The sequence below is a fragment of the Synechococcus sp. OH30 genome (assembly GCF_047462175.1).
GTDB lineage: Bacteria > Cyanobacteriota > Cyanobacteriia > Thermostichales > Thermostichaceae > Thermostichus.
Window position 1 is genome coordinate 1 of record NZ_JANSIP010000002.1, and the last position, 223,022, is coordinate 223,022.

General features: G+C 60.4%; 216 protein-coding genes, 4 tRNA genes, 1 other RNA gene and 4 pseudogenes (1 of these 225 running past the window's edge). 103 read left to right on the top strand and 122 right to left on the bottom strand.

The window, feature by feature from the left end:
* Both NW830_RS02815 and NW830_RS02820 read left to right on the top strand, forming a co-directional pair.
* Positions 1-415 (top strand): annotated as a pseudogene (locus NW830_RS02815) (hypothetical protein); the annotation flags it as partial.
* A gap of 220 nt (positions 416-635) precedes the next feature.
* Positions 636-2,297, top strand: coding sequence for a hypothetical protein (locus NW830_RS02820; RefSeq protein WP_414360703.1), 1,662 nt, complete (start codon positions 636-638; stop codon positions 2,295-2,297).
* A 65-nt stretch (positions 2,298-2,362) separates the two neighbouring features.
* Here NW830_RS02820 and NW830_RS02825 read toward each other — a convergent pair whose 3' ends face one another.
* A complete protein-coding gene (locus NW830_RS02825) occupies positions 2,363-4,165 on the bottom strand; it encodes a peptidase M8 (protein WP_414360705.1) in 1,803 nt (600 codons plus the stop codon).
* A gap of 173 nt (positions 4,166-4,338) precedes the next feature.
* Between NW830_RS02825 and NW830_RS02830 the strand changes: the two genes are divergently transcribed.
* Positions 4,339-5,607, top strand: a complete 1,269-nt coding sequence (locus tag NW830_RS02830; RefSeq protein ID WP_414360706.1) for a class I SAM-dependent methyltransferase — start codon at positions 4,339-4,341, stop codon at positions 5,605-5,607.
* Between the two features lie 58 nt (positions 5,608-5,665).
* Here NW830_RS02830 and NW830_RS02835 read toward each other — a convergent pair whose 3' ends face one another.
* The 14 genes from NW830_RS02835 to rpmJ form a co-directional block, all read right to left on the bottom strand.
* Positions 5,666-6,787: an ABC transporter ATP-binding protein gene (locus NW830_RS02835; RefSeq protein ID WP_414360708.1), complete on the bottom strand. Its 1,122-nt coding sequence runs from the start codon at positions 6,785-6,787 to the stop codon at positions 5,666-5,668.
* Between the two features lie 220 nt (positions 6,788-7,007).
* On the bottom strand, positions 7,008-7,448 hold the full coding sequence (locus tag NW830_RS02840; protein WP_414360711.1) for an Hsp20/alpha crystallin family protein: 441 nt from the start codon (positions 7,446-7,448) through the stop codon (positions 7,008-7,010).
* Between the two features lie 168 nt (positions 7,449-7,616).
* Positions 7,617-7,910 (bottom strand): PepSY domain-containing protein, encoded by a 294-nt coding sequence (locus NW830_RS02845; RefSeq protein WP_414360713.1) that lies wholly within the window; start codon positions 7,908-7,910, stop codon positions 7,617-7,619.
* Positions 7,911-7,964: 54 nt separating this feature from the next.
* A complete protein-coding gene (acnB, locus tag NW830_RS02850) occupies positions 7,965-10,598 on the bottom strand; it encodes a bifunctional aconitate hydratase 2/2-methylisocitrate dehydratase (protein ID WP_414360716.1) in 2,634 nt (877 codons plus the stop codon).
* Between the two features lie 79 nt (positions 10,599-10,677).
* Complete coding sequence (gene prfA, locus NW830_RS02855; RefSeq protein WP_414360719.1) at positions 10,678-11,760, bottom strand: peptide chain release factor 1; 1,083 nt, start codon at positions 11,758-11,760, stop codon at positions 10,678-10,680.
* 54 nt (positions 11,761-11,814) lie between these two features.
* Positions 11,815-12,039 (bottom strand): 50S ribosomal protein L31, encoded by a 225-nt coding sequence (rpmE, locus tag NW830_RS02860; protein WP_414360721.1) that lies wholly within the window; start codon positions 12,037-12,039, stop codon positions 11,815-11,817.
* Positions 12,040-12,116: 77 nt separating this feature from the next.
* Positions 12,117-12,530 (bottom strand): 30S ribosomal protein S9, encoded by a 414-nt coding sequence (gene rpsI, locus NW830_RS02865; RefSeq protein ID WP_414360724.1) that lies wholly within the window; start codon positions 12,528-12,530, stop codon positions 12,117-12,119.
* Positions 12,527-12,982, bottom strand: coding sequence for a 50S ribosomal protein L13 (gene rplM / locus NW830_RS02870; RefSeq protein ID WP_414360726.1), 456 nt, complete (start codon positions 12,980-12,982; stop codon positions 12,527-12,529). Before rplM ends, rpsI begins: the two co-directional genes overlap by 4 nt.
* Before the next feature lie 18 nt (positions 12,983-13,000).
* Positions 13,001-13,849, bottom strand: coding sequence for a tRNA pseudouridine(38-40) synthase TruA (truA, locus tag NW830_RS02875; RefSeq protein ID WP_414360729.1), 849 nt, complete (start codon positions 13,847-13,849; stop codon positions 13,001-13,003).
* 5 nt (positions 13,850-13,854) lie between these two features.
* Positions 13,855-14,205 (bottom strand): 50S ribosomal protein L17, encoded by a 351-nt coding sequence (rplQ, locus tag NW830_RS02880; RefSeq protein ID WP_414360731.1) that lies wholly within the window; start codon positions 14,203-14,205, stop codon positions 13,855-13,857.
* Between the two features lie 51 nt (positions 14,206-14,256).
* Positions 14,257-15,252: a DNA-directed RNA polymerase subunit alpha gene (locus tag NW830_RS02885; protein ID WP_414360733.1), complete on the bottom strand. Its 996-nt coding sequence runs from the start codon at positions 15,250-15,252 to the stop codon at positions 14,257-14,259.
* 123 nt (positions 15,253-15,375) lie between these two features.
* The gene (gene rpsK, locus NW830_RS02890; protein WP_414360735.1) at positions 15,376-15,762 is read right to left on the bottom strand and encodes a 30S ribosomal protein S11; all 387 of its coding nucleotides are present in this window, start codon (positions 15,760-15,762) and stop codon (positions 15,376-15,378) included.
* Positions 15,763-15,813: 51 nt separating this feature from the next.
* Complete coding sequence (gene rpsM / locus NW830_RS02895) at positions 15,814-16,197, bottom strand: 30S ribosomal protein S13 (protein ID WP_414360738.1); 384 nt, start codon at positions 16,195-16,197, stop codon at positions 15,814-15,816.
* Positions 16,198-16,311: 114 nt separating this feature from the next.
* Positions 16,312-16,428, bottom strand: coding sequence for a 50S ribosomal protein L36 (gene rpmJ, locus NW830_RS02900; protein WP_414360740.1), 117 nt, complete (start codon positions 16,426-16,428; stop codon positions 16,312-16,314).
* Positions 16,429-16,584: 156 nt separating this feature from the next.
* Between rpmJ and NW830_RS02905 the strand changes: the two genes are divergently transcribed.
* From NW830_RS02905 to NW830_RS02925, 5 genes are all read left to right on the top strand, one after another.
* Positions 16,585-18,501, top strand: a complete 1,917-nt coding sequence (locus NW830_RS02905) for a carboxypeptidase regulatory-like domain-containing protein (RefSeq protein ID WP_414360741.1) — start codon at positions 16,585-16,587, stop codon at positions 18,499-18,501.
* A 58-nt stretch (positions 18,502-18,559) separates the two neighbouring features.
* The gene (locus tag NW830_RS02910; protein WP_414360743.1) at positions 18,560-19,591 is read left to right on the top strand and encodes a carboxypeptidase-like regulatory domain-containing protein; all 1,032 of its coding nucleotides are present in this window, start codon (positions 18,560-18,562) and stop codon (positions 19,589-19,591) included.
* Positions 19,592-19,695: 104 nt separating this feature from the next.
* Positions 19,696-21,324, top strand: a complete 1,629-nt coding sequence (locus tag NW830_RS02915) for a dolichyl-phosphate-mannose--protein mannosyltransferase (protein ID WP_414360745.1) — start codon at positions 19,696-19,698, stop codon at positions 21,322-21,324.
* A 90-nt stretch (positions 21,325-21,414) separates the two neighbouring features.
* Entirely contained in the window at positions 21,415-22,467 is a 1,053-nt protein-coding gene (locus NW830_RS02920; RefSeq protein WP_414360747.1) for a Gfo/Idh/MocA family oxidoreductase, read from the top strand.
* 42 nt (positions 22,468-22,509) lie between these two features.
* Positions 22,510-23,418 carry a sulfite exporter TauE/SafE family protein gene (locus NW830_RS02925; RefSeq protein ID WP_414360748.1) on the top strand — a complete coding sequence of 303 codons (909 nt, stop codon included), beginning with the start codon at positions 22,510-22,512 and terminating at the stop codon, positions 23,416-23,418.
* Between the two features lie 82 nt (positions 23,419-23,500).
* On the opposite strand, the gene pheA is transcribed toward NW830_RS02925, so the two are convergent.
* The 4 genes from pheA to sppA form a co-directional block, all read right to left on the bottom strand.
* Positions 23,501-24,397: a prephenate dehydratase gene (gene pheA, locus NW830_RS02930; RefSeq protein WP_414360751.1), complete on the bottom strand. Its 897-nt coding sequence runs from the start codon at positions 24,395-24,397 to the stop codon at positions 23,501-23,503.
* Positions 24,398-24,408: 11 nt separating this feature from the next.
* Positions 24,409-24,774: a late competence development ComFB family protein gene (locus tag NW830_RS02935; protein ID WP_414360753.1), complete on the bottom strand. Its 366-nt coding sequence runs from the start codon at positions 24,772-24,774 to the stop codon at positions 24,409-24,411.
* Positions 24,775-24,856: 82 nt separating this feature from the next.
* On the bottom strand, positions 24,857-26,176 hold the full coding sequence (alr, locus tag NW830_RS02940; RefSeq protein WP_414360756.1) for an alanine racemase: 1,320 nt from the start codon (positions 26,174-26,176) through the stop codon (positions 24,857-24,859).
* 26 nt (positions 26,177-26,202) lie between these two features.
* Positions 26,203-27,243: a signal peptide peptidase SppA gene (sppA, locus tag NW830_RS02945; protein ID WP_414360758.1), complete on the bottom strand. Its 1,041-nt coding sequence runs from the start codon at positions 27,241-27,243 to the stop codon at positions 26,203-26,205.
* A 358-nt stretch (positions 27,244-27,601) separates the two neighbouring features.
* Here sppA and NW830_RS02950 point away from each other — a divergent pair.
* The 4 genes from NW830_RS02950 to NW830_RS02965 all read left to right on the top strand — a co-directional run bounded on the left by NW830_RS02950 (position 27,602) and on the right by NW830_RS02965 (position 32,741).
* Positions 27,602-27,674: transfer RNA gene (locus NW830_RS02950), tRNA-Ala, on the top strand.
* Between the two features lie 173 nt (positions 27,675-27,847).
* On the top strand, positions 27,848-29,047 hold the full coding sequence (locus NW830_RS02955; RefSeq protein ID WP_414360760.1) for a hypothetical protein: 1,200 nt from the start codon (positions 27,848-27,850) through the stop codon (positions 29,045-29,047).
* Positions 29,048-29,076: 29 nt separating this feature from the next.
* A complete protein-coding gene (gene priA, locus NW830_RS02960; RefSeq protein WP_414360817.1) occupies positions 29,077-31,470 on the top strand; it encodes a primosomal protein N' in 2,394 nt (797 codons plus the stop codon).
* A 158-nt stretch (positions 31,471-31,628) separates the two neighbouring features.
* Positions 31,629-32,741: an isocitrate/isopropylmalate dehydrogenase family protein gene (locus NW830_RS02965; RefSeq protein ID WP_414360762.1), complete on the top strand. Its 1,113-nt coding sequence runs from the start codon at positions 31,629-31,631 to the stop codon at positions 32,739-32,741.
* A 31-nt stretch (positions 32,742-32,772) separates the two neighbouring features.
* On the opposite strand, the gene NW830_RS02970 is transcribed toward NW830_RS02965, so the two are convergent.
* Positions 32,773-33,699, bottom strand: a complete 927-nt coding sequence (locus NW830_RS02970) for a D-isomer specific 2-hydroxyacid dehydrogenase family protein (protein ID WP_414360765.1) — start codon at positions 33,697-33,699, stop codon at positions 32,773-32,775.
* Between the two features lie 558 nt (positions 33,700-34,257).
* Between NW830_RS02970 and pheT the strand changes: the two genes are divergently transcribed.
* The 3 genes from pheT (at position 34,258) to NW830_RS02985 (ending at position 40,191) form a co-directional block, all read left to right on the top strand.
* The gene (gene pheT, locus NW830_RS02975; protein WP_414360768.1) at positions 34,258-36,729 is read left to right on the top strand and encodes a phenylalanine--tRNA ligase subunit beta; all 2,472 of its coding nucleotides are present in this window, start codon (positions 34,258-34,260) and stop codon (positions 36,727-36,729) included.
* 121 nt (positions 36,730-36,850) lie between these two features.
* Positions 36,851-37,738, top strand: a complete 888-nt coding sequence (gene argB, locus NW830_RS02980; protein ID WP_414360819.1) for an acetylglutamate kinase — start codon at positions 36,851-36,853, stop codon at positions 37,736-37,738.
* Between the two features lie 608 nt (positions 37,739-38,346).
* A complete protein-coding gene (locus tag NW830_RS02985; RefSeq protein ID WP_414360771.1) occupies positions 38,347-40,191 on the top strand; it encodes an ABC transporter ATP-binding protein in 1,845 nt (614 codons plus the stop codon).
* On the opposite strand, the gene NW830_RS02990 is transcribed toward NW830_RS02985, so the two are convergent.
* On the bottom strand, positions 40,188-40,394 hold the full coding sequence (locus NW830_RS02990; RefSeq protein WP_414360773.1) for a hypothetical protein: 207 nt from the start codon (positions 40,392-40,394) through the stop codon (positions 40,188-40,190). The two genes, NW830_RS02985 and NW830_RS02990, sit on opposite strands and share 4 nt — an antisense overlap.
* Positions 40,395-40,566: 172 nt before the next feature.
* Here NW830_RS02990 and NW830_RS02995 point away from each other — a divergent pair, with 172 nt between their 5' ends.
* The 3 genes from NW830_RS02995 (at position 40,567) to NW830_RS03005 (ending at position 43,018) form a co-directional block, all read left to right on the top strand.
* Complete coding sequence (locus NW830_RS02995) at positions 40,567-40,938, top strand: hypothetical protein (RefSeq protein ID WP_414360775.1); 372 nt, start codon at positions 40,567-40,569, stop codon at positions 40,936-40,938.
* Between the two features lie 101 nt (positions 40,939-41,039).
* Positions 41,040-42,551 (top strand): AAA family ATPase, encoded by a 1,512-nt coding sequence (locus tag NW830_RS03000; protein WP_414360778.1) that lies wholly within the window; start codon positions 41,040-41,042, stop codon positions 42,549-42,551.
* Between the two features lie 116 nt (positions 42,552-42,667).
* Positions 42,668-43,018: a DUF1257 domain-containing protein gene (locus tag NW830_RS03005; RefSeq protein ID WP_414360780.1), complete on the top strand. Its 351-nt coding sequence runs from the start codon at positions 42,668-42,670 to the stop codon at positions 43,016-43,018.
* A gap of 105 nt (positions 43,019-43,123) precedes the next feature.
* Here the strand turns inward: NW830_RS03005 and NW830_RS03010 are convergent, their stop codons facing one another.
* Positions 43,124-44,362 (bottom strand): phosphoglycerate kinase, encoded by a 1,239-nt coding sequence (locus tag NW830_RS03010; protein WP_414360782.1) that lies wholly within the window; start codon positions 44,360-44,362, stop codon positions 43,124-43,126.
* A 151-nt stretch (positions 44,363-44,513) separates the two neighbouring features.
* On the opposite strand from NW830_RS03010, the gene pds reads away from it, so the two are divergent.
* The 3 genes from pds to NW830_RS03025 all read left to right on the top strand — a co-directional run bounded on the left by pds (position 44,514) and on the right by NW830_RS03025 (position 47,776).
* Complete coding sequence (pds, locus tag NW830_RS03015; RefSeq protein WP_414360821.1) at positions 44,514-45,920, top strand: 15-cis-phytoene desaturase; 1,407 nt, start codon at positions 44,514-44,516, stop codon at positions 45,918-45,920.
* 116 nt (positions 45,921-46,036) lie between these two features.
* Entirely contained in the window at positions 46,037-46,924 is an 888-nt protein-coding gene (locus NW830_RS03020; RefSeq protein ID WP_414360784.1) for a phytoene synthase, read from the top strand.
* A 36-nt stretch (positions 46,925-46,960) separates the two neighbouring features.
* Complete coding sequence (locus NW830_RS03025; RefSeq protein ID WP_414360785.1) at positions 46,961-47,776, top strand: ABC transporter permease; 816 nt, start codon at positions 46,961-46,963, stop codon at positions 47,774-47,776.
* Here NW830_RS03025 and NW830_RS03030 read toward each other — a convergent pair.
* A complete protein-coding gene (locus NW830_RS03030; RefSeq protein ID WP_414360823.1) occupies positions 47,773-48,414 on the bottom strand; it encodes a DUF1998 domain-containing protein in 642 nt (213 codons plus the stop codon). The two genes, NW830_RS03025 and NW830_RS03030, sit on opposite strands and share 4 nt — an antisense overlap.
* 393 nt (positions 48,415-48,807) lie before the next feature.
* Between NW830_RS03030 and NW830_RS03035 the strand changes: the two genes are divergently transcribed.
* Positions 48,808-49,389, top strand: coding sequence for a DUF3727 domain-containing protein (locus NW830_RS03035; RefSeq protein WP_414360788.1), 582 nt, complete (start codon positions 48,808-48,810; stop codon positions 49,387-49,389).
* 132 nt (positions 49,390-49,521) lie between these two features.
* Positions 49,522-51,324, top strand: coding sequence for an NFACT family protein (locus NW830_RS03040; protein ID WP_414360789.1), 1,803 nt, complete (start codon positions 49,522-49,524; stop codon positions 51,322-51,324).
* A 4-nt stretch (positions 51,325-51,328) separates the two neighbouring features.
* On the opposite strand, the gene NW830_RS03045 is transcribed toward NW830_RS03040, so the two are convergent.
* Positions 51,329-52,615 (bottom strand): serpin family protein, encoded by a 1,287-nt coding sequence (locus tag NW830_RS03045; RefSeq protein WP_414360791.1) that lies wholly within the window; start codon positions 52,613-52,615, stop codon positions 51,329-51,331.
* Positions 52,616-52,808: 193 nt separating this feature from the next.
* On the opposite strand from NW830_RS03045, the gene NW830_RS03050 reads away from it, so the two are divergent.
* The 5 genes from NW830_RS03050 (at position 52,809) to NW830_RS03070 (ending at position 57,308) form a co-directional block, all read left to right on the top strand.
* Complete coding sequence (locus NW830_RS03050; protein ID WP_414360793.1) at positions 52,809-53,351, top strand: DUF192 domain-containing protein; 543 nt, start codon at positions 52,809-52,811, stop codon at positions 53,349-53,351.
* A 182-nt stretch (positions 53,352-53,533) separates the two neighbouring features.
* The gene (locus NW830_RS03055) at positions 53,534-54,814 is read left to right on the top strand and encodes a bifunctional sterol desaturase/short chain dehydrogenase (RefSeq protein ID WP_414362856.1); all 1,281 of its coding nucleotides are present in this window, start codon (positions 53,534-53,536) and stop codon (positions 54,812-54,814) included.
* A gap of 192 nt (positions 54,815-55,006) precedes the next feature.
* Positions 55,007-55,783, top strand: coding sequence for a DUF4397 domain-containing protein (locus NW830_RS03060; protein ID WP_414362858.1), 777 nt, complete (start codon positions 55,007-55,009; stop codon positions 55,781-55,783).
* Between the two features lie 45 nt (positions 55,784-55,828).
* The gene (gene thyX / locus NW830_RS03065) at positions 55,829-56,560 is read left to right on the top strand and encodes an FAD-dependent thymidylate synthase (RefSeq protein WP_414362901.1); all 732 of its coding nucleotides are present in this window, start codon (positions 55,829-55,831) and stop codon (positions 56,558-56,560) included.
* Between the two features lie 13 nt (positions 56,561-56,573).
* Positions 56,574-57,308, top strand: coding sequence for a class I SAM-dependent methyltransferase (locus NW830_RS03070; protein ID WP_414362860.1), 735 nt, complete (start codon positions 56,574-56,576; stop codon positions 57,306-57,308).
* 30 nt (positions 57,309-57,338) lie between these two features.
* Here the strand turns inward: NW830_RS03070 and NW830_RS03075 are convergent, their stop codons facing one another.
* From NW830_RS03075 to NW830_RS03090, 4 genes are all read right to left on the bottom strand, one after another.
* Positions 57,339-58,805, bottom strand: a complete 1,467-nt coding sequence (locus NW830_RS03075; RefSeq protein ID WP_414362861.1) for a hypothetical protein — start codon at positions 58,803-58,805, stop codon at positions 57,339-57,341.
* Between the two features lie 208 nt (positions 58,806-59,013).
* Positions 59,014-59,283, bottom strand: coding sequence for a hypothetical protein (locus NW830_RS03080; protein WP_414362862.1), 270 nt, complete (start codon positions 59,281-59,283; stop codon positions 59,014-59,016).
* An 85-nt stretch (positions 59,284-59,368) separates the two neighbouring features.
* Positions 59,369-59,968, bottom strand: a complete 600-nt coding sequence (locus NW830_RS03085) for a hypothetical protein (protein ID WP_414362863.1) — start codon at positions 59,966-59,968, stop codon at positions 59,369-59,371.
* 51 nt (positions 59,969-60,019) lie between these two features.
* The gene (locus NW830_RS03090) at positions 60,020-60,205 is read right to left on the bottom strand and encodes a hypothetical protein (protein ID WP_414404552.1); all 186 of its coding nucleotides are present in this window, start codon (positions 60,203-60,205) and stop codon (positions 60,020-60,022) included.
* Here NW830_RS03090 and NW830_RS03095 point away from each other — a divergent pair.
* A complete protein-coding gene (locus NW830_RS03095; RefSeq protein ID WP_414362865.1) occupies positions 60,198-61,652 on the top strand; it encodes a BCD family MFS transporter in 1,455 nt (484 codons plus the stop codon). The two genes, NW830_RS03090 and NW830_RS03095, sit on opposite strands and share 8 nt — an antisense overlap.
* Here the strand turns inward: NW830_RS03095 and NW830_RS03100 are convergent.
* Positions 61,649-62,002, bottom strand: a complete 354-nt coding sequence (locus tag NW830_RS03100) for a DUF6464 family protein (protein WP_414362866.1) — start codon at positions 62,000-62,002, stop codon at positions 61,649-61,651. The genes NW830_RS03095 and NW830_RS03100 overlap by 4 nt on opposite strands.
* Positions 62,003-62,141: 139 nt before the next feature.
* On the opposite strand from NW830_RS03100, the gene NW830_RS03105 reads away from it, so the two are divergent.
* The 6 genes from NW830_RS03105 to NW830_RS03130 all read left to right on the top strand — a co-directional run bounded on the left by NW830_RS03105 (position 62,142) and on the right by NW830_RS03130 (position 66,299).
* Complete coding sequence (locus tag NW830_RS03105; protein ID WP_414362867.1) at positions 62,142-63,440, top strand: FAD-dependent oxidoreductase; 1,299 nt, start codon at positions 62,142-62,144, stop codon at positions 63,438-63,440.
* 96 nt (positions 63,441-63,536) lie between these two features.
* Positions 63,537-64,220, top strand: coding sequence for a glycerophosphoryl diester phosphodiesterase membrane domain-containing protein (locus NW830_RS03110; RefSeq protein WP_414362869.1), 684 nt, complete (start codon positions 63,537-63,539; stop codon positions 64,218-64,220).
* 110 nt (positions 64,221-64,330) lie between these two features.
* Positions 64,331-64,639 carry a hypothetical protein gene (locus NW830_RS03115; RefSeq protein ID WP_414362871.1) on the top strand — a complete coding sequence of 103 codons (309 nt, stop codon included), beginning with the start codon at positions 64,331-64,333 and terminating at the stop codon, positions 64,637-64,639.
* Between the two features lie 58 nt (positions 64,640-64,697).
* Positions 64,698-64,937: a preprotein translocase subunit SecG gene (secG, locus tag NW830_RS03120; RefSeq protein ID WP_414362873.1), complete on the top strand. Its 240-nt coding sequence runs from the start codon at positions 64,698-64,700 to the stop codon at positions 64,935-64,937.
* A gap of 6 nt (positions 64,938-64,943) precedes the next feature.
* On the top strand, positions 64,944-65,606 hold the full coding sequence (locus NW830_RS03125; RefSeq protein ID WP_414362875.1) for a YqiA/YcfP family alpha/beta fold hydrolase: 663 nt from the start codon (positions 64,944-64,946) through the stop codon (positions 65,604-65,606).
* Positions 65,607-65,609: 3 nt separating this feature from the next.
* Positions 65,610-66,299, top strand: a complete 690-nt coding sequence (locus tag NW830_RS03130; RefSeq protein WP_414362877.1) for an HAD family hydrolase — start codon at positions 65,610-65,612, stop codon at positions 66,297-66,299.
* Positions 66,300-66,391: 92 nt separating this feature from the next.
* Here NW830_RS03130 and fabG read toward each other — a convergent pair whose 3' ends face one another.
* Positions 66,392-67,135 carry a 3-oxoacyl-[acyl-carrier-protein] reductase gene (fabG, locus tag NW830_RS03135; protein ID WP_414362903.1) on the bottom strand — a complete coding sequence of 248 codons (744 nt, stop codon included), beginning with the start codon at positions 67,133-67,135 and terminating at the stop codon, positions 66,392-66,394.
* A 210-nt stretch (positions 67,136-67,345) separates the two neighbouring features.
* Here fabG and NW830_RS03140 point away from each other — a divergent pair, with 210 nt between their 5' ends.
* Positions 67,346-67,831, top strand: a complete 486-nt coding sequence (locus NW830_RS03140) for a DUF3531 family protein (RefSeq protein ID WP_414362878.1) — start codon at positions 67,346-67,348, stop codon at positions 67,829-67,831.
* Positions 67,832-67,833: 2 nt separating this feature from the next.
* Here NW830_RS03140 and NW830_RS03145 read toward each other — a convergent pair whose 3' ends face one another.
* The gene (locus tag NW830_RS03145; RefSeq protein ID WP_414362879.1) at positions 67,834-69,495 is read right to left on the bottom strand and encodes a sulfatase; all 1,662 of its coding nucleotides are present in this window, start codon (positions 69,493-69,495) and stop codon (positions 67,834-67,836) included.
* A 77-nt stretch (positions 69,496-69,572) separates the two neighbouring features.
* Positions 69,573-70,541, bottom strand: a complete 969-nt coding sequence (gene lptC / locus NW830_RS03150; protein ID WP_414362880.1) for an LPS export ABC transporter periplasmic protein LptC — start codon at positions 70,539-70,541, stop codon at positions 69,573-69,575.
* Positions 70,542-70,628: 87 nt separating this feature from the next.
* On the opposite strand from lptC, the gene NW830_RS03155 reads away from it, so the two are divergent.
* From NW830_RS03155 to NW830_RS03165, 3 genes are read left to right on the top strand one after another with little or no spacing between them, the layout of a single operon-like run.
* Entirely contained in the window at positions 70,629-71,501 is an 873-nt protein-coding gene (locus tag NW830_RS03155) for a branched-chain amino acid ABC transporter permease (protein WP_414362882.1), read from the top strand.
* Complete coding sequence (locus NW830_RS03160) at positions 71,501-72,460, top strand: branched-chain amino acid ABC transporter permease (protein WP_414362884.1); 960 nt, start codon at positions 71,501-71,503, stop codon at positions 72,458-72,460. The genes NW830_RS03155 and NW830_RS03160 overlap by 1 nt, the downstream gene beginning before the upstream one ends.
* Positions 72,461-72,517: 57 nt before the next feature.
* Positions 72,518-74,668 carry an RNA degradosome polyphosphate kinase gene (locus NW830_RS03165; RefSeq protein WP_414404210.1) on the top strand — a complete coding sequence of 717 codons (2,151 nt, stop codon included), beginning with the start codon at positions 72,518-72,520 and terminating at the stop codon, positions 74,666-74,668.
* 62 nt (positions 74,669-74,730) lie between these two features.
* Here the strand turns inward: NW830_RS03165 and NW830_RS03170 are convergent, their stop codons facing one another.
* The 6 genes and pseudogenes from NW830_RS03170 to NW830_RS03195 all read right to left on the bottom strand — a co-directional run bounded on the left by NW830_RS03170 (position 74,731) and on the right by NW830_RS03195 (position 79,457).
* On the bottom strand, positions 74,731-75,279 hold the full coding sequence (locus NW830_RS03170; RefSeq protein ID WP_414404553.1) for a DoxX family protein: 549 nt from the start codon (positions 75,277-75,279) through the stop codon (positions 74,731-74,733).
* Positions 75,280-75,623: 344 nt separating this feature from the next.
* Positions 75,624-76,847: pseudogene (gene ribB, locus NW830_RS03175) on the bottom strand (3,4-dihydroxy-2-butanone-4-phosphate synthase); the annotation flags it as partial.
* 43 nt (positions 76,848-76,890) lie between these two features.
* Positions 76,891-78,051 (bottom strand): molybdopterin-synthase adenylyltransferase MoeB, encoded by a 1,161-nt coding sequence (moeB, locus tag NW830_RS03180; protein ID WP_414362905.1) that lies wholly within the window; start codon positions 78,049-78,051, stop codon positions 76,891-76,893.
* Between the two features lie 2 nt (positions 78,052-78,053).
* Positions 78,054-78,335, bottom strand: coding sequence for a MoaD/ThiS family protein (locus NW830_RS03185; RefSeq protein WP_414362888.1), 282 nt, complete (start codon positions 78,333-78,335; stop codon positions 78,054-78,056).
* Positions 78,336-78,507: 172 nt separating this feature from the next.
* Positions 78,508-78,996, bottom strand: a complete 489-nt coding sequence (locus NW830_RS03190) for a M67 family metallopeptidase (protein ID WP_414362889.1) — start codon at positions 78,994-78,996, stop codon at positions 78,508-78,510.
* Positions 78,997-79,169: 173 nt separating this feature from the next.
* Positions 79,170-79,457, bottom strand: coding sequence for a DUF6464 family protein (locus NW830_RS03195; RefSeq protein ID WP_414404566.1), 288 nt, complete (start codon positions 79,455-79,457; stop codon positions 79,170-79,172).
* A 321-nt stretch (positions 79,458-79,778) separates the two neighbouring features.
* Here NW830_RS03195 and hslO point away from each other — a divergent pair, with 321 nt between their 5' ends.
* The gene (gene hslO, locus NW830_RS03200) at positions 79,779-80,717 is read left to right on the top strand and encodes an Hsp33 family molecular chaperone HslO (RefSeq protein WP_414404554.1); all 939 of its coding nucleotides are present in this window, start codon (positions 79,779-79,781) and stop codon (positions 80,715-80,717) included.
* Positions 80,718-80,962: 245 nt separating this feature from the next.
* Positions 80,963-81,955: a glycosyltransferase family 2 protein gene (locus NW830_RS03205; RefSeq protein ID WP_414404555.1), complete on the top strand. Its 993-nt coding sequence runs from the start codon at positions 80,963-80,965 to the stop codon at positions 81,953-81,955.
* On the opposite strand, the gene NW830_RS03210 is transcribed toward NW830_RS03205, so the two are convergent.
* Positions 81,948-83,171, bottom strand: a complete 1,224-nt coding sequence (locus tag NW830_RS03210) for a YcjF family protein (RefSeq protein ID WP_414362894.1) — start codon at positions 83,169-83,171, stop codon at positions 81,948-81,950. The genes NW830_RS03205 and NW830_RS03210 overlap by 8 nt on opposite strands.
* A 216-nt stretch (positions 83,172-83,387) precedes the next feature.
* On the opposite strand from NW830_RS03210, the gene NW830_RS03215 reads away from it, so the two are divergent.
* The 3 genes from NW830_RS03215 (at position 83,388) to NW830_RS03225 (ending at position 84,928) form a co-directional block, all read left to right on the top strand.
* Positions 83,388-83,939: a Dps family protein gene (locus NW830_RS03215; protein ID WP_414404556.1), complete on the top strand. Its 552-nt coding sequence runs from the start codon at positions 83,388-83,390 to the stop codon at positions 83,937-83,939.
* 139 nt (positions 83,940-84,078) lie between these two features.
* A complete protein-coding gene (locus NW830_RS03220) occupies positions 84,079-84,351 on the top strand; it encodes an Asr1405/Asl0597 family protein (RefSeq protein WP_414362897.1) in 273 nt (90 codons plus the stop codon).
* A complete protein-coding gene (locus NW830_RS03225) occupies positions 84,335-84,928 on the top strand; it encodes a (2Fe-2S) ferredoxin domain-containing protein (RefSeq protein ID WP_414362898.1) in 594 nt (197 codons plus the stop codon). Before NW830_RS03220 ends, NW830_RS03225 begins: the two co-directional genes overlap by 17 nt.
* 31 nt (positions 84,929-84,959) lie before the next feature.
* Here NW830_RS03225 and NW830_RS03230 read toward each other — a convergent pair whose 3' ends face one another.
* From NW830_RS03230 to menA, 6 genes are all read right to left on the bottom strand, one after another.
* Positions 84,960-85,922: a Gfo/Idh/MocA family protein gene (locus NW830_RS03230; RefSeq protein WP_414362906.1), complete on the bottom strand. Its 963-nt coding sequence runs from the start codon at positions 85,920-85,922 to the stop codon at positions 84,960-84,962.
* A gap of 166 nt (positions 85,923-86,088) precedes the next feature.
* The gene (locus NW830_RS03235; protein WP_414404557.1) at positions 86,089-87,324 is read right to left on the bottom strand and encodes an LL-diaminopimelate aminotransferase; all 1,236 of its coding nucleotides are present in this window, start codon (positions 87,322-87,324) and stop codon (positions 86,089-86,091) included.
* Between the two features lie 91 nt (positions 87,325-87,415).
* Positions 87,416-90,694: a hypothetical protein gene (locus NW830_RS03240; protein WP_414404558.1), complete on the bottom strand. Its 3,279-nt coding sequence runs from the start codon at positions 90,692-90,694 to the stop codon at positions 87,416-87,418.
* 80 nt (positions 90,695-90,774) lie between these two features.
* On the bottom strand, positions 90,775-91,863 hold the full coding sequence (locus tag NW830_RS03245; RefSeq protein ID WP_414361220.1) for an LptF/LptG family permease: 1,089 nt from the start codon (positions 91,861-91,863) through the stop codon (positions 90,775-90,777).
* A gap of 163 nt (positions 91,864-92,026) precedes the next feature.
* Complete coding sequence (locus NW830_RS03250; protein WP_414404559.1) at positions 92,027-93,817, bottom strand: LptA/OstA family protein; 1,791 nt, start codon at positions 93,815-93,817, stop codon at positions 92,027-92,029.
* Between the two features lie 139 nt (positions 93,818-93,956).
* Positions 93,957-94,823: a 2-carboxy-1,4-naphthoquinone phytyltransferase gene (gene menA, locus NW830_RS03255; protein WP_414361217.1), complete on the bottom strand. Its 867-nt coding sequence runs from the start codon at positions 94,821-94,823 to the stop codon at positions 93,957-93,959.
* A 484-nt stretch (positions 94,824-95,307) separates the two neighbouring features.
* Between menA and NW830_RS03260 the strand changes: the two genes are divergently transcribed.
* Positions 95,308-96,714, top strand: a complete 1,407-nt coding sequence (locus NW830_RS03260; RefSeq protein ID WP_414361215.1) for an isochorismate synthase — start codon at positions 95,308-95,310, stop codon at positions 96,712-96,714.
* A gap of 233 nt (positions 96,715-96,947) precedes the next feature.
* Positions 96,948-98,060 (top strand): threonine synthase, encoded by a 1,113-nt coding sequence (gene thrC, locus NW830_RS03265; protein WP_414361213.1) that lies wholly within the window; start codon positions 96,948-96,950, stop codon positions 98,058-98,060.
* Between the two features lie 41 nt (positions 98,061-98,101).
* Here thrC and NW830_RS03270 read toward each other — a convergent pair whose 3' ends face one another.
* Complete coding sequence (locus NW830_RS03270; RefSeq protein WP_414361211.1) at positions 98,102-98,539, bottom strand: tetratricopeptide repeat protein; 438 nt, start codon at positions 98,537-98,539, stop codon at positions 98,102-98,104.
* 239 nt (positions 98,540-98,778) lie between these two features.
* Here NW830_RS03270 and NW830_RS03275 point away from each other — a divergent pair, with 239 nt between their 5' ends.
* Positions 98,779-99,408, top strand: a complete 630-nt coding sequence (locus NW830_RS03275; RefSeq protein WP_414361210.1) for a DUF4384 domain-containing protein — start codon at positions 98,779-98,781, stop codon at positions 99,406-99,408.
* Positions 99,409-99,463: 55 nt separating this feature from the next.
* On the opposite strand, the gene NW830_RS03280 is transcribed toward NW830_RS03275, so the two are convergent.
* From NW830_RS03280 to NW830_RS03300, 5 genes are all read right to left on the bottom strand, one after another.
* Entirely contained in the window at positions 99,464-99,781 is a 318-nt protein-coding gene (locus tag NW830_RS03280; protein WP_414361208.1) for a TMEM14 family protein, read from the bottom strand.
* Between the two features lie 25 nt (positions 99,782-99,806).
* Positions 99,807-100,013 carry a hypothetical protein gene (locus NW830_RS03285; protein WP_414361206.1) on the bottom strand — a complete coding sequence of 69 codons (207 nt, stop codon included), beginning with the start codon at positions 100,011-100,013 and terminating at the stop codon, positions 99,807-99,809.
* A 1,412-nt stretch (positions 100,014-101,425) separates the two neighbouring features.
* Positions 101,426-102,367 (bottom strand): homoserine kinase, encoded by a 942-nt coding sequence (thrB, locus tag NW830_RS03290; protein ID WP_414361204.1) that lies wholly within the window; start codon positions 102,365-102,367, stop codon positions 101,426-101,428.
* A 74-nt stretch (positions 102,368-102,441) separates the two neighbouring features.
* The gene (locus tag NW830_RS03295) at positions 102,442-103,653 is read right to left on the bottom strand and encodes an ABC transporter permease (RefSeq protein WP_414361203.1); all 1,212 of its coding nucleotides are present in this window, start codon (positions 103,651-103,653) and stop codon (positions 102,442-102,444) included.
* Positions 103,650-105,050 carry an efflux RND transporter periplasmic adaptor subunit gene (locus NW830_RS03300; RefSeq protein ID WP_414361201.1) on the bottom strand — a complete coding sequence of 467 codons (1,401 nt, stop codon included), beginning with the start codon at positions 105,048-105,050 and terminating at the stop codon, positions 103,650-103,652. The genes NW830_RS03295 and NW830_RS03300 overlap by 4 nt, the downstream gene beginning before the upstream one ends.
* Before the next feature lie 172 nt (positions 105,051-105,222).
* Between NW830_RS03300 and rplS the strand changes: the two genes are divergently transcribed.
* Entirely contained in the window at positions 105,223-105,606 is a 384-nt protein-coding gene (gene rplS, locus NW830_RS03305; RefSeq protein ID WP_414361199.1) for a 50S ribosomal protein L19, read from the top strand.
* 46 nt (positions 105,607-105,652) lie between these two features.
* Positions 105,653-105,725: transfer RNA gene (locus NW830_RS03310), tRNA-Trp, on the top strand.
* Between the two features lie 69 nt (positions 105,726-105,794).
* Here NW830_RS03310 and NW830_RS03315 read toward each other — a convergent pair.
* From NW830_RS03315 to NW830_RS03370, 12 genes are all read right to left on the bottom strand, one after another.
* Positions 105,795-106,208 (bottom strand): hypothetical protein, encoded by a 414-nt coding sequence (locus tag NW830_RS03315; protein ID WP_414361197.1) that lies wholly within the window; start codon positions 106,206-106,208, stop codon positions 105,795-105,797.
* A 51-nt stretch (positions 106,209-106,259) separates the two neighbouring features.
* An RNA gene (gene ffs, locus NW830_RS03320) (signal recognition particle sRNA small type) lies at positions 106,260-106,357 on the bottom strand.
* Positions 106,358-106,397: 40 nt separating this feature from the next.
* Complete coding sequence (locus NW830_RS03325; protein ID WP_414361195.1) at positions 106,398-107,114, bottom strand: carbon dioxide-concentrating mechanism protein CcmK; 717 nt, start codon at positions 107,112-107,114, stop codon at positions 106,398-106,400.
* Positions 107,115-107,145: 31 nt separating this feature from the next.
* Positions 107,146-107,823, bottom strand: coding sequence for a hypothetical protein (locus NW830_RS03330; RefSeq protein WP_414361194.1), 678 nt, complete (start codon positions 107,821-107,823; stop codon positions 107,146-107,148).
* A gap of 62 nt (positions 107,824-107,885) precedes the next feature.
* Complete coding sequence (locus tag NW830_RS03335) at positions 107,886-109,838, bottom strand: ribulose bisphosphate carboxylase small subunit (RefSeq protein WP_414361192.1); 1,953 nt, start codon at positions 109,836-109,838, stop codon at positions 107,886-107,888.
* A gap of 49 nt (positions 109,839-109,887) precedes the next feature.
* Positions 109,888-110,187: a EutN/CcmL family microcompartment protein gene (locus NW830_RS03340; RefSeq protein WP_414361190.1), complete on the bottom strand. Its 300-nt coding sequence runs from the start codon at positions 110,185-110,187 to the stop codon at positions 109,888-109,890.
* Positions 110,188-110,529 carry a carbon dioxide-concentrating mechanism protein CcmK gene (locus tag NW830_RS03345; protein WP_414361188.1) on the bottom strand — a complete coding sequence of 114 codons (342 nt, stop codon included), beginning with the start codon at positions 110,527-110,529 and terminating at the stop codon, positions 110,188-110,190.
* Positions 110,530-110,587: 58 nt separating this feature from the next.
* Positions 110,588-110,896, bottom strand: a complete 309-nt coding sequence (locus NW830_RS03350) for a carbon dioxide-concentrating mechanism protein CcmK (protein ID WP_414361187.1) — start codon at positions 110,894-110,896, stop codon at positions 110,588-110,590.
* Positions 110,897-111,385: 489 nt separating this feature from the next.
* The gene (locus NW830_RS03355) at positions 111,386-112,126 is read right to left on the bottom strand and encodes an energy-coupling factor ABC transporter ATP-binding protein (RefSeq protein ID WP_414361185.1); all 741 of its coding nucleotides are present in this window, start codon (positions 112,124-112,126) and stop codon (positions 111,386-111,388) included.
* Between the two features lie 2 nt (positions 112,127-112,128).
* On the bottom strand, positions 112,129-112,956 hold the full coding sequence (locus NW830_RS03360) for a cell division protein FtsQ/DivIB (RefSeq protein ID WP_414361183.1): 828 nt from the start codon (positions 112,954-112,956) through the stop codon (positions 112,129-112,131).
* A 13-nt stretch (positions 112,957-112,969) separates the two neighbouring features.
* Positions 112,970-113,188 carry an NAD(P)H-quinone oxidoreductase subunit O gene (gene ndhO, locus NW830_RS03365; protein ID WP_414361182.1) on the bottom strand — a complete coding sequence of 73 codons (219 nt, stop codon included), beginning with the start codon at positions 113,186-113,188 and terminating at the stop codon, positions 112,970-112,972.
* 75 nt (positions 113,189-113,263) lie between these two features.
* Positions 113,264-113,668, bottom strand: a complete 405-nt coding sequence (locus NW830_RS03370) for a hypothetical protein (RefSeq protein WP_414361180.1) — start codon at positions 113,666-113,668, stop codon at positions 113,264-113,266.
* A 1,067-nt stretch (positions 113,669-114,735) separates the two neighbouring features.
* Here NW830_RS03370 and petE point away from each other — a divergent pair.
* Together petE and NW830_RS03380 are read left to right on the top strand one after the other, a co-directional pair.
* Positions 114,736-115,146 carry a plastocyanin gene (petE, locus tag NW830_RS03375; protein WP_414361178.1) on the top strand — a complete coding sequence of 137 codons (411 nt, stop codon included), beginning with the start codon at positions 114,736-114,738 and terminating at the stop codon, positions 115,144-115,146.
* 179 nt (positions 115,147-115,325) lie between these two features.
* Entirely contained in the window at positions 115,326-115,556 is a 231-nt protein-coding gene (locus tag NW830_RS03380; protein ID WP_414361176.1) for a hypothetical protein, read from the top strand.
* A 37-nt stretch (positions 115,557-115,593) separates the two neighbouring features.
* Here NW830_RS03380 and NW830_RS03385 read toward each other — a convergent pair whose 3' ends face one another.
* Positions 115,594-115,821 carry a DUF2997 domain-containing protein gene (locus NW830_RS03385; protein WP_414361174.1) on the bottom strand — a complete coding sequence of 76 codons (228 nt, stop codon included), beginning with the start codon at positions 115,819-115,821 and terminating at the stop codon, positions 115,594-115,596.
* A 59-nt stretch (positions 115,822-115,880) separates the two neighbouring features.
* On the opposite strand from NW830_RS03385, the gene NW830_RS03390 reads away from it, so the two are divergent.
* Positions 115,881-116,936, top strand: coding sequence for a potassium channel family protein (locus tag NW830_RS03390; RefSeq protein WP_414404560.1), 1,056 nt, complete (start codon positions 115,881-115,883; stop codon positions 116,934-116,936).
* Between the two features lie 18 nt (positions 116,937-116,954).
* Here the strand turns inward: NW830_RS03390 and NW830_RS03395 are convergent, their stop codons facing one another.
* From NW830_RS03395 to cobJ, 4 genes are all read right to left on the bottom strand, one after another.
* The gene (locus NW830_RS03395) at positions 116,955-117,590 is read right to left on the bottom strand and encodes a PHP domain-containing protein (RefSeq protein ID WP_414361171.1); all 636 of its coding nucleotides are present in this window, start codon (positions 117,588-117,590) and stop codon (positions 116,955-116,957) included.
* Positions 117,591-117,744: 154 nt separating this feature from the next.
* Positions 117,745-118,905: a pyridoxal-phosphate-dependent aminotransferase family protein gene (locus NW830_RS03400; RefSeq protein WP_414361169.1), complete on the bottom strand. Its 1,161-nt coding sequence runs from the start codon at positions 118,903-118,905 to the stop codon at positions 117,745-117,747.
* 30 nt (positions 118,906-118,935) lie between these two features.
* Positions 118,936-119,007: transfer RNA gene (locus NW830_RS03405), tRNA-Cys, on the bottom strand.
* A gap of 151 nt (positions 119,008-119,158) precedes the next feature.
* Complete coding sequence (gene cobJ, locus NW830_RS03410) at positions 119,159-121,009, bottom strand: precorrin-3B C(17)-methyltransferase (RefSeq protein ID WP_414361167.1); 1,851 nt, start codon at positions 121,007-121,009, stop codon at positions 119,159-119,161.
* Positions 121,010-121,135: 126 nt separating this feature from the next.
* On the opposite strand from cobJ, the gene NW830_RS03415 reads away from it, so the two are divergent.
* The 4 genes from NW830_RS03415 (at position 121,136) to NW830_RS03430 (ending at position 123,414) form a co-directional block, all read left to right on the top strand.
* Positions 121,136-121,735 carry a hypothetical protein gene (locus tag NW830_RS03415; RefSeq protein WP_414361165.1) on the top strand — a complete coding sequence of 200 codons (600 nt, stop codon included), beginning with the start codon at positions 121,136-121,138 and terminating at the stop codon, positions 121,733-121,735.
* Between the two features lie 46 nt (positions 121,736-121,781).
* Positions 121,782-122,255, top strand: coding sequence for an FKBP-type peptidyl-prolyl cis-trans isomerase (locus NW830_RS03420; protein ID WP_414361164.1), 474 nt, complete (start codon positions 121,782-121,784; stop codon positions 122,253-122,255).
* A gap of 84 nt (positions 122,256-122,339) precedes the next feature.
* On the top strand, positions 122,340-122,948 hold the full coding sequence (locus NW830_RS03425) for a 5-formyltetrahydrofolate cyclo-ligase (RefSeq protein WP_414361162.1): 609 nt from the start codon (positions 122,340-122,342) through the stop codon (positions 122,946-122,948).
* Between the two features lie 112 nt (positions 122,949-123,060).
* Positions 123,061-123,414: an FxLYD domain-containing protein gene (locus NW830_RS03430; protein WP_414404561.1), complete on the top strand. Its 354-nt coding sequence runs from the start codon at positions 123,061-123,063 to the stop codon at positions 123,412-123,414.
* On the opposite strand, the gene NW830_RS03435 is transcribed toward NW830_RS03430, so the two are convergent.
* The gene (locus NW830_RS03435) at positions 123,411-124,685 is read right to left on the bottom strand and encodes an amidohydrolase family protein (protein ID WP_414361158.1); all 1,275 of its coding nucleotides are present in this window, start codon (positions 124,683-124,685) and stop codon (positions 123,411-123,413) included. The two genes, NW830_RS03430 and NW830_RS03435, sit on opposite strands and share 4 nt — an antisense overlap.
* A gap of 161 nt (positions 124,686-124,846) precedes the next feature.
* Here NW830_RS03435 and hflX point away from each other — a divergent pair, with 161 nt between their 5' ends.
* Together hflX and NW830_RS03445 are read left to right on the top strand one after the other, a co-directional pair.
* Positions 124,847-126,589: a GTPase HflX gene (gene hflX / locus NW830_RS03440; RefSeq protein WP_414361156.1), complete on the top strand. Its 1,743-nt coding sequence runs from the start codon at positions 124,847-124,849 to the stop codon at positions 126,587-126,589.
* A 131-nt stretch (positions 126,590-126,720) separates the two neighbouring features.
* Positions 126,721-128,451 carry a diflavin flavoprotein gene (locus NW830_RS03445; protein ID WP_414361155.1) on the top strand — a complete coding sequence of 577 codons (1,731 nt, stop codon included), beginning with the start codon at positions 126,721-126,723 and terminating at the stop codon, positions 128,449-128,451.
* Between the two features lie 55 nt (positions 128,452-128,506).
* Here NW830_RS03445 and NW830_RS03450 read toward each other — a convergent pair whose 3' ends face one another.
* From NW830_RS03450 to NW830_RS03485, 8 genes are all read right to left on the bottom strand, one after another.
* Complete coding sequence (locus NW830_RS03450) at positions 128,507-128,878, bottom strand: hypothetical protein (protein WP_414361153.1); 372 nt, start codon at positions 128,876-128,878, stop codon at positions 128,507-128,509.
* Positions 128,879-129,004: 126 nt separating this feature from the next.
* Positions 129,005-129,655: a precorrin-8X methylmutase gene (locus NW830_RS03455; protein ID WP_414361152.1), complete on the bottom strand. Its 651-nt coding sequence runs from the start codon at positions 129,653-129,655 to the stop codon at positions 129,005-129,007.
* Between the two features lie 60 nt (positions 129,656-129,715).
* Positions 129,716-130,057, bottom strand: coding sequence for a histidine triad nucleotide-binding protein (locus NW830_RS03460; protein ID WP_414361150.1), 342 nt, complete (start codon positions 130,055-130,057; stop codon positions 129,716-129,718).
* Positions 130,058-130,096: 39 nt separating this feature from the next.
* A complete protein-coding gene (locus NW830_RS03465) occupies positions 130,097-130,438 on the bottom strand; it encodes a hypothetical protein (RefSeq protein WP_414361148.1) in 342 nt (113 codons plus the stop codon).
* 436 nt (positions 130,439-130,874) lie between these two features.
* The gene (locus NW830_RS03470) at positions 130,875-132,929 is read right to left on the bottom strand and encodes an FAD-dependent oxidoreductase (protein WP_414361146.1); all 2,055 of its coding nucleotides are present in this window, start codon (positions 132,927-132,929) and stop codon (positions 130,875-130,877) included.
* 539 nt (positions 132,930-133,468) lie between these two features.
* Complete coding sequence (locus NW830_RS03475; protein ID WP_414361232.1) at positions 133,469-134,992, bottom strand: AAA family ATPase; 1,524 nt, start codon at positions 134,990-134,992, stop codon at positions 133,469-133,471.
* Positions 134,993-135,153: 161 nt separating this feature from the next.
* Complete coding sequence (locus tag NW830_RS03480) at positions 135,154-136,200, bottom strand: thiamine phosphate synthase (RefSeq protein WP_414361231.1); 1,047 nt, start codon at positions 136,198-136,200, stop codon at positions 135,154-135,156.
* A gap of 70 nt (positions 136,201-136,270) precedes the next feature.
* Positions 136,271-136,567 carry a hypothetical protein gene (locus NW830_RS03485; protein WP_414361144.1) on the bottom strand — a complete coding sequence of 99 codons (297 nt, stop codon included), beginning with the start codon at positions 136,565-136,567 and terminating at the stop codon, positions 136,271-136,273.
* 114 nt (positions 136,568-136,681) lie between these two features.
* Here NW830_RS03485 and NW830_RS03490 point away from each other — a divergent pair, with 114 nt between their 5' ends.
* The 4 genes from NW830_RS03490 to radC all read left to right on the top strand — a co-directional run bounded on the left by NW830_RS03490 (position 136,682) and on the right by radC (position 141,451).
* A complete protein-coding gene (locus NW830_RS03490; RefSeq protein WP_414361143.1) occupies positions 136,682-137,851 on the top strand; it encodes a lipid-A-disaccharide synthase-related protein in 1,170 nt (389 codons plus the stop codon).
* Between the two features lie 100 nt (positions 137,852-137,951).
* On the top strand, positions 137,952-139,013 hold the full coding sequence (locus tag NW830_RS03495; protein WP_414361142.1) for a CIA30 family protein: 1,062 nt from the start codon (positions 137,952-137,954) through the stop codon (positions 139,011-139,013).
* Entirely contained in the window at positions 139,006-140,712 is a 1,707-nt protein-coding gene (locus NW830_RS03500) for an ArnT family glycosyltransferase (protein WP_414361140.1), read from the top strand. Before NW830_RS03495 ends, NW830_RS03500 begins: the two co-directional genes overlap by 8 nt.
* 7 nt (positions 140,713-140,719) lie before the next feature.
* The gene (gene radC, locus NW830_RS03505; RefSeq protein ID WP_414361138.1) at positions 140,720-141,451 is read left to right on the top strand and encodes a RadC family protein; all 732 of its coding nucleotides are present in this window, start codon (positions 140,720-140,722) and stop codon (positions 141,449-141,451) included.
* A 34-nt stretch (positions 141,452-141,485) separates the two neighbouring features.
* On the opposite strand, the gene fmt is transcribed toward radC, so the two are convergent.
* From fmt to cbiD, 3 genes are read right to left on the bottom strand one after another with little or no spacing between them, the layout of a single operon-like run.
* Positions 141,486-142,454 carry a methionyl-tRNA formyltransferase gene (gene fmt, locus NW830_RS03510; RefSeq protein ID WP_414361136.1) on the bottom strand — a complete coding sequence of 323 codons (969 nt, stop codon included), beginning with the start codon at positions 142,452-142,454 and terminating at the stop codon, positions 141,486-141,488.
* 25 nt (positions 142,455-142,479) lie between these two features.
* On the bottom strand, positions 142,480-143,184 hold the full coding sequence (locus NW830_RS03515; RefSeq protein ID WP_414361134.1) for a hypothetical protein: 705 nt from the start codon (positions 143,182-143,184) through the stop codon (positions 142,480-142,482).
* A 37-nt stretch (positions 143,185-143,221) separates the two neighbouring features.
* Positions 143,222-144,400 carry a cobalt-precorrin-5B (C(1))-methyltransferase CbiD gene (cbiD, locus tag NW830_RS03520; RefSeq protein ID WP_414361133.1) on the bottom strand — a complete coding sequence of 393 codons (1,179 nt, stop codon included), beginning with the start codon at positions 144,398-144,400 and terminating at the stop codon, positions 143,222-143,224.
* 92 nt (positions 144,401-144,492) lie between these two features.
* On the opposite strand from cbiD, the gene NW830_RS03525 reads away from it, so the two are divergent.
* Complete coding sequence (locus tag NW830_RS03525) at positions 144,493-144,846, top strand: hypothetical protein (protein ID WP_414361131.1); 354 nt, start codon at positions 144,493-144,495, stop codon at positions 144,844-144,846.
* Here NW830_RS03525 and def read toward each other — a convergent pair.
* The 4 genes from def to NW830_RS03545 form a co-directional block, all read right to left on the bottom strand.
* Positions 144,843-145,439: a peptide deformylase gene (gene def / locus NW830_RS03530; RefSeq protein WP_414361130.1), complete on the bottom strand. Its 597-nt coding sequence runs from the start codon at positions 145,437-145,439 to the stop codon at positions 144,843-144,845. The genes NW830_RS03525 and def overlap by 4 nt on opposite strands.
* Positions 145,440-145,538: 99 nt before the next feature.
* Positions 145,539-145,838: a DUF3593 domain-containing protein gene (locus NW830_RS03535; RefSeq protein ID WP_414361128.1), complete on the bottom strand. Its 300-nt coding sequence runs from the start codon at positions 145,836-145,838 to the stop codon at positions 145,539-145,541.
* Positions 145,838-146,140, bottom strand: a complete 303-nt coding sequence (locus NW830_RS03540) for a DUF2499 domain-containing protein (protein WP_414361126.1) — start codon at positions 146,138-146,140, stop codon at positions 145,838-145,840. Before NW830_RS03540 ends, NW830_RS03535 begins: the two co-directional genes overlap by 1 nt.
* Before the next feature lie 6 nt (positions 146,141-146,146).
* Positions 146,147-146,323 (bottom strand): NblA/ycf18 family protein, encoded by a 177-nt coding sequence (locus NW830_RS03545; RefSeq protein ID WP_414361125.1) that lies wholly within the window; start codon positions 146,321-146,323, stop codon positions 146,147-146,149.
* Between the two features lie 358 nt (positions 146,324-146,681).
* On the opposite strand from NW830_RS03545, the gene NW830_RS03550 reads away from it, so the two are divergent.
* Together NW830_RS03550 and NW830_RS03555 are read left to right on the top strand one after the other, a co-directional pair.
* Entirely contained in the window at positions 146,682-146,933 is a 252-nt protein-coding gene (locus NW830_RS03550) for an RNA recognition motif domain-containing protein (RefSeq protein ID WP_414361123.1), read from the top strand.
* A gap of 71 nt (positions 146,934-147,004) precedes the next feature.
* Positions 147,005-148,309 (top strand): metallophosphoesterase family protein, encoded by a 1,305-nt coding sequence (locus tag NW830_RS03555; RefSeq protein WP_414361121.1) that lies wholly within the window; start codon positions 147,005-147,007, stop codon positions 148,307-148,309.
* Positions 148,310-148,535: 226 nt separating this feature from the next.
* On the opposite strand, the gene speA is transcribed toward NW830_RS03555, so the two are convergent.
* Positions 148,536-150,461: a biosynthetic arginine decarboxylase gene (gene speA / locus NW830_RS03560; protein ID WP_414361119.1), complete on the bottom strand. Its 1,926-nt coding sequence runs from the start codon at positions 150,459-150,461 to the stop codon at positions 148,536-148,538.
* Between the two features lie 309 nt (positions 150,462-150,770).
* On the opposite strand from speA, the gene NW830_RS03565 reads away from it, so the two are divergent.
* From NW830_RS03565 to NW830_RS03580, 4 genes are all read left to right on the top strand, one after another.
* Positions 150,771-151,469, top strand: coding sequence for a phosphate ABC transporter substrate-binding protein PstS (locus tag NW830_RS03565; protein WP_414361117.1), 699 nt, complete (start codon positions 150,771-150,773; stop codon positions 151,467-151,469).
* Positions 151,447-151,851: a hypothetical protein gene (locus NW830_RS03570; protein ID WP_414361115.1), complete on the top strand. Its 405-nt coding sequence runs from the start codon at positions 151,447-151,449 to the stop codon at positions 151,849-151,851. Before NW830_RS03565 ends, NW830_RS03570 begins: the two co-directional genes overlap by 23 nt.
* Before the next feature lie 252 nt (positions 151,852-152,103).
* On the top strand, positions 152,104-153,996 hold the full coding sequence (gene dnaK / locus NW830_RS03575; protein WP_414361113.1) for a molecular chaperone DnaK: 1,893 nt from the start codon (positions 152,104-152,106) through the stop codon (positions 153,994-153,996).
* Positions 153,997-154,147: 151 nt separating this feature from the next.
* Positions 154,148-155,092, top strand: coding sequence for a DnaJ C-terminal domain-containing protein (locus NW830_RS03580; protein ID WP_414361111.1), 945 nt, complete (start codon positions 154,148-154,150; stop codon positions 155,090-155,092).
* On the opposite strand, the gene NW830_RS03585 is transcribed toward NW830_RS03580, so the two are convergent.
* Positions 155,089-156,402, bottom strand: coding sequence for a (Fe-S)-binding protein (locus NW830_RS03585; protein WP_414361109.1), 1,314 nt, complete (start codon positions 156,400-156,402; stop codon positions 155,089-155,091). The genes NW830_RS03580 and NW830_RS03585 overlap by 4 nt on opposite strands.
* A 286-nt stretch (positions 156,403-156,688) precedes the next feature.
* Between NW830_RS03585 and NW830_RS03590 the strand changes: the two genes are divergently transcribed.
* Positions 156,689-157,009, top strand: a complete 321-nt coding sequence (locus NW830_RS03590) for a hypothetical protein (RefSeq protein ID WP_414361107.1) — start codon at positions 156,689-156,691, stop codon at positions 157,007-157,009.
* Here the strand turns inward: NW830_RS03590 and NW830_RS03595 are convergent.
* Complete coding sequence (locus NW830_RS03595; protein ID WP_414361105.1) at positions 157,006-158,892, bottom strand: AMP-dependent synthetase/ligase; 1,887 nt, start codon at positions 158,890-158,892, stop codon at positions 157,006-157,008. The genes NW830_RS03590 and NW830_RS03595 overlap by 4 nt on opposite strands.
* Before the next feature lie 253 nt (positions 158,893-159,145).
* On the opposite strand from NW830_RS03595, the gene ald reads away from it, so the two are divergent.
* A complete protein-coding gene (gene ald, locus NW830_RS03600) occupies positions 159,146-160,237 on the top strand; it encodes an alanine dehydrogenase (RefSeq protein ID WP_414361103.1) in 1,092 nt (363 codons plus the stop codon).
* A 20-nt stretch (positions 160,238-160,257) separates the two neighbouring features.
* Here the strand turns inward: ald and NW830_RS03605 are convergent, their stop codons facing one another.
* From NW830_RS03605 to NW830_RS03625, 5 genes are all read right to left on the bottom strand, one after another.
* Complete coding sequence (locus tag NW830_RS03605; RefSeq protein ID WP_414361101.1) at positions 160,258-160,890, bottom strand: ribonuclease D; 633 nt, start codon at positions 160,888-160,890, stop codon at positions 160,258-160,260.
* A 68-nt stretch (positions 160,891-160,958) separates the two neighbouring features.
* Complete coding sequence (gene rpsN, locus NW830_RS03610) at positions 160,959-161,264, bottom strand: 30S ribosomal protein S14 (protein WP_414361099.1); 306 nt, start codon at positions 161,262-161,264, stop codon at positions 160,959-160,961.
* A gap of 250 nt (positions 161,265-161,514) precedes the next feature.
* On the bottom strand, positions 161,515-163,041 hold the full coding sequence (locus tag NW830_RS03615) for a DUF697 domain-containing protein (protein WP_414361097.1): 1,527 nt from the start codon (positions 163,039-163,041) through the stop codon (positions 161,515-161,517).
* Positions 163,042-163,111: 70 nt separating this feature from the next.
* Positions 163,112-164,209 (bottom strand): tRNA 2-thiouridine(34) synthase MnmA, encoded by a 1,098-nt coding sequence (gene mnmA / locus NW830_RS03620; protein ID WP_414361095.1) that lies wholly within the window; start codon positions 164,207-164,209, stop codon positions 163,112-163,114.
* A 467-nt stretch (positions 164,210-164,676) separates the two neighbouring features.
* The gene (locus NW830_RS03625) at positions 164,677-165,411 is read right to left on the bottom strand and encodes a HEAT repeat domain-containing protein (protein WP_414361093.1); all 735 of its coding nucleotides are present in this window, start codon (positions 165,409-165,411) and stop codon (positions 164,677-164,679) included.
* 119 nt (positions 165,412-165,530) lie between these two features.
* Between NW830_RS03625 and NW830_RS03630 the strand changes: the two genes are divergently transcribed.
* Positions 165,531-166,376 carry a hypothetical protein gene (locus NW830_RS03630; protein ID WP_414404562.1) on the top strand — a complete coding sequence of 282 codons (846 nt, stop codon included), beginning with the start codon at positions 165,531-165,533 and terminating at the stop codon, positions 166,374-166,376.
* Between the two features lie 22 nt (positions 166,377-166,398).
* Here the strand turns inward: NW830_RS03630 and NW830_RS03635 are convergent, their stop codons facing one another.
* Positions 166,399-167,004 carry a hypothetical protein gene (locus NW830_RS03635; RefSeq protein ID WP_414361089.1) on the bottom strand — a complete coding sequence of 202 codons (606 nt, stop codon included), beginning with the start codon at positions 167,002-167,004 and terminating at the stop codon, positions 166,399-166,401.
* A gap of 204 nt (positions 167,005-167,208) precedes the next feature.
* Between NW830_RS03635 and NW830_RS03640 the strand changes: the two genes are divergently transcribed.
* Positions 167,209-168,117, top strand: a complete 909-nt coding sequence (locus NW830_RS03640; protein ID WP_414361087.1) for a hypothetical protein — start codon at positions 167,209-167,211, stop codon at positions 168,115-168,117.
* Between the two features lie 29 nt (positions 168,118-168,146).
* Here the strand turns inward: NW830_RS03640 and NW830_RS03645 are convergent, their stop codons facing one another.
* Positions 168,147-168,647 (bottom strand): hypothetical protein, encoded by a 501-nt coding sequence (locus tag NW830_RS03645; protein ID WP_414361086.1) that lies wholly within the window; start codon positions 168,645-168,647, stop codon positions 168,147-168,149.
* A 119-nt stretch (positions 168,648-168,766) separates the two neighbouring features.
* Entirely contained in the window at positions 168,767-169,831 is a 1,065-nt protein-coding gene (gene selD / locus NW830_RS03650) for a selenide, water dikinase SelD (RefSeq protein ID WP_414361084.1), read from the bottom strand.
* A 113-nt stretch (positions 169,832-169,944) separates the two neighbouring features.
* Between selD and NW830_RS03655 the strand changes: the two genes are divergently transcribed.
* Positions 169,945-173,436, top strand: coding sequence for a DNA polymerase III subunit alpha (locus NW830_RS03655; protein WP_414361082.1), 3,492 nt, complete (start codon positions 169,945-169,947; stop codon positions 173,434-173,436).
* Here NW830_RS03655 and NW830_RS03660 read toward each other — a convergent pair.
* The 6 genes from NW830_RS03660 to NW830_RS03685 all read right to left on the bottom strand — a co-directional run bounded on the left by NW830_RS03660 (position 173,428) and on the right by NW830_RS03685 (position 176,988).
* Positions 173,428-173,697: a glutaredoxin family protein gene (locus NW830_RS03660; RefSeq protein WP_414361080.1), complete on the bottom strand. Its 270-nt coding sequence runs from the start codon at positions 173,695-173,697 to the stop codon at positions 173,428-173,430. The two genes, NW830_RS03655 and NW830_RS03660, sit on opposite strands and share 9 nt — an antisense overlap.
* A 10-nt stretch (positions 173,698-173,707) precedes the next feature.
* Positions 173,708-174,535: a carbon-nitrogen hydrolase family protein gene (locus NW830_RS03665; RefSeq protein ID WP_414361078.1), complete on the bottom strand. Its 828-nt coding sequence runs from the start codon at positions 174,533-174,535 to the stop codon at positions 173,708-173,710.
* Between the two features lie 36 nt (positions 174,536-174,571).
* Positions 174,572-174,793, bottom strand: coding sequence for a DUF2839 domain-containing protein (locus tag NW830_RS03670; RefSeq protein ID WP_414361076.1), 222 nt, complete (start codon positions 174,791-174,793; stop codon positions 174,572-174,574).
* A gap of 138 nt (positions 174,794-174,931) precedes the next feature.
* Positions 174,932-175,714 carry an ABC transporter permease gene (locus NW830_RS03675; protein WP_414361074.1) on the bottom strand — a complete coding sequence of 261 codons (783 nt, stop codon included), beginning with the start codon at positions 175,712-175,714 and terminating at the stop codon, positions 174,932-174,934.
* Positions 175,715-175,731: 17 nt separating this feature from the next.
* The gene (locus NW830_RS03680) at positions 175,732-176,475 is read right to left on the bottom strand and encodes a class I SAM-dependent methyltransferase (protein ID WP_414361073.1); all 744 of its coding nucleotides are present in this window, start codon (positions 176,473-176,475) and stop codon (positions 175,732-175,734) included.
* A 30-nt stretch (positions 176,476-176,505) separates the two neighbouring features.
* On the bottom strand, positions 176,506-176,988 hold the full coding sequence (locus tag NW830_RS03685) for an FHA domain-containing protein (RefSeq protein ID WP_414361071.1): 483 nt from the start codon (positions 176,986-176,988) through the stop codon (positions 176,506-176,508).
* Positions 176,989-177,227: 239 nt separating this feature from the next.
* Here NW830_RS03685 and NW830_RS03690 point away from each other — a divergent pair, with 239 nt between their 5' ends.
* The 3 genes from NW830_RS03690 to NW830_RS03700 all read left to right on the top strand — a co-directional run bounded on the left by NW830_RS03690 (position 177,228) and on the right by NW830_RS03700 (position 179,565).
* Positions 177,228-177,860: a DUF3038 domain-containing protein gene (locus tag NW830_RS03690; protein WP_414361069.1), complete on the top strand. Its 633-nt coding sequence runs from the start codon at positions 177,228-177,230 to the stop codon at positions 177,858-177,860.
* A 59-nt stretch (positions 177,861-177,919) separates the two neighbouring features.
* Entirely contained in the window at positions 177,920-178,792 is an 873-nt protein-coding gene (locus NW830_RS03695; protein ID WP_414361067.1) for a DUF4335 domain-containing protein, read from the top strand.
* A gap of 236 nt (positions 178,793-179,028) precedes the next feature.
* On the top strand, positions 179,029-179,565 hold the full coding sequence (locus NW830_RS03700) for an HNH endonuclease (RefSeq protein WP_414361065.1): 537 nt from the start codon (positions 179,029-179,031) through the stop codon (positions 179,563-179,565).
* A gap of 4 nt (positions 179,566-179,569) precedes the next feature.
* Here the strand turns inward: NW830_RS03700 and NW830_RS03705 are convergent, their stop codons facing one another.
* Positions 179,570-180,484, bottom strand: a complete 915-nt coding sequence (locus NW830_RS03705) for an alpha/beta fold hydrolase (protein ID WP_414361062.1) — start codon at positions 180,482-180,484, stop codon at positions 179,570-179,572.
* A gap of 103 nt (positions 180,485-180,587) precedes the next feature.
* On the opposite strand from NW830_RS03705, the gene ruvA reads away from it, so the two are divergent.
* Both ruvA and nadD read left to right on the top strand, forming a co-directional pair.
* Positions 180,588-181,202 (top strand): Holliday junction branch migration protein RuvA, encoded by a 615-nt coding sequence (ruvA, locus tag NW830_RS03710; RefSeq protein WP_414361059.1) that lies wholly within the window; start codon positions 180,588-180,590, stop codon positions 181,200-181,202.
* On the top strand, positions 181,199-181,822 hold the full coding sequence (gene nadD, locus NW830_RS03715; protein WP_414361056.1) for a nicotinate-nucleotide adenylyltransferase: 624 nt from the start codon (positions 181,199-181,201) through the stop codon (positions 181,820-181,822). Before ruvA ends, nadD begins: the two co-directional genes overlap by 4 nt.
* A 167-nt stretch (positions 181,823-181,989) precedes the next feature.
* On the opposite strand, the gene psaC is transcribed toward nadD, so the two are convergent.
* Positions 181,990-182,238, bottom strand: a complete 249-nt coding sequence (gene psaC / locus NW830_RS03720) for a photosystem I iron-sulfur center protein PsaC (RefSeq protein ID WP_011429399.1) — start codon at positions 182,236-182,238, stop codon at positions 181,990-181,992.
* A gap of 275 nt (positions 182,239-182,513) precedes the next feature.
* Between psaC and NW830_RS03725 the strand changes: the two genes are divergently transcribed.
* Positions 182,514-182,858, top strand: a complete 345-nt coding sequence (locus NW830_RS03725; RefSeq protein ID WP_414361053.1) for a hypothetical protein — start codon at positions 182,514-182,516, stop codon at positions 182,856-182,858.
* Positions 182,859-182,862: 4 nt separating this feature from the next.
* Here NW830_RS03725 and NW830_RS03730 read toward each other — a convergent pair whose 3' ends face one another.
* The 7 genes from NW830_RS03730 to NW830_RS03760 all read right to left on the bottom strand — a co-directional run bounded on the left by NW830_RS03730 (position 182,863) and on the right by NW830_RS03760 (position 189,977).
* Positions 182,863-183,240 carry a DUF3493 domain-containing protein gene (locus NW830_RS03730; RefSeq protein WP_414361050.1) on the bottom strand — a complete coding sequence of 126 codons (378 nt, stop codon included), beginning with the start codon at positions 183,238-183,240 and terminating at the stop codon, positions 182,863-182,865.
* A gap of 3 nt (positions 183,241-183,243) precedes the next feature.
* On the bottom strand, positions 183,244-183,885 hold the full coding sequence (locus tag NW830_RS03735) for a hypothetical protein (RefSeq protein ID WP_414361048.1): 642 nt from the start codon (positions 183,883-183,885) through the stop codon (positions 183,244-183,246).
* A 106-nt stretch (positions 183,886-183,991) separates the two neighbouring features.
* Positions 183,992-185,296 carry a gamma-glutamyl phosphate reductase gene (locus tag NW830_RS03740; RefSeq protein ID WP_414361046.1) on the bottom strand — a complete coding sequence of 435 codons (1,305 nt, stop codon included), beginning with the start codon at positions 185,294-185,296 and terminating at the stop codon, positions 183,992-183,994.
* A 130-nt stretch (positions 185,297-185,426) separates the two neighbouring features.
* A complete protein-coding gene (locus NW830_RS03745) occupies positions 185,427-185,879 on the bottom strand; it encodes a hypothetical protein (RefSeq protein ID WP_414361044.1) in 453 nt (150 codons plus the stop codon).
* Between the two features lie 57 nt (positions 185,880-185,936).
* Entirely contained in the window at positions 185,937-187,214 is a 1,278-nt protein-coding gene (locus tag NW830_RS03750) for a hypothetical protein (RefSeq protein WP_414404563.1), read from the bottom strand.
* A 22-nt stretch (positions 187,215-187,236) separates the two neighbouring features.
* On the bottom strand, positions 187,237-188,517 hold the full coding sequence (locus NW830_RS03755) for a hypothetical protein (RefSeq protein ID WP_414404564.1): 1,281 nt from the start codon (positions 188,515-188,517) through the stop codon (positions 187,237-187,239).
* Positions 188,514-189,977 carry an NAD(P)/FAD-dependent oxidoreductase gene (locus NW830_RS03760; RefSeq protein WP_414361037.1) on the bottom strand — a complete coding sequence of 488 codons (1,464 nt, stop codon included), beginning with the start codon at positions 189,975-189,977 and terminating at the stop codon, positions 188,514-188,516. The genes NW830_RS03755 and NW830_RS03760 overlap by 4 nt, the downstream gene beginning before the upstream one ends.
* A gap of 133 nt (positions 189,978-190,110) precedes the next feature.
* On the opposite strand from NW830_RS03760, the gene gshA reads away from it, so the two are divergent.
* Positions 190,111-191,247, top strand: a complete 1,137-nt coding sequence (gene gshA, locus NW830_RS03765) for a glutamate--cysteine ligase (RefSeq protein WP_414361035.1) — start codon at positions 190,111-190,113, stop codon at positions 191,245-191,247.
* Between the two features lie 326 nt (positions 191,248-191,573).
* Here gshA and NW830_RS03770 read toward each other — a convergent pair whose 3' ends face one another.
* Positions 191,574-191,924, bottom strand: coding sequence for a phenylpyruvate tautomerase MIF-related protein (locus NW830_RS03770; protein WP_414361033.1), 351 nt, complete (start codon positions 191,922-191,924; stop codon positions 191,574-191,576).
* Between the two features lie 182 nt (positions 191,925-192,106).
* On the opposite strand from NW830_RS03770, the gene NW830_RS03775 reads away from it, so the two are divergent.
* A complete protein-coding gene (locus NW830_RS03775; RefSeq protein WP_414361230.1) occupies positions 192,107-192,481 on the top strand; it encodes a RidA family protein in 375 nt (124 codons plus the stop codon).
* 272 nt (positions 192,482-192,753) lie between these two features.
* Here NW830_RS03775 and NW830_RS03780 read toward each other — a convergent pair whose 3' ends face one another.
* The gene (locus NW830_RS03780; protein ID WP_414361031.1) at positions 192,754-193,821 is read right to left on the bottom strand and encodes a hypothetical protein; all 1,068 of its coding nucleotides are present in this window, start codon (positions 193,819-193,821) and stop codon (positions 192,754-192,756) included.
* 161 nt (positions 193,822-193,982) lie between these two features.
* On the opposite strand from NW830_RS03780, the gene NW830_RS03785 reads away from it, so the two are divergent.
* The 5 genes from NW830_RS03785 (at position 193,983) to NW830_RS03805 (ending at position 197,237) form a co-directional block, all read left to right on the top strand.
* Positions 193,983-194,714, top strand: coding sequence for a pyridoxine 5'-phosphate synthase (locus NW830_RS03785; protein WP_414361028.1), 732 nt, complete (start codon positions 193,983-193,985; stop codon positions 194,712-194,714).
* Entirely contained in the window at positions 194,711-195,355 is a 645-nt protein-coding gene (locus tag NW830_RS03790) for a DUF3318 domain-containing protein (protein ID WP_414361025.1), read from the top strand. Before NW830_RS03785 ends, NW830_RS03790 begins: the two co-directional genes overlap by 4 nt.
* Positions 195,356-195,369: 14 nt before the next feature.
* Positions 195,370-196,185, top strand: a complete 816-nt coding sequence (locus NW830_RS03795) for a biotin--[acetyl-CoA-carboxylase] ligase (protein WP_414361023.1) — start codon at positions 195,370-195,372, stop codon at positions 196,183-196,185.
* Positions 196,185-197,111 (top strand): M23 family metallopeptidase, encoded by a 927-nt coding sequence (locus NW830_RS03800; RefSeq protein ID WP_414361020.1) that lies wholly within the window; start codon positions 196,185-196,187, stop codon positions 197,109-197,111. The genes NW830_RS03795 and NW830_RS03800 overlap by 1 nt, the downstream gene beginning before the upstream one ends.
* Positions 197,112-197,156: 45 nt before the next feature.
* Positions 197,157-197,237: transfer RNA gene (locus NW830_RS03805), tRNA-Leu, on the top strand.
* Between the two features lie 11 nt (positions 197,238-197,248).
* On the opposite strand, the gene NW830_RS03810 is transcribed toward NW830_RS03805, so the two are convergent.
* Positions 197,249-198,262, bottom strand: coding sequence for a glycosyltransferase family 9 protein (locus NW830_RS03810; RefSeq protein ID WP_414361017.1), 1,014 nt, complete (start codon positions 198,260-198,262; stop codon positions 197,249-197,251).
* Positions 198,263-198,487: 225 nt separating this feature from the next.
* Between NW830_RS03810 and NW830_RS03815 the strand changes: the two genes are divergently transcribed.
* Entirely contained in the window at positions 198,488-199,702 is a 1,215-nt protein-coding gene (locus NW830_RS03815; RefSeq protein WP_414361014.1) for a DegT/DnrJ/EryC1/StrS family aminotransferase, read from the top strand.
* A 298-nt stretch (positions 199,703-200,000) separates the two neighbouring features.
* Positions 200,001-201,131, top strand: a complete 1,131-nt coding sequence (locus NW830_RS03820) for a DUF58 domain-containing protein (protein WP_414361011.1) — start codon at positions 200,001-200,003, stop codon at positions 201,129-201,131.
* A 26-nt stretch (positions 201,132-201,157) separates the two neighbouring features.
* Here the strand turns inward: NW830_RS03820 and NW830_RS03825 are convergent.
* Together NW830_RS03825 and NW830_RS03830 are read right to left on the bottom strand one after the other, a co-directional pair.
* Positions 201,158-201,762 (bottom strand): annotated as a pseudogene (locus NW830_RS03825) (histidine phosphatase family protein).
* A 15-nt stretch (positions 201,763-201,777) separates the two neighbouring features.
* A complete protein-coding gene (locus tag NW830_RS03830; RefSeq protein WP_414361009.1) occupies positions 201,778-202,737 on the bottom strand; it encodes an NAD(+) kinase in 960 nt (319 codons plus the stop codon).
* Positions 202,738-203,155: 418 nt separating this feature from the next.
* Between NW830_RS03830 and NW830_RS03835 the strand changes: the two genes are divergently transcribed.
* Positions 203,156-205,399 carry a serine/threonine protein kinase gene (locus NW830_RS03835; RefSeq protein WP_414361006.1) on the top strand — a complete coding sequence of 748 codons (2,244 nt, stop codon included), beginning with the start codon at positions 203,156-203,158 and terminating at the stop codon, positions 205,397-205,399.
* Here the strand turns inward: NW830_RS03835 and NW830_RS03840 are convergent.
* Positions 205,396-205,992, bottom strand: a complete 597-nt coding sequence (locus NW830_RS03840) for a hypothetical protein (protein WP_414361003.1) — start codon at positions 205,990-205,992, stop codon at positions 205,396-205,398. The two genes, NW830_RS03835 and NW830_RS03840, sit on opposite strands and share 4 nt — an antisense overlap.
* 523 nt (positions 205,993-206,515) lie before the next feature.
* Between NW830_RS03840 and NW830_RS03845 the strand changes: the two genes are divergently transcribed.
* Positions 206,516-207,073 (top strand): hypothetical protein, encoded by a 558-nt coding sequence (locus tag NW830_RS03845; protein WP_414361001.1) that lies wholly within the window; start codon positions 206,516-206,518, stop codon positions 207,071-207,073.
* 154 nt (positions 207,074-207,227) lie between these two features.
* Entirely contained in the window at positions 207,228-207,977 is a 750-nt protein-coding gene (locus NW830_RS03850; protein WP_414360998.1) for a YebC/PmpR family DNA-binding transcriptional regulator, read from the top strand.
* A gap of 10 nt (positions 207,978-207,987) precedes the next feature.
* Here the strand turns inward: NW830_RS03850 and NW830_RS03855 are convergent, their stop codons facing one another.
* Positions 207,988-208,299 carry a YbjQ family protein gene (locus tag NW830_RS03855; protein ID WP_414360996.1) on the bottom strand — a complete coding sequence of 104 codons (312 nt, stop codon included), beginning with the start codon at positions 208,297-208,299 and terminating at the stop codon, positions 207,988-207,990.
* Positions 208,300-208,419: 120 nt separating this feature from the next.
* On the opposite strand from NW830_RS03855, the gene rbsK reads away from it, so the two are divergent.
* Complete coding sequence (rbsK, locus tag NW830_RS03860; protein WP_414360993.1) at positions 208,420-209,337, top strand: ribokinase; 918 nt, start codon at positions 208,420-208,422, stop codon at positions 209,335-209,337.
* An 8-nt stretch (positions 209,338-209,345) separates the two neighbouring features.
* Here rbsK and NW830_RS03865 read toward each other — a convergent pair whose 3' ends face one another.
* Positions 209,346-210,953: a B12-binding domain-containing radical SAM protein gene (locus tag NW830_RS03865; protein WP_414360990.1), complete on the bottom strand. Its 1,608-nt coding sequence runs from the start codon at positions 210,951-210,953 to the stop codon at positions 209,346-209,348.
* 137 nt (positions 210,954-211,090) lie between these two features.
* On the opposite strand from NW830_RS03865, the gene NW830_RS03870 reads away from it, so the two are divergent.
* Positions 211,091-211,939, top strand: coding sequence for a methyltransferase domain-containing protein (locus NW830_RS03870; protein WP_414361229.1), 849 nt, complete (start codon positions 211,091-211,093; stop codon positions 211,937-211,939).
* 85 nt (positions 211,940-212,024) lie between these two features.
* On the opposite strand, the gene NW830_RS03875 is transcribed toward NW830_RS03870, so the two are convergent.
* Positions 212,025-212,645, bottom strand: a complete 621-nt coding sequence (locus tag NW830_RS03875; RefSeq protein WP_414361228.1) for a uracil-DNA glycosylase — start codon at positions 212,643-212,645, stop codon at positions 212,025-212,027.
* 273 nt (positions 212,646-212,918) lie between these two features.
* On the opposite strand from NW830_RS03875, the gene NW830_RS03880 reads away from it, so the two are divergent.
* The 7 genes from NW830_RS03880 (at position 212,919) to NW830_RS03910 (ending at position 217,110) form a co-directional block, all read left to right on the top strand.
* Entirely contained in the window at positions 212,919-214,379 is a 1,461-nt protein-coding gene (locus NW830_RS03880) for a TldD/PmbA family protein (protein WP_414360987.1), read from the top strand.
* A 130-nt stretch (positions 214,380-214,509) separates the two neighbouring features.
* Positions 214,510-215,400, top strand: a complete 891-nt coding sequence (locus NW830_RS03885; RefSeq protein ID WP_414360985.1) for a type I restriction-modification system subunit M — start codon at positions 214,510-214,512, stop codon at positions 215,398-215,400.
* Positions 215,401-215,411: 11 nt separating this feature from the next.
* A complete protein-coding gene (locus NW830_RS03890; RefSeq protein WP_414404567.1) occupies positions 215,412-215,936 on the top strand; it encodes an N-6 DNA methylase in 525 nt (174 codons plus the stop codon).
* Positions 215,933-216,076 carry a hypothetical protein gene (locus NW830_RS03895; protein WP_414360979.1) on the top strand — a complete coding sequence of 48 codons (144 nt, stop codon included), beginning with the start codon at positions 215,933-215,935 and terminating at the stop codon, positions 216,074-216,076. Before NW830_RS03890 ends, NW830_RS03895 begins: the two co-directional genes overlap by 4 nt.
* A gap of 20 nt (positions 216,077-216,096) precedes the next feature.
* Positions 216,097-216,396 carry a nucleotidyltransferase family protein gene (locus NW830_RS03900; RefSeq protein WP_414360977.1) on the top strand — a complete coding sequence of 100 codons (300 nt, stop codon included), beginning with the start codon at positions 216,097-216,099 and terminating at the stop codon, positions 216,394-216,396.
* A complete protein-coding gene (locus NW830_RS03905) occupies positions 216,386-216,739 on the top strand; it encodes a DUF86 domain-containing protein (RefSeq protein ID WP_414360974.1) in 354 nt (117 codons plus the stop codon). Before NW830_RS03900 ends, NW830_RS03905 begins: the two co-directional genes overlap by 11 nt.
* Positions 216,736-217,110, top strand: coding sequence for a restriction endonuclease subunit S (locus NW830_RS03910; RefSeq protein WP_414360971.1), 375 nt, complete (start codon positions 216,736-216,738; stop codon positions 217,108-217,110). Before NW830_RS03905 ends, NW830_RS03910 begins: the two co-directional genes overlap by 4 nt.
* A gap of 41 nt (positions 217,111-217,151) precedes the next feature.
* Here the strand turns inward: NW830_RS03910 and NW830_RS03915 are convergent.
* A pseudogene (locus tag NW830_RS03915) lies at positions 217,152-217,956 on the bottom strand (IS630 family transposase); the annotation flags it as partial.
* Between the two features lie 274 nt (positions 217,957-218,230).
* Between NW830_RS03915 and NW830_RS03920 the strand changes: the two are divergent.
* On the top strand, positions 218,231-219,622 hold the full coding sequence (locus NW830_RS03920; RefSeq protein WP_414360968.1) for a TldD/PmbA family protein: 1,392 nt from the start codon (positions 218,231-218,233) through the stop codon (positions 219,620-219,622).
* 7 nt (positions 219,623-219,629) lie between these two features.
* Here the strand turns inward: NW830_RS03920 and NW830_RS03925 are convergent, their stop codons facing one another.
* Positions 219,630-220,937, bottom strand: a complete 1,308-nt coding sequence (locus NW830_RS03925; protein WP_414360965.1) for a class I SAM-dependent methyltransferase — start codon at positions 220,935-220,937, stop codon at positions 219,630-219,632.
* Positions 220,938-221,019: 82 nt separating this feature from the next.
* A complete protein-coding gene (lpdA, locus tag NW830_RS03930; protein ID WP_414360962.1) occupies positions 221,020-222,402 on the bottom strand; it encodes a dihydrolipoyl dehydrogenase in 1,383 nt (460 codons plus the stop codon).
* 144 nt (positions 222,403-222,546) lie between these two features.
* Here lpdA and NW830_RS03935 point away from each other — a divergent pair, with 144 nt between their 5' ends.
* Positions 222,547-223,022, top strand: partial view of an HAD family hydrolase gene (locus NW830_RS03935; RefSeq protein ID WP_414361227.1) — the 5' portion only. 301 nt of this gene lie beyond the right edge of the window; only the first 476 of its 777 coding nucleotides appear in the window; the start codon lies at positions 222,547-222,549; the stop codon falls past the right edge of the window.

Below are 223,022 nucleotides of genomic sequence, written 5' to 3' on the forward strand. Positions count from 1 at the left end.
AACGAGACGCCCTCCTCCGCCAGCTCCATCTCTGTATTCGTGGGCTGAGTCATATCTGTCTAAGACTCAGACTCCGACGCCTATTAAGTCTCCCACCCCCACGCCGACACCCACACCGACGCCCACCCCTGCAGGTACACAGATCAGTATTCCTGGCCTGCCTGCCGGCGCGACGGTCACCATCCGCCAGGCTGATGGCACAATCATCGCCACCTCCACGTCGGTATCCGGCAACGTGGCCACCTTCTCCGGGCCCTTTACCATTCCCTTCGGCGGCCAAATCCGGATAACGCCGGCCATTGCCTCGCCGCAGCCGATTACGGTGGGTGGTACGACGCTGAACACCTTCGACAACACCACAAACCCCGGCAGCACCACCTACTTCAACTTCGGGCCGAGCATCTCGGTCAACTAGCTTGAGGTTGGCTGCCACAGAAGTCGCGGGAGGGCATTGGGTTGCCCTTCTTTTTTTCTTGACGAGCAGGTGGTCTTTTTTGCCCCAACGTTACTTTTCAAGCGCCAATTTGGGTAAGATTTGCCTAGGCATGCCTCTTAAGCCAGTTTCCCTGGAGTGAGCCAGATAGCCTCCGCCCAAGACTTCAGCCCCCTTGAGTTTTAACCAACGGAGGCTGAGTATGACTGCTCGGGATCCCAAAACTAACCTGCGCTCTTCGCTGCTTTCGCTGCTGCTCACTTCCTCCCTGGTGGGGGGAGTAACGTCCTGTTCTTTTTCTGAGGCTCCCAGTGTTACCCAAGTTCCGCCAACCCTCTCTGCTCAGGCTCCAGAAACGCCTGGGGCGCCGCCCGATAGCATTTCCTTCTACTACGACGGGGTGAAGACCTCCATCACCATCAAGGACGCGGCTATCCTGTTTGCTGCCGGCGTCTTGAATACCAACGACCCGGTGCAAATTGTAAATTTCGTTAACAATACCCTGAAAGCAGGGCCGATTACTGCCGGCGACGTTACGGCGCTGGGCAACCCGCTGGATCCCGCCATTTCCGACTTTACCGGCGATGGCGTGGTCAACATCAACGATGTGGCCGTGTTGTTTGCCGCCGTGTCCACGGGAGCGCCGCCGACGGCCAGCAAGATCAACACCTTCATTTCGGGCACGCTGAAGCTGTCGGGAGTAACCGTAACGCAGGCGCAGCTGGACAGCTACTTCAGCACAGCGACACCGACGCCCACACCGACTGCAACTCCCACACCCACACCCACGCCGACTGTAACTCCCACACCCACACCGACCCCGACACCCACACCCACACCTTCGACTGTCCAGTTCTTCGTAGATCCAGTGGGTGGAAGCGATGCGGATCCCGGTACGGCCACTCAGCCATTTCAAACAGTGGGGTATGCGCTAACTACGGCCATTGTCAGCTCTGCCGCCAACACCATTGGCTCAGGCACCGACGGAGGGACAGATGTTACAGTTACGGTTGTCAGTCCTGCAACTGAGACCGTTTCTAGCAACATCAATACCCCTTCCCTGACTAGAGGATCTGTGACAGTGGTCGGCCCTAGCGGCTTTAACCTCAATTTGAGCGGCAAGCTTCTAACTCTCAACAAGGGCTATCGTCTCAAAGGCTTCAAGATTACCAGCGGGGATCCGAGTGGCTCAGTTAATAAAGCTCCAGCCATCACGCTTGCCGGTGTGGGCACATCTCTAAACACTATGCAGATTGACTGTGAGGGCCTCGGCACTGCCGGCACACCCTTCACAGCTTTGGGTGACAGGTGTATTGAAGTAACTGCTGCAACGCTGGGCGGTACCATCTTGCTGAAAGGGCTGGAGGTTAAGATCAAAGGCGACAAAAGCTTCACTGCCGCCATCGTGCATGCAGGTAACAACACAACTCTGGAGGTAGTCAGCAGTACCATCGAATCTACCGGCAGTAGTGGCCAGGGGGTTGTGGGCGTTTTAGGTCGAGCTTCAGCAGGGCCAGTGATCGTTCAATCGAGCACGGTGGATCTCGACACAATTACAACTGGAGACAATACCAACCCAAGCATAGCCGTTTGGCTACAGAAGGGTGGCTCCAAAGTTTTGGGTCCAAGCTCTAAGATTAAGTTAAACGGTACCTCAAGCCCGACGACTGAGGAGGGGGCAATTGGGGTTAAAGTTAGCCACAGCAGCGATAATGTGGTCGTAGATGGCACCGCCTTTAGCACTTTAACTGATAACGTTGGTGTTGGCATTAAAAACGCAGCCACAGGAACGGGAACCCTAACCTTAGGCACCAACACTTTCCCTACCAGCCCCCCCTTACTGAAGAAAAATACCGATCCTTAGAAGTAAGCTTGAGTCCTTCCCCTGTCGGCCCCCTGAAGGGGGCCTTTTTTTGGGAGGTACTCCGGCTAGGGCAACAGCCGCGTCTCGCCGCCAATGGGCCCAAAGATGGCGTCGTCGCCCAAGAAGAGCCATTCTCCTGTCGGCGGCAGGCGGCGGCCTTCTGGGGGCAGCTCATAGGGATCCGCCGCCGCAAGATTGATGCCAGTAAATCCCAGATCCTGCATGGCCGCTGCCGTAATGCGGCTAAGAACGGGGCGCAGGGGCGGAGGGGGCAGGATAGGCGTCATCAGCTCAAGGCCCAACGTCCCCCGCCAGTGACCTTCTGGTGGCCCCTCCGGCTCCACCGGCACATTGCCAAGTCCGCCGAGGCTGTTGTACTGAGCCCTGGCCTGAGGGCCCGCAAAGCGCGGGTTGTTGGTGCCACTGTTACGGAGAAGGGAATCCCAGTTGCGTATGGTGCCAAAGCCGAGCACATGGCCCAACTCGTGCAGAACCACGTGGAATAGTCTTCCCTCAGCTTCTAGCCTGGCCAGATCGGCAGGGTCTAGCCCTACTCTGCCATAGGGGTAAATGCCGATCCCGGGCCGGGGACGGCCACAGGGGCCACCTTGGCCAAGAACCTCCCTCGGAGCGCTAGGGCCAGAGAGAAGCCGGGCGCCGGTCACCTGCACCAAGATGTCGTCCACCCGGCGATCGACCAGCGCTGTTGGCGGGAAACCATCTCCGCAGAAACCGGCCTGCAGTGTTACTTCAACATCGGGCAGATCGCCGGTGATGATCTGCTCCCAGCGCCGGGCCGCTTGCAGAACAATGTCGCGCTGGGAAGGGCTGAGGCTATTGTCGATAAATTCAACCTCGATGTTGAAGCCGCCGGCAGGGGGAGGGGGAGAAGGAGTGGGAGAAGTTGTAGGAGAAGCTGTGGGAGAAGGAGTAGGTGCGGAGCCAACCAGAGCAGTCCTAAGCTGGAAAGCGCCTGTAGCACCAGGGTCGTAACTGCTAACCCGCACCAAGTAGTTAATTCCAGCTTGCACAACCAAGTCTAGCTGGGAATTCCTACTCCCCCCAAAGTTGTCGTTTTCGGCAATCACCTCCCCAGTAGCCTGGTTAACGATGAAGAGGTAAGTATCAAACTCGCTGCTGGAAAGCTGGATCCGCACTGTTTGCCCCACGGACGCGCTGAGCAGGAAGTCCTGGATGAAGTGACCCGGGCGAAGGGGATCCCGCGGACTACTGGTGGTCAGGCGACCCGTTACCGTCTGCGGCACCCCCAGGGTGGAGATCTCAGAGGATGACGGCGAGGGCGAGGCCGTGGGGGAAGGAGTGGGCGAAGGCGAGGCCGTTGGAGAAGCAGAAGGAGTAGGCGAGGCTGTCGGCGGGACAAACCCCGGCCCCGGCAACCTGGCTGCCTGTTCGGGCGTCAGGTTAAGGGGGGGCTGCAGCCGCAGCACGGTGTTGACAAAGGTGTTGATGCGGTTGGCGTCGCGGGTCTGCAGAGTGGCAATGGCAAACAAGATGGCCGCGTCCCGAATCGTTCCCCCCCTGCCGTCGCCATCGAAATCGGAAATGGCAACCGGGTTGGGGTTGGCCGTGGTCACCTCAGCCAAAGTTATGGGCGGCTGCAACCGCAAAACGTTGTTGACAAAGCTAACAATCTGGCTGGGCTGGGTGATCCCGCTGGCGATGGCAAAGGCGATGGCGGCATCGCGGATGGTTACCGATTGGGGGTTGCCGTCGTAGTAGGCGGCAGGGGTGGAGGAGGGCGTCTCTGGCCGGCTGAACAAGCCAGGCCCCGTGGCCAGGCCGCAGGCTGCCAGGATCCCAAAGAGAAAAGCTACCGCCAACAGCAATAGGCGTCTGCGTGAGCCCATAGAAAAAACCGCCCGGCAGGATCAACACTAAGGCAGCGCCATCAAAAAGTTACCAGCAAAGATTACCCGCTTCAAGGCCAGAGGAACGCCGGAGAGATATAGATTGCTGGCTGTGCAGTAAGATAGGGAGCGTGCTAAGAGTTTGGGATACCTAAAAACACAGGAAGGCCGCCATGGCAGAGAAAGTTGTGTCCAACCCCGTCCAGGCGCAGTTTGACGAGTTTCCCTACCCAAATGTGCCGATTGAGCAGACGGTTACCGACAACCTGGCCTTGTTTGCCAACAGCCTCACAACAGCCAGGTACCTGCGGGATCGCAAGGTGGTACTGCCGGAAGGCAAGGTGATGCTCAATGCCGGCTGTGGCTCCGGCTGGGAAACTTTGGTTTTGGCAACTGCCAACCCCGGCGCTCGCTATGTGGGAGTGGATATTTCACCTGAATCCATCAAGCTGGCGAAGCAGCGCTTCAAGTTCCACAAAATCGAGAACGCCAGCTTTCATGTTATGGACATTACCGACATGACGGCGCTGGGGGAGGAGTTTGATTTTATCGCCTGCAACGACGTTCTCTACCTGCTGGACGACCCGGTGGCCGGCTTGAAAGGCATGCGGCAGGTGCTCAAGCCTGATGGGATCATTCGCACCAATGTGCACAGCCTTTATCAGCGGCAGTTTATCTTCAACATGCAGGATGCGATGGAGCTGCTGGGGGTGATGGATGAGCCAGCGGCCAAAGCTGTACCGCTGCTGCGGGAGGTGATGGAAGCTCTCACCGATGCCAGTTTTGTGAAGAGCCACTGGAACGGCGATGCCATCAAAACCACAGGGGGAATTCTGGCCAATTTCCTGCTGCGCAGCGACAAGGGCTTTACGGTGCCGCAGGTGTTTGAGATGTTAAGGCAGGCCGGCCTTGAGTTTATTAGCATGGTGAACTGGCAGCAGTGGAAGGTGGAGAGGGTTTTGACCAAGCCGGTGCCCTACACGATGCGGCAAATCAACAAGTTAAGCGAGGAGCAAAAGCTTCACTTCATCGAGCTGGTTTTCCCCAACATGACCCGCCTGATCGACTTTTGGTGTGGGCACCCCGGCATTCCCAAGCCTGCGCCGTTTACGAACGACGAATGGTGGAATGGCACTGTACAAGCCCACCCGCTTTTGGTGAGGTTGGATGCCAAGCAGGCGTTCCTCAACGCCATTCGCGACAACGGGCCTGTCAACATCAACGGCTGGCCGGGCGCTGAGGGGAACATTACCATCGATCCTTTCTCGGTGCGCTGGCTGGTGGATGTCTTCGGCCCCTTGCCGGTGCCGGTGCAATCGCTGGTTCACAAAGCCATGGAGATTATGGACTGGACGCAGGAAGAAGCGTTTAGCCAAGTGTTGGCCAACCTGAAGTTTTTGGAAGAGCGCCTGGTGATTCTCCTAAACTCGCCGCTACGGTAAGGGCGACTGCAGTTAGCAGCTTTTCCAAGCCCCCTAGCTTTCCGGGGGCTTTTTAGCGTTATCCCAGCCGCTCCTCGGTTTGCGGGTCAAAGAGGTGGAAGCAATCCATGTCAAAGACCACTTCTGCCCATTGGTTGACGCGAAGCTGGGTACGGGGATCCACGCGGGCCACAAACTCCTGCTCGGGGAGGATCCCTTCGGCGTCGGCGGCGCTGAGGTGGAGGAGGACTTCAGAGCCCAGGGGCTCGACAACGGCAACTCTGGCGCGCACGCGGGCGGGTTGGATCCCTGGGGGCTGGTACTGGGGATCGTGGATGTTTTCCGGGCGGATGCCGAAGATGACCGGCTGGCCGGCGCGGGGCCGATAGGGATCCGCCTGGTGGGAGGGGATGGGCACGCGGAAGGCGCCGCTATCTACCCAGAGGGTGCCCTCTTGCTCCCGCAGCTTGGCTGAGAAGAAGTTCATGGAAGGGCTGCCGATGAAGCCGGCCACAAACAGGTTGGCGGGGCGGCTGTAGAGGGCCTGGGGGGTATCCACCTGTTGCAGGCGGCCATCCTTCATGACGGCAATGCGGTTGCCCATGGTCATGGCTTCCACCTGGTCGTGGGTGACGTAGATGAAGGTGGTGCCCAGTTGCATGTGTAACTTGCTGATCTCGGCCCGCGCCTGCACCCGCAGCTTGGCGTCGAGGTTGGAGAGGGGCTCATCCATCAAAAACACCGCCGGGTTGCGCACAATGGCCCGCCCGACGGCAACCCGCTGCCGCTGTCCACCGGAAAGTTCCCTGGGCTTGCGGTGGAGGAGGTGTTCGATCCCCAGCCGCTTGGCCACCCCCCGGACGCGGCTTTCGATCTCTGCTTTGGGCAGGCCGCGCAGCTTGAGGCCAAAGGCCATGTTCTCGGCCACGGTCATGTGGGGGTAGAGGGCATAGGACTGGAAGACCATGGCAATGTCCCGATCCTTGGGAGGAACGTCGTTCACCCGGCGGTTGCCGATGTAGATGGAGCCGGCGCTCACCTCTTCCAGGCCGGCCAGCAGGCGCAAAGTGGTGGTCTTGCCACAGCCGGAGGGGCCGACGAAGACGAGAAATTCCCCGTCTTCAATGGCGATGTTCAGATCGTGGACGGCCGTGGTGTCGCCGTAGCGCTTGGTAACGTGTTCGTAGGTCACGCTGGCCATGCTCTCGCTCCCCAGCCACTTCGCCCTCAACCTTATCCAACCCCCGGGGCAGAGGTCAAATCGGATCCCTGGGAGGGAGTATTCCCTCACCCCCGGCCCCTCTCCCTCAGGGAGAGGGGAGTTGAGGATGGACAAGCCGAAAAGCAAAAAAGGTAGGCTCGTGGCCTACCCTCTAGGATCTAGACTTGCTTAAGCCAAGAGTGACGCTTATCTCAGCCGATTAGGAGACAACGTTCACTTTGACCACGTGGGCTTTTTCAGAGTCCGCTTTGGGCAGCGTCAGGGTGAGGATGCCATCTTTGTATTCCGCTTTCACCTGATCGTGCTTGATCCGGTTGGGCAGCGGGATCACCCGTTGGAAGCGCCCGTAGCGGAACTCGGTGCGGGTTACGCCTTTGTCTTCGGAGCGTTTTTCAAAACGCCGCTCGCCGCTGATGGAGATCGATTCCGCCGTCGCTTGGATGTCCAGATCGTTGGGGTTTAAGCCGGGCAGCTCCAGCTTGAGGGTAATGGTTTCCGGATCGTCGTGCATTTCCACCGCCGGCACGAAGGCAAAGGCATCAGCCTCGGTAGGACGAGCCATCAGCCGGTCAAACATCCGGTTCATTTCCCGTTGAATTTCGTCAATTTCCCGAAAGGGATCCCAGCGAACCAGAGGCATATCTATCCACCTCCTAATCAGATTTTGGTTAACTTCTCTTTAAGCTTTACTCACAAGGCCTTAGCCTAGCCCCTATACATTAGGGTAAGCTGTCTAGCTGCCTCCAGAGGTCGAGTTTTCTGGAAATCGGTTGGGGTATTTTCTCACCCAAGAACCAGGAGAAAGCTCTTAGGAATCGCTGCGCTTGGAGAGGGGATGGGATCTCGTTTGCAACCACAAACTCAGGCCGGTAGCCACCATCACCAACAGCCCCAAGCCGTTTAAGAAGGGGTAGATGGCTTGCAGATCCAGCGGCCCCCACTGCCCTTTGTGGATTTGGATTAGCCAGTAGTAGTCCAAGTTGCCGTTGAGGCGGGCAATTTGGTAAAGGGATCCCGTTACCACCGTCACTACCAGGGGCAGGGCCAGGAGGGGAGCCAGGGCGCGGTGGATCTGGCGGGCGAGTTTTCGGGGCAGGGCCATCAGGATTTCTCCAAGGCTAGCAAACCATGCTGCCATGCTATCAGAGTGGCCCCTTTAGGAACGGCTCCCGAGGACTTCCTCCAGCTTGGGCATTTGCTCGCGGGGGATGATCCGCCCTTCGTCCTCAAAGCCAGGGATCTCGTGGAAGTTGAGGTAGCGGTACAGCTCGCCGGCAAAGGGCTGGATCTTGGTGGCCACGATCTCCCGGTATTCCTCAGGGGTAGGGATCCGTCCCAGGAGGGCACAGACAGCCGCCAGCTCGGCGGATCCCAGGTAGACCCGTGCACCTTTGCCCATGCGGTTGTCAAAGTTACGGGTAGAGGTGGACATAACGGTGGCTCCATCTGCCACGCGGGCCTGGTTGCCCATGCACAGGCTGCAGCCGGGCATCTCCGTTCTTGCGCCAGCAGCGGCAAAGATGCTGTATACCCCTTCAGCCCGCAGTTGCGCCTCGTCCATGCGGGTGGGTGGGCAGATCCACAGTTGGCGCACCTTAACCCGCCCCTGCCCTTCCAAAATCTTGGCAGCCGCCCGGTAGTGGCCAATGTTGGTCATGCAGGAGCCAATAAACACCTCGTCAATTTGGATGGGTGTGTCGGGGTTGCCGGCGGCATACTGGGCGTGGACTTCGCTTAGGGTCATCACCTTGTCGGGATCGTTGGGGGCACAGACAATGGGCTCGGTGATGCTGCTGAGGTCAATCTCAATCACGGCAGCGTATTCGGCGTCGGGATCCGCCTCCAGCAAAGTGGGGTTGGCCAGCCAGGCCTCCATCTTGGCGATGCGCCGCAGCAGGGTTCTCGCATCCTGATAGCCGCGGGCAATCATGTTTTTCAACAGCACCACATTGGAGCGCAGGTACTCGGCAACCGTCTCGACGCTGAGCTTAATGGTGCAGGCGGCGCAGTTGCGCTCTGCTGAGGCGTCGGTCAACTCAAAGGCTTGCTCCACCTTGAGATGGGGCAGGCCCTCGATCTCCATAATTCGCCCAGCAAAGACGTTTTTCTTGCCCTGCTTCTCGACGGTGAGCAGCCCCCGCTGGATGGCCACGTAGGGGATGGCGTGGACGATGTCCCGCAGGGTGATCCCGGGCTGCAATTCCCCCCGGAAGCGCACCAGCACCGACTCCGGCATATTCAGGGGCATCACCCCCATAGCAGCAGCAAAGGCCACCAACCCGGATCCCGCCGGGAAGGAGATGCCCAAAGGAAAGCGGGTGTGGGAGTCGCCCCCGGTGCCGACGGTATCCGGCAGTAGCATGCGGTTGAGCCAGGAGTGGATGATGCCGTCGCCCGGCCGCAGGACAACGCCCCCCCGCGAGGCAAAGAAGTCGGGCAGCTCTTTGTGGATCTGGATGTCCACCGGCTTGGGGTAGGCGGCGGTGTGGCAGAAGCTCTGCAGCACCAGGTCGGCACTAAACCCCAGGCAGGCCAGCTCCTTGAGCTCGTCGCGGGTCATGGGCCCGGTGGTGTCCTGGGATCCCACGGTGGTGATCAGGGGCTCACAACTGGTGCCCGGACGGATCCCCGGCAGCCCACAGGCTTTGCCGACAATTTTCTGGGCCAGGGTATAGCCTTTGCCGGTGTCGGCGGGCGGGGTGGGGCGGATAAATAGGGGAGAGGGATCCAGCCCCAGGGCCTGGCGGGTTTTGTCGGTGAGGGCCCGGCCAATCAAGAGGGGAATGCGGCCCCCCGCCCGCACCTCGTCCGGCAAGGTCACAGGTTGCAGGGAGAAGGTGGAGAGGACTTGGCCATCCTCAGAACGGATGACACCTTCGTAGGGGTGGATTGTCACCACCATGCCCGTCTCCAGCCGTGAGACATCGCACTGGATGGGCAGGGCGCCGGCATCTTCGGCGGTGTTGAAGAAAATGGGTGCAATCGTGCCCCCCAGAATCACCCCGCCAGCCCGCTTGTTGGGCACATAGGGAATGTCGTGGCCAATGTGCCAGAGCAGGGAGTTGAGGGCAGACTTGCGGGAGGATCCCGTGCCCACCACATCCCCCACAAAGGCCACGGGATAGCCGCGGCGCTTCAGCTCAGCAATGGTTGCTATCGCTCCCGGTGCGCGCGCCTCCAGCATGCTCTGGGCGTGCAGAGGGATGTCCGGGCGGGTGGTGGCGTGGGCAGCAGGGGAAAGGTCGTCGGTGTTGATCTCGCCAGCAATTTTGAACACCGTTACGGTGATGGCCTCGGCCAGGGGCGGCCTGGCAGTAAACCACTCCCCGGCGGCCCAGGACTCGATGACCTGCCGCGCATAGGCGTTGCCGGCTTGGCTGAGTTCCAGCACGTCGTGGAAGGCATCGAAAACCAGCAGCGTGTGGCTAAGGGCGCGGGCCGCTGCTGCCGCGATCTCCTGCCGCCTATCCTGCAGCAGCTCCAGCAACACCTGGACGTTGTAGCCCCCCAGCATCGTGCCCAAGAGCTCCACCGCCCGCAGGGGGGTAATGAGGGGCGAGTGCACTTCTTCCTTAGCCACAGCCGCCAAAAAGCCCGCCTTCACATAGGCCGCTTCGTCCACCCCCGGCGGCACCCGCTCTGTGAGCAAATGCAACAAAAAAGCTTCCTCGCCAGCAGGGGGATCCTTGAGCAGCTCGCACACCTGGCTGGTCTGGGCAGCGTTCAAGGGCAGCGGCGGGATCCCTTGCGCTGCGCGGGCAGCGGCATGTTGGCGGTACTCAGCCAGCATGGGGAGGATTCCTCGGGTTACTCGATATGGGTATTCATTCTACCGCCAGGTTGGCAGCAGGAAGGGATCCCCTCCCCGCCTACGAGAGCTCCGCCAGCAGCTCCTTTTGGTATAGGCCAATACAAGCCTGAAGGAGCTCGTCCAGCTCTCCATCCAAGATGGGCTGTAGGGGAAAATTCTGGTTAAGGCGGTGGTCAGTGACGCGGTTGTCTTTATAGTTGTAGGTGCGAATTTTTTCTGAACGGGCTCCTGTTCCTACCTGCATGCGGCGGGCAGAGCTAATGGAGGCCTGTTGCTCCCGCAGCTTCATCTCGTAAAGCTTAGCCCGCAAAATTTGCATTGCCCGCTGGCGGTTTTGGAGCTGGGAGCGCTCCTCAGTGCAGAAGACGCGGATCCCAGTGGGCTTGTGGAGGAGATCCACCGCCGTTTCCACTTTGTTGACGTTTTGGCCACCCGCCCCCCCGGAACGCGCCGTTCTAATCTCAATGTCTTTGGGATCAATCACCACCTCCACCTCGTCCACCTCCGGCATCACTGCCACCGTGGCGGTTGAAGTGTGGATGCGCCCCTGGGCTTCCGTGATGGGCACCCGCTGCACCCGGTGAACGCCGGCTTCAAACTTCAGCTTGCTGTAGACCTGATCGCCGCGGATTTCCAGGATGGCCTCTTTATAGCCGCCCATGTCACCCTCGGAAAGGCTGACCAGGCGCACTGACCAGCCCATCTTCTCGGCGTAGCGGGTGTACATGCGGGCCAGATCGGCTGCCCAGAGGGCCGCTTCCTCCCCACCCGTGCCAGCGCGGATCTCCAACATGATGTTTTTTTCGTCGTTGGGATCCCGGGGCAGGAGCAGCAGGGTCAGCTTCTCCTCCAGTTGCTCTTGGCGGGCGCGCAGTTGCTCCAGCTCTGCCCTCACCATCGCCTCCAGCTCTGGGTCGGAGGCCGCCTCCCGCAAAAGCTCCTCTGTCTGCTGGAGGTCGCGAGTGAGCTTTTGCCAGTCGTGAAAAGCTTGCACTGTGGCTTCCAGGGAGGAGCGAGCCTTGGCAATCCGCTGCAGCTCCGCCGGATCGGTGGCCACATCGGGATCGGCCAAGCGCACCGTCAACTCCTGGAAGGTGGCTTCAACGTTTTTTAACTGCTCGATTAGCTGAGCAGAAGCCATAGATCCAACGCTAGCAAGGAATCCAGACCGTCCTGAGCAGGGCAAGGGAAAACTCTACTGGGCCTTCTTGCCACTGCTCATGCCGTACTTGCGCATGAACTTCTCCACTCGCCCTTCGGTGTCGATAATCTTTTGGGTGCCAGTGAAGAAGGGATGGTTGCCAGACCACACCTCAACCTTGAGCTCCGGCTTGGTGGATCCCACGGTCATGACCACCTCACCGTTGCAGATAACTTTAGCCTCTGGGTACCACTGCGGGTGGATTCCTTTTTTGGGCATAGCAATCTCCTCCGTTGGGCGTGTTTCTATACCCTTGTCTATCAAGATTGACCTTGAAAAAGCAATGGCAGGGATCCCTAGCGTTTCGAGTACTGAGGAGCTTTGCGGGCTTTGCGCAATCCGTACTTCTTGCGCTCCACAGCGCGGGGATCGCGGGTTAGGTAGCCCTCTGCCTTGAGGGGGCCGCGGTTGGACGGATCCAGCTGGCAGAGGGCGCGGGCCACTCCTAGCTTAATGGCATCGGCCTGGCCGTGGAGGCCGCCCCCATGGGCGCGCACCAAGATGTCATAGGAGTTTTCCAGGCCAAGGAGCTCCAGCGGCGCTTTCACACTGGCCAGGAATGCCTCCTGGTACTGCAAGTACTCCTCACCGGGCCGGTCATTAATGATGATCTTGCCTGTGCCGGGCACCAGGCGCACGCGGGCGACGGCAGTTTTGCGGCGCCCAGTTCCCCAATAGACGGCTCGCTGATGGCTAGTTGTTGGGGTCATGCTTGGGCTCCTGGGATCGTGTGGATGGGATAGACCTGCGGTTGCTGGGCCTCGTGGGGGTGGTGGGGGCCGGCGTATACTTTCAGCTTGGTAAATTGCCGCCGGCCTAGGCGGGTGTGGGGCAACATCCCCTTGACCGCTTTCTCAATTACCCGCTCTGGCAGCCGCGCTTGCAGTTGGGCAAAAGTCTCCACCTTCATGCCGCCGGGACGCCCGGAGTGGCGGCGGTAGAGCTTTTGGGTGCGCTTTTTGCCAGTAACCACCACTTTCTCGGCGTTGATCACGATCACGTAGTCCCCCGTATCCAGGTGGGGGGTAAAGTTGGGCTTGTGCTTGCCCCGTAGGAGGTTGGCCACAACTACCGCTAGGCGGCCAAGGCGCTGGCCAGCCGCATCAATGACGTACCAGCGCGGGGCTAAAGTGGAGGGGGTAGGAAGGGGAGTCTTGTTCATGGCAGCTCAAAGGAATGCTCAAACCAGAGAAAGAACACCCACGGGCGAGGAGAGGGGAGCAGTTGCAGGAGCTTCCCCAAAGGGAAAGGAGGGGGGAAAGCGTCGGCCAAAGGGATCCCTAGCATAGCCCACATCCAGTAGGCACAGGCCCTGCGGGGGAGCGCTGTAGCGGGTGCGCAGCTGGCTCCAGTCGTTGTGTTGCCAGAGGTGGACAAATTGCTGCGGGCTAAGCTCGCCCCGGCCCACCACCTCCAAGGATCCCACCAGCAGCCGCATCATCCGGTAGAGGAAGCCGCTGGCCTGCACTTCGATGCTGATGAAGTCCCCTATCCGTTGACAGAGCACCTCCTCCACCCGCACCCACGAGTGGGGTCGATCGGATCCGCGGCAGCGGAAGGCTTCCAGGTTGTGCTCCCCCAAGAGGGAGCGGAGGGCCTCGGCCATTGGCTCCACCTGCAAGGGCCAGCGCACCTGCCAACTGAAGGGCCGCCAGAATACGTCCGGCAGCTCGCGATTGAGGATAAGGTAGCGGTAGCGGCGCCACCTAGCAGAAAAGCGGGCATGCCAGTCTTCAGACACAGGGGCTGAAGCCAGCACGACCACATCTTCCGGTAGGCAGTCGTTGAGCACTCGCGCCCACTCCGTTGGCGGAATGCTGCAGGTGGTGTCGAAGTGGGCTACCTGGCCAGCCGCATGTACCCCGGTGTCGGTGCGACCTGCCCCGTACACGGTTACTGGATGGCCAGCCCGTGCGCTAATGGCCTCTTCCAACACCCCTTGCACCGTCCGCTGGCCAGCTTGCCGTTGCCAGCCGCGAAAGCCACTGCCAAGGTACTGAATCTTAAGGGCAATGCGACGGCTCTGCATGGGGCCTACACCAGCTCGATGACGGCCATTTCTGCCCCGTCGCCCCGTCGGCGCACAGTGCGCAGGATGCGGGTGTAGCCTCCCGCTCGATCCCGGTAGCGCTCGGGGGCTTGTTCAAACAGGGAGCGCACCAGCTCCTTGTCGTAGAGGTAGGCTAGGGCCTGCCGCCGCGCTGCCAGGGAGCCGTCCTTGGCTAGGGTAATCATCTTCTCGGTAGTGGCGCGCACAGCTTTGGCACGAGCTTTGGTGGTAACAATTCGCCCGTAGCGCAGCAAAGCCGTGGTCAACGCCCGCAGCAGGGCCTTGCGTTGGTCAGCGGGCTTGTTGAGGTGAGGGGTACGACGGCGGTGACGCATGGTAACCTCTGCTCTTTGTCCTACGAGTTTTAGGCAGGTCCCCTGAGGAGGCTAGCTCTTGCTCCTTTCGCGGGGCAGCGTCAGGCCAAAGCGGTTTTTCAAAGCCTGCACCACCTCCTCGGCCGATTTCTGGCCGAAGTTTTTGATTTCGAGCAGATCTTCCTCCGTATGGAGCAATAGATCGGCCAGGGTGTGGATCTGGGCTCGCTTGAGGCAGTTGTAGGCCCGCACCGAGAGCTGCAGCTCCTCGATGGGGATTTGGTTTTTCTGGGTGTCCTCTGCTTGCTGAGGGGCTGAGGGGGTGTCAAAGCTAACCTCCTGCAGCGGCGAGAACAGACCTACCAAAATGCGAGCTGCTTGGCTGAGCGCCTCCTGGGGAGTCAGGCTGCCGTTGGTCCAGATCTCCAGGATGAGGCGATCTTTTTCCAGCGACTGCCCCACCCGAGCTGGCTCGACGGTGTAGTTGACCTTGCGCACTGGCATGAAGACGGAGTCAATTTGGAGAAAGTCAATAGACATTGATTTGCTATCGGCGTAATCAACGGCGCGATAGCCCCGTCCGCGGCCAATCATGAACTCCATCTCCAGGATGGCTCCCTCCGCCAGGGTGGCAATGTGGTGACGGGGGTTAATCACTTCCACGCCGCTGGGCAGCTGCAGCTTCTCAGCAGTCACTTCCCCCGGCCCCTGCGCCACTAAACGGCCTACCTGGGGCTCAGGAGAGCTGGAGCGCAGGACCAGCTCCTTCATGTTGAGTAGGATCTCCATCACGTCTTCCCGCACCCCGGGGACGGTGGAAAACTCGTGGGTTACCCCGGCAATGCGCACGGCCGTCACCGCCGTTCCTTCCAAGTTGGAGAGGAGTACCCGCCGCAAGGCATTGCCTACCGTGATTCCTTGACCGCGCTCCAGGGGCCCCAGAGCAAATTTGCCGTAGTAAACACCATTGGCTTCCTGATGGGATTCGATGCACTCAGTTTGATAGGGAGCAGCACTGGCAGCTGCTTTGCTGCTGGGATGGTGGAGGGTTCGGCTAGTTTGCATCATAATGAGTAGCCCCGTCCGTCTGGCTGGATATCCGTTGGAGAACTGAGAACACTCGAGCTTGTCTCTCCTCTGGTGCTAGGGGGCAAGGGGGGTGGGGTCCTCAAACTAGAGGCCAGGATCCCCCTAGACGCGCCGCCGCTTGGGCGGCCGGCAGCCGTTGTGAGGAATGGGAGTGATGTCGCGAATGAGGGTAATCTCTAGACCTGCGGCCTGGAGAGCCCGAATGGCCGTCTCTCGACCGGCGCCAGGCCCGCTGACCATTACCTCAATCTGCCGCATGCCGTTCTCCATGGCCTGCCGCGCTGCGCTCTCTGCTGCCATCTGGGCAGCAAAGGGGGTACCCTTCTTGGCGCCCTTGAATCCGGTGGAACCTGCCGAAGCCCAACACACCACGTTGCCGTTGGGATCCGTGATGGTAACGATGGTGTTGTTAAAGGTGGACTGAATGTAGGCCACCCCGTTGGGGATATTTTTCTTGACCTTGCGTCCGCGCCGTTGCTGCTGAGCCATGACCTGTGCGTCCTTGGAACCACTTAGAGTTGCAGGAGGTGGGGGAAAGATTTACTTCTTGGCGGGAGGTTTCTTCTTGCCAGCTACGGTTTTCCTGACTCCTTTGCGCGTGCGGGCGTTGGTGCGGGTGCGCTGGCCACGCACGGGCAGATTTAGGCGGTGGCGCCGACCTCGGTAGGTGCCAATATCTATGAGGCGCTTGATGTTCATGGCCTCCTGCCGGCGCAGATCCCCCTCCACCTGGTACTCGTTTTCCACCACCGCCCGCAGGGCAGCCACCTCCGCGTCGGTAAGGTCGCGGGTGCGGGTGTCAGGGTTGATACCCGTCTTGGCCAAAATTTGGCGGGAGCGGGTGAGTCCAATGCCGTAGATGTAGGTGAGGGCAATCTCAATTCGCTTGTCTCGGGGGAGGTCAACGCCCGCAATCCGTGCCATGGTTAGGGGTACCTTTCCAACAAACTTGCTCGCTGGGTTAGGTTGCTGCTGTTGAGAAGCTTTGCCTAGGAGGGCTCTTGGCGCCGTCAGGGGATCGGTTTTCCTCCGCCGCCTTTAGCCTTGCCGCTGCTTGTGCTTCGGGTTGGAAGGGCAAATGACCATCACCCGGCCACGGCGGCGAATAACTCGGCACTTTTCGCAGATTCGACGGACGGAGGGCCGCACCTTCATGGTTGATCCTGTCAAAACCAGCGAATATCCATTCTAAGGTCGCTGCGGCAAGCTGTCAAAAATTGTTCGGGCTTGCTGCCAGGGATCCGGGGAGAGGTTGGCTATGCTGATTGGGCGAAGCAGCAGAGCAGACTTGGTGGGGGAGCGAAAAAGGCCATGCGCTGGCAGTGGCTGGTTGGGGTGAGTGGCCTGCTGGGTCTAGGGGTTGCAGGGTGGGCCCTGCCGGCGGCCTCTGAGGAGGCTGCCAGGCCCGTGACGGTGGGGGAGATACTGCCGCTGCCCAGCTCGGCGGACCGCATTGATGGGGTGTCGGAGCGGGGCTGGCTGGCGGTGGGACTGCTGGAAGCCCAGGCGGTCCTGCTGCTGGATGGAGCAAGCGGCGATCCCCTGTGGCAGGTGGCGGTGGGCTTTGCCCCCAGCGTGGTGCGGGTGGATGCGGCGCATCAGGTGGTCTATGCCTCTGGCCCTACTGCTCCCGGCGTGGTGGCCCTCGATCTACTAACCGGGGAGCTGCTCTGGTCGTACCGGCTGCCGGCGGGGGCCTTGGATCTGGCAGTGGATCCCGCCAGGGGACGGGTTTTCGCCTCCCTGCCTGCCGCCCAGAGCTTGGCGGTAATCCCCGCCCCACCGCGCCCAGGGGAGGAGGCGAAGGAGCTGCAGGCCCGCAGTTTGCCCCTACCGGGTCCCCCCTTGGCTTTGGCCTACGACGCCCAGCGAGGGGTGCTGTTTGTGGGCCTAGCTGGGGAGGATCCCCTCAGTGTGCTGGTGGTCAACCCGGACAATGGCGAGCTGCTGGCCCGCTGGCGCGGCGGCAATACCCCAGAAGCGATGGCTCTAGATGCCCAACGGCAACGCCTAGTAGTGCTCAACTCGGGCAGCCAAGATCTGACGGTGCTGGATCTGGGCCGCAGCGGCGAGGCCCTGCAGCGGGTGGGCCTGGACTGGCGACCGACGCGGCTGGCCCTTTCCCCCGATGGCCGCTGGGCTTACGTAACCTCCCGCAACAGCAACCGTCTGCAAATCGTGGATCTGGAGGCAGGACGATTGGCCACCTCGCTGCGGCTGGAGGGGCAGCCAACGGGCTTGGCGATGCTGGGGGAGCGGGATCTGTGGGTGGTGGCGGCAGGGATCCCGGCTCTGCACCGTCTGGTGGATCGGGATCTTCAAGCTCAAGTTGGCGAGGGGGGGGCGGAGGAAGCTGCCTCCGCAGGCAACCGCGGCGTGGTGACGGGGCGGGTGCTGGACATTGCCGGCCAGCCCGTCCAGACCGGAGTTGTGCGCCTAGCTGCCACCGCCACCCGACCCCAGCAGACGGTTCCCATTGCCGCCGACGGCACCTATGTCCTGCCGCCGCTGCCAGCGGGGCTGTACTGGGTGGATGTGGAGGTACCGGGGTTCCCCCCCACCAGCACCCAGGTGGAGGTGCGGGCCGGTTTTGTATCCACCCAAGATATTCACCTGCCGCCGGGGGAGCCGACCCACAAGCCGGAGGGGATTGGCCTTTTGCCGGATGAGCCGGTTTACTCGGATGAGCTGGCCCGCCACCTCAGCCTGGCCCTGAAGGAGTTGCAGCCGCAGCGACCGGTACTGCTCTTGAAGGGGCCTTTGGGGCCGGATCCCCGCTTTGAGCCGCTTCTGCCTCTTCTCCAGGGACTAACCTTGCTGGATGCGGATGAGCGCTACACCGCTGATTTGGCCAAGCTGAAGGTTATCGGGGATGCCCTTGGCTTGCGCTACATCCTCTTGACCCACCTGCAGATCTCTCGCGATTACAACCGCCAGGGCAGCCCGCTGCTGAATACGGCCTTGCGCTTCCTAGCGCCGGCAATCCCTGTGGAGATCCCCAATTTCACCCCCAACCAGTTGCGCAGCCGCGGGGTAGTGGTGGTAGTGGACTTGCAGCGGGATCGGCCGGGGGATCGGGCTCGCTACTACGAGGCCTATGGGCGGGACGATGTGGGGGGGGAGCCCCTGTTTGAGGATGCGGCGGCGGGCCTGTTTCGGCTGCAGGTGCGCAACATGGTGCCTGTTTTTATCCAACAGTGGCAGACCAACAACCCCTTTGCAGGGTGAGGATCCCTGCCGCAGGATTTTGTCTCTCCAGAACCCCCTGCAATGAGCGGATGTTGCCATGCCTCTCCTCTTCCTCACTGCGCTGCGGCGCAAAGTTAGCTTAGGCACTTGGGTTCTCTGCAGCTGGCTGGCCCTGGCGGTAGGCGCGTTGGCTCAGGCGCCGGATCCCCCCCTTCCCCGCTTCACGCCGCTGTTTCCCCCCCGGGACCAGGCGGGATCCCAGGCACGGCTGGTGGGGCAGGTGAGCAACAGCTTGGGGCAGCCGGTGGCCGGGGCGCAGGTGCAGTTGGAGGGCCTGGAGAACCCGAAGGAGCCAGTTCAGACAGACGCGCAAGGGGCATTTGAGCTTAACCCGGCCCCCCCTGGGCGGTGGCTTCTAACGGTGTGGCACCCCGACTACGAAAGCGTGCAACAGGAGATCCTGCTGCAGGAGGGCCTGACTACCCCTGTGGAGGTGGTTTTGCCGCTGGCCATTCGGCCCCAGCCCCGGCGCCGCCTTGGCATCTTGGGGGTAGGGGGACTGGAACATACCCAGCTTTTGGGCCAGCGCCTGGCCATGGAGGTGGTGCGGCTGGGCCTGATCCCCAACAGCGAGAAGGTGGTGCCCCTAGATAACCGCCGCCTGCAGCCCATTTTGCGCCAGGTGGGCTGGCCACTCTACGAGCTATTTGAGTGGGATCGCCGCAAGCCAGAAGCGGTGGGCCAATTTTTCGACTACCTGGGCCTGGAGGCCATTGTTATCGCCCGCGTCGATGTCCTCACCCGCCTCGCCTCGCCGACGGAGGTGAGCCTGCGCTCCCGCAGCCGCCTGGAGCTGTGGCGATTTGACGAGCAGGGCAACCTCGTGGCAGAGGTATTGGCCGAGGCCAGCCGCGACCAGGTGGAGCGGGGCAATCTTAACGCTGCCGAGCTAATGCAGCTTTATCAAATCCAAGTCACCCAAATGGCCGCCGAAGTCGGATCCCGCTGGAAAGCCAATCACCCCCTCGCCCCCTACCTCAATTTGGCCCCAGGTGAAGCCCCACCACCCCCCTCGCGCCTGGATACTGCCGTGGAGCTGGTCATTCCCACCCCCAGCCCTACTCCTTAGACGCTTTCTGCGGGGCTAGCCCTGCACCTAGGGGAACTGGGGGCTGGCCTAATGCATGCAGCAGGTTAAAGTAGCACTGAGGATCCTTGCTGCCGTTCCCGTCCATGACCTCTGAACCCCACCCTCCCCAACCCACAAGGCCGGAAAGGGACAACCCGCTCCTAGCTCCCTCCACCCGCGCTGAGGCAGCGGCTGGCAACTTTCCTCCAGAGACAGAGACTGCTACTCCTGCTCCGGCTGCGATTGGGCCAGCGGGAGACCGCCGCTGGCTGTTGGGGGGGGCGCTCGCTATCTTTCTAGTGAGCCTGGGGCTGCGCCTCTGGCGCCTGGCCGAGCTGCCGGCGCCGGTGTTTGACGAGGTGTATTTTCCTCAGTTTGCCCAAAATTACCTCGACGGCAAACCCTTCTACGACGTGCATCCGCCGCTGGGGAAGTACTTCATCGCCCTCAGCATCCAACTCTTTGGCCGCAACGAGTGGGGCTTTCGCTTGGCCACCGCCCTGTGTGGATCCTTAATTCCGCTTTTGCTCACCGGCTTGGCCTATCGCCTTACTTACCATGTGGGCTTTGCCCTCTTGAGTGGGGTGCTGCTCCTAAGCGACGGGCTGTTTCTGGTGGAGTCCCGCTTTGGCCTGATTAACGTGTACTTGGTGGCCTTTGGCCTGGCGGCCACCGTTTTGCTGCTGAGCGGGCTGGAACGCCGCGGTTGGCAACGGGCCGCTCACCTGACGGCTTCTGGGATCCTGCTGGGGGCAGCGGCTTCGGTAAAGTGGAATGGCCTCTGGTTTGCCTTCATGTTTGCCCTGCTGGGGATCCTCGTCTGGGGGGTGGTCTGGCTGCGCCCGCAGTGGATCCCCCGCTTGGGCATTTTGATCCAAATCCGCCACCTGCGCTGGTGGCACTACGCCTTTTGCTTTGTCCTTGCGCCCCTGGCTTTCTACGCCATCCAGTGGATCCCCCACCTGCAGCTTAACCCGCAGCAGGGGCTAACCCTGGACTGGAGCTGGACGGGGATCCAGAACTACTTTCGATCCCTGGTGCTCATCAATCAGGCGGTTTACAGCGGGCACCTGCATGCTGACCTCGTGGTAGATGAAAACACCCCTGTTCACCCCTATTGCTCCACCAGCTTGCGCTCCCTGGTGGCCTGGTTTCCGGCACTGCGCCCTTGGCTAACCACCCCCCTGGCCTCGGCAGGGGCCTGGTCTTGGCCGATTATGGGCCGCCCAGTGGGCTACTACTTCAGCACCCAGGGCAATCTCTGGCGAGTTGTCCATGGCCTGGGCAATCCCTGGCTGTGGTGGCTGGGGACGGGGTCGATCTTGGTGCTGGTCTGGCGCGGGATCCGCCGCTTCCACGGCCTAGAAGCCTTTATCCTCATTGGCTATGCAGCCAACTACCTACCCTGGTTTATCGTTAGCCGCTGCGTTTTCATCTACCACTACATGAGTGCTCTGGCCTTTAGCACACTGGCCCTGGCCTGGCTGGTACTGCTGGGCTGGCGGCACTCTCGTCGCTTCTGGCGGAGGGTGAGCCTGACGGCGGTGGGCTTGGTCTTGGCTTCTTTTGTCTTCTTTTTCCCGATTTGGTTTGGCCTCCCCCTGAGCCCCAGTGGGTTCTATGCCCGCATGTGGTTTCGCCCCACGCCGACCCCGCTCTTTTGCTTTAGCCCCCAGGCCTGTGAGCGAGCACCCCTGCGCCTGCCGCCTGTCCCCGGCTTGAACTGGATTTGAGGAGGGCATGGTAAGCTTTGGGCAGTTTGTTTTTTGCCCAGAGGCGGGGTGTGGTTTGTTAAGCGCTTGTGGTGGAGGTAGTGGTAACCTATGGCTCGATCCTGCCCGCGTCCTACCAACTCTCCCCGCCGTTACCCCGGGCAGCCAGTCCCTGTGGGCGTCATTGGGGTCGGCAACATGGGCCAGCACCACGCCCGCGTCTTTAGCTTGATGAAGGATGTGCAAGTGGTGGGCGTGGCTGACATCAATGTGGAGCGGGGCTTGGATGTAGCCAGCCGCTATCGGGTTCACTTCTACGAAGACTACCGGGAACTGCTGCCCCACGTGGCCGCTGTTGCCATTGCCGTTCCCACCGTTCTTCACCACGAGGTAGGTATGGCCTGCCTGGAGGCGGGGGTGCACGTGTTAATTGAAAAGCCCATTGCCGCCAGCATTGCTGAGGCAGAATCCCTGGTCAACCGCGCCGCCGACTGCAATTGTATTCTGCAGGTGGGACACATTGAGCGCTTCAGCCCCGTCTTTCAAAGGCTGGGGCAGGTTTTGCAGCGCGAAGAACCGCTGGCCTTTGAGGCCCATCGCCTTAGCCCTTATTCCGACCGCGCCAGTGATGTGTCGGTGGTGTTTGACCTGATGATCCACGACATTGACCTGTTGCTGGAGCTGATCCCTTCCCCTGTAACCCAGATTACTGCCAGCGGCAACCGCGCCTCCAAGCTGGGCTACCTGGACTACGTCACTGCCACCCTCACCTTTGCCAACGGCGCCATCGCCACTCTCACCGCCAGCAAGGTCACCCACCGCAAGGTGCGCAAAATTGCCGTCCACTGCAAAAATGCCCTCGTGGAGGCCGACTTTCTGCACAACGAGATCTCCATCTACCGCCAGGGAGGCAGCAGCAGCAGCGACTACGGCCAGGGATCCTACCAGCGGGATTGCCTCATCGAGAAGGTTCACATCGAACCTATTGACAAGCTCCACGCTGAGCTGGAGCACTTTATCAACTGTGTGCGGGGGGGCAATCAGCCGTCGGTGGGCGGGGAGCAGGCCCTGAAGGCCTTGAAGTTGGCTTCTGAGGTGGAGCGGATCGCCTTAGATGGATGCGCCTGGAGGGAGGCCAAGCCCTGCCGGAGCTTTTTGTCTTAACTTTGCCGCCGGTATTCAGGCGGTATCTTCTGCCAGCCGGTCATGGGTGGGGAGGGCGAGGATGGCAAAGGCTTGGTGGAGAAGCAAGGTCGAGCAATCGTGGTAGAGGAAGGGTTGGCCTTGGCAATTGGCGGCCTGGCGGCAGGGATCCTGGCCGGTTTTTTGGGCATTGGCGGCGGGACAATCTTGGTGCCCTTGCAGGTGAGCTTGGGGATCCCGCCGCTGCAGGCGGTGGCCACCAGCAACTTTTCCATTCTCCTCACCTCCCTGGCGGGCAGCCTCCACAACTGGCGCATGGGGATGTTGGATCCCAAACGGGTGATCCTGCTAGGGATCCCGGCTCTGGTTACAGCTCAGGGAGGGGCGCTCCTTGCCAGTTACCTGCCTAGCTATCTGCTACTAGCGGCCTTTGGGGTGCTGTTGCTGGCAAACCTTTACCTGGTGGAGCTGCGCAAAACCGTGGTCGCCCACGCCCAAGCGTTGGAGAGGCCAGTTGTTACTGCCGGCAGGCAGATGCCGCTGTGGCTGGCCCGCGCCCTCACCGGTGGCGCTGCTGGCTTGTTGGCGGGGCTTTTTGGCCTCGGCGGTGGCCTCATCCTGGTGCCCCTGCAGATCCTGCTGTTGGGGGAAAGCCTCAAGGTGGCCATCCAAACCAGCTTGGGGGCAATTGTTCTCACGGCAACTGCCGCTACCCTCGGCCATGCGGGCCTGGGCAACTGGATGGCGAACGCTCTCGGCTTTGGAGATGGCACCATCCGCCAGAATGTGCTCTGGATCCCAGGCCTAATCCTAGGAACAGGGGGGTTGGTGGGCGTCCAGATCAGTACCCGCACCCTGCCCAAGCTGCCGGATGAGATTGTCAGCCTGCTTTTCCGAACCTTTCTTGCTGGGCTTTCCCTCTATGTTTTTTGGCAAGCCTGGCAGAACTACCAGGCCCTGGACAACCAGTAGCTATTTCTCACTTCAACGCCTTGCCCTCCTTATGGGGAAAAACTCGCTGGTGGCCGCCCTTGGGAAGCCTCTGAAGCTGGCGCTAGGAGGCGAGGGAAAGGCTCTCACTCGACTTACAGAGGTCGTGGACGGGGTAGCTGCCAAAAAGCTTTAGGGTCTCTGCAATCGCTTCCAGAGCAGCAATTACCTCTGCATCTAGGTAGGGCTGGCCGGCCGGGTTCTCCAGATCAACAAAGAAGACGTAGGTACCCGCCGATTTCTTGGTGGGGCGCGACTCGATGCGCGACATATTGAGGCCCCGCTCCGCAAAGACCTGTAGCGGCTTCAGCAGGGCCCCTGGCACATTGTGGGGCAGGCTAAAGGCCAAGGAAGTATGGGATCCTCCCGGTGAGGATCCGTGGCGGCCCACCACCCAAAAGCGAGTGCAATTATCCGGGTGGTCGTTGATTGGGCAGGCCAAGACCGGCAGTTGGTAGAGCTCAGCGGCCCGCTCTGAGGCGATGACGGCAGCATTGGGCTGTCCTCGCAGCCGATCCAATTCTTCGGTGGTCGACCGGGTCGGGATCAAAGTGGCCCGGGGCAGATGGGATCGCAGCCACGCCTGACATTGGGCCAAGGCTTGGGGATGGGAATAGACCTGCTCAATCTGCTCCAAGGCCGAAGCACAGCCGATGAGGGCATGGCGGATCGGCAGGATCAGCGCCTGGCGAATGCTCAGCCCCTCCAGTTGCCAGAGGGCATCCAGGGTCATGGAGACCCCGCCCTCAACGGAGTTTTCCACCGGCACCACCGCCCAGGCTTGCTCGCCGCTAGCCACGGCTTCCAAGCAGGCGCCAATGGTGGGGTAGGGCACCAGGGGGTGGGATCCCTGGCTGTGCAGATGGGGCTGCTCGGGACAGGCCAGCAGAGCGGCCAACTCCGTATAGGTTCCGGCAGGGCCTAGAAAAGCTACTGGCACAGGGGAGACAACTGCAGCCATCCCTTAGTCAGTCAAGTATCGCTGGGAGCTAGCTCTAACTCTACCGTCTCAGCCTCCCTCTGTAGCAGCGGGCAGTTAGGCTCTGGACAGCGGGGATTGGCTGCCACCCTGTCCATCGCCTTCGCCACCTCCAGGCGAATTTGCCTCTGCAGCTCTTGATCCGCTTGGATAGCTTCCAGAGTGGAGATGGAGCCTTCAAAGCTGGTGGCGTAGCGAGGCGGGAGGTTGTTGAGGGCCAGGGCGGCAGCATCGTGACAGAATCGCTCGCAGAAGCAGTAACGCTGCTGGCTTTCTAGAAGCAGCATCTCGTTCACGACTTCTAGGACAGCCCGCTCCATTTGATTTTCCAGCCTCCTCAGGGGTTTGCGTGCCTCCATGGCTGCCTCCTTTCCATTGCCGATGGCGAATTGTCCCCGCCTCTCTTCCAGCCAGGATCTCCTACCCTCTAGCGTACCCAGCTCAGCAAACAGGGCTACTGCTAGCGGCCCCTTCGTTGACGAGTATCCTCGGCAGGCGGGCAGAAAGCCCACACAGCAGTTCGTAGGAAATGGTGCCCACCTGTTCGGCCCAATCCTGGATGGATAAGCCCATCCTCTCTACGTGAGAGCCCAGCAGTTCTACCTCATCCCCCACCTGGACGTCTGGCCTCTCGGTTACATCCCACATGCACTGATCCATGGTGATGGTGCCCACCTGCTGGATGAGGCCGCCCCGCACCCACCCCCGCAGCCAGCCGGAAAGCTGCCTTGGGATCCCGTCGGCGTAGCCAATGGCTAGGGTGGCAATGCGGCTGGGCCGGGAAGTGATGTAGCGGTGTCCGTAGCTGACGCCGGTGTAGGCAGGTACGGTTTGGATGTGGGTCAGCCGCGCCTTGAGGCGCAGGATTGGTCTCAGCCCCGGCACCTGCAGGTGGGGGGCAGGAGACAAGCCGTAGAGGGCTAACCCCAGCCGCACGCGGGAGTAGTGAAGACGGGTGAGGGCGCCGGCGGAGTTATCCAGATGCAGGGGGGGCAAGGGATCCCCGGCCTGGCGGATCTGCTCCACCACCTGGGCAAAGCGGGCCTCTTGCTGGGCCATCACCGGAGAATCGGGCTCATCTGCCGTTGCGAAGTGGGAAAATAGGCTACGGCCTTCCAGCTCGGGGATCCGGCAGATCTGCCCCCACACGGCGGCAGCCTCCTGCCAAGGGATCCCCAGGCGGGTCATGCCCGTATCGACATTGACGTGCACCGGAACTGGTCGCCCGGCCCAGCAGGCCACCTGGCGCAGCAGGGGGATTTGCTCAGCCCGGGTGAGGCTGACCTCTAGCTGCGCAGCCATGGCCTGCTGCAGCTCCGCCCAGGTATTCAAAGCACCTAGAACCAGGATGGGAGCCTGTAAGCCTATCTGGCGCAGCTCGATCCCTTCGGCCAGGGTAGCCACACACAGCCCCTTAGCCCCGGCAGCCACCAGCAGGGGAGCCACCAAACGAGCTCCATGGCCGTAGGCATTGGCCTTGACCACTGCCCAGATCTCCACATTTGAGCCCAGGCGGGCCTGCAACAGCCTTAGGTTTTCTCGCAACTGGGCCGCGTCAATTTCCACCCACGCCCGGCTGGTCAGCAACTCCCGCTCTAGGTTGCAATCCGGCCAGAGCCTCGTCTTGCCAACGGGATCCGCCTCCTGGGATCCCTGGCCCAGGGCCTCCCTCTGGCTCCACGGGGCAGACGCCGTAGCCAGAGGGCTAGGCACTGCCGCCACCAGCCCAGCAGCGTCGTCTGGCGTGGACAATCTCCTCACACCCGGCCAATGCATCAGTGCTAGATTTAGCGCAAAGTCCAGCCCGCTGCCATCCACAGCAGCGGCACTTCCGGGATCCCGGCCACCGCGTCGTTCTCCCCCAAGTGAGCTGGCCAGAGACTTTGCCCTTGCAGAGGCAGTCCTTGGCTCAATAGCCGCCGCAGCGCGCGTTGGAGCGGATCTCTCTCCCCTGCTGGTGACAAGGAGGGATCCCCCGTCATCCGCCGCAGATCCTCCACGGCTTCGGTGTATCCTCCCAAGGCATCCACCAGGCCCAGCTCCACCGCCTGGGCCCCAGTAAAGAGGCGCCCATCAGCCAACTGGCGCACGCGGGCCTCATCCAGACTCTGCCGCCGCGCGATCATCTCTGCATCCAGCACCGCCTCTGCGCCTTTTTCCGGCAAGCGTTGGCGCCCACGGGCCACATCGCGAACAAACTGGTCGAGAGTGTCCTCGACCAGCTCTTGCAGCAGACGTTGTTCCTGGGGGGTAGCAGCACGGAAAGGGGAAAGAATATCTTTGTACTCGCCGGTTTTGAAGGTCTGCGGCTCTATGCCGTAGTTTTCGAGCAATTTGCCGAAGTTAAGGCTGCTGATGATCACTCCTATGCTGCCCGTCAGAGTACCCGGGTTGGCGTAGATCTTGTCGGCAGCACTGGCCACGTAGTAGCCGCCGCTGGCGGCAATGTCTTCCAGAATGGCGATCACCGGCTTACCGGCCTCCCGCAGGGCGGTGACGGCGCGGTAGAGTTCCTGGCTGGATCCCACGGCCCCCCCAGGACTGTTGATGCGCAGCAGGACGGCTTTGACCGTGCTATCCTCAACCGCCTCTTGCAACTGCTCCAAAGGGGAGAGGGGCAAGCCCACCAAGGCCGAGCGGCGCAGGCCGCCTATTGGGCCCTCGAGGGTGACCACCTCAATGCGATCCGCCCCCCGAGGAGTCTCTAGACCAACTCCCCCTCCAGTCGACTCGGCAGCAGGTCGCCTGCTGCCAATCAGGGCTGCAATGAGGCAAACCACTAGCAAAGCAGCCGCCAAAATGCGGTTCAGCTGACTTTCCTGGGTCACAGGCTCCCCCTTGTCACTGACTCTGTTCTATCACTCGGCAAGCTTCTGGAGCGACTGACCCCAAGGCACAACTGGCCCTGTCCTCTGCAGGCAAGCAGGGGAAGGGTAGTGCGGACAGTCAAGCAGTTGTAGTATACTGGCTAGTGCCACCTAAAGCAGCCTACGGCAGGATAGGCCGAGGCTTGTGCCTGGAGAAGTCCGAAGGAGGGATAAGGCTTGCCCCAGATTAGGTGCTTGGTCAAGAGGGCAGCTATTTCCCAGGAAGGAAAGACAAGCTTCTTGCATCAGCAGAGCTGCTTCTCTAGGCTAGAATTGGGTAGAGGGGGATGCTACTGTCGAACCCTTTGACTTTAGTCTCGGGGCTTTAGCTCAGTTGGTAGAGCACTTCAATGGCATTGAAGGGGTCAGCGGTTCGAGTCCGCTAAGCTCCATTGCCAAAGCAGTCAGGGGAGGGAAGAGAGGTGCAGAGAGACTCTCGGAGAGGGCCAAGGTTGCCGTAGCTGCTCTGCAAAGTGGGGGGCGGGAGGCCATGAAGCTTCGCCCTCTGGCTTGAACCAAGCAGAAAATCTCCCTATACTTCAGGAAGCTTCGTCTCCCTTTACCTATGCGTGTTCCCTCCTCAGGCGACCCGGATCCCACCCTTCCCGAGGCTCAGGCTGGCCAGTTGGCCCGGGAGGCTGTTCCGCTTGCCCAACCAGAGGCGGATCCCCCGGCAGCCCCTCCTTTGACCCTGCGGCAGCAGCAGTTGCAGTCTTGGCTAGCCGAAGCTCCAGGGGAGCTGCAGGAGCAGCACACTCTTCAAAATCTGCAGGCTGAAGTCCAAGCCCTGCGCACTCAGCTGCAGGAGCGGGAACGCGCCCTGCAGCAGTTGCAACAAACCCTGGCAGAGCAAAAGGTTCAGCTCTCGGAGCAAGAAGCTCAGCTGGCGGCACGACAACGCCTCAACGAGCGGCAGCGCCAAGACATCGAAGCCTTACAGGAGCAGATCGAGCAGTTACGGCTGGCCCATGCCCAGGAGCGCCGTCAGTGGGAACACCGTCAGCAGGAGCTGCAGGCGTCGCTGCTGGAAGCCCAGGATCTGGCCGAAAGACGGGGGGGGATGCTGCAGCGCTTCAAGGCCGAGCTTTCTTTGGCCCGCACCCAACTGGCGGAAGCGCAGGCAGAGCTGAGCGGACTACGGGCTCTCTACAACGAGCAGCGGGCCGCTTGGCAGGAAGAACGGGAGCGCCTTGAGGCGCGGCTAGCAGGCTATGCTGAGACGGAGGCGGAAGCGCAGCAGCGCTGGCAGGAGCAACGGCAGGAATTAGAGGCGGCCCTCTCCCAAGCCCAGGAGGAAATTGCCCGCTGGCAGAAGCAGTACACCCAGGCCCAGCAGCATCTTGAGGAGTTGGAGCGGCAGCTCCAAGCGGCTTTGGAGCAGCTTGCCGAACAATCTGCTAGGCAATCCCAGTGGCGCTCTGCCCAGGTGGCCATTGCCCATTTACAGGAACAAACCGAAGCCTTGGAGGCCCAGGTGAAGGCTCTGCAGGCAGAGCGAGCGGCTCTTTTAGAAGAGAACCGCGCCCTGAAAGAGAAGTACGAGCAGCAACAAATGCATGTGCTTAGCCTGAAGGCAGCCCTAGAGCGCAGAGGTCTGGAGATTCCGTCTCAGGTTGATAGGGTGGCCAAGGTGGGCGACACGCCAAGGGGAGCCAAGTCTCCTGCCCCCCTCCAGGCCGCTAAGCCTGTGCCTCAGCCACGACCTCTGCTGGCTCGGGCCGGGAGGCAAGCGGTAGACCTGCCGCGGTTTTTGCCCCGTCCGTGAGGGATTCTGCTCCTCCCCGCTGGTTGGAGGTGTGGGTGGATCATCCTCGCTTGGGGGGGTGCTTTATCTACCGTGTGCCGGAGGGATGGGAGCCGGAGGCTGGCGATCTCCTCAGAGTTCCCTTTGGCCAGCAGGTGGTGGGAGCAGTGGCCCTGGGCTGGCGCACCGAGTTGCCGGCAGGGGTAGATCCCCAGTCAGTGCGGGCAATCGAGGCGGTGGTGGCCAAGGGGATCCTGCCCCAGGAGTTCTGGCCGCTGCTGCAGCGGGTAGCCGATTACTATCTCACTCCTCTGGCGCAGGTGGTGCGCACCGTTTTGCCGCCGGGCTTGCTGAGCCGCTCCCAGCGGCGGATCCGCCTGGTTGGATCCCCGCAAGGGGAATGTTCGCCGGCTGCCCAGGCTTTGCTGCGGCTGCTCCAGGAGAAGGGGGGGGAGCTGTCTTGGCGTTACCTCCAGCAGCAGCTGCCCGGCGCCGAGGTGGCTCTGCGGGAGCTGCAGCGGCGGGGTTGGGTAGAGAGCTTCTGGCAGGAGCAGCAGGGGGGCAGGGTGAAAACCCAACAGGCGGCCACCCTAGTGGAGGACTCGCTGGAGGGGCTGAGCTTGCCCCAGCAGAAGGCCCTGCAGATCCTCAAGCAAAAGGGGGGAGAGCTGCTGCTGGTCGAGTGGGAGCGCCTAGCGGGGGTGAGCCGGTCAGTGTTGCAGAGCCTGGCCCGCAAAGGCCGGGTGCACCTCTACGAGCGACCTCTGCTGCGGCTGGGGGAGGCCGGCCGGCCTGTGGAGAAAGATTGGCCCAAGCCTCTGACGCCAGCCCAGGCCGAGGCAGTGGCGGCCATCCAGCAAGCCCTGGGGCGAAACCAACGCTTTCTGCTGCACGGGGTCACCGGCTCTGGCAAGACGGAGGTCTACCTGCAAGTCATTGCCCAGGTGCTGCAGCAGGGGCGGTCGGCCTTGGTGCTGGTGCCGGAGATTGGCCTTACCCCGCAACTGACGGATCGCTTTCGGGCGCGGCTGGGATCCCGCGTGTGGACTTACCACAGCGGCCTCTCGGCAGGGGAGCGCTACGACCTCTGGCGGCAGATGTTGGTCTCTGCTCCCCAGGTGGTGATCGGCACCCGCTCGGCAGTGTTTGCCCCTTTGGCCAATCTCGGCCTGATTGTTTTGGACGAGGAGCACGATGACAGCTTCAAGCAGGATCAGCCCCAGCCCTGTTACCACGCCCGCCAGGTGGCGGAGTGGCGGGCCGAGCTGGCCAACTGTCCCTTGGTTTTAGGCAGCGCCACACCGGCGGTGGAGACCTACGCCGCCCACCTGCAGGATCCGCAGCGCTGGGTTCGCCTCTCTTTGCCGCAGCGCATCCCCCAGGCGGGGATCCCGGCCACCCTGCCCCACCTGGAGCTGGTGGATATGCGCCAGGAGCTGCAGGCCGGTAACCGCAGCATTCTCAGCCGCCGCCTGCAACAAGCTCTGCAGGAGACTTTGGACAGGGGAGAACAGGCCATCCTCTTTGTTCCCCGCCGCGGCTACAGCACCTTTGTCCTCTGTCGCAGTTGCGGCTTTGTCCTCACCTGCGCCCATTGCGATGTCTCCCTCACCTTTCACGTGGAGGGCGGGCAAGAGCTGCGCTGTCACTACTGCGGCGCCCGCCAACCCCATCCCCAGCGCTGCCCTGCCTGTGGCTCGCCCTACCTCAAGCACTTCGGCACTGGTACCCAGAAGGTGGTGGAAGTGCTGCAGCAGCACTGGCCGCAGCTGGGGATCCTGCGCTACGACAGCGACGCCACTCGCCGCAAGGGATCCCACCGGGACTTGCTGGAGCAGTTTCGCAGCGGCAAAGCGCAGGTGCTGGTGGGCACCCAGATGCTCACCAAGGGGCTGGACATTCCCCAGGTAACGCTGGTGGGGGTGGTGGCCGCCGATGGACTGCTGCACCAGCCTGACTACCGCGCTGGCGAGCGTACCTTTCAACTCCTGACCCAAGTGGCGGGCCGGGCAGGACGGGGATCCCTGCCGGGCCAGGCAATTATCCAGACCTATTTGCCAGAGCACCCCATCTTGCAAGCGGTGCTGGCCCACAACTACGAGGGCTTTGTCCAGGCCGAGCTGCGCCAACGCCAAGAGGGGGGCTATCCCCCCTATCGGGCCCTGATTTTGGTGCGCTTGAGCAGCAGCCGCCTGGAGGTGCTGGAGCGCTACTGCAGCCGCCTAGCTGAGGGCCTGCAGGGGATCCCGGCAGAGGTGTTGGGGCCAGGACCGGCCCAAGTGGAGCGGGTTGCCGGCCGCTACCGCTGGCAGATCCTCCTCAAACAGCTTCCCGATCAGCCCTGGGATCGCGCCCAGATTGCGGCCCACCTGGGCAGCGCCCTTGGATCTATCCCCCAGGGGATTCGCGTCAGCCTCGATGTGGATCCGCTGCGGATCCTCTAGGGGCGGCAGTTTTGCCGCAGCTTGGCGTTGGATGGCCCCAACCTGTTTTATAGTCGTTTAAGCTTCGTTTAAGCTCAGGGACCCCCACCGGCTCAAAGGCCGGCGCTAGGCGGGATCCCGTCAAGCTGCCAGCGTCAATCCTGGGAGGAGAAGGATTTGTGGCCTATCGTGTAACGTTGATCCCCGGCGATGGCATTGGCCCGGAAGTAACCAGGGCAATGACCACAGTCCTGGAGGCCACCGGGGTGGACTTGGAGTGGATCCGAGTAGAAGCAGGGGTAGAGGTGATTGAGAAATACGGCACGCCTTTGCCACCGCAGGTGTTGGAGTCCATCCGGGAAACCAGAGTGGCCATCAAAGGGCCCATCGGCACCCCTGTAGGCACGGGCTTTCGCTCAGTCAATGTAGCCATCCGCAAAGAGCTGGATCTCTACGCCAACCTGCGCCCGGCCAAGTCCATCCCCGGCATCAAAAGCCCCTTTCAAAACGTTGACCTGGTGGTGGTGCGGGAAAACACCGAGGATCTCTACGCCGGGATCGAGTTCGAGCGAGGCACCCCCGAAGCAGCCCACGCTCGCGAGGAGATGATGCGTCTTTCTGGCAAGTTCATCCGCGAGGGATCTGCCATTGGCATCAAACCCATCTCGGAGTTTGGCAGCCGTCGCATTGTCAAGTTTGCTTTTGAATATGCCCGCCAAAACGGCCGCAAAAAGGTAACGGCCGTTCACAAAGCCAACATCATGAAGTTTACCGACGGCCTGTTTTTGCAGGTGGCACGGGAGGTGGCCCAGGAGTACCCCGACATCGAGTTTGAAGATCGCATTGTCGACAACATGTGCCTGCAACTGATGCAAAAGCCCCAGCTCTACGATGTGCTGGTACTCACCAATCTTTATGGGGATATTATCTCGGATCTGTGCGCCGGCATGATTGGGGGGCTGGGGGTGGCGCCGGGGGCCAACATTGGGGATGGCATTGCAGTTTTTGAGGCCATCCACGGCTCGGCGCCCAAGTACGCCGGCCAAAACAAGGTCAACCCCTCTGCCCTTATCCTCTCCGGCGCCATGATGCTGCGCTACCTGGGCGAGCGGGAAGCTGCCGCGAGGGTAGAAGCGGCAGTGCGGTCGGTCATTGCCGAAGGCAAGTACGTCACCTACGACCTAGCGCAAGGGGAGCCCGTCGGCACCCAGGAGATGGCTGAGGCCATTGCCGCCCGCGTGCAGGAGATGGCCCCCCATGAGGGCCGGGATCCTATTCCCATCGAGTCCTAGATCCCTGCTTCCCTCGGGAGAGGGTGAGGGCTCAGTAACCCAGAACCGGATCCACCACCCCCAGCAAGGGTTCTCCCAGCCGAAAGCGGCGCACGTTTTCCCGCACCCGCTCGGAGAGGGCAGGGACAATCATGGCGTCGGTGATGGCCGTGTGGGGGGTAATGAGGCAATTGGGCAAGCGCCAGAGGGGATGTCCCTCCGGCAGCGGCTCTGGGTCTGTAACATCTAGGGCAGCGCCTCGAATGATCCCTTCCTGCAAGGCGCTTACCAGATCTGCAGTTACGATATGTTTCCCGCGGGCCACATTGACCAGCCAGCAGCCGGCTCCCATCTGCTCCAGCTCTGGCCGGGCAATGATCCCCTCTGTCTCGGGGGTGAGGGCCAAGGCCAGGATCACCACATCCGCTCCTGCCAGCACCGCCTGCCGCTCTGCCAGGGTCACCACCCGGCTAGCTCCTGGCAAGGGATCCGCCCTGCGCCGCACCACGTCAATGGAGCAGCGGAAGGGCTGTAACAACTGGATCAGCGCCTGGGCAATGCCCCCCGCCCCAAAGATAACCACGCGGCTGCCCCGGAGGCTGGTGCCGGATCCCGGCTGCCACGTCTGGGCCAGAGCGCGCTGCTTGAGATCCCGCAGGCCGGCCAAAGTGAGGGCCAGGGCATGCTCGGCCACCGCCTGAGCGTACACTCCTTTGCCGCAGGTCCACACATAGGCAGGATCCAGAATACCCGCTTGGGCAAAAGGCTCTACCCCTGCCCAGGGCAACTGCACCCAGCGGATCCCTTGGCCCTCTGCTAGGCAACGCCTTAAACTCGGCACATCGAAGCCATCGGTCCAGACCAAGGCTTCTGCTTCGGATAGGGGCACAATTTCGCCACCCCCCGCCAAGACTGCTGCCTTCAGCCAGGGGCGAAGATCAGCCGGCTCAACAGCAATGCGCTTGCCTTGAATGCCCATTGCAGCTGGTGGAGAAGGGCTTTCCTCCGTTTTGACCTCCTTGCCGCCCTCAAGGGGGGATGCCTACCGCGCAGTTGCTAAGGGCTCCCTCCTCCTGAGGCAAACGGTGAGCTCCTGGACCGAGGGCCTGCTGGCTACTCCCACCCTGCCGTAGGCGGCAGCAAGACCATTAAAAGCCCATAGCCCGCCAAAGGTAAACCAGGTAGGACGGGACTTGTCACCCATTGGGGTAAAAGAGGGTTAAGGGATCCCAAAAGGAGGAGGGAGGGGCAATGGGGAGGGTCTAGGTTGAGAAGTACTGCCTCTGCTTACCTCTGCGCCATGACCCTTTCTGAGTTTCTGACCCTAATAGCGCTGCTCTTTCCAGGGATCCTGCTGTCATTGATCCTGATGGCCACTTTTGCTGCTGGGGGATAGGGAGGAACCGCAAGCCCGGCACCCCTGCCGCAGCCTTTGGAGAGTTCCGCAGGCCGTCTCCCCGCTTTGGGAGGAGGAGTTCTGCTGAGAGGGGAGCGGAGTAAGCGATAATGAGGGCGGCGTTGGCACGCTGTAGTCGTGATGCGCATCTCCTTGAAGTGGTTGCGGGAACTGGTGGACTTTGAGCTTTCCCCCGAAGAACTGGCAGAAGCCCTCACAATGGTGGGCTTTGAAGTGGAGGAAATCGAGGACCGCCGCCGTTGGGCAGAGGGGGTGGTTCTGGGCAAGATTCTGACTGTCGAGCCCCATCCCCATGCCGATAAGCTGCGGGTTTGCCAGGTGGATTTGGGGGGCAAGCAGCCAGCTACGATTGTCTGCGGAGCGGCCAACGCCCGCCCTGGCCTGCTGGTTGCTGTAGCCACGCCAGGCGCCCATTTGCCTGCGGTGGACCTGACCATTGCCAAAGCAGAAAAGCGAGGGGTGCTTTCGGAGGGCATGATTTGTTCTCTGGCCGAGCTGGGCTTGGAGAAAACCTCAGAAGGGATCCACGAATTTCCGCCCGCTCTGGATCTCAAGGCCCACCCGCTGGGCTCTGATGTGCGCCCCCTCCTGGGCCTAGATGATGTGGTGTTGGATCTCACCTCCACCGCCAACCGCGCCGATGCCCTGAGCATGGTGGGGATTGCCCGCGAGGTGGCCGCCCTCACCCGCAATCCGCTGCGCCTGCCCCCAGTACAGTCCCTGCGGGCCCAGCCCATCCCCGATTTCAAACTGCGCATTGCCGACGCCAAAGCCTGCCCCGCCTACAGCGGCGTGCTGATTGAGGGGGTCAAGGTTGGTCCTTCTCCCGACTGGCTAAAACACCGCCTGGCCGCCGCTGGGATGCGCTCCATCAACAATGTTGTAGATGTTACCAATTTAATCCTGCTGGAATGGGGCCAGCCTTTGCACGCCTTCGATTGGGATCGCCTCCTGCAGGTCATGGGTAAGCAGGAGCCCACCATTGAGGTGCGCTTTGCCCAGGCGGGGGAAACGCTGAAGACCCTGGACGGCCAAACCCGTACTTTGCAGCCTGAAAGCCATCTCATCGTTGCTGGCAGCCACCCGGTGGCCCTAGCCGGTGTCATGGGAGGAGCGGAGACGGAGGTGGACGCGGCCACCACAAAGGTTTTTCTGGAAGCGGCCCTCTTTGACCCAGTGGTGACGCGCCGCTCAGCCCGCTCGCAGGGACTGCGCACGGAAGCCTCCGCCCGCTATGAGCGGGGTGTGAACATGGCTACCCTTGAGCTGGCGCGGGATCGGGCGGTGCAGTTGATTTTGCAGCTGGCCGGAGGCTCGGTGGTTGGCCTCACTACCTTTGACCAGCGGCCACCGCTAGAGCGGACCCTGCAGCTGCGGCTGTCGCGGCTCATTGATGTGCTGGGGGAGGAGGTGCGGCCAGAGGAGGTGGAGGAAATTTTGTCAGCTCTGGGCTTTCAGCTTTCCCCTTGTCAGGAAGCTGCCCCGAAGGCCGGCCCTGCTACCGAGACAGCGAGCGTAGCCCGCTGCATCTGGCAGGTCTCTGTTCCCCCCCATCGATTGCGGGATATCGAGCGAGAGATCGACCTCATTGAGGAGTTTGCCCGCCTCTACGGCTATGACCGCTTCTCAGAAACCCTGCCCACGGAGCCGCAGGTGGGATCCCTCTCTACACGGGAAGCTTTGACTCGGCAAATTCGCGAGGTGATGCGGGGCATTGGCCTGACGGAGGTGTACCACATCTCCCTCTGCTCGGCAGAAGCAGAGAGCTCCCTAGTGAGAATTGCCAATCCCCTCTCACCAGAGTACTCGGCCGTGCGCAAGGCGCTGCTACCCGGCTTGGTGGAGGCTTTCCGCTACAACTGGGCTCAGGGGAATGGCCCTCTACAGGCTTTTGAAATTGGCCATGTCTTCGACTATGCCCCTCCCTCTAGCCCTGAGCCTTACCAGGAGGCAGAACACCTGGGCGGCATTCTGGGTGGGGATCTCAACCCCAACGACTGGCGGCACTCCAACCAGCCCATGGACTGGTTTGAGGCCAAGGGGCTCTTGGTCTCAGCCCTGGAGCGGCTGGGATTTGCCCCCGAGTTTCGTCCGGATCCCCCTGCGGCGCAATCGCCCCTGTTGCACCCCGGCCGGCAAGCTGGCCTCTGGATCGAGGGATCCCGCATCGGCATCTTTGGGCAGTTGCACCCCCGCCTCTGCCAGGAGAAGGGGTTGCCGGACGAGGTTTATGGGTTTGAGGTGGATCTGGATCCCCTGCTGGCCGGCCTGGAGAGGCGGGGCCTGGTACAATTTTCTCCCTTTTCACCTTTCCCCGCCTCGGCGCGAGACATTGCCTTCTTTGCGCCGCTGGAGCTATCCGTGGCGGAAATCGAGAAGGTCATCCGCCAGGCGGCAGGTCCTCTGCTGCAGTCGGTGCAGCTTTTTGACGAATATCGGGGCCAGGGGGTACCACCAGGGCAGCGCAGCCTCGCCTTCCGCCTGGTCTATCGCGCTCTGGATCGCACCCTCACCGAGGCGGAGGTGGAAGCTGCGCAAAACCAAGTAAGAGCCCAGTTGGAGAAACACTTTCCGGTTACCTTGCGCAGCTAGCAGCCTGTCAGTTTCTAGTACGATCTTCTGGAAGTTTTTGTCTTCCACGGGACTCCTGGCCGTGCAGACCAACGCCTCTCTTTCAGGAACAACCAGCCCTCAGGCTGTAGCCTGCGATCCCCTGACACGGGCGCAGATTCTCATCGAAGCCCTGCCCTACATTCAGCAGTACCAGGGGCGCATCATGGTCATCAAATACGGCGGCGCCGCCATGGTGCAGCAGGAGCGCCGAGCTGAGGTGCTACGGGATATTGTCTTTCTTGCCTGTGTCGGCATTCGGCCGGTGCTGGTGCATGGCGGGGGGCCGGAAATCAACAGTTGGCTGCAGAAGCTGGGTATCCCCTTCAAGTTTGTCGATGGCCTGCGAGTAACCGATGCTGCCACCATGGAGGTGGTGGAGATGGTGCTGGTGGGCAAGGTTAACAAACAGATCGTGCAGTTGATTAGCCTGGCTGGCGGGTCGGCAGTGGGGCTGTGTGGCCGGGATGGCAACCTCATTAGAGCTCGCTCCCAGGGCCGAGCGGAAATTGGCTTTGTAGGGGAGGTGAGCAGCGTCAACCCCCAGGTGCTGCACACCCTACTGGAGGGCAGCCAGATCCCAGTCATTGCCAGCGTAGCCGCCGACGAGACCGGCCAAGCCTACAACATCAATGCTGATACGGTGGCCGGGGAGCTGGCAGCCTCTTTGGGGGCCGAAAAGTTAATCCTCCTCACCGACACCCCCGGCATCCTCAGAGACCCTGCCGATCCCAGCTCCCTAATTCCACTCCTGGATATCGAGACAGCCCGCCAGTTAATCCAGAGCGGCGTGGTTAGGGGCGGCATGATCCCTAAGGTGCAGTGTTGCATTCGCGCCCTGGCTCAAGGGGTTCGGGCTGCCCACATCCTAGACGGCGGATCCCCTCATTCCCTGCTCTTGGAACTGCTGACCGATGCTGGCGTGGGCACTAAGCTTGTCCCCTCTCAATTTTCCGCCCAGTTGGAGAGGCTCAACAATGGGGCCGGCTAGGCTCTCCCCCACCTAGCTAAGGAATTGGCTATCCACGCTAAGCTACGGCTAGGCGGGTTCTTGTTGGACTCGCTGCTGGCGTGAACTGTCCCAGTTGGGCTATGAGGACGGCCAGTTCTTGGGGCAGGTAGCGCTGGGTTTCTTTCTCTTGGTGCAGCCAAGAATGGGGCCTGCTGCCTGCTCAGCCAGCTCAAGAGCATCTTCGCGGGGTACCGGCAGCTGGGCCCCCCATTCGGCCAAGTACTCCTAGCCACGGATGGCCAGGCGCAGCCCCGTCAACAGCAAAGCGGCCACAGTGCTGGAGTAGCCTGCCCAACTGCTAGGCCATAGAAGGCCAGGGCTGAGAGGACATGCAAAGCCACGGCAAGGCGCAGCGGCCAGCGGCTAAGCTTCTGCACAAAGAGAGGTTGAGGCTTCCACCGGGATCCCGCGCTTCTGAGACCCAGCGGCCTCGTGGGGCACGGCTTTGGCCTGAACGTCAAGCTTCCAGGATAGCAATCCCAACCCCCCTCTCCCAGAGGGAGAGGGAACAGGGGGGAGGGCTAAGCCTCCTCAGGGAGGGAGCTTAGAGTAGATCTGTTGCCTTCATCGTTTTTGGGTGTGAGTCAGTGAGCCTTGCCCCCTTTCCTCCTGCTGCTGCTTCCCACAGGGATCCCCGCAGCGATTGGCGGTTGCTGCGGCTGCTCTGGCCCTATGCCCGGCGACACCTAAAGCTGTTGCTGGCCGCCTTGGCCTTTTTGCCGCCCCTGGCCTTGGCGGATGCGGTGCAGCCTTTAATCTTGCAGCGGGCCTTAGATGGCCCCATCGCCCAAGCCTTTGCCCAAGGTGATAGCAGGCCCCTTGCCGGCCTCTGGCCCCACTTGGGTCTGTTGGTTCTCACCCTGCTAGCCCGCTGGGTTTTCCAGGCCCTGGAGGGCTACAGCAGCCAAAAGCTGGGGCAGTTGATGACCCGCGACCTCCGCAACGATCTCTTTGCCCACGTGCTGGCCCTGCCAGCGCAATTTTTCGATCGCACCCCCGTGGGCAAGCTCATTACCCGCATCACCAGTGATGTGGAAGCGTTGGGGGACGTGTTTTCCACCGGTGCGGTTGGCATCGTCAGCGACCTGTTTACCCTGATAGTCGTTGCAGCGGTGATGCTTAGCCAGCGCTGGGATCTGGGCCTACTGCTGATCCTCATCGTCCTGCCGATTAGCGCCCTTGTCCTCGAGCTGCAGCGTCGCTTCCGAGACGCCAACTCTCGCGCCCGGGAAGAGCTCTCCAAGCTCAACGCTTGGATCCAGGAAAACGTCTTGGGCATTGCCGTAGTGCAACTATTTCGCCGGGAGCGGCTCAACAGCGAGATTTTTCAAGCCACCAATCGGCGCTATATCCAAGAGGTGGATCAGACCATCTTCTACGACGCTGCCCTTTCTGCAGTTTTGGAGTGGGTTGCGTGGCTAGCGGTGGCCGCCCTCCTCTGGGTGGGCGGACAGCAGGTTATTGCAGCTGGCAAGGGCGAGTGGATAGGATTCCTGCCCCTGCTTAAAGAGCCTCTGACCTTGGGCAGCCTCTACGCCTTTATCCTCTTTTCCCAGCGCTTTTTCAACCCTCTGCGCCAGTTGGCGGAAAAGTTCACCGCCCTGCAGGCGGGGTTCACCGCCGTGGAACGCATCGACAACATCCTCAGCCTCCCCGTGGCCATTCGGGATCCTGCTCAGCCGCGCCACCTGCCCCCAACGGCCAAAGGGGAGGTGCAGTTCGAGCAGGTCTGGTTTGCCTACAACCCCGGCGAGTGGGTGCTCAAAGACCTCAGCTTCACCATCCGCCCCGGCGAAAAGGTCGCCCTGGTGGGGCCCACCGGCGCCGGTAAAAGCTCCATCATCCGCCTACTTTGCCGCCTTTACGAGGTAACTCGCGGCTGCATCCGCATCGACGGCGTGGACATTCGCGATCTGCCCCAGGCCGAGCTGCACCGCCACCTGGGCGTGATCCTGCAGGATGGATTCTTGTTCTCTGGAGATATCCAACAAAACATCACCCTGGGAGAGGCAGGGGATCTGGCGGCAGTAGAGCGGGTGGCCCGCCAACTCCACCTGCACGAGCTCATCCGCGAGCTGCCCCAGGGTTACGCCACCCCCGTGCGAGAGCGGGGCAGCAACCTCTCCAGCGGCCAAAAACAGCTCATTAGCTTTGTGCGGGCCCTGTGGCGGGATCCCAAAATCCTAGTCTTGGACGAAGCCACCGCTAGTCTGGATGTGGGCACCGAGGCCCTAATCCAGTCCGCCCTGCAAACCCTCCTGCGGGATCGCACCGCCCTCATCATCGCCCACCGTCTCTCAACCATCCGCAATGTGGATCGCATCCTGGTGCTGCAGCGGGGGGAGCTGAAAGAAGAGGGATCCCACGCCGAGCTTATGGCCCGCAACGGTCTCTACGCCAAGCTCTATCGGCTCCAGGATCTGGGCAGCTAGCGAGTCGAGCCAGACCGAGAGCGAATTGCCTTGAGGGTGGTGAAGCGGGCCTCCGCCAAAGCAATGCGAGCCCTGCAGAGGAACAGGCTGCCACTGTCGAGGGCCGCGTCTTTCAGGCTGGCCAAAGCGTCGCCAGCTTGTACCAGGAAACGACGGCCCCAGCTGGAGAAGCCTTTGCTGAAGGTGGTGATGAGGCGTTCCATAGGGGATGAACCTTCTGCATCTCCTCCTTAGCCTACTCTGCCAGCAGGGGATCTCCACAAGCTAGAGAGGCCCCCAGGAAGATCGTTACAGATTATTAAAAATTTGCCGTCAAGGCGTCAGGCTGGCTATGATAGCTCCCAAGCCTGGCACATAACGAGAAAACAGTAAGCCATGAGTCAGCGGCCAGAGGTTGTAGAAGGCCCAGAAGCCAAGCAAAAAGTTACGCTGTATCTTTCGCCTGAACTCCACCGCAGTCTAAAGATTCGGGCTGCCGTAGAGCGGGAGCCAATGTCAGCGGTGGCAGAGAAAGCCCTCAGCTTCTACCTGCTTCACCCAGAGGTAATTGAGGGAGTACAGGGCAGTACCTACCGGGTTCACCGCTGCCCTGAGTGCAGTCACCCGTTTGTCATTCGCAACGGGGAGGTGGTCTCTCTCCACCACCAGTCTGCCACTACAGCCATCCTTGAAGAGGTGGAGCCGGAATACTGGGGAGCGGCCACGAGTTCAGGGGAGCGGTGCCAGGATGCGTTGGTGCCCTGCTGAGGCGCTTCTTAGGGTGCCTCCTCCGCCCCGAGTTAGCCCATAGACTTTCTTAGTCTTGCTTTTACCTTAGCTTCTTTCCCTCCGCGCAGTTGGTGTTTTCCATGCAAGAGCTCAGCATCCTTATCCAAGCTCAATACCCACTGCTTTACCTGGTTACCTCAGAGGAGGAGCGGGCGGAGGCAACCCTGGCGGCAATTGCCCGTACTCTTAGGCCGCAGCGCCGCTTGTTTATCTGGACGGTTACTCATGGCATTGTTGAGTACGGCAACCCCCGCAGCCTAACCCAGCACAACACCCAGTCTCCCCAGCCCGCTATTCAGTGGGCAATGGAGCAAAAGGATCCTGCCATCTTCGTCTTCAAGGATCTGCACGACTTTCTCGACAACCCTGAGGTCAAGCGCTGGCTACGGGATGCGGTGGCCAGCCTCAAGGGATCCTACAAAACCCTCCTCCTCATGTCGCCAGTCCAGGTGATTCCGGTTGAGCTGGAAAAGGATGTCTGCGTGGTGGACTTCCCGCTGCCCGACATGGCCACGTTGGAGCGCATCCTCAACCGGCAGTTGGAGCAGCTTCCGCGGGGGGGATCCGTGAGCCCTGAAACGCGGGAAAAGTTGGTTAAGGCGGCCCTGGGGCTGACGCAGGAGGAGGCAGAAAAAGTTTACCGCAAGGCCGTGGTGATGCATGGCCGCCTTAGCGAGGCGGAGGTGGACATCATCCTTTCCGAGAAAAAGCAACTGATCCGCCGCAATGGCATCCTCGAGTTCATCGAAGAAGACGAGTCCATCGACGCTGTTGGCGGTCTGGAAGAGTTAAAGCGCTGGTTGCTGCAGCGTTCCGAGGCCTTTACCGAGCGAGCCCGAGCCTATGGGCTGCCTGCTCCCAAGGGCCTGCTGATCCTAGGGGTGCCGGGCTGCGGCAAGTCCTTAATTGCCAAGACTACTGCTCGTCTCTGGGGCTTGCCCCTGCTGCGCCTGGACATGGGCCGTGTCTACGATGGCTCTATGGTGGGGAAATCAGAGGCCAACCTGCGCAGCGCTCTGCGCACCGCTGAGTCGCTGGCGCCAGCCATCCTCTTCATCGACGAGCTGGATAAAGCCTTTGCCGGCGCCGCGGGCTCCAGTGACTCCGATGGAGGTACCTCCAGCCGCATCTTCGGTTCCTTCCTTACCTGGATGCAGGAGAAGCGCTCACCAGTCTTCGTCATCGCCACCGCCAACCGCGTGGATCGCCTCCCGGGGGAGTTTCTCCGCAAGGGCCGCTTTGACGAGATCTTCTTCGTGGATCTACCCAACATCAACGAGCGCATGGAGATCTTTCGGATCCACCTGCAGAAGCGGCGGCGCGACATCAGTCGCTTTGACCTACGGCAGTTGGCTGCTGCCTGCGAGGGCTTCTCCGGCGCGGAGATTGAGCAAGTTTTGATTGCTGCCATGTACGAAGCGTTTGCCCAGAACCGTGAGTTTACCCAGTTGGACATTTTGGCAGCAACGAAAGCAACTCAACCGCTATCCCGCACCATGACGGAGCAAGTGGTAGCGTTGAGGGAATGGGCCCAGCACCGGGCTCGGCCAGCAGCAGCTGCTGTGGCCGAGTACCAGCGGCTGGAGTTCTAGCCAATGGTTAAGGCCAAAATGCCGCTGCAGAGGTAGAGATGGCCTTAACCTACTGCTAGAAGTTGCCCATTGTTTCCGTTGATGTTCCAACCCCTACACAAAGGAGGAGAAACACCATGTCTCATTTTAGCACTCTGCGCACCAAAATCACCGACGGTCAAATCCTGATCAACTCCCTGCGCGATCTTGGCTACACCGTTAAGCTGAACGCGGAGGTACGTGGCTACAATGGCCAGCGGGTTCGCGCCGACATCGTAGCTCAGTTGGAGGGCGACTACGATCTGGGCTGGTCCAAGAACCCTGATGGTTCCTACGACCTGATTGCCGATCTGTGGGGCGTGGCCAAGAAGTACAACCAAACGGAGTTGATCAACTCCATCAACCAGAAGTACGCCATCAACAAGACTTTGGCCGAGGTGAAGCGTCCTGGCTTGAACAACGCCAACGTTAAAGTGGTGGTGCACTAGGCTAGGCGCTGCCCTACTGGGCTATAAGGGGAGCTACAGCAAGGAATTGCCAAGGGGGCTAGCTGTAGCCCCCTTTTTGTTGGCTTTCTAGAACTTTCCAAGATCTTAGGCATCACTGAGGGCGGCAATCCCGGGCAGCTCTTTGCCTTCCAGCAGCTCCAGGCTGGCGCCGCCACCGGTGGAAATGTGGGTCATCTTGTCCGCTAGGCCGACTTTTTCCACAGCCGCCACTGAGTCGCCGCCGCCAATGATGGTGATGGCCCCCGCCTGGGTGAGGTCGGCCAGGGTGCGGGCAATGGCTTCTGTACCGGCGGCAAAGCGGTCGAACTCAAACACACCCATCGGCCCGTTCCAGACCACGGTTTTGCACCCCTGCAGGGCAGCCTGGAAGGCTTTGACCGATTCGGGGCCAATGTCCAAGCCCATCCAGTCGTCGGGGATGGCGTGGATGGAAACCGTCTGGGCGTTGGCGTCTTTGTCAAACTTATCGGCCACCACCACATCCACGGGTAGCAGTAGCTCTACACCCCGGGCTTTGGCCTTCTCCATTAGGGAGCGGGCCAGCTCCAGCTTGTCGGTTTCCACCAAAGACTTGCCGGTTGGGATCCCTTGGGCTTGGTAGAAGGTGAAAATCATGCCGCCACCCAGCAGGAGCTTGTCCACTTTTTCCAGCAGCCGCTCAATGACGCCAATCTTGGTAGAGACTTTGGAGCCGCCGATGATAGCCGCCAAAGGCCGCTGGGGGTTCTCGATGGCCCCCGAAAGAAACTGCAGCTCCTTTTCCACTAGATAACCAGCCACAGCAGGCTGGAGATAGGCGGCAACGCCAGCCGTAGAGGCGTGGGCGCGGTGAGCACTGCCAAAGGCGTCGTTGACGAATAGATCAGCCAGGGAGGCCAGCTTGCGAGCAAACTCCGGATCGTTGGCTTCCTCTTCTGGGTAAAAGCGAACATTTTCCAAGAGGGCCACCTGGCCATTTTCCAGGCGGTTCACTATTGCTTCCGCCTCAGGGCCAATGCAGTCGGGGGCAAAGGCCACCGGCTGGCCCAGGAGTTGAGATAGGCGGACGGCCACAGGGGCCAGGCTATTGCCCTCGCGGATGATCTGGACGGTGCCTGTCTCTTTGTCTTTCTTGATGGGGCGGCCCAGGTGGCTGGTGAGGATGACCTTGGCGCCCGCTTGGGTGAGGGCTTTGATGGTGGGCAGCGAGGCGCGGATGCGGGTGTCGTCGGTAATGTTGCCCTGCGGATCCAGGGGGACGTTGAAATCAACTCGCACCAGCACACGCTTGCCGGTCAGATCAAAGCCGGATGACAGTAGGGATCCCAGTGTTTGTTTGGCCATCGTCCTCCCTCCCCCTGGATTACTTTTGCTTCCGTATCCTACCAGGGATCGGATCCCGGCGGTAAACCAGGGCTCTGCGGCCTCTCCTGGGACCGCCAGCAATTGTAACGGTTTGCAAATAGAATGGAAATGTTGCTTGATCAGCATCATCATGCGTGTTGCCATTGCTGGAGGCGGGCTGGCGGGGTTGGCCTGTGCCAAGTATCTGTGCGATGCCGGGCATCAGCCGCTGCTGTTTGAGCGGCGGGAGGTGCTGGGGGGGCTAGTGGCCGCCTGGAAGGATGCCGACGGCGACTGGATCGAGACGGGGCTGCACAACTTTTTCGGCGCCTACCCCAACACCTTGCAACTGTTCCGCGAGCTGGGCATTTCCGACCGCTTGCAGTGGAAGGAACACAGCTTAATCTTCAACCAGCCGGACAAGCCGGGCACCTACTCCCGCTTTGACCTGCCGGACCTTCCTGCTCCCTTCAACGCCATCGTGGCCATCCTGCGCAACAATGACATGCTCACCTGGAGCGAAAAGGTGAAGTTTGCCCTGGGCCTAGTGCCGGCCATGGTGCGCGGCCAGCGCTACGTGGAGCAAATGGATCGCTACACCCTCCTGGAATGGCTGCGGCGGCAAGGGATTGACGAGCGGGTCAACACCGATATTTTCATTGCCGTCTCCAAGGCGTTGGCGTTCATCAACCCGGACGAAATCTCAGCCATGGTGCCCCTGACGGCCTTAAACCGCTTTTTGCGCCAGAAAGATGGCTCTAGGATTGCCTACCTGGATGGCGCCCCGCCAGAGCGGCTTTGCCAGCCCCTGGTGGACTACATTGTGGCCCGCGGCGGCCAGGTGTATTTGAACGCGGCACTGCAGGCCATCGACCTCAACCCCGACGGCAGTGTAGCCGGCTTTCGCTTTCTCACCCCTTCCGGGCCGCTTCAGATTACTGCTGATGCTTATGTGTCGGCCCTCTCGGTGGATGCGCTCAAGGAGCTGCTGCCGGCCCAGTGGTGGGGGATCCCCTTTTTCCAAAAGCTGCGCCAGCTGGAAGGGGTGCCGGTGATTAGCCTGCAGATTTGGTTTGACCGCAAGATTACTCACATTGACCACTCCCTGTTTTCCCGCTCGCCGCTCTTGAGCGTGTATGCCGACATGAGCAACACCTGCCGCGGCTATGCGGATCCAGAGCGCTCGATGCTGGAGCTGGTGCTGGCCCCGGCTGCCGAGTGGATCGAGCGCAGCGATGAAGAGATCTTCGCGGCCACGCTGGAGGAGCTCCAAAAACTCTTTCCTCAGCACCTTGCCGGCCCCAACCCGGCGCGGGTGCGCAAATGGGTGGTGGTGAAAACACCGCGCTCGGTTTACAAGGCTACGCCCGGCCGGCAGCAATACCGTCCCACTCAGGTCACTCCCATCCCCAACTTTTTCTTGGCGGGCAGCTACACCCTGCAACCCTTCCTGGGCAGCATGGAGGGGGCCATCCTCTCTGGCAAGTGGGCGGCTGAGGCCATCAGCAAAGGGATCCCCTCCCGTGCGGCTGCCCCTTTGGTTGCAGCAGGGGTCTGAGGCCTCAGTTCTGACAACTTGACTGCCTGGGCTATTCCCCCTAGCCGCTTTCCCGTAGTGTTGATGATGTGCCCTCGCTGTCCCCATCTGGCCCTGCGCCCTTGGAGATGAGCCCGATGAGTCCGCTGGAGCAATCCTTTGCCCTCTGCCGCCAGATCACGGCCAAGCACGCCAAGACGTTTTATTTGGGATCCCTGCTCTTGCCCCGCCCCAAGCGGCGGGCCATCTGGGCCATTTACGCCTGGCTGCGGCAGACTGACGAGCTGTTGGATGGGCTGGAGGCCAGCCAGACGGCGGTGGAGGTTACCCGCAGCAAGCTGGAGCAGTGGGGATCCCATCTGGAGTCCTTGTTCCAGGGGGGGGAGCCCCAGGTCCCCACTGACCTGGCTCTCATCCACACCATCCGCACCTACCGCCTTTCCATTGAGCCCTTCCGCGAGATGCTGCGGGGGCAGAGCATGGATCTGGACACCCGGCGCTACGCCACCTGGGAAGACCTGCGGGTCTACTGCTACCGCGTGGCCGGGGTGGTAGGTCTGATGTGCTCGGAGATCATGGGGTTTGTGCCGGGTCGGGATGGCCGCGAGGAGGCGGTGGCCCTGGGGATTGCCATGCAACTGACCAATATCTTGCGCGATGTGGGGGAAGATGCCCGTCGTGGGCGGATCTATTTGCCTCTGGAGGACTTGCGCCGCTTCAACTACTCAGAGCGGGATTTGTTTAACTACGTCATCGACGAGCGCTGGATAGCCCTGATGGACTACGAGATCCAGCGAGCTCGAGAGCTCTATGCCCAAGCGGAACGGGGGATCCCTACCCTGCAGCCGGACTCCCGCTGGCCGGTGGCCGCTTCTTTGATGCTCTACCGGCAGATCCTCAACGCCATTGAGCGCAACCACTACCAGGTGTTTCGCACTCGGGCCTACGTGTCCACCCTAAGGAAAGCCTTGGCCCTGCCGGTGGCCTGGTGGCGGTCGCGGCGCTCCAACTACTACGGCTATTGACAAGTGGGCAACCCCAAACCTGGAAGAAGAAAACCTATGCTAAGCCGTGCCCTGGCTTTACCCTATTGGCAAATCTGGGAAGACAGTTTAACCATCTTCTGGCGCGACTGGCTGGATCTGCGCGGGCGGGTCTGGCAGGTGGTGGCCTCAGGGCTAGTGGCCCCCCTCATCTACATCGTTGCTTTTGGGGTGGGGCTGGGCGGATCCCTGGGGGCCGAGGCCCTGGCTGACGTGGCGGGATCGACGGCGGCAGGTTCCTATTTACGCTTTATTTTGCCGGGGATGGTGGCTCTTTCGGCCATGACGATTAGCTTTGCCGGCACTACTTTCTCCATTTGTGGATCGCGGCTGTTTACCAAGAGCTTTGAGGAGCTACTGCTCTTGCCGGTGCATCCGCTGGCGCTGCATTTGGGCAAGGTGTTGGCAGGCATTGCCCGCGGCCTGCTCACGGCCCTGGGAGTGTTGGCGGTGGGGGTGCTGGGCACGGGGGCCTGGGGCCTCCTTCATCCCCTGGCGCTGTTGGTGTTGCTTTTGGATTGCGCCGTCTTTGCCGGGATTGGGGTAATCGCCGGCTTAAAGGTGCCCAGCTTGGAGAGTGTGGGCGTGCTCACCAACTTTTTGATTACGCCCATGTCCTTTCTGGGGGCCACCTTTTTCGATCCCAGCCAGTTGCCGGGCTACCTGCAGGTGCTGGTCTACTGCCTGCCCCTTTCCTACGCCAGCATCGGCATGCGGGCAGCCGCCTACCAGCCCCTTGCGGAGTTCCCTTGGTATACGGTGGGGGTGCTAGCGAGCCTGGCAGCTATCCTGGCCCTGGTGGGCGCCTACCTGTTTTCCCACCAGCAAGACTAATTGCCCTTGCCAGACACCTCTGGGTAGCGGGCCAGTTGCTCCTGCAGGTCTTGGTCGTAGCGCAGGGCAATTACCCGGTAGCTCTGTCCCAAAAGCTGGGAGCGCAGTTGGCGATCCTGGGCAGCCTGGTCGGGCTCGTCATGCACTGCGCCATTCCAGAAAACACAGACGTTGGGCTCGTAGAAGAAGTCAACCACGCCGCGGGGATTAGGGATGGCCTTCTGGGCGTCGTTGGGAAGGCGGTAGCCTTCTTCGGCCAGCAACTCCAGAAAGCGGCGCTCCAGGTGCGAGCGAGGATCGATGAGCTGGCGCAGCCACTCCAGCTGCTCTTGACGAGAGCGGCTGTCGGCCAGCTTGCCCAGGAGATTCCGGATCTGGTGGCGGTCCAGCTGCAGCGCCTCCCTTTGGTTGGCGTAGCTGAGTAGGCACTCGTAGCAGGCGGCGCCGCACTTGGGCCGCAGGTCTTGGATCCCGGCTTCTAAGAGCTGGAAGTGGCAGATCTCTAGGGCTGCTCGCGCCACCTCCGCCATGGCCTCTGGCTCCTCCACCAGTCGCTGGAGGACGCCGGCTCCCCCTTCCGCCGTCTTGTAAAACAGCAGGGCCCCCTGGGATCCCTGGCCAATGGACTCGGCGGCCAGCTCCGTAAGCGCTTGAGGGCGTAGCGAGGCTGGTTTCTAACCCAAGAAAGACCACCTAAACCCCCGCCTTCATGCCCAGGGACAAGCCGCCTATCGTCCTTTTGGAAGTAGCCCTTGAGGGGAGCTGGGGGAACGCCACAAAAATAAAGCGTTGGCAACCAACTCTGTAGCTGGGGGAACTCTTGTAAGTTGCGGGTTGCAATCAACCAGTACCAGGATCCCACCTCAACCGGCGTTAGCAGGGCAGAGTCCTACGCACCGCTGTCGTCAAAGGGCAGCCGGATAGGGTAAGTGCTGTCGTAGAATCAAAAGCAAGAAGGCTCGCCCTACCGCTACGCAGTTTGCTCTGGTGGAAGAGGAGGGCGGGGAGAAGGTTAATCTGGGCTGTTTTCCATGACTAAATCCTGCGAAACCCTGGTGCTCCGCGACGAGCAGAACCAGCCCCTCACCTGCGAAATTCTGAGGCAGGTGGTCATTGAGGATCAGGTTTATGCCTTGGCCACCCCTGTTGATGCCGTCATCAAGGTGCTGGTGTGGGAGGGAGAGGAGGAGGCCGGGCAGGCGGTGAATGGGGATGCAGATATGGAAGGGATCCTCGACGAGCCAGATCCAGAGGAGCTCCGGGCCGCCATCCCCACCCTCCAGGCCGTTTTGGGAGAGTTGAACTTGACCCTGCAGCAAAACGGCTTCGACATCCTGACGGTGCAGGGAGAGTTGCCCCCTGTGGAGGAGGAGGATGTGTTTGAGCTGGGCGAAAGTGAGGAAGATGCCCAGGAGTTCCAACTGTTGGCTACTTTCTTCCACCAGGACAAAAAGTACGGCATTTTTACACCCCTTGATCCGCCGTTGATCTATGTCGCCCTGCCCGATGGGGGGGATCCCTACCTCCTGAACCCAGAGGACTCGCCAGCCCTGTTTGACCAACTCAATGCTGTGCTGCTCGATCTGGACGAGGCAGGGGAAGAGGAGGACTAGGGTTTCTGCCTGAGAATTCAAGGTACCTGGGCCAGAAAGCCTATTGGTTGACCTTGCCGCCAGGGCCAGCTAGGGCGAAGGAGGCCCTCGTTTAGGTCCCGGGCGTTGCCCACTCCCTAAGGAGCAGCAGGGATGCAACCGGTTGATCTAACCACCCTCCGTGCTGTGCTGGCGGATTTAAAACGCGCTGAGCCCGGTCGGGATTCCCTGTTACCGGCGCGGGTGGAGTGGATCCAGCAAACCGATCTGTGGACAGTGGTGATCGGCTTGCGCACTCTTAGGGCCCGCCCTTGCTTGCTATTGTCTTGGCATCCGCAGGCGGCCCGAGTTCACCTCTGTCAGGCTCCTCCCAAGGAGCCAGAGGACTTTCCATTTAGCCAACACCTGCAACGGCACCTGCGGGGCTTGGCCCTGACGGAGCTGGCGCTGCTGGACGAGTGGGAGCGGGTGATTGACTTTCGCTTTGGCCCTCGCCCCGGGGATCCGCCGCAGCGCCACCTTTATCTGGAAGTGATGGGGAAGTACAGCAATGCCATCTTGGTGGACGAGGCAGGCCTGATCCTAGCCTGTGGCCACGGGGTAAGCGAGCGGCAATCGCGGGTACGCCCCGTGCAGCCGGGACTTGCTTACGAAGCCCCCCCTGCCCTGACCGACCCAATCCCGCAGCGAAGCGAGCCCTTCTCCCAGTGGCAAGAGCGCCTGGCTCTAATCCCTGGCCCAATTGCTCAGCGGCTCCTGCGCTGCTACCGCGGCCTCAGCCGGCACTTGGCAGAGGCAATGTGCCTCCAAGCTGGGATCCCCCCCCAAACCCCCAGCAACCAACTCTCGCCCCAGGAGTGGCAGGCGCTGTTTTTTTGGTGGCAGGACTGGCTGGCCCGTCTGGAAACAGCTCGGTTTGAGCCGGCACTCACCTCCCAGGGGTACACTGTTCTCGGCTGGAGGGGCTCTAGCGGGGATCCCTCTCAGCCCAACTTGCACCAGCTCCTGGAAGCCTACTACCAAGCCCAGCTTAACCGCGAACGCTTTGAGCGGGAGCGACAGCGGCTGGGGCAAAAGCTGGCCACCCTGCTCAAAAAACTCCGCCAGCGGCGCGACCACTTCGAGAAGATGTTGGCCGACTCAGCCCAAGCAGAAGCCTCCAAGCAGGCTGCCGATCTCCTCATGGCCCATCTCCACCTCTGGCGGCCAGGGCTAAGCTCGATAGAGCTGCCAGACTTTTTTAGCGGCCAGATGGTCAAGATCCCGCTGGATCCGGAGAAAAACGCTGTTCTCAACGCCCAGGCCTACTACCGCAAACACCGCAAACAAAAGCGAGCCCAGGAGGCCGTCCAGCCTTTGCTAGCAGCCACAGAGCAAGAGATCCGCTACCTAGAGCAAGTGGAGGCAGCCCTGCAGCAGCTGGAGGCCTACCGGGATCCCCAGGACTTGGTCATCCTTGCAGAAATTGAGGCGGAGCTTATTCAGCAAGGTTACCTCGAGAGTCCTAGCAAGGCGGAGGGAGCTAGACGTTCCCCTGCAGCCAGCTTCAACCCCTATTGCTTCACTAGCCCCAGTGGTTTCCCTATCTGGGTGGGGCGCAACAACTGGCAAAATGAGCGGCTGACCTTTCGCTTTGCCCAAGACCAGGATTGGTGGTTTCACGCCCAGGAGATCCCGGGTAGCCATGTGCTCCTGCGCCTGCCTCCCGGGGCTGTGGCCGAAAGCGAAGATCTGCAAGCGGCTGCCGACTTGGCGGCGTATTTTAGCCGCGGTCGCCTTAGCGACCAGGTGCCGGTGGTATATACCCGCCCTAAGTGCGTCTTTAAGCCCAAGGGATCCCCCCCTGGCATGGTGGTCTACAAACAGGAGCGGGTGCTGTGGGGCCGCCCCAGCCGCGCTCAGTTGCTCGTGGAAAAGGACGGAGCGCCCAAGTCGGATGTCCCAGCAGGGTTATAGCCCTCTACTCTGGGTTGACTACGGATCCCATAAACAGCACAGTTTGCGCCTCCCGGTTGGCTCCGGAGGCCACAATGGCAAACCAGAAGGGGCGATCCGCTACAAATTGGAAGGGCTCTTGCCGGTCGAGGGCGGTGCGGGAGACGATTACCCCGGTGGCAGCAGCCGCCTCGGATCCCTCTTCGTTGACTTCGATGGCGGCCTTGTGCAAGACTCTGCTGACCTGCGTTGGCTCTGGGGTCAGTTGGCTAAAATCGGCCCGCCGGGAAAAGGCAATCCCCATGCCCAACTGCTGCAAAGCTGGCCCCAGATCGATTTCGGAGGCCAGCTTAAACTTGGGGATCCGCACCGAGCCAGGGCGGGTGGGCAGGGATCCCGTCCATTCTTGCCAAGTTTCTGGGCTAAGCTTCTCCCGCAGGGCTGCTAAGCTCACCCCTGGTTTGGGCAGCAGGAGCAGCATGGCCAGTTCCCCTTCCCCATAGGGCAGGCGCACCACCTGGAGCTGCTCGGTCTCCCGGTAGCCGTAGCGACCGGATTGGGCCATCAGCGGCACTTGGACACGGCGGCCATCGGCGCGGGTGAAGGGCTGGGGCTTGGTCAGGGTCGGATCGAAGGGCTGGGTCCACTCTCCCTTGAAATAGATGGCGTTGAGCAAAACCATCCTGTCTTCACGGCTGAGGCGATCCACGATGCGGTCAATCTGGCCCTGGGTGCGCTCGGCTACCCAACGGTTAATCGCCTGCACCGTCTGGCGGGATCCCAGCTCCACCCGATTGGCCACTGCTTGGTAATAGGTGGCCAGGGCTTGCAAAAAGGAGGGGCGCAAGGTGAGGGTTGTATCGACCCAAAGGCCGTTGGCCATTTGCAGCTGGATCGGTCCTTCTGCTTGGGATCGCTCCACCAGCCAGCGCACCATCTGGGCATTGGTCCAGTTCAACTCATTGAGGGAGAGTTCTTGAGCCTCCAGCACCTTAGCCATCGCCGCTTGGGTCTCTCCAGCAGCGCCGTTGTACAGCATGCTTAGAGCCAGACGAAGGCTCAAGGGGGAGAAAAAGAGGTTCTCCTGCGGTTGCTGCTGGAGGAGGTAATCGAATAGCTTTAGCGCAAAGCGACTTTGGGCTTGCTGGGCCACCGCCTCCTCTCCATAGCCTTCCCCATAGGTCACGGTCGGCTCAAACGGGATCCGCACCGGGGTTTCCCCATGGGTGGGCCGGAGACCCAAAAGCAATAGGCCCAGCAGAGCCAGCAGCGGGATCCGGCTCACCGAGGACATGCTCAAAAGGTCTTTCATCGGGGCTCTCCTGGCCGGGTGGGGAACGAGTCTATGGCTATGGTATCGGGTTGGGGGTGGATGGCCCCTGCCCAGGCCGGCCATGGCGGCTGCGCTTGAGGTGAGATCGAAAGGCCAAAGCCCGCAGGGGATCCCGGCCAAACTCTAGAGAGGAGGGTAGGATTAAGCCTGCACAGCTCAGCAGGAGAAAGGGATGAGTTGGTGGGTAAGAGAGCGCCAGGTTGTCACAGCGGGCGGGATTGCCTTGGGCCTGGCTCTACTGCTGGGATGCGCCGCTGGAGGAGAAGCCCAGGAGACGGCAGCCGTTGCCAGCGCGACCCCGGCCAAAGGACAGCCCCAGCACCTGCCGGTGGAAGCGGAAGTAACCCTTGCTGGCAAGCGCTTTGAGCTGGAAGTGGCCCGCACCCCTGAGCAGCAGCGCTTAGGCCTAATGTTTCGCACCGATTTGCCTCTTGATCGCGGCATGTGGTTTCCCTTCGACCCGCCCCAGCCGGCTGCCTTCTGGATGTTCAACACGCCGCTTAACCTGGACATTATCTTTCTCTATCGGGGTCGGGTCGTCTACATCGCTGCCGATGTGCCCGGCTGCCCTGCCCAACCCTGCCCCGTTTATGGGCCACCCCCTGACCAGTTAGTAGATGGCGTGCTGGAGTTCCGCGGCGGGACGGCGGCGGCCCTGGGTTTGCAAGTGGGAGATGTCGTGGAGATCCGCCAGCTTCCGCCCCCCACCCCTTGATCTCTCTCCCCTCTCCCTCAGGGAGAGGGGCTGGGGGTGAGGGAAAACAAGCTTGCAGAAGAAGCTGGGATCCCAAAGGCAGCCGTTTGCCCTCTTGCTCGCGGTCTAGGATGATTGTCTCAGGGATCTTTGGGATGATTTTTGAGGGTCGCCAACGGCGAGCTCAGGATGGTTTAAACCCTATGGATGTTAGCAGCGTAACTCAGTGGCTGGAGGTTGGAACTATTGCCTTGGCTTCCGTCCTTTGGGCGGAGATCGTGCGGGATGTGCGCCATTGGCTGGCCCACCAGTGGCCCTGGCTGCTGCCCAAGCACACCCTGCACCACCGCCTGTTCCGCCCCGATCTCAGCGTGGTAGACCCCAAGTTATACCGAGAATCCCAGTGGCACCACGATGTTCCCGAGGCAGCAACGATGGTTCTAGCCGGGATCCCTTGGGTGGTGCTCTTGGGACAGGGATCCCTCCTCTATGGCCTGGCAGCAGCAGTGGGGGTACTCTACTCGGCCAGTTTTCTAGTTGCCGGCGCGCTGCGGGGCTGGGGGCTGGCCTTGCAGACGGATATCACCCACCAGCCGGGGCCTTTCCCCGCCCCTCCTGCGCAGTGGTATGTGAACCGCGCCTACCACTGGCGGCACCACTTCGACGATACCAATGCCTACTTTTGCGGCACCCTAACCTTGGTGGATCGGATCATGGGCACCAGTCTCTCTTTCAAGGGCAAGCGCGTGGCCGTCACCGGCGCCTCTGGCACCCTGGGCCGGGCCTTGCTGAAGCATTTTTACCGCCACGGAGCCAAAGTCATTGCCCTTAGCTCCCATGCGGATTCGATTGCCATTGAAGTGGACGGCCAGCTCCAGCCGGTGGAGACCGTTCGCTGGCAGGTGGGGCAGGAGGGATCCCTGGCTGAACTCCTGGAGCGGGTCGATATCTTGGTCATCAACCACGGCCTGAACGTCCATAGGCAACGCGATCCCGAATCTGTCCGCCAGTCTTACGCCGTCAACACCTTCTCGGCATGGCGCCTGATGGAGCTGTTTTTCCAGACGGTGCGCAACAATCCGGAAGTGGCCACCAAAGAGGTTTGGGTGAACACCTCAGAAGCCGAGGTCAGCCCTGCCTTTAGCCCCCTCTACGAGCTCTCCAAGCGGGCCCTAGGGGATCTGGTTACCCTGCGCCGCCTGGATGCTCCCTGCGTGGTGCGCAAGATTATCCTCGGCCCCTTCAGGAGCCAGCTCAATCCCATTGGAGTTATGTCAGGCGATTGGGTGGCCGCCCAGATCCTGGCCCAGGCCAAACGCGACTGCCGCAATATCATTGTCACCATCAACCCCTTGACCTACCTGCTCTTCCCCCTTAGAGAGCTGGCCGTGAGCACCTACTTCCGCCTCTTCAGCCTGCCGGGGGCAGCCCCTAGCCTCAGCCTAGATCCTGCCGATAGCAAGCAGGTCGGCGGGATCCCTTGAAGGTGAGGCAGAAATCCTGCCCCCCTCTGTGGTCTTAGGCGCAAAACTGGGGTAAGACAAGAGCAGGTTCTTTGGCGGCAGGAGAGGGGATCCCTTGCGCCAATGTGAACCTTGCAGGGAGCGAAAGGGCCCTTCGTTTGGAGGAATTCAACAGCTCGCTCTCCGAGTGAACGTTGGGTGTGAGGAGTAGGAGTGAGCGTCAACATGGTGCGACAGTGGGTAAGCGCAGTTCTCTGCGCAGTGGGTGGGTCTTTAGGGACGGGGCTTTTGGCGGGTTGTGCCATCCCCATAGCCTCTGCAGAGGTGGCGGAAGTGCAGGTGCGCTTAGTGCATGTGGCCCCCAATGCCCCTCGGATTGACTTGGAAGTGGGAGGGGTAAGGGCTGCTCAGGGTGTAGCCTATGGCGCGGTGAGCGAATACGTGCGCATGCCGGCGGGCGAGTACGACATTGTTTTGTTTTCAACACCTGAGAACCCCGGCCAGCCCGCAAGTTCTAAGGACTCCGTCGCGCGAACGGTTGCGGCCAGGACTGTGGCCAACCTCAGAGGCGGGGGAGTGTTCTCAGTGGTGGCCGCCGACGAGCCCAATCGCGTCACAGTCTTGGTACTGGAAGACAATATCAACCCTCTGTTCGATCAAGCCCTGGTGCGGTTTGTTCACGCTACCCCCGACGCCCCACCCCTGCAATGGCAAGGGGAGCAAGGGCGAGTGCTGATACCTCAGTTGGCCTTTGGGCAAGTATCCACTTTTCAAGCCATGCGCCCCGGCTTTACCCAAATCCAGGTGGCCACAGCCCCTTCTGCCTCAGGCGGGCAGATGTCTCCCAGCCGGAGCATTCCCCTGCAACGGTTTGATCTCCAGTTAGAGGCGGGGAAAGTCTATACCCTCTACGTGGCGGGGTTACTGCGCAGCAATCCAAGCTTGAGTGGGGTGCTGGCGGAGGAGACGCGGGCCCGCCGCCTTCTCTAGGTGTCTTCCCCCTATACTTTGGGGAAAGGGTACGACTTTCTACCCGTGGATGCCCTGTTTCAGGTAGTGGTGCTTAGCCAGACTCCAGATCCCGAGCGGGTGATCTGGCAGGCAATGCACCAGGACTACAGTGCCGAGTACGTCACACCAGCAAGCCGGGTGCCAGCCAACCCTGGCGAGGCGGTGGTGCGGCACCTTCTAGAGGGCGACCGTGGTCACTACGGCCCCCTGGAGCACCCGCAGATCACCTTCGGGGTGGGCTACTTCCCCCACCTGGTGGTGCAGCAGGCGCGCACCCACCGCATTGGGGTGTCGTTCGATGTCCAGTCGTACCGCTACACCGGCCAACAGCTTTTGGAGCTGGGATCGGATCCCAGCCCTGACCAACTGGAGCAGGTTTTTTACGTGCCCGCCAACATCAAGGAGGGCCAGGCCAAGACCCGCGACGGGATCCGACCTATCGCCCCCGAGGCGCTGGGCATTGTGCTAGAGCAATACCGCAGCCAGGCCGTTGCCTACCGCCGCCTAGTGGAAGAGTGTGGCGTTCCGCCTGAGGATGCCCGCTGCATCCTCGGCTACGGGATCCGACAGCACTTTGTGGTGTCGTTCAACTGCCGCAGCCTGATGCACTTCCTGGACTTGCGGGCCAAGGCCGATGCCCAGCGGGAGATCCGTGAGCTGTGCGAGCTCATCTGGCCCCACTTTGAGGCCTGGTGCCCTCATGTTGCCGCCTGGTATCGCAAAAATCGCTGGGGTAGGGCTAGGCTTTCTCCCTAACAAGTTCCCAACTATGGATCCCAAGGCTTATGAACAAATGGCGGCCTTAGAAGATCGACATTGGTGGTTTCTGGGCCGTCGCCGCATTCTCAGCCGGGTTATTGCAGGGATCCCTCTTCCGCCTGAGGCTTGTATCCTGGAAGCTGGCTGTGGCAGTGGCGGCAACCTAGAAATGTTGTCTCAATTTGGCCAAGTCTTCGCAATGGAAAGAAGCGAAATAGCATTGCCTCTTGCCCGTGCCCGCGGGATCGGGATCGTAGCCGAAGGTGAATTGCCGCATCGGATCCCTTTTGGCTCTCAACAATTTGATTTAATTGCTCTGCTGGACGTCCTGGAACACTTGGAGGAAGACAAAGCAGCTCTGGAAGCCCTCATCCAGAGGTTAAAGCCATCTGGCTACATGGTGATTACAGTACCGGCCTACCCCTGGCTGTGGAGCGCCCATGACGAGCTCAATCACCACAAGAGACGCTACACGCGGCTGCAACTTCTCTCCTTACTCAGGAGCGCCGGCTTGCAAATTCATATCCTTACCTTTTTCAACAGCTTTCTCTTTCCATTAGCAGCAGGGATCCGCCTAGCCCAAAAGAACCTTCACCTCAGACAGAGCCAAGATCTAAAAATGCCCTTGCCTTGGGCCAATCGGCTTTTAACCGAGATTTTTGCCGCAGAAGCCTATTTGATCCCCAAGTTTTCCCTACCCTTTGGCCTGTCGTTGCTAGCAGTAGCTAGTCCTAGGAACGCTTAACCCTGGGAAAAAAGGCAGAGATGAATTGGCCTAATCTCCCAGCTCTGGATCTGGCCGTACCCGCACTTCCATTTGGCGCAGCAACCGCAGTGAGCTTTCCGGCCCGTCGATCATCTGCTGCTCGTTGATCCAGTAGGTGGCGATGCCCAGGTCTTCCAGAAATTGAATGTAGGGATCTGGGGGCGGGCCATCGAAAACGGCAGCCTTCTGGACAGAAAAGCCCTGTTCAATCCAGGGGGTGAGAGCAAAGCGCTCGTAGTAAAGCAACTGCCCCACCACCTCCTGCAGCGCCTCTGCGGCATCTTTGTGGTGCAGCAACTTTACCTCGGCCAAAAGCAGGTGCCCGTCGGCCACCGCCAGAAAGTCAAACGTGTGCTGGTCTTCCCGCACCTCTAGACCCGCTAGACGGAACCAACGGCGAAACTGGTGCAAGATCTCGTTGTGGCGCTCGCTGCGCTCCAACTGACGCCGGCGGCGGCGCTCCGCCATCAGCGGGTCCGTCCCGGCATAGGAAGGGATCCCACTGCTACGAAACTGGGGCGGCTCATCCGGATCCAAGACCACCTTACCCCCAGCAGGTTGATGGAGGAGAGGGGGCATAGAGGGCCACAACTCGGCAGATCCCCACTCCACCTCCGGTTGCGCTGCCAAAGCAAGCAGATGGCGATTGAGAGGGTGCTCAGGGTGGGTGTCGAACAACAGCTGGAGTTGGGAGTGGCTGAACTGAAAATCCAGGCGAAACTGTTCCACCGAAAGGCTGCTCCGCCCCTTCTGCAGAGTCTCCTGGCCGAAGTAGAGCATCACCAAGAGAGGGTAGATGGGCAGGGGGCGATGGGGGGGGATGAGCATGGCCCACATCTGGTCCGTCCAGGGGGGAAGCAGGATCTCGGCCTGTTTGCCCTTGCCCACCACCTGCAGCATTTTGGGATGGCCGGGCTGCCAACCACAGGGGTGGTCGTCGAAGCCACAGGTCTGCCGCCCTTGATCCACACTTAAGGGGTAGCGCCCGTCATAGAGGCGAAAGGGACAGAGATCCCGGTCTGCTGCTAGAAAACGCTCGTCCTGCCACAAGTGGGCGGCCAGGGCATGGCAGCCAATGCCCTCCTGGCTGTTGCAGGCTTTGAGCCAGCGGCGTTCGGCCAATTTTCCACCCAGTTTGCTCGGCGCCAGAGGCCGGACAAGGCCATTTTCCCCTTGGTTAAACAGAGGCCACACCAGGGGCTCCCCCGTCTCTGGCAGGGTAGGCAAGAGAGGATGGGTTTTGGTGTAAAACGGGTCGCAAATGCGCTGAGCCACCTCCTCTAGGGGCAGGCCGTGGGAGGATCCCACTGGGGGCAGAAGGGATCCCGAGCCAGCCTGAGCGCGATGGTACTGGATAGCCAGAGCTACCTCCAACCCTATCGGACGCAGTTCCGGCGTCAACTGCCGGTAGCGCTGCAGCAGCCGCGAGGCTTGCACAAAAAGGTCGTAGCGCCGAACAGAAATTGCGTCAGCCATAGGGTTACTGGAAAAAATCCCCAAGAGTTGGGCAAAAGCCAGCTGGAACAGAAACCTCGCCGGTAGACAGGATTGAGGCTGAGTTTTGCTGAGATACAAATACCACCTGTGCCAAGCCCAGCAGCCGGAAGGCCCATTTCGCTTGGCACCAGGTCAGTTGTCAGTGTAGTAGAGAAACTCCGGCGCGGGAAGTAACTAGCAGTAAAGGCTAGCGTCGCAGCCACCAAGGAAAGGGACGCTCGGTTTCGGCGTCGCGGTCGTACTCGGTCGGGCGGCCCGTATCTGGCTGGATCACCAAGCTGCCCACGTAGTCGGCCTCTCGATAGACGCGGTCAATCTGGCGGTGAATTTGGGCCATATCCTCGGCGGAGACCACGCCGTTGTCGGTGGCTTTGTAAAACTGGATGGTGACCCGAATGGGAAAGCGGGGATCCCGTTCGATGTTGAGGTTGTTGATCTCGGTGAAGGGGCCTTCCACCTCCCCGTGGCCGATGACGGCAGCTTCTACATTGCTAGGGAAGCAGTCCCCTAGGCCTAGGGTCTCCGTAAAGTATCTGACCTGCTCAACTTTCTTTTGCTTTCAGCATTACCAGGTTCAGAGCTTCTTCGGGGACTTCCGCTGAGTCGGGATCCCTGGGGGTTGGGTTGGCGCCTTGCTGGGCTTGGAAATCGCTGAGGCGCTGCCCAGTAAGGCTGGCCCGTTCCCCGTTTTGGTTGAAGAAAAGGCGCTGGCCCCAGATCTCCCCCCATCCCTCCTCCGCGCGGTTCTCGATCACTGTAATGCTGGTGCCCTCGCGGGTGGCCAAGATCGCCAGCACGGCTGGGTTGCCCGGATAAGATTGGTAGTTGAACAGCACCGGGTTGAATTGGGCAGATCCCCCGGCAGGGATAGGCAAAAAGGCGGCCTGGGCGCTCACCAGCACATGGCTATCCCGTGGGGCCAGCAGGGAGTTCCGGTTGCCGGCCCAAGAGCGGGGATTGTGCAAGTAGCGGCGCAGGTTCCCCAGCAGCTCCCGCAGCGACACCACGCGCACCAGCACCTTTAGGCGGTCGAGGGGCAGGTCGGCAGAGAGATCGGCAAAGTTGGGGTAGCGGATCACCGGCATCAGGCTCAGCTCAGGGCGACCCGTGAGGGGGTTGAGCTGCTGCACCTGGATGGTCATGTCGCTGATGTTGGGGCCGAGGGCGGATCCCTTATGCCGTCTGGTGTCCTCCTAGGTGAGGTCAACGATATCCAGCCCGTAGTGGGCTGCTAAGGATGCCCTGACCATAACCCGGTTACGGAGAGCCAGCACGGCAGTTTCGCTTTCGGCAATCCAATGCTTCTGCCGGGATCCCGGTTTGCGTGGGCTACGATAAAAGGCTGTAGCGCTCCTGCCGACTTTTTCGGATATGGCCAATATCCAACGGGATCCTGAAGTCAACTTGTCGGCTGCCTCGGCTCTTGCCCAAAACCCTCCACCGGCTGCCTCCCCCTTGCCTTTGTCCGTCATGTTTCGCCTAGGCCTATTTCAGATGGGCCTGGGGATGATGTCGCTGCTGACTCTGGGGGTGCTCAATCGAGTCATGATTGACCCGGAGCTCTTGGCCATCCCAGCCACAGTGGTAGGGGGATCCCTGGCCATGCACCAGTTGGTTTCCCCAGCCCGCGTCTGGTTTGGGCAGCTTTCCGATGCCAAGCCTTTGTTTGGGACGCACCGTAGCGGCTATGTGCGCTTGGGATCGGTGCTGTTTGCCCTGTGCATCTTCTTAGCGGTGCAGGTGGTGTGGGGGTTGGGGCAGAGCTTTGCCAGTAGCGGCTGGTCACTGGCTACCTACGGCTGGATTGCTCTGGCCGCTTTGATGTTTGCACTCTACGGGCTTTGTCTCAGCGCCTGCTCCACGCCTTTTGCAGCGCTGCTGGTGGATGTTTCCGATGAGCACAACCGCTCCCAGTTGGTGGGGATCGTCTGGTCGATGCTGATGGTGGGCATTGCCGGGGGGGCAATTGGCTCGGCAGTGCTGCTGCGCGGCCTAAATCCAGAGAATCTCCAGACGACGATCAACCGCCTTTTCATGGTTATTCCCGCCGTGGTGGTCCTGCTAGGGGTAATCGCCACCTGGGGGGTGGAAGAACGCTATTCCCGCTATGGATCCCGTTCCACCATGGCCGGGCGGGAGGACCAGATCGCCCTAGGCACGGCCATTAAGGTGCTCACCGCCAGCCGCCAAACCCTGATCTTTTTTAGCTTTTTGGCCCTGATGACCATGGGCCTGTTCATCCAACAGCCGGTTCTGGAGCCCTATGGCGGCGAGGTGTTTGGCATGACCGTGGCCCAGAGCACCCAGCTCAACGCCTTCTGGAGCCTAGGCGTCTTGGTGGGGATTGTGGTGACTGGCTTTCTCATCGTTCCTAAGCTGGGCAAGCAGACAACTGCCCGCTTGGGCTGCCTGCTGGTGGCCCTTTCTTTTGGGCTGACCATTGCCGCAGGGTTTACAGGCAAGCCACAGCTGCTGCAGCTGTGTATGATCCTGTTTGGCTTAGCCTCTGGGATCACCACCAACGGGGCCATTAGCCTGATGTTGGACTTGACAGCGCCTGAGACCGCTGGCACTTTCATTGGGGCTTGGGGCCTGGCTCAGGCGATGTCGCAGGCACTCTCTACCCTCATCGGTGGGGCTTTGCTTGACCTGGGGCGGCTATTTTTCCCCACTTCCTCGGTCCTAGCCTATGCCACAGTCTTTGGAGTGGAGGCGGCGGTGATGTTGCTTGCAGTGTATTTGCTAGGACGGGTGAGCGTAGCGGAGTTCCGGGAGAAAACTAGCCGCACCCTAACCGAGGTGCTGGCGCTGGAGCTGGAAGGCTAACGCCGTTGGACCGGCTCGTAGTGGGGGCAGCCTTGGCAGGGCCCGCTGGGATTAACGGCGCAGCGCAGCAGCGGCGAATGGGCATTAAATCGACAGGAGGGATCTCCCAGAAGCTGGCCTATCTCGAGGGGTGAGCTCACTGGGCGAATGAGGGCGCGGATGCTGCACAGGTGGTATTTGCCCTGCCGCAATTGGTAGGAGTGGCGCTTTTCCAAAACCAGGTAGTGCTGCTCAGCAAGCTGAACGTAGGTACCTGGATGGGGACTGCTTTCCCAGGGGCATTCGTCCACCACCTCTCCCGAATCGGCATCGATCCACTGAATGGGCAAGGTTGGGTTGACAGAAGCCATAAGGTGCCACGACGGCCAGCCTGGAGAACAGCTTGGCAAGCCGGTTAGCTTGTACTACTAGCTCTACTCAGTGTAGAGGATTTTCTGGAGTGGGTGGACAACTGGGGTGAATACGTGACCAAGGAGGGATCCCGGCAGCATGGGCAGAGTGGTCATTATCGGGGCAGGGCTGGCCGGCTTAACCTGCGCCAAGGTGCTGAGCCAGGCGGGATGGAAGGATGTCCTAGTCCTGGAAAAAAGCGACGGCCCCGGCGGGCGGGTGCGCACCAACGAGGTGGAGGGCTTCCGTTTGGATCGCGGCTTTCAGGTGCTGTTTACGGCCTATCCCCAGGTGCGGCGGCATCTGGATCTGGGCAGACTTGCCCCCCGCCCCTACCGGCCGGGAGCCCTGCTGGCCCAACCCGGTCGCTTTTGCCTATTGGGGGATCCCCTGCGGGATCCAGCCAGCATTGTCCCTTCCCTCTTCAACCCCTTGGCCAGCTTTGGCGACAAGCTCAAGGTGCTGCAGTTGCGGGCGCAGCTGGCACGGCGCACGCCGGAGCAGGTTTTCCAAGAAGGACTGGGGGGATCTGACTGCTCGGTGCGAGAGTTCCTGGAGGAGTACGGATTTTCCCAAAAGATCTGCCAGCACTTCTTCTACCCTTTTTTCCGCGGCATTCTCTTGGATCCCGATCTGGCTAGCAGCGCCCGCCTCTTTGCCTTTTACTTCAAGATGATGGCCGAGGGAGCCATCGTCACCCCGGCGCTGGGCATGGGAGAGATCGCCCGCCAACTGGCCAGTCACCTTGCTCCAGAGCAGATCCGCTACCAAACTCCGGTAGAGCGCATCCTAGTGGAAGAGGGAAAAGTGCGCGGGATCCGCACCGCCAAGGGCGAGGAGATCCCTGCTGAATGGGTGGTCTGTGCCACGGATGCCCCTCAAGCGCGGGCCTGGCAGGCCGAGCTCTGCCCTCAAGCTGCTGTGCCCATCCCCAGCCAGGGACGAGCAGTGACCTGCCTTTATTTCTGTGCCCCCTTTTCCCTGACCCGTGGCGCCTACTTGTACCTCAACGCCAGCGGCCAAGGCTGGATCAACCACTGGGTTCAGCTCACTCAGCTTAGCCCAGCACTGGCTCCTGCTGGCCAACACCTCTATTCGGTGACGGTGTTGGGGGATCCCCCTCTGGGCGACGAGGAGCTGGCCCAAGCCTGCCGGGCCGAGCTGCAGGCCTACTTTCCCAAAGCCCCCTTGGAACGATTGCGCCTGCTGCGGGTGTATCGGATCCCTTTTGCCCAGTTTGTCCAGCCACCCGGTTTTCAGCAGCACCTGGTTCCCACCGGCAGTGGCCTGCCGGGCCTTCTCTGGGCTGGAGAATACACCCACCAGAGCAGCATCGAGGGATCCCTGCGGAGCGGCGAACAAGCGGCGGCTTGGATTTTACAAAAATCTTCTGTATAGAAAGACCCAGACTTTGACTTTCTTAATCCCCTTCTCAGCCCAAAAAGGGGGATGGTGTGGTATGTAGAGGGTGTCTACCCCAGGGATCCCTCTGCCATGCAAAGCGCTACTCTTAACCCGTTTTCCCTTCTGCAGCGCTCGTTTGAAGTTGTAGGCCCCATCTATGGGCTGCTGGTGATTCTGGCCTCTCCTGGCTTTATCATTCCGGTCGTCGCAGGGCTGATCCCCCGTTTTGGGGGGATCCTCAATTTGGCCTACAGCCTAATTGTTGCTCCCATCCTGGCTGGGGCAGCCTTTTGGCTGGTGGATCAGCACCTGAAGCGGCAAGCTCCTCTGCTGGGCAACAGCCTCGACCGGGCCCTTTCGAAGGCAGTGCCTCTGGTTTTCGGCAGCATCTTAGTAGGACTCCTCTCTTTCCTTGCCTCCCTCCTTTTGATCCTTCCTGGCATTTACGTGGGAGTCAGGCTGGTTTTTACCCCTTGTGCCATTGCCTTGGAAAATCGAGGAGCTACAGAAGGGCTGCGCTACAGTTGGAACCTTGTCAAGGGCCGCTGGTGGGGCGTGTTTTGGGCTCTTGTGGTTCCAGGTTTGATTTTGGCTGTTGTCTTTTTTGTTTTTGTTGTTTTTGCAGGAGTCTTAGGTTCGATCCTCGGCTTTGATGGGACTGGGCTTGGGTTGGTACCTGGGGTGGTCGGGGGGATAGCAGTTACGCCACTTGCCTGGACCTATATCGTGCTCCTGTTCCGATCCCTGCAGCACTTGAAGGGTCAAGCAGCCTAGCTTCCGCATGCCAGCTCAAAGGGTGGACATTCAATCCGCCATTTAGCGGAGCCCATAGCAGAAGCTCTTGCTGAAAATAGACAAAGACTTCCCTCGAGAGCTTCTCTGCTATGAGTGAAGCTAGGACAACCGCCATCCAGCGGATTATCCAAGCAGCTATGGTGACTGGTCTGCTTACAGCTGCCCAGGAGCACGAGCTAAATGTGAGGCTATTTCAAGATGGGTGTTCTGAAGCGGATTTCTTCTTGCTGCGTCGCTTGCACGCCTGCTTGCGCCGGGGATCTATCCGTCAAGTGCCAGGCTTGCCCAACCCTGCAGCTAGAGGTGGCTTTGGCACCTCTCTACGTCTAGTGACAGACAGAGCCAAGAAGGCCCAGCCCCAACCTCTGAGGCTAGTGGGCAATCCTAGGGTTAGCTAGTAGGTCGGGATCCGGGCGATAATAACTCCAGCAATGTGCCCTAGGGGGATGCTCTGCAATGGAAGCTTTTTTCGAGTTCCTCTGGTCTGCTTCGGCGGTTTTGCTGGTGATCCTGGTGTTGTTGCATAGCCCCAAGGGAGATGGCCTGTCGAGTATTAGCGGGCAAGCCCAGTTATTTGCCAGCCCTAAGAGCGCTGAGCAAAACCTAAACCGCATCACCTGGACGGTGGCTACCCTTTTTCTCTCCGTCAGTGTGGTGTTGGGAGCGGGCTGGCTCTCCACGGGCGCAGGGCAATAGCGTAGCGTGGCAGTCATCTACTTGCACGGCTTCGGCTCTGGGCCGCAATCGGTTAAGGCTGCCTTTTTCCGCCAGCGGCTGCAGCAGCTAGGGATCCCTCTGCAGGTGCCAGATCTTAACCAGGGCAATTTTACCCAGCTCACTCTCTCTCGTCAGATCCAGCAAGTTTCTGAGCAGCTGGCTGCCATGGGGCATCCTCCCGTTACCCTGATTGGCTCTAGCCTAGGCGGTGTAGTGGCTGCCTGGGTGGCTGAGCAGCAGCCTTGCGTGGAACGGCTGGTGTTACTGGCGCCGGCTTTTGGCTTTTTGGAACATTGGCTGCCGCGACTAGGGGCTGAGGCCGCGGAAGCTTGGCAACGCAGCGGGCAAATGCTGGTTTTTCACTACGGAGAAGGGCGGCTGCTGCCCTTGGACTATAGCTTTGTTACTGACGCCCAGCGCTACCCTGACGCTGCTTTGCGCCGGCCTGTGCCCACTTTGATTGTGCACGGGATCCACGACAAAGTCATCCCCATTCGCTCCAGCCGCGACTACGTTGCCCATCGCCCCTGGGCGCAACTGGTAGCCGTGGAGAGTGACCACGCCCTCACCAATGTGTTGGAGACCCTCTGGGAGGTGGTTAGCCGCTTCTGTGGCTGGCAGCAGCCTTCCTTGGAGGCAGGGACCTAGGAGATGGCAGTGCGACCTCTTGCCGGCCTTTTCTTGGATATGGACGGGGTAATTGTGGATTCGGAGCCAATCCATGCCCGCGCTGGGGCTATTGCCCTGGAGCGCTGCCAACTGTTTCTGGATCTGGCCCCCGTCTCCCTGCAGTTTAAAGGGCGCACTGACCGCGACATGTTTGAGTATCTCGTGGAACACCTGACGGACACCCCGCCTGCGGAACGGCCCCTGCTGGTGGAACGCCTAATTACAGAGAAGGCCAAGGCCTTTAGCGAGCTGCTAGCAGAAGTGCCTTTGCTGCCAGGAGTAGTGGAGTTCTTGGAGCTCAGCCGCCGTTGCTTTTCGGCCCTTGCCCTCACTACCTCTGCTACCCGTCGGGATCAGGAGCAGATTTTCCAACGCTTTGACCTGGACCGCTGGTTTGACGCCGTGATTACTGCGGAAGATATCCAGCGAGCCAAGCCCGACCCCGAGCCTTATTTGAAAACAGCTGCCAAAGTGGGCTTGGATCCCAGCGTGTGTTTGGTGGTTGAAGACTCTGCCCACGGGATCCGCGCTGCCAAGGGGGCGGGCTGCCTTGCTGTTGGCCTCACCACTGCCTTTACCCCAGCGGAGCTGCGCCAGGCAGGAGCCGATGCCGTGGTGGACAGCTTTGCCGAGTTGGTAGAATTTCTGGGTCTGGAGAGGGAACCTGCCTAGCCCCACAGCAGAGGCAGCGCTGAGGGAGATTGCCTGCTAGGCCACCCACCTGACCCTGGGTGTCCCTGGGGCCTGGGAGGGCCGGAACAGCTTTAGCTCATCACCATGCCCCCGTCAATGGCAAAGACTTGCCCCGTGATGTAGGCCGCCGCTGGGTCAGCCGCCAAAAAGCGCACCAGCCCCGCCACTTCGGCTGGGGATCCCAGTCGTCCCAGGGGGATCTGGGCCAGAATGGGGCCGGGATCTAGCTTTTCTGTCATCTGGGTGGTGATAAAGCCAGGGGCAACGGCATTGACGGTGATGTTGCGGCTGGCCAGCTCGCGGGCTGCTGTCTTGGTTAGACCAATTACCCCTGCTTTAGCAGCGCTGTAGTTAGCCTGGCCAGCGTTGCCCACCAAGCCCACCACCGAGGTGATGTTGATGATGCGTCCCTGCCGCTGCTTGACCATGATCTTGGCGGCTGCCTTCAGGCAGAGGAAGACCCCCGTGAGGTTGAGATCCAGCACCGCCTGCCAGTCTTCCGGCTTTAGGCGCAGCAAGAGGGCATCGCGAGTGATACCGGCATTGTTTACCAGCACGTCCACCCGGCCCCAGCGCTCCATCACCTGTTCAAAGAGCTGCTCCACTTCTACGGCCTGGGAGACATCGGCGGCCACGGCCATTCCTTCCCCCCCCAGGGCGGCAATCTCCTGCACCAGCGCCTCGGCCTCGGCAGCGGAGTGGGCGTAGTTGACAACTACCTTAGCGCCAATGGCCCCCAAATGAAGGGCAATGGCCCGGCCAATGCCGCGGCTGGCTCCAGTCACTACGGCCACCTGGTTGTGGAGCGAGGGCAAGGGGAGAAGTTCAGACATAGGCGGCAGCTTCCTTGCAAGGGCGACAGCCGCAATAGTATAGGATGCTTTGGCTTCCTTGGGGATCTTGCCATCCCGGGCTAGGCAAAGGCAGGCCTTCCCAGGGGGGAAAGTTGCTCAGCCAAAAGGAGGCTGCCCCGCTAAAGAGCCAGATTTAGGATAGAGAGTTGGCTTGTACGAGAGAAACTATCCATGCAAGTGGAGTTTCGGGAGTGCGATCCAGGCAACCTCTGGATTTGGTTTGAGTTTGCCGAGCCCCCTGTGCCAGCGGAGCTGGAGTATCTTCGGGAAGTGTTGGAATCGTGGTACGTGCTGGGCAAGCTGGGAGGATTTAACGCCGAACGCCTGGTGGTCCAGGAGGCTGAGACGGATCTCAGCTATCTGGAGTATCCCAGTGACTTGGCTCCGGTGACCTCGCTAATGCACAACATGGGATCCCTTGAGGAGAAGGGCAAGTGGGCCCGCTGCTGGTTTGACCTAGGCACTGCCGATGCCATGGCGCTGGACGTGTTGATCAATGCCCTGCGCACCCTCAGCTTGGAATACATTGGTCTCACCCGCGTCATCATCGGTGGGCAAAACGAGGATTGGCCAGTGCCGGATCCCGAGGAAACTGATGTTTACGATCTCAGCAGCTACCTCCGGGATCACTGGGGGGAAAAAGGAGATCTAGAGTAGCCCTACTCCAGGTAGCCCAGTTCCTGCATCCGCCGCAGCAAGTCCGCATCGCTTTCCTTGTCCACTTTGCGGGGGGCCAAGCTGGGGCGGCGCGATTCAGCCCACTCCAGCCACCGCCTTAGCCCTTGTTGCAGGCGAACCAGCCAAGCTTGGAGAGAAAGGGATCCCACCTCCGGAGCCCCAGGCTCGGCCAAGAGCAGATCCCGCTGCTCCCCCGGATCCTGCCCTAGGTTGTAGAGGCTAGCGTCCTCCCCCGTTTGGATGAGCTTAATCACTCCCTCATAGAGAGCGCGGCGGGTGGCGTAACAGGCGCGGGCCTGCAAGAGGCTGTCGTTGCGGCTTTCCATGGCCCGGAGGAGAATCTGCGGTGGGAAAGCCTCGCTAAGCACCACTCCTTGCTCAGGATCCTCTCCCGCTAGAGTACGGCTGAGGCTAAGGCGGGCAATCTCGCGGCGGAGCCGGAGGCTAGCCCCAGGGGTGCCGTCAGCTAGGGAGAGGCTGGGGCGGAAGCCGGCAGCTTCCAAGAGGGTATGGAAGAGGCGGCGGGTGGAAACAGGGGTGGCCACCCGCTTTCCTGAGGGAAAGTAGCCGGGGTAGTGCAGGATCAGGGGCACGCGGATGAGCTCTTCGTATACCACAAAGGCGTGGCCGACGAAATCGTGCTCCCCTAGGCCCTCGCCGTGGTCGGCAACGATGGCTAGCAGAGTGTTCTGCTCCAGGCCGGTTTGGCGCAGGGTGGCGAAGACAGATCCCAGCAGGTAATCCTGGTAGGCTACTTCGGCATCGTAGATGTCCCGCAGCACCCGCGCCTGCAGGGGAGAAAGCGGCTGCGGCAGGGGTGCCATCCAGCGGTAGGGCTCAGCGTTGTACTGGCGCAGGAAATCCCGCGCCTCCCGGTTGCTCTTGAAGTAGGGAGCGTATTTCTGCACAAAAGGCTCTGGCGGCCAGTAGGGCAGGTGGGTCTCCATGAGGTTGACAAAGCAAAAAAAGGGGGGCGCCCCCGCCGGCCGGCGGGCCATTTGCTGTAAGTAGCGATTGAGGTCGGCAATGGAGGCGGCAGTGTTGCCCTTGAAGTTCATCAGGCGGGTCCAGAGGGAGGCAAACCAGGGGTGCAGCGCCAACTGAAACAGGGCGTCGGAGCGAGCAAAGGCATTTTGCACGGGGTAGGAGAGGCGGCGCCAAAACTGGGTGTAGGCGGCCAGCCAGTGGTTGAGGGGAGCGGGCAGAGGGTTGCCCTCGGGGGGGCGGGTGGGTAGAGCCCCGCCGTAGTTGTAGAAGGTGTCAAAGCCGCGCCGCAGGCCGTTTTTCAGGATCCCCACTAGGGGGTTGTTGCAAAAGCCCACGGTGGTGTAGCCAACCCGCTTCAGCAGCTCCGCCAAGGTGGGTAGAGCAGGACTTAGCTCTAGGTCTGCCTGAACGATCTGGTGGGTGCTGGGGTACTCTCCTGTAAACAGGGAGGCGTGGGAGGGGATCGTCCACTGGGCAGGGGCAATGGCCCGCTCGAAGAGGGTGGATTCTGCAGCCAGCCGATCCAGGTTGGGGCTAGTGGGCACTTGGCGAGCCCGCTCTTCCTCCGACCAGTAGCAAGAGAGACGATCCGCCCGCTGGGTATCGAGGACAATCAGCAGGATGTTAGGACGCTCCCCCACAGGGATCTCTGCCATTTCTGGAAACCTCACCGCAACCCACCCCAGAGGGTTCTTCTATCTATCCTGACATGCTCCCGCCTGCCTTTTGGCCCTCAGGGCAGGGTGAGATGGGTTTGGCTGTTGCCTTGCATCCGGACAGTGCTGGTCTGCCAGTCCAGGAAGCCCCTGTCGCCACTCACGGTAAAAGCCTGGCCAGGCTGGCGGTAGCGCACCTTGCCCAGAGCTTGCAGTTGGGTGGAGCCGACGCGCCAACGGATCTCCTGGGCCTGGAGGAACCCCTCCCCGCTAGCGCGGGCAATTCTGGCTTTCCCATTGCCCCGCAGGCGCAACTCAGTTAGAGGCAGGGGAGCCCACAATTCCTCGCCGCTAAGGCGCACGCCTTGCTGGGGGGCATATACCTCTACGGCTCCCAGGGCCCGCACTTCCTTCCTGCCAAATTGCCACCAGAAACGGCTAGCAGCCAGCTCCAGCTTTGGATCCTGATATTCTGCCCGTACAGGTTGAGTGGGATCCCGGTTTTCCAACTGCATCTGCGCTTGGCCAAAGTCGATGCGCAAGCAATCCCCCCACAGGGATCCCTGGCCGTCCAGCAGCTCCACCTGCACCTGACCCTCAGCTTCGAGGAGGCGCTGTTCTGGCAGCCATTGCAGCCGCTCTGCCTGCAGGCGCAGGTTATCCCGCTCGGATTCCACCTCGACTTGTCCCCTCAATTCCAAGCGCCGTTGGCTGGGGTAGGCGGATCCCTGCTGGGCCCGGACGCGAATAGCGCGGTCATCTTCGTCAAAAAACTCTCCCTCGATAGCCTGCAAATGGGCGGATCCCAACTGCACGGGGGTGCCCTCGGGCGAGGGAGGCTCGTATTTGGCTAGGCGTGCCCGCAAGCGCCACAGCAAGCCACCGTCAGGCTGGGCCTGGGTGAGGGTGATGTCTTCGTAAATCAACTGGGGGGTGGAGATAGGCTGGCGCGGGGCCTCGGGATCCCTCTCCGGCCCGCCACAGGCAGCGCTCAGCAGGGCCAAAACCACTAGCCACCCTAGGATCTGGGAAGAGGGGGGCTGCATGGATCTCTCTTATGGGCTTTCTCCTACCCTAGCTCTACCCTGCCGCATCCCGCTGGGGGCAAACCCGTGGCATCATCAGGGCAAGGTATGGCAGGCACAGGTGTGGAGCAACTGTTGCAACTGTTCGTTTACGGCCTTGTCCTAGGCAGCATCTACGCCCTAGGGGCCATTGGGGTGTCGCTGACGTTTGGCATTTTGCGCTTTGCCAACTTTGCCCACGGGGATCTGATGACCTTGGGGGCCTATTTTGCCCTAACCTTTGTTGGCTGGGGCTGGCCTTTGGGGATCAGTTGGATCCCGGCCGCCCTGGCCACGGTGCTGTGCGCGGTGGGGATCGACCAATTGGTCTATCGCCGCCTACGCCGGGAGGCCCCCGTTATTTTGCTAATCTCCTCCTTTGGCACCGCCCTGATTTTGCGCAGTCTGGTGCAGATTCTCTGGGGGCCCAACAACCAGGTGTATCGCCGGGGTATCCAAGTCCCCTGGGAGCTGGGTGGGCTGCGCATTAAGCCGGACTGGCTGGTGATTTTAGTGGGAACGGCGCTGCTGGTGGTGGCCCTGCACTTGTTTTTGCAGCACACGCGGGTGGGCAAGGCAATGCGGGCCATGGCCGACAATTTTGACTTGGCCAAGGTAACTGGCATCGATACGGAGCAGACTATTCTCTGGACCTGGGCCATCGGGGGGGCTTTGGCCTGTTTGGCAGGCATCTTTCTCGGCCTCGACACCCGGCTCCACCCCACGATGGGCTGGCGACTGTTATTGCCCGTTTTTGCCGCAGCCATCCTCGGCGGCATTGGTCGCCCCTACGGCGCCATTGCGGGGGGGTTAGTGATTGGCTTGGCGGAGGAGTTCTCTACCTTGGTGATTAGCCCCGCCTACAAGACAGGGGTGGCCTTCGCCATCCTGGTACTGCTGCTGATCTTCCGACCTACTGGGCTCTTGGGAGGGCGAGCCTGATGCTAAGCTATGCCATTTTCTTCTTGATCCTGGTCGGGATCTACGGCGTACTGGTGCTGGGCCTCAACATCCAGTGGGGCTACGCTGGCATGTTCAACATTGGTGTGGGGGCCTTTTTTGCCGTGGGGGCCTACGCCAGCGCTATTGTCACGACACCACCGACCCCTGAACACCTGGGGGGCTTCGCGCTCCCCTTTTGGGTGGGCTTTGCGGTAGCAGCGGTGGTGGCGGGAGCAATTGCTTTTTTGATTGGCTTGATTACCCTGAAGCTGCGCTCTGACTACCTGGCCATTGCCACCATTGGCATTGCCGAGATTATTGGCCAAATCTTAAAAAACGAGGGCTGGCTAACCAACGGCGTACGCGGTATTACCCGCATCCCCCGGCCCTTTCGCGGCTGGATCCCGGGGCAGGATACGCTGCTGTACCTAGGCTTGGTGCTCTTGGTGTTGGCAGGCGTCTACTGGTTAAGCGAACGGGCCTATCGCTCCCCTTGGGGACGGGTGCTGCGGGCTATCCGCGAGGACGAGCCAGCAGCCCTGGCTGCCGGCAAAGATGTCCTCCAGTTTCGCCTGCAGGCGTTTGTCCTGGGATCCATGCTCATGGGGTTGGCGGGGGCGCTCTATGCCCACTTTGTCAACTTCATCAGCCCGGAAGCCTTTCAGCCGGAGTTTGCTACCTTCATTGTCTGGGTGATGTTGATTGCCGGGGGCAGCGGCAACAACCGCGGCGCTCTGCTGGGGGCGCTGGCTATTTGGGGAGTGTGGTCGGCCAGTGAGCTGTTCACCAATCGCCTGCCGCCCCAGTGGGCTACGCGGGCCGGCCCCTTGCGCATTCTGCTCATTGGGATCCTGCTCCAGGTGATTCTTCTTACCCGCCCTCAGGGGCTGTTGCCAGAGCGCCCGCCCAAGCCTGTTTTGGACCCTTCTGCTTCCTCCAAGCAGAACCCAGCAGGATAGGATTGGGTCGGCTCCAGCCGTTGTTGACGCTTTGAGGCAACCCAGATCTCTGCCAGCATGACTCCGCGCTCCAAGGAAACGGACTCCTCCCTGTCGCCCCGCCACCCCGATGGGATAGGGTGCCCCCCAGCTGCGCCCATCAAAGAGGGCTATGCCCTGCCTGAGCATTACTTTAACCGCGAGCTCAGTTGGATTGAGTTCAACGCCCGGGTGTTACACGAGGCCCTGGACGAGCGCACCCCTCTCTTGGAGCGGCTGAAGTTTCTGGCTATCTTCGAGAGCAATCTGGACGAATTCTTTATGGTGCGGGTAGCGGTGATCCGCCGTCAGTTGGAAACAGGCGTGCTGCTACCAACCCCCGATGGCCTCACGCCCCAGCAGCAATTGCGCCAGATTTCTGAGCACCTGCGCCCCCTGCTTCACAAGCTGCACGAGTGCTTTCGACAAGAGTTAGTGCCCAAGCTGGCAGAGCAAGGCATTCACATCCGCAACTTCAGCGACCTGTCGGAGTCAGAGCGGCAGGAACTGCGGGAGTATTTTGATCGCCGCCTGTTTCCCGTGCTCACCCCCCTGGCGGTGGATCCAGGTCATCCTTTCCCCTATATCTCCAACCTCAGCCTTAACCTGGCGGTGGTGGTGCGGGATCCAGAAACGGGCAAGGAGCATTTTGCCCGCGTCAAAGTGCCCAACACCCTGCCCCGCTTTGTGCCCCTGCGGGATGGGGTAAGCTTTGTCCCCCTGGAGCAGGTGATTGCCCACCATCTGGAAGCGCTGTTTGTGGGCATGGAGGTGCTGGAGTACCATCCCTTCCGCATCACCCGCGACGCCGATCTGGAAATCCAAGAGGACGAGGCCGACGATCTGCTCGCGGCCATTCAGGAAGAGCTGCGCAAGCGCCGCTTTGGCTCGGTGGTGCGCATGGAGATTGCCAAGTCGATGCCCCCTGCCATTCGCCAGCGGCTGTGTGAGGAGCTCCATTTGGATGCTGACTTGGTGTACGAAGTGGATGGCCTTCTCAACCTGGGCGGGCTAATGGCGTTTCTTGACCTAGACCGGCCCGACTTGAAGGATCCGCCCTGGCGACCCGTCACGCCCCCTCGCTTACACACCACTTCGGTGAGGGAGGAGCCGGTGGATATTTTCGCGGTCATCCGGGAAGGGGATCTGCTGGTGCACCACCCCTACGAGTCTTTTACCGCCAGTGTCGGACGATTTTTGGAGGAAGCGGCCAACGATCCCCAGGTGCTCACCATCAAGCAAACCCTCTACCGCACCTCCGGTGACTCCTCGGTGGTGGGATCCCTCATCCAGGCTGCCGAAAACGGCAAGCAGGTAGCTGCTTTGGTGGAACTCAAAGCCCGTTTCGAGGAGGAAAACAACATCCTCTGGGCCAAGAAGCTGGAGAAAGCCGGGGTCCATGTGGCCTATGGCCTACCAGGGCTGAAGATCCACTGCAAGCTGGCCTTGGTGGTGCGGGAAGAGGAGGGAGCCCTGCGCCGCTACGTCCACATTGGCACCGGCAACTACAACCCCAAAACTGCGCGTATCTACACCGACCTAGGCCTGTTTACCTGCGATGAGACTCTCTGCAACGATGTTACCGAGTTGTTTAATGTGCTAACCGGCTACTCGCGGCAGCGGCACTTCCGCAAGCTCCTGGTAGCTCCCCGCACTCTGCGCCAGGGAATGGAAGCCCTCATTCGCCGCGAAATGCAGCACGCTCAGGCGGGGGGCCAAGGGCGGATCATCGTCAAGATTAACTCCCTCACCGACCCGGAAATGATCCGGCTGCTCTACGAGGCTAGCCAGGCAGGGGTGGAGATCGATCTCATTGTGCGCGGCATGTGCTGCCTGAGGCCCGGGATCCAGGGTTTAAGCGAGCGCATCCGCGTCATCAGCATCATCGGGCGCTTTTTGGAGCACTCCCGCATTTTTTACTTCTACAACAATGGCCAGGAAGAATACTTCATTGGCAGCGCCGACTACATGACCCGCAACCTGGATCGCCGCGTCGAAGTGGTCGCCCCCGTGGAGGATCCGGTGTTGAAGCAGGAGCTAAAGGTAATCTTGGACATCTGCCTAAGGGACAACCGGCAGGCGTGGGAGCTGCGTCCCGATGGCACCTATGTGCAGCGACAGCCCAAGCCAGGCGAGCCTGTGCGCGCTACCCATCAATGCCTGATGGAGCGGGCTGCCCGTCGCGCTTAGCCGCAGCGCTCTGTGCCGACCCCTGGCCTCTCTCCCAGAGGAGGGGCAAGTTCCAGGGCAGCTCAGGAGCGAGGCGGCTGAGCGGCTTCGCTCTCCGCTTGTAAGGAAGACTGCAAGCTCTCCAGCTTCTCTCGGCTGCTGCGGTTTAGCCACGCTTCAATTGCCTTCACCAAAAGCTGATCCCCTGAAAACCAGCCGCCGCCATTTACCGCAAAGGCAAAGAAGATGGCTGCATAAATGGCCGATAGCTCCAGGTAGGGAATGCTGAAGCCGGCTACTTTGATGTGGTGAAACATGGCCACCGCCATTGTGGCCACCAAGCTCAAGGCAGCAGGCCGCGTGAACAAGCCCAAGGCCACCAGAGGGGCTGCAATTAGCTCAGTGTAGGCGGCTACATAGGAGAAAAAGATTGGGAAGGGCAAACCAATGACTTCTACGTAAGCTGTTGCAAATCCTTCGATGTCCGCCAGCTTGTCAAGGCCGTTGTGGATCATGAATAGCCCTGCCACCACCCGCAGGACCGTCCAGCCCAACTGGGACCACCGCTGGGCAACGCTGTCCTGACGTAGGAGGGAAGCTAGCAGCAGAGGAAGCCGCTGGAGAAGTGTCATAGAGGAAACCTGCTCTGGGAGAGTCCGTTAATCATTGTAACGATTCTGAATTGTCTGTAACAAGAGGAGGCCTTTACAGGGGCGGCCCTCTGGCTAGGAGCGGGGATCCCTCCCCCCCTCTAGAGCAGTTCTCGGGTAGGTGCCAGCGGGATCTTTCTGGCAGCTGCAGGCGAGCCCTTTTGAAAAGCTCCCTCACCGCAGCTCCCTGCGGCTGCAGGATACCTCAGGGGCCAGGTTGAGGCCAAAGTAGCTGCTGCCGGAAGCTCCTCCGCTCAGGGCTTCTCAAGCGCTTTTGACTTCGGGAGCGGCCTCTGTTCTGGAATGCTCTACCGTCCTAGACGGGAGTGGAGCTGCGGCTCAGATTTTTCAGTAAGCGAACAGGACGGCTCCAGGTGCAAATTGAGATCCGACTCTTCTAGCAGCAGGGGCACTCGTTCAGCTACCTCTAGGCCAAACCCTTTCAAGCCACTGATGTGGCGGGAGGTGTTGCTGATGAGACGCATCTTCCGCACCCCCACATCCCGCAGAATCTGGGCGCCGATGCCGTAATCGCGCAGATCCATCGCTGCTGGCGGCGCAGTTTCGGCTAGCCCTAGATCTTGACGGGCATACAACTGAATTTGCTCGATGAGGCTAAGCTCTGGTCGGCGCAGGTACACCAGCACTCCCTTGCCCTGGTGGTTAATCATTTTCAGGGCAGCAGTTAGTTGACGACGACAATCGCAGCGCAGGGATCCCAGCGCATCCCCCAGGGGGCACTCTGCCTGCACGCGCACCAGAACGGGCTCAGCGGCAAATTGGGCTGGATCCCCCTTCACCAACGCCAGGTGTTCTACCTGGTTGAGGGTGTCGCGGTAGCCGTAGACCTGAAACTGGCCGAACTCCGTGGGCAGGGTGGCGGTAGCCCCCCGCTGGACCAACCGCTCCGTGCGCAGGCGGTACTCAATGAGATGGGCAATGGTGATGATTTTGAGACGGTGCTTGCGGGCAAACTCAACCAACTGGGGCAAGCGAGCCATGGAGCCATCGGGGTTTTGGATCTCGCAGAGCACTCCCGCTGGGTAAAGCCCTGCCAACAGGGCCAAATCCACGGCTGCCTCGGTGTGCCCAGCTCGCTTGAGCACCCCACCCTCCCGCGCCCGCAACGGAAAGACATGCCCCGGTCGGCGCAGGTCTTCCGGTCGCGTACGGGGATGGATGGCTGCCTGGATGGTCCGAGCGCGATCGGCAGCGGAGATGCCCGTAGAAACCCCTAACTCTGGCCCAGCATCGATGCTGACCGTAAAGGCAGTCTGCTGACTGTCGGTGCTTTGCCCCACCATCAGCGGGATCTTCAGCTCGTCAAGGCGGGATCCCTGCATGGCTAGGCAAATGAGGCCCCGCCCATGGGTGGCCATGAAGTTGATGACCTCTGGCGTGGCAAACTGAGCCGCACAGATGAGATCCCCTTCGTTTTCCCGATTTTCGTCATCGACCACGATGACCATGCGGCCCCCTCTAAGGTCTTCCAGGGCCTCGGGAATAGAGTGGAAGAGGGTCTCTGTCTCTGCTGGTAGAGTGGTGCTCATGGAAGAAGCTACCCCAGGCCGACGCCTTCAGGACTTCTAGGACCTAGTACTTCGGAATAGAGGGATCGTAGGCTGCAGCCCAGGCGAGGATACCACCGCGCAGGTTTTTCCCCTCGATCCCGGCCGCCTTGAGGATCTTCAAGGCTTTGGCCGAGCGCGCCCCGCTCTTACAGTGGACAATGAGCTCTGAGCCGTTCAGGAGCCGACGCACCTGCTCCACCCCATCGCCGTTTTCAATCTGGGGCAAAGGGATCAGGTGGGCGCCTGGAATCCGGCCAATCTCCCACTCGCTGGGATTGCGCACATCTACCAGCACAAAATCCTTACCGGCGTCCATCCAGGCTTTCAGCTCGTCCACCGTAATCTCGGGGATCTCCGTCTGTTCTGCAGCCCGCGCCTGCGGGATGCCGCAGAACTGCTCGTAGTCTATAAGCTGGGTGATGGGCGGGGTGGCAGGATTCTTGCGCAGCTTTAGCTCGCGGAAGGTCATCTTGAGGGCATCGTAAAGAAGGAGCCGCCCACTGAGCGTTGTGCCGATACCCAGCAGGATTTTCACAGTCTCAGTGGCCTGGATGAGGCCAATGATGCCAGGTAGGATCCCCAACACCCCCCCTTCCGCACAGGAGGGCACCAAGCCTGGTGGGGGGGGTTCGGGGTAGAGGTCGCGGTAGTTGGGACCGCCCTCATAATTGAAAACGGTTGCCTGCCCCTCGAAACGGAAGATAGAGCCGTAGACGTTGGGCTTGCCCGTCAAAACGCAAGCGTCGTTAACCAGGTAGCGGGTGGGAAAGTTATCGGTGCCGTCGACAATCACGTCGTATTCAGCAAACAGCTCTAGGGCATTGTCAGCCTTCAGGGCGGTGTTGTAAACGTCCACCTGGCAGTAGGGGTTGATCTCCAGGATACGGTTTTTGGCCGATTCCACCTTGGGCTTGCCCACCCAGGAAGTGCCATGGATCACCTGCCGCTGCAGGTTGGACACATCCACGACATCAAAATCAACAATGCCAATCCGCCCCACGCCGGCTGCAGCCAAGTAGAGCAACAGGGGCGAGCCAAGACCCCCTGTGCCAATGCACAACACCTTGCCCGCCTTTAGCCGCTTCTGTCCTTCTAGGCCCACCTCCGGCAGGATCAGATGGCGGGAAAACCGCTCCATCTCCTCGCGGGAGAGAGTGACTTGGCTAGTGTCTAGGTTCAACATAGTCACAACCCTCCAGCAATGGCAGGAACGATGCTAATGACAGCCTTTTCGCCTACAGGAGTGTCTTCGCCCTGGGCTAAGTTGCGCACATCCTCGTCATTGAGGTAGATGTTGACGAAGTTACGCAACTTGCCGTCCTCCGTGTAGAGGTGGCGCTTGAGCTCGCCGTAGCGGGTAATTAGGTTGCGCATCACTTCGCCAACACTGCTGCCTTCGACTTCAACCGCTTCCAGGTTATCGGTGTAAGGCCGTAAGGGGGCAGGGATCAAGATCTTGGTTGCCATAGGAGTTTGGGGAAGGACTCTAGCAATCTCGAGTTAACTCTTGAGGCTTTGGGCCCAGCAGGCCAACCTACTTGGTAGTCACCTCACCTCTCCAGTCCAGACTAGCGCCTTTTCCGACCCTCGCCCCCACGCACCCATTAATTCCGCTGGGGAGGGCTGCCAACGGCTGGCTCTAGCTGGCCAAGGCCCAAGCCAAGGCAGGGGGTGCCTCTGCCCAAACCTGGATTGGCTCCTGCTGAGGTTGTTCCTGCTCATCCAAAACCCAGCTTGCCACCTCCCCTGCCTTGCCGTTGTGCACGCTTACAATTACGCAGGAAAAGCCCCAAGGAAAAGCGTGCTGTCGGTCAAACTCGGAGGGGATGGCAGGGTGATTGGGATGGGAGTGGTAGGTGCCCAGGATCCCTAGGCCCTTGGCCAGAGCATGGTCGCTGGCTCGCTTGAAGTCAGCTGGCTCAATTAGGAAACGGCGGCGGCTGGATTCCCCATCCGCCAAGGGGTTTTCGGCCCGCTGCCAGCTGTTGGCCACTGGCCAAAGCTCGTAGACGACCTTGTCGGATCCGTTGAGCTTGCCAATTAAAATGCCACAGCCCTCGTCGGGGAAGGCTTGTTCGCCGTGCTGGCGGATGGCGCGAAGGTGCTCTGTCGAAAGGTGGAGGGCCATGAATCTCGCCTTTGCCGATGGAATTATCGTCCTTTTATTGTGACACAGAAAAGAGGCTTGAGAGCCTTGCAGAACCCCGAGCTGCGGTTTCGAGAAGAGAGTGACACCCTCCTGGCGCCAGCCCTAAGGAGGGGGCCGCGCCTTGCGGCAAAGCCTTGACTTGGCTCCTGCAACTACTCCGGCCTGCCGTGGCGGGCAGCTGGCGCTGGAGGGATAAGAGGTAAGTAGTGGGGGCAGCCCTGGCAAGGCCCCTGGGGGTTGACAGCGCAGCGCAACCAGGCTGAGCGGGCGCTAAAAACACAGGAGGGATCCCCTAGCGGTTGGCCGAATTCTCCGGCCCGCTGGCGGCGCAGCAGTACTACTTGCCGGCGCCAGTCCCGCAAAAATCGGCTGTAAGCGCGTTCTTGCCAGCGGCGCTTGGCCGCATGGTGCAAGAGATGGGCAGTGAGGTTAGCCAACATGAAGCAGTCACCCAAAAAGAAGGCCAAGAGGCGTGGGGTCGTGGTGGATTGGCTTGGATCCTCCAAGATGGCACACCCCACAAGGAGAGGGGAAAATTGCAAACTCTCTTTGCCGTAGCTGCAAGGCTGCCTGGCCAACTGGAGGGGCTAGGAGCTGCTGAAGGGGTGCCAGCCGCTGGCTAGTAGGCAGGGGGATAAGCCGCCTATGATGGGGGTATAGAACAAGCTGGCTCCGACTTCTAGGAAGTTGCAGCGAGGCTCTCTAGTCAGCCGCCAGGGGATCCCGGCAAGCTGGCCCCTTAGAGGAGTATCGAGGTTGCAATGAAAGGTGCCTCTGGATCAGCGCAAGGGCAAAGTCCTCCCCCCTCCCCTTCGGATTACTTGATCCGAGGTACGGCGGCAGAAGGCAAAATTCGTGTGGTGAGTGTTGTTTCCACCCAGGCAGTCCGGGAAGCGAGGGAGCGGCACAAGCTCTCCTACGTAGCCACGGTGGCCTTGGGGCGAGCCATGAGTGCAGCCCTGCTGCTAGCGGCTGACCTGAAGGAACCCCAAGCCCGGGTTAGCTTGCAGATCAGGGGCGATGGCCCCCTTGGTGGCATTCACGTTGATGCCGGCGTGGACGGTACAGTACGCGGCTACGTGAGCAATCCGGCCATTGAGCTTCCCCTCACCCCTGAAAGCAAGTTGGACGTGGGCCAGGCGGTTGGGCGCTACGGCTATTTGCACATCGTGCGGGACTTAGGCTACGGCCAGCCCTATACCAGCACCGTGGAGCTGGTTTCGGGAGAGGTGGGAGATGATGTTAGCTACTACCTCACTTCCTCTGAGCAGATCCCCTCGGCAGTCCTGCTTGGGGTAAACCTTGATTCCCAACGGGTGCGCGCTGCCGCGGGAGTACTGGTGCAGCTTCTGCCAGGGGCACCAGCCAGCTTGATCTCGGAGATGGAGGCGCGTTTAACCCAGGTGGGAGAATTTAGCCCCCGGCTGGCCCGCGGTGAGGGGTTGCGGGAGTTGTTGGAAATTTGGCTAGGCGACTTAGATCTAACGCTAGTGCCGGAGAGGCTTCCTGTCCGCTTCCATTGCCCGTGCAATTCCGAGCGAGTGAAGGGGGCGCTGCGCCTGCTAGGACGGGATGAGCTTATGGATATGATCCAAACCGACAAGGGAGCGGAGGTAGTTTGCCAATTCTGCAACAAGGTCTACTACTTTTCGGAAGACGAGCTGCGCTCCCTTGTGGCCGAGATGTCGGCAAGCCAGTAAGGGCAGGGGTTTGATCCTCAGCTTGCCCGGCAAGCTTGGTTGGACAAGCTTTCATCCCTGTCCTAAATTGTGTCCTAAATTAGACTTATCCAGCTGGTGGCAAGATTAAGCTTTAGGGGGAGTTACGCCTATGAAGATTCCTCTACCACAGTTGGATCAAGAGCCCCCCTGGAGAGGAGTCCGAAGACAAAGCGGCAACAGGGGTTTAAAGTCCACCTTCGAAAGGGATCCCTACCTTTTGCCCCATGTCCCCCGTTACTCCTGAGCTCTCGGTTGTCATCCCCTGCAAAAATGAGGCAGACAACCTGGAGCATCTGTTCGAGCGCCTGCGACTTACCTTGGATCCCCTAGGGATCCCCTACGAGATTATCTGTGTTAACGACGGCAGCCAGGACGACACGCTGGAAAAGCTCATTGCCTTCCATCGCCAGGATCCCCGCATCAAGGTGGTCAACCTTTCCCGCTGTTTTGGCAAGGAGATTGCCCTCACAGCGGGTCTGGATTATGCCTCCGGCAGAGCCGTTGTTCCCATCGATGCCGACCTGCAAGACCCACCAGAGCTGATCCCGGAGATGCTGCAGCTGTGGCGGCAGGGGTACCAGGTGGTGTACGCTGTGCGCCGTAGCCGCCGAGGGGAAAGCTGGCTAAAACGCCTGACAGCCAACGGGTTTTACTGGGTGATTGACCAGCTCAGCCAGGTGCCGATCCCGCGCAATACGGGGGATTTTCGGCTATTGGATCGTCAGGTGGTAGACGCCATTAAGCAACTGCGGGAGCGCACCCGCTTTATGAAAGGGATCTTCGCCTGGGTGGGCTACCGGCAGACGGCCATTTTTTACGACCGCGCCCCCCGCTTTCGCGGCAGGAGCCAGTGGAACTACTGGCGGCTGTGGAACCTGGCCATAGAAGGCATTACCTCTTTTAGCTCTTGGCCGCTGCGGGTGTGGAGCTATCTGGGCTTGGCGATCTCGCTGGCGGCTCTGCTCTATGGCCTTTTCCTCGTCATTCGTACTTTGCTGTTTGGCTCCGATGTGCCCGGCTACGCCTCTTTGGCGGTAATGATCTTATTTTTAGGTGGGATCCAGTTGATTAGCCTGGGCGTGATTGGAGAGTATCTGGGCCGCATTTTTGAAGAAGTGAAAGGCCGCCCCTTGTACCTAGTCAATGGCTCCTTTGGGTTCGAGGCCCTGCAGCCTTCCCCTGCTCCAGAATCAGATCCAATGTCCACTCCTATTTGAGGGTTTTGCGTCCCGAAGCGGCATATTCTCGGTACTCGCGCACAAAGATCTCTTGCATCTGGGCTTGGGAAAGCTGGATCCCTTGGATTTCGGCGCGGGCAATAGCCTTCATGAGCTCAATATAGGCCAGGCCCAGGGAAAGGGTTAGGGTAGCCGCTGTGGTGGACTGGATGAGGCCGCCCACAAGGGATCCCGCGCCAGGAATCATCTTCAGCAAGTTCGAGACAATGGTCCGACCGGTCACCACTGCACCTCCAATCCCTGCCAAAGCCGCCATCAAAGAGTAGTAAAAAGAAGGGGAGGCTTTATAGCCGAAGATAAAGCTGATATTGGCAATCATGCCCACTTGTGCTGCTGCCAGTAGAGGGGCATCGGCAAAAGGAAGGGGTGCGGCGCCGATGAACGCTGCGCTGGCCACATAGCCCGAGACATACTTAAAGGCAGCATCGGCCTTGAGATCCACCCGCAGCAACTGCTGCCGGATAAAGGCAAGACGTGCAGCCTCGGGCAGCAGCTCCGAGGTACAGCCAATCAGGTGCTCCAGTCCGTGGGCGGGGATGGTGAGGTGCCGGTTAATAACTTTTTCGCGGGCCAGGAGAGGAACGATGTAGCGAACAGGCAGGTTCTGGTGCTGCAAATACTGGAAAAACTCGCTCTCTTCGGGATTGGGGTATTCCAGGCATTGGGTCAAGACTAAGATGACCGGTACATCTTTGAGTTCTAACTCTCTCAGCCACTCACGCTCGGTTTCCTCCAGCCGCTTCAGTTCGTGGTGGATGCAATACCAGACAATGTGGATGTGATGTTCGGGATCCCTGAGGCGCAGCTCGTCAATGAGCTGGGACACCTCGAGCCGAACCTGGATATTCTGGTCTCCCGCCAACTCCAGACCAGGTGTATCGTAGATGGTAATTGGGCAACCCTGCTTCGAGTATTTGCGAATGTGGCGGGTAACAGGGCTGCCGATCCCGGTACGGGCCAGCTCATCTTTAAACACCGCATTGACCAAGGTGCTTTTGCCCACCCCGCTTTTGCCAATCACCAGGACATTGCAGTGGCCCATTTCTGCCTCTGCTTCCAGAAGACTTTCCTTGACCAGCTGGCTGGCCCAATCCCAGGATTCCTGCCGCTTCGCTGCGGCCCGCCCAATTGCCCGCTGGGTTAAGTGAATGAGCTTTTCTACCCAAGAGTGGCTTTCCGGCCCTGCTGCAGACATGTTCTGTCCCTTCGCTAGGGAGTTATTGAGCTGACACCCCCTCCCAGTGTAGATCCTGGGGGAGACGGCAGCGGTCTAGGAACTAACACTTTATTGAGAGCTATTCACAAGAAATATGAGGCTGGACTATGCTGGGACAAAGAGGGTGCCAAGAGCTCCCGGATCTGCCCAGTCGAGGAGACTGAGGGACTAGCCCTTTTATTTTGGAGAAGCTCTATGTCTGAAACCTCAACTTTGCGCCAGGCCTTCAACAGCGTACGTGACAACCCCATCCTACTTGGCCCCGAAGTGACCCAGCCAATCTGTGAAGGGATGAACACTCTCCTGGCCAGCTTTCAGGGGCTGTGCCTGCAGTACCAAAAGCATCACTTCGTGGTGGAGGGCACTGAGTTCTACCCGCTACACCAACTGTTCAAGGATCACTACGAGCAGACGAGGGAGCATGTCCACGACCTAGGAGAGCGCCTGCAAGGGCTAGGAGGTGTACCTGTGGCCACCTTCGCCACCTTGGCCCGCCTCTGCTGCTTTACCCCTGAGCCGGATGGCGCTTTCGCGGTGCGGCAAATGCTGCAAAATGACCTGGCGGCAGAGCAGGCCATCATCGATTTGCTGCGGCGCCAAGCCGCCCAAGCGGAAAGCCTAGGGGATCGCGCCACCCGCTACCTCTACGAGCAGATTCTGCTCAAGACAGAGGACCGCGCCTTCCACCTCAACCACTTCCTAGCCAACGACAGCCTAGTGTTTGGCTTAATGGACGGCAGAGCCTAGTCAGGATCTGGGGCAGGTTCGCCGGCCAGGTGACCTGTCCTGAGACCGGGGGGCTTATTTTTGTAAGCATTTGTTGAAAATTTATATCATTACTGCTCGATTGGGTTTAGATTGATTTGCCGAGGTTTTGCTCCTAGCCATGAGCCCTGTATCTTTTGAGGGCGGCTATTGTTTGCAGATCCCCTTAGGGGAACGCTGGCGCATTGGGCGGCGGCTGGTGGAGTTGGGGATCCCGGCGGTTTGTACGAAAGAGGGCCATTTGCAGGTGCAGGTGGACACGCCTCTGGCCCTGTTGCAGGTGCGCAGTGTTATCCGGCAGCATATGGCGCGGCGGCAAGAGTTGCTGGAAGAGCTGGAAGCTTGTTGGCGCTTGAGCAGGGAGGGTCGGGGAGAAGGTGGGCAAGTTGGCTAAGCAAAGGATCCCCTTTGAGGCGGAGGGCTATTTTTTGGGATTTCTTCCTGATAAGGATGGCCAGCTCAAGTACCTGCGCTGGCAGGTCGGCTCGGAAGTGTTTGCCGGCAAGATCCCCAAGCCGCTGCGCTCTGAGCTCTACCGCAGCCTCAAGCCGGGGGATAGGGTGCAGATTGCGGGGGAGCGGGAAGTGAATTTGCTGAAGGGGCGAGAGAAATGGGTGCTCTACCGTGTGGTTCGGATCCCAGCCATATCTCCCCCAAAAGCTGCTCCAGAATCAAAGGAAAAGAGGCAAGGGGTCGTCTTGGTCTGCCAGAAGTCCGACTGCTGTCGGCGGGGGGCGCTGGAGGTGATGCAGGCTCTGCAGACTTACCTAGCAGTCTATGAGGGCATCCGCGTGCAGGGGGTGGGCTGCCTGAAGAACTGCAAGCGGGGGCCGAACGTGGTGTTCCTGCCCGACAAGGCTCGCTACAGCGGCGTTTCTTCGCAAGAGATCCCGGCTCTGTTGGAGCGGCACTTTCCACTGGCGCACACAGGCACTCTAGGTGGCAACATCTGCCAGAAAAGGGGGCCGTAACCCTGCCTGCTGCCAGCAACCTCCCTGGGATCTAATCCTGGACGCGGACAACCTGCTGAGCCTGGGCAGAGTGCTCGGCGGCCTCGGCCACAGCCAGGGCGTGGAGCATTTTCTCAGTATCCACGTAGAGAGGACTGCCGCAGCGCAGGTGAGCCAGCACCAGGCGGGTATCTTGCTCAAACAAGCTGTGGCGGGATCCGGTCTCCAAGGGGTGGGCGCTGCCGGGGCGCAACAGCATTGCCTCTTCGCCGTTGATCAGCAAGCCGCCCCGCTGGCCATGGAACTCCAACAGGCGCTGGGAACACCACAGGGAATCCCCTTTGCCATAGGTCAGCACGGCCAGTAGCCCATTGGCAAAACTCAGTTGGGCGGTGCAGTAGCAACTGTTGTAGCGGTGGGGCAAGTCTGGGCCCTCATAGCGCAGCTGGCAGCTCACCCGCTCGACCTTTCCCAACAAGTCCACCAGGCGGTGGATGCGGGAGACAGCCCCCATGAGGGGGAAGCCAAACAGCTCGGGCCGATAAGTCCAGCGGTCGGGGGCGGGGTGGGCGGCAGTAAGAGTAAGGTAGCGAACGGCAAACAACTTGCCCAGCCCTGGCAGCTCCCGTCTCAGCAGCTGGTGAACGCCGCTGAGGAGCTCAATGTGCTCCACGTGCAGCAGCAGCTGCCGCTCCGCTGCCAATTGCACCAGCGAGCGAGCTTCGGCAACGCTGAGGGCGAGGGGATATTCCACAACAGTGTGGATCCCGGCCTCCAGAGCGGCACGGGCAATGGCCGCGTGATCCCGATTGATGGTGCTAACAAACACCAGATCCAGCTGCTGCTCGCAAAACAGGGAAGACCAGTCGGAATAGGCAGCAGCCCCCAACTCAGCGGCAAAAGCAGCACTCCGCTCGGGCGTTCGGCCAGCAACTGCCACAATCTGCACCTGTCCATCTTTGCGCAAGGCTTCTGCCCGTGAGCGAGCGGCGTAGCCAGTGCCGATGATCCCCACCCGCAAGGCCTGGTTCCTCCCCTAGCCTGTTTCTGTCTGTAGCATCCCACAGAAGGGATCCCTTCCACCACCCCAACTGGGATCTCCCCCCACCCAGCTTGGCCAGGATGGGTGCGCAGCAGACTCTAGGCCTTGGCAACTGCTCCCAGGCTATGGCCCCGGCTGCTTAGCTGCCGAACACGCGAACAATGCGGCGCATGGCTTCTTCTACGTTGGCGCGGCTGTTAAAAGCCGACAGGCGCAGATAGCCCTCGCCAGCGCTGCCAAAGCCAGAGCCGGGAGTTCCCACCACATGGCAGGTGTGCAGGAGCTTGTCGAAAAACTCCCAACTGCTCAGTCCCTCCGGAGCCTTTACCCAGACATAGGGAGCGTTGACGCCGCCGTAGGCCTGGATGCCGGCTTTGGCAAGCTGCTCACGAATGATGCGGGCATTCTCCAGGTAAAACTGCACCCGAGCCCGCACCTGGGCTTGCCCTGCCTCGGAATAGACGGCCTCGGCCCCCCGCTGCACAATGTAAGCCACGCCGTTGAACTTGGTGGACTGGCGGCGATACCACAGGCTCCAGAGATCCACCCAGGAGCCATCGGCAGCCTGGCCCCGCAGCGACTTGGGCACCACTGTAAAGGCGCAGCGGGTGCCAGTAAAGCCGGCTGTCTTGGAAAAGGAGCGGAACTCAATGGCGCATTCCCTTGCCCCTGGGATCTCGTAGATGGAGTGGGGGATCCCAGGCTCCGTAATGTAGGCCTCGTAGGCGGCATCAAAGAGAATGAGGGAGTTGTGGGCGCGGGCATAGTCCACCCAGGCCTGCAGATGCTCCCGGGTTGCTACCGCGCCGGTGGGGTTGTTGGGAAAGCAGAGGTAGATGACATCAACTTTTTGCTCGGGCAGGCTGGCAGTAAAGTGGTTTTCTGCAGTCAGCGGCAGATAGACCAGACCCTCGTACTCACCCCGCTCGTTGGCCGGCCCCGTGTGGCCGGCCATCACGTTGGTGTCCACGTAAACCGGATAGACGGGATCCGTAATGGCAATGGTGTTGTCGTGGCCGAGAATATCGAGGATGTTGGCGCAGTCGCACTTGGAGCCGTCGGAAATAAAGATCTCAGAAGCGTCGATGTCGCAGCCACGGGCCTGAAAGTCGTGCTGGGCAATGGCTTGGCGCAGCCACTCGTAGCCCTGTTCTGGGCCGTAGCCGCGGAAGGTAGCCCGATCCCCCATCTCCTCCACAGCCCGGATCATGGCTGTCCGGCAGGCTTCCGGCAGCGGCTCGGTAACATCGCCAATGCCCATCTTGATGATCTGAGCTTCGGGATGGGCGGCGGCAAAGGCCTGTACCCGCCGGGCAATCTCGGGAAAGAGATAGCCAGCCTTGAGCTTGAGGAAATGGTCGTTGATCCTGGCCATAGGAGCTGCTGAGGAAAAAGAGCCGTCGGCCCTCCAGTGTAGCCGAAGCCAATTCCCTGCTGCTTCCGTCAACCCCCGTAACCTGCCTGGCTCACTGCCCCAGGCTATCTAGACTGAAGGCGCCCAGTGGCGAGGTCAGTTGCAACTCTCCCCGCTCCTGGGTTAGGCCGAGGGGGCGGCTGGGAAAGGCCACCAGGATTCCTTCTAGGCGCAGCGACGCCGCCACGGGATCGTAGGCCAAGCGCAGCTCGAGATCCCGCAGGTCGCGGCGCACCTCAATGCGGCGGATCCCTGCCTCCGTTAGGCCCAGGCGGAGCCGCCAGTGGTTTTGCCACTGCGTGCCAAGGGTCGCATCCAACTCCAGGCCATAGGTAGAGAACTGGCCTAGCTGCGGATCGTAAACTGCCTGCAGCGCGTAGCTGATCCCTGGCTCATAGCTGTCTAGACCCGAGCGTTGCTCTCGGTTGAAGGTGGTACTGCTGCGCCCCCGGTATTCTAGACGAATTGGCTGCAACTGCCCTTTGTTGAGGTCGTAGGACGTTTGCACCTGGATATTGAACAGCTCAGGGGTGGTGTTCCAAGTAAAGTTGGCGTTGAGGGTATCCCACTTTTGAGCGACAAAGTCATAGCCCAGGCTGGTGTCCAGGCGCAGCAGGTTTTTTACTTCCGCCTGCAGCTCCTGCAAGTTGCGGGAGGCAATCGCTTCCAAATCCTCCGGCGTGTCGTCGGGGAAAGTCAGGGCTATGGGCAGCTCCCCCGGCAAGTCATCTTCAAAGGCAAGGTAGCCAGGGGGCACGTTGAGCAAGAAGTTGCGGGGGGTGAAGAAGCTAATGCTGGCATTGAGGCGATCCACATCCTTGGGGCTGACAGAAAGGGTTTGAAAAGGGGCAGAATTGTTGCCGTAGAAGGTGCGGCTATACCGCAGGTCAATGGTGCTCCAGTCGGCGGGCTTGAGGCTGAGGCGGGGGTTGAAGCTGAGGCTGGATTCCTGGTCGGGAGTGGAGTAGAGGACTTGGGTGTAATCGATAGAGCCGGGCGCAAAGGTTATCCAGGGAGCCGGTTGTACGTCAGTGAACTGAAGGCTGGAGCGCAGCTCGTAGCGATTGAAGAAGTGGAGCTGGGATCCCCCCGCCTGAGCCGGCTGTTGCTCCTGAGTGAAGGTGAAAGCACTGTTAAGGAAGATATCGGGCGTAAGGCGAAGGGGATCGGCGCTAAAGGCCAGCTCAAAATTGCGGCGCGGCTCGGTGTCGCCATTGGAACTGCTGTAGCTGCGGTAGGTCAGGCGGTAGGTGCCGCCCCAGCCGGGTGGGGTGAGTTGGGCACCCAGGGTCAGCCGTGCGTCGGCAAAATCTGGCCCATCTTTGACACTCACCCGCTGGTTGTAGTCCAAGCGCAGATCCGACTGCAGCCAAGGCACGCCCCCGTAGCGCTGGGTGTGGCTGAGGGTGAGGGGAAAGCTATAGGTGCCGTTTTCCTGGGAGCCGCTGCGGTTGATGTTGAGGGTGGTGGTGGAGAGATCCCCCTGAAAGGTGGCGTTGAGGCGGAGGTCGGCATTGTCGTTGCGCCCGCCAGCAGGACGGTAGGTGTTGTCTAGGTTGAGGTTGAGCTGGCCCCGCAGTTGGCCTGCTTGGCCGAGGAGGTTGGCAGCGTAGAAGTCAAAGTTGTGGTCGAGGCGGAAACGGCTGGAAAAACGCTGCTGGTCAGCTTCGGTTACCAAGTAAAACTGGGCTCGCCCGTAGTTGACGCTGTCGGGGATGGGGAGAATGTAGTCGTGTAGAAAGCCGATGCCCAGGCCTTTCTTCTGCAGGAGATCCAGCCGCAGGCCGCCGAAGTTGTACTCGTCGAAGCGGTAGGCCCAACTGGATTTGACAAACACCCCTTCCGCCTCACTGCGCCCCGGCAGCACCCATTGGTGATCCCGCAGGCTGTAGACAAAGAGGGGCAAGTAGGCAATCTGCAGCCCCGCCCGCAGATCGCCCTCTTCGCTGAGTTCGCCGCCGGCAAAGACGCGGGCGTCGTAAACGATAACCCGATCGTCAGGAAACACCTCCACCCGATCCCCTTGCACGTAGTAGGTAATGGGCGGCTCGGGCGAAGTGGTGATGGTAGCCTTCTTGAAGAAGATCCGCTCTCCCAGCAGGGCGGTGGTCTCTTGGCTGCGCACAAAAACCTTGGTACCCGGCTCCTCCCCCGGCAGGATCACCAGCGAGTTTTCAAATTGAGCGCTGCGACCGGGGATATCCAAGTCCAGGTTGCGCCCCTCGATTTGCCGGATCCCGCGCCCCTGGGGTCCGGGGGGCCACTCCATGCGAAAAGGGCCCTCGCTGCGCAGACGCCGTTCCCGCCGGTAAAACAACAGCCGCTCGCCAGTGATGCGGGTGCCGTCGGCTAACTGGATCTGGGCGTTTCCCTCAGCAATGCCCAGGTCTTGTTCAGCGATGTAGCGGAGCACATCCCCACTGACGTTGATCTGATCCGGGTCGAGGGGGATCTGCCGTTGGCTGGTGGCGGTGGCCGCCAGTTGCTGGCGAATCTGGGATCCCTGGCTGGCAGGCGGAGCGGCTTCTGGGCCGGCGGCAGAAGCGCCCAGATCCCGCAACAGGGGGAACCGCTCCAACAACTGGGGAGCCAGTAGAGATCCGGCAGTGGGGGTGAATGACTCAGTTCCGCTTTGAGCTGCCATCTGAGTGCCGGTGGAAGCAGGTGCAGGGGAAGGGGCGCCGCCCAAATTCCAGCTCCCGCCGGCTTGCGAGAGCAAGGTCGGGATTTGCTGCGCCGCCTCTTCCGAACCAAGCCCCTCTTGCCCTCGAGGGGTAACCGGATGAGCAGTAGCTAAGCTCTCGCCAGTGGATCCTAGGCCGCGCCTAGCCTCGGTGGGACGCAGGCGGCGTTCTTCTTCCATCCGCAGGGCAGCAGCTTGGGAACGGGGAGAGCCGAGGGAGTCCAGAGTCGGAACAGTTGCAGGGGGCATCGCCGCTGAAGCGGGCCGGGAAGACGGCGTTGCCTGGGCCTGTTGTGCCTGTCGCCGGGCGTGGGCCGCTGCCCCCTCGGCCAAGAGCCGTTGCAGCCGCTGCCGATTCCGCTCTTCCGGCGTGAGCACCTTTTCGGGAGGGGATCCCGAGGAGACAGCAGGTGTCTTCCAAGAGCTGGAGGAGGCCGCTGCTGCACCCAGAGGCAACGCAGGCGCGCTCAGGAAGGATTGGGCCTCGGCTAGGGTGATGGGATCACCAGGGGGAGCAACCGATTCTGGGCTGGAAGCTCGGTGAGCCGGTTGTAACCGCTGGGCCGACGCTTGCGCTGCCCAAAAGTGCTGGTAGCCCTCCATCTTGGTGGGCAGGGGATCCGGCTGGGCAAAGACCGCCCTCCCCATTCCCACCCACAGGGAGCTGCCCCAGCAAAGGGCCAACCACTTGGCCCAAGGGCTGAAGCTAGGCAAGAAGATGCCGGATCTCACCGTAAAAACCGCCACAGGAGAGAGAAGCCCGCCCCGCCGAAAATCATATTGGGCAACCAGGCAGCCAGCCAGGGATCGATATGCCCAACTCGACCCATGGCTCGTCCCAGGCTCATCAGTACATAGTAAATAAACACCAGAACAATCGCTAGCGCCACGCTGCCGTAGCGACCTGTCTGCCGCACCGTTTGCAGGCCCAGGGGAGCGGCTACCAAGATGGCAAAAAAGCTGGCCAGGGGGATGGCAAACTTGAGGTGGTAGTCCGTTAGACAGCGGGCCACATCGGCAGGAGGGCGCTGTTCCTGACGGTAGCGCTGGCACTGCTCCCACAGCTCCGCTGCCCGCTGCTCCTGGGGCACCTTTTCGGCATAGACCAAGCCCACCAGCTGGTTAACAATGTTGAGCTCCATCTCCGCCACCTGGCCTTCGTAGTAGGTGCGCCCCTGCTCGTCATAGCGACGGATCACCACCCCTTGCAGGTGCCACGCTTGGCCCACCTGCTGCGCCCTTTGGGCCGAGATCACTTGCGGGTAGCGCAGGTGGCCAGTCTCAGCCTTGCGATCCAAAATCAACAAATCCTGCATCAAGCCAGTCTTGGGGTCAATTGATCCAACATGAAACCAGAGATCGCTGTCTACTCGGACAACCTCTCCTGGGCTAAAGGGAAGGGCATCCTGAGCCAGGACAAGGTTGGTGTTGAGAGTCTTCACTTTTTGGTTAGTCTGGGGCACAATCACCTCATTAGTAAAGAGCGCTAAGCCACTAATGAGAAGACCAATGCAGAGTACGGGAAGCAACACTTTGCGATAGGGGATCCCGGCAGCCCGCAGGGCGGTGATCTCGCTGTCGGCCCCCATCCTGCCCAGGGTGAGCAGGGTGGCAAAGAGGCCGGCAATGGGAAAGGTAACTACCAAAACAGCGGGCAGATTGAGAAGGAGAATGTGCAAAATCGTGAGGGGAGGAGCCCCTTTTTTCACCAGTAAATCGGCGTAGATAAAAAGCTGGTTGCCCAGCATCATCACCGTGCCCCCTGCCACCCCCAAAAAGAAGGGGCGAATCATCTCCTTAAAAAGATAAAACTCCAAAAAAAAGCCCCCAAATTTTAGGGATCCCCACAAGCTCCCCCTACCAGCAGCGCCTTGGTGCCGTTTCCCTTTGGTCAATTGGGTGGGCATGTGCCTTTATTCCCTCAGACTGGCGTGCAACTTAGCCGGCCCCAGACGAGTGGCAGGCAAGGGTTGGATCCCTTCAGAGGGCGTCGGTGAGGCGAAATTGAACCATCCCCTGCTGCTGCTCGTCCCCCTCGACGGTGTACTCATCCCGCTCCAAGTTCAGGGTGACCAGCCTGCCGCTGAGGCGGTTGGCGCCCCGGCACATCTGATCCAGAGCATCGCGACCGGGCAGACCCTCACTGGTTTTGGGGGGAACGGGAGTGAGCTCGCCGCGATCGCAGAGGAGGACGGGAGCCTGATCGGCGGTGATCTTGAAAATTTGCCCTTGGTCGGAGTAGTCGGCCCGATCTCCCTCAATAGCGCGGTTAGCCTGGACGATTACCACATTACCGAAGAAGCGGGCATCGCCGCTGGCCTGGTCGATCTCCACCCGATCGGCATAGATCACCGTCGGTTGATCAACATCGGCCTGGGTCTCGGGGTTTTGTAGGCGCTGCGCCAGCCAGTCTCCCTCGATCTGCTCGATCACCACCTCTCCCCACAGCTCTACCTTGTCAGGGGTGATGGTGGCCCGGTTGGCTTTGGCTTTACGCCCCCGCTGGATAAACTCGACGGACCCACTGAACTCCGAGGTGCCCGTGCGGGAGTTGTAAACCAGGCGGGCGGCCCGCACCTCCGTTTCAGCCTGGCGCAGCTCCTCTAGCAGGGATCCGCCTCCGGCAGCCGCTGGGGAGGTGGCCCTCTGCTGGTAGAGAACATTTTCCTCAAAGACGAAGATCTTGTCGCGGTGGTTGCCCTCTAAGCGAGCGGCCGTGAGCACCCGCCCAGGCTCGCGCAGGGTCACTCCCCCCGTCAGCAGGCTTTGGGATTCGCGGCGGCGGTAGGTGCCCTGAGCTGCCTGGATGGTGGTTTCCCCTTGTTGAATTTCCAGGTTGCCCTCCCCGCGGGCAATTTGCGTGTTGCGGTCGTAGGTGAGACGGTCGGCAATGATGGTGACTTCCTGGTCCTGGGGGCTTGGAGTGGCCTGAGGACCAACCTGGGCCAAGCGCAGGTCGGCCAAGAGGGGATCCCGGCTGGTGTCGCTGGCTACCTCCTGCAACACCACGCCGCCGGAGAGAATGCTCTGGGCCTGCTGGCGCAGGTAGGTACCCTGGGGAGCGCGAATCTCGAGGCTGCCTTCGCGGATGCGCAGGTTGCCTTTCCCCTCGGCCACCTGTTGGGTGCGGTTGTAGGTGATCTGGTCAGCGGTAATGGTGGTGGAGGTGGTACCGCCCGGGCCATCCGCAGACAAGACAACGAGCTTGCCCTGCTCGGCCCTGAGGAGGGCAAATTGGAAGTTAAACGAGCCGGAGCGGCCTTGCAGCACCATTTCCTGCCCTTTGACAGTAAACGGCGCTGGCACTTCTATGCGCTCTGCAGGGGTAATCCTCAAGGCGCTGGTCAGGAGCAAGCTGCCATCGCTGCTTCTAACCTCTACCCCCTCCTCCAGGTGCAGCTCGTCGGCGGTGGCGTCGTAGCGGGCCCGCTTGGCCCGCCAGGTCATCTGCTCGTTGCTAGCAAAAAATGGCTCCGGCACCCCTTCCCCGCGCTCAACCTTGTCTCCATAGAAGTAGCCCTGCGCTCCCTGCTCGAACACCTGCTGCCCAGCAGCCAGCTTCACCTGTTCGGCAACGAGTCGCCAACGACGGCGCCCCCCCTGCTGTCCGATGATGTCCACCTTGCGGCTGACCGAATGGGGCTGATCTGGGGAAGAAGGCTTCACTTTTACTTCTTCAATCTCAATCGCCAAGGCCCAGGCAACCAAAGCCGCCAAGAGCCCGCTCCCCAAGAGCGCCACCCCCAGATTGGAATGGAAAAATTGCTGCATCCTCTCCCTTGCTGCTTCTCCAGCTCGATCCCTAGCTCACTCTGGGCAGTGGAGCCAACTCATCAACCCGGCAGCTAGGCTGTAGCTTAGCGCAGTTTGCCAGCAGCAGGAGGATCCAGATCACAACCCCCTCTTCCCCTTAACCTAAGCGGCTGAGGATAAAGCCCAACCCCAGAAACAGCCCTAGCCAAAAGTGGAGGCCAACCGCAATGAACTTGGAATGACTAATCCGCTGCGGCTGATCGTAATAGGTGCCCAGCAGGCGGGAAAGCCGTACTGCAAAGGGGATCCCGGCAAAACCCAGCAGTGTCCAAGCGGGGAAAGTTCCTAGCCCCACAAACAGCAGCAGCAAGCCAAAGATACTGCCGCAGATCCAGGGGATGAGACGGGCAGCACGGCGGGTGCCTAGGCGAACCACCGGCGAGCGCTTGCCGGCAGCCAGATCATCTTCCACCTGATGGAAATGGGAGCAAAACAAGATTAAACTGGTCGCCATTCCCACCACCAGCGAGGCTGCCAAGGCCGGCAGCGACCAGGTCTGACTTTGGCTATAGTGGGCAGCCAAAACCGCCAGCGGCCCAAAGCTCAAAAAACAGAGGATCTCTCCTAGACCTTGGTAGCCTAGGCGTAGCGGCGGCCCCTGGTAGGCGTAGCCTAGCCCGCAGGCCAGCAGTACCAACAGCAACACTGTGGGATCCGCCTGCCGCCAGCTCAGCCAGAGGATCCCTGCCAACCCCAGGGCCAGGAAGGCATTGCCAGCCCAGAACACCTGCTCCGGCCTGCCGGTTAGGTTGACCAGCGAGTGGAGCTTGTTTTTGTCCACTCCTGTCTGGGCATCGAAGACATCGTTGCTGATGTTAACCCAAGCCAGAAGGCAAATGGCCGCCCCCAGAAACACCAGCAAAACCCCCACATCCATCACCCCCACCTGGGCATAGGCGATGGCGGATCCCACCCAGATGGGCATGATGGCCACACTGTACATGGGCGGCTTGAGGGCAGCCATCCACAACTGCCGCCGAGAGCAATCCTCCCAAGCGCCCTTCTCGGCAAGCTGGACTTGACTGGTCTCTGGAGCTCTGCAGGTTCTCTTCGACGGCTCCGGCTGTGCGAGCATGTTGGATCTGGCTCTCTCTGGGTTCTGTATTTGCTAGGTTAGGGTGCTTCCGCTTCCATCCCCAAGGATGCTAAGAAACTTTGCAATCTGTAAAGAAGCGCCTGGGATCCGGCGCTGGCGAGCCTAAGCCGCCGGCTGCTCTTTTAATCTACCTATCCTGAGACGCCCTTCTGCAGCTTCCCCTGCCGGTTGCGATGACGCTTGTCCTGTTTTCGGCCAAGGTGGGATCGTCCTCTTTTGCTTGCGCATGACTTCTTCTCTTTTCCCCTGGAAGGGTGCGTCCGGATGCCCGGAAGGGCCCAGAGCCTGGCCGCCCATTCACGCCTCGGCCGGGCCAGGAGAGGCAGAACACTTGCTAGCGGCCTGCCAAGAGATGGCGCGAGCGCGAGGGATCCCCCAGATTCTCAGCCTAGGGCAACCCATCGCAGGGTTAGATCCGCTGGCAGCGCTGGCCCGGCAGTTGGACTTGCTCGCCCCCAACCGCTTCCCCGGCTATTGCTACCTCTCCCACCAGACGCAAGGGGAACGGGTGCGGGTGCTGGGATGGGGATCCCTGCGGCAGCTCGACCTTTCGGGAAAGGGGAGATTTGAGGCAGCACGGGCCTTTGTACAAGGGCTCCAGCCCCATGTCCATAGCGCCCCCGGCTCCCCCCCAGCGTCCCCCCGCAGCCAGCAGGAGCGTCCCTTGTGCTTCTGCCGCTTTGGCTTTGCCCCCAACAGCGGTGGAGGGGCAGTGCTGGTTCTGCCCCGCTGGCAGCTATTGCAGGTGCAGGGGGGGTTGACGGTGGCGCGGCTCAACCTGGAAATTGGCCCCGACAGCGACCTGGCAGCACTGGCCAGCCAGATTGCTGCTTTTTTTGCCCGCATGCAGCGCCTTGCCGAGGCCCCCTTGCCTGCCTGGAAGCCCCAGCCACCCCTGGAGGTGGCAGTGGCGGAAGAGGCCCTCTTAGCGCGAATTGAAAAAGCCCTGCAAGTAATTCAGGCGGGATCTCTGGAAAAAGTGGTGCTGGCGGAAGCAGTGGATCTGGCCTTGCCCTCTCCCCCTGCTATCCCCTCGCTGCTGGCCTATCTGGAGGCCCATCACCCCGATTGCAGCGTCTTTGCCTTTGCCTTAGAAAGCAAGAGGGATTCTCCTCCCCCAATCTTTTTGGGAGCCAGCCCAGAGCGGCTACTCTCAGTGTGGCAAGGCTGGGTGCAGATTGATGCGCTGGCCGGCTCCGTTGCCCGCGGCGCCAACGGCCACCAAGACCGGATGCTGGCCAAGCAATTGCTCCGTAGCGCCAAAGACCGGCGTGAACACCAGTGGGTAGTACGCTCGATCCAGGAAGCTCTGGGCCGGCTGGGGATGGAGCCCCGCATCTCCCCTCAGCCACGGCTGCGCCGTTTGGCCAACATCCAGCATCTGCAAACGGTAATCGAGGCAGAGCTCCCCGCTGGTGTGCATCTATTTGACCTATTGGCCCAGCTCCACCCCACCGCCGCTGTAGGAGGCTATCCGCAGCAGGCGGCGCTGCAGTGGCTGGAGCAGGTGGAGCCCTTCGATCGCGCCAGCTATGCCGCCCCTTTGGGTTGGGTGGACTTGCAGGGCAATGGCGAGTTGGTGGTTGGGATCCGCTCGGCTCTGATCGAGGGGGAGCGGGCCCGCCTGTATGCTGGCGCCGGCATTGTGGCCGATTCCAACCCCACCCAGGAGATGGCCGAGATCCGCCTCAAGCTGCAAGCGTTGGCTCAGGCGCTAGCCCTACAGCCGTTGCGTAAACTACCCGAGCCCGACTGCTAAGCAGGACGGAGCAGGCTTTAGCGCTACGCAACGAAAGCGCTTCCCTGCCCGCTGGCCAAGCCACAAACACCAGTGACAGGTCTGTAGGCAGGCGGCACCACCGCCCTGTTGTGCCCACTCTCCCCCTGGATACGGGGGAGGTAGGCGGGTCTCCCTCCTGCTGGCTACAACCGCTCCCTAAACAGTTAAAGTTAAGGAGCTCGCCCTTCCGTTGGCCTCGACCTCTCGGCAGCATGGTGACCCCAAATCCCGTCCATTCCCCTCGTAGGGCTGGATCCCGCGCCCAAGTGGGGCTCTGGCCCGGCATCATTGAGCACTACCGGGAGTGGCTCCCCGTCAGCCCCCGCACCCCCGTAGTGACGCTGCATGAAGGTAATACCCCTTTGATCCCCTCTCCCGCCCTGAGCCGACGGCTGGGGCGAGACTGCCAGGTATACCTAAAGTTGGAAGGCCTCAACCCCACCGGCAGCTTCAAGGATCGGGGCATGACCATGGCGGTGTCCAAAGCCAAAGAGGCAGGGGCAGAAGCCATCGTTTGTGCCAGCACCGGCAATACCTCAGCAGCAGCCGCGGCCTATGCGGCTAAAGGAGGCCTGCGGGCCTACGTGCTGATCCCTGATGGCTATGTGGCCAAGGGCAAGCTGGCCCAAACCCTCATGTACGGGGCGGAGATCATCGCCATTCAGGGCAATTTCGACCAAGCGCTGGCCATGGTGCGGCAACTGGCGGAAGTCTACCCGGTGGCCCTGGTCAATTCTGTCAACCGCTTTCGGCTGGAGGGACAGAAAACTGCCGCCTTCGAGGTGGTGGATGCTTTGGGAGATGCCCCCGACTGGCTCTGTATCCCCGTGGGCAATGCCGGCAACATCACCGCCTACTGGATGGGCTTTTGCCACTACTACCAGCGAGGCAAGGCCAGCCGCCGCCCGCATCTCTACGGCTTTGAGGCTGCCGGCGCCGCTCCCATTGTCCTCAATCGCGTGGTGGAACATCCAGAAACGGTGGCCACGGCCATCCGCATTGGCAACCCTGCCAGCTGGGTAAAGGCCAAGGCGGCTGTCCAGGTCAGCGGTGGCAGAGTGGACAGTGTAACTGACGAGGAGATCTTGGCTGCCTATCGTCTGCTGGCAGCGGAGGAAGGGATCTTCTGCGAGCCAGCCAGTGCTGCTGCAGTGGCCGGATTGCTGAAATGGCGGGATCAAGTGCCCGTTGGCGCCCAGGTAGTGTGCGTGCTCACCGGCAACGGCCTCAAGGATCCCGACACGGCCGCCCAGCAGGGATCCGCCCCCATCCACACGGGGGTTGCCCCCGATTTGACTGCTGTAGCCCGCCTAATGGGCTTTTAGCGCCGCCCTGGGCGCTGGGGGAGGAATCTCACTCAGGGGGTTTACTCGCCACTGGGGCTAGAAGGCTGCGCGGGCGACTGATAGTTGCGGATGGCCCGCTTGACCAAAGTGAGAAAGGCGTAGGCCCGTTGATCGTTGGGATCCAAGCGCATCACGGTCTGAAAGGCCTCTTCCGCCTGCCGCAGGACGTCTAGATCGATCTGGCCATCCACCTCTGCTTCCAGTTGAGCCTTTTGCAAGAGCAGTGCCCCGCGGTTGTAGTGGGCTGCAACATGGCTGGGATCCGCCGCCACCACCGCCTCCAGTTCGGCCAGGGCTGGATCCAGATAGCCACTCATACCCAGCACCCAGGCCAGCTTATAGCGAGCTTCGGTGTGCGTGGGATCCTCAGCAACTGCTCGGCGAAACGCCTGGATGGCCGCCGGAAAATCGCCCGCCTGGACCGCGGCAATGCCCTCTTGGTAACTGTTGCTGGCCATAGGCAAGTTTGAGTCCAAAGAGGAGGGATCCCTGATCTGCAGCTTAGCCCTTTCCAGATAGGATCTCCCGGTTTTCCCACCCCAATGGTGAGAAGCGGTTCAGCGCCTTTTCCCCGCTGGGCTTGCCATCTGGGGCAGGGGAAACTGCCTCAGCAGGGGATCTGAGATTGCGCGAAGCCTGCTCTGGCAAAACTCTGCCCCTTCCTAGGATGAACATAGCCGCTAATCAGGGGTGAACCATGAACGCCAAACTGCTCTTCCTGCCGCTGGCTTTGGGGCTGTCGATGGCTCCGGCCAGCGTTGTTTTCCCGCAGACGCTGGGCCTCTACCCCCCGCTGCCAAGGCTACAACTGGCCGACACTCGCCTAGAAACCGGCAGCCGCTCCATCCTCGTCAACCCAGTACCTTCCGACGTGCAGGTAAATCTGGAGCTGGATCGGCGTGGCCCTAACCCCATCTACCGGCCTGGCGAGCCGATTTCCATTACCTTGAGCACCAATCGCGACGCCTACGTCTACCTCTTCAGCATCCAGGCCGATGGCCGCACCCATTTGATTTTGCCCAACCGCTTCTCGGGTGGAAACGAGTTTCTGCGGGCCGGCGAAGTGCGCACCTTCCCGCCCCCCGGTGCCCGCTACCGCCTAACCATTGCCCCGCCCTTTGGCCAAGCCCAAGTGTTGGCGGTGGCCTCTCCCCGTCCCCTCAACTTTCAGGAGATCGCCTCTTTTGAGCAGGGCAGCTCCTTTGCCCGCCCGCGGGTACAGGGATCCCAACTGGGCGACACCATCGCCCGCGCCATTGTCGTTGAGGAGATCCCTGCCACCGAGTGGGTAGCTACCACGCGCTTCTATCGAGTTGCACCGCGGTAACCCCAGACTTTCTTCCAGAGCCTGGAACCGACAGCTAAGCAGGCTTGTCTCCGGCCTAGACCGAGCCGAAGCTAAAGCCTAGGAGGAGAAGAGCCACCAAGCTCACCCCCAACATCAGACCCGCGGGCAGAAATTTGCCGGTTTTGCGGTAGCGCAGCGCAAAAAGAAGGGATCCCAGCGCCGCCGTCCCCAAGCCCAGGCCCAGCCCCCAGCGGGGATCCATCCCCAGAAGTCCATAGCTAACCCCGCTGAGGACAGCTCCCACCAAACCTCCAACCAAGGACTTGAAGCTTTTGCCTCTCCCATAGCCGACTGCTCCGCCTACCAAAAGCAGCGCCCCATAGACCAGCAAAGTGATCCGTGCAACCACCATGACAGGGAAAATTCTCCTCCCCTACTTAGTTCACGACAATTTCACGGATCAGGGGCAGGCGGAGGGTGATATAGCGGTTGAGAACTGAGGTATCGACAGTGCTAAGGGCATGTCTTTTTTGGCAGGCACTTAGGAGGAGATTGACCAAGTCATCGTCACGCTGATTGAGCCAATCTGGTCTGCCAATCTCACTGACCAAAGACCAAAATTGGCGTATCATCTCAGGAGTCATGGCATCGTCCATTGCCTAGGGTAAGGACTAAACTGCAAAAGGGCAAGAGAAAGAGTCAGCTATAGCTTGCTTCCGCGAAGCAGTAGCCAGGGGCTTTAAGTAGCCCTGCAGTTGGCAAGCCAACCACAGGTCTCTGGGCTGCTTTACAAGGGCAGCCCCCGCTAGAGCAATTACCTTGGCTGCATTGGAGTCCCACCCACCAGCTGGGTTGACGCCCTGTAGGCGACGCGCGCTGGTAACGCGAACGCGCAAGCGGCGCGGAGCACTAAAACGCTTCTCTTCCCCCTGACCACTCCACCAGCGCCAGGTCTGGGAGCTGTAGGCAGACAGCACCCGTACTACCGCGCCACCTGCTCTAATTGCCCTGTGAGCATTTGCTTTAGCGGCTTGGAGCACTCTAAACTGCCACAACTGGTAGAATGTCCTACCGTTGGCTTGTTGCCGTTGCGTCTTGGAGCGCGGCTGCCGCCTCCTCTGCTCCTGCTTGGGGGCTGCAGGCTTTCCGGAGCAGTACACCTGGTTCTGAATGCAGACAGGGCTAACTATCTCCCGCGCAACCTGGCTGTTAGCATAATTAGCGCTGGCGGTGCAGAGCATGTAAGCCCGCAAGGTAGCTCCAGCCGCCTGTGCCGGAGGGAGGGCTAGCTTGCAGACTAAGGTTAGGGGGGGTTGCATAGGAGCAGTCTAGCCACTTGTCTTAGCGGAAGGAAGTCCTTTCTCTGCTGGAGGGCACCGTTTTTTTCGGCAGTCCAACCTAGCGATCCCATTCTAGAGAAAACGCCCTCTCCACGAAGTCAACATTTCAGCTCCGTCACAACTTAGGATAAGATGTCACGCTTTCCCACAAAGTTCAGCAAACCCTGACTCTTCCTTCGGAGAGCTTCGAGCTAAAATCTTCCAGGACCAGTTAGTTATAGTTAGTTTGAATAGACATAAGACAATAGCTTCCCCGCCATCTTTCTTCCTTTGTCTTACTTACCGAGTCATAGGCCCAGCCACCTCTCTTGTCTCTCTCTCTTGAGCTTTACCTCTATCCTCCCTGTATCTTACCCATAGCACTGTCTCACCTCCAACTGGTAAGCTTAGCCCCCCGGCTTGTTGCTGGAGTAACTGCCTAATGGCAACTGATCTCCCTCTGCAGAGGCAGCTCCCCCCAGCGCAACCCCTGCTAGCTGACATCCTCCTAGCCCTGCAGGGGGGAACATCTACGGCCCTGGGCAAGAGTGCGGACTCCGCTCCCCCCGACATGGTGGCTGCTCCTACCTCCAGGGGTATGACTTCTAGCATTCCCTGCCGTGGGTTGCCTTGGTTGGCGGCAGCAATACGCCCACTGTTACGAACGGACAACTCCACTGTCTGGGCTCACCCCAGCAGTGCAGAGCACCAAAGCTTAGGCTTGTTCCGCCTTGTGGTCAAGACCTCTCAGGTAGCTCCCCATCTCCAGAATGGATGACTACCCGTCCCCCCTGCCAATCCAAACTGAGGGGTTTCGCCTCCGCCTCAATATCCAGCTGGGCCCAGGCGCTAACCATGGCCGCTCCCACCCGTTCTCGCTCCTCAGGCGCACAGAAAGCTAAGAGGGTAGGCCCAGCCCCGCTGATCACCACCCCGTAGGCTCCTGCAGCTAGGGCTGCCGCTTGGACCGGCTTGAAACCAGTGATTAACTCCATGCGGGCCGGTTGGTGCAGCCGATCCTGCAAGGCCACCTTTAGCCAGTCCACCCGCCCCGACTGCAAGCTGCGGATGAGCAGTCCCAGATGGCTGCTGGAAAAAACTGCATCGGCCAAGCTGACGGACTTGGGCAGGACCGCGCGGGCAGCCTGGGTGGAGACCTTGAAGTTAGGCACCGCCGCCACAATCCCGATGCGCTCGTGCCACTCCACCGGGCAGAACACCCACTGCCCCTGCTGGCCCTGCACACAGAGCTGACAGCCGCCCTGGAGGGCAGGCACTACGTTGTCGGGGTGACCTTCGAGGGCAATAGCCAACTGGAGGAGGGTCTCAGGGGCCAGGTTGAGGGATCCGATGGCATTGGCTCCCAACAGGCCGCCGACAATGGCAGTGGCAGAACTGCCCAGACCCCGCGCCAGGGGCACGTTGAGGGTAATCTCAATTTCCACTCCTGGCACCGGCTTGCTCAGTAGCTCGAAGGCACGGCAGAAGGCGCGATACACCAAGTTGTCCTTGCTCTGGCTTACATGATCGCTGCCGCGATAGTGAATGCTAAGGCCAGCGGGGAGCTTGCGAAATTGGAAGTGGTTGTAGAGCTGCAGAGCTGCACCTATGCAATCAAATCCTGGCCCCAGGTTGGCGGTAGTGGCCGGGACAATTACCTCTACTCGCTCTTTGTCCAAGGGAAAGCTCCTTAGCCAACAGCGGGCAACTCATATCTACCTGTGGGCTCCCATTATCCTACAGAGGGCGGACCTTAGGCTCGCAGGGCCTCAATGGGATCCAGTTGCGCCGCTTTGCGGGCCGGGAAAATGCCAAAGACCAGTCCAGTTGCCGTCGAGAGGGAAAAAGACACAATTACTGCCACCGGATCGACAGTGGTGGCCAAGGGGGTAAATATCCGCACTGCCACCAGCAGGCCGCTGCTAAGGAGGATCCCGGCTACTCCCCCGCTGACCGCAATCAGGATAGCCTCGGTTGCAAACTGCTGCAGGATTTGCCGACTGTCGGCCCCAATTGCCTTGCGCAAGCCAATCTCAGGCGTGCGTTCTGCCACCGAGATCAACATCACATTCATGATCCCTACCCCACCCACCAGCAGCGAGAGCGCCGCTGTGCCGCTTAGCAATACCCGCAGTAGGGTTAAAATCCTAGCTGCCCCATCCAGCAACACCTTCTGGTTGCGGATGACGAAGTCATCCTCCCCCACCAGCTGGTGCCGCTGTCGCAGGAGGTTGCGGATTTGGAACTCGGCAGCTGGCAGATCCGCTTCAGAGCGGGCCGAGACGAAGATGGCCGTCAGCTCCAGCCCATAGGGAGAGCGCCGTCCAACAAAGCGGTTGGCCACCACATCCACCGGCAAAAACAGGCGGGCATCGTTGTTGCCAAACACTGTCGGCTTGGGGCGCAAAGTGCCAATGACCTCAAAGGGCAAGTTGTTGAGCAGCAGCGTCTCCCCAATAGCGGCGGCGGGATCTAAGCCAAACAGCTCACGGGCGGCCTCACTGCCCAGCACCACCACCGGCCGCTGCTCCTCGATGTCTGCCGGCGTGAGGAAGCGGCCCTCCTCGACCTCCAAATTGAGCACCGACAAATACTCTGGCCAGGTGCCTGTGGCCTCGTAGCGACGGTCCACCCCGCCCCGCACAGCTCGGACATTGACGACCAGGCTGGGAACAGCTGCCGCTACAGCAGGCACTTCCGCCGCAATGGCCCGCAGGTCGTCGAGGGTGAGAGGACGGGCGTTGCTGGCATCCACTATGCCAAAGCTGGAAGAAAAGACGATGAGCAAATTGGTGCCCAAGGCGCGAAACTGGTCCACCGCCAGCTCTTGGGCAGCCTGGCCAAAGCCCGCAATGGCTACCACTGCTGCGTTGCCAATGAGGATCCCCAGCATACTCAAGCCTGTGCGCAGGCGGTGCCGTCGCACCATTTGCCAAGCCATTTTGGCGGCAACCAGAAGGCTCATGGGTGTGGCCTGCCTCCTGCAGTTTTACCAGGACGGCGCTCTTGCGGGAGCAAACTCTGCAGGGTTACTCCAGGCGGCAGCGCCGTAAAAACCCGATCCCCCGCCTGGAGGCCGGAGAGCACCTGGGTGATCCCGCCCTGGGTGAGGCCTGTCTTTACCGCTCGGTAGATGGGCCGCTGAGTTTGCGGATCCAAAAGGATTACTCCCTCTTGGCCTCCCTCCCGCAGGATGGCCACCGAGGGCACGGTGAGGGCTTGGGGGTACTGCTCTCCGAGAAAATCTACCGCGACATTCATGCCAATGCGCAAAAAGTCCGCCCCTGCCTCTGGCTCGATGAAGACCCGGAAGACTGTAACTTCCCGCACCACCACCGTAGCTGGAGCAATTCGCTTCACCTGCCCTCGCACCACGCGATCCGGATAGGCCAAAGATTGGATCTCCACCGGCTGGCCCACCCGCACCTGGGCAATCTGCGCCTCCGGCACCTCGGCCCGCACTTCAATCCCCTGGGCCAGCGTCAGGATGGAGCTGGAGGAAGCAGCGGTGGCTTCGGGAGCTACGGTTGTGGGAGTTACAAAGGATCCCACTTCCGCAAAGCGCTGCACCACCACACCGGAAAAAGGCGCCCGGATCTCGGCCTCGGCCAGGCGAGATTGCCGCTGGGCCAGCTCGGCTTGCGCCTGCGCAATCTGGGCTTGGATCTGCTGCAGCGTTTCTGGGCGGCTACCCGCTTGCAGCCGCTCCAGCTCTTGTTGGGCAGCTTGCAAGTCCGCTTGCGCTTGTTCCAGGCGAGCCAGCCGTTGATCCAGCTCGCTGCGGGCCACCACTCCCTCCTGCACTAGCGCCTGAATCCGCTCCAGCTCCTTTTGGGCCAAGTCCACCTGCGACCGCGCCGCCTCTACCCTGGCCTGGGCTGCCGCAATGACCTGGGGTCGCTCACCGGCTTGCACTTCCGCCAGTCGGGCCTGCAACTCTTGGATGCGGGCTTGGGCTTGGCGAATGCCACTGGCTAGATCCCCGTAGTCCATACGAGCCAGCACCTGCCCTGCCACCACCTCATCCCCCTGATCCACCAGCAGCTCCGCCAAGCGGCCTGCCTCCCGCGGGCTAACATTCACCTGGCGAATGGGCTGCACCTGGCCGCTTACCCGCAGCCGTTGGCTTAGATCCCTTACCTCGACGGGCACTGTCAACCTTTGCAGGCGCTGCACCCTCTGCTGCTCGAGATACCGCTGAGCCCAGATACCACCCCCTCCCAAGCTAGCCAGGAGCAAACCTAGGAGAATCCAGCCAGTAGGCCATCCTTTCCTACGGGATCCGGCCTGGGCCAAGGGCTGGTCTGCCGATTTGGCAGGGGGCAGGGATTCTGTCTGGGGCTTATTGGGATGCAGGACCACGAAGTCTCCCGCCTCTTCCAAGGGCTTACTTCTAGCCTACCTAGGCCATTGAAAAAAAGAGAGGGGGCAAGCCAAGTCTTCTGAGGTGGGTTGGCTCTTCGGAACCCTGGAAACTTGTACAAAAAGCAAGAGGATTGCTACCATGATTGACTGCTGAGAGCGCCGGAGAGCCATGAACGCTCGCATTAACCCCGAGGCCATCCTCCGCTCTGTGGAGGCGGACTACCTGAAGTCGGATCTCCCCGAGATCCACGTCGGCGATCAGGTGCGGGTGGGGGTACGCATTCAAGAGGGTGGCAAAGAGCGAGTGCAAGCTTTTGAAGGCACCGTCATTGCCATGCGTCACACCGGTCTTAACCGCACCATCACAGTACGCAAGGTTTTCCAGGGTATTGGTGTGGAGCGGGTCTTCCCGATTCACTCGCCGCGCATTGAGTCCATTCAGGTACTCCGGCGGGGTAAAGTGCGCCGCGCCAAGCTGTTCTACCTGAGGAAGCGGGTAGGCAAAGCCACACGCATCAAGGCCAAGGAAGATCTTCAAGGGGGAGCCCTTTAAAGATGGGGGCGAACCTGCTAAGCTGGGTAGAAGGCTGCTTCCTAATGCGTCCTTAGTTCAGTTGGTAGAACGTCGGTCTCCAAAACCGGATGTCGGGGGTTCGAGTCCTCCAGGACGCGTTACTGGAGAGTTGCAGTGGCGGACTGCCTTCTACGGGAGTAGGAAGCCCTTCTTGTCTCCAGCAAGGCCTAGGCTCTCCCTGTCTCCTTCTTGATGCGTTCCAGTTCTGCCTGCAGCTCAGCAATCTGCCGACGCAGGCGAGCTGCCTCCGACAGCTCAATGGCAGCGCTCCCTTTTAGCTCTGTTCCACCCATATCTTCGATAGTGATTTTGCGGGGGCCGCTAGCAGGCTCCCCCTCTTCCTTGCGCTTAGCATTGGCGGCAATGGCGTCCATGTAGGCCCGCGCCTCCTCGGCTCTCATTGCCCCCAACTCTACCAATTCATCCACTAAGGCTTGCACCTGCTTGCGCAGCTCCAGCAGGCGGTCTCTAGCACTCCCAGCCACCTTGGGGGCATTGTCAGCCACCAAAGCAGCCAGGCCCATCCCAAAGTAGAAAGCTTTCTCAGCCAAGTTGGCGAGGGGGTTGTCCTTCTCAGCCATAGGGGGTGCCCTGCCAGGGCCAGCGGAACAAAAATCCAGGTGCAGGAAAAGGGCGACCTGGGTTGACGCGCCTGCTCAGAGCATCCCGTAGTGCTGCTATCTTCCGATCCTGACACGGTTTGGGCGTCTAAGCCGCACGGACCCAGGTCTTCCAGTAGCCTAGCATTTTTTTCTCCTGCTTGAGTTGCTCTAGCGAGGGCCTGGCGGTTCCAAATAGACCGGGAGCCGCTCTCCCGCCCTCTCGCTGCGCTGTACCTCTTCTGCCTGAGCTTGAGGGATCGCCACTGGCAGGGTAACCGGTTGAGCAACAAAACAACTGGCCACTGGCAGCGCCTGCTCTAGCTCGTCGAGGGGGCGTGGGATCACAGCCACGGCGTTGAGCTCGCCAATGCGCTCGGCCTCGTACATGCCCGCATCGATGGCAATGGCCACATTGGAGACTGTACCTCGAATGATGACCGTACATAGGCCGTCGCCAATTGTCTCGTAGGCGGCCAGCTGCACATCCGCTGTTTTCAGCATTGTATCAGCAGCCCCCACCATGGCCGGGAAGCCACGGGTCTCCAGCAGGCCCACAGCTAGGTTGCTGAGGCGGCTGTAGCCCCGACTTTGGGCCAATTGAGACAGCTTGCTGCTGATGGGCAGCACTGCCTCTAAGTTAGGCAGGGGCCTTGGGATCACCAGACTGGAGATCTCCTCCTGATTAAACTGGCGGGCTACCTCAATCCCTTCTTCAATGGCAATGCGCACATCGGCAATGTTCCCGCGCACGATTGCTGTGCAGTAGCCGCCCGAGATCTTCTCAAAGCCAATGAGAGTTACGCCTGCCGACTTGGTCATGGCGTCGGCAATGCGGACAATGACTGGGAAGCTGCGTGTCTGGATGAGGCCTAGAGCAGTGGACATGGCCCTCTACTTCTTTATGCCAGTGTAGCTCTCACAACCCTCCATGCCGCGAGGAGAGGACTTGGCGGTGAGGGTAGATCTTGCCCAGCAGCCGATCCAACTCTGCCCGGCCTGGTATCCCGTTGAGCTTGCGCCCCCCCAACTCTTCTTGCCCTGGCGCAGCTGCCTCCTCCTCCCGAGGGGTTGCCTTGTCTCCACCCGCTGCTTCAGGAGAAGGAGGAGGGGCCTCGGACACCGTCGGTGGGGTAGCTGCCTCTTGCACCCTCTCTGCCTCCCTAGACTCTGTCTGGGGAAAGACAACCCTCTCTTGCTCTCTCCCCCAGGTGGGATCCCCAAGCAGCGAGCTGGGAGGGATCACTGCCTGGCTGAGGACGGAACAGTTGAGCAGGGTAGCCTCGGCGCCAATGCAGGCATTTTCGCGGATGGTGCCTTGCCCAATCACCAGCACCCCCCTCCCTAAAGTAGCCCCCGCCTCCACCACTAGGGATCCCCCACAGGCGTGGAGGATAGATCCTGCGCCAATGCAAACGTTCCGCCCAATGTGGATGCGGCAGCCGGGGTTAGCCCGCAACAGCACCCCTGCCCCAATGCTTGCTCCCTCCTCTATTTCTACCTCACCACTGACCACGTAGTGGGCTTTACCGTTCTGCGCGGGCCAGGCACGTGGCTGGGGGGAGGGGGGCAAGGGGGAAGCTAGGGTGCTTCTCATGGCTAGGGGGCTGGATGGAAACCAACCCGGAACCAACAGGGCTCGGGCAAGAGGGAGATCCCTCAAGGGGTTTGGATGATCTGCTCCAGTACCCGCCGCTTAGATTTGGGGTCAATGCCCAGCAGGCGCACATACTCGCCGCGATGCTCCTCTAGGCAGGCCTCCAGCGCCGCTACCACCTGATCCAGTTGCGTGGCTTCAATGGGGCTACAGCTTTGCCAAGAGGAGGTGCGGAAGCGGCGCTTGTCAGCATGCTCGGTGCCAATGCGGTAGCCTTGGCTAAGCAGTTGCTGAACTTGCGCCACCACCTCGCTGCTAAGACGCCTAGCCCCGGGTGCAGGGGAAGCTGCTGCCCCTGGCGAGCCTTGAGCCGCTGGCGCAGAAGTAGGCGGCTTACCGCTGGGGGTTTGGATGATGCGCTCATAGACCCGCTTCTTCCCTTTGGGGTCGATCCCCAGCAGGCGAACGTAGTGACCCTGGTGCTCTGCCAGCGCCGCCCTCAGCTCAGTTAACACCTCTGGCCCCCGCTGGCCACGAAGGATAGGCCCGCTCTGCCAGGAGGAGGTTTTGAAGCGGCGCTCGTCAGCGTATTCATAGCCAATGCGGTAGCCCTGGGCCAGTAGCCGGTGGACCTCCTCCTGCAGCTCCAAATCCAGGCTGGCACTGCTCCCTTCTGCCCCAGAAGCCGCACCTGCAGCTGCGCCCGCTTCTGCCGAACTGCTGCCTGCCTGATCTTGGGGCGTCTGAATCACCTTCTCCAGCACCCGCCGCTTGGCTTTGGGATCGATCCCCAATAGGCGCACGTACTCTCCTGCATGCTCGGCCAGGGCTGCCCGCACAGCCGTTAGGATCTCCTGGACGGAGCCGCTGAAAGTGCCCAAGGTCTGCCAGGAGGAGGTGCGGTAGCGACGAGCATCGGCCACTTCCAGACCAACGCGGTACCCTTGGGCCACCAGGGTTTGGATCTCCTCCTCTAGGCGCAGTTCCGCTCTACCGGAGCCTGGCATAGCAACCGAAACCCGGCTGGAGGATCCGGAGAGAGGTGCCGGCCCTTCTGGGGTTTGGATAATCTGCTCCAGCACCCGCCGCTTGGCTTTGGGATCGATCCCCAACAGGCGCACATACTCCCCACGGTGGGCTGCCAGAAGGGCCCCCAGCGATTGCACCACCTCGGCCTCCTGGGTGCTGAGGATGGGGCTTTCGCTCTGCCAAGAGGAGACCCGGAAGCGACGAGGGTCAGCGTATTCCAGACCCACGCGGTAGCCTTGGGCCAAGAGGGCGCGTACCTGCTCTACCACCTCTGGGCTAAGAAGGGAGCCGCTGCCGTTGTGCCCATTGGCAAGAGAGGAAGAAGACTCCGGAGTTGAGGAACCAGAAGCGCGGGCTTGCAGCAGCTCGTTGCGGATAGGAGCAATACAGACAAGGTTCTCGCTGCAGTGGTAGCCCTCCAGCAGAGCTTGGTTGATGCCGATGACGTGCTGCGCAAACTTGGCATCGCTATCTTGGACATCCGGCAGCCGGTCGGCCTCCGCTTGGTTGGTGATGATGGAGCCGGAGCGCACATATTTGCCTGGCGGGATCTCCACATCCTGGATGAGGCAGTGCAACATGATGATGCAGCCATCTCCCACCCGCGCATTGAACACGGTGGAGCGGAAGCCGATGAAGCAGTTGTTGCCCACATAGGCTGGCCCGTGAATCAAGGCCATGTGGGCAATGGAGGTATTCTTGCCAATCCACACGGAGTAGGGCTGGCCATCTTCCCCGATGACCCGCCCTTTTTCCAGACCGTGGATCACCACCCCGTCCTGGATGTTGGAGCCGTCGCCAATGTAGAAGGGGGATCCTTCATCTGCGCGGATGGAGGTTCCAGGGGCAATGAGCACCTGGGCGCCGATGCGCACATCCCCGATGAGATTGGAAAAGGAATGGACGTAAGCAGAGGGATGAATGGTGGGTTCCGCCAAGCGACGCGACCAGGGCGTTGGCGGCGCAGCATAGGTTTGAGCAGGCATAACCGTGAGCCTCTAGACCAAATCAGAGGAGGAAAGGGAAGGATCCCAGCTAGCGTTGCTCGCGCTTGTTGTAGAGGGAGCGACCGTCGATGCTAACGGTGTCAATAATTGCCATCACCACTGCATCCAAAGGACGGGTTTCATTTCCCCGCGGTTGGCGAGCCGCGCTACCTTGGCTAACCAGCACCCATTCCTCGGCGCCGGCCCCCACTGGATCAGCAGCCACGGCATAGTCTGGCTGCGGCCGGCCCTCGAGATCGACATACTGCACCACCAGGAACTTGACGCCCGTCAGGCTGGGATCCTTCTGGGTGCTGGTGACGGTACCCCGTACAATCGCGATACGCATCTAGGGACGCGTGAAGGGACGAATGGCATTGACCCCTTCGCGGAATTGGGCCACATCCTCGGTGTAGCGAATGGGCAACACGTACTCCAGGTTTTCGTGGGGACGGGCAATGATGTGCCACGAGAGCAACTGGCCACCGTTGACCCGCTTTACGGCTTCGATGCCGGCAGCTACTGAGGCCTGTACCTCAGAGACATCGCCCCGCACGATCACGGTAACGCGCCCACTGCTAATTTTCTCGTAGCCCACCAAGGTGACGCGCGCTGCTTTCACCATGGCGTCGGCCGCTTCTACCACCGCTGGGAAGCCCAGCGTTTCAATCATTCCAACTGCGATGGCCATAGGGACTCCTTACACTGAGATGGATTTAGGGGGGGCTGGAACTCTTCCAGCTTGCGGCCTAGGTGCGAAACTGCTCCACTGCTTCGGTGTAGCGAATGGGCAGCACGTACTCCAGGTTTTCATGGGGCCGAGCAATGATGTGGTGGGAGAGAACCTCACCCCCACTGACCCGCTTGGCAGACTCCAAGCCAGCAGCTACCGAGGCCTGCACCTCCGAGACGTCGCCCCGCACAATCACGGTGACACGCCCGCTGCCAATTTTTTCGTAGCCCACCAGGGTGACACGCGCCGCTTTCACCATGGCGTCAGCTGCTTCCACTACTGCTGGAAACCCCCGCGTTTCAATCATTCCAACTGCAATAGGCATATCAACTCTCCCCTCTTGAACACCTAGTTACACCGTGAAGATCAACCTAGCAGTCACTGCCTTTAGCTTGCTGCCAGGATCTTGCAACCTTATCGGCTTAGGGAAGATCCTCTGCCCCAGCTTCAACTGATAGCTCTTTCAGTAAAACCAACCCTGACTCCCTTAGGCGCTTCTCTTTCCCTTCCTGCCTGAGAAAGACCTGCCTAGCAGCCGACCTCAGACAAGGTGGGAACGAGCCACTAGAAGCCATTGCGGTTTCACTGCAGCCATCGTTTAGGAGGGCAAAGCTGCTAACTCTGAGCTCAACGCTAAAACAATCATACAGAAAATTTGGCTGAGATGACTCAGAGCGAGGATCCCCAACCTAAGCAGAATGATATCCCCAATCGTCCTGAATAAAAATCAACATTTTTAATTAGAGTGATAGTTTTTATTAAGAAAGCATGACTGTTGTTAACCGTTCACAAATAGTTCCCTAAAGCTCCCAGCTCAGCTACCCCTTCCTTGACAGCGCAGCGATGAGGGTACCTCCAAGCCATGGGCTTCCAAGAGGGCGGCTTGGCCTAGCAACTGCCTTGGGGATCCCTGAGCCCAGATACGGCCTTGATCCAGGAGGATCACCCAATTGCACACCTCAAGAATGAGCTCCAGATCGTGGGAGGCCAGCAGAAAGGTGTGGCCTGCTTGCTGCAAAAAGGCAATGAGCCGTCGTCGTGATCGCAGATCCAGGCCGGCAGTTGGCTCGTCGTAGAGCACCAGCTGGGGCTGCATCGCCAGGACTCCAGCAAGGGCAACTAAGCGCTTTTCGCCATCGGAAAGGTGGTGAGGTGGGCGATTGGCTAGATGCAAGGTGCCGGTCCTTTGCAGGGCTGCCTGCACAGCGGCCGTAATCTCCGCTTCAGGCAGGCCCAGATTGCGCAGTCCAAAGGCTACATCTTCGGCCACGGAGGGGGCAAACAGTTGGTCAGCGGGATCCTGAAACACCAGCCCCACCTCAGGCCGAAACTGGCCGGGCTGCAGCGGCTGACCCAACAACGTAATCTGACCGGCCCAGGGGGGCAAGAGACCAGCAAGGGCAAGGAACAGGGTAGTTTTGCCAGCACCGTTGGGGCCAATAACCCCTACACGCTGGCCAACTTCAACTCTTAGATCCAGCCCTTGCAGAACCGGCGGGCAACCAGGGTAGGCAACCCACAACTGGTTAACTTCTACCGCCAGCTCTGGAGTCATCCCTAGCGCAGCTCCAAATCCTTCCGGCGCCTCTGCAGGGCAGCAGGGGTAAGCTGCAAGGTGGGCACACTGGGGCTGGTTAGATCAATCCGGAGAATTTCCTCAGGCCTACACTCGCAGTAGCGGAGCAGATCCCGCATTTGGTTGAGGGTTTGAATTTGCAGGGGCAGGCGGTCAGAAAGCGGCCCCAGATAAACATTGCCCAGCTCGGTGTGCAGGGTAATCCCTCCTCCGGAGTGCCAATCCACTGCCCTGATTTGAAATTCAGAAGGTTGCAGGGCTTTGAGCAGTAGCGCCCATTGCTCCGGTGGATGGTTTTCCCAGCCCAGCAGCTCCAACTTAGGCAAAGACCTAGACTGGAGGAAACGGTAGGGATCCGGCGGCAGCCAGTTGCCCTGCAGATCCACCCACCCCGCCTGGCCGCCTTGACGAGCCCGAGCAATCGGCCGCCGTTCCCGCACTTGGACAATAACCCCCACCGGCAGCAACCGCCGCTGCACCTGGACGCTTTCAAAAGGAGAAGGGCGGCTGGGGGATCCCAGCAAGGCTCTTTCCAAGACAGTCGGCTGCACCTGCCAGATATTCACGGGATAGGTCAGAGGCAATTGCTCCCGTATCCAGTCGGGATCCACCCAGTAGCTGCCCCTTACCTGAATTTGCTCGGGCCGGCGAATCTGCCAGTAGGGCTGCCGCAGGCCCAACACCAGCAGCGTCAGAACGCCTACTGAGATAGCCAAGCGCCAGGACCCCTGCCAAAAGCGACTGCGCCGTTGCTGACGCAAAAGTCGCCTGCGCTGCAGAAGTTGTTCGCGCGTGGCAAGGTGGAGCATCTCCTGCTCCCCTTTAGCTTGCAATCTCCTCAACCTGATCCGCCCGCAGCCAAATTGGGGGAGTGGGGACAGCTCCAAACTTAATCTGGACGTAGTCCCCCCTAATGTCCACTACTTCCCCAGCAGTTTCAAAGACGTAGTTGGGGATCATCGGATCACTGGCCTGAGCTTCCAAGCTGCCTTGCAGTTTCTCACGGATAGCTCTTACCAGGGTGCCTCGCTTGATCGCCATTGGCTTTTCCTCTAGTCCTGATTGGCGGGTTGAGTCCGCAAGCTGATCCCTTCCCAAGACTCCCTTGCAACCAGCCTACTTTTTCCGTAAGCTGCGGGCCATCTCGCGGAACTTCTCTAGGTCGGATCCTCCTTGGCGGCGTGAGCCTGCTCCGCTGCTGCCATCTGAGGTGGGGGAGCTCTGCTCAGCCACAGGTTCAGCAGCTTTGGTTTGTTTTTCTAGCTTAACCTTGCTCAAGGAAGAAACCTCCTCCACCACCTCTATCTTGCTGCCAGAGCCAAAGTCTTTGAAAGTATGCTTCACGAGCCTAGGGGTGCGCATGTATTCGATGTTGCCAAGGGTCTTGGCCTCATCGGGGGGGAGGAAGAAGGTGTTGTCTTGCTTGCCTTGCTTTTTGGCCGGCTGAGCGACCTTCCCTGAGACGGGATTGGAATCTGCTTGGCCAGGCGAGCCGAAAAGGCGCCGGAGAATGCCTACCATTGTCGTTTTGCTTGCAGTACGAGGAAAGTTGAGCCGGGAATTCAGCTAGCCGCGCTTAGATAGGGTAACGGCTGAGCTCGGCTATGGAATCATGTTAAGCTAACTCAAGATAACATGCTCCCCCCCTCCAGAGCAGTCTTCTTGGCCAACTGTTTGGAAGGCTTCCACAGGCAGCAGAGGCCAGCGAGAACCTCCCCAGGATCCCTCGACAAGTTCAGGGATCCGAATAGCTGGCTGATAGACTTGCTCAAAAATGGGTGTTAACTCCCTTTTGTTGTTTTTAGGATTGAGATAGTCAAGCAGTATTAAGCTCACCCCCAAGAGGGGATAACCATTCGATCGATTGTAAAGAGGTCCTGCAAAACACAGGAGCCCAATTGACCTCCTGTTTCGACTACACCGGTCTGAAGGTATTGGCTTGCCTCAGGACTGGCTTTGGGATCAGCGCTCCTAGATCCCCACCTCACCAGGCTAAAAAGCCGCTGCGAGCCTTACCTGGCAGGAGTTGAGAAGCGGACGTTATCCCTGGGCCTCCGAAAGCGTACTGTAATCTTGAGCGGGCTGCCTAAATTCAAGGCTGTGCCAATGCAGCGGGCCAAGATTTGAATGTTTTGCCTTTGTTCCAGCGATTCTAAGATCCCGGCGATGGACGAGTACCGCACATTCATCTTAAGCCAGATCCCAGTTCGAACGAGCTAGTATCTTACACACAACCTAAAAAGCAATCGAAGAACAGCAAAAGAAACACTGCATCGTCCTTTGCATAGAAGCTAGGATGACCTACCCCTCTCCCGCATCGGTAACCCTACGGATTTTGTTTCAGGAATAGTCAGCAACTTGCGGCAAGAGAAAGACTCAAGGCAATCCCGTAGCCTGGTTCCTTCCTGCGGCTATGCTGTCTGAAACAGCCCCTGGCCCTAGTAGGTGTTGCTGTTCCACCTTAGAATCTTAAGTAGAGTTGAGTGCCCCTACTGCCGCCTGGCCGGGTGCCTTTCCTTCACACTCTGGAAAGGGGTGGCCCAGCCGCAGAGGCGGGGGCGACGGCCATTGCGTTTTGAGAGGAATCCATGTTGTTCATTTTTAACCTAGCGAAGCGTCTGCAGACCATTCTCCTTGCTCTTGCGGTTGGGGTGGCTGCGGTGGCTTTCCTGTCCAACCCTGCTGCTGCTGAAACCTACACGGTTAAGATGGGCTCGGATAAGGCCCAACTCGTTTACGATCCCCCCACGCTGACTATCAAGCAAGGGGATACAGTTCGGTGGGTTAACAACAAGGCCTATCCCCACAACGTCGTTTTTGACAAAGTACCGGGTGGTGATGCAGCCCTGGCAGCTAAGCTCTCCCACAAGGCCCTGCTCACCGCTCCCAACCAAGTGGTGGAGACGGCCTTTGTCGATGTCCCGCCGGGTGAGTACACCTACTACTGCACGCCCCACCGGGGAGCCGGCATGGTTGGCAAGATTATTGTCAAGGGGTGAGTCAGACCCTAAGCAAGGGATCCCACCTTCTGCTTGCTGGGGGGGATCCCTGGCCATAGTATAGAAAAAGCTAGCTCTCCCAAAAGTGAGAGGGCTTTTTTGCAAAGAGATGCCTAGCTAGCCTGGGCTTAGGCTAGACAGGCGCTAGCCCATACCGGTAGTCCCCCAACGAGTTTCCCATGACCACCCCTGTTAAAGGCTACCTGCTCCTGGCAGTTTCTTGCGTCAGCGCCATTGCCGCTGTGGGCTCAATCTTCGAGTTGGCGTCTGGTGAGCCAGACTTTGGTGTCGGCCCCACCAGTATCATCTTGATCGTTGCCGCTCCCTTGGCCGTTTGGCTGTTCCAGGCTGCAGTTGAGGCGGCACGAGCTGCTAACGCCGCCGGCAAGGGGGGCAAGAAGAGAAAATGAGCAGGTAGAGGGGGAAACCTTGGCCAAGGGGAGGAAATTAGCAGGTTTGCTGTAGCGAAACCTGGGATTCCTCGGCTGCTTCTGCTGCCGGGTGGAACTCCGGCAAGAGTTCCCGTTTTTGCACTGTTCCAAGAGCTGCTTCCAGCTCTGCAGTCGCTAGGGTACAACTCGAGCCGCTGCCGTTTAGCACGGTCTCCGTTACCTGTCCGCTTTTTTCGATCCGATACTCAATCTTGAGGTACTCGGGCATCTGGCTGCTCAACAACTCCTTTTCTCCTCCCTATTGTATTCCTGCTTTTTCCTCGGCTAGAGGGGCTGGGCTCTATGGCTTCGGCGCGTTCCCCCTTGCAAGCTGAAAGAAGGGATCCCGGCATCCGCCGCGATCTGCAATTGGGAGTGGGGGCACTGCTAGGCGTTGTCTTGATCGGTACCCTCTGGTACCACGGGGTGGAGCAGTGGCCTTGGGTGGAAGCCTTTTACATGAGCGTCATCGTCATCACTCTAACCACGGTCGGCTTCATGGAGGTGAGGCCGCTGGGGGATCGGGGGCGTTTGTTTACAGTGGCCTTGATCCTGATGGGGGTTCTGAGCATCGGGTTCATGGTCAATCGCTTCACCGATGCCCTGATCGAGGGACATTTCGAGGAAGGGATCCGGCAGCGAAAGTGGAAGAAACAGATGGAAGCGCTGAACAACCACTACATCGTCTGCGGTTTTGGGCGGATTGGGCGGCAGGTGGCCCAAGAGTTTCAGGCAGAGGGGGTGCCGTTCTTAGTGATCGATCAATCCGCCGAGGCGATTCAGGTGGCACGAGAGTTGGGATATGTGGCTCTCCAGGGGGATAGCACCCTGGACGCCACCTTGCTGGCGGCGCGGGTACAGCAGGCTGAGGGGTTGATTGCCGCCCTCTCCACCGATGCCGAAAACCTCTATGTAGTGCTGTCGGCCCGCACCCTGAACCCCCGCATCCGCACCATTGCCCGCGCCAACACGGAAGAGGCTTTGCAAAAGCTGCAGCGGGCAGGTGTCACCCACGCCATTTCCCCCTACATTACGGGTGGGAAACGGATGGCAGCGGCTGCCTTGCGTCCCCGTGTGGTGGACTTTGTGGATGGGATCCTCTCCGGTCGAGATCGCACCTTTTATCTAGAGGAGTACGAGCTGGCGGCTGAAGAATGCCCCTACGTCGGCCAGACCTTGGGGAAGGCCAATCTGCGGGCCCGATCTGGCGCTTTGGTGGTGGCGATTCGGCGGGCAGATGGCCAGTTAATTGGCGGCCCCAGCGGGGACACCTTGTTGCTACCGGGGGATCTGCTGCTGTGTATGGGCACGGCTGAGCAGTTGCGCCGCCTGGGTCAGTTGCTCTATCCTCGCCCCTAGCTGAGCTGGACAGGCTGGCTAAATGCGCCTGAGGATGCTGGGACCGTGGGAATCGGTGCCACAGGTTTTTAAGAGTCCGTAGGTCTCAGCCAACTTTTCCCCCATCGCCGTCTCTTCTGGGCTGGGAGTCCAAGGTTCCGGATTTTTGTAGGCGTAGTAGACCTCAAGGCCGTCGATTCCTAGAGCCGCTGCGGCGGGGACAATGACTTCCGCAGGTAGCCAATAGCGGAAGGGATGGGCCAACACTGCCAACCCCCCTGCCGCTTGAATGGCCCCAATGGCCTCAGCGGCAGCCAGGCCGGGAACTGGCTTGCCTTGGAGGTAGGGAGCCAAAACGGCAGCAGCAGGGTCAAACCCGTAGCCAAGAATGTGCACCTCGCAGCCCAGGAGGTTGGCTGTAATCTCGATCCCCGGCCACAGAATGGGATCCTCGGGGCGATCCAGGTGGGCGCGGGCCTGTTCGTAGCCCTTCAGGGTGTGGTGATCGGTGATGGCTAGGCCGCTGAGGCCATGTCGGCGCGCCTGCTCCGCCAGTTCCACGGGATCCATTTGCCCATCCGAACAGCGGGTGTGCAGGTGAAAGTTGTACTGCAAGGGACAAGAAAGGGGACCGATCCCTTGCAGCACCCGCCGCAGCTCCCCTAAAGAAGCCACCCTCCAGGGACTCCCTTGCAAACCAACCGGCATGGCTACCCTTGCCTCTCGAATAGGCCCCGCTCCAGAGCAGCTAAGCTCCGAAGCTTTATGTTTTGTTAAGCATGTCCACCTATTCTAGCCGGGCTTTAGCTAGGGTGGCAGCTACCGCTGCCTAGGGGTTGGCCAAGATCTCTTCGGCGGCCTTGAGGGCTGCTCCAGGAGAGAAGTCACTGTAGCCCAGGGTGTGCAGGGTGGACTCCAGAGCAGCCAGCGTGGTGAGAATGTCGCGGTCGCTTACAAAGCCTAGGTGGCCGATGCGGAAGATCTTGCCCTTGAGGTGGTCTTGGCCGGCAGCGAGGGCAATGTCGAAGTGCTTCTTGAGGGTACTGCGGAGGGTGTCGGCGTTGATCCCTTCGGGAGCCAGCACGGCTGTTACCGAAGGACTGGCCGCCGACTCTGGGTTGACCAAAAGCTTTAGCCCCAGCGCCTTGACACCGGCGCGGGTGGCCTGGGCCAAGCGGGCGTGGCGGCGGTAGATGGCTTCCAACCCTTCGGCCCGCATCAGGCGCAGGGTAACTTGCAAGGCGTAAAACAAGTTCACTGCCGGGGTAAAGGGAGTGGTGCCCTGGCGCAGGGCTTTTTGGGCCAGCTTAAAGCTCCAGTAGTACTTAGGAAAGCGAGAGCGCTCAGCAGCAGCCATGGCCCGCGGGCTGACGGCCACAAACCCCAGCCCCGGCGGGATCATGTAGCCCTTCTGGGATCCAGAGGCCACCACATCCAAGCCCCACTCGTCCATAGGCACTGGCATCGCCCCCAAACTGGTGACCGCATCCACAATCACCAGCGCTTCCCCATGCTCGCGGGCGGCAGCTGCAATAGCCTGCACATCGTTGGCCACGCCGCTAGAGGTTTCGGAATGGGTAAGGATGACCGCCTTGATGGTCTTTTCGCGGTCAGCAGCCAGCTTTTCTTGGAAGACTTCGACGGGATAGGGCACCCCCCAGGGGGTTTCTATCCGCTCGCACTGCAGGCCAAACTGCTCCGACATCTCGGCCCAGCGCTCGCCAAACTTGCCGTTGACCCCCACTAAAACCCGTTCCCCTGGGCTAAGGGTGTTGAGGATCCCGGCTTCCATGGCCCCGGTGCCGCTGGAGGCAAAGACAAACACATCGGAGGTGGTCTGGTGCAGCCAGCGCAGCCCCTCCGTCACCTCTTCCAAAATGGCGGTGAACTCTTTGCTGCGGTGCTCGATAGGCCCCCGCGCCATGGCCAGCAGCGCACTCTCGGGAACCGGAGTGGGGCCAGGGATCATCAACATCAACTTGTCTTTCATGCGTGTCCCGCCAGGGAGGTCAGGTTTGAGAGGTGGCGGCCAGATTCGAACTGGCGCATAGAGGTTTTGCAGACCTCTGCCTTACCACTTGGCTACGCCACCCTATCCCTCAATCAGGCTATGTATTCTACCCGAAAATGGGATCCTGCTGCCAGTTGCTGGGGGCGTGGTAGGGCTTGGGTCGGCTTTTCCCCCGCAGGTCGTCTTTGCCGCGGGGGCTGAGGGTGGCTGCGCAGACCCCCAGCCTAGTCAGTTACAAGCAGTAGCCGCGGGGGGTGATCAGCCACCTGCTGTAGCGGAAGGTCTGGGAGTTGCCAATGAGCACTAGGGTAAACATGTCCACCTGCTCAGGATCCAACTCCCCTAGCGTGGTGAGGTGGAGGACCTCGCCGGGACGGTAGAGGTTGCGGGCCACCGCCACCGGGGTGTGGGTGGGACGGGCTGCCAAAAAGATCTGCAGGGCTTTGAGGAAGGGATCCAGCCGCTGCCGCGAGCGGGGATTGTAGAGAGCCACTACAAAGTCAGCGGCCGCCGCCGCCTGCAACCGCTTCTCGATGGCCGGCCAGGGGGTAAGGCGATCGGAGAGGGAAATGGCGCAAAAATCCTGCATCAGGGGCGCCCCCAGGCGGGCGGCGGCAGCCTGAAGGGCGGAGATCCCTGGCAGCACCTCCAGAGAGGGGCAGCTCCCATCCCAGCCGCTGCGGGCCAAGTACTCCAGCACCAGCCCGGCCATGCCGTAGATCCCGGCATCTCCCGAAGAGATTACCGCCACCTGCAGCCCCTGCTGGGCCAGGGCAATGGCCCGCTGCGCCCGCTGCACCTCCTGGGTGAGGGGGAAAGCCTCCCGAATTTGGCCGGGGTGCAGGAGGGGTGCCACCAAGTCCAGATAGAGCTGGTAGCCAATCACCACGTCGGCTTGGGCCAGAGCCAGGCGGGCAGCCAAGGTCAATTGAGCGGGATCCCCAGGGCCGGTGCCAATCAGCCACAGGTGCCCGGCGCGAGGGGAATACTCCTGAGCAGCGCGGGCAATGGCCAGGGTACACGCTCCCTCAGTCTCTGAGGCAAAGACCTGCTTGGGGCAGAGGAGGGTGGCCCCCTCCTGGGCTAGCTTGTCCTCCCCCGACCAGCGCTGGGCAGCCAAAAGAGCAGCCGCCTCTGCCACCGAAGGGGTGCCCACCGCCTGCCGCACCGCCTCCGAAGGGTGGGGAATTGGGATGCCGGCCAGGGCTTCGGCAGAGAAGAACTGGATAGGCCAGCCGTAGGCCTGGGCTAGCTCCAAGAGTCCCACTTCCTCCCGTTTCAGCTCCAGCGTGGCCAAGCCGGCAATGGCTTCGAAAGCTAGCCCCTGAGCCTGCAGCAGGCGGCGCAGGGATCTCTCCAGCCAGGCGCGACTGGTGCCCCGCTCGCAGCCCACCCCTACCCACAGCACCCGCGGGTGCCAGTGGACGGTGGGGATGGGGGGGCAGGGTGTTGTATACTCGCCAATCCGGACCTGGGCCACCGCCTGCTCAGGAGGGGTGGTGAAAAGGGGGTGATCTGGGGGCCAGGCCTGGCGCCAAAGCTGTGTGCCACAGGTTTGCTCAACGGCCACCGGCTCTCCCCGCGACAGAGCGGCTGCCACTCCGTTCCAATCGCCGGTGCCCCGCTGCCAACCGTAGGGATCCCCCAGCCCATCCAAAGGCGGGATCCCCAGTCCTTCTGAGGCAGAGGTGAGGATGGGCTCGGCCCCCAAAGCAGCCGCCACTTGCCGCGCCAGCGCCTCAGCTCCCCCCACGTGCCCGCCACAGAGGCTGAGGGCCCAGCGGCCCGCCTCATCCACCACCACCACCGCTGGATCCCGGTATTTGTCTTGCAAGAGGGGGGCAATGAGCCGCACCACCGACCCAACTGGCAGGACAAAGATACAGGCCTGCACCTGCGGCCAGTTCTGGGCCACTGCTGCCGCCAGGGAGCCCAGTTCCCCATAGTCTTGCCAGGGCGGAGGCAGAGGCTGTCCCTGAGGGTTGGCTTTGCTCCAACACACCCACTCCCCCGGCAGCAGCGAGAGCAAAACCTGGGCCAACTGGCGACCGCGGGGGGTGGGAGCAAACAGGGCAAACTTCATCAGCTGGGAGGGTGAGGGTCCTATACTGGACTATAGAACCACCCACAGACAGTGCCGATGTTGGGCCCTCTTGGACTGCTCTTGCCCCTAATTCCTCTAGAAGCTTTGCTTTCGACCAAGGGGCTAATGTTTTTGCTGCTATCGGCCTATGGCGGGGCCATGTGGACGTTTTTGAGCGGCGCGCCGCGGGTTTACACCATTATCGTGCCCGATCTAGAGCAAGCAAGGGGGTTTTACGAAAAGGTGTTGAAGCTGCCGGAGGCAGAGCTGCCGCTACAGTACTACTACGGCTACGAGCAGAGCGTCGTCAGCTCTAGCCTGGGCTCCATCTATTTCCCGGGAGATATTGGCCTTAGCTCTCGCCCTGAGGCCAAGGGCCAACCTGCCTCGAAAACCCTCGATACCGCCGGTCTCTGGTACCAGCTTTCCGACAGCGTGCAGCTGCACGTGATCCCTGGCTCTACCGAGCCCTACCCGGCCTCCGTCCCCTACGGCAGTCCCTCCAGGATCCCCTCTGTACCTACCTACGGAGCGGCAACAGCAGTAGGCCGCAGCAGCGGCGTGCGCTATCGCCACACCAGCTACGAGCGGGAGGCCCTGAAGGCCCTCCTGCGGCGGATTAACAAACAAGGGATCCGCAACAGCGTCCGCTCCGAGAAACCCCTCGTCTTCTGGGTGCGGGATCCGCAAGGCCAAATTATTGAATTTGCCGAGCTGAAGAGTTGAGGCAATTCCGCCAACCTGCAAAGCAGCAACAGTCGAGGAAACACGAATGAAAGCAACACAACGGCTACTGCTCCTGGGCTTGGCTTTGCTCTGTCTGTGGGCGTGGGGTGAGCTGCCAGCCATGGCTCTGTCGCGGGCCAAGGACAATCCGGCAGTTACCGTGCAGTCCCCAGCCAAGGAGTTCATCACCACTGAGTCCGGGCTGCAGTACTACGACATTGTGGAAGGCACAGGCCCTTCCCCGCAGCCAGGGCAGAAGGTGGTGGTGAACTACGTGGGCAGACTTCAAGACGGTACGGTCTTCGACAGCTCCTACAAGCGCAACCAACCTTTCACCTTTACCTATGGGGTAGGGCAGGTCATCCGCGGCTGGGAAGAAGGGCTAGCCACGATGCGAGTGGGGGGTAAGCGGTACTTGCGTATCCCGCCGGAGTTGGCCTACGGCAGCCGCGGTGCTGGTGGCGTGATCCCTCCCAATGCCACCTTGGACTTTGAGGTGGAGCTCCTAGCCATCCAATAGACTCGGGACCCAAGCTAGGCTGGGTAGCCCCATCAGGGGGCGTGGGGTAAGATGGCAGGGCCCTGTGGGAACTCTGCTACAAACTTGTCTCCGTCTGTGCGGCCCAATTTTCCCCCCGAAGCTCCTAGTGCAGAAAAAGCCCGTCTGCGCCAGCACTTCCGCCAACTGCGGCAGGGGCTAGATCGCTCCCTGATCAACCAGAAGATAGTGGCTCATCTGGCCTCTCACCCCCAGCTTTTGGCGGCCAAAACCATCTTGGCCTACGTGGCCTTCGGCTCTGAGGTGGACTTGGGATCCCTATTTGCTGCGCTGCCAGAGAAACGCTGGGGGATCCCTCGCTGCCTGCCCCAGCGGCAGTTGCGGTGGCATCGCTACCACCCGGCCGAGCTCGTTCCCAATCGCTGGGGGTTGCTGGAGCCCTCTCCCGAGAGCGAAGTTATTGACCCTAGCGAGGCGGATTTGATCCTCGTGCCTGCCCTAGCCTGCGATCGCTGGGGCGGGCGCCTGGGCTACGGCGCCGGCTATTACGACCGCTTTTTGGCCTCCTTGCCAGATCCCAGCCTGCCCAAGTGGGGCATTGTCCCGCAGGCCTGTCTGCTGGAGCAGCCCCTCCCCCAGGATCCTTGGGATCAGCGCCTGGACGGGATCCAGACCGAGGAGGGGTTTTACCCGGCAAGGAATCCCCTAGACTAAGGGGGTAGGCCTAGGCCTTGGAGGAAAAGGAATGAGTCTGACCCAAAGGTTTTCTTCCCTTGCTTGGAGTCTGGCTTGGGTGGTCCTAGCGCTGCTCCTAGGGGGCTTTGGGATGATCCCGCTGAAACTAAAGGATCTCCACGTCACCCCCTGTCCCGATACCCCTGAGTACACCAACCTGGTCACCAGCAACGGCAACCCCATACCGGCCAGGTGCCTGTTTATTGAAGGCACGGTGGTCAACCGCTCCAAAAATACCGTGCTGAATGCAGATGTCTTTGGTCGCCTTTACGATGCCAACGGCAACGAGGTTTTGCCGGAGCGCACCCGCCTGGGGGCAATTGAAGAGGTTCCTCCTGGCGAAAGCCCCTTCTCCATTCGTATCTCGGTGCCCGTGACCAGCGCCCTACCCTTAACCCTGGAGCAATTCAAGGCCAGCGGCTTCAGCGGCACCGTGCGCCGTTAAAGCTGGCGGGTGAAGTCTACCTGGGCCGGGCGCCCGGGCAAATGGAGCTGGGTAGCCACCGGCGGGGTTTGGGCAATGAGGCGGCCGCGGCGGAAAACGTACAGACAGGGTGGCTTGAGGCGAAGGGCCTCCACCACATCGGCAGCTTGCAGCACCACCAAATCGGCGTAGCAGCCGGGCTTGAGCCCATAGCCCTCCAGGCCCAGCAGGCGGGCGCCGTTTTCTGTGACCGCCAAGAAGCACTGGCGCATCTGCTCATAGCCCGTCATTTGGGCAGCGTGGACTGCCATGTGGGCCACCTCCAGCATGTTGCCGCTGCCTAGGGGGTACCAGGGATCCATCACGCAGTCCTGGCCAAAAGCTACTGTCAGCCCGGCGGCCATCAGCTCCGGCACCCGCGTCAGCCCCCGCCGCTTGGGGTAGGTGTCGTGGCGGCCCTGCAGCACCAGGTTTACCAGCGGGTTGGCGATCACCCCCAGCTCTGCCTCGGCCATCAGGGGGATGAGTTTGCTCACGTAGGCGTTGTCCATGGAGTGCATTGAGGTGAGGTGGGAGGCGGCCACCCGCCCCTGCAAGCCCAGCCGCTGCGTTTCGTAGGCCAAGGTCTCCACGTGGCGCGAAAGTGGGTCGTCCGTCTCGTCGCAGTGCAGATCCACCCGCAGCCCCCGCGCCGCCGCAATCTCGCACAGGGCCCGCACCGAAGCTGCTCCTTCCGCCATCGTCCGCTCAAAGTGGGGGATCCCACCCACCACCTCCACCCCCAAGTCCAGGGCCTTCTCCAAGAGCTGCACCGCTCCCGGCGAGCGGTAGTAGCCATCTTGGGGAAAGGCCACCAGTTGCAAATCCAGGTAGGGAGCAACCTTTTGCTTGACTTCCAGCAAGGCCCGCACCGCCAACAGGTTGGGATCGCACACATCCACATGGGCGCGGATGGCCAGGATCCCGCGCGCCACCGCCCAGTCGCAGTAGGTCAAGGCCCGCTCCATCACTGCCTCTGGCGTCAGCAGCGGCTTCAACTCCCCCCAAAGGGCGATCCCTTCCAGCAAGGTGCCCGATTGGTTGACGCGCGGGATCCCGTAGGTAAGGGTGGCATCCAGGTGAAAGTGGGCATCCACAAAGGGGGGTGACACCAAGCGGCCACTCACATCGATTTCCTGGGGAGCGGTGGCCTGCAGATTCACCTCCAGGGCAACGATGCGGTCTCCCTCAATGCCGATATCCACTCCCTTACGGCCATCCGGCAAGTTGGCCCGACGCAAGATTACATCCATCCCCCTCTTCCCAACCCGGCTTGACCATTTTCTTGCTCAAAAGCAAGTTTGCTCCAGGGATCCCTTGTCTAGGGTTTGCTGCCGCTGCTTTCCTCAAGTTCCTGCTGGCTACTAGCGTATATGGTAGAGGAAAGCCTCTTTTCGGGTCTTTCCCTCTTCCTATGCCCAGGGTTGGCACCTCTCGCCAGCAGAATGACCTCGGTTTTCGCTTTGCCCAGGCCAAGGGGCTAAAGCCCTACCAGCGCAAGCAACTGCAACGGCTCTACCAACTGCGCCTGCCCCCCAACTGTCTGGTGACGGTGGAGTTTGCCCAACGGCTGGGAGCCCTCACCCAAGATCTGGAAGGCCAGCCCATTAGTGTTTACCTCAACCGGCGCGGCCAAGTAATTCGCGTGGGGCTGGGATCCCCTTTTGAAACCCAGATCCCGGCTTGGGAGCTGCCGCGCCAGGGGGCGGAGCGCCTGTCTGGGATCCGCTGCATCACCACCCAGGTGGGGGCGGGGGGGCCTAGCCAAAAAGCCCTGACAGCCATGGCCCTACAGCGGCTGGACGCTCTCATTACCCTGTCGGTATCCCCTTTAGAGGGACGGCTGCGCCGCGGAGGAGGGGCCACAGGCTTTATCAAGTGCGCCTACCTAGCCCATCTGGTGCCGGAGGAAGAGCGCCGTTGGCAGGTTTCTGAGCCTTTGCCCTTAGGGATCCTGGCAGAGCAGGATCTGCAGGAGCTGGTGGCGGAGCTAGAAGATGGCTTCCGCCGCCAAGCAAGCGCTCACCAGGTGGATCCCCAGCAGGAGCGGGCCATCCTGGTGGGGCTGCAGAAGCCGGGACAGAGCTACGAGGATCTCATGGACGCCTTGGCGGAACTGGGCCGCCTGGTGGAAAGCGCCGGCGGCCAGGTGCTCCACACCCTTTGGCAGCGGCGGGAGGGCCCAGATTCCGCCACCGTTATCGGCTCGGGTAAGGTCCAGGAGTTGGCCTTGCTGGTGCAGGATTTGGGGGCCAACCTGGTGGTGTTCGACCGCGAGCTCACCCCCAGCCAGGTGCGCAACCTAGAAGAGGCCCTGGGGGTGCGGGTGGTGGATCGCAGCGAGGTGATCCTAGACATCTTTGCCCAGCGGGCCAGAAGCCGGGCAGGGAAGTTGCAGGTGGAACTGGCGCAACTGCAGTATCTCCTGCCGCGCCTGGCTGGTCGCGGTCGCACCATGTCGCGGCTGGGGGGTGGGATCGGCACCCGGGGGCCGGGGGAAACCCAATTGGAAATGGAGCGGCGGGCCATCCAGCGGCGCATTAGCAAGCTGCAGCAAGAAGTGGAAGAGCTGCGCCGCCACCGCCAGCGGCTGCGCCAGCGACGGGAGGGATCCCAGATCCCCATGGTGGCCCTGGTGGGCTACACCAACGCCGGCAAATCCACCCTTCTCAACGCCCTCACCCACGCCCAGGTCTACGTGGCTGACCAACTCTTTGCCACCCTGGATCCCACCACGCGGCGGCTGGATTTGCCCGGCCAGCAGGCGGTGCTGTTGACCGACACGGTGGGCTTTTTAACCGAGCTGCCTGAGCAACTGGTGGAGGCCTTCCGAGCCACCCTGGAGGAGGTAACGGAGGCGGATGCCCTGCTGCACGTGGTGGATCTCTCCCACCCCAACTGGGAAGGGCAAATCGAGGCGGTGGAAAAATTACTGGACGAGATGCCCCTGGCCACTGGCCCGCGACAACTGGTGTTTAACAAAATTGACCGCCTCGATCCCGAATGGGTAGAGGATGTGCGCCTGCTTTATCCTAAGGCTCTCTTTGTCTCCGCTGCCACCGGCCAAAACTTGGATCAACTGCGCTACACCCTGGCCCAATTTGCCGCAGCCTTTGCTTCCACTTCCTTTGGGGGTCGGGAGTTTGGGGATCCCTGAAGCATTTCATTAGAAAATCAAAACTTGGCCGCTGTCCTCCTGCACCTAGCTGCCTCAACATCCAGTTACATCAGGGTTACGATGAGTGTTAAGTGTGTTAAGTAAAGTTGCCATTTGGCAGAGGGGGAAACATGGCCACTACGGCAGTTGCACCGCGTTCAGCTCATCTTACGCTGCAAACTCTGCCCATTGGGGCCGACACCCTGGCCATCCGCTCCCAGGACTGGGATCGGGATCGGTTTGACATTGAATTTGCCCTGGAAAATGGCACGACCTACAACTCCTTTTTGATCCGCGGGGAGAAGGTGGCCCTGATTGACACCTCCCACGAAAAGTTTCGCCAGCTGTACTTGGATCTGCTGCAAGGCATCCTGGATCCGGCCACCATCGACTACTTGGTGGTTAGCCACACTGAGCCAGATCACAGCGGCCTAGTCGGGGATCTGCTGGAGCTAGCCCCCCAAATGACAGTGGTAGCCTCCAAAGTGGCCGTGCAATTTCTGGAAAACCTCGTGCATCGGCCCTTCCGGCACCTGGTGGTAAAGCAGGGGGATCGCCTGGATCTGGGCAAGGGGCATGTCCTGGAGTTTATCTCTGCCCCCAACCTGCACTGGCCCGACACCATCCTCACCTACGACCACGGCACCCAGATCCTCTACACCTGCGATGTGTTTGGGATGCACTACTGCGACGACTTGGCCTGGGACGAGCATCCCCACCTGCTACAGGCAGACTTTAAGCTCTACTACGACTGCCTCATGGGGCCCAATGCCCGCTCGGTGTTGTCTGCCCTCAAGCGCATGGAGGCCCTGCCTCCCATCGCTGCCATTGCCACTGGCCACGGCCCTCTGCTGCGCCATCACTTGTCCGACTGGGTGGAGCACTACCGCACCTGGAGCCTAGAGCAGGCCAAAGCCGAGCGCCTAGCGGCCGTGTTCTACCTGTCGGGCTACGGCCAGGCGGAAACGCTGGCCCAAGCCCTTGCCCGCGGGATTCAAAAAACCGGGGTTGCCGTCGAGCTGCTGGATCTGCGGCTGCTGGATGCCCACGAGGTGCGGGAGCTGATGAGCCTAGCCGCAGGTGTGGTGATAGGCATGCCGCCCCAATCAGGGCCAGACGCGGCCACCACCCAGGTGCTGCTGAAAACCCTCTTGGCCTCTGCCCACAGCAAACAAGGCTTTGGCCTCTTCGAGTCGGGCGGTGAAGATGATGAGTCGGTCTACCTCTGCCGCAACACGCTGCAGGAGCTGGGCGCCAAAGAGGTGTTCCCTCCCATTCTCCTTAAGCAACCTGTCAACGAAACTCTGCTGCAACTGGCCGAAGAAGCTGGCACCGACCTGGGGCAGTGGCTGACCCGGGATCGCAACATTCAGCAGATGAAAGCCCTGGATGCCGACCTGGATCGCGCCCTGGGCCGCATCAGCAATGGCCTCTACATCCTCACCGCCCGCAAAGGGCAGGCCACCAGCGCCATGCTCGCCTCCTGGGTGGCCCAGGCCAGCAGCGATCCCCCAGGGATCAGCGTTGCCGTGGCTAAGGATCGGGCAATTGAGTCCTTCCTGCAGGTAGGGGACACCTTTGTTCTCAATGTGCTGCAGGAGGGCCATCACCAGTCCCTGATGCGCCACTTCCTAAAGCGCTTCCCGCCAGGAGCTGACCGCTTTGCTGGCATCAAGACCTACCCCGCTGCCAACGGATCCCCTATCCTTGCCGAGGCCTTGGCCTACTTGGAGTGCCGCGTGGCCAGCCGCCTAGAAACCAGCGACCACTGGGTGGTGTACAGCACCGTGGAAGCCGGGCGGGTCTCCAATCTGGAGGGCCTCACCGCTGTCCACCATCGCAAGGTGGGAAATCATTACTGAACCCCTGATCCCCCTCCCTGGGGAAGAGGAGAAATACGCAAGCACTTCCCCTCTTTCAATAGGACACTCGGTAGACCAGCCCGTTGGCACGTAGGAAAAAAGGGCTACCTTCTCCTAAAGGGATCCCAGCTGGCTGCAGGGGAAAAGGCAGTCCTTCTGGTCTTTGTTCCGCCTCCTGCAAGAGGTGGTAGAAGATCCCCTCGAACCTACAAAAGGGAATCTCCGCAGCAGCATGCTGCTGTTGCCAGCGCTGGTAGGGGCTGAGCTGAGCTTCCCTCTGGTCGAGGTCTGGCGGCGCCGGGAGAGCCGGCTGGTCAGCGGGCAAAAGAGCCGCCACCCGATTGGGATCCATTTGGGCCCACCCTCCCCCGGCCAAGGTCAACGCCAAAAGCCAGCCGCTTCCCCAAACTCGGATAAACTGACGCATAACCGGATCCCCCTTCGACTAGCCGCTTCCCAGGCCACTTCTTCGCTCTGGCACTGAGAAGATGGCTCTTATCTTGCCAGGGCTGGAGGGAAGAAGGAGTGACCGGGATCCCGCCGAAACTGTGATTCAGATCGGACTTGATTTGCCCGGAGGGTCTGGGCTGCTGGCTCGCACATAGGCTTGCCAAGCCAAGTCCAAAAGTCCATCCAAGACCGCCGCCGCCACGGCGGGGCCGCCCTTACGTCCCTCGGTGCGGATGTGGGGCACCATGGAATCGGCCAGCTCCCGCTTGGCTTTCACCACATCCACAAACCCAGCCGGCGTGGCAATTACCAAAGCAGGGGCCACCTCTTTCTCGGCGATTAACTGCACCAACGTGGAAAGAGCCGTCTGGGATTGGCCAACGATAAAGATGGCCTCAGGATAGCGTTGGGCCAGCGTTTCCAATCCCCAAGCAGAGCGGGTCTTATCTTTTTGGGGACGGGTGACAGCTTCGCTGCCGCAGTAGATGGGATTGGAAAAGGTGTTCTGCACCGCTCGTGCAATGCCCACCTGCACCATTGGCTCGTCCACCACAATGGTGGTGCGCGCCGCCAAAGCCGCCGCCCCCGCCTGCAGCGCCTCGTTAGCAAAACGGAGGAGGTGGAGATACTCGAAGTCTGCCGTAGCGTAAATCACCCGACGCACCACCTCATATTCGGCGGGGGAAAGCTCGTGCTTACCCACCTCCTGGTCAATGATCATCAGGCTTTCCGCATCGGTGACATGCCACTCCATTGCCCCTAGACCTCGTGCGCCAGCCACCCTCCCAGCATTCTAGCTGGGGGAAACCCAGAGCTAGCCTGGCGGCCAGCCCATTGCCCGACCGCCCAGGACGTGGATGTGCAGGTGAAAGACGGTTTGACCGCCGTCTTCTCCTTGGTTGATGACCAAGCGATAACCTTTGCTTAGGCCAGCTTCGGCAGCCACCCGCTGAGCCGTCAGCAGCAGGTGCCCCAGCAATGCTTCGTGTTCGGGCTTGGCCTGGGCAATGCCGGGGATAGGCTCCTTGGGCACTACCAAGATGTGGACAGGGGCTTGAGGGGCAATGTCTTTGAAGGCGATGGCCCGCTCATCTTCGTAGACAATCTGGGCCGGGATCTCCCTGCGAATGATCTTGCTGAAGACGGTGTCGCTCATAGGTAGTCACCAACCAATCCTGCCCTTAGCCTACCCGCTTTATGATTGGTTGAGCAGCCACTCAAACTCCCGCTGTAGGGATTGGATGTGCCCTACCCGTGAGACCAACAGGGCATCTTCCCCGGCGTCCCGCAAGCGAGACCGCCACAAACTCACCAAATCGGGGTTGCTGCACCAAAAGCGGATCACGGCTTCGACCAATTGATCCCAGTCCCAGCCCCGCCGCGCCGGCAGCTCTTCCAAAGACTGCAACAGCGCATCTAGGGTGCAAGGGCGGGTGCCTAAGTACTCTACCCCACAAGGCCGCTTTGCCAGCTCCTGCTGCTGATAGAAGAACTCAAGGGCAGGCGCAACGCCGATGATCTCAAAGGTATAAACCATTGGATCCAGCTCTACGGACGCGAAAATGCAAAAAGAGGCCGACCAAGCTCTTGACCGATTCACGCTGGGATCCCTTCCCAACCCTCATCGGCCTGAACCTGAAGGTTAATAGATGGTAGGCACTGATTATACTCAACTTGGGCCAATTGCCAAGGCTAAAAGCAGGCGGGCAGAACTCTTTTTCCGCCAGCCACTCCCTGGGGATGGGATGCTTCGGCACCCAAGCGGGGAGCCTTGCCTGATGAGCGCTCTGGTGAACAATCCTGCGCAGATAAGGGAGAAAACTGCTAGCAAACCAAAGTAAGGAATGCTAGCACTCGTCGAGATTTTTTGCGAGTTTAACAGTCGGCACCCGCCTCTCCTACAGACATCAGAGAGACAGTGGTTTCAAGAGGGCGAAAGCCTAGAAACAACCGGTGCAATGAAAGTCTCCGGCCTAGGCTGGTATTGCATTTTGGACGCTTGGCGGCGCAGGAGAAGGAGGGGTAGGAAGATGAAACTCAAGGCGCGGCCGGCCTACCCCGTAGGTGAGGGTGTAGCTCCAGCTCAGGCAGCGCAACCACAGCCGGGGGTAGCGGGGCTCCAGCCAGGGCTGTAGGCGCCGCAACAGCTTGGGGAACCAACTTCCCAGGAGGGCCGAGAGGAAGGCCAGGCCAGTGTAGCTGAAGTAGGTGGGCAGCCAGCGGGCAAAGCCTTCTGCCCCCACTGCCTCCCAGATCCACCCTAGCAGCCGTGGGTTCTGCAGAGCGGCTTTGACGGCCATGCGGTTAAAGGCCAGCCAACCGGCTCGGTCTTTGATAAAGTCGTCCACCACCTGCGGCGGCTCGGTGGTGAGGATGCCGAAAAAGCTGTTGAGGATAGCGTTAATGCGCTCGGGCGGCAGCACTTTACCAGTGGGCACCATCATGCCGCAGGAAAACAACCAGGTCACCGCTGAGTTACCTTGGTAGGCGCGAATCTGGGCTAGGTCGGCGGCTTTGAGCAGGTCATGGCGCAAGGCTGTATCCAGCAACTCGCACAGGCGGGGGCAGTTGCGCACCAGGGATCCAAACCCCGTAAAGCTCAGGGGTGATTGCAGGGCTGCCGCATCCCCAATCAAGAGGACACGATCGAAGGGCTCCTTGGGAGCTGGCTGCCGGCCAAAGCGCCCGGGGATATAGCCAAAGGTGGCCTTTTTCCACTGCAGACGCTCCGGGTCACAGCGGCGGTACTCGGGCAGGATGGTAAAAAAGTCTTCGTACAACTCCAAGAGGGATCCCGGGTTTTCTGGGTGTACCTGGTGGTAGTGGAACAGGTAGAAGGTGAGATCCTCCCCTGGCCCAGGGAATAGTTCCCAGATAAGTTGCCGACCGCGGCTGATGTCCCCGTGGCTGGCGAGGATGTCGCCAAATTGGGGATCCCAAACCCCTGGCTCAAACCCCCCTGCAATGGTGGCCCCCACCGTTGGGCAGACGCTGTCAAAGGCGCGGCGGCCGTAGAGCTGCTGGGCAATGGGGGAGGCTGTCCCCATGGCATCCACCAACAGGCGGGCTCCCAGAGAGAACGCTTCTTGAGTGGTTAAGTCCTTAACCACCACCGTGACGCCCTGCTCCTCGATGTAGGCCCGCTGAAACTCGCTGCGCTCATAGATGGCGCCGCCACAGGAGCTTAGGATCTGGCCACAGAGCTGCAGGAGCTTTTCGGCATCGATAGCCAGATTGAGCACCGTCGGCGTGTGCAAGACGGGGGCGCGCACGGGGCTGTTGCCATCAAAAAACTTGCTAAACCCATCGGTGTATTCCCGTAGGATCAGGCTCTCCATCTGCTCAGGGCTGAGGAGGCCAAACTCCACCAGCGTCTGCAGCTCCCGCCGCGAGATGTTCCACTCCCGATTCATGCGGCCAAAGGGGAGCCGTTCCACCAAGGCTACGCGATAGCCCAGGCGGGCCATGGCCGCGCCGTAGATGGCCCCCAGCGCTCCGCCCACGATCACCAAGTCCCACACTTGGGGGGCGGGCTCTGGGGCGGGCCGGCGAAACAGCACCGGCTGCCGCTGAGGATAGGGGGATTGCACTTCTTCCCGCCAGCGCTTCTCCCACCAGTAAACCCGCTGCAGGTCGAACTCGCCGTTGGGAATGCGGCGGAAATACTTCACCGTTTGCGGGTAAAAAGGCTCCAGTTGCTCAAAGATGGATCCCTGGCTGGGATCGACCTCTGGCAACTGCGGGTAGCGGTGGGGAAATTGGCTTTGGATGGCCCTCTCCACTTCCTTTAGCCAGCGATCCTGCCGGGGGAAAGGCCGCTCTGACCACTGAAAGATCTTGAGATAGGTGGTGTTCAGCCCCGACCAGAGGAAAACGGCCAGCTTGGCTCCGGATCCCTCTAGGCGCAGACCGCTGGGGGTAAGCACCTTTTGGCTGCCCGTAGGCAGAGGCAGGTGCTCCTGCAGCCAGCGCAGCACTTGAGCAGTATCTGGGCAAGGGATCTCGCGGTAGTAGAGGGGCTTGAGCACAGCGCCAAGACAGAAAAAGCCAATTTCTACCTATTGTGACACGACGGGATCCCTGAAAGGGCGGTTGTCTCAACCATCCGCCCCCAGAGAGGTCAGTAGCGCTCAGGAAGGGAAAGTGGCAAGTCCCAGTTACAAATGAGCCGCCTGCCGGGAATCCGACTCCAGGGCTTGAAGCTGAGCCTGGCGGGTTTGCCAACGGGATAGCTTGGTGGCCCCGTGCTTTAGTGACGGGCGGAAAAGCCCGTAAGCTCATGCAGCTTGCATAGCTACAGGGCAAAAGCCAGCTTCTTGGAGGCAAACGAGCTGCCCGCTGCCGGTGAAAAAACCGACCGGTGGCCAGCCTCTGCGCGGGTCTTACGCGAGAAAGAGGCGCTTCCAGCCCAACCTGCTGAAGAAAGTAAGCAGAACCTTGGGGCTTTGCCTCAAGGAACGGGGGAGGGAAGGTTTGACAACGCCTTTAGGCGTCGGTTTGTGGACTGCGAGTTGGCGGGAGTGCTAACGCTTGCTTCCTTCGAGCCGAGAAGATTTGGGGATTCCCTCTACGAAGCCGCAAAACATTGCTTCATTTCCTGCAGCACCTGGGCATCCTGGGAGGCAGTTCTAGCGCCTGCTTGAGCAGCCCAGCACTTGAGACTTTCGATCTGGTCGCGGGCAATGGAGGCCAGGGGCACAGTTTCGCGGATGGCCTGCAGGATGTCTTCCTGGGTGAAGTCACGCCGAGCGCCGCTGCCGCTGCCCCCAAAGGCGTTGTACATGGCGTCAACGATGGCCTGCTCGATCTCGGCGCCGCTGAAGTCCTGGGCAGCCGCTGCTAAGGCATCCAGGTCAAACTCCCGCAGCCGGCTGGGGCGCAGCCGCTGCAGGTGTACCCGGAAGATCTCCTTGCGCTCGGCGTAGGTGGGCAGGTTGAGGAAAAAGATCTCGTCAAAGCGGCCCTTGCGCAACAGCTCCGGCGGCAAGAGGGGCACGTTGTTGGCCGTGGCCACGATGAAGACCGGGCTGGTTTTCTCCTGCATCCAGGTAATCAGGCTGCCAAACACCCGGCGGCTGGTGCCCGAATCGCCGTCGGCGCCGCTGGTGATGTTGCCAAAGGCCTTGTCAATTTCGTCAATCCAGAGCACACAGGGGGCCATGGCCTCCGCCAGTTGGATCATCTGGCGCACGCGGCTTTCCGATTCCCCCACAATGCCAGCAAACAGCCGCCCAACATCCAGCCGCAACAGTGGCAGCCGCCACTCATTGGCAATGGTCTTGGCGGAGAGGGATTTGCCGGTGCCCTGGATCCCCACCAGCAGCACCCCCTTGGGGTTGGGCAGGCCGTAGCGCCGCGCCTCTTCGGTAAAGGCTTCCTGGCGCACCCGCACCCAAGCTTTGAGGTTGTCCAGCCCGCCCACGCTTTTTAGGGTCTCGCGGGCGGTGAAAAACTCCAGGATGCCGGTCTGGCGGATGGCCTGCTTTTTCTCCTCCAACACCAGGTCAATATCGGCCTCGTTCACCTCCTGCTTGGCGGCCAAGGCGCGGGCCAAAACGCGGCGGATGCGCTCCCGGCTCAGCCCCTGACAGGCCTTGACCAGTTGCTCACGACCTAGAGGGCTGAGCTTTAGCTTTTCCGGGGCCACGTAGAGCTGGATGAGGCGGTTGATCTCCTCGCTGTTGGGCAGGGGAATGTCGACAACAGTGATCTCCTCGGCTAAGTCGCTGGGCACTTCCAGGGTGTGGCTGAGCAGGATCAGCGTCTTGCGGGTGCGCTTGAGCTCGCGGCTGAGGTTCTTCAGCTCCCGCAGGATGGGGGCGTTTTTGTCACTGCTGGCATTGCGCAGCACAAAGTGCAGATCCCGCAGCACAAACAGGGTGTCTTCCTGGGGGGCCGAGCGCCACACCCGCCCTAGGGCGGCCATGATGGAGCCGCGGTCTTCGCCAGTATCCTGCCAGCCCCGCACCAAATCCCAAAACAGCAGCCGCCGCGGCGGATCGGTTCTCTTGGCTACTTGCACGAGCACGGCGTCCGCCGGCTCCTCTTCGGGGGAAACCAGGTAGATCAGGGGGTAGCGGGCCCGGATCATCAGATCCAGCTCCTGGATCAGCTCCCCTTGCACCTCAGTGGCAATCCCAGTCAAGCCGGGATCCCCACTGCTTTCCCTTTGCCGAGTGAGCTCAGTGAGATCTTTTGCGGCTTCTGCCATCGGGAGTTAGAAGGGTCTTGAGAGGATTCGGGGTCTATACTTCAGGATAGAGCAGGGATCCCTTGCAGCTCCGCCACCATGGCGCGGGCAGTCTGGGTGGGATCCGCCGCTTCCATCAGGGCCCGCACCACAGCTACGCGGCTGGCGCCAGCCTGGCGCACCTCCGGCAGGTTGTGGAGATCGATGCCGCCGATGGCAAACCAGGGCAGATGGGCCTTCTCAGCGGCTAGGCGCACGTACTCCAGACCAGCAGGGGGTTTTTCTGCTTTGGTGGGAGTGGCATAGACAGGGCCGACGCCGATGTAGTCCACGCCGCTACTGAGGGCTTGGGCCAGCTCCTCAGCGTTGGTGGTGGAGAGGCCAATTAGGCGCTGGGATCCCAGCAGCTGCCGGGCTTGGGCAACCGGCAGATCTGTCTGGCCTAGGTGCACGCCGTCCGCCTGGCTGACCAAAGCCAAGTCCACCCGGTCGTTAACAATCATCAACGCCTGATAGCGGTCGCACAGCTGCCGCAGCTGTTTGAGATCCCAGAGCATCTCCCTATCGGGGAGGTTCTTGCGGCGGTACTGTACCAAGGTTACCCCCCCCCGCAGCGCCTTCTCCACCACCTCCAGCCAGTTGGGCACCGGGCTAGTGACTAGGTAGAGGCGAGCTGCCAAAAGCCGCCGGCGCAGGGATCTGCCCAGCAGCTCACTTTCAAGAACGTAGAGGTGGTAGCGCATGTCTTTGGCCAGCTTGGCTAACCCAGGGGCCACCCACTGGTGGGATTCAGCCAGCTTGCCGTATTCTTCCAGCACCCGCAGCGCCTCCTGGACGCGGCTGCAATTGGCCTGCAACAGGTGACTGAGATCCCGCCGCTCCTCTTCCTGGGGATGGGAGATCTGGGTGCCCGGGTCGGCAGAGGTGTCGCGGGCCAACCGCAGCGGGTCGCTGTGCCAACGAGCTAGGGCCTGGCGCATCGCCTTGCATTCGCCAGCCAGCTCGCCGTTTTCTAGGCCAAAGCGAAACCACTCCTCCAGGACCCGCAGCCCTTCGCGAGCACGGTCAAGGTTGGCATCGAGAATCCGGGCAATGGCCTGGGGTTTCATAGGTACATAGGTGGAAGTAAAGGGGATCCCTATCCCCAACTCTGATGGAGGGGTCTCCCTCCTGCCTACCCTAGGGGGCAGACGGAGTCCGTTGCCAGAGGGCGTTGAGGAAAGCCTGCTGCGGCGTGTGGCCCCAGCCAAACTCGCGGGGGCCAGTCCCTTCCGGCAGGTAGGCCCAAGCGTAGCAGCTGCAGGCAGGGAAGTAGCGGATCTCCCACCAGGGCTGACCGGCTGGCACATCCTTTACCGCCCGCCAGAACGGCCCTCGCTGGCGCAAAAGACGTGTTTCGACAAAGTAAGGGCCTTCCAGCTGTAGGGTCTCCACTGCAGCGATCAACTCAGCTCGTTGGCGGTCGTTCCGGAGCATTCCCTAGCTTCCCCCCTTGGGTTGGCTCTATTTTAATTGAGGGGATCTGATCGACGCCATGGGATCCCCTGCCCTGGCGAGGTTTGGAGTTGCCACCAAGCTGTAGGAATGCCCTTGAATCCACCAATGCCGGCGCGGGTGCTGTGCCTAAGCAATGGCCACGGAGAAGACGAGGTGGCTAGCCGCATTGCCTCAGCCCTCACCCAACTGGGGATCTCAGTGCAGGCCCTGCCAATTGTAGGGGAAGGTGTGGCCTATCGACGGCAAGAGATCCCACTGCTGCCCCTAACTCGGGTAATGCCTTCGGGGGGGTTTATCTACCAGGATTGGCGGCAGTTGTGGCGAGATCTGCGCGCTGGCCTGTTGGGCCTGACAGGAAAGCAACTGGCCCTGGTGCGCCGCCTAGCCCCTCAGGTGGAGCTGGTGCTAGCCGTGGGAGACATTGTGCCCCTGGCCATGGCGTGGTGGAGCGGGATCCCCTACGTCTTTGTGGGCACGGCCAAGTCGGACTACTACTGGCGGGACGAACGGGGGCCCTACCACCGCTCTTGGCTGGGACAGCCGGTTTCCGATTACTTGCCCTGGGAGCGCTGGCTGATGGCCCACCGGCGCTGCCTAGGTTCTTTTTTACGGGATGAGCTGACGGCAACCGCCCTGCAGCAACGGGGCCTGAGAGCCTTCTACCTGGGCAACCCCATGATGGATGGTCTGGAGCCGCGGGGAGAATTACCTTTAGATCCCGACCGGCCTGCGGTGCTGCTGCTGCCGGGATCCCGCCCTCCGGAAGCCTACCGTAACTGGGCCTTGATGATGCAGGTGGTCGAGCAACTGCCGCTGGAGATCCAAGTTTATGCAGCCCTCAGCCCCACCCTGGAGCGGGCGCCTCTTCAGGAGAAGATTCCGCCCCGGCGCCGCGACTTGCTGCTGGTGTGGGGGGATTTCGGCACCTGTGCCCACCGAGCTACGGCGGTGTTGGCCATGGCGGGGACAGCCACGGAACAATGCGTCGGTCTAGGGAAACCGGTGGTGACGCTGCCGGGGGAGGGGCCGCAATTTACTCCCCGCTTTGCCGAAGCCCAAAGTCGCCTTCTGGGATCCGCCGTTCACCTCACTTCGCCGCAGCAGGCCCCTAGCGTGCTCTGCCAAATTCTGGACCGCCTGGCCAAGGATCCCACTTACGCCGCCCAGCTGCGGGCCCACGGTCAACGGCGCATTGGCTCCCCAGGCGCTGCCCAGCGCATTGCCGCCCACATCAAGGTCCTGCTTGCCGGTCCCAGCGGCTAACCTGTTTCATGTCCCCTCACGCTCAACTTTGCCTACGCTGGAGAATGGGGATCCTCTTCTTGCGGGAGCTAGGTAGGGCGCGTTTTGGAGTAGCTAAACCATGACCTGGGATCTGGGGCGGTTTTGGAACACCCTCACCTACTACGAGGTGCTCCCCTTTGCTAACTTCTGGCGCTGGCTGCAGAATAGCTTTCCAAGCCCAGCCGCTTACTTTATGCCTCCTTCTCTAACGCCCGCTACTTCCCTTCCCTTGCTGCTTTTGGGCAATGGCCTGCCTGAGGGTTTGGCAGAGGCGCTGCGCCAGCAAGGGGCGGAGGTGGGGCAGAGCCAGGACGGGGTGACGGCCAGGGTGATCCTAGGGCTGGGGGATCCGGAGACGGCCAAGGCCCGCCTGGAGCAGCTGCGCCGCAGCGGCCAAACAGAACAGCTGCTCTTTGACTTCCGCCAGCCCGATCCCCAGCTGAACCAGTTCTGGGGCATCCTCGACGATGTGGTGATGGGCGGGGTGAGTCAAAGCCAACTGCTCTGGGGGGAGGGTGAGCTGCTGTTTACAGGCCAGGTTTCCACGGCCAACTTCGGCGGCTTTGTTTCCACGCGCACCCGCAATTGGCAGCCGCCTCTGGATGCGTCGGAGTTTGCCGGGCTGGAGCTGCGGCTACGGGGCGATGGACAGCGCTACAAGGTTCTGCTGCGGGATCAAGGGGGCTGGGACAGCCCGGCCTACGGCTACGCCTTCGACACCACTCCAGGGGAGGAGCAGACTGTCCAGGTTCCTTTTGCCGAGATGGTGCCCACCTTTCGCGCCCGCCGGGTTGCCGCTCCCCCTTTGAATACCCGCCAGATCTATTCGCTGCAACTGATGCTGAGCAAGTTTGAAGCGGACGGCAGTCCCAACCCCCGTTTTCGGCCTGGGCCGTTTCGGCTGGGCGTGCGTTGGATCGGGCTCTATCGCCAGAAGCCGCTGCCGCAACTGATTGGGGTGGCGCGGGGATCCCTAACTCCCGATTGGGTGGCGGCCCTGCAGGAGAGCTCCAGCCGTTGGTGTGGGGTGGAGATGCCCGCCGAGATCGAGGGATCCACCTTAGCCGCTCACCTACTGCGCCTTTTGCGCTCGCCCGCCAGTGTGGGCCGGGTGGTGCCTCTGGAAGCCTTCCATGGCTAAGCTTCTTGGCGGCCTCCAGGGATCCCTAGGAATGGGGCTTTTGGCCCTCCTATGGCTGGGGGCGGGCCAGGGGATCCCTTACCTGTTTGACTGGGACGAGCTCATTTACGCCAGCTTGGCGCGGCAGATGCTATCCAGCGGCGATCCCCTGGCTTTGCAGATCAACGGCGAGCCCTTCTACGAGAAGCCGCCTCTGTTTTTCTGGCTGCAGGCGTTGGCAATGGCGGCCCTGGGGGTCAACGAAGGGGCAGCGCGGCTACCCAATGCGTTTGCCGGCGGCATCACGGTGGCCCTCTTGGGGGCGTGGGGAGCGCGGCTGCGCGGGGTGGGGTTTGGCTGCCTCTGGGGGATCCTGCTCCTGACGGGCTACCTGCCTTTGTTTTTCTACAAAACCGGCCTCATCGACCCGCTGTTGAATTTGTGCATGGGCGTGGGGCTGGGATCCCTTTGGGCTGCTGACGAGGCCCGTCGCTCCGGCCGCTCCGGGCAGGGGTGGAACGCCCTGGGCGCGCTGGCCTTGGGCCTAGCGGTGTTGGCCAAAGGACCCGTGGGGCTGGTGTTGCCGCTGGGCATCTGGGCCCTCTACAAGCTCTGGCTGGGGGATCCGCCAAGGCGGTGGGGGGAGATGGTAGCCTTCCTTGGCTTAGCGGGGGCTATTCCTCTGGCCTGGCTGGCGCTGGAAGCAGCGGCGCGGGGGCTGCAGTGGCTGGCGGCGTTTTGGCACTACCAGTGGGGTTTGGTGAGTACCCCCAGCGGCCACCCCGGCCCAGTTTACCTGCATCTCCTGGCCTTTGCTCTAGGGTGTTTTCCCTGGGCGGCTCTGGCCTTGGCCGAGATCTTGGCCAGCCTCCATAGGCACAGTAACTCGGCAGCGGCGGATTTAACTCAGCGGGCAGAACGCCTGCTGTTGGTGGCCTTCGGGGTGGTGCTGGCCCTGTTTTCGCTCTTGGTGCAAACCAAGTTGATCCACTACACCTCGCTGCTTTACCCCATTGGGGCCTACTTTGCTGCCCTGCGCCTGCAACGCCTGGGATCAAGAGAGGCTCGACTCAGCGTTTGGGAAGGCGGCTGGATCCTGCTGAGCGGCTTGTTTTGGCTAGCCCTGTGGCTGCTATTGCCCTGGCTGGGATCCCAGGATCCCGTCCTGCTGCTGCCGAGGGTCGAGAAGGGATTGGCGGCTTTGGGGATCCCGCTTGCCGACCTTTTTGAGAGCCTAGCGGGCAGCTTGGCCCTGGGGTATCTGCAGGCCGAGGTAGAATGGCCCTTCTTCACCTATGGCCCTGCTGGGCTCCTGGCGTTGGGGGGACTGGCCTGGATTAGAGCGCGGCACAGCGTTCGGGGATGGGCCATCTTGCTCTTGGCCACCGGACTAAGCGCTCAGTTGGCCTGGAGCTGGGTTTTCCCGCGGGTGTTGCAGCATACCCAGGGGGGATCCATCTACTTTTTCCAGCGGTTTGCCGGCCCAGAACCGGCTCTTTTGGGAAGGGTTGGCCTCTATGGGCTGCGGTCATTTGTACCCTATTTTTATGGCCCGCTGCGGGTGCCCTATGCCGCCAACCTGGAGGAGCTAGCCGCCTGGCAGGTGCCCGACTATCTGGTGACCTGGGATCCCTTTGTAGCTGAGCTAGCAGCAACTTGGCAGGTCGTAGAGCGCCGCCGCCCCTTTTGGCTGTTGAAAAAAACCTCTTCTCTGCCTTAGCCGCAAGATGAGCCAGTACGTGTTGCGTATCAGCGACCTTCCCCTTCAGGATCGCCCGCGCGAGCGACTGCTCAGCCAGGGGGCCAAAAGCCTCTCCCACGCGGAGCTGCTGGCCATTTTGCTCAATACCGGCCAGGGGCCGGGCAAGCTCTCAGCCGTTGGCCTGGCCCAGTTGCTCTTGAAAAAATTGGAAGCCCAGGGGGATCCCTTAGCCCAACTGCGCCAGCTGGAAGCCGGAGAGCTGCTGCAAATTGAGGGCATTGGCCCAGCCAAAGCCGCAACAGTGTTGGCCGCCATCGAGCTGGGGCGGCGGATCTTTTTGGCCCGACCACCCGAGCGGACGGTGATTGAATCGCCAGAACAGGCGGCCATGGCCCTAAGCGGCGACCTGATGTGGGAGACCCAAGAGCACTTTGCCGTCCTGCACTTGGACATCAAACACCGCCTCATTGGCCAGCAGATTGTAACGCGGGGAACCGCCACGGAAACCCTCACCCACCCGCGGGAAACCTTCCGCAGCGCCATCAAGCAAGGAGCCAGCCGCATCCTGGTGGCCCACAACCACCCCTCCGGCAGTTTGGATCCTAGCCCGGAGGATCTTGCCCTGACGCGGCAACTCTTGCAGGCGGGGCAACTGCTGCAGATCCCGGTTTTGGATCACCTCATTCTCGGCGGCGGCCAGTTCCTTAGCCTGCGCCAGCACACCCGCCTGTGGGAGGAGTTTCCCCAGCCGGAGTAGCACCCCCAGCCCCTCTCCCACAGGAAGAGGGGGGCTAGGGATCCGGCAGCACCTCAAAGCGCATGCCCACCCTGAGTTGGCCGCCGTTGACTAAGTCCCAGGCCGACTGTTCTTTCCTGCCGGGCAGTTGGGCCCGCCGGATGAGAAGGGATCCCTCCCCAGTAGCCACATACACCCCTTCTCCTTTGGCCAACCCCACCACTTCTCCGGGGCTACCCTGGGGAAGAGGGTCAGGGGGTGGATGCAACTGGGGAGCGGCAGAGCGGACAATCTTAATCCGTTTTCCCTGCAAGCCGGTAAAACAGTCGGGAGAAAAGGCGCGGATTTGGTTATGCAAGGCCTGGGCTGGGCGCCGCCAATCGAGCTGGAAGTCCTGCTTTTTAAGGAGGGGGGCATAGGTGGCCCGCGAGTCATCCTGGGGGATGGGGGTGATCTCTCCTTTTTCTAGTTTCACCAGGGTTTCCACCAGTAGCTCGGCCCCCAGTTGGGCCAGTTGGGAGGCCAGTTCCAGCCCGGTCTGCTCTGGCCCAATGGGCAGCTTGGCCTGCAGCAAGATGGCTCCCGTATCCAGGCCCTCGTCCATGAGCATGGTGGTGACGCCGGTCTCGGTCTCGCCGTTGGCAATGGCCCACTGGATGGGGGCAGCGCCGCGGTAAGCCGGCAGAAGGGAAGCGTGGACATTGACGCAGCCCAACCTGGGCATCTGCAGCACCGCCGGCGGCAGGATTTGGCCATAGGCCACCACCACAAACACATCGGCAGCCAGCGCCTCTAGCGCCGCCAACACCTCTGGATCCCGCCGCAGCCGGACAGGCTGCCACACCGGGATCCCATTGGCTTGGGCAAGAACCTTAGTGGGCGGCGGGAGTACCTTCTGCCCTCGTCCCTGCGGCCGATCCGGCTGGCAGACCAAGCCCACTACTTCAAAGAGAGACTGCCGCTGCAACAGGAGCTGCAGCGAGGGCAGAGCAAACTCCGGCGTGCCAAAGAAAACAACCCGCATGGCCGACCCCTCTGAGCCCTGCCCTTTAGTCTAGAGGGGTAGGGGAAGGTGGGGAGGGCTCGCCAGTGTCAGGCGCTGGAGAAGGAAAGGGAGAAAGTCTGGCCGGAGGAGCCTGCCAAAAGGCAGGCTGTTTGAGATCGAACTCTTGGCTCCAGGCTGGAAAGAAAGCGCCCAGCTTTTGCCCGGAAAGCCGCAGCCGCTGCACAAAGGCCCATTCCAGGCGGGTCAAGACCCGCCGCACAAAATCCTTGGCCCAAGCCGGATCCGGAACTTCCGCAGCCTGTAAGTTCACCTGTAAGAGGCCCAGCTTAGGATGCAGATGAACACGGGTCTGGATCCCTTCTGGGCGCAGCAGGTAGCTGAGCACGTACTGGATGGCCTCCACATCCCCCTGCTGGGCACGGTACAGAGGGCTATTGGGGTTAGGCGGCGGCTGGTAGCGCCACTCGCGGTGCCACTCCGGGATCCCTTCGTTGGGGGGAAAGCCGAACAGCTCCACCTGGCAGTGCCGGTGGGTCAGCGCCAGTTGCTCCAGGGTTGGCAAGAGGCGCTGCAGCAGCCAATCCGGATTGGGGAGGGGATCCCCCTCTAAACGCAGCAGCAGACGGTGGCCGGAAAGACGCGCCTGGACTTGGAGATAGCCCAGCTCTAGGGAACTCAGGGCTGCCTGTAAGCAAGCCACTATCTCCAGGAGAGCAGGCTGGGAAGAAGCCGCAGAAGCAGTGGCCACTGGTGAGATCCCTGAGTAGCTTTGGATCCAACTTAGCTCAACTCCTAGAGTCGCTGAAAACCGCGAGATTTGAGCTAGAGGGTCTCGGAAACTGAGGCCCAAATCCCTGCCCTACCTGGGCGCAAACTTGCCCCTGCCGATCAAACAACGTTACCGCCAGCTCTAGGGAGCGGCCAGCATACTTTTGCACATAGGCTGTCGCCCGCTCGCGGATCTGGCGGGCCAGCTCCTGCAGCACCGGCTTTGCCCAGCCCAGCTCCTTGAGATACTGCACCGCCGCCTCCACCGTCCTTAGCTCTAGCACCTGCCGCGCCTGTTCAGCTGCTCCCCCGCTGCGGATTAGGGCTGCCGCCAGAATCTCTAGACGAGCATCAGCCACATGGCTGGAGGTGGTGAAGATGCCCCCCGCCAGCTTGATTAGCTTGCCGTGGTAGCCGATTAGATGAACCAACTCCGCCCCCCGCAACCCTGCTTCCACCAGCAGCGGCCCAATCCAGTTGGCCACCAGTAGGATCTGCTCTGCCGGGATCCCTTGTTGCAGCGCCACCTGCTGCCCGTGGCTGCCGACACAAAAGGCCAGATGCCTGTGCTTTTCCAACTTCTGCTGCAATTCGCAGCGGGCCCGCTCCAGGCTCTCGGCAGTGGCAGAAGGCTCCACCTCTGCTCGCGTCCCCAAGAGAGCCAGCCCCTCCAGCACCCCAAAAGCGGCATTCGAGGTGCGTTCTGCCAGTAGCTTGCCTTCCGGCAAGATGATGCGCACCCGTAGGCGATACCCATCCGGGATCCCGGGCAAAAGATTGATCTCAAACAGGCGCCGGGCGTAGGCAGAGATGGCCGGGCTGCCGTCGGCGCGTCGTCCCAGCCCCTCTCCAGCTTCTAGGAGCAAAGGGGAAGCAGTGGGATCTTTTTCCTCCAGAGCCACCCACCCCCAGACCGGTGTATTGCGGGTGAGATCCAGGTGGGGGCCAGGATCCGAGCGGGTGATGGCCAACGCCGTGTCCTCCGACAAAGCCGCCACTTGCTCCACCGGGATCCTGATCCCGGCCGTAGGGGATCCCCCCTCCGGCTCCACCTGCACTGCCACGGCCGGGCAACCGCCCTCCTGCGGCAAGGGAATCTTGAGCAGGTGGTGAAGGGCAGCCTTAGCGGCAGCCACTGCGAACACTGGCAAAGTGTAACCCCCTTGTAGGGAGGGGGGAGGAGGGGAATTCTGCATTTTTGTTCAATCGTTAAATGATCTGGGGAAAGAGAGGGAGGAGCGGACCTTGTCTCTTTCAATGAAAGTAAAGAGTTGAAAGCAGGGCGGCTATGAGCGAAACCTTGCAGCACTATTTTGAGCGTCTGGAGTTGCAAATTCAGGAGCTGAAAGCTGCAATTGAGCGGATGCCAGAGCAGGTGGTTGCTGCCCTCCTGGCGCGGCAGGAGGCCAAAAAAGCTGTACCTGCCTCCTCCTACTACAGCGCTCTCAACTCCGACTTGGTTGGAGATGGAAGCCGTAACCTTTTGCTGGAGGAGGACCCGCCTGTAAGCAACTGCAAGCCAACCTATGATCTTGCCCCTGAGGCCCAGATTCAGCGCTTGAGTGCGCAGCTAACTGCTGCCTATAACCGCATTGCCGCTCTGGAGGAACAGCTCTTAGCGCAGCGCCTGCGGAAATCCTAGCAAGGGTTCAGGGAGGGAGTAACAGCTGGGCTAGCTCTGCGTTGCACATCCTGCATCTGGAAGCCGTGCTTGCGCAGCTCCTGATCCAGCAGCAGTTCGTTTTCCACGTAATCTACGAACAGCACGCCGTTGAGATGATCAATTTCGTGTTGGATGACCCGCGCTAGCAGGTCATCGGCTTGGATTGTGCGGGGCCGCCCGGTTTCATCTTTAAACGACACCACCACTCCCTGCGGCCGCAGAACCTCCCAGAAGACACCTGGAATGCTTAGGCAGCCCTCCTGAGCGGCCACCATCCCGCCAAAGTACTCCCGAATCTCTGGATTAATCAGTACCAGCGGCGGCACCTCTGGCTTATCGGGATAGATGTCCACCACAATCAAGCGCTTGTGAATACCCACCTGCGGCGCCGCTAGACCAATGCCATCAGAACTGTACATGGTCTGCAGCATGTCTCGCGCCAGCTGGCGGATCTCGTCGTTGACTTGACTAATACGCTTGGCTGGTTGCCGCAGCACCTTGTCCCCCATGCGGTAGATGCGCAGCGGTGGGTTTTTGAGTTTAACTTTGGGGACAGAAAGTGTGGCCACCATCAGGCAGGTCTCTTCCAGGGAACTAGGCTAGCTGGTAGCTTCATTCTACACCTGCTTGCAATTGCCCTCCAACTCCAAGGGAGGCCTGAGGGATCACGACTACTCTGGGCTCTTCGGGGATCCCTGAGCGTGCTGGTCAAGGGCTTGCTTGAAGCCCAGAGCCACCAAAATGTTGGAGAGGGTGAGAAAAGCCTCTGCCCCTCCATGGAGGAGATCCACATTGGCTAAAGAAGTACCATAATGCCTCTGGGCGTACAACCCTGCCGGGATGCTGACAGCCACAAAAAGCAGCAGCAGCCAAAAGCCAACCAACGCCAGGCGCGGGATCCGACGCAGCCGCGACAGGAAAAACAAAAAGAGCAAGTAGGGGAACAAAGAGAGGGCAAACAAGCTGTTCATCACTTATCTGCTTGCTCAGCCCGCCAAATGTGGTAGGCTGCCCCTGCCAGCGTACAGTTGCCCAGCAGGGTAAACCCCGCCTGGGCAGTTACTACCCACTCTAACGTGGGGTCATTGTCAAACCAATGCCAGGTAATGGCACACATGGCCCCCACCAGCGCCGGCAGCATCGCCCAGCTTAAACTTCGCCATTCTGGCCGCCCCATTCGCTCCCCAAACTGCCAAACCAAAACAATGGCCGCTAGCCACTCCAAGACGCTAGCCACGTGAATCCACCAGGTAGGCAGCGAAAGGGCATTCATATACCCCTAGGCGTTGAGGAAGTGGCGCAGCAACTGGCGATAGGTAACCTCCTGCAGTAGCATCTGCTTGTGCAGCTTGACCAGGATGTCCTTAGCTTGCTCGGGGCTCATGCGAGCCACCAACATCTCAAAAGCCCGCTGGCGAAATTCTTGCTCCAAGGGAAGACCTGGCGTTTCTTCCATTATCGTCACCTCAAGAGGCTTCGGGGTAGGTGATGTTCCCGCCTTGATCCTGACGGGTAAGGCAGGACAACACATATTTTAACAATCCTCCTTAACAAGCTGCAACAAGATGTCAAGCCCCGGTAGCTAGGCGGGGGAGGAAACTCTTGGAGATCCCAACAACGCTGCAGAAAAAGTCCGGTCCCCCAGAGTTTGACAAGGGTGTATTTTGGATAGGGAAATGCGAAGATTTTTAAGCAGGGATTCCTTTACGTCTTGTTATTTTGGGCAAGCGGGCAAGGCGCCGTGGTAGAAGTGAAGTACCTTGAGCTGGGGCTGCTGCTCTTGCTGACCTGGGCCTTGCTTTGCTTCCATTGCTATGACCATTTTTGTGGGAAACCTAAACTATAAAGCCTCACCTGAAGATCTCAAAGCCTTCTTCCAACAGCGGTGGAACGTTAAGTCGGTTACCATCCCAGTAGACCGAGAAACGGGCCAGACACGTGGCTTTGCATTTGTGGAGTTGGCCACCAAGGCAGAGGAAGAAGAAGCCATTGACGTTGCCAACGGTCAGGAGTTTATGGGTCGGCCCTTACGGCTGGAGTGGGCCCGACCGCGCCGAGAAGCTTAGCTTAGGCAGGGATCGCGGCTTGGGCGTGGAACTTGGCAGCCAGGAGTCGAGGTGAGAGAGGGGCTGCTGAGATGGTGAAGCTGCTGCATCTTTCTGATATCCATTTGGGCGGTGGTTTAGCCCATGGCTCCATCAACCCGGCCACAGGATTGAACACCCGCTTGGAGGATTTTGTGGCTTCCTTACAGCGGTGCATTGACCTTGCCCTCGATCAAGCTGTGGATTTAGTCCTGTTTGGGGGAGATGCTTTTCCTGATGCGACGCCGCCCCCTCGGCACCAAGAACTCTTTGCCCAACAGTTTCGTCGCTTGGCCGATGCCGGCATCCCGACCGTTCTCCTGGTAGGCAACCACGACCAATACGGGCAGGGCCAGGAGGGCAACAGCCTAGCCATCTACCGAGCCCTGGGGGTGGCAGGGTTTGTTGTGGGGGATCGGCTGCAGACCCATTGGATTGAAACTCGCAGTGGCCCGGTTCAGGTAACCACCCTGCCTTGGCTAAACCGCTCCACCCTGCTGGCCCACCAGGAGGCCTGGGGCCTTGACCCTGAAGTGTTGGTCCAGGAGCTTCTGCGGCGCCTGGATTTGGCTCTGGAAGGCGAGACCCGCAGGTTGCAGCCAGGGATCCCAGCGATTTTGCTGGCTCATGTAATGGTGGATACAGCCCGCCACGGGGCCGAGCGGCATCTTTCGCTGGGTAAAGGACTGACGGTGCCCCTGTCGCTGCTGGCGCGGCCGGCCTACCAGTACGTAGCTTTGGGGCATGTCCACTGCCACCAGGTGCTCTGTCGGGAGCCGTTAGTGATCTATCCCGGCAGCATCGAGCGGTTGGACTTCGGCGAGGAAAAGGAGGAAAAAGGCTGTGTATTGGCAGAGGTTACGCCCACGGGGGCCAGCTACGAGTTTTGGCCCTTGCCTACCCGTACCTTTCACACCATTCGCCTTGATCTCACCCCCTATCCCCCCCAGCAGGTGCAGGCCAAGCTGCTGGAGGCTATCGCCAAAGCCCCTGTAGCCGGCTCCATCCTGCGCCTCATCTACCGCCTCCGCCCCGACCAACTGGATTGCCTCGACGAGCGGGCCCTCCACCAGGCTCTTGCCTCTGCCTTTAGCTATACCATTGCCCCGGAGGTGGTCAGCCCTGAGCGCATCCGCTTGCCCGGCTTGGATCCCAACCGACTTGAGCCTCTGACGGCTCTAGAGCAGTATCTGGCTGACCGCAGCGATCTGGCCCCCTTGCGCAACGAGTTGCTAGCGGCCGCTCGTCAGTTGCTATCGGAAGCCTCAGATCCCTTGCTGGAGGGAAATGCCAACGGGGAGGAGCCGGATCCTGCAAGCCTTGCTGAGGGGGAAGAGCAGCAATTGCCCTTGTTTTAACCTTTGCCGCTAGCTGAGGGGTTCTTGCCCAGTGATCCAGATCACTTCGAGAGGGGGGAAAAGGGCAGAGACTGGGACTGGGTTGAAGACGTTGGCAACGACGGCATCAGCTCACTCGCAGGGAACCAAGTAAGACTGGTGGATTGAATGCCGCCAGTCTTTTTTGTCCCTATCATCATCGCTAAAAAAAGGATCCCGGTCCAGAACCGGGATCCCCTGGTCTAACCTAGCGGTGCAAGTAGGTGTAGGCCCGCAGGTTGTCCTCAAAGTGTTGCTGCAGGGCGCGGGCCTGGTCCAGGCTGATCTGCCCCCGCTGCAGGGCGGCTTCGGTGGCGTGGTGCAGGGTTTCCACCAGGTCTTCGCTGTTGTACTGCACCCAGCTCAGCACCTCGGCAATTGTGTCCCCCTTGATGACTTGGGTAACCTGGTAACCGCCGGGACGGGTGCGGACGTGCACGGCGTTGGTGTCCCCAAACAGGTTGTGCAGGTCTCCCAGGATCTCCTGGTAGGCGCCCCCCAGAAACACCCCTAGCAGGTAGGGCTGCCCGTCGGGATCGTGGAGCGGCAAGACCGAGGTGATCTGCCCGTCCTCGCCAAAAAAGCGGTTGATCTTGCCGTCGCTGTCGCAGGTCAAGTCTGCCAAGGTAGCCCATTGGCGCGGCTCCTCGTCCAGACGGTGGATGGGCATGATGGGGAAAACCTGGCCGATGGCCCAGCTATCCGGCAGGGACTGGAAGAGGGAGAAATTGCCGTAGTAGATGCTGGCTAGCATCTCGTCCAGATCCAGGAGATCTACAGCCACCGGCTGGCCTGCCTGGTACTGCTCGTAGGCCAAAGTACAGATCTTGTCGGAACAGTTCCAAAACAGCCGCTCCACCTCAGCCCGCTCCTGCAAGCTGAGGGATCCCTCGATGAACTGGCGCAGGGCGGCCTCTTTGAGCTCCTGGCAGCGACGGTAATCGGCCACTAGGGTCTCGGGCCGAATCTCGTAGTAAAGCTGGTTTAGCTTCCGGATCACCTCTGCATCGGAGGTGAGCTGGGTGGGCATGGGGTAAGGGCTAGCAGCGTTGACATCCTGCACGTCAAAGACCAACACCGACTGGTGGGACATCAGGGCCCGCCCACTTTCAGTAACCAGCACCGGCGGCTGGATCCCGTGTGGCTGCAGGGCACTCAGCACCGTCTGCACCACAGTGGCGGCGTAGTCCTCGATGCTATAGTTCTGGGAAAAATGGCTGGGGGACTGGGAGCCGTCGTAGTCAACCCCTAAGCCGCCGCCGATGTCCAGGTAGCCCATTGGTGCCCCTAGCTTGGCCAGTTCGATGTAGATCTGGCTGGCCTCTCGCACGGCCCGCCCATGCACACTGGCCATTGAGATCTGCGAGCCGATGTGGTAGTGCAGCAGGCGCAGACAGTGCAGCTTGCCAACCTCCCGCAGCCGTTCCACCACCTGCAACATCTCCGTGGCTGTAAGGCCAAACTTGGCCCGATCCCCGGCAGAGGTGCCCCAGCGCCCGCTGCCTTGGGTAGAAAGCTTGGCCCGCACCCCCAGCATGGGATCAATGCCTAGGTGATGAGCAGCCTGCAGCACTAGCTCCAGCTCCTGCAGCCGCTCCAGAACGATAATGGGGGTACGCCCTAGCCGCTGAGCCAAGAGGGCCGTTTCCATAAAATCGCGGTCTTTGTAGCCGTTGCAGATTAACAAAGCCCCAGGCGTATCCAGCAAAGCCAGGGCAATCAACAGCTCCGGCTTGGAGCCCGCCTCCAGGCCAAAGTGGTAGGCGCGACCGTGCTTGACCACCTCTTCCACCAGGTGGCGCTGCTGGTTTACCTTGACCGGGTAGACCCCCCGGTAGACGTTGGGGTAGCCAAAGCGCTCGATGGCCTGCTGAAAGCTCTGGCAAAGCTGCCGCATGCGGTCGGCCACAATCTCGGGAAAGCGAATCAACAGGGGCAACTGCAAACCCCGCGCCACCAGATCCCTCACCAGGTGGTACAGGTCAATGCCCGGTTCCTGCTGCTGTAGGCCCTGTGGGGTCACCTCCACATGACCAGCGGCGTTGATACGGAAGTAGGGCTCCCCCCAGTAGGAGATGCGATAGAGCTTTTCGCTGTCTCGCAGTGTCCAGGGAGAACGAGTCAAAGTTGGCATAGTAGTCCCCCAGATACCGAGATGTGAACAGCGCAGGATTTCTGCACAGAACCCACAATACTATTTCCCTATTTCAGAAGGCGTCAAGATTTTTCCCAAGCAGGGACACCGGATAAGCCTTGAAAATTGCCGCTTCTTGCTTGGGCTCTGTCTTCTGTGGTCTGGGGCTAGAGGCGACCGCCTGGATCCCAGCCAACCCTGCGGCAACTTGCCCCCGCCGGTGCTTCCCAGAACTCAAGAGGACAACCCTTGACAGGACCCTGTGGGCAAGACGGAGGATCGGGGCGGTGAGCTTAGAGTGCCCCAGCCATGGTTCAACCGCCTCGCTGCCGCCGTCGGGAAATGCTGCTGTCGTTGCTGGCCACGGCTGCCGGCCTGAGTGCCTGCCAGCAGGGATCCCGCTCCAGCCAACCCAGCGAGGCTGTCCCTGGTGCTGACAGCCAGTTTGCCGGCAAGACCTTGTTGATCAACGGGGCCGGCGCCACCTTTCCAGGGCCTCTGTATCTGCGCTGGTTTTCCGACTACCGCCAGGTGGATCCCAGAGTCGAAATCAACTCCCAGCCGGTGGGCAGCGCCACCGGCATCCGCCAATTTATCGACCAAACGGTGGACTTTGCCGCCAGCGACGTGGCCATGAGCGATGCCGAAATTGCCGAGGTGAAGTGGGGTGTAGTCATGATTCCAATGACGGCAGGCAGCATTGCCGTGGGCTACCACCTGCCCGGGATCCGCTCCGGCCTCAAGCTGTCCCGCTCGGTGTTGGTGCAGATCTTCCGCGGCCAAATCACCCAGTGGCGGGATCCGCAGATTTTGGCTCTCAACCCTGATTGGGAGATCCCTGACCTGCCCATCACCGTCTGCTACCGCTTTGACGGCAGCGGCACCACCGACACCTTTACCCGCCACCTAGCTGCCATCGACCCCGCTTGGGCTGCTGAGATCGGTGTCGGCATGTCCCTGGAGTGGCCGGTGGGAATTGGGGTACATGAGCGCCCAGATGCTCTATAGCGAAGGGGTGATTGGCTATGGGGAGTCAGTCTATGCCCGCAACCTGAATCTGTCGGTGGCGGCCCTGGAAAACCGCCGCGGCGAGTTTGTGCTCCCCACCCCCCAAGCCTCGGCCTTGGCCCTAAGCGAAATCAAGCTGCCTGAGAACCTGCGGGCCTTTGAGCCGGATCCTGCTGGCGTGGGGGCCTATCCCATCGTCACCTACACCTGGATCCTGACCTACCGCCAGTACCCGAAAGCTGCTGCGGCAGAAGCCCTGCGGGCGGTGCTGCGCTGGGCTCTCACCAAGGGACAAGCGCTGGCTAAAGAGATGGGCTACTTGCCCCTAGCTGAAACCGTTGTAGCCCGCAGCCTAGAGGCGCTGCAGCTCATCCAAAGCTAACTGCCACAGCTGCAGCCATCTGGCTTTTTGACCCCGCAGGTACGGAGATCCGTAATAGGTCGGCTTTTCAACCCCAAGAAATGGGCGGCATTCTCGCCCTGGCGCCGGCAGACAACTCGCTAAGATCAACCCAGGAAATGGCTAAACATTTGCCAGATTTTCGCAAGTTGGCTGGCCAAGCTACCCCAAAAGCGGATGGGCTGGCGGCGGTAACCGAAGTAGTGTACACACAAAGAGGAGAAGAAGGAGCCGATGGGAAAAGTTGTAGGAATTGACTTGGGCACAACCAACTCGGTTGTCGCCGTAATGGAAGGGGGTGTCCCCACGGTTATTCCCAATGCCGAGGGGAGCCGCACCACACCCTCGGTAGTCGCCTTTACCAAAGACGGGGAGCGCCTGGTGGGTCAGATGGCCCGTCGCCAGGCGGTGCTTAACCCCGAAAACACCTTTTACTCCGTCAAGCGGTTCATTGGGCGCAAGTACGATGAGGTGGGCGCCGAGGCCAAGAGAGTTCCCTACCAGGTACGGCGGGATGAGCGGGGCAACGTCAAGTTGTACTCACCCCGCATGAACAAAGAATTTGCCCCCGAGGAAATCTCGGCCATGGTGCTGCGCAAGCTGGTGGAAGATGCCAGCCGCTACCTAGGACAACCGGTCACCCAAGCCGTCATTACTGTCCCTGCCTACTTTAACGACTCGCAGCGGCAGGCCACCAAAGATGCAGGCCGCATTGCCGGCTTGGAGGTGCTGCGCATCATCAACGAGCCGACGGCGGCTTCCTTGGCCTACGGCTTGGATAAGCGCACCAACGAGACCATTCTTGTCTTTGACCTGGGCGGTGGTACCTTCGATGTCTCCATTCTCGAGGTGGGAGATGGGGTCTTTGAAGTGAAGGCCACCAGCGGCGACACGCAGTTGGGCGGCGACGACTTCGACAAGAAGATTGTCGACTGGATGGCTGAAGAGTTCAAGCGCATGGAAGGGATCGACCTGCGGCAAGACCGGCAGGCCCTACAGCGCTTAACAGAAGCGGCTGAGAAAGCCAAGATTGAGCTGTCCAGTGTTTCAGAGACCACCATCAACCTGCCCTTCATCACTGCCACTGCCGATGGCCCGAAGCACCTGGAGCTGAAGCTCTCCCGCGCCCACTTTGAGCACCTCTGCGCCGACCTGCTGGAGCGCTGCAAAGGACCAGTAGAGCAAGCTCTGCGGGATGCTAAGCTCACCAAGGCCGACATCAACGAAGTGGTGCTGGTGGGAGGATCCACCCGCATTCCGGCAGTGCAGCGCCTAGTGAGGGAACTGCTGGGCAAAGAGCCCAACCAAACTGTCAACCCCGACGAGGTGGTGGCGGTTGGCGCTGCCATTCAAGCCGCCGTGCTAGCAGGCGAGGTCAAAGACGTGCTGCTCCTGGATGTCACTCCCTTGTCGCTGGGGGTGGAAACCCTGGGCGGTATCGCCACCAAGATCATCCCGCGCAACACCACCATTCCCACCCGCAAGTCGGAGATCTTCTCCACAGCGGAAGACGGGCAGACCTCGGTGGAAATCCACGTGGTCCAAGGGGAGCGGGAGTTGGCCCGTGACAACAAATCTCTGGGCCGCTTTAGGCTGGAAGGGATCCCGCCGGCTCCTCGCGGTGTGCCGCAAATCGAGGTAACCTTTGATATCGACGCCAATGGCATCCTTAAGGTAACGGCCAAAGACAAGGGGAGCGGCAAGGAGCAGAGCATCTCCATTACCGGCGCCTCCACGCTCGATAGACAAGAGGTGGAGCGGATGATTGCCGAGGCGGAAAAATACGCCGCCGAAGACCGTGCCCGCCGCGAGAGAATCGAGCGTCGCAACAAGGCCGACTCACTGGCCTACCAGGCCGAGCGGCAGTTGAAGGAGCTGGGAGATAAGATCTCCTCTAGCAAGCGCAGCCAAATCGAGACCCTGGTGCGCGAGCTACGGGAGGCCATCCAGCGCGACGACGACAGTGCCATCCAGAGCAAGGAGCGGGAGCTGCAGGAGGCTCTCTACGCCATGAGCAGCGAGCTCTATCAGCAAGCTGGCGCTTCCGCTAGCTCCACTTCCAGCGCAGGGAAGGCCACTGGCGGCAGCGATGACGTCATTGACGCCGACTTCACGGAGGCCAAGTAACCGCTGGGGGATCCCTCCCGCCGGGAGGGATCCTGTTTCTGTTGCCAGCTTTAACACGGAGGAGGGAGGGGATGGGCGATGGTCTCTAGCCCGCCTCCTTTCTTCTTCGTGATGGGAAAAACCCCTTAGCCCTCTGCCTGCGGACGCCTCCATGCAAAACTTCAAGGACTACTACAAGATTTTGGGGGTCAGCAAGACGGCCACTGCTGAAGAGATCAAGCAGGCCTATCGTCGCTTGGCGCGGAAATACCACCCCGACGTCAACCCAAACGACAAAACTGCTGAGGAAAAGTTCAAAGACATCAACGAAGCCTACGAGGTTCTCTCGGATCCCAGCAAACGCAGGCAGTACGACCAATTCAGCCAGTACCACCAGCAGGGCGGCTTTCGCTACCGGCGAGAGACCTACAGCAGCCCCTTTGGCGAAAGTTCCTTCGGCAATGACTTTGGAGGGGCGGGAGGAGGCGTCGATTTCGACCAATTTGAAGACTTTCAAGATTTTATCGATCAACTGCTGGGGCGAGTGCGCAGCTCCGGCAAAGACCGCAGCAGTGCTTCTGCCAATGCCAACTACGATGCAGAGGCCACCCTCCAGCTCACCATTGCTGAAGCGTTTGAGGGGGGGAAGCGCCGCCTACGGGTGGGCGGGGATCGCGTGCTTGAGGTGAACATCCCACCAGGAATTACACCGGGGAAGCGGATTCGCCTGCGCGGCCAGGGCCACCCCAAACCCAACGGGGGTGCTGGCGATCTTTACCTCAAGATTGAGTTGAAGGAGCATCCCTTTTACCGCCTAGAGGGGTTCGACGTCTACTGCAACCTGCCGCTTAGTCCCAGCGAGGCGGTTTTAGGTGCCCAGGTGGAGGTGCCCACGCTGGATGGAGTGGTGAAGCTGCGCATTCCACCGGGAATGCAGCCAGGGCGGAAGTTGCGCCTGGCAGAGCGGGGCTTTCCCAAGGGCAATGGGGAGCGGGGCGATTTCTACGCGGTAGTGCAGATCTATTTGCCCACCCGTGTTTCGGAGGAGGAGCGGGAGCTCTACGAAAAGCTGCAGCGAATCCAGTCCTACGATCCCCGCGCCGCCCTCAAGCTCTAGCTAGACAATTGGAGAGCCCAATCCAAAAGCTCCATCGGGTGATAAATCGGGATCCCAGCCTTGCCTTGCAGGCGCAGGTGCTTCTGAATTTGCAGGCGGCAGCCGATATTGGCAGAGACGATCCCCTGGGCGCCGGTGTTGAGCAGGTTGACCACCTTCTGGGATCCCAGTTCGTCTGCTATCTGGGGCTGCAGCAGGTTGTAGACACCGGAGCTGCCACAGCAGAGGGCGGCATCGACAGGATCCCGCAGTTCCAGCCCCGGAATTTGCCGCAGCAGTTGCCGCGGCTCCTGGCTGAGCCGTTGCCCGTGTAGCATGTGGCAGGCATCCTGATAGACCAGCACCAAGGGATGCGGCTGCAGCGGCTGCAGCGGGGCGGTTAGCCCCACCTGCGCCAGAAACTCCTGGATATCCTTGACTTTGGCCGCAAACTGGGCCGCTTTCTCTTGGTAGTCGGGATCCCTGGCCAAAAGGTGGCCGTACTCCTTGAGGGTGTGGCCGCAGCCGGAGGCGGTCACCAAGATGGCATCCAGTTCGTAGCCGGCAAAAGCATCCACCATCCGGCGGGCCAGGGCTTCTGCCTGCTGCAGTTGCCCTTGGTGGTGGGGCAAGGCCGCACAACAGCCCTGAGCCGGCGGGATCACCACCTCACAGCCGTTGTGGGTCAACACGCGAATGCTGGCCTCGTTCACTTGGGGGGTAAACAGGCGCTGCACGCAGCCGAGGATCAGCCCCACGCGAAAGCGGCGCTTGCCCACCGCCGGGATCCGCTCCGGGTAGCGCTTGGGCAGCAGTTGCTCCACCTCCAGAGGGGGCAAGAGGGCTTCCATAGCCGCCAGGCGCGGGGAGACTTTTTCCAACCCTTTCCGGATCCAGGCGCCGATCCCCATCTTCTGATAGAGCCAGAGGGGCCAAAGCAGAGGCCGCAGCCGCTCTGGGTATGGGAAGAGAAAGAAGATGAACTGGCGGTACAGGCGATCCCACAGGTTGCGGCGGTAGTTGCGCTCGATCTGGGGGCGAGTGGCGGCAATCAGCCGGTCGTAGCGCACCCCCGAGGGGCAGGCGGTAACACAGGCCAAGCAGCCCAAGCAGGTATCGAAATGGGAAACCACTGCTGCCGAGAGAGAGATTTGGCCCTGATTGAGGGCGTCCATCTGGTAGATGCGCCCTCGCGGCGAGTCCGTCTCCTTGCCAAGGACCCGGTAGCTGGGGCAGGTGGTCAGGCAAAAGCCGCAGTGCACACAGGCATCAATTAGCTTGGGATCCGGCGGATCCAGGCTGTCAAAACTTGGCCCTTTGGATAAGCTCATTGGCTTTGATCTATCGCGCTCTCACATCCACCCCCCAGGAAGGGGAGGGGCACCTCAGGAATCCCTTCTCCTGCTGCACCCAGCCAGTTGTTGAGACCAGCGGCCCCCAGCAGGGATCGGGTTGTCGTCTTCTTGGAGAAAGGCCAGCACTGGCCGCAAAGACTCGACCGGATCTTCGCTAGTGCCGCTCCCCGGTGCTTTGCATCTTAACCTCAGAACAGCCTCCAAGCGCCCTGTTGGCCCGTATTACCCTGGAAAAGAGACACTTGCCGACCCCTCCAAAACCATGAACTGGCGATCCCTCCTCACTCCTAGTTTTTGGGCAACAGCTCTTTCCGCTCTCTGCCTGCCCAGTGCTGCTTTTGCCCAGGCCAACCTGCGGGAGCTGCCCCCCGATCTGGCCGAACAGCTCACCACGGAGCAGATCTTGCAGGCCTGCGCCGCCAACCAAGCAGACACCCTGCCCAGTCCCTTCCCGGACGTGGCGCCGACCGACTGGGCCTACAAGGCAGTGCTTACCCTCTACTACTGCGGTGCCTACCGGGGGGCCATTCCTCCCGAGAGCTTCCGGCGCTACCTGGAGCAACAATGGGGATCCCAAACTTAGCTCCCCGTCGGATACATCTCCTGGATGAGGTGAGCATAGCGCTCGGCCACCGGGTTGCGCTTAATTTTCAGTGTCTGGGTCAGGAGGCCATTTTCCACGCTCAGGGGCTCTGGCAAAAAGCGGAAGTCAGCAATTTGCTCGTGCGCTTGGTAGCCGGGACGCTCCTGGATGCGGGTTCGCACCTCCCGCAAAATCAACGCCCGCACCTGCGGATGGGCCAGCAGCTCGGCCTCAGCAGTTGGGATCCCTTGCTCGGCGGCCCAAGCCTTGAGGGCGTCCAGGTTGGGATAGATGAGGGCGGCCAGTTTCTTTTGGTCTTGGCCGACAACTACAATCTGACTGATGTAGGGGGATTGCAGGCAGGCATCCTCTAAGGGCTGCGGCTCGACGTTCTCTCCGTTAAGCAGCACAATCACCTCCTTGGCCCTGCCGGTGATTACCAGTTGCCCGTCGGGGGTAAGCCAGCCCAGATCCCCTGTTTCAAACCAGCCGTCGGGGCTGAGCACCTGGGCGGTGGCTTCTGGATTGTTGTAGTAGCCCATCATCACCTGTGGCCCCCGCGCCAGGATCAACCCTTTTTCTCCTGGCGGCAGCGGCTGCCGGGTTTCCGGATCCACAATGCGAAACTCCGTGCCTGGCAAGGGGGGCCCAGCCGTGCCGCGCACATTGTTGTCGGGACGGCGCGCGCACAGCACTGGCGAGGTTTCGGTAAGGCCGTAGCCGTTGAGGATGGAAATGCCCACCACCTCGTAAAACAGATCCAGATAGGCGGGCAGGGATCCGCCGCCACTGATGGCCTGTTGAAAATTGGGGCCCAAAGCCTGCCGCACCTTGCGGTAGATGAGCGCATCGGCCAAGCGGTGGACTGGCCAGAGCAGCCCCTGTTGTAGGCGGGCCCGCAGGCGCACCCAAGGGCTGACATCGTAATGCAAAATTGACTGGTTGCGGGCTATTCGCCCGGCAAGCACGTAGCTTTCGCTGGCTGCCATCAAGGTGCGGATCAGCCGCTGCATCAAAGGGCTTTTTTCCCTCAATTGCCGCTGGATCCCTTCGTAAATGGTCTCCCAGATGCGGGGCACCGCCACCAGATAGTGGGGCTGCTCCTGTTGCAAATCCTGCTTGATAGAGCGAGGGTTGGTATAGATCAGCGTACAGGCCTGGCTGAGGAGAAAATACTCGCAGGTCCGCTCGTAGGAGTGCCAGGTGGGCAGAATGGTCAGCACCTTCTCCCCCGGGCGGGGCTGCACCACCACATGCAGATTTTCCACCTGGTGCATGAGGTTGCCGTGGCTGAGCATTACCCCCTTGGGGCGACCAGAGGTGCCAGAGGTGTAGATGATGGTGGCCAACTGGGAGCGCTCCAACTGCGGCCGCTCGTAGCGGTGTTCTTGCCCTTTTTGCAGCCACTGAGAGAAGTTCAATACTCCTGCCTCTTCTTCATCAGAAAGCAGCAGCAGCCGCTTCAGGCCCAGCTCCTGCACAACCGGCTGCACCCGCCTTAGGGTCTTCACATCCTGAGCAATCAAAGCCGTGCTGCCGGAGTGGCGCAAGATGTAACCCAGCTCAGCTGGATCCGCCACGGCGCTGCGGGGCACATTGACCGCTCCCGTAAACAGCGTGGCCAGATCCGCCATTAGCCAGCGGGGGGAATTCTCAGCAAAAATGGCCACCCGATCCCCGGAGCGAATGCCCAAAGCCTGCAAACCGGCAGCCAAGGTCTGAATGCGACGAAACAGCTGCCCGTAAGAAATCTCAAAGACTGGCTGGGCATGGGGATCCCTGAGGGCAATCTGGTCAGCAAACTTTTCAGCCAGAACCTGCCAGACGTCGAGTAGGGTTGTCCTTGGAACAGTAGGCGTAGCAGCAGCGGAGACAGGGGTCATAGATTCTGTGCCGTAAACCACGCTTACACTCTAGTAGCTTCCTCCCTACGCTGAAAGCGCAGGCTTTTTCTCTGAGTTGCCCTAGATTGGGGCTTGAGAGAGACCCCCCTGCGCGTAGAGGGATTTTCAAGGGGCACTGGCGAGGGAGTATGGCTGACCCCGCTAGTTACAATTCTTGCTTTCCTAGCCAGAGCGGGGATCCCTTTGCAGGGAGAGTCTGTCTAGACTGGAAGGCAGTCCTGCAGGGATCCCTATGCGCATTGGCGTGCCCAGGGAGATTAAAGAGCAAGAATTCCGCGTCGGCTTGACACCGGCGGCGGTGCGGGTTCTAACTGAGCAGGGGCACCAAGTGTGGGTAGAAACTCAAGCGGGCCGGGGGGCCGGCTTTACTGACGAGGACTATGAGAAGGCGGGGGCCAGACTGGCCGCCACTCCTGAGGAGATCTACCAGCAGCAGTTGGTGGTGAAGGTGAAGGAGCCCCTACCTGCTGAGTACCCGCTGCTCCATCCGGATCTCATCCTGTTTACCTACTTGCACTTGGCGGCCAGCCGCGAGCTAACCCAAGTCCTGTTGCGTTCGGGGGCCACCTGCCTGGCCTACGAGACAGTGGAGCTGGCCGATGGTTCCCTGCCCCTCCTGATGCCCATGAGCATGATTGCGGGGCGGCTCTCAGTGCAATTTGGGGCCCACTACCTCACCCGCCAACAGGGGGGGCGGGGCGTATTGCTGGGCGGGATCCCGGGCGTGCCACCAGGGCGAGTGGTAATTTTGGGTGGAGGAACTGTGGGCACCGAGGCGGCCAAGGTAGCTGTGGGCCTAGGAGCGCGGGTCCAGATTCTGGACATTAACCTGCAGCGACTCAATGAGCTGGAGCTCATTTTTGGATCGCGAGTAGAGTTGCTCTACAGCACCCCCCAAAGCATCGAGGAGTGCGTTCGCGAAGCTGATCTCGTGGTGGGAGCGGTGTTAGTGCCAGGCAGGCGGGCGCCGATTTTGGTGAGGGAGGAGCTGGTGGCCCAGATGCGGCCCCGATCCCTGATTGTGGACGTAGCAGTGGACCAAGGAGGGTGCATTGCCACCACCAAGGTCACCACCCATGCCCAGCCGGTTTACGAAGCCTACGGCGTGTTGCACTACGGCGTTCCCAACATGCCGGGCGCTGTCCCCTGGACCTCAACCCAGGCTTTGGTCAACGCCACGCTCCCCTACATCCTCAAGTTGGCCAACCTTGGCTTGAGCGCTGCCCTGGAGCAGGATCCAGCGTTGGCCAAAGGACTCAACATCCGCTCTGGCAAGCTCATCCACCCAGCCCTGCGGGCTACTTTCCCCGACCTGGCCAACTAATTCAGTTGCGGGGGCTGCAGCTACTGGTGCTCGAAGACGTTGCTATACCCCAGCAAGTCCAGTTCGACCAGGGTGGGAAGGTGGTGGAAGCAACGCTGCGCCAGCTCCCAGCGCTCCTCCCGCTGCAGCATCTGGGCCAACTTGTGGCGCACCGGGATCAAGTAGCGGACATCGTTGGCTGCATATTCCAACTGCTCCGCTGAGAGGGCGTGGACAGCTCCCCAGTCGGAGCTCTGGGCTGCCTTGTTCAACTCAACCCCACACAGCTCGCTCACCACATCTTTGAGGCTGTGCTTGCTGGTGTAGGTGCGGGCCAGTTTGCTGGCAATCTTGGTGCAGAAGACCGGCCACACCTGGATCCCCAGGTGGTAGCGCAGCATGGCCAGGTCAAAACGGGCATAGTGGAAAATCTTCTCAATCCCGGGATCCGTCAGCAGCTTGGCCAAGCGGGGGGCCTGCTTGACGCCACGGTTGAGCCGCAGCAGCACCACTTCACCGGCCGCGTTGGCCATTTGCACCACACAGAGCCGATCCCGCTGCGGGACTAGGCCCATTGTCTCTGTGTCCACTGCCAGGTAGGCTTCTCCGGCCAGGTCTTTGACCAGGTCGGGGGTGAGATCGTCGTCGCAAATCTGGAAGGGCTTTAGGGCCACGAGGAGCTCCCCAAGGGGGCGAAGAAAGCGCTTGCTTTTTCAGACCAGTTACAAGCGGCTGCCGGCGGCTACCAGCTGGCTTTGACCACGCCTGGCAGGAGGCCGCGGTGAGCCATCTCCCGCAAGCTATGGCGGCAGAGGCCAAAGTCGCGGAAGTAGCCCCGAGGACGGCCGGTTTTCCAGCAGCGGTTGCGCAGGCGAGTGGGTGAGCTGGAGCGCGGCAGCTTTTGCAGTTGAGCATGCAGCTCCATGCGGGTGGCCTGGTCGAGGTTGGGATCAGCCAGCGCTGCTTTCAACTGCTGACGCTTTTCGCGATATTTTTCAACCAAGCGCTGGCGCTTTTTCTCCCGCTCGATCATGCTCTTTTTAGCCACGGCTCACCTCAGCTACTTCCCCAATTTTTCAGCTTTACTAGGATAACGAGAAGCAACACCCTACAGCAAGGGGTCGGGAGCCATCTAACTTCCCCCTTCCCAGGGCAAGTTGGTGCAGGGCTAAGCTTGGCTGTGCCACCTTTCCCCGGGTCAGCGCGAAGCCACTTGCGGGGTGCTCCCCAACTTGCTGCTGCCCACTGGCGGTTCCCACTACTTGGGGCAGAGGGAGCTAGCTTATTGCCGGCAGGGATTAGCGAGAGCGGAAAACCCGTTCCCAGGCCTGGCGGACAAACTCCCTGAGCCAGCCGGATTTCTGGGCGCTCTCCACCTGGGCCCTGACCACCGCCTGCATGCCTCCTTCTCCCCAGCTTTGGTTGCGCTGGAAGTACTCAATGAAGCTTTTGCCGGCAATGCGGGTGAGGTAGCCAGCACTGGCCGCCTGGATGGGTGCCGTCAGCCAAAAGCCAACGACGCTAACCTCAGCCACTGTAGCTAGGATCCCGGTGGTGAGCTGGATCGCCCCTTCCACTAGGCCCAAGCCGGCCAGGGTCTTAGCCAGGGACAAGGCCAGCTCCCGCCCCTCCTGGAGGTTCATCTTGCAGCCGTAGAGGGATCCCAGCTCCACCACCATTTGGGCGTTGATGGCGGCAATGGCCAGCAGATCCAGCGCTGGGATTGGGTTGGCAAAGACCACCCCCGTTACAATCCACTGGAAGCGATCGACCACTTCCTCGGCCTGGCGGCGCAACTGCGCCTGGAGAATGCGCTTGGCCTCCTCGCCCAATTGCTGGGATTGCAGGAGGGCATTGTCCAAGGCCAGGGATCTCCCCTCAGCATAGAGCACCGCCTGGACGCGATCCCGCACCGCTGCTACCTCGGGCTGCGGCTGCCAGATTTGGGATCCCAGGCGCACGGGGGCCGGATTGGCAGCAGCTGGCAGCACATCTTCCGGTTGGATAAGGGGGTAAACCCGCTCCCGCAGCCGTTGGAGCAGAAGCTGCTGTTCCTCAGGGGTGTAGCGGTCAATCTTGTTAAGCACCAGTAGGGCCCGTTTGCCCAGGGCCAGAAGGCGGCGCAGGGGCTCCGCCTCCGACTGGCGCAGATCCCCATCCACAACCACCAACAGCAGCTCAGCAGCCCGGGCCTGAGCCTGGGCCTCCTCTTCCCGCATTACTCCTGTTGGCCCAATTTCCAGAATGCCTGGACAGTCCACGAGCTGTACTGGGTGGAGGATCCCGGGCAAGTTCCAGTTGTAGACGGTCACCGCTTGCGTGGTGCCTAGGGTAGCCCCTACTGCTCCTACCTGCTGCCCCAGCAGAGCGTTCACCAGGGAGGTTTTGCCCGCTGAGCCAGTGCCAAACACTACCACCTTCAGTTGGGGCTGGGCTAACTGCTGGGCTAAACGGGCCGACCGTTCTGCCAGCGCTGCTCGGGCCACCTGATCCTGAATCTGGGCTACTTGAGCTTCCAGCTGGGCTAGGTTGCGCCGGGCCGCCTCCCACTTTTCGGCTGGAGTTGCCGGTGGGGCTGGCTTAGGGAGGCCCGGAGGTGGGGGGGAGGAAGCTCGGCCGAAGAGGAACAAGTAGTAGACTGAAGCTGCCAGAAACACCAGCAGCAGCAGTGTCAGCACCCCAACCAACAGACCTCCTAAAAGGGGGTGGTAGCGGGTGGCGTAGTAGAGATCGAGAAACGACTGAATTAGCCAAACAATCAGGCCTGTAAACAGGGCCAGCAGCGCCAACAACAGCAGCAAGCGCAGGTAGAGAGCCAAACGCATGGGCCTCCCTAGCCACAACCGACCGACTCTAGCCGCGGCTGCCCCTCTCTCTGCTCCGGCAAACTCTCAGCTAGGAAGAAGGGCGCTCCAGAATGCCACCTCCCAGCAGGAGATCCCCCTGGTACCAAACAGCGGCCTGGCCGGGAGTGACGCCAAACTGCGGCTCGGCAAATTGCAACTTTACGCGCTCCGACGATTCTGGGATCAAAGTAGCCCGCACAGCAGGGGTACGGTAGCGCACCTGCACTTCTACCTCCAAGGGTTCTGTGGGCGCTGGGATTGACACCCAGTTGACCTGCTGCACCCAGGCTTCTCCTTGGGTGGCCTCCTCCCGTTCTCCCACCACCACGCGATTCCTCTCTGCATCAAGGCGCACCACGTAGAGCGGACGAGGAGCAGCAATGCCCAGCCCCTTGCGCTGGCCAATGGTGTAGTGGTGAATGCCCTGGTGGTATCCCAAAACTCGCCCCTGGGTATCGACAATTTCCCCCGGCCTCTCCCCCAGGTGCTGCTCCAAAAAGTTGCGCATCGAGCCATAGGTCTCGATTAGGCACAGATCCTGGCTTTCAGGCTTATTCGCTGTAACCAAACCATAGCGCGCAGCAATCTGGCGGGTCTGGGCCTTGGTGTACTCGCCCAAGGGGAAGAGGCTATGGGCCAGGTGCTCTTGGCTGAGATCGTAGAGAAAATAAGACTGATCCTTTTGGCGATCCACCGCCCGCAGCAGTTGGTAGCGTCCCAGCTCAGCGTTGAAACGTACCCGCGCGTAGTGGCCAGTGGCAATCTGGGAGATGCCCAACTTCTCCTGCGCATAGGTCAGCAAGGGACCAAACTTGACCAGCTTGTTGCAGCGAGAGCAGGGCAGCGGTGTGATCCCAGCCGCATAGCCAGCCAGCAGGTAATCAACAATGTTGGTTTGGAAGAGTTCACGGCTATCCACAATGTGGTGCGGGATCCCCAGTTGCTCACAAATGGCAGCAGCATCCACCAGGCCCTCGCTGCAGCACTGGCCCTTCCCCCGCATTAGCCAGAGAGTTACCCCCTCGACGGCATAGCCCTGTTCATGAAGAATAGCTGCCACGGTGGAGCTGTCCACTCCCCCGGAAAGGGCTGCCACAATGCGGGGCCGCGAGCGAGAGCCAGTTCCTTCTGAAGCACCAGTTACCATGAGACAGCAGATCCCCTGCCAAAAACGCTACCTGGAAGTCCCGAAGTTCCCGAAACTCTCAGAGCCTCTTGATCCTCACCGAGAAACGCCGCACAGTAACCCTTCCCTCCTGCTTTGCAGGAGCAAGCAACTGGGGAGGAAGCACGGCTCTCGAGTAAAGAACGACCCTACTACCACTATGCAACAACCCCTGGCCTAGTCTGCAAGTTAACCCTCCGGGAGGAGGTTGCTCTAAGAGCCACCCTAACCTTCAAGGAGCTGCAACCGCAAAGACCTAGCAAGGATCTGTCAAAGCCACCCGCCTGCGCGGATTTTCTCCTGCTGCTTGGGCTGGCAGCAGCCGCCTGCCAAAATGGAGCGGTGTTCTACTCCTTGCGGCGGCTGTAAATTCGCCCCGTCCTCCCTCGCCCGGTCTACGGGTGATGGAGAGAGGCCGTTGGCTTGTCAACTGCAGGGCTACCTTCACGCTAACTTGTCTCCGCCTGAGGCGGTGGTGGAGTTTCCGAGAACCCCCTTTGCTGCAGACGCCGCAAGGAATCTAAAGCTGCTGCCGCCACACTATCGTGGGGATCTCTCGCCAGATAGTGGAGAGCGGAAACGCTCTTGGGCGAGGGCAGATTCCCCAGGGCCTGGGCCAGCCGCTGCCGCACCAGCCAATCCTCCGATTGGACAAAGGGCAGGAGGTGATCCAAAGCCCGCAGATCCCCTAGTTCTCCCAGAGCAGCAATGGCTGCCTGCTGCAGCAACACCTCCGGCCCCTCCAGGGCCTGCAGCAAGACGTCGTAGGCCCGTGGATCCTTCAAGTTGCCCAAAGCCACGGCAGCACTGAAGCGCACCAGCCATTCCACATCTTCGTAGAAGGCGTGCACCAGCGCCTCAAAGGCCCGCGGGTCTTCTAGGTAGCCCAAAGCGCCTGCTGCATTGGCGCGAATGCTGTAGTCGGGGTCTTGGGTGAGGATCTCCACCAACTTGGGCAAACAGGCGTCAGTTTGCTTGACCCCTAGCGCAAAAACGGCGAAAGAGCGCACTTGTAAGTTTTCATCATCAATGACCTGCAAAATCAGGGGCACTGCCTGCTCTGCTGGCACGTCCCGCAGCTGGGCCAAGGCCAGCATCCGATCCGCTGCCCGTGGGCTGCGCAGCCGCTCGGCAATTTCCTGCAAGCGGGTAGGGTTGGTGGGATCCAAAGTGGGAAGGGTCATGCTGTTAATAAATGTTACGGATTCTCACTTAATTATGGCAAACTTTGCTGCCTTGAAGGCAAGTTGAGTTGGCCCTATGGCGAGGATTTTGGATACTTTAGACGTGAGGCTCTCCCCCAATGGTTTTTATGGCTCGTCAACTGGCTTTGCTTGGAATCCTTCTGGGGTCGACGGTGGGCCTGTTGTGCCTATCCCCTTGCTTGTCTCCCGCTTTGGCCAACGCCCCCTCGGCGGTGCCGGACGCAGAGCTGGCCCTGCAGCCACTTTTGCCGCCGGGATCCCGCCTCCTCCGCTCCCGTCGGCTAAGTAACACAGAAGCAGAAGTCTGGGTGGAGTTTCGCGGCGGCAGCAGCCCTGTGATCATGCGGCTAAATGCTGCCGGCCGCTGGGAGCAGGATCTAAACGCCACCTTGGCCCGTGGAGCCAGCCAGCTACAGGCTCTTGCCCGGCAACAGGCAGCAGGTCTGCCTGCAGGTTTTGGCCAAACCGCCCCTGACCAACCTCCGCCGGCCTCCCTCCCACCTGCCTCCAGTCTGATCCGACCGGCGGACCGGGAGCAGGAAACGCAGCGGGCTTTGAGCGGAGCGGGACGGGCGGATCCCTTTGTGCCCCAGAACGTGCGGGCTCCTGAGCCGCTCCCAGATCTGCCGCCCCTTCCAGAACTGCCTCCCCCTCCACCCGAAGGTGAAGTACCTACAGCAGGGGCCACGCCGCCTCCCACCCCAGATCCGGCTGCTTTTGCCCGCAGCGTGCAGGTTTCTGGGTTTATCCAAATTGGCGGCGAGTCCTTTGCTCTCATTTCTGCCCCTGCCACCATTCCTGCAGTTGTGCAGACTGGGCAAGACTACCAAACTGCCCAAGTGGCCAGGGTATCGGTGCCAGAGCGGCAGGTGGTGCTCCTAGAAGGGGGAGAGACGGTGGTCAAGACAATGCAGGATACAACATTGATTGTGGGAGCGCCCTAGCTTGCGCCTAAAGAGAGGCAGGCTAGAAGCGGGGCTCACTACTAAGGCGGGAGGGCTGCTGTTTGAGATAGCGCAAGAACTCCCGCAGCTCAGCCTCAGTCAGCTGGTGGCGAGATTTTTTCTGGAAGCGACGTTCCAAAAACTCTTGGCCCTCTTTGCGACCCCAGCCAATGCGCTGCATCTCCACGTCTGTTTGCGCGATGAGATCCGACAGATCGTCGCTTTGCGTCTCCGCTTCCTTGAGGTTGGACAGCTCTGCAAGCGACTGGGATCGGGCTGAGATCCCTGCTGCTTCAGGGGTTGAAGGGGTAGGGGAAGGGGGGGCTTGTCCATTGCCCAGGTTAGGGGCTGGCCAACTGGGAGTGGGCAGATAGGGGGTCCTCGACGTGGCGGCGTCCAGCCCCAAACTCAGGGAGGAGGTAGGGCGACCAAATCCTGCATGCTGAAGAGCACGTTTTAAGGCAGCATCTTCCGCTTCTTCAATAGTGTTCGAGCCGGCCATGCCACTGCCCAAAACGGTGTTGTTCACCACCACCTGGGCTTTGACGATGTAGATCCCTTCCTCCACGCGCAACAGATCAGTGAGCAAGCTGCCCATGGGGTACCGCTCTCGAAAGTCTTGAATCATCCTGCCGCCGGCATCTGTTGCTGCTGAAGCCTTGACTACAGGCTAGCTTGAAAGTACGCCTTACATCCAGATCTCCTTGCCCCAACATTCCAGCCAGTCAATATTGGCTATTGGCTAAAAGTGTTTGCCAACAAGAGACCTCTTTCCTAGCAGTCAACGTTATGCTAAGGCCAAGGAATCGGCACACAGGGAGGCGCAACAGGTATGGCTAGCGATACAACTGGGGCCAGGTCAGCCAGCTTGGGGCAGGCAGCCATTCGAGAGCGCAACTATGGCACTGCTTTGCAGTTGTTGCGGCGAGCATATCGCGCCGATCCTAGCCCTGAAAACGCCCGTTGGTTGGCCACTGCCTACGAGGAAGCAGGCTACCTTCAACTAGCCGCTCTCTATCGAGAACTGGCCCAAGAGCGCAAGGAGACCCCCAAAGCAATTCCCTTTCAGGCCTCCACCCCTGGGGAGCTGAAGCAGCTACCCCCCCAACCCCCAACTCATAAGACCGTTCCCTTGCCGCAGCCGGTCCCGCCTTCCAGCCCCTCCCCCTCTTCTCGGGATCAGCCAATTGGGGTCTCCAAACCCCTTGCTCCCAAAAGCCTTAGCCGTCAGGTACCCCTGCAACCGCTAGCACCAGAGGCTGCCTCTTCTGGGGAACACTCCGCCCAAAAGGCCAACTATCTGCCGGTTCAACACGCCCCAGATTTGCAAAACCCGCAGCAGGGATCCCCCTTCCTGCGGCGTTTGCACCAACTGCATCGGCAGTTCAAGGATCAGCCCACTGCAGAGCTGGCTCTACAGCTGGCGGAAGCCTACGACGAGCAAAAGAACTTCAAAGAGGCCCAGCGCTACTACCGAGAAGTGTTGGATCTAGATCACTCTTGGCTATTGCGGCCAATGGTGCTGGAGCGCCTAGAAGAGCTGCAGCGACTGCAGGGGGGATCCCTGGGCGATCCTTCAGCCCAGAGCTTGCTCAAGCTGGCCGAGAAGCTGGAACAGGAGGGGGAAACGGCTCGAGCTGAGCAGGTTTACCGGCAAATTCTAAAAATGAATACCACCCTGGATATCCACGCCAAGGCTCGCAAAGGATTAAACCGGCTCTACCCCAACGGAAAACCCTGAGGCCAGACCAGCACCCCTAGGAAGCTAACTTAGCCGGTCAAAGAATAGCTGGGGCTAGCGAGGGGTGTTAGTTTCCTGCGGGCTGCAGCAATGGTCTGGGGCAGCACCCCCACCAGCCGCGCCAAAACCTCATCCGGCAACTGGCTGACCAGCTCCGCCGAGAAAAATTCTTCTAAGCTAAAGAGCAAGATCCGCGCCCGCCGGGCCGGCAGAGGATTGTCGGTAATCTGCTGTAGCCACCGCATCCAGTGCAGCCGCTTGGCATAGGCGTTTTGCCGCTCTTGATAGCCTTGGGGATGCAACAGAGCCACCTCCCCAATTGGGATCACGCTGCTCGACTCCACATCCAAGGGCCCTCCCACTGCAGCCCCTGGCCCGGCAAACTCAGCATGGAACGTCTTGCAGATGATCAAGGCATTGGGCCGCTGGGGGTCTACCATCAGCAGTTGGCCGCTGCTGAGGCTGCGAATTAGCTGCCCTGGCTCAACCCAGGGAACCAGGCTGTGGCTGTTGGGAGAGGGCTCGTTCATACCTCTTTAAGATATCTCAGCTCCTCTTCTCCTTACATGAGATCTTCAACTTTCGCAGCTCTGCTTGACCAAATCTTCATAGATTGGGGGGAGAGGGCCAAACGTGGCCTTCCCCCAAGCTACTGGCGGGGGGTTTGGATCTCGCCGACAACCCGAATGGCGATCCCTTCGCCGGCCTGGCAGTGGCCAATGCGGCGGGCATGGGAGTAGCCGGCGCTGTGGAGCTCTTGCAAAAGCTCTGCCGTGAAGGCGGGATCCACCGCCACCAGTAAGCCCCCGCTGGTTTGCGGATCCGCCAAGAGCAACTGCTGCCACTCCAGCAGAGAGTCGGCCTCTACGCCTTCATAGCTTTGCCAATTGCGACGGGCTGCGCCTGGGAAGATCCCCGCCTCCGCCAAGGAGAGGGCCTCGGGCAAAAAGGGAATAGCAGCCAGATCCAACTCAGCGCTTACCCCTGAGCCACGACAGACCTCCAGCAAGTGCCCCAAAAGACCAAACCCCGTGACATCGGTTAGGGCGTGGACCTGGGGTCGCCGCGCCAGTTGTGGGCCGATGCAGTTAAGTTGGGTCATCACCTGCAAAACTTCTGCATAGCCCGCTGCGCTGAGCTGGCCCTTTTTCAGGGCGGTGGTCATCACCCCGATCCCCAGCGGCTTAGTTAGGATGAGGTCGTCGCCAGGCTGGGCAGTAGCGTTGCGGCGGATGTGCTGCGGGTGGGCCAGCCCTGCCACCACCAGACCGAAGATGGGCTCGGGTGAATCGATGGAGTGCCCCCCCGCCAAAGGGATCCCGGCTTCCTGGCAGACCTGGATTCCCCCGGCCATGATCTCCCGAATGGCTGCCAGGGGCAGGGTGTTGACCGGCATGCCCAAAATGGCGAGGGCGAGAATGGGCCTACCCCCCATTGCGTAAACGTCAGAGAGGGCGTTGGCTGCAGCAATGCGGCCAAAATCCACCGGATTGTCGACGATGGGCATGAAAAAGTCGGTGGTTAGGATTAGGGCCTGCTCGTCGTTGAGTTGGTAGACGGCGGCATCGTCGCTCGTTTCAGCCCCCACTAGCAAGGCTGGATCCGACCAGAGGAGGGGCAGCTCCTTGAGAATCTGCTGCAGCAGAGCTGGGGCAATCTTACAGCCGCAGCCGCCACCATGGGAGTACTGGGTAAGGCGAAGGGGAGTCTCCATTCAAGCAAAGGGAGAAAACGTCGGACTGACTTTACTGTAGCGGCAGCTAGCAGCAACTGGAAAAAGGGGCGCTGGGTTAAGGTTGAAGGGATCCCTCTACCCATAGCGTTGCCATGTCTTTTGTCCCCTTGCACTTGCACAGCGAGTACAGCCTTCTGGACGGGGCTAGCCAACTGCCGCGTTTGGTTGAGCAGGTGGTGGCGATGGGTTTGCCAGGACTGGCCCTAACCGATCACGGCGTCATGTACGGGGCCATTGAGCTGGTGAAACTGTGTAAAAGCAAAGGGATCAAGCCAATCATTGGCAACGAGATGTATGTGATCAACGGCGATATTCGAGACAAAAGCCGCAAGTATCCCAAGTATCACCAAGTAGTCCTAGCCAAGAACACCCAGGGCTACAAAAACTTGGTGAAGCTAACCACCATTTCCCATCTCCACGGCGTTCAAGGCAAGGGGATCTTTGCGCGCCCCTGCATCAACAAAGAGTATTTGGCCCAATACAAGGAGGGGTTGATCGTGACCAGCGGCTGTCTAGCTGGGGAAGTGCCCCAGGCCATTTTGCAGGGGCGGCCAGAAATTGCTCGCCAAGTGGCTGCTTGGTATCAGGAACAGTTTGGAGATGATTACTACATTGAGATCCAGGATCACGGCTACCGGGAAGACCGCTTTGTCAACGTGCAATTGGTGCGCATTGCTCGCGAACTAGGGATCCCGATCATCCTCACCAACGATACTCATTTTATTTCTTGCTGGGATGTGGAGGCCCACGATGCTCTGCTCTGCATCCAAACAGGCAAATCTCTCAGCGAAAAAAATCGCCTTCGCTACACCGGGACGGAATACCTGAAAAGTCCAGAAGAAATGCGCCGCCTCTGCCGCGATCACCTCGAGCAGGAGGTCATCGACGAGGCAATTGCCAATACGCTCAAAGTGCTGGAAAAGATCGAGGATTATGACCTGTTTGGGGAAATACGCATGCCCGACTACCCGGTTCCTCCGGGTTATTCTGCCGATAGCTACCTTGCTGAGTTGGCCTGGCAAGGCTTGGCAAAGCGCTGCGGTGTCGCCCATCCGGATCAGATTCCCCAAAACTATCAGGAGCGCCTGCGCTTTGAGCTGAATATCATCCAGCAAAAAGGGTTTTCCAGCTATTTCTTGGTAGTCTGGGACTATGTTCGCTATGCCCGTGAACACGGGATCCCAGTGGGCCCAGGCCGCGGTTCAGCAGCCGGATCCCTGGTGGCCTATGCCCTACAGATTACCAATATTGACCCCGTCAAATACGGGTTGCTCTTCGAGCGTTTTCTCAACCCAGAACGGCAATCAATGCCGGATATCGATACCGACTTTTGTATCGAGCGGCGAGGGGAGCTGATCGAATACGTAACCCGCAAGTATGGTCAAGAGCGAGTAGCTCAGATCATCACCTTTAACCGCATGACTTCCAAAGCTATTCTCAAGGATGTTGCCCGAGTGCTGGACATTCCCTATGCCGAAGCTGACAAAATGGCAAAGTTGATCCCGGTGTCCCGGGGCAAGCCAGCAAAATTAGAGGAGATGATCAGCGAGAATACTCCTGCCCCAGAGTTCAAGGAAAAATACGAGAAAGACCCAACTACTCGCCGCTGGATTGATCTAGCTCGATTGCTGGAGGGCACCAACAAAACCTTTGGAGTTCATGCTGCCGGTGTAGTTATTTCTAAGGATCCCTTGGATGAAATTGTGCCTTTGCAGTACAACAACGAAGGCCAAATCATTACCCAGTACTCGATGGAAGACATTGAGTCTCTGGGTCTGTTGAAGATGGACTTTTTGGGGCTGCGCAACCTTACCTTGATCCAACGAACTGTGGAGCTAATTCGAGAACACAGAGGTGTTGCCATCGATCTGGACAACCTGCCCCTGGATGATCCAAAAACTTACCAACTCTTGGAAAAAGGGGAGGTGGAAGGGATCTTCCAGCTGGAATCTTCCGGTATGAAGCAGGTGGTGCGAGAGCTCAAGCCCTCTAATCTGGAGGATATTTCCTCGGTCCTGGCTCTTTACCGACCGGGGCCATTGGATACGGGCATGATCCCAGACTTTATCGATCGCAAACATGGCCGCAAGCCGGTAACCTACGTCCACGATCTCCTCAAGCCAATCCTTCAAGATACCTATGGCGCCATTCTCTACCAAGAGCAGATCATGCGCATTGCCCAGGACATGGCCGGCTATACCCTGGGCCAGGCCGACCTACTGCGGCGGGCGATGGGGAAAAAGAAGGTCTCCGAGATGGAGAAACACCGCGAGCAGTTTGTCCAAGGGGCAGTCGCGCGAGGTGTAGCTAAAGAAGTAGCCACGGAGCTATTTGACCAAATGGTTGCTTTCGCCGAGTATTGCTTCAACAAATCTCACTCTACGGCCTATGGATTGATTACCTTCCAGACTGCTTACCTGAAAGCCAACTACCCAACAGAATACATGGCGGCACTGCTTTCTTCTGTAAGTGGGGATCAGGATAAAGTCCAGCGCTACATTACCTACTGTCTATCCATTGGAATCCAAATCGAGCCGCCTGACATCAACCGCTCCGGCCTGGACTTTACTCCTCAGGGATCCAGCATTTTGTTTGGTCTGGGGGCAGTAAAGAATGTAGGGGAGGGAGCCGTTCAAAACATTCTGGCTACTCGCCAAGCTGGTGGTCCTTTCACCTCTTTGGCCGACTTTTGCCAGCGGGTCGATCTGCGCATCGTTAACCGCCGGGCTATTGAGTCACTCATTTGTGCAGGCGCTTTCGATTGTATTTCCCGCAACCGCAAACAGTTAATGGCGGATCTGGATCCCGTCCTCAGTTGGGCAGCAGAGCGGGCTAAGTTTAACGCCATTGGCCAGGCCAGCCTATTTGATTTATTAGGAGGCGAAAGCAGCAATGGCCAGGGATTTGTTGAGGTACCGCGCGGGCCGGCTACTGAAGATTTTCCACCGCAAGAAAAGCTGAGGCTAGAGCGAGAGCTGTTGGGCTTTTACGTTTCAGACCACCCCCTGCGGCGGATTCAAGAGCAAGTACGGCTACTAGCTCTCGCTAGCCTTGCTGATTTGAAGGCCTATCCACCTGATGCCTCAGTTGGCATTCTAGCTCTGGTGACCGCCATCAAAACCGCAACCACCAAGAAAGGGGAGCGCATGGCGATTTTGCAACTGGAAGATCTGACGAGCACTTGCGAAGCGGTAATCTTCCCCAAGACTTACAAGCGTTTGCGCGGTTGCCTAGAGGTGGATCAACGGCTATTGGTGTGGGCCAAGCTGGATCAGCGGGATGAGCAGTTGCAGCTGATTGTTGAAGACTTACAGCCAATTGAATCGGTGAGTTGGGTTACGGTGGAACTTCCTCTGGAGGCTGCCGGAACTGTAGAGGAGCGACACCGTCTGCAGGCGGTTCTTACCCGTCAACGCTCGGAAGCCAAGGAAGAAAATCGCGTTCCCGTCGTGGCAGCTATCGTTGCCCATCCCCATACCCTTTGGGTAAGACTGGGATCCCAATTTTGGGTTAAAGATGCCGAGGCCACCGTGGCAGCTTTGTGCCAAGCCGGCTACACCGCCCGCAGGGAAGCGCTAAGGTAGACAACCCAACTGGCGTCCCAGCCAAGTGCGCAACTGCGCCACCGTCAGCCGCGGCGAGGGACGTGGCAAAGGCCGTTCGGGATCCCCGGCCAAACTGAGCACGGGAACCTCCAGCTGGTAGCGCTCCCACCAGGCGGGGTTGGCAGTAATATCGCGGATTTCCAGCTCGCCGATCTCAGGGATCTGCTGCAACTTCTTGGCTAAGTCCTCGCAGAGGTGGCAGCCGGGCTTGCTGTAGAGGACTAGGGGCGGCCAAGGCATAGGAGAATCTCTAGCGAGGGACAGCGCAGGCCAGACGACGATGTTGCAGTGAAGGCATCTGGCGCCGGATAAGCTGCAGCCGCTCCGGATCAATCTCGGCAATGGCCACTCCTGGTTTTTCGCCGCCGGCATCCGCCAGGATCGTCCCCCAGGGATCCACAATCATGGCGTGGCCATGACATTGCCGCCGCTCGTAGTGGGTGCCCACCTGGGCGGGCGCAATCACGTAGCAGGTGTTTTCAATGGCCCGACACTGCAGCAAAACCTGCCAGTGGTCCCGGCCTGTGTAGGCGGTAAAGGCGGCAGGGATCAGCAACACCTCCGCCCCTTGATCCACCAAAGAGCGGTACAGCTCAGGAAAGCGCACGTCGTAACAGACCGATAAACCCAGAGTGCCTAGCCGCTCCTCCTGGCAGACCACCACCTCCTTGCCGCTCACCACCGTGTTGGACTCGCGGTAGGTGTTGCCGTCGGGCAGGTTGACGTCAAAAAGGTGGATCTTGCGGTAGCGGGCCAGCTCCTTGCCCTCGGGGCTGTAGAGGGCGGCGGTGTTGTACACCTTGCCCTGTCCATCGGGCACCGGGTATCCCCCCCCCAGCACGAATACCTGGTAGCGCTGGGCCATCTTGGCCAAAAACTCCTCGGCCCGCTGCGCGATCTCCGGGGCAAGGCGGGCTTTTTCTGCCTCCGGCCCCATGAAGGCAAAGTTTTCCGGCAGGGTCACCAGCTCACACCCCCGGCGCGCTGCAAAGTCAATCCACTCCTCTGCCTGTTGCAAGTTGCTGGCTAGATCCGGGGTGCTGGTCATCTGAATGGCGGCTGCCAAGTAGGATTGCATAGGAAAACTCCAAGGAGACTCAAGAGATCCAGCCGTCTAGCCCGCCAGGTGCCACCAGCCCAGAGCAGGCCCCACAAATCGCACCACCACCCAGACAATGGCCAGGAGAATAATGCCGGCCCAAGCGCCCCGAGTTGTCCAATTGTAGATTGTGCGGGCCTGGGCTTTGGTGAGAGGAATATCTTTGAGCTGGGGAAACAGCAGCTCTTGGTCGGGATCGGGGTTGTTCCGGGTTTTGCGGCGCTTTGCTTCGCCCATAGGCTGGCCTCCAATGGCTTTGGCCCAGTCGTGACTTTCATCTTAATTCCTCTGGGCCTCTCCTAGCTGGTGGGGTTGCAACTGCTGGGTCGGCTGAAGTTTAGGGGTACTTTGTCGGCCTTGGTGGAATGGGGGAGCCTAACTAGAAGCGCTGGTGTAAAAGCGCAGGGCAAAGCGCCAGAACAGATGGGATCCCCACAGCAGCCCCACCGCCAGCAGGGCGGATCCCACAAGCCACGGCCATTGGGCTCGCCCCAACAAGGTTTCCGCCGGTACTGTGGTCAAGAAAGCCACCGGCACAACGAAGGTAAAAAACAGCCGATAGGCCACCGGATAGGCCACCAGGGGGAAGCGCCCCGCCTCCACCAAGCCCCGCAGCACCTCGGTAACGTTGTAGATCTTGACAAACCAGATGCTGGTGGCCCCCAGCATAAACCAGAGGCTGTAGAGGATGACCAATCCCAGCAGAAGGGGCACTAGACCCAGAACATAGGCCCAGGCCGGCAGCTGCAACTGGATCCCGGCGGAGAGAATCAGCACCAGGCCAAAGCCGATATCCACCAGGCCCCAGGGAGAGAACACGCGGGTTGACAGCCAAAACTGGCTACTAATGGGCTTGAGCAAGACAAAATCCAGGGTGCCCTCCTGCACCTGCTGCACAATGCGGTTTAAGTTGACGCTAAAGAGGCTGGCCGACACGCCCTGCAAGATAGTGAACATGCCCAAGACGATGAGCGCCTCCGGCCAGCTCCAGCCCCCTAGGCGGTGCCCCCGCTGATAGAACAGTGAAAGCCCAAACAGAGCCGATCCCAGACCGCCTAAGCTACTGAGGCTGGCAAAGAAGAAGTTGGCGCGGTACTCCATTTCTGCTGCTACAGAAGTGCTCCAAAACAGCCACAGCACCCGCAAGTAGCGCAGCATTCGTTCTCTCTCCAATCTCAGCTTTTATTCCACTTACGGTAGCAGCGGGCGGTGATGAGATAGGGATGAAACACTTCTAGGAAATGGCTCTGCAGCACCTGAAAGAACTGCTCGACTTTTTGCGGGTCGTCTAGGTGGAAGGGAAATTCGCCATTAAACCCCTTGAAAAAGTACCAGTTGATCAACAACTTGCCTTCCGGCTTAAGCCAGGCGTAAAACTGACGCAACTGCGCTGCCGGATCCGGCAAATGTTCCACCACATCGAAGCAGATGACGGTGTCAAAGAGGATCCCTTGTGGGAAGGTTTCCGGGCAGTGGATCCGTTCGCTTAGACCTAGCTTTTCCGCCCGCAGTTGTACAAACTGCCGATGGATGGGGTTGATATCCCAAAAAATCACCTGCTCCACCGCCGGGCAGAGAGCTGCCCCAAGGGTGTGGGTGCCGATGCCGCCGCCAAAATCCAGCACTAGCCCGCGAGCCTGATCCGCCACCAGGCGCAGAGTATTGCCGATGTAGTCGGTGCTGCTCAGGTGCCAAGCGGCCAAGTCCAGCAAATAGGCGGATCCCACCCGATCCCGGTAAAAGGCGTCTGCCTGATCCCACTCGAAGTCACGCCGGCCCAGTTCCGCCAACTGTTGCTGCCCCGCCCGCAGCTTCTCCCGCAGCTCGCCAGGCTCAAGGCCGAGGAAGGATCCCAGATGGGCTTCCAGGTCAAAGGCATCTTGCCAGTAGTTGCTTAGCTTAGGAGGAATAGAAGGCACGGGAACCCAAAGCTTGTTAGGCTGCTGGCCTCAGGATACCGCAAGGCAGGGGATGGCGGTGAAGTCCTCCTTCTCGCTAACTTTCTCAGTGTCTTGCTGGGATCCCGGCTCAGGAGCATTGGGCAGCGTTTTCAAAAGAGCAGCCAAGGTCTGGGGACTGAAGTGGTCGGTGCTCCTGACAATGGCTGTTACCCTCGGCCCAAACCCGATCTTGTCAAAAAGCTGCAGCCGATGGGAGGCAACCCGTTTCCCATTGACGAACAAACCGTTGGTGCTCTGACGGGATCCGGGGCTGCCATCAAAGATGACGTAGCTGTACCCCGCTTGGTTTTCCTCAGGAACGCGGATGATGAGAGCGTGCCGGCGGGAGACAAAAGGGTCATAGAGACGGATGTGGTTGTTGGCTGCTCGCCCTACTGAGTAGTAAATCTTGTCCAACACAACGCCGCGCTGACCCCTTTGATCCTCAAGGATCAGGATGAGGCGAGGAGGGCCAGACTGGGAAGCATCCATGCTCATCTGAAACAGGGCCTAGCGCGGCCCGAAAAGGCAGGGAGGATGGTTGTCTCTCCTTGTCTTTGCTACAGTATACCCTGCCCCTTTGAAAGGGGTGGACAGCGCTTGCCAGATCCCGGCAGCGAAGCTCTTGCCCAGGGCAATTCTTCCCTCAAGCGCGGGAGGGGAAGGTTGCAGCTTGGCCTCAGACAGGAGATCATAGAGTCCTATCCCAGCCAAAAGTTCCCATTGACAGCGTGACGGTGGAACCCAAGCAGACTCAGTTAGATCCTCAAGCTCCTAGCCTCACCCCAGCTACTGCAACCATCAAAGCCCAGTTGGATTTGCTGTTGTTGGGCCTGGAGTCCCTGAGCGGGGAGATTTCCGAGGCCGTTCTGGCAGCAGCCAAGAGCCTGAACTTGGAGGAGCACCTTGGCGATCGGGTGGCCCTCTGGCGTCTGCGCAACGCCAATCCCCTCCGCCGCACCAGCGGTGGCCACAAAAAAGTTGAGATTGAAGAGGCCCGCGCCCTAGCCAAGGTAATTGCCTATCTGGCAGCCCAGCAACAGGCTCGCATCCGCAGCACGCTGGAGCAGCTGGAAGCCGCCCTCAAACAGGAGCTCAGTCCCTTTCGTCAGCCGCTGGTGGGCGATTACCTGGGCGAGTTTATCTCCCACTACCGCAGCCGTATGGTGGATGGGGATGTGCGCGATGAGGATAGCCTTGCCGAACTGGCTCTGCGCATCTTGATTGAGCTACTGTTCTACAGTAGCCCCAGGGGAGCAGAGCGCCTCTGGAAAGCCTTGCTCAGCCGCCCTGAGATGGATCTGCCTGCTGGCAGCAACCTCGAGGAAGGGAAGGTGGAATCAGATGCTTTGCCCTCTTCCTAAGGCGGAGCTCTTCCTCTGACCCTGGAGTTCTTGCCGGCGTCCTTTGCTTGCCAGTTGCCATGCCCAGCCTCACCCTCACTCAAACCTATCACCAGCCCACCTCTACCCTCACTGTGCGAGGAGAAGCCCCCCTCCCTCGGCAGGGTATCGAGGCCTCAGCTACGCCGCCCCTGCAAGCGATTCAGAACAACTTTGAGTGTCAGTTGGAAATTCGCCAGGGAGAGACCACCAAGACTCTACGGGGAGACAGCGTTTGGCTCAAGGATTTGATCACGGTGATCGACCGCTACGTTGGATTCCAGCTCAGCGGTACGCCCAAGGGAGCTTTCAGTGGGACTGTGGCCATCCGTCCGCTGGATTTTATTTTCCACCGCCTCACAGTGCGGCAGGGGGAGGATCGCATTGCCCAGGTGGATCTGTCAATGACACAGTTGTATGACCTTCTAGAAAACCTCTCTCAGGCGGCCGAGGACCTGCCCCAACTGGATAAACTGGCAACGCCGCCGGCGCCAGCTTGGTATCGACAGCCCCCTGTCATTGCTGCCCTGCTGGCAGGCGGGATTGCCCTAGTGGCCGGGGTTGGGCTCTGGCTCAGCCGCAGGGATCCCTCCCCTCCCCCCTCCTCGCAACAGGGGCAGCTTACCGTGCCGGAAGCCTCTGGAGATCCTCAGCGGCGTCTGGAAAGCACCCTGGCCCAGCAGTGGCAGTCCCCTCCAGGTTTGCAGGAGCGTTTAGTCTACCGGGTAACGGTGGATGGGACGGGATCTCCCTTGGCTGCTGAGCCAGAGAATGCGCTAGCTCGGGAGCGTCGCGCCACAACTCCCTTTGCCAACCTGCCTGAAGTGGCGCCAGATCCCTTGCCGAGAGGGGCTAGGCAGTTTCGCGTCAGCCTGGGGCCAGCTAACCAAGTGGAAGTGGACACAGCCGAGTAGCTTGGTAACCCTCCGTCCGCTACCCCGGACAGTGCCGAAAGCCAGTTAGGGGTGTCTTGACAGCGCCTTTGCGGGTCCAACTGTGGACTGCGTTAGTCGGTGGGAGTGTCAAGAGTAGACAGTGCACCGCTGCACTTACCTGATTCCCACCGCAACCCAATAAGGCTGTGTTAAATTTCAGAAGAGCTGGCGCCTTGTGGGTCGGGGTGGGGATCCCGTCAGCCGGACGTAGCAGTATGGGCAAGGTTTTGGTACTCAATGCCTCCTACGAGCCGCTCAACATCACCAGTTGGCGCCGGGCAGTCGTGCTCTTGCTCAAGGGCAAGGCTGAGCAAATCGAGCACAACGGCAAAGTAGTCTACGGCAACATTCCTCTGCCTACAGTCATCCGTCTCCGCCACTACGTTCATGTTCCCCACAAAGAGATTCCCTTAACACGCCGCAATGTCCTTCATCGCGATGGATACCGCTGTCAGTACTGCGGCTGCTATGGCGAAGACCTTACCCTAGACCACGTGATCCCGCGCTCCCGCGGCGGCAGTGACACTTGGGAAAACGTGGTCAGCGCCTGTGTGCGCTGCAACCTCAAAAAAGGGAATCGCACCCCCCGTGAGGCAGGTATGCCCCTATTGCGCCAGCCCCGCCGCCCCCACAGCACTCTCTACTTGGAAATTGCCAAAGCTACTAGCAGCGGCTCCTATCGGGAGTGGCTGAAGTACACCATCGGCCTGGAGGAAGCCTCGCTGCCCCAGCCATTGGATAATCTCATCTAGAGCTTTAGGAATGGCAGTTAGATGGCGGGATTGGCGCAGAAGGGATCCCTGCCTCGATCCAGCGATGGATGAGGGTATTAACCTCTTCGGGGCACTCGTCGTGGGGACAGTGGCCGGCCTCTAGGAAGTATTCCACTGCCTTGGGGTAGTAGGTGCGGTAGAGCTGCGAGCGCTCGCGGACCCGCATCCAGGGATCCCGCTCTCCCCAAATCAGTAGCAGGGGGCGCACCAGGCTGCGCAGCAGCTCGTCCACGCTGCGTCCTTTTTGCCCGCCTCGCATCAGAGCCACAAACACATCGGCTGCTCCTGGCTCCCGCGTGGGCCGGTGAATGTCCTCCACCAGTTGGTCTGTCACTGCCGCCTGATTGTAATAGACCTGCTTGAGCTTGGCCCGGATGACCTGTGGCTGACGCAGGTACTGAAACAACAGGTAAGACACCAAGGGCTGGCGCAGACTCCAGCCTACCAGCTTGCCCAGCCCCTGCCACCAGGTGGAGGGGGATCCCTTAGCAGTGGAAAAGCCACCGGCTCCGTTGAGCAGCACCACACCCCGCACCCACTCAGGCCACTCTGCTGCCAGGCTGAGCACCACATAGCCGCCTAGGGAGTTGCCGATGGCCACTACCGGCTGTCGGATCACCTGTTGACAGAAGTCCCGCAGTTGATCCCGCCAGATCTCAGCGCAGTAGTTCCACTTGGGCTTGGCCGAGCGACCAAAGCCCAGCAAGTCAATGGCATAGACCTGGTAGTGTTGCGCCAGTTGGGAAATGTTCTTGCGCCAGTGGTCAGTGGAGGCTCCAAAGCCGTGCACCAACAGCAGCGGCTGTCCCTGCTCGCCCTGTTTGACATAATGGACAGGCTGCCCTCGCCAAATCCAGCGTGCTGAGATAGGAGTAGCCAATGCCGAGGTTGAAGCCATAAGAGTCGCTCGCAAGCTCCTCCTAATTCTAGATTTAGATTTTGCCTGGCCGACCCCGAAAGCTGCTGGGCAGGGTATCCTAAAACACAGGTTAGATACGCAAATGATCGCATTTTTGACAGGTCATCTTGTTGCTGTAGAACTGGGAGAGCGCAGCAGCCTCACCCTGGAGGTGCAAGGGATCGGCTATCGCATCCAGGCGCCGGCCCGTTTTCTCGAGCAACTGCCCCCTGTAGGGGAGCCTGTGCGGGTGTTCACCCATTTGCTCGTGCGAGAGACTGAGCTGGTGCTGTACGGGTTTGGCTCGGCAGCGGAGCGGGATCTGTTTGCGGAACTGATTAAGGTGCCAGGGGTGGGACCTGCCCTGGGTTTGGCATTGCTCAACACCTTTACTCTCCAGGAGCTGGTGCAGGCGGTGGTAACCGAAAATGTCCGCCTCCTCTCCCTGGCTCCAGGGGTAGGACAAAAGACTGCCCAACGGCTGGCGCTGGAGCTGAAAAGCAAATTGGCCCACTGGCGAAAAGGCCTGGAGAATGCCAATCAGCCTTTGTCGAGCGGGCCACCTTCCCCTATCCGCGAAGAGGTGGAAATGGCCTTGCTGGCCCTTGGCTATAGCCCCCAGGAAATCCAAGCAGCCCTGCAAGCCTTGCCACCCCAGTCTCGGCAAACAGAAGACTGGCTGCGCGAGGCCATCAGCTACCTCAGTCAACAGCCATGAGTGGCTCAGCCCCCAAGCAGCGCCGCGTTGGCATTCTCGGCGGTACCTTTAACCCCGTCCACCACGGCCATTTAATCATGGCCGAGCAGGCCCTCTGGCAGTTCAACTTGGATCAGGTGCTGTGGATACCGGCAGGGAATCCGCCCCACAAGCCCTTAGCTGGGGGCGCCAGCAAAGAGGATCGCCTGGCCATGGTGAAGCTAGCCATTGCCGACCATGAGCGCTTTGCCTGCTCTGACTTGGAGATCCGCCGTCCTGGCCCCTCTTACACCATTGAGACCCTACGCTGCCTGATGCAGGAGCAACCCAACACCCAGTGGTACTGGATCATCGGTGTGGATGCCCTGCAGGAGCTGCCCCAGTGGCACCAGGCGGAAGAATTGGCCCGCCTCTGTCACTGGATTGTTGCCCCCCGCCTCGATGCTGGCGACGCCGCCCAGGTGCTGCGGTCGGTGGCTGAGAAGCTGCCCATCCGGGCGACAATCTTGGACGCCCCCACCCTAACGCTCTCTTCCACCTACCTACGTCAGCAGATCCAAAAAGGGGGATCCATCCGCTACTTGGTCCCCCCCGCTGTGGAGCACTACATTCGCCAACACCGACTCTATCTCGACCCTTGAAGAAAAAAAGAGGAGGGATCCCTCCTCTCCAATCAACCCATTGGCTACAGCAACGGCCTGCCCAACTTTTTTCCCGGGGAGGAGAGGCTAGAGAGTGAAGTTAGAAGGTGCTGTTTCCTTGAGTGGGCGGGCAATCGCAAAAAATTGCAACCCAACCTGCCGGCGGCTTAGTAAGCCAGGCCCATGCTGCGGGTGGTTTCGGGCCCAAGATAGACGCGGATGCTCAGGAAATCGGTGGGGCAAGCGGTCTCACAGCGTTTGCAGCCAACACAGTCCTCGGTGCGGGGGGCTGCAGCAATCATGCCGGCCTTGTTGTTCCCCTTCCAGGGCACCATTTCCAACACATCGGTAGGGCAGGCCCGCACACACTGAGTACAACCGATGCAAGTGTCGTAGATCTTGACCGTGTGAGCCATTAGCGTTCTCCAGTCGAGCTCTTTGAAAGAGGTTTACCCCTCTGGCGTGGCAGCCACACCACTGCACAGGTGCCCTCAGTGTACTGTAGTCCTGCCCAGCCACCCCAATCTCCGATCCAAATGTTCAAACAAATTTACATCCCCAGGGATCCCTTGCCGCCCCGACGGGAAGGTCGCCCTCGCAGTTGGGCTAGGATCGCCTGAGGAAGAGCAGGGCAAGGATCCTACGAATGGGACGCTCGGTGCGGAATTGGAGAAGGCAAACTCGAAGCCAGATGCGCCGCCTGGGCTCCGTTTTGGCTGGCATTTTGCAGGAAATCTATGAGGAGAACATACCTCGCCTGCGCCGCTGGGATCGGCAGCTTACCAACTGGGTATACCGCCGCGGCTGGAGGGTGGATCCCTCCTTGCCTAAGGTGGCTATCTACGTGTTGGGTACGGTGGTGATCCTGGCGATTCCAATTCTCACCTGGGCAGTTGTGGTTGCCGTTGTTGCCTTTCTCGCCATCCAAATGGTTCAAAAATGGCCCCAGGCAGCCCCCGCCAGGGATCGCCACTATCTGCCGAGCGCCGATGCGGAGGACGACCCCGATCCCCGCCGAGAGGACTGGGACGATTGACGGGCTAACTGTCCCTGCGCTGGTACAGGGGATCACCCTTGGGTGGAGGGGGCGACTCTTTTTGGCTGCTAAGGCGCTGCCTCATCTGTCTGACCAGCTTTTGCTGGGAGCGGTTTTCCAGCCTGTTTAGGCCAAGGGCGCCGGCCAGGATCCCTAACTGTAAAGCCAAGCTGGGCAGGGTAGTCTCCAGATCCCGCCCTGCCAAGGCCCGAAAGAAAAACACAAATGCCCCAACGCCAGCCGAAAAACCCACCGCCAGGTAGACAAAGCGCCGCAAACTGCGGTAGGGAGCGGTCATTTCTGCCAGCAGCCTCGCCTGCTCCGCCGTCGGATCCTGGGGCAAGCTGGCTTTGGGCAAAGACTTGGGATCCGATTCCGCCATTGGCTATACCTCTTCAGGCAAGAGCAAGGGATCCCGCCCAGAAATCGCAGCCAGACTTTCCTCGGCGGCCCGACAGGCGGCCAGGATATCTTGCTCTTCTCCACCCAAGTAGACGCGGCCAAAGCTACCAAAAGGCATCACCTCGAGGATGTTGATCCGGGCCGATTTTTCTGCCTCATTGGCGGCCAGGGGAGCATAACCTGCCGGCTGCACCTCCAGGATGTAAAGGGTTTGGCCCGCAAGAAGCATCTGGCCGCGGCGGAAACGGTTGATCAACTGGGTTTGGTGGGGATCGATGTTGCGGATGATCTGGCTAGAGATGATGCGCGGCTTGAGACGCTCCTGTTCGCTCACCCCCAAAGCCGCTAGGATGGCCCGCCCGGCAGTGCGGGTATCCCCCTGGTTGCTGGAGTGAACCTCCAAAAGACCGTAGAGGCGCTCTACTACCTGCAGTCCTGGCCTTACCGAGGTGGCTTTGAGGGCAATGTCCATGACGCGGTTGATCTCAATGCCGGGGGAAATCTCGACCCAGAGGGAAGTGTCTCCCGGCAGGGGCAAAAAGCCCTGGGCCACCGTGCCCAGATAGGCGGCGTACTGGGGCTGGAGCCGATCCAAAAACACGTAGCTGCGTAGGTCAATCCCCAAAGGAGTTCCCCCCTAGTCGCTTGGGCTCTGTGGGATGACAAGCTGGGAGTGGATCCCTATCTTCAGTCTCGCCTGATCTGGCCAGCGGGATCCCACCTTCCTGCTGCTACAGGCCGCCCTGGGCCACCACCTTTACAGTTGTCAGGGCTTCCAGGTCGATGGGCCCGCGCACATGCAGCCGCTGGGTAGAAATGCCCAGGGACGGGTCGCGAATCGCCCCCAAGGTAGGGATCCCGCTTCCGCGGCCTGCTGAGAGGGGCGTAGTGTTGATGTGGATAAGGGCCGCATCCACCTCCTGGAGAAAGCGCTGGGCCGCCGCCTGGCTGTCAGTGAGGATGGCTTCCGACTGATGGTAACCGTTTTTGTTAATCCAGGCGATAGCCTCCGGTAAATCCGCTACTAGCTGGAGGCGCAGATGGGGACGCCGGGTGGAGTCAAACTCTTCTCCCAGCGGCTGGAGCTGGGGAAATTGCTCTAGAATTGGGGCGGCCGCCTGGACATCGACCTCCCCCTGACTGAGCAAAGCTTCGACCAGCGCTGGCAGATGGCTGGCGGCCCAGTCGGCGTGGATCAGCAGCCAGAGGGTGAGGGGCTGGTAGATGGGGATCCCTTCTGGGCCATAGCGAGCCAAGGGATCTAGCAAAGCTGACTTCACCAAAGGCCAGGGAGCAGTGCGATCCAGATAAACATGGCCATAGCCCAGGTGGGTAGCCAGGATCGGCACTTTGCTAGCCTGTAGGAGAAACTCCACCCAGCCGGGGCGGCCACAGGGGATTACCAGATCCACGTAGCGGGTTTGCTGCAGCAGCAGTAGCAGCAGCGAGTCCTCTTGGGGATCCGCCGGCCGGTCTTGGGTGGGCAAGGCTTGAATGGCCCCTTCCGGGATCCCGTGCTCGTAGGCTGTTTCTGCCAATAGGGTAACTAAAGCCTGGTGGGTTTTCTGGATGGGGCCGCTGCCGGCCAAGATCACACCATTGCCCGTCTTGAGACCCATGCCAATGCCGTTGAGGGCAAACTCGGGGTAGATCTCATAGACCAAAGCCACCACCCCCAAGGGGACGCGGTAGCGGCCAATGAACAGCCCGTTGTCCTGGCGGTGCCCCCTCTCCAGGCTGCCGATGGGATCCGGCTGTTGGGCCAAGAGAGCAAGCAACTGGGCAGACCGCTGCAGGCGCTCGGGGGTGAGCTTGAGGCCGTTGAGGATCCACTCCGGCACAGTTTGTTCGCGGCAGCTTTCCAGGTCGAGGGTATTGGCCTCTAAGAGGAGATCGGAGCGCTCCAGCAAACGGCGCGAGAGGGCCAGCAGGGCCTGCCGTTTGGTTTCGCCGCTCAAGCGCTGGAGCTGAGGCAGCAAGCGGCGCACCTGGCGCAGGGTGGTGCTGAGGTCAAAGGCTGAACCAAAATCGGTCACTCGCTTCCCTCCTGCCTGGCTGACCGACGACGGATCTGCTCCTGACCACTGCTAACAAGAAATGGCTAGATCCACAAGAGCCAAAGTGGGGGTTCTAGGGGCGCGATGGCCGGCGAAAATCTCAAGCATCTCAAGGCCGCCGCAGCAGCAGGATTGCCGTCACTGCCAACAGCGCTAGCAATAGGCAAAGAATCATGAGCCAACTGAGCAACTGGGTTTGGCTGGGGAAGAGCACCGCTCCGACAAACCCCACCACCAGAACGACTCCCAAGCCAAGGGTAAGGCCCAAGAGCGTGGATCCCTGGAAGGCGCTTTCCCGCCGCAACACCCATTGATGGCCGTTCCAGAACCAGATTTTGCGGTAGGGGTAGGAAACCGCCAGTTGCTCAATGTGCAGGCGGTCGGGGGTGATGGCAAAAATATGCTGGCAACGACTGCAGCCAAAAGCCTCGGTCAGGGTAATCAGGCGCAACTGACCCTGGTAGCAGCATGGGCAGGGGTAGATCTTGGTGGGCTCAATGGGCTGAGCCACCCGCAGGGACGATTTCTGCCGAGGCAACTTGCGAGGAGAAGAAAAGGCCACAGCTCCTAGTTGGCGAGAAGTCGGGATCCTTCACATCCTATCTTCAAGAAAGTGGAGTCAAGCTACCCAGAGATGGCGAACGTAGCGCCAGGTCAAGATTTGGTTGAGGACGAGGAAGATGAGAGCCAGAAGCCCATAGCCCAGCTTGAGAACTCTGCTCAGGTGGGGACGGGCCCAGAGGGGAAGGAAGCCGAAATCTGTGTGCCTGGCCCAGTGCAGGAGGGCCAGCACTTGTACGACGTGAACCGGCAGGCAGTAGCGAATCATGCTTCGCTGGCCCAGGGGACTCATGCCGGCTACAGCGATGTAGAACATGGCCCAGGCAGCCAAATGGAGCCCCAGCCGCTCCCGCCAGCGCTGGCTCTTGCCGGCCAGGACACTGAGCCCCTCTACCAAACTTGCAACAATCAGGGATCCCAACGTAACAGACACAAACAGTTGGCTGAGAGCATCAGACCACAGGCCAGGATCCTTCACGGGTGCAGAAGGAGAGCGCAAGACTTGCCATCGCTCAGGGGAAAGAACATAGGTAGAAGCTTGGAAAAGGGCTTGGTAATTGGCCTGCACGCCAGTAAAGTAGCGCTGCATTTCCATGTAGAGATCCCAGCGGCCAAAGCGGAGCTGACAGTAGAGGAAAAAACTCAGCCCGCCCGACAAGGCCAAAACAACGGCGCTGGCTGTCCAAAACCAAGGGCGGGATAGCCGCAGCAGAGGAACCAGCGCCACCGGCAAACCCACAATGCGGGTGGCACTCATCACCAGACCGTGGATCCCGGCTAGGAGCCCTGACCTCATTGAATTCAAGTGGGCCGACCAGTAGAAAAAACCCAGCAGGCTGGCCATAAAGAGGGATTCGCTGTAGCCCACGACAAGGTAAAAGCTGCTGGGATAGACCAAGATCATCAAACTTGCCAAAGCTTGCCAAAGCAAGGGGATCTGCCAGAGATGGTAAAACAGGAAAAGGTAAACCCACATCAGCCAGCAAAAGAGCTGGGCAGTGAGATAAAGCCCCAGCTCCGGATCAACTCCCAACAGGCGGCTCATGGCGGCCACCGCCAGCGGATAGCCGGGAAAGAAAGCTGCATTGCTCTGCTCGTAGGCAATCTTGTCAAAGCCCACAAACTGATACCCCCGCTCCACAATGCTCAGGTACCAATAGCTATCGCGCTGGCTCAGGGCTGTAAAAGCAGAAGCATAGCTGCCGCGTTTTGTCCAGAGGTATATCGTTAACACTTGTAGGATAGTCAGCGCTAAGCCCAGCAAAAAAATCCGAGTAGAAAAGCCAACTAAACATTTGCGAATCTGCTGCAGCAGAGGGCCAGGGCGCAAACTCATCAGCTTCACCACCAAGGTTCGATCAAGCCACCCAAAGATGCTGGACGTAGCGCCAGGTGAGGATTTGGTTTAGGGCAAAGAAGACTAAAGCCAAGATCCAGTAGCCCAGCCTCAGGACACTGCCAAGATAGAAACGCACCTGTTGGGGGATGAAGCTGAAATCGGTGTATCTGATCCCATGCAACCAGGCCAGCACCTGCAGGGTGTGAATCGGCAGACAGTAGCGGATCATACTTCTCTGGGCCACGGCACTCATGCCGGCCACGGAAATGGAGAACATAATCCAGGCAGCCAAATGGAACCCCAGCCGCTCCTGCCAGTGCCGGCTCTTGCCGGCCAGGACACTCCACCCATCCAGCAAGCCTGTAACAACTAGGGATCCCAGGGTGAGGGGAACAAACAGTTGACTGAGGGAAATGGCCCATATCCCATCCCCCAAAGCCTCGGAAAAGGAAAACAAAGACTGCCAGTACCCAAGAGAAAAGAGGGGGGCATAAGTACGAGGTTGAATAATAGCCAGGTAATCGAAAGAACTGGGGCCAAAGTAGCGCTGCATTTCCATGTAGAGATCCCAGCGGCCAAAGCGGAGCTGACAGTAGAGGAAAAAACTCAGCCCGCCCGACAAGGCCAAAACAACGGCGCTGGCTGTCCAAAACCAAGGGCGGGATAGCCGCAGCAGAGGAACCAGCGCCACCGGCAAACCCACAATGCGGGTGGCACTCATCACCAGACCGTGGATCCCGGCTAGGAGCCCTGACCTCATTGAATTCAAGTGGGCCGACCAGTAGAAAAAACCCAGCAGGCTGGCCATAAAGAGGGATTCGCTGTAGCCCACGACAAGGTAAAAGCTGCTGGGATAGACCAAGATCATCAAACTTGCCAAAGCTTGCCAAAGCAAGGGGATCTGCCAGAGATGGTAAAACAGGAAAAGGTAAACCCACATCAGCCAGCAAAAGAGCTGGGCGGTCAGGTAAAGCCCTAACTCAGGCTCAACCCGCAACAAGCGGCTAAGGGCAGCAACGGCTAGAGGGTAGCCAGGAAAGAAGGCCACATTGCTCTGCTCGTAGGCAATCTTGTCAAAGCCGACAAACTGATAGCCCTGCCGCACAATCCCCAAATACCAATGGCTATCCCACTGGGTTAAACCCTTGAAGATGGAAGCATAGTCATCCTCCTGGCTCCAAAAGGAGATTAAGAAGATCTGTAACCCTGTCAAAGCCAAGCTTGGCAGCAGAACCTGGGTACAGAAAGGGGTAAGACACTGCCGGCTTTGCTGCAACAGATGGCTAAGAGAGAAACTCATCGTCGGACCTTCGCAGGTGGGGATGGCACTTTGATCTCTTCTTGGTAATCACTGTCGGAGTTCACCTGCCAGAGATCGTGGCTGCCGGGGCGGAGGACGTTTTCCGCCGCCAATAGGCCCATCAGCAAACTGTGATCCTGGTTGTTGTACTTAAACGAGCCGTAGCGACCCACCAGTTGCAGGTTTTCAAACTGGCCAAGATACTTCTGCAAAATGGCTAGATCTTCTTTGTAGCTGCCGGCATAGATAGGATAGGTGCGGGGCAGGCGCACCACAAAGCCGCCGCAGATCTTCTGGCCTTGCAGCAGGCCAATTTGGCGTAGCTCCTTCTCAGCCAAAGTCAGCAATTCCTCCTCAGGGGCTTGCCACAAGGGATCCCCAAAGTTGCACCAATACTCACAGCACAAGGGGGTTTGTTCCCGGTTGGGGAGCATAGCCGGTGACCAATTGGCAAAGTTGGTTACTCGACCAACCTGCACTGTTGGGTCGTTGATATACAGCCAGTTGTCGGGGAAAAGCTGGGATCCCTCCACAATCAAGTAAACCAAAACCGTGTTGCGAAACTTGAGGTTGCGGGCTGCCTGCAGCACTTCTGGGGGAGGCAGTTCCCGCAGGCTCTGCACCAACACTGTCAGAGGGATCGAAGAGATGACGTGGGAGGGGGAGACCCAGGTTTCCCTTCCATCCTGAAGATGGCGCAGTTGCAGCTCGACAATCCGGGATCCCTCATGCCTAAGGGCGATGACCTCCGTATTTAGCCAAACTTCTTGACCCTCGGCCAGCAAAAACTCCTGCATTTTTTCGTAGAGCTGACCAGATCCCAGACGAGGAAACTGAAATTGCTCAATTAGTGATTTGACGGAGCCGCGCTTCCACCCCAGCGCCTTGCGGATGGCTTGCCCAAGGCTGAGACCTTTGATGCGCTGGGCAGCCCAATCGGCGCTGATTTCGGTACAAGGGATCCCCCACAGCTTTTCCGTGTAGCCTTTGAAGAACATCTGAAAAAGCCGGCTGCCGAATTTTCCCTTGACCCAGTCGGCAAAGTTCTGGGGAGCTGGGCGGGGGATGAGTTGGGCCCAGAGGTAGGAAAGGACAATGAGCAAACTTTCCCACCAGCCAACCTTGCGCAGGACTTCCCAAGCTTGGATGGGGTACTGAAAGTATTGCTTGCGGTAGTAGATGCGGGTAAGCCGCCGGACAGTCACCTGTTCGGATCCCAAAACCTGGTTCCACAGCTCCAGCACCGCTGGGATCTTGGTAAAAAACCGGTGCGGGCCATAGTCGAGAATGAACCCCTGGTAGCGAATGCTTTTGGCCAGGCCCCCAACCCTGTCTTCTCGTTCCACCACCACCACAGGGAAGCCTAGCTGGGTTAAGCGATAGGCAGCCGCCATGCCCGCCGGCCCCGCCCCTAGGATATAGATAGGATCCCGCACTCCATTCTTCCCCCCCAGCTGCATCCAAGCATTGCCAAGCATTTTAACAGTAGGACGAGAAACTCCCCCTCCAGTGGCCAATCTCCTGCAAAATCTCAGGAAAATGGGTGAAGAAGAGAAAGGTTAAACTGATGGGGCTGCAGCTGGAGGCTGGCCTGTGCTGTTGACCAAGGGCTTTGAGGTAGAAATGTACACCGGCACCGCCGCCGGGGAAGTGGTGGGCCTATCGGATCGCATCTGCCAGGCTTTGCCGGGGTTTGTGCGAGAACCAGATCGGCGCAACGTCGAGTACACCACCCCGCCCCTTCGCCGCTACGAAGACCTGCTCTGTGCCCTGCTTCGGCCTCGCCTGCAACTGCGGCAGTTTTTGCGTCGTCTTGGCCCCTACACCTTGCTGCCGGGGAGCACCCTGGCTTTGGGCGGCAGTGACCACTTCGAGCGGTCGGATCCGGGCAACCCCTACCACGACTACATCGAGCGCACCTACGGCACGCGGGTGGTGACCGCCAGCATCCACATCAATGTCGGTCTGCCGGATACGGAGGCCATTTTCCTCGCCTGTCGCCTGCTGCGGGCGGAAGCCCCTCTTTATTTGGCCCTGAGCGCTTCTTCTCCTTTCCTGGACGGCCAGGTAACGGGCTATCATTCCAGCCGTTGGCAGGTGTTTCCTAAAACGCCGGCCCAGGTGCCCTTCTTCCGGAATCACGCCCACTACATCGCCTGGATGCAGGAGCAACTGGCCCTGGGCACGATGCAGAATGTGCGCCACCTCTGGACTTCTGTACGGCCCAACGGCCCGGAGCGGCCCTATCGCCTCAACCGAGTGGAGCTGCGCATCTGCGACCTGGTGGCGGATCCGGTGATGATCCTGGCCATCGCCGCCTTGGTGGAGGCCCGCCTTTGGCAATTGCTATCCCACCCGGAGGCCCTGGATCCCTTGGGGGGGGCCTTTACCCCAGAGGAGCTGGAGAGTCTTTGCGAGGCCAACGAGCAGGCTGCTGCCCGTGAGTCCCTGCAAGCTCGGCTGATCGACTGGCGCACCGGCCGGGAATGCTTAGCCCAGGAGTGGGTTGAAGAGCTGCTGACCGAAGCCTGGCGCATCGGCCAACCCCAGGGCTTGGGCTGCTTCTTGGCTCCCTTGCAAACCCTGCTCCAGGAAGGCAATGAAGCCCAGCGCTGGCTGAAGCAGGTCAACCAGGGATCCACACCCGCCCAGGTGTACCAACGGGCCATCCAGGAACTGGCCGAACAAGACCGAGAAAGGCAGGAGACCCTCTGCCAACTGGTTGGCTAAGCCTCTGCACAAGGCCACTTTGACTTAGGTTGGCCTAGCCCTGCTTCACCACTTCCCGTAGGGCTTGCCGAGCCCCACAGCTCCTGCGTCCAAGTCAGTAGCGAAGCCGGCAGAGGCGGCACCGTCGCCACAATCATTGGCCCCAGCGGCCTCAAGTCTTCCACCAGAGCCCCGGCAAATCAGTCTTGCAAAGCATCCCAATCGATGGGCTGCCCAAAAGACAAGAACGGACACACCCAAATTACTGGCGAACTTCAGTAGAAGCTGCCGCTTTGTTGGATAGGCTGGAGCAGCCAGGCGAGGAGAGGCTTGACTTGTGCGAGCTTTCACCCAAAGGTCGTGCCGTTCCATCCCCAAAGATAGCCTTTGGCATCGCCGAACTCAATGTAAATCCTCTTCTTGGGGATCCCCAATTTGTCCTCGATGGTGCTGCAAAAAAACTCGCTCAGGGATCGGGTTTGATCGGCGGAAAACTGCCCAATACTCTTGATCTCTACATAGCAGCAGGGATCGGCGCTGCCGGCAAAGGTCATCGGGATCCCTCCTTCAAAAGCAGTCATCACGTAGGCTTCCGACTTGCCCAACTGCTTGGCCAGAGCAGCAGAGAGGAACTTGAGTAGGTCTGCCACGGCGGCAGGCTCTGGCTGCAGAGAGGTTTGCAACTTGATCAAAGGCATGAGTACTTTTTCTTCCCGACAAGCCTATTTTGGCATTGCGGGTTCGTCTTCTCTGGGATCCGCCTGTGGTAGCGTAGCGGAAGAGCTTCTCTTCACTGGGGCAAACCTCTATGGAGCCGATTGATCTGGCTAGGGCAGAGATGGGCCACCCCCAGGGTCAAACCAGGCCAGGCCCTCGGGAGGTGCAAACCGAGGCTGCTCCTGTTCCTGTCGGCCCTTACAGCCAGGGCGTTGTCGCTTCGGGGCCCTTTCTGTTTGCTGCTGGCCAGGTGGGCCTGGATCCCAGAACCGGCAAGCTGGCGGGGGAAGACATTGCCTCGCAAACTCGCCAGGCGCTGCTGAACCTGAAGGCAGTGCTGGAAGCAGGGGGCACGAGCTTGGCCAATGTGGTGAAGACCACGGTTTTCTTGGCGGATATGAAAGACTTTGCTGCCATGAACGAGGTTTATCGAGAGTTTTTCGCCACTGATCCGGCGCCGGCCCGCTCTTGCGTGCAAGTGGCTGGCCTGCCCCTGAATGCCTTGGTGGAAATCGAGGCAGTGGCCTGCTACCGATAACAGTGGTTTGTAATCCTGGCAGCCGCAGCTACAGCCTGCTTGTACAAAGCGCCTGCCACCACAACTCTGTAGCGAAGCAGCTTGTCCCGTCTATCTTTCCCCTTTCCGGTAACCCAGCAGAGTAGCTTGGTAACCCTCCGTCCCGCTACCCCGGACAGTGCCGAAAGCTAGTAAGTAAGCGGAACTAGGAACTGTCTAGGGGCGTCTACGAGTCCAACGGTGGACTGCGTAAGCATCCCCCGACTCTAGTCAGGGGAGTGTCAACCAGCGGCTCAACTGCCACAATTAAGTTTTTCCCAGTCCTGCTGGTGGATGGCGAGCATTTGGGCCTGGGCCTGAATGGCCGCCAACGTTTCTGCCATCAGGGGCCAGTTGCTGTCAGGGGGAGTGGGATACTGCTTGAGCTTCCCGAGAGTGCTGCTGAGGGCCACTTGCAGTTGCTGCAGCAGTTGGTGCGTCTGTTGGGCCAAGGCCAGGGTCTCGGAGACGCGGAGGCGGTTCTGGCTTTGCTGATACTTCTGGAGGGCTTCTCCTCGCAGAATGCTGAGGATGGCTCCTTCCCTAGGAGGGGAGCCCGGTCCGGTTTTAGAGGGCTGGGGAATGATGCGCAACTGCAGTACCAGCGGCTCCCCCCGGTACAGCCGCTCCGCCTCCGCCTGTTGCGGCTCTCCGATGAGGGCAGGATCGAGAGCCATCATCCGCTTCATGGCGGCAATCAGCCTAGCCCGGATCGGTTCTGAGAGATCCTTGAACAGATCCCGCAGGATCCCTTGCTGGCGATAGCGCACTCGGCACACCACTCCCTCCTGGGGTTCCACAAAAATTTGCTCTGCTTTCTCGTCTAGAGCCCGCCGCAGCATCGAGTTCAGCAGCTGCTGCACGGTCTCTTCCGCTTCGTCAGCAGGAACAGGCGGAGCAGTTGGCCGTGCCGGCAGCGGCTGGGTGGGAGTTGGTCGGCTGGGCGGCTCAGCTACGGGAGCAGGGACTTCCCGAGTGGTACGGCTGGCGTGGGCCTGGAGGCGCAGCCGCTCCACCTCTGCCGGGCTAGGGGGATGACTGAAGTAGTAGGCAATTAAATCTTGCTGCTGCTCGAGCGTAATTGGAACTGGCTCAACCGTAATCTGGGAATAGGCCAGCATCTTGCCCACGTAGTCCAGGGCTGCCAAATCCTGGGGATCCACCATACCCAGGATCAAGCTGTCCATATCCAGTGCCAAAGGCACCACCTGGTAGTAGATACAAATCTCCACCGGCAAGTATTGGGCAATCAGGGCTGCCACCCGTGCCCGGTCAATTAGAGAGGGGTGTCCCACCGCCAAAGAGGCATCTGGATTGGTCATGGCAAGCCTGAAGGGGATCCAGGAGGGGGAAAGCGTCGTCTTTGATCATAGGCCCTCGGCCTGCGGGGTTTCTGTCTTGCCCTCCCCCAAGCAGTCCAAAACTGAATAATGTAATACTAGAAGCATCCCTTAGGATCTTCTGCAACGAGAGAACGGTAGCCTTGGTCAGCCTTGGAGTTAACATCGACCACGTGGCCACGCTGCGCCAGGCCCGCCGCACCGTCGAACCGGATCCAGTGGCCGCGGCTGTAATTGCCGAGTTGGCAGGCGCCGATGGGATCACGGTGCACCTGCGCGAGGATCGCCGCCACATTCAGGAACGGGATGTGCGGCTGCTACGGCAGACGGTGCGCACCCACCTGAACTTGGAGATGGCGGCAACGGATGAGATGGTGGCCATTGCCTTAGAGATCAAGCCCGACTATGTCACGCTGGTTCCTGAGCGGCGGGAAGAGATTACCACCGAAGGGGGACTGGATGTGGCCAGTCAGGTTTCGCGCCTAAGTGAAGTGGTTGACCGACTTCAAGGAGCCGGCATTCCCGTCAGCTTGTTTGTCGATCCAGATCCCATCCAGATTGCCGCCGCTGCCCAGGTGGGGGCCCGCTGGGTGGAGCTGCACACCGGTCGCTATGCCGAGGCCTCTTCAGAAGCCCAACGGGAGGCAGAGCTGGCCCAGCTGCAGCAAGCCAGCCAGCAGGCCATTCAACTGGGGCTGCGGGTCAATGCTGGGCACGGCCTCACCTACTGGAATGTGGGCCCGGTGGCGCGGATCCCGGGCATGGAGGAGCTAAACATTGGCCATAGCATCATCAGTCGAGCGGTGCTGGTGGGGTTGGATCGGGCGGTGCGGGAGATGCGTCAGGCGATGGGATTAGGAGTAGGCCCGGCATGAACTCGGAGTACTACGGCTACGACAACGGCTACGATAACTACGTTCTCGACCAGGCTGAGATCGACCGCCTGCTGGATCTGCTGCCGGCCAGCATGCGGGAGAGCGTCAAGATCTTGCCGGCCTCGGAGCGGCAGACAGTCGTAATCAAAGGCCGCCGGCAACTGCCCTGGGAGCGGCAGCTGCGGCTTTTTGTTAAGCCCTACGAGTGGCGGCAGTTTACTCCGCTGCAGCGGGCCAGCTTGTTTCTGCACAAAGTAGGCTACTACAGCCGGGCGGCCTCGCGACAGATTGACTTTTACCTGGCTATTGCTGCCTTGGGAGGCTTGAGCCTAATCTTCGAGGCGGTGCAGCAGGATCCGGTGGGGGCAACGGTTTCCGGGGGCTTGAGCGGCTTGGCTCTCTGGCAGTTGCGCCGCGACCAGACCAACGACCGCCGTCTTTTGGCTGCCGATGCCTACGCTGTGGACCGGCTGGTCTTGCGCGGAGTTCCGCGGCTGCAGGCGGTGGAGGCCTTAGGGCAGGCGCTGCACCTAGAGGCCCGTCTGGAGGGGCGTTCTGGCAACGACCTGTTGGACATGCTGCGCTACCAAAACCTGAAGCGGCTGGCCCAGCGCCCCGCAGAAGACATTGTGTTGAGCTAGGGCCGAGCCGAGCCATGCTTTCCCCTGCGCGGCTGGGATCCCTGGTGGGTCGGGGGGGCTGGGGGCATCACCTTCTCCAGGTGGCAGTAACCGATTCCACCAACCGGCTGCTCTTGGACTGGGGTCGTCGCTTCCCTCAGCCGCTGCCCCTGGGCACGGTTTTGGTGAGTACCCGCCAGCGGGCAGGACAGGGCCAGCATGGGCGAGTATGGCAATCGCCAGCGGGGGGGTTGTACCTGTCGGTCTGGCTGGGATCCCCTCCCCTGCGGCATTCTTTGCTGGAACTGACCCTAACCTTGGCCTGGGGTATAGCGGGCAGCTTGCGCCAGAGACTGGGGATCCCGCTGCGGCTGAAATGGCCCAACGACCTGGTGGTGCCGGACAAGCAGCGACCTGGTTCTCTGCGCAAGCTAGGGGGGATCCTGGTGCAAAGCCGCTTTGGGGAGAGGGGACAGTTGCTGGGGTTGGTGGCTGGCGTGGGTGTAAATATCAACAATCCCGTGCCCGCTGAGGGAATCAATTTGGCCGAGATCTTGGGATCCCGCCAGGATGGCACTGCCGTTGCTGCCTGGGTTTTGCAGGGGATGGAGCGGGGGTTTCAGAGCTGGCTGCAGGAGGGGTTTGCTCCTGTGCGCTCCGAGTACGAAGCCTGGACAGTGCAGCCGCAAATTCAATCGCTCCCCGGGGAGGCGTCGGCTACGGCTTTGGGCCTTGCCGAGGATGGCAGGCTGCGGGTACAAACTCAGGGGGGACAGATCCTCGTCCTCTCTCCCGAGCAGGTGCGCCTAAGCTATCAAGTGTCTCTTGCCAGCAGCTCCTCCTTTGCGTGATGGATTCCACCTCTTTTGGGCAGCGTCTTCTCTCTTGGCTAGGCAGCAGTTGGGCCGCCAGAGGGCGACAGCTGCGACGGCTGGGGCTAACTCTAGGCCTAGGGCTAAGCCTGCTCTGGTTTTCTCCCCCAGCGTTGTTGGCACAGACGCGCCTACCCCCTCCTCCCCCCGTCGGGCCAGCGCTGGATACCCCTGCAGCAAAGGCCCTGGTCCTGGATGGCGCCATTCCCCTGCCGCAAACTAGCCCAGGAACCCCAGGCTTGCTCTTGCAACCCAGCGAGGCTCTCCGCACCGAGGTGGGCCGGGAAATCGTTATCGAGCCAACAAAGGTTACCGAGACTCAGCCGGAAAGTGGGGTAGCAGTAGTGCTGCTGGAGCGCAGCTCTGGTCGCCGCATCCTTCTCCTGCCAGGGGAAGAGCTTCGCATTGAGGATCCCAGCCCGCCCCCAACCCCTGAGCCGCCACCACCGACCTGGCCCCCATCGATCCCAAGTGAGGAGCAACTGCTCTATCCTCTGCCCCACCCCGTGCCGATCACCTCTGGCTTTGGCTTGCGGATTCACCCCCTCAAGGGTCAGCTGGAGTTTCACGCCGGCGTGGATCTGGGAGCCAGCCTGGGTACGCCAATCCTAGCTGCCCTGACTGGTAAGGTGGTGAGTGCCGGATCCCTAGGAGATCTGGGGATCACGGTGGTCCTGGAGCATGCCGGTGGCCGGCGCACCCGCTATGGTCACATGTCTAAAGTAGCTGTCACCCCAGGAGAAGTGGTTCGGCAGGGATCCATCATTGGCTATGTAGGGGCGACAGGAGCAGTTACCGGGCCGCACCTGCACTTTGAGCTGTGGCAGCGGACAGCGGGGCAGAGCTGGAGGGTTTTGGACGCCACAGAAGAACTGAAGGTTGCCGTTAGCCAGTTGCCGAGCTAGCTGGAGCCAGCTTGGGTTAGCATAGGTGAGCGGGATCCCGCCGTTGCGGACGTGGCGGAATGGCAGACGCGCTAGACTTAGGATCTAGTGCCGCAAGGCGTAAGGGTTCAAGTCCCTTCGTCCGCATGGCAAGCCCTCTATCCGGGGAAGATTACCTGCAGAATCTGCTCAGGAGGGATCGAGTCGATCACCCCCTTGGCTGCCTTGACGGCGCGGAAGGGCCCTTCAGAAGGCAGCAGCCGCTCTGGATCGGTGGGGCCAAACAGAGCCACCAGCGGAGTTTGCGTAGCCACCGCCAGGTGCATGGGGGCGCTATCAGTACACAGCAGCAGAGTGGAGCCAGCAATCAAGGCCGCCAGTTGGCCCAGTTGGGGGGGGCGGCTTACCGGCAGATCTGGCAGTTGCGACAGAAAGCCCTCCGCCAGCTGCTCATCTTCTGGCCCCAACAGCAGCACCAGCGGCAGCTCCGGCCGCTTTTCCCGGAAACCCTTAATGACCCTGACCCAGTTGGCGGGGGGGTAGATCTTCTGAATTCCCTTCTCCTGGGACAGTTGGCTGGCGCCAGGGTGCAGCAGCACGTAATCTTGGGCGGCATTCCCCAGCAGGCGCTTGCGTTCCTGCTCGGCCCACTCCAGGTCTGTCTTCTTGAGGCGAATCTGAGGCAAGCCTGCCGGCGCAGTGATGCCAAACCCCTGCAGCAAGTCGTGGTACATGCTGGCGGCGTACTGGGCTGGCTTCAGGGGTACTGGGTCAGTTAGCCAAGGTCGTCCAGGTCCTGGCGGAGCATAGCCAACTCGCTTCGGGATCCCAGTTAGCCAAAGCAGCAGCTTGACCCCCAGGCTTTTGCCCAGACTCAGCACAGCGTCGTACTGCCGCTCTCGGATTCGCCCCAGCAGATCGCTGATATCTCCCAACGAAAGCTGCTCTTTAAATGGAAAGGTCAGCACCCGATTCACCGAGGGACAGAGCTCGTAGGCAGCTGCTGCCCGTGGCTCCACCACCACCTCCAGCTCCGCTTCTGGAAAGCGCTGTCGCAAACTCGCCAGGGTGGGAAAAAAAAGAATTTGGTCGCCAATCCCTCCCGGCACCAAAGCTAGAATTCGGGGTGCTAAAGGCGCTTTGCCGCCAACTTGTTGAGAAGCAACCTGCATAGAGCATCCTGTCGATAGCGGTAGCTGTATCCAGCCTAGGGGATCCCTGGTCAGAAATGTACCGCGTTCACTCTAGCTTAGGATCAATCCGGAGCGAGGCTGGATCCCAGCTGCTCGCTCAGCAACTGAGCTCCACAAAAGCCCAATTTGGTGCCAGAGCGTTGTCTCCACCGGCTCTTATCCTCGATGATGGGCTGTGGCCGCTACCCCCCAAAAGGCAGCACCATGACGGATGAGCCAATCCCGCTGCTGGATTTAACTTTGCAATACCGCGCTCTGGCTGGATCCCTTCTGCCTGAGGTGGAGGCGTTGCTGGCCTCTGGCCAGTACATCGGGGGAGAGGCGGTGCAGCGCTTTGAGGAGCTATTCTCCCAGTTTCTTGGCGGCGGCGACCTAGAGACTGTCAGTTGCAATTCCGGCACTGATGCTTTGGTATTGGCCCTGCGGGCTTTGGGGATCCAAGCGGGCGATGAGGTCATCACCACTGCCTTTAGCTTTTTTGCCTCCGCTGAGGCTATTGATTTGGTGGGGGCACGCCCGGTGTTTGTGGATGTGGATCCCTGCACCTTTAACCTGGATCCCCAGCTTCTGGCAAAGAGCATTTCTCCCCGCACCAAAGCCATAATCCCAGTGCATTTGTTCGGCCAGGCAGCCAACATGACCCAGATCCTGGCCATTGCGCGGCGACATGGGTTGGCAGTAGTGGAAGATTGTGCCCAGGCGGTAGGAGCCTGCTGGGGGGGGAGGCCGGTGGGCACCTGGGGGGATATCGGCTGCTTTAGCTTTTTTCCCACCAAAAACTTGGGGGCAGCAGGGGATGGCGGGGCAGTGGTAACCCGGGATCCGCAACTGGCCCGCAAGGTGCGCATCCTCAAAGAACACGGCCAGGTCTGTCAGTACCACCACGAATACATTGGCCTCAACAGCCGCCTCGACGCGCTGCAGGCCGTGATCCTCACGGCTAAGCTGCCTTACCTGCGGGAGTGGAACTGGCGGCGGCAGGCCATTGCCGAGTCCTATCACCGCTTGTTGCAGGGGATCCCTGGCCTCATCCTGCCCCAGGTGGCGGTGGGGGGCAACTCGGTGTGGCACCAGTACACGGTGCGGGTGCCTGGCTCCCACCCAACCGACTCACGGCGGCGCGACCGGTTGCAACGGCAGTTGCAGGAGCGGGGCATTGCCAGCCGTGTTTATTACCCCCTTCCTCTGCATCTGCAGCCGGTGTACCGCAAAAAGTTGGGGTACAAACCTGGGGACTTGCCCAATGCCGAGCTCTGTGCTGCCCAGGTGTTGTCTTTGCCCTGTTTTCCCGAGCTGACCCTCCGGCAACAAGAGCGAGTGGCCGCGGCCATTGCCGAAATCCTCACAGAACAACCCTGCCCCTTCTCCGGCCAACGCAACGATAGCTACCTTGTCTCGGACGATCCCTCAAAGGTCTGAGGAAAAACCCCAGAGCACCATCGCTAGCCTGTAACTGCTGTGCCACCGCACTCGAAAGGAGTCCGTCCTGCTGACGCGAATGGCAGGAAGGATCCGACCAGTAACGAGCAACTTATTTGCGGGACTTGCCCTATCGCGTAGCTCAATGTTTGAGAATGTCCAGTACTCCCCCTAACTCCAGCGGAGGGTTGAGGGGCAAGAGTTAGCGGCACAGGGCGGCGGAGAAGGGATGCCAGTGTTACCAAAACTTAGCCAAGCAGCATTTCAACTCTTCCAATCCTCGCGATGGCGGTGGAAGTTGGGGATCCGCTCTCCCCAGTTGAGGCAGCGGGTTCGTTTTCTGCGCCGCTTCCGCTTTACCCGCATCGGGGGGCGGTTTGTCGGGATCACCCTCCTGGTGAGTATTGCCGCCTTCAACACCGGCAACAATCCCCTATACCTGGTGCTGGGGATGCTGCTTAGCCTCATTCTCCTCAGCGGCCTCCTCTCCGAGCTCACCCTCAAAGATCTGGAGGTGAGCCGGCGGTTGCCCAGCCGCATCTTTGCCGGCCAGCCGGTCTTGGTGGGGCTGACGCTGGTCAATCGCAAACGGCGCCTGCCCAGTTTTTCGCTCCAGGTAAGGGAACGCATCGAGGGGTTGAAGCAGACGGATTGGCCTTCCAGCTATGTGCTGCGGCTGGATCCCGGCAGCAGGGTGGAGACTTTCTATCAACACACCTTTTCAAGGCGAGGGGTGTGGCAGTTGCAGGGTTTTGAGATTGCCACCAGCTTTCCCTTTGAACTCTTCCGCAAGGCAGTGGAAATCGAGGACCCGCAGACGGTAATTGTGTTTCCTCGGCCTGCCCCTGTCCAAAACCTGTTGCTGTGGGAACAATTGAGCGGCGGTAGCCAGTTGCGCCCTCAGGCCGGCCAGGAGGGGGACTACCTTAGCCTGCGGCCCTATCGTCCCCAGGATGATCTGCGCTCGGTGCACTGGAAGATCTCGGCCAAACGGGATCAACTGGTTGTGCGGGAGCTGGAGCGCCCCCGTTCCCAGGCCATCGTCCTCTGTTTTGAAAATCGCTGGCAGCCGTGGGGAGAAAGCCCTGAAGCCCATCGCAACAAGCTGGAGCGGGCCGTAGAGCGCTGTGCCGGGATCCTCACCTATTTGATTCGAGAAGGCTATCCTGTGGCGCTGGCCACCTTGCAGGAGCGAACTGCTTTTGGAGCGGATCTGGCCCACCAAGACCGGCTGTTAACTCTGTTGGCCCAACTAACGTTTGTCGGGGATCCCCAACTCAACTCTCAACTGGCTGATCCCTCTGCCGGGTTTAACCTCACCCCTCAAGATCGCTGTGTGCTGCTGGCCCATCCCGACCAGGATGGAAAATCTGCCCCGGTTCATCTCATCCACCCAGGGTTGCTGTTGCAATTTATCCCCATTGAGTGAACTTCAGACCCATTTTGATTGAAAGTTTAGGTGCCTACCCTTTGCTGCAGATTAGGCGCCAGATAGCCGCGTTCCCCCAAGCTTTCCAGCAGGGGCCCATAGCGATCGAACTTGACCACGCTGACCGAGGCAGCCAAAACCTCGATGCGATCCCGGTAGCGGCCCAGGTGAATGCCCAGCAGGCTGCGGAGAAGAATCCGAAGGGTGGCCTTGTTTGTGGGAGACGATATCTCCGCCACAACCGGCAGGGCGCGGTTGGCAATTTGCACAGCGGTTTCGCCACCTGGGGGCGTTCCAGGCCGGCTCAGTCCTCCAGCGCCAGTAGGCTCGGGATGGGCTTCGCGGGCCTCGGCGTGGGTTTTGCCCTCCCACTCGCTGTAGTGGATTTCCCTATCTCCAACCCCGTCTTCTCTGCCAGCAGCCTGAGGGTAGCCAAGGTGCGCCGCATCGGGCTGACGTAGAGGGCCTGCCAAGGGATCCCAGCATAGGCGGCGGCAAAGGCTTCTGCCATCGGCTGGCCTTCGAGGGTGAGGTCGGGATCAAGGGCGCCACAAAAGCTGCCGGAACGGCTGTAGGGGGTTTCCCCGTGTCTGAGTAGGTAAAGTCTGAGGCTCAGGGGAGAAGATTCCAGGGGGGTTAAACTCCGCTACTCCCCCGCGGGGCGGTGGTTGGTGGTGGGGATGTAGATGCGGCTGCCGGCCCACTGCAGCTTTTCTCGCAGGGTGCGGAAGTAGGAGAGGTCTTTTTCTAGGATCATCAGCTTGGCCGGCAGGGGAGCCCGTTGAATTTGCACCCACTGGCCGGGGTTGACCGATTGAGCCAAGACACCATCAGTCCAGAGGCGGGTCAGCCCTTCCGGATCAGCAAGGGGCCAGATCTCCACCTTGGCCGTGCCGCTGATAACAATGGGCCGGCTGGACAAGCTGAGGGGACAAATGGGGGTGATGATGATGGCCTCAAAGGTAGGCTCTAGGATGGGACCATTGGCTGCCAAAGTGTAGGAAGTGGATCCCGTTGGCGTGGCCACCAGCACGCCATCCCCGTGGTACTGATCCAAAATCTCGCCATTGACTTCGATTTCCATGATGGCAGCGGGCAGGCGTTCCCGGTTGATGGGCTTGAGGCACATTTCGTTGAGGGCGTAGTAGACTTCGCTGACCGGGCGGCCCTGCCGCTTGCCCTCCCCAGGGATAGCCCCTTGCCCCAATTGCGCTTGCTCCCAAATCTGGGCCTGTAACATCATGCGGGCTTGCAGGACGAAGTCTCCTGCCTGAATGCGATCCCAGGGATCCTGATGCAGCACCCGCTCTGATTGAGCCAAAAACCCCAGCCTGCCCCCCGACTGAATGGGCAAAATCGGGATCCCGTGCGGGGCCAGGTGGCGGGCTGCCGCCAACACCGACCCATCTCCCCCCAGCACCACCACCAGATCGATGGGATCCGAAGTGGCCTCCAAAAAGACCGGGTAGGGGTTGTGGTGCAAGCCGGTGGGAGCGGTCAGCACCGTAACGCCGCGCCGACGCAATTGCTCCGCACACAATTGACAGGCGGCTTTGCTCTCCCGATCCCCCTCCTTGTAGGCGATCACCACCAAGCCCAAGTCCATAAGCCCTCGCCCAGGGATCCCTTCCGATCATCCCTCTTCAGGCCGAAGGTTGCCCACAAGGCCTCATTTCCTCAGCATTCCCTCTCGCTTTTTTTCACATTTACTAGGGATCCTTAAGAAAATCTCTAAATGGTTATTCCAAGTAGCAGTAAAAAACGGCTCGTCGCGTCGTTATTGCTAGGCAGCGCTGCCGCAAACGCGCCGCTCCAACTCCCCTCTCCCTCTGGGAGAGGGGTTGGGGGTGAGGGCCTCTGGGAGAGGGGTTGGGGGTGAGGGCTTGAGCGGCGCAGAGTTCCCAGAGCGTCAAAGATTGGGATCCCTGAGTTGGACGGGGAAATGAGCCGGTATAAACTCCAGCAATTGGTTTATCGTATGGACAGCCCTGCCCAAGCTGCTTCTTCGCTGCACCTGCAAACCTATGGCCCCCGATCTCACCGATCGCATTTTGGGTGGCCGCTACCAACTGATTCAAGAAATCGGTGGCGGCGGCATGGGATCCGTCTTTCGCGCTTTGGACTTGCACAACAACCGCCAAGAGGTGGCTGTTAAGATCCTGCATGTCCCTATGCTGCTGAGCCGGGGTGACGCCCAGACCGATTTGCGTCGCCGCTTTGCCGAAGAGATCCGCGTCAGCACCCTTCTGGGCCAGCATCCCCGCATCGTCAAAGTCTTGGATCACGGCCAAGAGGGGGAGCAGGCCTACTTGGTGATGGAGTACCTCAAGGGGCAGGATCTGGGCAAGCTGATTCGAGAAAAAGGGGCTCTGCCGCTCCGGCAAGCCCTTCGGCTGGCCCTGCAGGCCTGTGAGGGGCTGCACTTTGCCCATACATTTCACGCCAAGGTCGAGGGCCGCGAGATTCGGGGCGTGATTCACCGCGACATCAAGCCCAGCAACCTGTTTGTTGAGCGGGTTTTTCGAGATGGCCAGCTCACGTCGCAACTGAAAATCCTCGACTTCGGTGTAGCCAAAACCTTAGCTGATCACACCCTTAGCCTGGGCACCCAAAAGGGGGGCGGATTTATCGGCACCGCTCGCTACGCCTCTCCTGAACAGATACGGGGCAAGTCTCTGGATGCCCGCTCAGACATCTACTCCCTGGGGGTGGTGCTCTACGAGATGCTGACGGGATCCATGCCCTTTCAATTGGAAACCGACTCTCTGCACAGTTGGATCCACGCCCATTGCTATGAAAGCCCCCTTGAGATCAACCCGGAGACAACCCCGCAGCCGATCCCGCCCGCCTTGGCAGCAGTGGTGATGGATTGCCTCAAGAAAAACCCCGACGAGCGGCCGCAGACGATGCAGGAGCTAGGGGAGCGGCTGCTGCAAGCCTATGAGCTGACGGTAGCCACTCAACTCTCCAGCAGCCAGGCCAGTACTGTGATTCTTCCCACCAGCGGTGCCAAGGCTCAAGGCCATGCTCCACCTTCTTCTATTCCCAGGCCGCCAATCGAAACCACCAGCAATACAGGATCAACTGCTGGAGCCTTTGAAGATATCCGCGATGAGGATTTGGATCTCATTGAAGAGGAGCCGGTCTCTCCCCCAGGTGCAGGGATCCCCTACTACATCGCCGGGCAGGAACCTCTCCCCTCAACTACCTCGGCAGAAGCTGCACCGGATCCCTCCTCTCAAGCTGCAGGCGAAACTCCCAAAACGCCCTCTACAGTCATCCCAGCCAGCAACACTCGTCCGGCTGCTCCTCCTCAGGATCCCCCCGTCCCACCACGGACGGATACCCCCCGCACCCGCCCTCTGCCGCAAGCTGCCCCCCCAACGGTTCTCCAGCCTTCTGGCAGCAGCCTGAAGTGGGTCTTGGCTGGGGGAGGCGCTGTGGCTTTGTTGGCCGCCTTTTGGCTCTGGCCGCGCCCAGCAACCCGCGATACCCAGGAAGAACCGGAGCCGATCCCTACCGCCGCAGTCACCCCGACACCTACCCTCGAGCCCGTCCCCACCCCCACGCCGGTGGCAACGCCTACTCCAACTCCGGCAGCGACACCCACTCCCGCTCCGGTGGCAACGCCTACTCGAACTCCGGCAGCGACACCCACTCCCGTTCCGGTGGCGACGCCTACTCGAACTCCGGCACCGACACCTACTCCCGTTCCAGTGGCAACGCCTACTCCAACTCCGGCAGCGACACCCACTCCCGTTCCAGTGGCAACGCCTACTCCAACTCCGGCACCGACACCCACTCCCACTCCGGTGCCAACACCAACGCTTACTCCTACCCCTCGATTGACGCCGCTTGTTCCTCGCACTCCTACCCCTACCCCAACTCCACCCCCGCCGCCCACCTCGACACCACTTCCACCAACGCCAACACCTGTGCCAGAGCTTGCCTTGAGCGGCCAGTGGCTCTACGAGGGAGGATCCTTTGTCTGGCAGGGATCCCTGTGTAAGGTTAATGTTGCAACCGGTATCCAGGAAACCGTCTCCATTCGTCAAGACGGCACCCAGCTCAGGGTTTCCTCTCCCAGTTTTGAGGAGCGCAGCGGCCAGCTCATCGGCAACCAATTTTCTGTCAGCGGCAGGATAGGGGGCAGCGGTACTCCAACCATCACGTGGAGTGGCACTGTCAGCCCTGACGGGCGCTCCATTCGCGGCACAGCCACCTGTGGCAGCGCCAGCTTTGCCATCAGGCTCATCCGCCAGAGTTAAATACCCACGCCGCCGCCTCGGTCGCCGCCGCCGCCGTTCTCCGGATCCTCCGGCTTCTGCTGGATGGCAGGGGGAGGAGGAGGAGTGGCAGAGGTTTCCCTGACCACCTCGAGGGTGTAGGGGCCGCGGCCAGGGCTACCCGGAGCAGAGCTGCGGGCATTCTGGGCCCAGTAGCTTTCCACCAGCACTAAGTAACAGCGGTCTTGGCGTACTGGGATCGTCAGCTCAGAGGCGGTGAAATTGCCAGGAGCTGCGTCATCGTTGATAAAGATGAGTTCCGGATCAGAATTCCTGTTGGCATCAAGGCCAAGGATGACCAGCAGAGGATCGAAGACTGAACTGGTTAGGCGGATAGTAACTCCGGTAACATTAGCTGCAGAAGGAAAGTAAAGAAATCCATCAACGTAAAAGGTAAAGGTGCCAGGGGGGGGTGGGACTTCCCGGGCATTTATCACATTGTCTTTCTCATCGAAGTAGATCTCCAAGTCGCTATTGGGCCCCAAGGTTCCACTGCGCCTCTCTCCTGGGCGCAAACTCTTGGCAGCAAAAATCGCTGGAAAGGCCTGCTCGCAGACATTGACCGGAGGTGGCACTGTCCCCCCAGACCCCCCACAGCTTGCTAGAAGGAGAGTCGAGGCTAGAAGGCCCCAGAAAAAACGCACCTGCAATCCCCCCACCTTCGATGCCGGCAATGACGACATAGACACTCCTCTGCCACAGGATCATTAACTTCTCCAGACTACAGCCATTTCGGCAAGCTGCAGCAAACCAGGATGCCCTTCCGATCTAGTTAGTCTGCCTCCTTAGAGCAGCGATACCCAGCAAGAGCAACTCCATTTTTCCCCTGGCCTAGTGCCTCTTAGGCAGATGTCGGGTAGAGTTGGCGATAGCCATCGCTGCCGTATTGGTTAACCTATGAACAACCCGCCGAGTAGCCCGAATCGGGATTGCTTTTCACAGCGCTCCAGGCAGGGCAACCTAGGCCGGAGCTTCCCCCTCCAGGGTCTGGGACTCGGCTTGTTGTGCGGATCGCTGCTATTGGGGGCAGGGAGCGGCCGATTTCTAACTTGGGCCCAGGAAGCGGAACAGCAGCCAGAGCCAGAAGTCCCCCTACCGGTGAGAGACCTCGATCCGGCGGTGCAGATCCGAGTTCGGAACGAGCTGGTTAAACTTTGCGGAGATTACCGATGCGAAGGCTATCGCTTCCCCGTGCGGGTTTTGGTCAGGCCTGAAGATACTCTGGAAACTCTGCTGGAGCGGCTGGATACGGAGATGCTGCGGGAGGTGGATCGGGTGTTTCAAACTCGGCCTGACTTGAACCGTGTTATCGTCGATGGCTATGTCTTTGTGGGCACTCCCTCTTTCGCCAGTCGGGAAGTACTGCTGCAAACGTTGTTTGTGCCCCGTCACCGCTGGGCGGTGGGTCGCTTTGGGCTAGAGCAGGATGGAATCTTCTATGCCGAGCTGCTGGAACAGGTAACGCCCTTTTTAACTCGGCCGCAAACCCCGACCCCTCCGCCTGGGGCTGTGCTTGAAGAGCCTGGGCCTCCTCTACCTCCCACGCCAGCTCCTGGAGAGACACCAACGCCCACACCGCAAGCAACGCCAGAAGCTTCGCCAACCCCCGAAGCTCCACCGCCACCGGGGGATGTCATCGAGCGGCAGCCCATTTAGCCTTGATAGGGCTGGCTGCTGTTTAAGGGGTTTTGCTTGGGGATCCAAGCTAGGGTTCTGGAGCTGGGGTGGGGTTGAGTCCTGGGCCTGGGGTGATCTAGGCTTCGGAGTTAAGGGGATCTCTTCCCTCCTACTGCTTGACCAGTGTGCAGCTATGGCAGGACACAGCAAGTGGGCCAACATTAAGCGGCAAAAAGCCCGCGTAGATGCCAGAAAAGGCAGCCTATTTACCAAACTTTCCCGCGCCATCATTGTGGCAGCCCGCAGCGGCCTGCCGGATCCGGAAGCCAATTTTCGGCTGCGCTCGGCGGTAGAGAAAGCCAAGGCGGCAGGCATGCCCGCCGAGAACATTGAACGGGCCATTGCCAAGGGATCCGGCAACTGGACCGACGACAGCCCCCTGGAGGAAATCCGCTACGAAGGCTACGGCCCTGGGGGTGTGGCTGTCTTGATTGAGGCCATGACCGATAACCGCAACCGCACGGCTGCCGAGGTGCGGGAAGCCTTCAGCAAAGTCGGCGGCAGCCTGGGGGAAAGCGGCTGCGTGAGCTGGCTGTTTCGGCAAAAAGGGGTGATCACCCTAGAGGAGGTGACAGATCCCGAAGCTCTGCTGCTAGCGGTAGCCGAAGCAGGGGGGGAGGATCTCAAGGTGGAGGGGACCGGCGCAGAGGTCTATTGCGATTACACCCTGCTGGAGCAGGTGGCCACCTACCTTAAAAAAGAGGGCTACCGGGTGCAGGAGGCGGCCATCCGTTGGATCCCTTCCACAGAAGTGCATGTGGAGGATCCCGAGACGGCCAAGCTGGTGCTGACCCTCATGGAACGGCTGGACAACTTGGACGATGTGCAAAATGTCTACGCCAATTTCGAGATTGACGAGGCAGTGATGGAGAGCCTGGCCTAAGGGGAAAGGCTTAGCGCAACTTGACGGCGGTGCCGGCGGCGGTAACGAGGATCAGCGTCGTGCTCATGTTGGTATGAATGGTAACGCCTAGGATGCCATTTGCTCCCAAACGTTTGGCTCGCTGCTCCAACTCTTCCAAAACCTTTTTCTGAGCATTCTCGAACACTTCTTCGTAGGTTCTTGTGCGTCCCCCGATAATGTTGCGGAGGGCAGCAAGGAAGTCCCGCAGAACATTGGTGCCATAAACTACCTCGGCAGTAACAATGCCCAGGTAGCGTTCCACCTCTTTACCTTGGAGCATGTCTGTAGTGGCTAGCAGCATGGCTCGTTCTCCGTGTCACCTCCTCCCTAAGCTAGCCGAGAGGCTCCAAGGTGGGGAGTTCTTAGACTGTAGCGGGAGCTAGAATTGGCTACCCTGGAGGCAACGTTTTCCAGCCAGCCAATGACGACCCTCGTTCGCGTAGTGGGGAGCTTAAATCTAGACCTGGTGGTGCAGGTGCCACACCAGCCGGGGCCGGGGGAGACGGTGCTGGGATCGGACTACGCCACCTACCCTGGGGGCAAGGGGGCCAACCAAGCGGTGGCAGCAGCCCGGGCAGGAGCCCAGGTGGAGATGTGGGGGGCAGTGGGATCCGATGGCTTTGGCCGCCTGCTAAAGGAGAACTTGGAGCAAAGCAGCGTTGCTACCCACTACGTACGGGAGCTGGAAGGGCCCAGCGGTATTGCTCTAATTACCGTGGATCAAGCAGGGCAAAACCGGATTGTGGTTAGCCCCGGGGCCAATGGTCGCTACCTGCCAGAGCATCTGCCCCCCTGGACGCCGGCGGCTCTAGTGCTGTTGCAACTGGAAATCCCCCTAGCCACCGTGCAGGCGGTGGCGGAGCAGGCCTTTGCCCAAGGGATCCCTGTCCTCCTCAATCCCGCCCCTGTGGCTCCCCTGCCGGGATCCCTCCTGCGTCAGGTGCGCTACTTGGTGCTCAACGAAAGCGAAGCCGCTGCCCTTGCCCAATCTCCAGTGGAGACGCCAGCGCAAGCCGAAAAAGTGGCCCAAGCCTTGCAACAGCAGGGGATCCCGACAGTGATCATCACCTTGGGGGGAGCGGGCTTGGTCTGGGCCGATGGGGAGGAAAGGGGCCATCTGCCAGCCCACCCCGTGTTGGTGGTGGATACCACTGCTGCCGGCGACAGCTTCTGCGGTGCTTTGGCCGCCTACCTGGCTGCTGGCGGATCCCTGAGGGAAGCCCTCCATTTTGCCAATGCCGCCGCGGCCCTGTGCGTGACCCGCCCTGGGGCCCAGCCCAGTTTGCCCCAGCGCGCCGAGATCGAGGTGTTTCTGGCCGCTGCAGGCCCCCATCCCTAGAGCCTGGGCTACGTGGAGAAGGCCTCTTGGCGGTGCTGGGCCAGCCGCTCCGGGCTGAGGGGGCCCTGGATGTGCTGCCAGGGAAGGGGATCCGCCGGATCCCAGTTGCTGTGCACGTAGTAGTCCAAGGGCGGCAGTTGTCCCTGCAGCTCTTTGAAGGCGCGGCGGAAGCTGCCCAGGGACTCGCCCCACTGCCGGGCTAGCTGCAAGACTCGGGCCACCCGCCGATCCCCCCGCGAGATGAGGGCTTGGATGACCGACCAACTGTAGCTTTCGGGACGGAACTCCACGCCCAGGGGACGCAGATGTTTTTGATACCACTGCAGCTTTTTCTCAGCCTGGGGATCCACCCCCTGCCACTGGAAAGGGGTGTGGGCCTTGGGCACAAAGGTGCTGCAGCCCAAAGTCAAGCGCAGGCGGGGAGCCACCTTCTTGAGCTCCTTGAAAAGAGCAACGGTGGCCTCCAGGTCGGCCTGGGTTTCCGCCGGGAGCCCCACCATGCCGTAGAACTTGATCCCCTTCAGGCCGCCGGCCTGGGCGTGGGCGGCCGCCGCCAAGATTTCTTCATTGGTTAGCTTCTTGTTAATGACCTGGCGCAGCCGTTCTGAGCCGCTTTCAATGGCCACGGTAATGGACTGGCTGCCGCGGCGGGAAAGCACTTGCGCCAAGCGAGGCGTAACCGTGCCCGTGCGCACCGAGGCCAGGCTAAGGCGCACCTGCTCAAAGCGATCCTGCGCCAGGTACTCCAGCAATTCCTCAAACTGGGGGTGCTGGGTTACCGAAGCCCCCAAAAGGCCAATCCGCTGGGTAACCTGCAACCCCCGCTCCACCGCCGGGATCAGATGCCCTTCTACATCGGCAGCGCGAAAGGGCAAAGTTAGGTAGCTGGCTAGACAAAAGCGGCACATCTCGGGACAACTGCGCACCACCTCCACCATGTAGATGCTCTCCCAGGCCGCTTTGGGGGTAACCACGGTGGACACCGAGAGGGTGTTGCCGCGGAAGGTGTGCTTGCGGATGGAGCTGGGGATCCCGTCCCGCTTGGGAATGACCTTTTCCACCGGGCCGTCGGGGCCGCGGTAGTGCACTTCGTAGAGACTGGGCACGTAGATCCCCGGCACCTGGGCCAGCGCCTGCAGCTTTTCGGCCCGGGATCCCTGCCGCACCTGGCGGTAGGTCTGGATCATCTGCTCCACCAGCCCCTCCCCGTCCCCCAGCAGAATAAAGTCAAAGAACGCAGCAAAGGGCTCAGGGTTGGCCGTCAACACCGGGCCGCCGCCAAAAACCAAGGGATCCGCCTCCCCCCGCGCCTCGGCCTGGAGGGGGATCCCCTGTCGTTCCAGCAGATCCAGGATATGGACATAGTCCAGCTCCCAGGACAGGGAAAAACCCACCAGCTCCGGATCCCGCGGCAGCGGCTCGGCCAGGTCGGTAAACAGGCGAGCAACCGCCACCTCGCGGCGGCTGGCCAGCCGGCTCCAGATGACCTGGTAGCCGAGGCTGGTGATCCCTACCGAGTAGGTGTTGGGAAAGGCGTAGATGACCCGCACCGCGTCAGGCGCAGGTGTGGCCGGGGTGAAGAGAAGCTGTTCCAGAGCCAATTCCGAGGTGGCCAAGGCAGTCTAAGAAAGGGGGATGGGCGGCAAGGGCCTACTTTCCCAGCTTAATCGGGGTTTTGTCAGGCTGCGTCCAGGGCCAGCAGGGACGGCCAGATCGTCCAGAATGGAAGGGATCCCGACCCGCTCCTGACTGGATGGCTTCCCCCCTCAACCAACGCATCCGCCGCTTCTACGATGCTTCCTCCGGCCTGTGGGAGCAGGTGTGGGGGGAGCACATGCACCACGGCTACTATGAGCCGGGCCAGACCGGCAAGGATCCCCGCCAAGCCCAGATCGATCTCATGGAGCGAGTGATTCAATGGGGCCAGATCGGGGATCCTAAACCCCCTCAGCACATCCTCGATCTCGGCTGTGGCATTGGAGGGAGCAGCCTGGAGCTGGCGCGGCGCTTTGGCGCCGAGGTAACAGGCATTACCCTCAGCCCTGTCCAGGCCCGACGGGCCACGCAGCGGGCCCAGGAGGCCAGTCTGAGCCACAGGGTGCGCTTTTGGGTGGCCGATGCCCTGGAAATGCCCTTTGCCGACCACACTTTCGATCTGGTCTGGGCTCTGGAAAGCGGCGAGCACATGCCAGATAAGCGGCGGTTTCTGGCCGAGGGCTGGCGGGTCTTGCAGCCGGGCGGGCAGATGATGGTGGTGACCTGGTGCCACCGCGAGGGATCCCTGAGCCGCCAGGATCAGCGGCTTTTGCAGCAGATCTACGACGTGTACTGCCTGCCCTATGTCATCAGCTTGTCGGAGTATGAAGCACTGGCCCAAGAGGTGGGGTTCGAGCAGTTGCGCACCGCCGACTGGTCGGAGCGGGTGGCCCCCTTTTGGGATGAGGTAATTGCCTCGGCTCGCGATTGGCGGTGGATCCCGGCTTTGGTACGCAGCGGCTGGGTCACCGTTCGTGGGGCGCTGGGGCTGGGCCTGATGCGGCGGGCCTATGCCACCGGCTTGCTGCGCTTTGGCTTGCTGAGCGGCTTCAAGCCTGCAAGTTAGGGATCCCATACCCCCCTCTCCCAAGGGAGAGGGGCTGGGGGTGAGGGCAGCAGCGCTGGCCAGGTAAGCGACAGGGAAAGTGGGCTCAAAAGTCCTGCTGGGGTGGCGTTGCGCCGGCAAGTTCTAGGTACTTCTGCTTTACCGCCTGAATATCCTGCCACATCAACCACTTGGGGCTGCCGGGGGTGCGGTCAGGGTTGCGCAGCAAGTAGGCGGGGTGAAAGATGGGCATGCACCAGCGCCCCTGCCACTGGATCCACTCGCCCCGGATCTTGGCAATGCCCCGCTTATCCCCCAAAAGGGAGCGCACCGAGGTAGCCCCCGTCAACAAAATGATCCAGGGATCCACTAGGCGAATCTGCTCCAACAGATAGGGCCGGCAGGCATCCATCTCCGCCTGGGTGGGTACGCGGTTGTTGGGGGGGCGGCATTTGACCACATTGCAGATGTAAGTATCCCGCTCGGGATCCAGCCCCACCGAGGCCAGGATCTTGTCCAGCAACTGGCCGGACTTACCCACAAAGGGCAGGCCTTGCAGATCTTCGTTTTCCCCCGGCCCCTCGCCAACAATCACGATCTTGGCTTTAGGGTTACCTCGGTGCACCACCACATGGGTACGGTTGGCTGCCAACTCACAGCGCTGGCAGACCCGGCAGTGCTGCTCCAGTTGTTCTAGATCCCGATAGGTGCCGGGGGGAATGGGCACCTGAGCCGAGAGTGGGATCTGATCCCATTGGGGAAGCGTCTCCGTTGCAGAGGCAGGTGGCTCTAGGGGATCGTCAAATAGGCTGGGCTGAAGCTCCGAGGGTCTTTTCTTGGCAGCCATTGCAAGGTAAGGGATCCTTGTGCAGCGATCTTCGGCTGCTCCTCTGCCCTTGTCAAGCTTGGCGTCTCTTTCCCCAAAAGGGCAGCCTTTACGTCTTGTTAAACTGAGGGAGCAAAAGATGGCGGCATCTCAGCTAAGTGCTCTCGGCCTACTATGCTGCTTTTATCCAAAGAACTGCCCAACCTCGACTACCGCCCCACCCTGCAACGCTTTGACGAGGACTGGCGGGATCCCCTTGCAACTCTCTTGGGCTGGGGGCGGGCTGCCGGCGCCGATCTGGTGGAGATCTTCCTGGAGCGGGCTAACTCCATCAGTTGCCTGGCAGAAGACGACACCCTCACCAGCATCACCCCTCGGCTTGCCACCGGCGCGGGGGTGCGGGTGTTTCGCGGCCTGGCCGACTGCTACGTCAGCACCAACGATCTCTCCTTTGCCGGCCTCAAAGCTGCCCTAGAAAAAGGCCTGCTCTTGATGGGCCTCACCCCCCCTGGCCCTGCTGCTTTGGTCTCCACCGTCAACCTAGGGCTGCTCCAGGACTACGCCGAGCGCCGCGGTAAAGACGGCTGGCTCAAGGAATGCAGCTCCCTTGCCGAGATGGGGGAGATCCTGCTGCGGGCCAACGCAGAGCTGAAGCGGCAAGCTCACCACGTCCAGTCCCGCCGCACCAACTACTTCCGGGACTGGCAGGAGATCCTGGTAGCCTGCAGCGACGGCACCTTTGTGCGCGACATCCGCCTTACCCAGTCGGTTAGTTCTACCCTGCTCTGTGCCGATGGGGATCATCGCGCTTCCGTTAGCCAACGCGCAGGGGGCACCGGGGATCCCGACTTTTTGCGCCGCTGGGATCTCGTAGCCCACAGCCAGGAGCTGGCAGAAGCCGCCGGCCAGATGCTCTATGCCGACTATGTGGAATCGGGCACCTACCCGATTGTAATGTCCAACGCCTTTGGCGGTGTCATCTTCCACGAGGCCTGTGGGCATCTCTTGGAGACGACCCAGATCGAGCGCAAAACCACTCCCTTTGCCGACAAAAAAGGCCAGAAAATTGCCCACAAAAACCTCACCGCCTGGGACGAGGGGCTTTCCGAGGGGGCCTTTGGCAGCCTGGACGTGGACGACGAGGGCATGCCCGTCCAGCGCACCCTGCTTATTGAAAAGGGCATATTGAAAAACTTTCTGGCCGACCGGGCCGGCTCCATGCGCACCGGCCATCCCCGCACCGGCAGTGGCCGCCGGCAAAACTACACCTTTGCCCCTGCCAGCCGCATGCGCAACACCTACATCGCCCCCGGCGACGCCGAACTGGACGACCTGTTTGCCTCTATTGACAAAGGTATCTACTGCAAGCGCATGGGGGGCGGCAGCGTCGGCCCCACCGGCCAATTTAACTTTGCCGTGGAAGAAGCCTATCTCATCCAAAATGGCAAAATCACCAAGCCTCTCAAGGGAGCCACGCTGATTGGAGAAGCCAAGGATATCTTGACCAAGATCTCTATGTGCTCCAAGGATCTCCGCCTGGCACCTGGCTTTTGCGGTTCTGTCAGCGGCAGCATCTACGTTACTGTGGGCCAGCCCCACATCAAAGTGGACTCCATCACCGTGGGCGGGCGTTGATCCCGAGAGGATCTACTTCAGGATTGCCTAGGCCCGCCTCTTGCCATTAGCAAAGTGGCTTTGCGGCCTAGCTTTGTCTTGTAGAGTATTCCGAAGCAGAGGAGAGGGCAAAGGCGCCCGCAAGTTAGGGATGATCGACATTCAAAGCCTAGAAACCTGGCTGTGGGATGCAGCGTGTGTCATTCGCGGGCCAGTCGACGCGCCCAAGTTCAAAGACTATATCTTGCCGCTGGTGTTTCTCAAGCGGCTTTCCGATGTGTTCGATGATGAAATTGAGCGCCTGAGTGACCAATTCGGCAGTCGGAACCTGGCCCTGCAACTGCTGGAGCAGGAGCGGGAAACCAGGGAGGTGCACCTGGTGCGCTTTTACATTCCCGAAAATGCTCGGTGGGAAGCGATCCGCCAACATGGGATCAGCGGCCTGGGGCAATTCCTCACTGATGCCGTGCGTGAGGTGGCGCGGGAGAATCCGTCGCTGCAGGGCGTGATCGACATGGTGGATTTCAACGCCACCGCCGCCGGTCAGCGTATTATCTCGGATGAATATCTGGCCGCGCTGGTGGAGGTGCTCTCCCGCCACCGTCTGGGCCTGCACGATGTGGAGCCGGACATCCTGGGCCGCGCCTACGAGTACCTGCTGCGCAAGTTCGCCGAGGGGCAGGGGCAAAGCGCCGGCGAGTTCTACACCCCGCGCGAGGTGGCCATCCTGATGGCGCGCCTGCTCGACCCACAGCTGGGCATGAGTGTCTATGACCCCACCTGCGGCTCCGGCGGGCTGCTCATCAAGTGCCATCTACGCCTGCTAGAAACCCACGGCGTTATGGAAAACGGCCACCGTAAACTTCCACCCGGCGTAGCCCCCTTGCGCCTGTTCGGGCAGGAGATTAACCCGGCCACCTTCGCCATGGCGCGCATGAACGCCATCATTCACGACTTGCAAGCCGACATCCGCATTGGTGACACCGTGCGCACCCAGCCTTCAAGGACAACGCCGGCCGTCTGCAAACGTTCGACCGGGTGACGGCCAACCCGATGTGGAATCAAAGATTTCCCGTCGAAACCTACGAAACGACCCATATGACCGCTTCACGCTGCAGCGCGGATTGGGGCTGGCTGCAGCACATGCTGGCGTCGCTCAACGAGCGCGGCAAGATGGCGGTGGTGCTGGATACGGGCGCCGTCTCGCGTGGCAGCGGTAATCAAGGCTCCAACCGCGAGCGCGATATCCGCAAAGCCTTCGTCGAGCGCGACCTGATCGAGGCGGTGATCCTGCTGCCGGAGAACCTGTTCTACAACACCACCGCGCCCGGCATCATCCTGGTGGTCAACCGCTGCAAGCCGTGTGGTGGGCAGATTTTGCTCATCGACGCCAGCCAGCAATTCGCCAAAGGTCGCCCCAAGAATCACCTGACCGAGGAGCACATCGCCCGCATCGCCGAAATTTATCACCTCACCAATGGTTGGCAGGGGCGAATAACCATTCGCCAATCCATGCCATCATCACCAACGACGAAGCGGCCCGCAACGACTACAACCTCTCTCCTAGCCGCTACGTGAGCACGAACGGCAAGGAAGAGGTCCTGTCGCTGGAGGAAGCTATGGTGCGCCTTTTAGGGGCCGAAGAGGAGCGTGCCGAGGCTGACCGGGCACTGAATGAAGTCTTGGTTCAACTCGGCTTATTGGCCAATGGTTCATAGAATGGCACAGAAGGCAAACCATGCTGCGCTTGACGGACATTCCCTATCCCACCCTTGAAGCGTTCTGCCGCAAGTATCAGGTTCAGCGGCTTTCGCTTTTTGGCTTGGCGGTGCGGGAGGACTTCGGGCTGCAAAGCGACATGGACGTGCTGGTCGAATTTCAACCCGATGCACGGGTGGGTTTCCTGCAATTGAGCCGCATGCAGCGCGAGCTGTCGGAGATTTTCCACCGTCCCGTTGACTTGGTGCTGCGCAGTGCTCTGAAGCCGGCCATCCGTGAGCAAATCCTGAAGGAAGAGGTCGTGCTCTATGCGACCTGAGCGGCTTTACTTACAGGACATTCTGGATGCCTGCGAGGCGATTGACCGTTTTCTCCAACGAACAGATGAAATCGCTTTCACGCAAGACGAGCTTGTCCAGAGCGCTGTTTTGCAAAAGCTGATTGTGATCGGCGAGGCAGCCGCGCGCCTGCCGCGGAGCTTCACGGAGCAGCATCCACACATCAAATGGGCGGATATTGTGGCTTTCCGTAACATCGCTGTCCACGAGTACTTGGCCATAGATTGGCGGATCGTCTGGGTCACAGCCACCGAGGATGTCCCCATGCTGTGCAAGAGGATCAAAACCCTGCTTAATCAACTTGACGAGGAGAGCCAAGTATGAGCGACATTCTGCCCGACGACTTCCAGATGACCGTTCGCGTCAGCGGGCCAGAGTCCTTACTCGGCCCCCTGCCCAAGGAGTGGCGGATGGTGAGGTTGGGGGAGGTATTTGAGATTACGCAAGGCAAATCCTTGTCAGCGAAGCAAAACAAGGGAATTCGCCCGCGTCCTTTTCTTCGCACATCAAATGTCAATTGGGGTTACCTGGATGTGTCGAAGTTGGATGAAATGGATTTTACTGAAGAAGAGCAAAAATTTGCCTTACAACCCCGTGATCTTTTGGTATGCGAGGGAGGGGATATTGGTCGGACAGCAATCTGGGAAGGCCAGATGCAAGGGATTTATTATCAAAACCATCTCCATCGTTTGTGAGTCAGGAGTAAAGAAGTCTGCACTCTCTGATCCATGCTCTACTTCCCAACTCTAGAAAACTGCCGAACAAAGTGCTTCAACACCGGCCCCATCGTCTCAATAGGATTCACTTCCCGTGCATACACAGGCAGGTGCAAGATTCTCGCTCCTGTTCCCCTAATCAGTTCCTCAACTTCCCGACTCCTATGAATATTGAAGTTGTCCATAATCCCAACCTTCCTCGCATCTAACTTCGGACATAACTCGCTTCTCAAAAACTCCAAAAAATCCTCTTTCTTCATCCCACTCTTGATGACGCGACAGCCGACTACCCCTCTCACAGAAATAGCTCCAATAACAGGATGCTTCTCCCCCTTGTATCTCTGAGACCGCTTAAACCCCGAGCTACTCCCCGTTCCATTCCCTCCCACTGTCTGGTCAAGGGCAATCAAATCCTCCGCTGGTTCTTGACTGTAAGCTCTCTTTGCCCCTCCTCTTCTTGGACTCTCGCGCTGCGGTAAGTCTTTTTTTAGAGTCATTCCTTGCTTTTTAAGAAGTTGTGTATCGTGACAGTACTTACATCAATCCCTAAGCGCCCCCGCAACAGTTCTTATATTGCCACAGATAGAAGTCGGGGTGTTCTGCAATGATTGCCATCACTTCCTGTCGATGCCGTTCTAAAATACCCACTCGCTTGGTGCCTACTTTCTTGGGGTTTAAGTCCTGAGTTTGTTGGTACTGTCGCACCCAGCGGTGTACTGTTCTCTTGGTCACCATCAACCGTTCGGCCACCTGGCGGATAGAGGTCTTACCTACTTGATAAACTGCCACGACTCTTTGCCGTAGATCCAAAGAATGGGTTGGCATCTCTTCCTCTCCTTCCTCTTGAAACCTGTACCCCATTTAAATTAACAGGCTGTAACATCTACTTTTATTGCTTCATGCGAGGGAGTGACTGTCTCTGTCCTGCAGCAATACACTCCTGCCTCTCCCAAGCGACTCTGACCGGCCCCCCACTCTCCCCGTGTACGGGGGGATATAGGGAGCACAGAGCGGGGCTTCAAGGACTAGGTCCCGCTAGCGCGAGCGGCGGGTTAGCCAAAAAGGGTATGCTGGAAGTACCGTCCTTCCCCCTAGGGCCATGCGAGATCTCCTGCGCGACATCCTTCGGGATTACTCCGGCTTTGTGGAACTGCGCTACCACAGCAAAGTCTTTCGCAGCGTTACGGCGGAAAAGGGCCGCATTGAGCGGACGGCGGTTCGGCGGCGCTCAGGGGTGGGGGTGCGGGTGCTGGAGGCCGGCACCTGGGGCTTTGCCGCCACCGGGGATCTCTCCCCAGCCGCCATTCGCAAGGCCATTGCCGAAGCCCAGCAGGCGGCCCGTGCCAGCGCCGACTGCCGCAAACAGAAGCTGAAGGCTTTGCCCAGCGTAGCCCTGGCCCAGGGAGAGTTCTGCGAGCCCGGCGTGGAGGAGGTGGTCAACAAACCTCTAGAGGCCAAGATCCAGTTGGTTTTGGAAACGGAAGCCCAAGCTCGCAAGTCCTCTGCTCGCATTACCTCGGCCAGTTGCACCTACAACGAGATCTACGAGGAAAAAGCCATTGTTACTACAGATGGGGCGGATGTGGCCTTTCGTCTGGTGCGCCCTGAACTGCGGATCCAGGCGGTGGCCGAGGCGGATGGCCAACTGAGCAGCGGCGCCGAGTCCATTGGTGTTACCGGGGGGTGGGATTGCCTTTTTCGGACGGATCCCTTGCAGATGGCGGAGAAGGCGGCTGCCACCGCGGTCGATCTCCTCTCTGCAGGCTACGCCGAGGGGGGATGGGCCACAGTCATCTTGTCCCCTTCCATCGTGGGGCTGCTGGTGCACGAGGCCATTGGCCACACGGTCGAGGCGGATTTTGTCCTGGCGGGCTCGGTAGCAGCCGGCAAGCTGGGGCAGCGGGTAGCCAGCGAGTTGGTTACCCTCAAGGACTCTGGCCGTTCGGAATTCATGCCAGGGGCAGGGGGAACGCTGCCGGTGGACGATGAGGGCGTTCCCACCCAAACCACCACCATCATCCAGAACGGCATCTTGGTGAGCTACCTGCACAACCGCGAAACGGCTGCCTACTTTGGCGTCGAGCCCACCGGCAACGCCCGCGCCTGGGAGTATGCCGACGAGCCGCTTATCCGCATGCGCAACACCTACCTTGAGCCGGGATCCCAAACCTTGGAGGAGATCCTTGCCAGCACACCTGACGGCTACTTCCTGGATGGGGCCAGGAATGGGCAAGCCGACTCCACGGGTGAGTTCATGTTTGGCGTGGAGCGGGCCTACCGCATTCGCAACGGCAAGCTAGCAGAGCTGCTGCGAGGGGTTACCATTACCGGCAATGCCTTTGAGGTGTTGCAGTCGGTGGATGCTGTGTCGCGGGATTTCCTGTGGGACTTGGGATCCGGCCACTGCGGCAAGGGTCAGCCGGCCAAGGTGGATGCTGGAGGGCCCTATATCCGCTGCCGCGCTATTGTGGGCGGCCGGCAGAGCGCTTAGCCTCCACCTAGAGAGCAACTCTTAGAACCAGGCGGTCGGCTTCCCACTCGCGAAAGAGGCGGAGAACATGCTCGGCTCTCTCGGCGTGCTGGTTCAAAATCTCCGCGCCAGAGCGGGCCTGCTTGGCTAAGGGGAGCAGCAGCTCCACGACCTGGTAGCGGCTGGAGGCAATCATCTTGCCCGGGATCCGGGCAATGGGCCAGAAGATGTCCAGCTTTTGGGCCACAATCTGGGCGGGATCCACCTTGCCCAGCAGATCCGAAAAGGGGATTTTGCGATCCCAGTAGCGCACCTGGCCGTGCTGGAGAAAGAGGGGGTTGAGCTGCCAACGGGAGCTGCGGAAAAACTCGGCTGTGAAGGGATCCCAGTTGGCCAGCTTCTGGCCCTGGTGGCAGCACCAGAAGAGATTTTGCGTGTGGTAGAGGGGCTCCAAGTACTCGATAACCCGCAGTTGGTCAATGCGGGAAAGGGCTTCGTAGCGGCGGTGGAACTCCGGGTGGGTGGCGGCAATTAAGGGCTTGGCGTTCCAGTAGTCCAAGTAGGGGGCGACATCGATAAACTCCAGACCCGCCTGGGCCAAAAGGTCAGGGATCTCGCCAATGTCAAAAGGAATGTCGTTGGCGTGGAAGAAGTTGTCGACGATGTTTTCGTCTGCCGAGTAGTATTCCTCGTGGGCCTTGGCATGCCGGGCTAGCAGGGAATTGGGATGGGCTGCCTTTAACAATTGCCGCACAAATTCAATCTTTTCCGGCGTGGCCGGCGGAGTAATCCCCAGCAGCTCCAGGGCGCGGCGAATGCGGTAGACATGCCAACGGCCGGAACGGTTGTAGAGCATCAGCGCCATTACCCCCTCGGGAGCTAGGCGCGAGGCCAAGTTTCTCAAAGCCTTGACCGGATCGGCGGTGTGGTGGATGACCCCATAGGAGCTGATCATGTCGAAGCTCCCCTCCGGCCAAGTGGAGGGATCCATGAGATCCCCGTAGTGCACCGAGCAGTTGCGCAGGCCGTGGTACTTGATCCGTTTCTGGGCAATCTCTAGGGCCGGGCGGCTGAGATCGATCCCGACCACGGCGCCATAGCCGGGGTTGCTGGCGGCAATGCCGTGTACCTCCCAGCCGGTGCCGCAGCCGGCCACCAAAAATCTGGCCCCGGTGGGCTCTTGTAAGGTGCGGGTGCGGGCATATTGGGCGAGGATGTAGCTGCCTAGGCTGGAAAAGCCCTCAAAGGGCCGGTCATAGGGGACGGGCGGGTAGGGAAACGCCTCGTACTGGGCCTGCACCGCCCGGGTAATCTCCGCTTCGCTGGCCAAAGCCACGTTCTCCCACCTCTTCCCCCCTATCCTATTAGACCAGCTTTGGCCGTCAAGTCGGCCCGTGTCGGTCGCCAGCAGGCCACGGCTAGGCTGCGGTTAAACTGTGGGCAGCTCGCCGGTAGGCTTCCTCCAGCGTCTCTGCCAGGGTGGGGTGAACGTGCACCAGGCGGGCCAGCTCTTGCACCGTGGCGCGGCGGGCGATGGCCTGGGCCGCCTCGTGGATGAGATCCGCAGCATGGGGCCCAAAGATGTGGGATCCCAGCAGGAGACCCGTCTCCTTGTCAAAGACCAGCTTGACCATGCCCTCCGTCTCGCCAGAGGCAATGGCCTTGGAGTTGCCGCCAAAGTAGGTGCGCACCGTGCCCACGCTATAGCCCTCGGCTTTGGCCTGGGGCTCGGTTAGCCCCACAAAGCCCATCTCCGGGTGGGTAAACACTGCTGCTGGGATGCTCAGGTAATCCATGTAAGCAGGGCGGCCACAGATGTTTTCCACGGCCACCCGCCCCTGGGCTGCCGCCGCGTGGGCCAGCATCAGCTTGCCCGTCACATCGCCAATGGCCCAGAGGTGGGGCAATTCCGTGGCCATACGGCTATCTACGGGTACAAAGCCGCGCTTGTCTAACTCCACTCCCAGCTCCGCCAGGCCCAGCCCCTCTGAGACCGGGATCCGCCCAGCGGCCACCAGGCAGGCATCCACCTGCAGCGTTTCGCCGTTAGAGAGGTGGATCGTCACCGGCTGGCCAGGGATCACCTGCTTGGCCAGCACGCCCACATAGGTCTGGATCTGGCGGGGTTTGATCAGCACCCGCTGGGCCAGGCGGGCAATGTCGGGGTCAAAAGCCGGCATCAGGGTCTCCAGGGCCTCGATGAGAATGACCTGGGATCCCAGCGCCGTGTAGACGTCGGCAAACTCTTGGCCGATGTAGCCGCTGCCGATGATGGCCAGCCGCTCCGGGATCCACTCCAACCGCACCGCCTCGTTACTGGTAAACACCGTGCGGCCATCTACTTGGATCCCCGGCGGCACAAAGGGTTGGGAACCCGTGGCCAAGATAATGTCCCGCGCCGTGTAGGTTCGAGATCCCTTCTCTTCCTGAACTTCAACCATTTGGGATCCCGCCAGCCTGCCCCGTCCCCGCAGGAGTGTTACCCCCAGTTTCTCCAGGGAGCGGGTCATGTCGGCGCGGATCTTCTCCACCACCTGGGTGGCGTGATTGGCAATGGCCTCCCGGTTAGCCTGGACGGATCCCACTTGGATGCCCAGCTCGGAGCTGTGTTGCAGTTCCCGCAGGCGGGCGGAGGCAGCCAGCAGAGCTTTGGAGGGGATGCAGCCGCGGTTGATACAGGTGCCGCCCATTTCGGCGCACTCGACGATGGCGGTTTTGAGGCCGGACTCGACAGCATGCAGCGCCGCGCCGTGGCCGCCGACGCCGGCACCAATGATGATTAAGTCAAAATCGAAGCTCATGGCGAGACTTGGATAACCGGTGCCTCATTTTCTCATCTTGTTGGCCTTCCCAGGAACCTGGCTGAGAGCATCCAAACCATGAGGTAGCATAGGGTCGCCTGCCCAGTTGACAGGAGGCTGGCGGGGTGGGAACGGGGGGTGCGCATGGAACTGCAAGCTTTGATTTTCGACGTGGATGGCACCCTGGCGGACACGGAGCGGGATGGCCATCGGGTAGCCTTTAACGCTGCCTTTGCCGAAGCAGGCTTGGACTGGCACTGGTCGGTGGAGCTCTACGGCCAACTCCTGGCTATTACGGGCGGCAAAGAGCGCATTCGCCACTTCGTCGAGACCTGTCAGCCGCCGCTGCCTGCCGGGGAAGACCTGACGGCCCTAATAGCCCGGCTGCACCAGGCCAAAACCCGCCACTACACAGCTCTACTGGCCCAAGGAGGGATCCCCTTGCGACCTGGGGTCAAGCGCCTCTTGCAGGAAGCCAAGGCCGCCGGGATCCGCCTAGCCATCGCCACCACCACCACGCCCGAAAACGTGACGGCCCTTCTGGAGCACACCCTGCCGGAGAGCCTGGGCTGGTTTGAGGTGATTGCTGCCGGCGATATTGTCCCCGCCAAAAAGCCTGC

Excerpts from the sequence above, each read along its gene's own strand:
- NW830_RS03275 (WP_414361210.1), top strand. The coding sequence starts at position 98,779 with ATGAACGCCAAACTGCTCTTCCTGCCGCTGGCTTTGGGGCTGTCGATG.
- pheA (WP_414360751.1), bottom strand. The coding sequence starts at position 24,397 with ATGGCTGCAGTTGTCTCCCCTGTGCCAGTAGCTTTTCTAGGCCCTGCC.
- radC (WP_414361138.1), top strand. The coding sequence starts at position 140,720 with ATGAGCCAGTACGTGTTGCGTATCAGCGACCTTCCCCTTCAGGATCGC.
- rpsI (WP_414360724.1), bottom strand. The coding sequence starts at position 12,530 with ATGACCCCAACAACTAGCCATCAGCGAGCCGTCTATTGGGGAACTGGG.
- NW830_RS03625 (WP_414361093.1), bottom strand. The coding sequence starts at position 165,411 with ATGACCCTTCCCACTTTGGATCCCACCAACCCTACCCGCTTGCAGGAA.
- lptC (WP_414362880.1), bottom strand. The coding sequence starts at position 70,541 with ATGCAGCCCCCCTCTTCCCAGATCCTAGGGTGGCTAGTGGTTTTGGCC.
- truA (WP_414360729.1), bottom strand. The coding sequence starts at position 13,849 with ATGCAGAGCCGTCGCATTGCCCTTAAGATTCAGTACCTTGGCAGTGGC.
- NW830_RS03460 (WP_414361150.1), bottom strand. The coding sequence starts at position 130,057 with ATGAGCGACACCGTCTTCAGCAAGATCATTCGCAGGGAGATCCCGGCC.
- NW830_RS03280 (WP_414361208.1), bottom strand. The coding sequence starts at position 99,781 with ATGGTGGTTGCACGGATCACTTTGCTGGTCTATGGGGCGCTGCTTTTG.
- NW830_RS03495 (WP_414361142.1), top strand. The coding sequence starts at position 137,952 with ATGACCTGGGATCTGGGGCGGTTTTGGAACACCCTCACCTACTACGAG.
- NW830_RS03590 (WP_414361107.1), top strand. The coding sequence starts at position 156,689 with ATGAACTGGCGATCCCTCCTCACTCCTAGTTTTTGGGCAACAGCTCTT.
- NW830_RS03205 (WP_414404555.1), top strand. The coding sequence starts at position 80,963 with ATGTCCCCCGTTACTCCTGAGCTCTCGGTTGTCATCCCCTGCAAAAAT.
- NW830_RS03010 (WP_414360782.1), bottom strand. The coding sequence starts at position 44,362 with ATGGCCAAACAAACACTGGGATCCCTACTGTCATCCGGCTTTGATCTG.
- NW830_RS03565 (WP_414361117.1), top strand. The coding sequence starts at position 150,771 with ATGGTTCAACCGCCTCGCTGCCGCCGTCGGGAAATGCTGCTGTCGTTG.
- NW830_RS02920 (WP_414360747.1), top strand. The coding sequence starts at position 21,415 with ATGGCTCGATCCTGCCCGCGTCCTACCAACTCTCCCCGCCGTTACCCC.
- moeB (WP_414362905.1), bottom strand. The coding sequence starts at position 78,051 with ATGTTGAACCTAGACACTAGCCAAGTCACTCTCTCCCGCGAGGAGATG.
- NW830_RS03675 (WP_414361074.1), bottom strand. The coding sequence starts at position 175,714 with ATGCTGCGCTACTTGCGGGTGCTGTGGCTGTTTTGGAGCACTTCTGTA.
- NW830_RS02935 (WP_414360753.1), bottom strand. The coding sequence starts at position 24,774 with ATGGAGGCACGCAAACCCCTGAGGAGGCTGGAAAATCAAATGGAGCGG.
- selD (WP_414361084.1), bottom strand. The coding sequence starts at position 169,831 with ATGGAGACTCCCCTTCGCCTTACCCAGTACTCCCATGGTGGCGGCTGC.
- NW830_RS03555 (WP_414361121.1), top strand. The coding sequence starts at position 147,005 with ATGGTGAAGCTGCTGCATCTTTCTGATATCCATTTGGGCGGTGGTTTA.
- NW830_RS02905 (WP_414360741.1), top strand. The coding sequence starts at position 16,585 with ATGCGCTGGCAGTGGCTGGTTGGGGTGAGTGGCCTGCTGGGTCTAGGG.
- NW830_RS03760 (WP_414361037.1), bottom strand. The coding sequence starts at position 189,977 with ATGCAGCTGGGGGGGAAGAATGGAGTGCGGGATCCTATCTATATCCTA.
- NW830_RS02925 (WP_414360748.1), top strand. The coding sequence starts at position 22,510 with ATGGGTGGGGAGGGCGAGGATGGCAAAGGCTTGGTGGAGAAGCAAGGT.
- NW830_RS03835 (WP_414361006.1), top strand. The coding sequence starts at position 203,156 with ATGGCCCCCGATCTCACCGATCGCATTTTGGGTGGCCGCTACCAACTG.
- NW830_RS03330 (WP_414361194.1), bottom strand. The coding sequence starts at position 107,823 with ATGAGAAGCACCCTAGCTTCCCCCTTGCCCCCCTCCCCCCAGCCACGT.
- NW830_RS03540 (WP_414361126.1), bottom strand. The coding sequence starts at position 146,140 with ATGAATGCCCTTTCGCTGCCTACCTGGTGGATTCACGTGGCTAGCGTC.
- NW830_RS03140 (WP_414362878.1), top strand. The coding sequence starts at position 67,346 with ATGCAAGTGGAGTTTCGGGAGTGCGATCCAGGCAACCTCTGGATTTGG.
- NW830_RS03585 (WP_414361109.1), bottom strand. The coding sequence starts at position 156,402 with ATGAGCTTATCCAAAGGGCCAAGTTTTGACAGCCTGGATCCGCCGGAT.
- hflX (WP_414361156.1), top strand. The coding sequence starts at position 124,847 with ATGCCCAGGGTTGGCACCTCTCGCCAGCAGAATGACCTCGGTTTTCGC.
- NW830_RS03215 (WP_414404556.1), top strand. The coding sequence starts at position 83,388 with ATGTCTGAAACCTCAACTTTGCGCCAGGCCTTCAACAGCGTACGTGAC.
- mnmA (WP_414361095.1), bottom strand. The coding sequence starts at position 164,209 with ATGGTAACTGGTGCTTCAGAAGGAACTGGCTCTCGCTCGCGGCCCCGC.
- NW830_RS03830 (WP_414361009.1), bottom strand. The coding sequence starts at position 202,737 with ATGGACTTGGGCTTGGTGGTGATCGCCTACAAGGAGGGGGATCGGGAG.
- NW830_RS03005 (WP_414360780.1), top strand. The coding sequence starts at position 42,668 with ATGTCTCATTTTAGCACTCTGCGCACCAAAATCACCGACGGTCAAATC.
- fmt (WP_414361136.1), bottom strand. The coding sequence starts at position 142,454 with ATGCGGGTTGTTTTCTTTGGCACGCCGGAGTTTGCTCTGCCCTCGCTG.
- NW830_RS03910 (WP_414360971.1), top strand. The coding sequence starts at position 216,736 with ATGAGCGACATTCTGCCCGACGACTTCCAGATGACCGTTCGCGTCAGC.
- NW830_RS03400 (WP_414361169.1), bottom strand. The coding sequence starts at position 118,905 with ATGAAAGACAAGTTGATGTTGATGATCCCTGGCCCCACTCCGGTTCCC.
- NW830_RS03435 (WP_414361158.1), bottom strand. The coding sequence starts at position 124,685 with ATGGATGTAATCTTGCGTCGGGCCAACTTGCCGGATGGCCGTAAGGGA.
- NW830_RS03500 (WP_414361140.1), top strand. The coding sequence starts at position 139,006 with ATGGCTAAGCTTCTTGGCGGCCTCCAGGGATCCCTAGGAATGGGGCTT.
- NW830_RS03790 (WP_414361025.1), top strand. The coding sequence starts at position 194,711 with ATGAACTCGGAGTACTACGGCTACGACAACGGCTACGATAACTACGTT.
- rpsM (WP_414360738.1), bottom strand. The coding sequence starts at position 16,197 with ATGGCACGGATTGCGGGCGTTGACCTCCCCCGAGACAAGCGAATTGAG.
- NW830_RS03170 (WP_414404553.1), bottom strand. The coding sequence starts at position 75,279 with ATGACACTTCTCCAGCGGCTTCCTCTGCTGCTAGCTTCCCTCCTACGT.
- NW830_RS03615 (WP_414361097.1), bottom strand. The coding sequence starts at position 163,041 with ATGCGTTTGGCTCTCTACCTGCGCTTGCTGCTGTTGTTGGCGCTGCTG.
- NW830_RS03105 (WP_414362867.1), top strand. The coding sequence starts at position 62,142 with ATGGGCAGAGTGGTCATTATCGGGGCAGGGCTGGCCGGCTTAACCTGC.
- NW830_RS03535 (WP_414361128.1), bottom strand. The coding sequence starts at position 145,838 with ATGAACAGCTTGTTTGCCCTCTCTTTGTTCCCCTACTTGCTCTTTTTG.
- NW830_RS03630 (WP_414404562.1), top strand. The coding sequence starts at position 165,531 with ATGGTTTTTATGGCTCGTCAACTGGCTTTGCTTGGAATCCTTCTGGGG.
- NW830_RS03545 (WP_414361125.1), bottom strand. The coding sequence starts at position 146,323 with ATGGAAGAAACGCCAGGTCTTCCCTTGGAGCAAGAATTTCGCCAGCGG.
- NW830_RS03025 (WP_414360785.1), top strand. The coding sequence starts at position 46,961 with ATGCTAAGCCGTGCCCTGGCTTTACCCTATTGGCAAATCTGGGAAGAC.
- NW830_RS02995 (WP_414360775.1), top strand. The coding sequence starts at position 40,567 with ATGAGTCAGCGGCCAGAGGTTGTAGAAGGCCCAGAAGCCAAGCAAAAA.
- NW830_RS03050 (WP_414360793.1), top strand. The coding sequence starts at position 52,809 with ATGAGTTGGTGGGTAAGAGAGCGCCAGGTTGTCACAGCGGGCGGGATT.
- NW830_RS03285 (WP_414361206.1), bottom strand. The coding sequence starts at position 100,013 with ATGACTCCTGAGATGATACGCCAATTTTGGTCTTTGGTCAGTGAGATT.
- NW830_RS03770 (WP_414361033.1), bottom strand. The coding sequence starts at position 191,924 with ATGCCTTTGATCAAGTTGCAAACCTCTCTGCAGCCAGAGCCTGCCGCC.
- NW830_RS02820 (WP_414360703.1), top strand. The coding sequence starts at position 636 with ATGACTGCTCGGGATCCCAAAACTAACCTGCGCTCTTCGCTGCTTTCG.
- NW830_RS03890 (WP_414404567.1), top strand. The coding sequence starts at position 215,412 with ATGTGGAATCAAAGATTTCCCGTCGAAACCTACGAAACGACCCATATG.
- NW830_RS03660 (WP_414361080.1), bottom strand. The coding sequence starts at position 173,697 with ATGCCTTGGCCGCCCCTAGTCCTCTACAGCAAGCCCGGCTGCCACCTC.
- NW830_RS03570 (WP_414361115.1), top strand. The coding sequence starts at position 151,447 with ATGAGCGCCCAGATGCTCTATAGCGAAGGGGTGATTGGCTATGGGGAG.
- NW830_RS02840 (WP_414360711.1), bottom strand. The coding sequence starts at position 7,448 with ATGCCTCTGGTTCGCTGGGATCCCTTTCGGGAAATTGACGAAATTCAA.
- NW830_RS03100 (WP_414362866.1), bottom strand. The coding sequence starts at position 62,002 with ATGGCTTCTGTCAACCCAACCTTGCCCATTCAGTGGATCGATGCCGAT.
- NW830_RS03000 (WP_414360778.1), top strand. The coding sequence starts at position 41,040 with ATGCAAGAGCTCAGCATCCTTATCCAAGCTCAATACCCACTGCTTTAC.
- NW830_RS03070 (WP_414362860.1), top strand. The coding sequence starts at position 56,574 with ATGGATCCCAAGGCTTATGAACAAATGGCGGCCTTAGAAGATCGACAT.
- NW830_RS03040 (WP_414360789.1), top strand. The coding sequence starts at position 49,522 with ATGCAACCGGTTGATCTAACCACCCTCCGTGCTGTGCTGGCGGATTTA.
- prfA (WP_414360719.1), bottom strand. The coding sequence starts at position 11,760 with ATGGCTTCTGCTCAGCTAATCGAGCAGTTAAAAAACGTTGAAGCCACC.
- NW830_RS03730 (WP_414361050.1), bottom strand. The coding sequence starts at position 183,240 with ATGGCGGAATCGGATCCCAAGTCTTTGCCCAAAGCCAGCTTGCCCCAG.
- NW830_RS02835 (WP_414360708.1), bottom strand. The coding sequence starts at position 6,787 with ATGGCCAGCGTGACCTACGAACACGTTACCAAGCGCTACGGCGACACC.
- NW830_RS02955 (WP_414360760.1), top strand. The coding sequence starts at position 27,848 with ATGCGTGTTCCCTCCTCAGGCGACCCGGATCCCACCCTTCCCGAGGCT.
- cobJ (WP_414361167.1), bottom strand. The coding sequence starts at position 121,009 with ATGAAGTTTGCCCTGTTTGCTCCCACCCCCCGCGGTCGCCAGTTGGCC.
- NW830_RS03525 (WP_414361131.1), top strand. The coding sequence starts at position 144,493 with ATGAGCGAAACCTTGCAGCACTATTTTGAGCGTCTGGAGTTGCAAATT.
- NW830_RS03260 (WP_414361215.1), top strand. The coding sequence starts at position 95,308 with ATGGCGCGAGCGCGAGGGATCCCCCAGATTCTCAGCCTAGGGCAACCC.
- NW830_RS03900 (WP_414360977.1), top strand. The coding sequence starts at position 216,097 with ATGCTGCGCTTGACGGACATTCCCTATCCCACCCTTGAAGCGTTCTGC.
- NW830_RS03240 (WP_414404558.1), bottom strand. The coding sequence starts at position 90,694 with ATGGGGAGGGCGGTCTTTGCCCAGCCGGATCCCCTGCCCACCAAGATG.
- NW830_RS03130 (WP_414362877.1), top strand. The coding sequence starts at position 65,610 with ATGGCAGTGCGACCTCTTGCCGGCCTTTTCTTGGATATGGACGGGGTA.
- NW830_RS03795 (WP_414361023.1), top strand. The coding sequence starts at position 195,370 with ATGCTTTCCCCTGCGCGGCTGGGATCCCTGGTGGGTCGGGGGGGCTGG.
- NW830_RS03315 (WP_414361197.1), bottom strand. The coding sequence starts at position 106,208 with ATGGCTGAGAAGGACAACCCCCTCGCCAACTTGGCTGAGAAAGCTTTC.
- NW830_RS03210 (WP_414362894.1), bottom strand. The coding sequence starts at position 83,171 with ATGTCTGCAGCAGGGCCGGAAAGCCACTCTTGGGTAGAAAAGCTCATT.
- NW830_RS03855 (WP_414360996.1), bottom strand. The coding sequence starts at position 208,299 with ATGCTGCTAGCCACTACAGACATGCTCCAAGGTAAAGAGGTGGAACGC.
- rplS (WP_414361199.1), top strand. The coding sequence starts at position 105,223 with ATGAACGCTCGCATTAACCCCGAGGCCATCCTCCGCTCTGTGGAGGCG.
- NW830_RS03815 (WP_414361014.1), top strand. The coding sequence starts at position 198,488 with ATGACGGATGAGCCAATCCCGCTGCTGGATTTAACTTTGCAATACCGC.
- NW830_RS02990 (WP_414360773.1), bottom strand. The coding sequence starts at position 40,394 with ATGGAACGCCTCATCACCACCTTCAGCAAAGGCTTCTCCAGCTGGGGC.
- NW830_RS03190 (WP_414362889.1), bottom strand. The coding sequence starts at position 78,996 with ATGGCCCTCCACCTTTCGACAGAGCACCTTCGCGCCATCCGCCAGCAC.
- NW830_RS03450 (WP_414361153.1), bottom strand. The coding sequence starts at position 128,878 with ATGCGTCAGTTTATCCGAGTTTGGGGAAGCGGCTGGCTTTTGGCGTTG.
- def (WP_414361130.1), bottom strand. The coding sequence starts at position 145,439 with ATGGTGGCCACACTTTCTGTCCCCAAAGTTAAACTCAAAAACCCACCG.
- NW830_RS03235 (WP_414404557.1), bottom strand. The coding sequence starts at position 87,324 with ATGGCCAGGATCAACGACCATTTCCTCAAGCTCAAGGCTGGCTATCTC.
- NW830_RS03780 (WP_414361031.1), bottom strand. The coding sequence starts at position 193,821 with ATGACCAATCCAGATGCCTCTTTGGCGGTGGGACACCCCTCTCTAATT.
- NW830_RS03550 (WP_414361123.1), top strand. The coding sequence starts at position 146,682 with ATGACCATTTTTGTGGGAAACCTAAACTATAAAGCCTCACCTGAAGAT.
- NW830_RS03185 (WP_414362888.1), bottom strand. The coding sequence starts at position 78,335 with ATGGCAACCAAGATCTTGATCCCTGCCCCCTTACGGCCTTACACCGAT.
- NW830_RS03075 (WP_414362861.1), bottom strand. The coding sequence starts at position 58,805 with ATGGCTGACGCAATTTCTGTTCGGCGCTACGACCTTTTTGTGCAAGCC.
- NW830_RS03380 (WP_414361176.1), top strand. The coding sequence starts at position 115,326 with ATGACCACCCCTGTTAAAGGCTACCTGCTCCTGGCAGTTTCTTGCGTC.
- NW830_RS03295 (WP_414361203.1), bottom strand. The coding sequence starts at position 103,653 with ATGAGCCTTCTGGTTGCCGCCAAAATGGCTTGGCAAATGGTGCGACGG.
- NW830_RS03430 (WP_414404561.1), top strand. The coding sequence starts at position 123,061 with ATGATCCCGCTGAAACTAAAGGATCTCCACGTCACCCCCTGTCCCGAT.
- NW830_RS03415 (WP_414361165.1), top strand. The coding sequence starts at position 121,136 with ATGTTTTTGCTGCTATCGGCCTATGGCGGGGCCATGTGGACGTTTTTG.
- NW830_RS03645 (WP_414361086.1), bottom strand. The coding sequence starts at position 168,647 with ATGAACGAGCCCTCTCCCAACAGCCACAGCCTGGTTCCCTGGGTTGAG.
- NW830_RS03340 (WP_414361190.1), bottom strand. The coding sequence starts at position 110,187 with ATGCGTATCGCGATTGTACGGGGTACCGTCACCAGCACCCAGAAGGAT.
- rpsK (WP_414360735.1), bottom strand. The coding sequence starts at position 15,762 with ATGGCTCAGCAGCAACGGCGCGGACGCAAGGTCAAGAAAAATATCCCC.
- NW830_RS03220 (WP_414362897.1), top strand. The coding sequence starts at position 84,079 with ATGAGCCCTGTATCTTTTGAGGGCGGCTATTGTTTGCAGATCCCCTTA.
- thrC (WP_414361213.1), top strand. The coding sequence starts at position 96,948 with ATGGTGACCCCAAATCCCGTCCATTCCCCTCGTAGGGCTGGATCCCGC.
- NW830_RS03920 (WP_414360968.1), top strand. The coding sequence starts at position 218,231 with ATGCGAGATCTCCTGCGCGACATCCTTCGGGATTACTCCGGCTTTGTG.
- NW830_RS02915 (WP_414360745.1), top strand. The coding sequence starts at position 19,696 with ATGACCTCTGAACCCCACCCTCCCCAACCCACAAGGCCGGAAAGGGAC.
- NW830_RS03655 (WP_414361082.1), top strand. The coding sequence starts at position 169,945 with ATGTCTTTTGTCCCCTTGCACTTGCACAGCGAGTACAGCCTTCTGGAC.
- NW830_RS03110 (WP_414362869.1), top strand. The coding sequence starts at position 63,537 with ATGCAAAGCGCTACTCTTAACCCGTTTTCCCTTCTGCAGCGCTCGTTT.
- NW830_RS03755 (WP_414404564.1), bottom strand. The coding sequence starts at position 188,517 with ATGAGTTTCTCTCTTAGCCATCTGTTGCAGCAAAGCCGGCAGTGTCTT.
- NW830_RS03145 (WP_414362879.1), bottom strand. The coding sequence starts at position 69,495 with ATGGCAGAGATCCCTGTGGGGGAGCGTCCTAACATCCTGCTGATTGTC.
- NW830_RS03880 (WP_414360987.1), top strand. The coding sequence starts at position 212,919 with ATGCTGCTTTTATCCAAAGAACTGCCCAACCTCGACTACCGCCCCACC.
- NW830_RS03750 (WP_414404563.1), bottom strand. The coding sequence starts at position 187,214 with ATGAGTTTGCGCCCTGGCCCTCTGCTGCAGCAGATTCGCAAATGTTTA.
- NW830_RS03055 (WP_414362856.1), top strand. The coding sequence starts at position 53,534 with ATGGATGTTAGCAGCGTAACTCAGTGGCTGGAGGTTGGAACTATTGCC.
- NW830_RS03725 (WP_414361053.1), top strand. The coding sequence starts at position 182,514 with ATGCGCCGCCTGGGCTCCGTTTTGGCTGGCATTTTGCAGGAAATCTAT.
- NW830_RS03700 (WP_414361065.1), top strand. The coding sequence starts at position 179,029 with ATGGGCAAGGTTTTGGTACTCAATGCCTCCTACGAGCCGCTCAACATC.
- NW830_RS02970 (WP_414360765.1), bottom strand. The coding sequence starts at position 33,699 with ATGGGCATTCAAGGCAAGCGCATTGCTGTTGAGCCGGCTGATCTTCGC.
- NW830_RS02885 (WP_414360733.1), bottom strand. The coding sequence starts at position 15,252 with ATGATGCAAACTAGCCGAACCCTCCACCATCCCAGCAGCAAAGCAGCT.
- NW830_RS03250 (WP_414404559.1), bottom strand. The coding sequence starts at position 93,817 with ATGCAGCAATTTTTCCATTCCAATCTGGGGGTGGCGCTCTTGGGGAGC.
- rbsK (WP_414360993.1), top strand. The coding sequence starts at position 208,420 with ATGACGACCCTCGTTCGCGTAGTGGGGAGCTTAAATCTAGACCTGGTG.
- NW830_RS03160 (WP_414362884.1), top strand. The coding sequence starts at position 71,501 with ATGCTAAGCTATGCCATTTTCTTCTTGATCCTGGTCGGGATCTACGGC.
- rplQ (WP_414360731.1), bottom strand. The coding sequence starts at position 14,205 with ATGCGTCACCGCCGTCGTACCCCTCACCTCAACAAGCCCGCTGACCAA.
- speA (WP_414361119.1), bottom strand. The coding sequence starts at position 150,461 with ATGCCAACTTTGACTCGTTCTCCCTGGACACTGCGAGACAGCGAAAAG.
- nadD (WP_414361056.1), top strand. The coding sequence starts at position 181,199 with ATGAGTGGCTCAGCCCCCAAGCAGCGCCGCGTTGGCATTCTCGGCGGT.
- NW830_RS02845 (WP_414360713.1), bottom strand. The coding sequence starts at position 7,910 with ATGGCCCTGCCCCGAAAACTCGCCCGCCAGATCCACCGCGCCCTGGCT.
- hslO (WP_414404554.1), top strand. The coding sequence starts at position 79,779 with ATGAAAGGTGCCTCTGGATCAGCGCAAGGGCAAAGTCCTCCCCCCTCC.
- NW830_RS03870 (WP_414361229.1), top strand. The coding sequence starts at position 211,091 with ATGGCTTCCCCCCTCAACCAACGCATCCGCCGCTTCTACGATGCTTCC.
- NW830_RS03640 (WP_414361087.1), top strand. The coding sequence starts at position 167,209 with ATGGCTAGCGATACAACTGGGGCCAGGTCAGCCAGCTTGGGGCAGGCA.
- NW830_RS03325 (WP_414361195.1), bottom strand. The coding sequence starts at position 107,114 with ATGTCCACTGCTCTAGGCCTCATCCAGACACGCAGCTTCCCAGTCATT.
- secG (WP_414362873.1), top strand. The coding sequence starts at position 64,698 with ATGGAAGCTTTTTTCGAGTTCCTCTGGTCTGCTTCGGCGGTTTTGCTG.
- NW830_RS02825 (WP_414360705.1), bottom strand. The coding sequence starts at position 4,165 with ATGGGCTCACGCAGACGCCTATTGCTGTTGGCGGTAGCTTTTCTCTTT.
- rpmE (WP_414360721.1), bottom strand. The coding sequence starts at position 12,039 with ATGCCCAAAAAAGGAATCCACCCGCAGTGGTACCCAGAGGCTAAAGTT.
- NW830_RS03455 (WP_414361152.1), bottom strand. The coding sequence starts at position 129,655 with ATGGAGTGGCATGTCACCGATGCGGAAAGCCTGATGATCATTGACCAG.
- NW830_RS03335 (WP_414361192.1), bottom strand. The coding sequence starts at position 109,838 with ATGCCTGCTCAAACCTATGCTGCGCCGCCAACGCCCTGGTCGCGTCGC.
- NW830_RS03035 (WP_414360788.1), top strand. The coding sequence starts at position 48,808 with ATGACTAAATCCTGCGAAACCCTGGTGCTCCGCGACGAGCAGAACCAG.
- menA (WP_414361217.1), bottom strand. The coding sequence starts at position 94,823 with ATGGCTGCCCTCAAGCCGCCCATGTACAGTGTGGCCATCATGCCCATC.
- NW830_RS03165 (WP_414404210.1), top strand. The coding sequence starts at position 72,518 with ATGACTCCGCGCTCCAAGGAAACGGACTCCTCCCTGTCGCCCCGCCAC.
- NW830_RS03705 (WP_414361062.1), bottom strand. The coding sequence starts at position 180,484 with ATGGCTTCAACCTCGGCATTGGCTACTCCTATCTCAGCACGCTGGATT.
- NW830_RS03665 (WP_414361078.1), bottom strand. The coding sequence starts at position 174,535 with ATGCAATCCTACTTGGCAGCCGCCATTCAGATGACCAGCACCCCGGAT.
- rplM (WP_414360726.1), bottom strand. The coding sequence starts at position 12,982 with ATGAACAAGACTCCCCTTCCTACCCCCTCCACTTTAGCCCCGCGCTGG.
- NW830_RS03595 (WP_414361105.1), bottom strand. The coding sequence starts at position 158,892 with ATGACCCCTGTCTCCGCTGCTGCTACGCCTACTGTTCCAAGGACAACC.
- lpdA (WP_414360962.1), bottom strand. The coding sequence starts at position 222,402 with ATGAGCTTCGATTTTGACTTAATCATCATTGGTGCCGGCGTCGGCGGC.
- NW830_RS03670 (WP_414361076.1), bottom strand. The coding sequence starts at position 174,793 with ATGGGCGAAGCAAAGCGCCGCAAAACCCGGAACAACCCCGATCCCGAC.
- NW830_RS03905 (WP_414360974.1), top strand. The coding sequence starts at position 216,386 with ATGCGACCTGAGCGGCTTTACTTACAGGACATTCTGGATGCCTGCGAG.
- NW830_RS03485 (WP_414361144.1), bottom strand. The coding sequence starts at position 136,567 with ATGCTCCGGAACGACCGCCAACGAGCTGAGTTGATCGCTGCAGTGGAG.
- NW830_RS03635 (WP_414361089.1), bottom strand. The coding sequence starts at position 167,004 with ATGATTCAAGACTTTCGAGAGCGGTACCCCATGGGCAGCTTGCTCACT.
- NW830_RS03270 (WP_414361211.1), bottom strand. The coding sequence starts at position 98,539 with ATGGCCAGCAACAGTTACCAAGAGGGCATTGCCGCGGTCCAGGCGGGC.
- NW830_RS03885 (WP_414360985.1), top strand. The coding sequence starts at position 214,510 with ATGATCGACATTCAAAGCCTAGAAACCTGGCTGTGGGATGCAGCGTGT.
- rpmJ (WP_414360740.1), bottom strand. The coding sequence starts at position 16,428 with ATGAAGGTGCGGCCCTCCGTCCGTCGAATCTGCGAAAAGTGCCGAGTT.
- NW830_RS03020 (WP_414360784.1), top strand. The coding sequence starts at position 46,037 with ATGAGTCCGCTGGAGCAATCCTTTGCCCTCTGCCGCCAGATCACGGCC.
- NW830_RS03800 (WP_414361020.1), top strand. The coding sequence starts at position 196,185 with ATGGATTCCACCTCTTTTGGGCAGCGTCTTCTCTCTTGGCTAGGCAGC.
- psaC (WP_011429399.1), bottom strand. The coding sequence starts at position 182,238 with ATGGCTCACACGGTCAAGATCTACGACACTTGCATCGGTTGTACTCAG.
- NW830_RS03345 (WP_414361188.1), bottom strand. The coding sequence starts at position 110,529 with ATGGCCATCGCAGTTGGAATGATTGAAACGCTGGGCTTCCCAGCGGTG.
- NW830_RS03370 (WP_414361180.1), bottom strand. The coding sequence starts at position 113,668 with ATGGTAGGCATTCTCCGGCGCCTTTTCGGCTCGCCTGGCCAAGCAGAT.
- NW830_RS03355 (WP_414361185.1), bottom strand. The coding sequence starts at position 112,126 with ATGACTCCAGAGCTGGCGGTAGAAGTTAACCAGTTGTGGGTTGCCTAC.
- NW830_RS03850 (WP_414360998.1), top strand. The coding sequence starts at position 207,228 with ATGGCAGGACACAGCAAGTGGGCCAACATTAAGCGGCAAAAAGCCCGC.
- NW830_RS03390 (WP_414404560.1), top strand. The coding sequence starts at position 115,881 with ATGGCTTCGGCGCGTTCCCCCTTGCAAGCTGAAAGAAGGGATCCCGGC.
- NW830_RS03420 (WP_414361164.1), top strand. The coding sequence starts at position 121,782 with ATGAAAGCAACACAACGGCTACTGCTCCTGGGCTTGGCTTTGCTCTGT.
- cbiD (WP_414361133.1), bottom strand. The coding sequence starts at position 144,400 with ATGCAGAATTCCCCTCCTCCCCCCTCCCTACAAGGGGGTTACACTTTG.
- ndhO (WP_414361182.1), bottom strand. The coding sequence starts at position 113,188 with ATGGCGATCAAGCGAGGCACCCTGGTAAGAGCTATCCGTGAGAAACTG.
- NW830_RS03465 (WP_414361148.1), bottom strand. The coding sequence starts at position 130,438 with ATGGTTTATACCTTTGAGATCATCGGCGTTGCGCCTGCCCTTGAGTTC.
- NW830_RS03685 (WP_414361071.1), bottom strand. The coding sequence starts at position 176,988 with ATGGATGCTTCCCAGTCTGGCCCTCCTCGCCTCATCCTGATCCTTGAG.
- NW830_RS03475 (WP_414361232.1), bottom strand. The coding sequence starts at position 134,992 with ATGATCCGGGCCCGCTACCCCCTGATCTACCTGGTTTCCCCCGAAGAG.
- ald (WP_414361103.1), top strand. The coding sequence starts at position 159,146 with ATGCGCATTGGCGTGCCCAGGGAGATTAAAGAGCAAGAATTCCGCGTC.
- NW830_RS03155 (WP_414362882.1), top strand. The coding sequence starts at position 70,629 with ATGGCAGGCACAGGTGTGGAGCAACTGTTGCAACTGTTCGTTTACGGC.
- NW830_RS03480 (WP_414361231.1), bottom strand. The coding sequence starts at position 136,200 with ATGAAACCCCAGGCCATTGCCCGGATTCTCGATGCCAACCTTGACCGT.
- NW830_RS03580 (WP_414361111.1), top strand. The coding sequence starts at position 154,148 with ATGCAAAACTTCAAGGACTACTACAAGATTTTGGGGGTCAGCAAGACG.
- NW830_RS03445 (WP_414361155.1), top strand. The coding sequence starts at position 126,721 with ATGGCCACTACGGCAGTTGCACCGCGTTCAGCTCATCTTACGCTGCAA.
- ruvA (WP_414361059.1), top strand. The coding sequence starts at position 180,588 with ATGATCGCATTTTTGACAGGTCATCTTGTTGCTGTAGAACTGGGAGAG.
- NW830_RS03045 (WP_414360791.1), bottom strand. The coding sequence starts at position 52,615 with ATGAAAGACCTTTTGAGCATGTCCTCGGTGAGCCGGATCCCGCTGCTG.
- NW830_RS03695 (WP_414361067.1), top strand. The coding sequence starts at position 177,920 with ATGCCCAGCCTCACCCTCACTCAAACCTATCACCAGCCCACCTCTACC.
- NW830_RS03350 (WP_414361187.1), bottom strand. The coding sequence starts at position 110,896 with ATGCCTATTGCAGTTGGAATGATTGAAACGCGGGGGTTTCCAGCAGTA.
- pds (WP_414360821.1), top strand. The coding sequence starts at position 44,514 with ATGCGTGTTGCCATTGCTGGAGGCGGGCTGGCGGGGTTGGCCTGTGCC.
- pheT (WP_414360768.1), top strand. The coding sequence starts at position 34,258 with ATGCGCATCTCCTTGAAGTGGTTGCGGGAACTGGTGGACTTTGAGCTT.
- NW830_RS03810 (WP_414361017.1), bottom strand. The coding sequence starts at position 198,262 with ATGCAGGTTGCTTCTCAACAAGTTGGCGGCAAAGCGCCTTTAGCACCC.
- NW830_RS03115 (WP_414362871.1), top strand. The coding sequence starts at position 64,331 with ATGAGTGAAGCTAGGACAACCGCCATCCAGCGGATTATCCAAGCAGCT.
- petE (WP_414361178.1), top strand. The coding sequence starts at position 114,736 with ATGTTGTTCATTTTTAACCTAGCGAAGCGTCTGCAGACCATTCTCCTT.
- NW830_RS03085 (WP_414362863.1), bottom strand. The coding sequence starts at position 59,968 with ATGACCATCCAGGTGCAGCAGCTCAACCCCCTCACGGGTCGCCCTGAG.
- NW830_RS03195 (WP_414404566.1), bottom strand. The coding sequence starts at position 79,457 with ATGTTGGCTAACCTCACTGCCCATCTCTTGCACCATGCGGCCAAGCGC.
- NW830_RS02910 (WP_414360743.1), top strand. The coding sequence starts at position 18,560 with ATGCCTCTCCTCTTCCTCACTGCGCTGCGGCGCAAAGTTAGCTTAGGC.
- NW830_RS03360 (WP_414361183.1), bottom strand. The coding sequence starts at position 112,956 with ATGCTCCACCTTGCCACGCGCGAACAACTTCTGCAGCGCAGGCGACTT.
- NW830_RS03095 (WP_414362865.1), top strand. The coding sequence starts at position 60,198 with ATGGCCAATATCCAACGGGATCCTGAAGTCAACTTGTCGGCTGCCTCG.
- dnaK (WP_414361113.1), top strand. The coding sequence starts at position 152,104 with ATGGGAAAAGTTGTAGGAATTGACTTGGGCACAACCAACTCGGTTGTC.
- NW830_RS02830 (WP_414360706.1), top strand. The coding sequence starts at position 4,339 with ATGGCAGAGAAAGTTGTGTCCAACCCCGTCCAGGCGCAGTTTGACGAG.
- acnB (WP_414360716.1), bottom strand. The coding sequence starts at position 10,598 with ATGCTGGCTGAGTACCGCCAACATGCCGCTGCCCGCGCAGCGCAAGGG.